This window comes from Sphingobacterium sp. SGG-5 (assembly GCF_011043525.1).
In the GTDB taxonomy this organism is placed as follows: Bacteria; Bacteroidota; Bacteroidia; order Sphingobacteriales; family Sphingobacteriaceae; genus Sphingobacterium.
In genome coordinates, this window is record NZ_JAAKGO010000002.1 from 230,685 (window position 1) to 461,370 (window position 230,686).

Here is a 230,686-nt window from a genome sequence, read left to right on the forward strand (position 1 = left end):
GACAAAAGGCGGACGGGGAAATATTCGCATGGCCTGCAATGTCCTCCAAAGTTATCTCGTTCGTGTAGTTATGGAGCAAATACTCATAAATGGCGCTCATCCTTAACGAATCATGATCATTGATATTCTCCCAATATCCCGCAGAGGAAAGCAATTTGTATTGTTTTTTTTCGGCCAATTCATGTAAAATCTGCAAAAGCGAAATCACTCGAAGTGGACCATTTTGATGCAACATCTTTTTCATCAGATCGATAATTCGACTTTTAGTTGCTCCATATATAGATAATCCTCGCTTACTTTTTTCCATCAGACTTAGGATGACACTCATCTCGGGAATCTTGAAAAATTGCTCACCAAAACATTCGTCTGAAAAATGAATAATAATGGCATATTTATTTTCTTCGTCAAGCTCACTGTTATAATTGATTTCGTGGGACCAAGCATGAGGTAGATTCGGGCCATAAAACACCAAATCATTCACCTCAAACGTATGTATACTCCCTCCCGCTATCCTCTTGCCATGTGGATAACGGATAAACGCTATTTCGTACTCATTGTGGTAATGCCACTTGGTATCCAACAGATCGAATTCATCTTTTCTTATCTGAAAAGCAGCCAAATTGGCAACGGACGGTTTTGCATATATGGGTTTCATGAGCCATCTTTAGTTTATATTGATCTTCAAACGAGTACGTCTAAAGTAGTACTAAAAAAACATGAAAACAAATTAAAGAATCCCATTGTGTCAAATAAATATAGATTTAGAACACCTATACGGCACAAATTAAAAGAGAAGAAAGCAAACAGAAACAATTAAGATCAAATTAGTACATAAAGAAGTTAATTCAATATATTTATTCTGGTTGAATTGATTCTACCTTTAAAATCCAATTATATGGTGAACAGAAACAGGCAAATAGTGAAAATATCGGATGCACATGTACATTTCTGGAATGTAGAAAAAATCAAATATCCCTGGCTGGATAATTTCCCCAAAATCAATATGAATCTTGGGATCGAAGAATATGATGAGGCTATAGGTGACATTCAGATCGAAAACATCGTATTTGTACAATGTGAATGTGAACCAAACCGTTACAGAGACGAGTTACATTACATCAATCACATCGCCCAGACTGACCATCGTATCCAAGCAATCGTTTCCTATTTTCCGTTGGAATATGTGCAAGATGACAAGGAACTGGCAGACTTACTACGTGAATTTCCGTTGATAAAAGGTATCCGCCGATTGGAAGAACATCCGTCGTCTCTGTACAAAAACACCAATTTTATACGGCAAATGGATCTCTTGTTAAAATACGATCTCAGTTTTGACCTTTGTGTCACGGCGTCCCAAATACCCGCCGCGGTCGGTTTGGTCGAGTCCAAACCTGAACATAGATTTGTCTTAGATCATTTTGGCAAACCTAACATCAAGGCAAATGAGTTCAAAGCATGGGAAAAGGCCATAAAAAGAATTGCAGCTCATCCGCAAACCTACTGCAAACTATCAGGATTGGTGACGGAGGCTGACTGGCAAAACTGGGATGTGGCAACGTTAAAACCTTACTTTCATACGGTACTCAAGTATTTTGGCTCAGACCGCCTTATGTTCGGTAGCGATTGGCCTGTTGTGACCTTGGCTACATCTTATGATAAGTGGTATTCTGCAGCCATAGAATTATGTGATGGCCTTGACCTACATAGGATATTTTATGCTAATACGTTGAATTTCTATAAGATTGCTACGCATGAATAACTCAACCCTATTTACCCATGAAATAAAAATGCCAACTCGTATACGGCCGATCGTAGTTATAGGTGCTGGCGGTATCGTAGAAGAAGCTCATCTGCCTGCCTACCAAAAAGCTGCTTGGCCAGTGTCTGGCATCTTTGACGTGCATGTAGAGCGATCTCAAAAACTGGCCGATCAGTTTAACATCTATAGAGTCTTTTCTTCGCTAGATGAACTTATACAATCTTCGCCCCAAGACTGTATCTATGATATTGCCGTTCCGGCGTCCCAGCTAATTGACATTTTGCCCAAACTGCCTATAGGATCAATAGTTATGATGCAAAAACCAATGGGTGAAACTCTACAGGCTGCCCAAGAAATTTTTAATATATGCGAACAAAGACAATTCACGGCGAGTGTCAACTTTCAAATGAAGTTGATTCCTTCTATTACTGTCGCCAAGAATCTGATAGACCAAGGTTATATCGGCGAATTACACGATATGGAAATACGCATGAATATTCATCACCCCTGGGGACTATGGGATTTTCTATTTGATTTACCCCGAATGGAGATGCTGTATCACAGTATCCACTATATGGACATGATCCGTTATTTCCTAGGAATGCCCCAATATATATACGCAAAAACCTTTCAACACCCGAAGCAAATGCAGTTGGCATCTACGAGATCGGTTGTGGTCTTCGATTATGACAAACCCATCCGAGCGTTTGTCAATACCAATCACGGCCATGATTTCGGGTTGAAACACCAGGATTCCTTCGTAAAATGGGAAGGCACCCAAGGAGCGATTAAAGTCACTTTAGGAAAGAATATCAATTTTCCAATGGGGGAAGCCGACGCTTTCGAATATTATTTCAATGATGACAATCTCCATGGGTGGAGGCAAGCAAATATTTCAGGTTCATGGTATCCCGACGCGTTCATGGCTACTATGGCAGACCTTATGCTTGCAGCAGAGCGTACTGATGCACCACATGTCACATCTGTACGACACGCACTCGAGACAATGCGCCTCGTAGAAGCAGCCTATGAATCCAGCAATCATGGGGGAATACCCATTCTTTGATTATCACATTATATTATTTATACATTTTAATATGGAGACTATTTTAAACAAGTATAGCCGTAAACTCACAGAGAATGAAGATCAACCAGGCTCCCGTGCCATGTTACATGCGATCGGCCTAGACGAAAGAACAATCAAACTACCTCAAATAGGTGTGGCTAGTGCAGGATACGCGGGAAACCCCTGCAATATGCACCTCAATGAACTCGCAGAGATAACTGCGTCATCCCTAAACAGCATCGATCTTAATGGATTAACCTTCAACACTATAGGGGTTAGCGATGCTATTAGCATGGGGACAGCAGGAATGAATTTTTCTTTACCTTCCCGGGATCTGATAGCAGACTGTATCGAAACAGTCATGGGTGGGCAATGGTACGATGGATTGATTACAGTCATGGGGTGTGACAAAAATATGCCGGGGGCAGCGATTGCCATGGGTCGTCTCAACAGGCCCTCCTTGATGATCTATGGCGGCAGTATCCATTCGGGTAGACACAAGGGCGAAAAAATCAATGTACTGTCTACATTCGAAGCATACGGTGCAAAAGTTGCAGGCATGATTGATCAAGCAGAATTAAGCGAAATTATTCGATCGGCATGCCCTGGTGCCGGATCATGTGGAGGGATGTACACGGCTAACACCATGTCATCATCCATTGAAGCGTTGGGGCTATCGCTTCCCTTCAGTTCTTCCAATCCTGCTATCAGCAAAGAAAAAAGACAGGAATGTGTCGACGCCGCTCAGGCGATGAAAAATCTTCTTCTATTGGATCTGAAGCCTCGGGATATCGTCACGAATAAATCCTTAGAAAATGCCTTGACGGTGGTCATGGCACTGGGCGGTTCCACCAATGCGGTACTACATTATCTGGCTATTGCCAAAGCTTACGGCCTCGACTTATCTTTGGATGACTTCCAATACATCAGTGACCATACCCCCTTGATCGCGGATCTAAAACCTAGCGGGAAATACCTTATGGAAGATGTGCATGATAGTGGAGGTACGCCTGCTATTTTAAAGATACTGTTGGAAGAAGGGCTTCTCCATGGTGAATGTATGACTGTAACAGGAAAATCGCTCAGGGAAAATCTAGAAAACATAGCGCCATGGAACAATGAATTAGGCATACTATATCCTGTGAAAAAGCCTATCAAATCATCGGGACACTTACAGATCCTGTATGGCAATTTGGCTCCTCAAGGATCCGTTGCGAAGATTACGGGCAAAGAGGGTGACTTTTTCACAGGAAAAGCCAAAGTATTCGACAATGAAGATGACACCGTTGCAGCCGTAAAAAAGGGAGATATCTATAAAGGTGACATTATTGTCATCCGCTACGTGGGCCCTAAAGGAGGGCCAGGCATGCCGGAAATGCTTAAGGTTACGGCAGCTATTATGGGCGCTGGCTTGGGCAAAGAAGTCGCACTGATTACCGATGGCCGGTTTTCGGGGGGAACCCACGGATTTGTCGTCGGACACATTGTGCCCGAAGCGTTTGAGGGAGGGCCTATCGCGCTCTTACAGAATGGCGACAACATCACGATTGATATTACAAACCACCTCATCATGCTGGATATTGAAGACGAAGAGCTAAAAAGGAGAAAGACCAACTGGATCAAGCCGGATGTAAAGGTTGATTATGGTATTCTATACAAATACAGTCAACTCGTCTCCTCTGCGTCATCGGGATGCATTACCGATGCCAGGATCCAACAAGCTATCAAATAATAAATATGCCGAAACTAAATAATAAAATCACCCTGATCACAGGAGGAGGGAGCGGTATTGGGAAAGCTATCGCCGAATTGTTTGCATTTGAAGGAGCCGATGTACATATTTTGGATATGGATAAAGAACATGCTTCAGCAGTTGTCGAACATCTCCAACATCAAGGGAAGAAAGCCTCGTTTCATTTTTGTGATGTTTCCAATCAAACGGCTGTATTGCAAACCATTCAATCTTTTGCGATTATAGATATTTTGATCAATAATGCAGGAATAGCACATGTAGGCAATGTCGAACATTGCGACAAAGCCGCCTTTGAACGGGTGTTGAATGTCAACCTAAGGGGCGTGTATAATACGCTGTACGCCGCTGTTCCGATTATGAAAAATAAAGGAGGAGGTGTTATTTTAAATATGGCTTCGATAGCCGCTTTAGTGGGTATTTCGGATCGATTTGCCTACTCTATGAGTAAAGGAGCCGTATACGCAATGACCTTATCTATTGCCCGTGACTATTTAGCTTACGGAATCCGTTGTAACAGTATTTCTCCCGCACGCGTACATACCTCCTTTGTAGATGGTTTTGTAGCTCAAAATTATCCGGGAAAAGAAACCGAAATGCTCCAAAACCTGTCAAAATCCCAACCTATTGGTAGAATGGCTCAACCGGAAGAAATCGCTCAATTAGCACTATTTCTATGCAGCGATGATGCAAGCTTTATTACAGGAAACGATTATCCGATTGATGGGGGATTTATCAAATTAAATAACTAAAAAGCATTCTTCCACATCATGCTTTCTACAGGCCGGATCGTCTTGTTATTGTATTTTGCGTTTCCTTTGGAATTATAAAACGTTTCGATATCACCCTCGACGACGAAGTAAATCAACTGACCTATAGGCATTCCGGCATAGACCCGTACGGGCTGTGCGACGGATATCTCGAGGGTCCAGGTATTGCAAAATCCAACGTCACCTTTACCTGCCGTGGCATGAATATCTATTCCCAGACGCCCTGTACTTGATTTTCCTTCCAAAAACGGCACGTGTGCATGTGTCTCGGTATACTCAAGTGTCACACCCAGGTATAATGTGCCGGGTTCCAGGACATACCCCTCTTCGGGAATATCAAAATGCTCAATCTCGTTGTGCTTCTTGGCGTCGAGAATACCATCTTTGTATTTCGCCAGGTACTTCCCCAAATGTACGTCGTAGGAGTTTGTACCCAGACATTTTCGATCAAATGGTTCAATAACAATAGAGCCATTTTCGATTTCTTCCAAAATTCTAATATCCGATAATATCATTTGATTGTATTGCAAGTCTGCGCTATACAGGCTGGCCCCAAAAATACGTTATTCATTGAATTCCAGCAACTCTTTTATAGGCAATCTTCCATTACCGGGCCACCATTTTGATTTCGAAGAGTTTAGACCACAACTTACCAGTAACAAATAGGCGCTTGCCTATCGTATCATAAGCTATCCCATTCAGTTCGTTATCATAAGGTTGTCGATTTTCAGTGTATAGACCGACGAGATTGATCCGTCCCTCCACTGCTCCCGATTGGGGATTAATGATCACAATAATATCTTTCTGATACACATTGGCATACACTTTCCCATCGATATATTCTAACTCATTAAGCTGATCTACAGCCCCGTTTTCATCGTACACGGAAATAACATCTTGCTCTTTTCCGGTTTTGGCATCCAAAAAATACAGTCTATTAGACCCGTCCGACTTGATTAAACGTTGTCCGTCATATGTTAACCCCCAACCTTGCCTGCTATTTCCATAGGGGAAGGACCCGAGCTTCTGGAAAGTCTCTTTATCATAAAAAAAACCGACATTGCTCTGCCAAGTCAAGAATACGATCTTATCGCCGACAATAGTCATCCCCTCACCAAAATAGCTTTCGTCAATTTCTTCTTTCTGTAGGACCTTTCCTGTAGTAAGTTCTACCTTTCGCAAGGAAGACCGCAGATCCGTACCGCTGGGGTTGCCCGTACTTTCGTAAAGCACACCATCTGCGAACTGCAATCCCTGGGTAAAGGCATCGGTCGCATGGGGATAGGTCTGCACAACCTCAAAACCGTAGTTTTTGGCTGATTCGGGTAAGATCAGGATTTTACTATACGCTATATCCTCCTTGCCTCCAATATAGACTTTAGCTGTCAACGAACGATCACCCAAGCCAAATAATTTTGTATCTACAGTCACGCTGGACGTATCTTGTCTCCGTTCAATGACATTCCCATCCATCGCATACACGACGGAATCGAGCGCCGTATTCGGAAAGCTTAGTGTGATTTTTAACGTCTCGCCGTAGAGCGCCCGATGTCCGGATGCCGGACTAACAAATTCCAATTTGCTCGGCGTGCTACAGCCTATCACACTGAGCAGCAAAAACAACGAAAACACGGAAAGTAAACCTTTATTCATCTTTATGTATTTAATAGCTCCAGAAAGCATCTTTTATCAATTCAATCTTTTGTGAAGATAAATATACGGATACTATATCAAACCGAATGTCTCCAGTATATGAATTACGCGCTAAAAAAGCATCTGCCGCACGGATTAACCGCGCTTGCTTCTGTTGGTCGACAAACTCATACGGCTGTCCATATTGTTCGCTCGTCCGGGCTTTTATCTCCACGAAGACCAATATACCTTCATTTTTGGCGATGATATCTACCTCTAAATGCTTAAAACGCCAGTTTTGAAAAAGTATCGTATAGCCTCGTTCTTTCAGATATTTTGCCGCTAATGCCTCACCTAAAGATCCGGATTCCAAATGTTCGGCCATGATTGCTAACGAATAACAATATTTCCCAAAAACTGACCTAACGTGTTTTCCGCTTCTTTCAGCTTTTGATATTTGAACAGCAATATCTCCATATCTTCCGAAGACTGTGGCTTTTTCATCTCTTCCCGGATTTTTGCCATTTTTACCGCACATTTCCTTTTCTTAATCCGGTAGATAGCCTGCAACACCAGTTCCTTTAAGTGTTCACTTTCTTCACTAACGTAAATCTTCCGCTTATCGTCGTTCCAATTGGGACTGATTTCATATTGTGTCGCCATGCAATCAACCGCTAACTCGGCAACGTCCTTATCTTCATGAGAGAGGAAAAATTTCGCTTCGGGCACTTCGAAATTTTCAGCTTGTCTTTTGAACTCTTCGACAATCGTCAGACTTGGCTTATCGACAAAATCAACATCATTAATATTTTGTAACAGGTAGGGCGCAATGGGAACACTCCCATCCCCTTCCCAAGAGACAAGTTCGCTACCATAATTAAGCAGAATACGTACGATTTCGCGCTCTTGCCTGATTTCACTTGTCAAACCTATATCCGGAGACGAAAGCTGGTCATGATGCTGCCTTTCTTCGGGATCTGCCAACAGAAAGTCTGCCGGCGGCGTATCGCTGCCGTGGCGGCTTTGGAGATTCTTTTTCCGATCGTTTTCCTTGCTTCGTGCTATTCTGATCTTATTCAACTCGGTCAGAAGCGCTCTTTCTTCGATATCGAGCAGGGTACTGCATTGTTTTATAAAAAGCGAAACCTTGATTTCATCGGGGATCAAAGAGATACTTTCCACCACATCTCGAATGACCTCCGCCCGCTTTATCGGATCATCTTGGGCATCTTGTAAAAGAATGTGGGTCTTGTAAAAAATAAAATCTTCCTGCTGTGTCTGAATATATTCCTTAAAAGCGGTAGATCCGACCTGTTGCACATACGAATCGGGGTCATTACCGTCGGGGAAGAGAAGAACCTTGACATTTAGTCCTTCTTCCAGCAACATGTCGGTACCTCGCAACGATGCCTTTATACCCGCTGCATCACCATCATAGAGGATGACAACGTTCTTTGTAAATCTGGACAGCAGTTTAATCTGGCCTGACGTGAGGGAAGTCCCCGAGGAAGATACCACATTTTCGACTCCGGCCTGATGCATGGAAATCACATCGGCATACCCCTCTACCAGATAACAGAGATCTGCATCCATGATAGCTTTCCGGGCCAAGCTGAGGCCATAAAGCACATCGGATTTGTGATAGATTTCACTTTCGGGCGAGTTGACGTATTTCGGAACTGACTTTTCGGTCTTTAGCGTACGCCCCCCGAAGCCGATGACGCGGCCCGTTAAATTGTGGATGGGGAAGATAACCCGTCCTCGGAAACGATCATAGAGGCTCTTGTCATCACGGACAACGGCCAATCCGATTTCTGCTAGATAAGCCTCCTGAAAACCTTCTGATTTTGCAGCATCAACCAATGCGGTCCATTGATCCGGAGAATAGCCGAGCTCAAATTTTTTGATGATATCCTCGCGGTAGCCCCGTTCTTTAAAATAAGACAAACCTATAGACTGCCCCAGCTCTGTCTCCCAAAGCTGTTGCTGAAAGAATTTTCCCGCCCATTGGCTCAATACATATAAGCTCTCTCGTCGATCCTGTGCGACGAGTTGCTCGGGTGTGCGTTCGGTCTCTTCGACCTCAATATGATATTTGGTGGCCAGATAACGGATCGCTTCGGGATAAGAGTATTTTTCCAACTCCATAACAAACTTAAGCGCATCACCACCGACACCACATCCGAAGCATTTGTAAATTCCCTTCGCCACAGAAACATGGAAAGAAGGCGTTTTCTCTTGATGAAAAGGACAATTTCCGATTAAGGAACTCCCTCTTTTTTTGAGGTCCACAAAGTCCCCCACCACCTCCTCAATACGAGCGGTATCCAATACTTTGCCTATGGTTTCCTGGGTAATCAATATTATTGTGTGGTGTTCTTTTCAAAAATAACAAAAATTATCCACCGAAGCCTTGAACTTTCTCCACAAGTTGTATCTTTATGATCGACTAGAGTTGTTTATGAGAGAAGAGTTTGTTTTGCTGTTACGATACCTTGCGATAACTGTATATGCGATGTTACTGATGGTTCCTAGTTTGGCGCAGACAAAACTAACAGGTAGAGTATACGATAGTCACACCGGAAAGGGAATTGCGGGTGTATCCGTGCGTACAGATATCTCTATACAAGGCACGTCGACAGACACCAGCGGTTTTTTTCAACTTTCTCTATCCGCGAAGGATCAGCAGCTCTCATTTTCCCTCGTCGGATATCAACGATCGACATACAGCCTTTCTCCACAAGATACAAGCATTGAGGTCTTTCTTGTTGAAGATGAACATACCATAGAGGTCGTGGACATCCATAAACGAGTCAAATATCGACGGAAAAACCCTGCTGCCGAGCTTATCGATCTGGTTATTCAGCATAAGAATCAAAACAGACTTTCAAAAAAGGACAATCTCCACTATCAACAATACGAAAAAATCAAATTCGGACTGGTCGATCCCAATGAGCTGTTAAAAACAAAACTTGGGAAGATGAGCTTTTTTTTCCGTAATGTGGATACGAGTAGCATGCCCGGTAATGAGCTGCTAACGATGTATATGGAAGAGGTACTTTCGGACCAGTATACGAAGCAAGACCCCTCACGATCAAAAAAAATTATCCGGGCGCAGGAAAAGACCGAGTTTAATGCCAAGTACATCAATAATGACAATATCCAATCGTATCTAAATTACCTGTTTCAACCGGTCGATATCTACGATGAAAGTATATTTTTTATCAACAAGCAGTTTTTAAGCCCTATAGCTGACAATGCAAAAACGTATTATAAATATTACCTGATCGACACCGTAAAAACGGCCGGTGAACCCTATGTGCGCCTGCGTTTTGAACCTTTCAACAAAACAGACTTACTCTTCCAGGGCGAGCTCGCCATCTCTTTGGATGGTCGATATGCGGTGAAGCATGCGCGCATGCAGATTGACCGGAAAATGAACATCAACTGGGTAAATGGGTTAACCGTTAATCTATCCTATTCGCCAAATGAAGAAGGAATCATGTTGCAAGACACCACACGGGTACTCGTAATTTTTGGCCGTGGCAAACGCGATGCCGTATTTGGGGAGCGCATGAGCCTAAATAGTCATTATAATTTTAACGACGACATTCCTTCTGGGATATTTAGTGGTGCTCCAACGGAAACGCGCATCGATCCTTCACTGTCTTTCTCGCAACAACGTCCAATCCAGCTCAATCCGGTAGAGCAGAAGACCTACTCCAATGTAGACAGTCTAAATCATGTAAAGACTTTTAACACCTTATTATCCGTAGGTTACCTGTTGGCACAAAGTTATTATTCTTTGGGCAAATTTGAATTGGGGCCACTTGAATATGCCTATCATCAAAATAATTGGGAGGGCAACCGTTTTCGCATAGGAGGACGGACAACAGGAGAACTATCGGAGAAAACCTATTTGGAAGGCTATCTCGCTTACGGAACACGTGATCAAAAATTCAAATATTACGTAAGAGCAGCACAGTCGCTCAACGGAAAGTCTGTCTTTAACTTCCCCTCACATTATTTGGAAGGTATGGTCCAGCAGGACGTATTTGACCCGGGCAGAAGTCTCGGTTTTCTGAAAGGAGACAGCTTCTTTCAAGGATTCCGATCAACACGCCCAAAAAAATGGCTGGATACGGAGGCTTACCGCTTGGGGCATGTCCTGGAGTTCGGCAACCATCTCAGCGTCGCTACACACTTCACACATCAGCGCCGGAATCCTTTGGGCGATTTATCGTTTCCATTATCGGGAAACCCGAATGAAAAACTTACGGCAATCAACACCAACGACATGCAATTTGTATTACGCTGGGCTCCAAAGGAGAAGTTCTATTACCGTAACATTTATCGGACCTCGCTTATCGAGCGCTATCCGGTTTTCAGCGTACAATATAATAAAGGATTAGACGGCTTCTGGTCGAGTCACTTCACTTATGACGCCTTACGCATTTCGGCGTCCAAGCGCTGGTTTATGAATCAATTGGGGTATGGTGATATGACCATTACAGGCGGAAAGATCTGGGGTGTACTCCCCTATCCGCTACTGGAGATGCCAACTGTGCAGGCCAACAATGACCGGCATAGCATGTCTTTTGAACTGGTCAATTCCATGGAATTTGTGGCCGATCAATTTGTCAAATTGTCGTACGACCATCAGTTTCATGGCTTCTTCTTGAATAAAATCCCGTTGATTAAATGGTTTAAACTACGGGAAATCTGGGGAACGCGGATGTTTTACGGACAGTTATCCGATAATAATAACCCTTACAAAAGCGCAGAAGTCGTAAATTTTGATCGGGACGAAGAGGGAAATACATTGACCTACCCCATCGGAAAATATCCGTATTGGGAAGGATATGTAGGGTTGGATAATGTGTTCAAAATCCTTCGGCTACAGTACTTTTACCGGTATAATTATTTGCAGCACGCCGATGTTACCCGCGAACGATTCAAGGTCTCGTTAAACATTAATTTTTGATAACATGGAAACATGGAATACAATCCTTGTTCAGCAGGAAGGACAGGCTGCCATTGTGACGATCAACCGAAGCGCGAAGTTGAACGCGCTCAATGGGGAAACATTAGAAGAACTAAGCCGTGTGTTAAGCGCCTTGGAGAAAGATGAGAGTGTTCGTGGTATTATATTAACCGGTGCAGGACAAAAAGCTTTTGTCGCCGGAGCCGATATCGGTGAGTTTGAAGGAATACGTGTTGCAGAAGCCAAACAGATGGCACACTATGGACACACACACGTCATGGACCGTATCCAAAATTTCGAGAAGCCGGTGATAGCAGCCGTAAACGGTTTTGCACTGGGCGGCGGATTGGAACTGGCTATGGCTTGTCACATACGGATAGCATCGGACTCGGCTCGATTTGGACTGCCTGAGGTGTCCTTAGGAATTATCCCGGGATATGGCGGCACACAACGCTTACCACAGCTCGTCGGGCGAGGGAAAGCGCTGGAGATGATTATGACGGGAGAGATGATCGGCGCGGCAGATGCCCTCAGCTGGGGGCTTGTTAACCGTGTGGTGCCCATGGGAGAACTTATAGAAACCTGTCTTCAATTATTAACGACCATATTTACACGCCCAAAGCAGGCTATAGCCTACGCGATAAAAGCCATTCAAGCCGGCTTAGAAGATCCAAAAACCGGGCAGCAAACAGAGATTGATTTATTTGGTGAAAGCTTTGGCACAGCCGATAGCCGAGAAGGGATCAAAGCCTTTCTTGAACGACGAAAACCAAATTTTTAAAATATTGTTATCATAGTTGACTATATATTTGTTTTATGAGTAACAATGCCGTTTTTTCCCAACGCGAAAGGAACATTATTATTTTGCTTATCGTTATTGTGCTGGGGGGCATATTATTGTATGCGCTAAAGGGAATATTTGGGGCTATATTAGGCACCTTAGTGATGTATACCCTATTTCGAAATCTAAACCGGTTTCTGATTGAAAAATGGCGATGGCCCAAGCCTCTCTCCGCTGTCGTGATCATCATTCTTTCCATTTTCATTATTGTATTGCCCTTTGCAGGGATAGGCACCATGCTGGTCAATAAGGCTATAGCATTACAGAAGAACCCGGCATGGATCAACCAACTTGTCGACGCGGTCAATACCTTTGTGGGCGATAAGTTTGGCAAACCGGACTTTCTCAAAGAGCAACTGGAAGCTAGCGCATCTTATCTCGGTGGATTGCTGACTTCTATACTTGGAGGTGCCGCCAATCTGTTTCTTGAAGTGACAGTGATGTACTTTATCCTTTATTTCCTGTTTGTAAATTATAAAGGCTTCGAAAACAGCCTCATCCATTATATGCCTTTTGATGATGAAAGTGCAGTAGTCTTCGGTGAAGAGCTGAAGAACATCACCTATTCGAATATTATCGGACAGACCTTTATCGCTATTGTTCAAGGCGCATTTCTATCTGTAGGCTTTTTGATTTTCGGCGCAAAAGACCCCTTGTTTTGGGGGGTGATATGTGCGATTCTTTCTTTTATCCCCTTATTAGGGCCGCCCTTGATTTTTGTTCCGGCCTCATTAATTCTACTATCTCAGGGTCATACTTGGGAAGGTATCGGATTATTGATATGGGGCTTTGGACTTGTCATCAATATTGACAACGTCCTTCGTCTGATAATCGCTAAGAGAATAGGAGATATACATCCCGTTATCACAGTAGTAGGCGTCATCATCGGTATCCCGCTATTTGGTATAATGGGGCTCGTATACGGTCCCTTGTTATTGACATACTTCCTGATTGCTGTCCGGATATATAAAGCAAACAAACGCCTCTCATTAAAAAAGCAGACGTTACAGGATGGACAGTCGCTCTAATTATTCGACTACATAACCGAGCATGTAATCCTGGAATTTTTCGTAATAAACCTGAAAGGAGAATTTCTGCTGTGCCTTAAACAGGTCGACCGTCATCACGCCTTGAGCCCTGTACGTAAAAGGATGTATGGTCATATCATGTAAGAAGGAGACACCTCTATTGCCCTGTAATTTATAGACCGCTTCTTTTGCACACCAACAGGCATACATTTGGGCTACTTCATCTTCCTTCCGGATAAACTGCAATTCTTCGGGTTTCAAGAATTTTTCCCTTATGCGAACCACCTTCTCTTTGATGAGTTCAAGATCTATTCCACAGGCCCCTTTGGTACTCAACATGACACCGGCAAAATCAAAAGAATGTGTCAGTGAAATCTGATAGGGATAATCCGGGAGATACGGTTTTCCATTCGCATCTGAGGGGCAATGAATATATTGATCCGTTTGCAGCAGGTAGCGCAACAAAACCCGCGTCGCAAGCCAGTGTAGTGAGCGCTTGCCTTTACTCATTTGCTGCAATCTGCACTTTTCTTCTTCATCCAATTGCAACTTGCTCAGGAGTTCTTCGGCTGTCTCTTCTATTTTCCAGATTGCAAACCGGGTATCATGATCCAGTTCTCTTAGATATGCTAAAGCCATGAGAGATTAAAAGTAAATATTCAAAATCTAAAAGCCAAAGGAACCTTTGGAAAATACTAAAATAATCCAATCAGACATTGCGGATAAATCCCTACAGCTAAGGTTAAGATCGCGGCAATAACAAACACCATCTTAAAATTTAACGGCATGACGAAAGGTGTTGTTCCTTCTTCTGCGCTTTTGAAATACATGTGGACAATAACACGTAGATAGTAGAATACGCCGATGATCGCATTAACAGCCGCTAACAAGAGGAGTGTGATATGATAATCGTTCATCGCTGTGGTGAACATCATAAATTTCCCGATAAATCCTGCAGTCAACGGAATTCCTGCCAAAGACAACATCGCTAATGTCAGTGTCACAGCCAAAAGCGGATTCGACTTTCCAAGCCCATTAAATGCGATAAACTGATCTGATCCGTTATATTTCTTAACCAATATCAATGTACCAAAACCGACTACCGAGGATAAGGAGTAGGCAACAGCATATACAAAAATACCCGAAGCGGAGTTTGCTCCCAGACTAAGTATCGCAAATAACATATAACCCGCATGTGCCACGCTGGAGTAAGCCAACATACGCTTAAAACTCGTCTGCATTAACGCAGATATGTTTCCTACGAACAATGTAATCACAATAACAGCCAGCAGAATAGGGGTCCAAAAATCATTCAACGCTGCAAAAACATAGTCAAATAACCTTAAGAAAGCGGCAAAAGAAGCGACCTTGACAACGGTACTCATATATGTGGTTATCAAGATCGGCGACCCATCATAGACGTCCGGAACCCAGAAATGAAAGGGTGCAGCACCGACCTTAAAGCATAGCCCTACCAACATAAATAGTATACCTGCATAGAATAAAGGAGATATACCTTGGGGTGTGTCTACCACATACTGACGAAGTCCGCTCAGATCAAATGTCCCCGTAGCGCCATATAGCAATGTAATACCAAACAGTAAGAAACCGGTAGAAAACGCGCCCATAATAAAATATTTCAGGGACGCTTCATTGGAATAAAGATCTTTTCGTCGGATACCCGCCAAGATATACAAGGCCACCGACATAATTTCTATACCGATAAATAGGATCGCAAAATTATGGTAAGCATTGACCAGGAGAGCTCCGGTCAGTGAAAACACAATCAAGCAATAATACTCCGCAATATTCGTACTGATGGCGCTAAAATAAGCTTTTGATAACAATAAAATCAAGGCAGTCAGCAGAATACACAATATCGAGAAGGATAGTGCAAAATGATCGAAGATAACCATTCCATGAAACAGTGGGACGGCTTCCTTTCCCCAGTCACAAATTTCAAAGCCCAAGGCAACCAATAGGCCGATGAGCGTCGTAGGTAACAATGCCTTTTTTGCTTTATACAATCCTATATAAAGTAATACTATTCCTAATAATGATAGCGTAATAATCGCAGCCATAATTTCTTAAACTATATAATCGTCTTAAAAACTGATTTGTTGAACTAAACGTGTTACAGATGCCTCCGACAATCGAAGTAATGCGTTGGGATAAACACCAATAACGATAATCAAAATGACGACCACGCCCAATAATAACACTTCATACCCATTTATATCCTTCACGGCCCCATACTTTGATTCCATTGGCCCCAACATCGTTTTCTGGAATAACCGCAACATATAGACGGCGCCAAAAATAAGCGTAAGACCAGCCACTGCCATGGCCCAGACATGGACTTGGAACAAGCCTTTTAACAGGAGAAACTCGCCGATAAAGCCATTCGTAAGGGGTAGTCCTATGCCGGCCATAATAATAATTAAGAAAAAAGCGGCCAGTTTCTTCATGCGGTCAGCAAGTCCGCCCAACCCATCCAGTAGACGTGTACCTGTTCTGTCTTCCAGAATATCAATAACGAAAAATAAGCCAACGACAATGATACCGTGATTGACCATTTGAAGGATGGCACCCTGCAAACCTGTCGTATTCCATGCAAATACGCCAGCACTAATTAATCCCACGTGGGCTATAGACGAATAGGCGATAAGGCGTTTAGCATCTTGCTGTTGAAATGCAATGATAGAAGCGTAGACAATACCCACGATACATAATACGAATACCAACGACCCGTAGGCAGCAACCCCGGCAGGTACAATAGGTATTAACCAGCGGATTAATCCATATACCCCCATTTTCAACATAATACCCGCTAAGAGCATAGTACCCGCTGCTGGTGCATTGGTATATGTATCTGGCTGCCAAGTATGGAATGGAAGGATCGGGATTTTAATCGCGAAAGCCAAAAAGAATGCCCAAAATAACCATCGCTGTTCGGACTCGCTCAGGATAAGATGAATGAAAGAAGTCCATTCAAAATCTTTATTCGGATTTTGCTGATACAAATAAATAATACCGATCAGCATAAAGATACTACCCAAAAACGTGTACACGAAGAATTTCAAATTGACCCGTATACGATCGGGTCCGCCCCATAAGGCACAGATAAAATATATGGGTATCAACGCAATTTCCCATCCTACATAAAAGCTAAACGCATCTAAAGCCGTAAATACCAGTAACAGCCCGGTTTGCATAAATAGAATCAAGGCATAGAAACTACCGGTATGCTGTTTTCTAAAACCAGACAAGATGATCAAAGGGATAAGCACATTGGTCAACAAAACCAATGGAAGGCTAATGCCATCTATACCGATATGAAAAGAAATACCTAGGGTAGAAATCCAAGGAAGCGCTTGTTCAAACTGAACCTCGGCATTTGGTATAAAAGCACAGACAAACGGTATCGTCAATGCCAACTGAACCAACGATGCCCCAAGTCCAAATCCTCTGGCCAACGAGGAAGATTTGACAAAGCTAAGCACTATTGCACTCAACGTAGGAAATAACAGCAGTATAAATAAGTTATCCATTCATTAAAAAACTAAACATGCAAAAATCCGTATACCATAATCGCAATAACACCCACGACCATCATAAATATATAGAACCCGACGTGTCCATTCTGAACCTGACGGATACCTCTGCCCGATAGGATGAAAAAATCTCCTACCGCATGCACCAACCGATCAATCCCGTCCCGATCCACCACCTTATAAAAAGCTCGTGATGCAGCATCCAACGGCTTCACAACAAGTGCTTGATAGATTTCATCGATATAGAACTTATGATAAGATAGCTTGTATAACACCCCACCTTTTGAAGTATCTGTGACCGATACATTACGCCGATACGTATTAATGGCGTAGAAAGCCATGGCTAACGCACCTACTGTCGATGCCGCCATTAATATATACTCGGTTGTGTGCTCCAGATGAAAGGGTTGCGCTATAGTTTGACTATCTGCAAAAATCGGGGCAAGGAACTGGGCAAGCCAGCTATTTCCATGCAAGGCCGCCGGAATGTTCAAACATCCACCGACAGCTGCAAAAACGGCTAACACGATTAGGGGCAGCGTCATCTGCCACGGCGACTCATGCACGTGATGTTTTTGCTCCTCCGTACCTCTGAATTTCCCAAAGAAAGTAAGGGCCAACAGACGAAACATATAAAATGCCGTAAATAATGCCCCGATAAAGCCTAACACCCAAAATACGGGGCTAGCAAAAAAAGCATAGGCTAAAATCTCATCTTTCGAGAAGAAACCGGATAATGGTGGAATACCAGCTATTGCAATGGTACCTATTAACATGGTTATATAAGTAATAGGTAATTTCTTTTTCAATCCTCCCATCATACGCATATCTTGCTCGTTGCTCATGGCATGAATAACCGAGCCAGCCCCCAAGAATAGCAGGGCCTTGAAGAAGGCATGCGTCAATACATGGAAAAATGCCCCAGTGAATGCACCCACACCTAAGCCCAAGAACATATAACCCAACTGTGACACGGTGGAATAGGCCAACACTTTCTTGATATCATTTTGGGTGATAGCAATACATGCCGCCAGCAATGCTGTTGCCAGACCGACGACCGCGATAATCTGCATAGTAATCGGCGATAGGGTAAACAGGATATTGGATCGGGCAATCATATAGATTCCGGCAGTCACCATCGTAGCCGCGTGAATCAGTGCAGAGACAGGCGTCGGTCCAGCCATAGCATCAGGCAACCAGGTGAATAAAGGTAGCTGCGCTGATTTCCCTGTGGCTGCAATAAACAACATCAAGGTAATAAGTAGAAGTGCGGTATCCCCCATGGGCAGCTGCGCAGCAGCAGGAAGTACTTCCCCGAATTCCAATGACCCAAATGTGGCAATGATCGCAAAAACGGCAATCAAAAAGCCGAGATCACCTATTCTATTCATAACGAAAGCTTTCTTCGCTGCAGACGAATAGTCCACGTTTTTATACCAGAAGCCTATCAAAAGATAAGAACAAAGTCCTACACCTTCCCAACCTATGAACATAATGAGATAATTTGATCCTAATACGAGCAGCAACATAAAGAAAATGAACAAGTTAAGATACGAAAAAAACTTGCCAAAACCTTCGTCGTGTTCCATATAACTGTAGGAATATAAATGGATTAAAAACCCTATTCCTGTCACGATAAGCAACATAATAGCGCTCAGCGGATCGAGTAAAAAGGAAAACGAAAGATTAAAACTCCCCACGGATATCCAGTCAAACAGCTGGTAGGTAAAAGTCCCTGCTTCGCCTGCACTCCGTGCGGTATTTACCTCTCCAAAAAGAACACAGCTTATCAAAAAAGAAGCGAATACTACGCCACTGCCTAATATACCGATAAGCGGTTTTGGCAGGACATTTTGCCCCAGTCCATTTATCAGAAAACCCAACAACGGTAATAAAGGAATTAACCAAATAAGTTCTATCATATAACTAATTAAAAAGGCAAAATTAAAAAGTAAAAAACCATGTATTTTTTCATTATCCTATACTATCCCTACCATCGTAATTTACTCAAGGATTCCAAATCCACGGATTTCGTATTTCTATAGACCATAATGACGATAGCTAAACCCACCGCGACCTCTGCCGCAGCTAAAGCCATCACGAAAAATACAAAAACCTGTCCACTGGCATCTCCGCGATAAGCCGAAAAAGCAGCCAACAACAGGTTAACGGAGTTCAACATCAATTCGATAGACATCATAATGATGATGACATTTCTCCGAATCAAAACGCCGATCACTCCGATCGCAAAAACAATACTGCAAAAAATCAAATAATGATTTAATGGTATTCCTTGTATATTTTGAACAATATGATCCATCAGGCTTCTTTCTTATCTTTTTTAGCTAATAATATGGCTCCCACCATGGCTGTTAATAACAGAATGGAGGAAAGCTCGAATGGTAACAAAAATTCATCGAACAATATTTTCCCCAAATTCTTGACCAAACCAAAATCCGTATTGCCCGTTACAAAACCATTATTTGTTTCGATGACCTTAAGCGCTCCTAAGACAGTTGCGATAAGACACATGCCCGCAATAGTGCCCATGATCTTTACCAAATTCGACTTCATGGGTTCGGTATCTTTATTCAGGTTCAGCAACATGAGCACAAAGAGAAACAATACCATAATTGCACCCATGTAGACAATAAAATTGACTACAGCCAAAAACTGTGCATTAAGTAAGATATAATGTATGGTAAAGGTAAAAAAGGTGATTACCAGATACAGTACGCTATGTACCGGATTCTTTGTGAAGATGGTCATCAGCGCAAAGAAGATCGACAAAAAAGCTACAAAGTAGAATATAGTCATCAGCTTATTTATTTTCCTGTTTGAGTTGGGTAATATCAAATTTCGGTTCCACCAATTTGTCCTTACCGTATATAAAGTCTTTCCGTAAATAATCCGCTGTCACGTGTGAGCCATCCAAATATATGGCTTCCTTCGGACAGGCCTCTTCACATAATCCACAGAAAATACAGCGTAACATATTGATCTCGTACACGGCTGCATACTTTTCTTCTCGGTATAGATGTTCCTCTCCCTTTTTCCTTTCCGCCGCTACCATGGTGATGGCCTCCGCAGGGCAAGACAATGCACATAGGCCACAGGCGGTACAGCGCTCTCTGCCCATCTCGTCTCGTTTCAACGAATGCTGCCCCCGGAAATTCTTCGAATAAGGCCTGATCTGTTCCGGATATTTTATGGTCGGGATTTTCTTAAAAAAATGCTTAATAGTAATTGAAAGCCCTTTGACAATAGCAGGTAAATATATGCGTTCCCATATATTCATCGGCTTTTGCTCTATCACCCTTTTTCTATTGCTTAATGACTGCATATCTCTCTTTGTTTAACCTCTCAAATCTCTTTACTCTTTTACTTTTTTGGCCGTCAAAAAAGTAACAAAAAACTCGCTGCTTAAAACTTTTGGCTGTATGGATAGTGCCTCCCACTGCTATTGCCAAAATTTTTGAGGCAGCATTCTTTGCTTTTGTACGGCTTCTGCTTCTCTCATTCTTCTCGTCTTTTATCTAATATCTAAATACTAAATACTAAAAATACGTATCTTTTATAATAGAGAATACCCCTGTCAATACGATATTGGCGATAGCAAGCGGGATCAACACTTTCCATCCCAAATTCATCAATTGATCGTACCGAAACCGGGGTAACGTCCAACGGATCCACATAAAGAAAAAGATAAATCCGAATATTTTCAAAAAGAATACGATGACTCCGATAATTGTGATCCAGTTGGACGATAGACCTAAATCATACATGAAAGGGAAGTTATATCCTCCAAAATACAAGGAAGCCATCAGCGCCGAAGACACAAACATGTTGATATATTCGGAAAACATGTACAACCCTAATTTCATGGAGGAATACTCCGTATGATAGCCTCCTACCAATTCGGTCTCACATTCCGGCAGGTCAAAAGGTACACGGTTACACTCTGCAAAAGCACAGGTAATGAAGATCAGGAATCCAAGCGGCTGCACCCAGATGTTCCAGTTTACAAAACCCGATTGTTGCGCCACGATCTCACCTACAGACAACGTTCCTGTTACCATGAGTAATGCGATCAGCGACAGTCCCATGCCGATCTCATAACTGATACTCTGAGAAGCCGCACGAATAGCTCCCATGAGCGCAAACTTGTTGTTGGACGCCCATCCGCCGAGCATAATACCATATACGCCCAAGGCGATGACACCAAAAACATAGAGCACGCCGATATTGACGTCGGCCACTTGCAGGCTGACGGTTCGGTCGCCTATTGTCAGTTCCTGCCCCCAGGGAATCACTGCCGAAGTAATGCAAGCCGTGATGATAGCAATTACCGGACCTAAGACAAATAAAGTCTTATGCGCATAAGCTGGAATGATCTCCTCTTTAAAGAAGAACTTACCGCCATCACACAAAGGTTGTAACAATCCAAATATCCCCGCCCGGTCTGGCCCATGCCGATCTTGCATAAAGCCTGCAATTTTCCGCTCTGCCAACGTCGAATACATAGCTATAACCAATGTGATGACAAAGACGATAACCACCAAAATTAATTTCTCTAAAATAAAAGCTACTTCCATCCTCGCTTATTTTAATCGTTCTGTTCGGGCCAGTTGTTCTTCATTGGCCTCCTGCAATTTCTTACTTTCCTCAATGACCGCCGGGGGATTGAACGTATAGTAGTGATTGGCGCTAATAACCGATTCATGATCTACCGGTGTAGGTTCTTCCAAAATCCAATCCGCCGTTTTTTTAGTCTCAAAACGACAGGTATTACAGATAAACTCCTTCACTTCACCATATTCATCCTTACGTCCCGTCACACGCAATACCTCCGCACCCTTATACCATAACGTTACTTTACCCGAACATGTCGGACAGTCACGATGTGCATCTACCGGTTTGGTAAACCACACGCGGTTCTTAAACCGGAAGGTCTTATCCGTAAGCGCCCCCACCGGACATACATCGATGACATTTCCGATGAAGTCATTATTTAAACCCTTATGGATATACGTCGAGATTTCAGCATGGTCTCCTCGACCCAAAATACCGTGCTCTCGTCCATCGGTTAATTGATTGGCCACGTACACGCAACGGTAGCAGAGTATGCAGCGATTCATGTGCAACTGAATCTTATCACCGATGTCGATGGGCTCAAAAGTACGTTTCCTAAATTCAAACTGCGTTTGCGCCACACCATGCTCATAGCTCAGATCCTGCAATTTACACTCCCCTGCCTGGTCGCAGACAGGACAGTCCAAAGGGTGATTGATCAAGAGAAATTCTACGACACTTTTTCGGGCATCCAGCACTTCCGGAGAAGAGATATTCTGTACCTCCATGCCGTCCATTACCGTCGTACGGCAGGAGGCCACCAGTTTCGGCATCGGTCTCGGGTCTTTCTCTGAGCCTTTGGATACTTTTACCAAACATGTACGGCATTTACCGCCGGATCCTTCTAATGTCGAGTAATAACACATGGCAGGAGGCACAATATCTCCACCTATCTGACGTGCGGCATTCAGAATCGTGGTTCCCGGAGCAACTTCCACCGGAATTCCATCAATAGTTACTGTCAGTTTTACTTCTTCTTCAGCCATTATATCTGCTTTCTTTTAAAAAAATCACCTTCCCTATTGTGCTACAGGCTCCAACGGGTCGGCATAGTGTGCCAATCCGTAATTATGCTGTTGTGCCTCTTCGCGGTGCGTGATATGCCATTCAAATTCGTCTCTAAAATGCCGTATGGCAGCAGCCACCGGCCACGCCGCCGCATCGCCTAAAGGACAGATTGTATTTCCTTCAATATTACGTTGTATGTTCCACAACAGATCAATATCTTCCATCGATCCCTGTCCATGCTCGATTTTGTGAAGAATGTTTTCCATCCAACCCGTACCTTCACGACAAGGCGAACATTGGCCACAACTCTCGTGGCGATAGAAACGCGTAAAGTTCCACGTATTGCGTACAATACATTGATCCTCATCAAACACAATAAATCCACCCGAGCCCAACATCGTTCCACTTTGGAAGCCACCATCCGCAAGCGACTCATAGGTCATTAACCGATCGCCTCCGGTCAGTGTTTTCGCCACAAGGTTTGCCGGCAAAATCGGCACCGAGGATCCTCCTGCAACTAACGCCTTTAGACGTTTACCGTTGGCAATACCGCCACAATATTCGTCGGAATATATAAACTCCTCTACCGGAACACCCAATTCTATCTCATAAACGCCCGGCTTATTGATATTACCACTCGCTGATATCAGCTTTGTACCCGTACTCCTATCGATTCCAATCTTGGCATATTCTTCGCCTCCATCATTTATAATAGGTACAGTCGCTGCTATAGATTCCACATTATTGACAACTGTCGGACAGCCGTAAAGCCCAGATACGGCCGGAAATGGAGGTTTGATACGGGGGTTTCCCCTTTTTCCTTCCAACGACTCCAATAAAGCCGTTTCCTCACCACAGATGTATGCACCTCCTCCAGGTTGTACATACAGCTCTAAACTATATCCGGAGCCTAATATATTCTGTCCGAGTAAGCCCGCGGCTTTTGCTTCAGCAATTGCTTTTTCAAGGATACGGATCTGAGGCATCATTTCGCCCCGCACATAAATATAGGACGTATGGGCACCCAATGCATAGCTCGACACGATCATCCCTTCAATCAGGATATGTGGGATATGCGTCATCAGATACCTGTCTTTGAATGTTCCCGGCTCCGATTCGTCAGCGTTGCAGACCAAATAGCGCGGAACACCCTCTGGCTTCGCCAAAAAACTCCATTTCAAGCCCGTCGGGAAGCCTGCGCCACCGCGCCCCCGTAGGCCAGATTTCTTGACCTCCTCCAGCACATCTTCGGGCGACATTGACTTCAACGCCTTTTCTACGGCCCGGTATCCTCCCTGTTGACGGTAAACCGCCAAAGTATGTATGTCCGGTACGTTGATATGTTCTAATAATAACTTGCGACCCATAGTGATTAAGCTTCGTGTTGTGCTTTATTTCGTAAAGTGTCGATCATCTGGTCCACACTTTCCTCCGTTAGGTTTTCATAAAATGTATACTCCGGGCCAATTTGTAATACCGGACCATAACCGCATGCTGCCATGCATTCTACCCCGCGCCAGGAAAATAACCCATCCGTCGTTACCTCATTCTCCCTGACACCCAAGCGCTGTTCGATATGTTTCATAATACGTTCTGCCCCGACTAAACAACAAGGACCTGTACGGCAGACCTCCAATGTATATTTCCCACGAGGTTCTAAAAAGTACATCGTATAGAATGTGGCCACTTCATATACTTCTATTGGCCTAATATTCAGATATGCCGCCACCGCATCCATGGCTTCGGTACTCACCCATCCATATTCGGCCTGCACGAGATGCAAGACGGGGAGTAAAGCCGATTTTTGTCTTCCCTCGGGATACCGGCTTACGATTTCTCCAAACTTAGCTAACAGTTCGGCGGAGAATACAACGGGTTGGTTTTCTTTTATACTAAGCATCTAACTCTCCTGCAATAACATTTAAACTACTCATATTGATAATGGCATCGGATAGTAACATACCGCTGCTCATTGGTGCAAACATTTGATAATTTACAAAAGAGGGTCTCCTGAAATGCAGACGATAAGGTGTACGTCCACCGTCATGAATCAGATAAAACCCCAACTCCCCATTTGCACCTTCAACGGCATGATACACTTCAGATATCGGTGTTTCCCACTCGCCCATTACTATCTTGAAATGATAGATAAGCGCCTCCATATTATTGTAAACCTGTTCCTTCGGCGGCAAATAAAATTCCGGAACATCGGCATGGAAAATACCCGCTGGCTCTTTCGCTATCTTTTCTAAAGCCTGTTCGATAATGTGCATGGATTGCCACATCTCTGCATTACGTACCATGAAGCGATCGTAAACATCGCCATTGGTACCGACAGGTACTTCAAAATCAAATTCTTCGTAAGAACAATAAGGCGCTACTGCCCGCACATCATAATCTACACCTGTTGCCCTTAAGATCGGTCCTGACCAACTGTAGCTTAATGCCTGTTCGGGTGTCACCGCGGCGACGCCTGCGGTACGTTCGATAAATATTCTATTGCGGACGAAAAGCTCTTCAAATTCTCTCAATACTGGTGGATAACGGTCCAGGAATTCTCTGATCTTGCGGAAGGCGACGTCGTTGAAATCGCGCTCAAAGCCTCCGATCCTCCCAATATTTGTTGTCAGACGCGCTCCACATATTTCCTCAAATATTTCGTAGATAAACTCGCGCTCCTGCATCACATACAAGAAGCCGGAGAAAGCCCCCGTGTCAACGCCTAAAATACCATTACAGATGATATGGTCTGCAATCCGAGCCAACTCCATAACGATCACACGCATATATTGTACTCGCTTAGGAATCTCAATATTCAGCAACTTTTCCACCGTCATGTGATAGCCCATGTTGTTGATGGGTGATGAACAGTAGTTGAGCCTGTCCGTCAGCGGTGTAATCTGGTAGAAGGGCCGATGCTCCGCTATTTTCTCAAATGCCCTATGAATATATCCGATCGTGGATACAGCACTGACGATACGCTCGCCATCCATCTGACATACGTTCTGAAACACACCATGGGTCGCCGGATGCGTAGGCCCGATATTCAGCGTCGTCAATTCCTCTTGGGGATCATTATCAAAAAAGACGGGGTTATTAGGCGTTATTTTTGTTATGGAATTGCTCATCTTTTCCGTATTTATCGTCCAAAATAAAAATCTTTTTTATCCACCCGGTTTGGATCTTCCAGTGGATATTCCCTACGCATCGGAAAAACGTCCAGCTCATCCATATTCAATATACGCCGCAAGTCGGGGTGGCCTTCGAATACGATACCAAAAAAGTCATACGTTTCTCTTTCCATCCAATTGGCACCTTCCCAAACGGAGGTTGCAGTTGGGATAGTCGGCTGGTCGCCATCGATAAACACTTTGATACGTACCCGTACATTCTGAAACAGGTTGTGTACATGGTATACGACAGCAAATGGCTTTTCTTGTCGCGGATAATGCACAGCAGTAATATCCGTCAGATAAGTAAACCGAAGCCTTTCATCATTTTTCAAAAAAGAAAGAAGCGCAATAATATGCTCTTTCGTCGTTGTTATAGTCAGCAACCCGTGGGGCTCACCGACAAGGCCAATTCGTTCTGCAAACTGCTCTTGAAGAGACCTCCAAATACCCTGATTGTCTAACTTATCCATTATCTGTTTGTATTCCGTATTTTTCCAACAATGCTTTATACTCAGGTGTATTTCTTCTATTTAGGGATTCACTTTTGACAATTTCCTGCAATTTCAGCACACCATCTAAAATAGCCTCGGGCCGGGGAGGGCATCCCGGAACATATACATCTACCGGAATAATTTCATCAATTCCCTGTAGGACAGAATAGGTGTCGAATATACCCCCGCTTGAGGCACACGCACCCACTGCGATCACCCATCTCGGTTCGGCCATCTGTATATAGACTTGTTTTAATACCGGAGCCATTTTCTTCGCAATGGTGCCCATCACCAGCAACATATCCGCCTGACGCGGAGAAAAGCTCGGTCGTTCGGCACCAAAACGGGCCAAATCATATGTAGATCCCATCGTCGCCATAAATTCAATGCCACAACATGACGTGGCAAAAGGTAGCGGCCATAGGGAATTTGCTCTCGCCAAGCCTATAACTTTATCTAAAGAAGTCGCAAAAAATCCAGCTCCTTCTACTCCCGGGGGGGCTTCAGCTAACGTAACCTTACTCATAGTTCATATCTCTTCATTTCCAAGCCTGTAACGGGCCAATATAATATTTTATTCCATCGCATCGCAACCTCACGATTATATTTAGAATCAATCTAATCCCAATCCAAGGCTCTTTTCTTAACGACGTATATAAACCCAAGAAGAAGAAGTCCCATAAAAATGAACATTTCGATCAGTCCCTCCATCCCAAACTCTCTAAAGTTCACTGCCCACGGGTACATAAATATGACCTCGATATCAAAAATTACAAATAGGATCGCCACGAGAAAATATTTGATTGAAAAAGGCTGTCTCGCATTTCCGACGACTTCGATACCCGATTCAAATGCCGTGAGTTTGTTTTTCGTTCTTACTTTAGGTCCCAATAAATGGGTCCCGATAATCGTCGTCACACCAAACCCCGCAGCTACTGCCAGTTGAATAAGAATAGGGACATAATCTATGGGCAGATCCTGCCCGTTTAAATTCTCCATAATGAGTTTATAGTACCAATTGTATGTACAAAAATAAAAAAATTTATCCGACAAAAAAAGGTGCTATATCCTTCTGCACCGCCGTATGAGCGCGCAAGAGCGATGTAGAATGTAAAATCTTTATGTACAGATAGATTCTCTAATGCAATTCCAGTTCTTTAACCTCATTACGGGCGTTACCCCGTAACTCCCCATACAACTTCCTCATCTCCTCCAGTCTGTTCGGCTCCTGCTCCGCCAGGTTGTTCTGTTGGCCGACATCTTCTCTGACATTGTACAGTTGATACTTATCCGAATTCCCAAGCTCGATGTTCACCTGTCTGTTCAACGCAGCTCCCCGGTACGGAGGTACCATCACCCAGTCTCCCTGCCGAAGGAATGTCTTGGAATTGGCCTCCAATACCAAAGCATCACGACCCTGCTGCGATCTGCCCAGCAGCACGTCCAGATAGTCACGGCTGTCGGCATCCTGGATCGACTGCCCGGTCAGCGCTGCAAATGACGCCAGAAGATCAAGCTGGCAGACCACCGCATCCGATACCTGGGGTTCTACCCTCCCTTTCCAATATACCACAAACGGTACACGGGCACCCGCCTCATAAAGACTGTATTTTCCGCCACGCAGCGGCCCGTTAGGACGATGTTCCCCTACCTTCTCTACCGCATCGTCATAATAGCCGTCATTCAGCACCGGGCCGTTGTCGCTCGTAAAGATAATCAACGTGTTTTCCAGCAGTCCCTCTTCTTCCAGCGTCTTTAAGAAGGCCCCCACACTGTGGTCGGCCTCTACGATAACATCCCCTCTCGGACCCATAGCCGTAGAGCCCACAAATCGGGGATGGGGCGTGCGGGGCACATGCGGCTGCTGCATGGCATAGTAAAGAAAGAAAGGTTCCGATTTATGCTTCTTTACAAAAGATTGTGCCTTAGATAGGAACGTATCGGCCATATCCTCATCCACCCATCTTGCCCTGTCCCCTCCTTTCATATAACCGATACGCGGGATACCGTTCACGATGCTCTGATTGTGACCGTGGTGCCACTTCATCTTCAGCAGTTCCGGATTGTCCAGACCGGTAGGCTCACCTTCGAAATTATGATCGTAGCTGACCTCGATGGGATCTTTGGCATCCCGACCGACCACATGACCGTCCTCAATGTATACCGTAGGTACCCGGTCCTGCGTAGCCGCCATAATAAAGGATTCGTCGAAGCCTACTTCATTCGGTCCAGGACTGATGTGACCGTTCCAGTCCACATGACCACTACCCAGACCCAGGTGCCATTTCCCCACAACACCGGTCCGGTATCCCGCCTGCCGCAGTATCTTGGGCAGGGTCTGCTGGGCCGTGTCGATCAGCAAGGGAGCCGTACCCGGCAATATCTTTGCATCGCTGTTGCGCCAGGGATATACGCCCGTCAGCATTCCGAAACGGCTCGGCGTGCAGGTCGAGGAGGTCGCATAGCCGTTGGTAAAACGGATTCCCTCATTGGCAAGCCTGTCCATATTCGGCGTAGGGATACCCGTTGCCCCGTAAGCCCCCACATCGCCATAGCCCAGATCGTCCATATTTATAATGACAATATTTGGCAGGCTTGTCTTATCATTGGCTTTCTCCGAAGAATGGTTGCCAATAAAAGAGGAAGTTACCAACCCCACGCCAACACAGAGCACATACCGGAGTATAGATTGTTTGTTTTCCATTGTTTTTATTATAATATGGTATATCAGTTACATTATTGTCTCACCATCAGTTCCGCTTCCATCTATTATAACACTTTTTGTCCAAAATTTTTCTTAATTTGGCCCTCGGAAGCAATCGCCTACGTGGTGCAAGCAATTGGTTCTACGTCATAAACTGTTACTCCCGCCTTAGAAGCAATCGCCTGCGTGGTACAAGGAATCGGTTCCACGTCACAAACCGTTACCTCCGGCTCGGAAGCCGTTACCTACGAAGCGCAACCCGTTACTTCCGATACGGAAACCGTTTTCTGCAAGGTGGAAGCCGTTGCCTCCGGCTCAGAAGCGATTACCTGCGTGGTGCAAACAATCGGTTCCACGTCACAAACCGTTGCCTCCGGCTCAGAAGCAACCGCCTGCGGAGCACAAGTAATCGGTTCGCATGCTCTATTTCCGCTTAAAAACTGTTGCATAATCATTTTCAGGCAACAATCACTTCGACACCATGTTCCTCAAGTAGCTGCTGCATCGACGAAGAAATTCCACGGTCCGTTACGACAATATCGATCTTATCCACATCACATATTTTGCCAAACCCCTTTCGTCCAAATTTCGAAGAATCGCAGAGTACGATGGTCTTGAGCGAAACGTCCATCATCGCGCGATTAAGTTCGGCTTCCTCAATATTAGACGTCGTCACACCAAACTCAGAATCTATGCCATCTACACCTAAAAAAACCTTCGAGCAGGTGATATTTTTTAAAAAGCTCAACGTATAGCTTCCGATAACTGACATCGAACTGCGGCGCAATGTACCTCCAAGCTGCGACACATGCACATCTTCCATTTCACCCAATATCGAGGTCGCCTGGATAGAAGAAGTCACCACCCTCAACTGACCCTTTGGCTCAATCTGTTCGGCAAAAGCACATATTGTCGAGCCCGAATTGATGATAATCGAATCATCCTCCTCAATTAACCGCGATGCGGCAATCCCTATAAGCTGCTTTTCCTTAATTTTTATCTTTTCTTTCTCCCTTACGTTTTTGTCTGCAATATGAGGATTAACAGGACTGGCACTTCCATGCGTACGATAGAGTAGGCCCTTCTCCTCTAATGCTTTAAGGTCTTTCCGAACCGTAACTGTGGTGACATCTAACTTTTTGGCGATATCTATTACCTTTACGAATCCTTCTTTATGAAGTGTATTCAATATATATTTATGCCTTTCAGCTATACTCAAAATCATAATAACCTTTTTTATAAACGGAAAAACCGCTTAAAAATAAAGATACTAATTGATAAACCCAGCATAACGATGTAGGAATACCATGTTAATAATCCAGCACTTCTATCTCAGTCCGTCTATTAGCTTGATGTTCGGTTACACTACATGGCACGCCGTCAGCACATTTATTAACCAAACGTGTTTCTCCATAGCCCTTGGCTACCATTCTGTCTCTTGCAATCCCCCGGGTAACCAAATAGTCCACAGCAGCCTGAGCACGACGCTGGGATAGGGATTCATTATAACGATGCGAACCCCGACTATCCGTATGGCTGGAAAGTTCTATCTTCAGTGTCGGGTTGTCACGCATGGTGGCCACTAATTTGTCCAGAATCAATGCTGCATCCAAGCGGATATTGTGTTTATCAAAGTCGTAATAAATATTCTCCAAGACGAATTTATCTCCTACATGGAATATCGGCTGCAGGTTCAACGTCAAACGAACCGTCGTATCTCGGCTTGGTTTCAGGCCCGCGAATAACAGTGAATCCGGAAAAAAGCCCTCTTTCTCACCATATAAGCGGTAATCTATGCCGGGCTCGGCCATAAAGCTTACTTTTGCCCGACTATCGCTCTGGCTTTTCGCTACGATCTCACCTTTCGGACCGAAAAGTGTTACTGTAGATTCTGGCAGTAATTCACCGTTGGCTTTATTCTGTGTCACAGCCTCCAGCATAATCGTAATCCACGGGCGAGTGTAGTGGAAAGAATAGATATCATCCGAGCCTACTCCCCCGGTACGGTTGGAAGATAGATAACCTTGGCTACTCTCATCCGCCGAGGCCGTTACAAAAAAAGAGAAGTCATCTGAAGCGGAATTAACAGGATACCCCATATTAACAGGCTTGCTAAAACGGTTCTTTTCCCCTGTGGAACGGAAGATATCCAGTCCACCCATACCGATATGTCCCGTACTCGAGAAGTAAAGCGTCTCTCCGTATACATTTGGAAACATCTCATCGCCGCTCGTATTAACCTCCGCACCAGCATTCACGGGTTTGCTCCAGTTGCCGTCTGGCAGTAATTCACTGTACCATATATCTACCCCGCCATAACCGCCCGACATATCCGAAGCATAATAAAGGACTTGCTCATCCGCACTCAATACCGCATGTCCAAGGGAATAGGATGTCACATCGTTGTGTGCAAAACTTTCCTCTTGCCACCCGTTTTCTGTCCTGCGGTAGAGGAGAAGTTCAAGATTATAACGCTTCCATTTGGTACCACCGGCAAGGAAATGCTCGGTTTCGGTATCCCCCGGATTTGTACGTGTTACATAAAGGACATCCCCGGTTTTATTTGTCGATACGGGTCCCACATGAAAAAGGGACTGGTTAAACGACTCGGGCATGATGCTGGCGTGTGACAAAGTCTGGTCACCATGACGTTCTACCGCATAGATGCGGAGATACGCATGTCCGGTCATACCGCTTTTATCAGACAATAAGCTATTCGGTTCGCCGACATATAACGCGCCCTTATTCGTTGTAATCAATCCAAATTCGGCCAAAGAAGTATTCACTTCTGTTTCGTTGTGCAACCTATGGTTTGTCGGCTGCTTCATCCACGATATTGCCGAATCTGCGCCCGCAATCGCTCGCCGCAATCTTTCTTCCTCTCCATATTTGGTAATATATTTTCGGTATTCTTCTTTTGCCTGGGCATACTTGCCCAATTGCTTCAATACATCGGCATATTTGAGATGGGACTCCTTGCTCGCATTCGATTCACGCACCACCCTTGAATACCAATTTTCAGCCAATCCATATTCCTTAATATAAAGGTAACTGTTCGCTAGGTTCTCCATGTCCTTCACACGAGGCTTTTTGGTATCTAGCAGTCGCTCATAAGCGGCGGCGGCATTTGCATACTCCATCCGTTCATAATATAAGGCTGCACGGGCCCGGCGGGAAAGCTGTTCTTGTGCCCATGTATTCTCTATACATAAGGTCAGACAAAGGCCTAAGCACAAAAACTGTAAAATCGTATATTGAAATATGGTCATTCTCTCGTCCTCCATTTTTATCGTTAATCCATTAGAAGTAGCGCGGACTTAAAACCTGCTGGCCGGTACGTCCAAAGGTAACACCCAATGTGACCTCGTGAGTACCTCCTTGTAATCCTGACATCCGATTCAGCATATGGTCATAGGAATAACCGATGCGAACCTTCGGGCTAACGTAGAACTGCGTGATGCCGCTGAAAGAATTAAATGCGCTCAATTTGTTGGGCGATTGGTCTTGGTATTCCCTATGGAATAGACGGGCGCGCGTGCGATACCCACCTCCGATCCAAAACCTTCCGTTGAAGATCAACATCGCATTCACATCTAAGGTCGTAGGTCCACGGAAATCGTCCTTGACCAACAGACTGGGTCGCAGCAGCAAACCTTCTTCCAGCTCAAAAAGAGCCCCTGCTATGAGATATCCATGCACTTTGCGGTAAATACTTTCCAGCGCATTTTGATTAAACTGAAAGTCTTCACCGATTGCTGTTCCGGCGAATAGATCCTGTATAGATACACCGGCATACCAGCTCGGATTGCTGTAATACACACCTAATCGGATATCGGGCCGCCAAGTTACGAGCTTACCTTCAGGAAGAAGCTCATCGCCATAATCCAAGGGATCCAACTTATTACCATCAAGACCATACTGCGTCACCCCGCCGGCAATACCCAAAGCCAAACGGTGTTCATCATATTGATCCAGCTGTAATCTTAGGGCATAATTTGCATAAGCACTCACCGCTGCCTGAGCACCGAGCTTATCCCCTGTAATCTGCAGACCGACTCCATGACGTCGGCCTACTGGATCCAGCACTCCGTCGATAGACAGTGACCCTGTTTTTGGAGCCCCGTTCCAACCCGTCCATTGACTACGCAATCCCAACTGGCCAAACCACTCTTCCTTATAACCTGCATAGGCCGGATTCACGCTGATCGAATTGAATATGTACTGCGTAAATTGGATATTTTGTTGGGCGAGCACACTTCCTCCCAATAAAACCACCAGACTGATTCCAAAATATTTTATTCCTTTTTTCATCACATCTTTTATTTCTTCAAATAATATCCCTCCTCATTATCATTTACGCTTAATCAATACATGTCCTTTAAATACGCGTTCTTCCCTGCCCTTTATCGCACGGATGATCGGGAAATACGTGCCTTCATTCAGTCCAAGACCCTCCCATTCATCCTTATAGTCCACGTTACGGTACACCTCATTACCCCAGCGGTTTATGATCACAATCTCGATCCTGTCGTACCCCTCGCGCCCGACAATAACCAGTCGATCGTTCTTACCATCCCCATTCGGCGTGATCACATTCGGTATATGCAGCTCCCGCGGCAGTACGGTGACCCGTACGAATGCTCGTGCCGTCAGGCCATTCTCGTCCGTAATCTCGTATTCAAAGATATCTTCGCCTAAGAAACCATCGTCTGGTGTATAGGTCACACTACCATCCGCATTGACGGCAACACTTCCGTTGGATGGGGGAGATACGATGGTTACAGATCCACGATCGATCGCGCTGGAGCCGGGAATATCGTTTTCCAATACATTTATTGTGATATCGGCACCATATTCCAATGTACCTTCATCATCGGTAGCCGTAGGTCCAATCTGTGTGAACTTCGTAAACCATGTGCCGGACAGTGTAGGTCCTGCCACGGTCTGGATGTCTTTCCGAGTATGTATGCCGGGGCCATCGAGGGTAGTCACATCACCTATCCAGTTGCCTGCATCGGCATTCTGCACAATTCGGGCTGATGCGTCCACATAGGCTATACCATTGGTCAAACTGTTGTGGCTAAGGGTGTAATCCATCCGCATGGACCGGTCGGCGAATATATTCCAAACCCGATCCATACCCATAGTCTCATCCGTAATATTTAAGCTAGAAACGGCGTAGCTGTTGACCGAGACATGCAATCTCGAAGAAGCTAACTCCGGAGTCAGACGTGCCGGCGTGTAGTTACCCTGCGCTACCCCCAATGGAAACACAAAACTTTCTGCTATGGTGTAATTCTTGATCATATGTCCGGTCAGCTTGTCTCCTGTTACCACCATACGGTTGAGGTTATAATTCAACAGATTGCCGGCATCGGACAACTCCAGGTCAAAGCCATTGAGATAAATACTTGCTCCATCCACGCGCAGGTCCAAGGATTTGCCTATTTTGAGTGCCGCCAAACGTGCGGCATCACCCGATGCACCGGCATAATCTGTCACGTGTATGTCTGTCAACACCAAACCGTCCTTATTATCTAATACGATATTGATATCGATAAAAACTCCATCATTACCATCGATATGTGTAGCAGCATCGGGCCAACCTTCATAAAAAGGATTATCGCCTGGACTGTGGATATACAGTATCCCACTGCCCGAAATCTTGGCTGTAGGTGCTATCCAGATATTACGGCTATAGATATGCACTTCACCATGGATCTGCCAATCGGCATCGGGACCAACATACAGACTCTCCGCATAGACAAACTTATAATTGCCCGTACTGATGTATTCCTGACCGTTGCTTGTTTCATAACTGCCAGCACCGGACTGTGCCATCAGATGGTAGCTAGTCAATATTCCAACCCATATAATTAGCCATTTTTTCATCTCATACATCTTTGTAGGTAACCCTCATTCTAACACGTCCTAACAGTTACTCATTATCTTCCTTGACTGCGAATACGATATTCATAAATGATCGTTCTGTAACGTCTACACCAGCCGCGACAACATAGGTCATTAGGCCATCTGAATCAATAGATACCGACGTAAATACAGTGGGGTCATACCAGGTTACATAGTAGTGCAACTCCGATGATGGTAATACCGGCAATAAAGGTGCTGATGGACTACTCGGCCTTGTAGACCCAAATTGTATATTGTAACGACCATACAGTGTGATGACTCCCGTATGTGTACCATCGTCAAAGCTATCGCCCGCCAGCTTTCCTGAATTTGCTGCATTCAACTGTGCCTCACTTATCGGCACCATAAGCGAAGGCATATAAAAAAATTTAGGCATGGCTGCTTTTAAAGTTTTCAGCACACCGTCCGCGTCGGCGACTACCACTTTGTCAGTTACAGTTCCTGTTAAGGAGCCGATATCTCTCACGCGGAGGTTCCCGTCGCCAACATCCAATTTTTCAGTAGGGTCATTGATCCCTATTCCCATGTTACCCTCTCCTGTAATTCTTGCTTTTTCGGTAGCAAGGGCACCATTGCCACTACTAGTATTGAACAATATAGGAGCTGAAGTGGTTGTGGCATGTGTGCCTATAGTAAGATCAGCAGCATCTCTTCCTGCATAAATCTGTGCTGAACTTTCAGAATATGCTTGAATACTTAGAACGGACTCATCTCCATCACCATCTTTATCGGGGGCAATAAAGGACATACTCGCTTCCTGATAGGGAGAGGTATCCAACGCTCTTTGAACAATTCCAGAATGAAGAGACCAGAAGGTCTCTTGATTCTTTCCCAGGATCGTAAGTTGATTACCATCTAAAGTCACTGTGCGATCTGTTGTGAGCGTTCCGTCAGCGTTATAGATATTTGTCAATTCAGGCAAATCATTAATGGAAGCTATCCGCACCCACTGCGTACCATCATTATAATAATACCCAGGGGTTACCGCTGTCGCTCCAGAGCCTGCTGTCGCTGTATTATACACCGTCATCCCGGCCACGTGGGCAGATAATGGAGCCGCATCCGATGTTTGTGTCAATTTGATACGACTATGCAGTAATCCCTTATTTGCACTCGATAATTCCAGAATGGCGTCAGTATTTGCGGAAATACCATCTCCATCCGTTCCATCTGCTAATTTTTGCTGTGCCGTCGCTACGCTGGCCAAAAGAAAAAGAATAATTGCTAATCCTAGGTATTTTTTCTTCATAACTTTAAAAGTTTTACAGTTAATGACTATGTGAGGTCATCGTTGGCAAAGATAACAAGCTTGCTTTATTCGTCCTGTAGGCCTTTATCTACAGACCTCGAAAGATTTTTAATGTGTGGCAATAGTTCTACAACTAAAGGGCCTACAAATGAAAATCGCTTAAAAATAAAAATATTAATTTATAAATCAGCACGATAGTAGACGATTTCAACATTCTTCCTGATTACGATAAACACCTATTTTTAACTAAAAGAAGTGCCGTTACTTCTTTTTCGTTTGGTTGCAATTAATAATCATTTCGAAATCTATATCTTTCGATTTGTTTTTATTTTTCGTTTTCTTTTCTAAATTTGTATATTGAGAGGATTTTTATTAAAAAAGAATAAACCGAAGATAAAAATATAGGTATGAAGTTTTTAAAAAAATTATTGAGCAGATCTAAATCCAATTATTTGCTATGGGTGGTAACTTTTTTGTTTCTCCCAAACATAGGTGATGCACAATCTAAAAAGCCGGAAAAAAAATCCAACTATCTCAATTTTCATAATGTGGAAGAACTACAGGGCTTTTTCAACTATAAAAATGATGGCAGCATCATCATAAGCGGGCATCGAGGGGGTATAGATTTCCCCGAGAATAGCTTAGAGGGTCTGCAAGGTGTATTAGAGACCATGCCGGCTTTTTTTGAAATTGACCCTCGCCTCACGAAAGATAGTGTTATTGTGTTGATGCACGACGCTACATTGGATAGGACTACAACAGCTACGGGAAAGCTTTCCGATTATACGTATGCCGAATTAGCGTCGGTGAGATTGAAAGATGCAAAGGGAAATGTCACCGATTATAAAATACCAACATTGGAAGAGGTCATCCGCTGGAGTAGGGGTAAAACGGTCATCAATTTGGATAAAAAAGACGTTCCGATGTATATGATTGCTGAGCTGATCAAGAAACACAAAGCTGAAAAACATGTCATGTTGACCGTTCACACGGGGGCACAGGCCCGATATTATTATGATCGCTTCCCGAACATTATGCTTTCGGCTTTTGCCCGAAATGCAAAGGAATATGCCGATATGGAAATTTCAGGAGTACCCTGGAAAAGTATGATCGCTTATGTAGGGTGGACAATCGATGAGAAAAACGAAGCTATCGTGAAGAAGCTGAGAACAAAAGGTGTAAGGTGCATGATTTCTGTCGCTCCCTCTCATGACAAAATCAAGATTTCTACGGAACGGGACAAACGTTACCTAGAAGAGATAAACAAAAGACCGGATATTATCGAATCGGATCTTCCAATAGAAGTTTGGAATGTTCTAAACAGCAAAAATTTTTAAACAACATGTCGACAAAAGTAGAGGCTGCGTTGCAGGCAGCGAGTGAAACCAAAGATCTGCTCATAGGAAGCAACATCCTTTATCAAGTTCCTGAATTATTCAAGTCATATTTTGGAAAAAGCAAAGCTGTGATCGTCGCAGACAAGACGACGTATGCCATAGCGGGACAGGAGGTTTACGAATTATTGGAGAAGAGTGGTATACCGCAAGAACCGCCTTTCCTATTCGACGATCCTGAATTATATGCCGAGTATAATTACGTAGAACAACTATCCGCATCATTGGGCCACCATGACGCAATGCCCATTGCCGTTGGTTCCGGCACGATAAACGATCTTACAAAACTCGCTGCACATCAAAACGGCAGGCCATATATGTGCATCGCCACAGCAGCCTCCATGGATGGCTACACGGCTTTCGGTGCGTCGATCACGGCACATGGCGCTAAACAGACTTTCACTTGCCCTGCTCCCAAAGTCTGCGTTGCCGATCTCGAAATCATTCGGAAAGCACCTGAAGAGATGACTGCTGCCGGATATGCGGACCTATTTGCTAAGATGACAGCCGGAGCGGATTGGATATTAGCCGACAGCCTACAGGTGGAGCCTATAGATCCACAAGCTTGGAGCATTGTACAGGGTGGGCTGCATGACGCGCTTTCTGACCCGGCAGGTGTACGGCAGGGAAATGTGGCGGCTATACGAGAACTGATCAGCGGGTTGATGTTAGGTGGATTTGCGATGCAATGGTCAAAATCCTCCCGACCGGCTTCCGGTGCTGAACATCAATTCAGCCACCTATGGAACATGGAGCACCACACAAATAACGGTGCACCTATATCGCATGGCTTTCAAGTAGCCATAGGCACACTGGCCATCACCGCACTTTATGAAGAAGTGCTAAAATATCCGTTTGACCAGCTGGATATTGCGGCGTGCTGTGCCGCATGGCCTTCGGCAGAAAAACTGGAACAAGAAGCCCGGGAGCTGTTCCAACATACAGACTTCCCCGACATCGGTGTACAGGAAACGCGTGCAAAATACATAGACGCAGCTACATTAGCGCAACAGTTGCAACTGTTAAAAGACAGCTGGCCTACTATTAAAGAAAGATTACAAGCTCAACTTGTCACTTTTGAAGAGGCCAAAAATCGGCTTAAAACGGTCGGTGCCCCCTATGAGCCGGCACATATCGACTTATCAAAAGCGTATTTGAAAAAAACTTTTATCCGAGCACAATATATCCGCCGACGTTTTACTATCTTGGATTTGTTAGTTCGAACTAACACATTAGATTTATTTCTGGATAAACTATTCGGAAAGGGCGGTGTTTGGGAATTGAAGCTGAATAACCCCGTCAGCAAATAATAAACCTTAATAAAACAATATGAAAGAGGTCACATCTTCTCCAGAAACGTCTAAGACATTCAAATACTGGCAAACACGTACTATTATTGCTACCATGATAGGTTATGCCATCTTCTATTTTGTGCGTAAAAACTTTTCTTTTGCCATTCCGGGACTGACAGCCGAATACGGCATTACAAAAACAAGTTTTGGGATTATCATGACGTTGGTTACGATTGTTTATGGCGTATCACGATTTCTGAATGGCATCTTAGCAGATCGTTTCAACGCCCGCTACCACATGTCAATAGGGTTACTTTTATGTGCCGTTGCTAATTTTGCTTTTGGTTTTGGCACCGATCTCAGTACCTTGTTTACCGGACAAACGAGTGGGCCAATGTTTACCAACACGATGGTGCTTCTGTTCGGTATCATCCTGATTTCTAACAATCTTTTTCAGGGAAGCGGTTTTCCGCCTGTCGCGCGCTTGCTGACCCACTGGATACCGCAAAACGAACTGGCGACCAAAATGTCGGTATGGAATACCTCTCATTCCATCGGAGCGGCCTTAGTCGCCATTCTTGCGGGTTACATCATGGGCACATTGGGCACCAATATGAGCAATAATCCAGAGGTAGTCGCAGCGATTGCGGCAAACCTCAATGTGGACCTTTCAGATTCCGAACGCATGAAAAGTGTACTGGAGTCTGCCTCACATTACGGCGCCTGGAAGTGGTGTTTTTGGATACCTGCAGCAATAGCTTTAGCCGGGTCTATCGGACTATTCTTAGGGCTGCGTGACACGCCATCCTCTGTAGGATTAACGGAATTGCACAAGATTCACAAAAAAGGGAAGAATTCATCTGCTGAATTTAAGGCTTTCGTTCGTAAAGCCGTTTATCGTAATAAATGGATATGGATCTTAGGGGTTGCCAATTTCTTCGTGTATGTCGTTCGTTTTGCTGTACTGGATTGGGGACCGACATTTTTAAAGGAAGCGCATGGCATGACATTGACCGATGCGGGATGGACAGTAGCCGTTTTCGAAATTTTCGGCATTGTCGGTATGCTTGCCGCTGGATGGGCAACCGATAGGTATCTTGGAGGAAAAGCACACCGTACGTCTTTATATTGTATGATAGGTGTCGCCATATTCATGACTCTATTTTTATACTTACCAGATAGCACACCATCTTGGGGCATGATATTAACCTTGGCGACGTGCGGATTCTTCATCTATGGGCCACAGGCCTTGATCGGCATCGCCGCGGCCAATCAGGCGACCAATAGAGCTGCCGCCACTGCCAATGGTGTAGTAGGTTTATTTGGTTACGCAAGCGGCCTCGTATCTGGCTTTGGAATCGGTTTTATGGTGGACACCATCAATAAAGTAAACCCCGGAAGAGCTTGGGACTATGTTTTTATGATGATGATAGGTATGGCCGTGCTATGCGTATTTATCTTTGCGCTGATGTGGAAAGCCAAGGCGCATGGCTATGAAGAAGAAGGATTGGAAGAAAACTAAAAAACACGAACAATTAATACATGACAGCACACTCTTATACGGCCAGTGCAAAACTGGATACTACGGATAAACTATACAATTGTTTAAAAAACATCAAACATATCGCATTAGATATGGATGGCACTATTTATAATGGCAGGACCTTATTTCCTTTTACAATCCCCTTTCTTTCCAAATTGAAGGAGATGGGTATCGGATATTCGTTTTTAACCAACAATCCGTCAAAAAGCACTTCCGATTATCTGATTCATTTATCGGGGATGGGGATAAAAGCGGTAAAGGAAGAAATGTATACTTCGGCTCAGGCTACAATAGCTTATATAAAAGCGCAAATGCCTCGGGCAAAAAGACTCTTCATCCTAGGCACCCCCAGTATGATTAGCGAGTTTCAGGAGGCTGGGTTTAGCTCTACGGCTGACGACGAAGAGGATGTCCCGGATGTTGTTGTTGTCGGCTTTGATATGTCTTTGACTTATACACGGCTATGCAGGGCTTCCTGGTGGGTCTCTCAGAAAATCCCGTATATAGCGACCAACCCAGACCGGGTCTGCCCGACAGATAGGAAAACTATTCTGGTCGATTGTGGTGCAATATATACCTGTATCGAACATGCGACCGGCCGATTTCCAGATATCGTCATCGGGAAGCCAAACCCCAGTATGTTGGATGGGATTTTGGACCGTTATAAGCTGAAATCTTCTGAAGTTTTAATGGTAGGCGATCGGATATATACCGATGTCAAGATGGCGCAAAATGCGGGAGCGGCAGGCGTTCTTGTCCTCTCGGGTGAGACGACGATGGATATCGTTGGGCATTCGGACACCGTACCCGATATTATCGCCCGAGATCTCGCAGAGCTGGAAATAATGCTTATTGAAAGCAGGCTTTCGTGATCTTTAAGAAAAAAGGGAACCCTTCTCTGGATTCCCTTTTTCTATAAACAAACGAATATGCAATTAGCTCTTTAAATATTCAATATATGCCTTCGCAAACTCATCATTAGGTGCAACCTTTACAGTCTCTTCAAATGATGCTAATGCACTTGCATAATCTTCTTTCGTTACATGATAATAGCCGATATAATTGTATGCATCAACCAAATAACCGCGCTCGGCATCTGTCAGTTCTTTCCCTTGAAGCTGCTTATCCTTCAATAGTTGTGTCAACTGCGTGAAAGCGGGAACAAACAAGCCTTTACATAGTTCAGGCGTCTCCGGATTGACATTATCTAAGGAAATATTAACGTAACCCGTCAAATAAAGTGCTCCTGCCAAATACTCATCATACACCTTTTGATCGTTAGACTTAATGATGACATCAAAAGCCTTTAACGCATTGCGGAAATCCGGCATATAAGACGCTGTATCTACAGGGGTCACACTCGTTGAGTCGCCCTGTGCTGCGGCTGTAGCCGCTTCTTTTTTGGCTACTCCTGAACGGAAACTCGCATTTCCCAACACATAATTTGCCTCATAATAATAATCCGTACCCTTTTGCTTCGCAGGCACACTTAATATGGCCGATGCTACATCATAGTTTCCCTGTTGGAATGCCAACATACCTGCAGATCCAATTTCAGGCATAATTTCTGGATTTTTTTCTAACGCCTTAGCTAAATATGGAACACCTTTATCGGCTTTCCCTGTCTGAATATTGGCGAAACCAGCAAATAGATAATCGATATCAATTAAACGGCTTGTATCGGCTTCCGCAAATAACTTGTCAAAATATTCTGCCCCTTTTTCGAAGTCACCATCCTGATTGACAGCAATCAAACCCAAATAACGGTATACCTTAGCATCTACACCTGGGGCATTCGCCAATTGAAGAGCTACATTCTTCAGCTCCTCATATTGTTGTCCCCATACCAAGAAGTCAGCGTAACGCACATTAGCCTCGACCGATTTATCACCGGTAACCTGTAGATATTGTTTATAATAGTCTACCGCCTTTTTGATTTCCGATTCGTATTTTGCCTTTTCTTCGTCTGTATTATCAGGAAGCGTTTTAGCTAACTCCAATTGTGTCTCTGCCAATTCCCGATAAATCGGTCCAAAGCTGGGGTATTCCTTTGCTTTCTCCGATAGGTTCTCCAACGCTACGTCATAAGCCTGTGCCCGGCGTTGGATAATAGCTTGTCCAACATGTGCCCTTACCAAATTGGGATCCAAATTTAACGCATCTCGGTAATTCACATAAGCATTACTTGCTTCTCCTTGTATCCCACTGTAAGCATCGCCTAATCCTACTAAGATTTCAGGATCTTTCAGATTCTTAGCTTTTGCTTGCGTGAGATAATCAATTGCCTTCGCATAATCTGGCTTCGGCGCATCGATATAAGCTCGGCCGATATAGTATAAAGGAAGATAATCTTTTTTCTTCAGATCTGATGTAGCACTAACGAATTTTTGTTCGGCAGCAGTTTCATTTCCTTTTTCCAAATCAACTATACCCATACCGATTTGATTCAACGTCTCTTTCGGCGCATTCGTTAGGCCTTGGCCAAATATTAAGGCCGCCGAATCAACTTTCTCGTTGATCAGATATATTTGACCTAAATAAAAGTAATTCTCACCATCCTTTGGCTTTTTATCTACCAATGTCTGCAGCATCTCTTTTGCCTTATCATATTGCTCCGCTTCCATAGCTGCTTTTGCATCTTTTAATCTTTGTGCTGTAGCGGAACCGACTACGGCTCCCACCATTAAAAGACTCAAAAATAATTTACCTTTTGTCATCATCGTATTTATAATCTTATTTTTATTTACTATTCTATTTTATCTCTAATTATAATCTCTCTGCCTGGCATCGTTACAGGCAACAAGCCCGATTTTAATACTATTCTTTGCCCTCGATCTCCTGTCATAAATGCTGAAAAACCAACACCTAAGCCCATATTAGGTTGATAATTCAACACATATATTGTCCTTTTTAAAGGATATTCTCCTGTCGAAAGACTTGCCTGAGAAGGTAAAACATATCGTTGTCGCCCCCCATCTTCATTTAGCACGCTTAAGATACGAATTTTCCCTATTTCTGTAAAAGAACTTTTCAAAGATAAATATTGATTGTAACTTATAAAACCAATTTTGTGAGGTGCTTTTACAATCTCTTCCAATACTTCTTCGCTCCCGTTTAATGTTTCTACATATGTATTGGCAACTTTATCAAGTTTTCCCAAATCAATAAAATAACGCAAGACACTGGAATTTAAGTTATCAAACACCAACCTGACGTCTCTTACTTTATTACCTTTCAGTAATGCGATAATATCATCTACCCGCATACTTGTATCTATAGCCTCCGCGTTCGCTACAAGAACTATACCATCGTATGCTACCGGATACACTCGCCCATTGATAGACTGACTTTTAAAATATTGCTTCTCGTCTTCTGAAAAGCTCCTCGTCAGAAATGCAATCTGTGCTTTGCCTTTTAGCACCGCATTGACAGCTTGCACTTCCGGCTTCGCTAAAGCATGGATCTTCGCATTATAGTATGAACTTTCAAAGACCTCTTTCTGCTCTAAAAATAGAGGCAGAATTGTTTCATCAACACTAATGGAAAGTTCCCCCGATAATATATCATCCTTTTTTTCTTTTCCCTTTTTATCGAAAGAACAAGCTGCCATCATCAGGAAAGAAACAAAAAAAACAATAACGTGTCCTCCAACCTTCATGTCAATATGAATAAAATTTTTAGAAAAGGATTAAGTCTTAACAATTTTTAACGGATGAAATTGTTCTGCCACAGTCTTGCAAAACGCATAAACGAATATACAATCAACAATATACCAAACATATTCTTATATGTCGGGTTGATCTCCAATGGAAAGTTTTTCCAAAAGATAATCAACAGGCCCAGTATGAAATAAAACAAGAACATACATAGTCCCAAAATGGACAGAAATCGCTGTGTTGGCGATTTCTGTTTAAATTTATTATTTCTTGAGTTCCTATTAAAACTCATTACATCTGTGTTAAGTCCAAGCGGATCGGAAGTGTATACGCTACCCGAACCGGGCGTCCATTCTGTATACCGGGATTCCATTTTTTCGCTCTTTTTAAGAGATTAATCGCTGCTTGACCAGTGCCGTAAGATAAATCTTTCAGAATTTTGATATCTGTAAGTTCGCCGTTTCGTTCCACCACAAAAGAAACCGTTACAGTACCTTTGACCCCTGCATCAATCGCTCCAGCAGGATACTGGTAATTGTCTGCAATCCATCTTCTAAAGGCATCCATACCCTCCTTTGGAGATGGGTTAATTTCTACCGATTCGAAGATACGCTCACCGTCGCCAGTACCGCCTTCGACACCTTTTGTACTACCTGTAGCTGATCCCGCCACATCTTTCGTGCCCCATTTTCCTTCCGTAGTAATACTACCTCCCTTCATCCCTTTCATTGCTACAGGACCAATTAGTTTCTTTTTATCAGTTGCTTCCTCAACCGTAGCTACCTCTTCAACCACTGCCTTCTCCTTAGGAACAGGCTTGATCTCTGGCAACGCTACGACATCAAGTGCAGGTTTTGATTCCGCAATCCGAGGTGCTTCTTCTTCTACCGGTGGCTTCTCTTCTTCTTCGGGCAACTCTGGTAAGTCTTCCAAAGTCAATTCTTCCGTGAAAGCGATTTCTTCTTTGGGAGGCTCTGAGTTTTTAAACAACTTGATATTGAATGCCTGCGGAATAGCGAACACTGCAACCACTGCCAAAACGATCAGCAATGCTGTGTTCGTTGCCTTTGGACCCAATCTACGCAGTTCATAAGCCCCATAAGCCTTATTCCTGTTTTCGAAGACTACATCAAGCCACTCACTCTTAAATATATTTAATTTTTCAAACATATTATTTTTGTTTTATACAACACATATAACTTCTATTAGTCGTTATATATATTCTCCTTTTCCAATAGCTCAATTTCTTCTTTCATGATACGGTTCGATATCATGTAGCGCTTCACATCTGCAATTTTCATTTCGTCTAAAGCATCGATAATGTTTCGTGTAACAGATTTCTCGCTCGGACGAATAACCACAATCATATCTTTTCCGCCTGTTTGCTGAGGCACTATCTGCTTCATCCTTAATAGAACTGCACGTAAGCCCTCCTTGCTATAATCTATCACGGTAGGAGGTGTAATAGGCTCTGCTACTGCTCCCTGATACCAGACGATCTTGTCGTCAGACCCAAGCACGAGTGTGACACTTCTGTGTTCATCGACATTGATATCTGTCTGCTTGTCCGTCTCTACGTTTTTATCGGGCATAGCAACGTCCATCGCTTGTGGTTTATTCAAGGAGGTGGTCAGCATGAAGAATGTAATCAATAAGAACGCGAGATCTACCATGGCGGTAAGGTCTACTTTACCACCATTCTTTTTTGCTCTTACTTTTCCACCCTTACCCTGCTTGCCGGTATCTTGATTTAATTCTGCCATTTGCTTTTTATTATTATTGATCCGCTGATTTTAGCCCTGTAACGAAACTAAACTTATTCTGCTTCTGGTTACGTAACGTTTCTATTATCAGGTTCAAGCTTGGAAACTTCTCATCTGCATCCGCTTTAATCGCCACTGTTAATAGATCGATATCGTCAGGATCTTTTCCGTCTTCTATAGCTCTATTTTGTAATATCTTTGCCGATGCTAACCTAGCTTGCTTCACCCACGAGAACAACTCATTTGAAGCGTCCATAGTCGAATCCACCGGTATTCCTTTCTGTACTGCTGCCCTTGCTCCGGGATCCATAGCTAAAAGCTCTTTCATATTACGAATAGGTACCCCAAAATCTTCCATACCTTGAAATTGTGCTTGCTCCGCTGGCGTAAAGTCAATTCCATATAGTGTCCCCATACTTTTCAAAGCCTCCACACGAACATTCTGGTCGCTCATGCTGAAGAAAACTTTCCCTTCATCACCCACAGTGATAATAGCGAGATTGCCATCGGGAAGTTTTGCTTGTGAATACGACGGCGCTGTATCGACAGTCAATGTTTCAGGCTGTCTTGCCGTTGCGGTAAGAACGAAGAACGTAAGAAGCAGGAAAGATACGTCACACATCGCCGTCATATCGATCGACGTGCTTGCTCTTTTTATTTTTGCTTTTCCCATTTCTTTTTAATCATTTATAATGAACAACTCTATTTCTTTTATGTTTATGATGCGCGCCGAAATCAATTTCCATAAAAAAATGAAAAATATTTTTCGGCACCGCAACTTTTACCTATTTGTGGTTTGCAGCGTACGTTTGTACGATAGAGAAACCAGCTTCGTCGATAGAGTATGTTAATTTGTCAATCTTAGCCGTTAGGATATTGTACATGATGATCGCAAAAGTCGATGTTGCAATACCTGTTGCTGTATTGATAAGCGCCTCGGAGATACCATTCGCCAATTTAGCAGAGTCAGGTGCTCCACCTGTTGCCAAAGCAGAGAACGCTTTAATCATACCGGTTACAGTACCTAATAGACCTGTCAATGTACCGATAGAAACTAATGTTGCTAATACGTTTAAGTTCTTCTCTAACATAGGCATTTCCAAAGCTGTTGTTTCTTCGATCTCTTTTTGAATAGCCAATGCAGACTTTTCAGCATCTAAACCTGGGTTAGCTTCTACATCTTTATATTTCAATAGACCAGCCTTGATGACATTCGCTACCGAACCTTTTTGTTTGTCACACTCAGCAATAGCTGTATCGATACTTCCAGTTTTCAACAAGGATTGTACTTTTCTTACAAAATTACCTACATTCCCCGTACCGGAAGCCTTGCCTATTACGATAAAACGCTCAATAGCGAATACCCATACCATCATAAATAGCCCTAATAAGATAGGAACAATTACTCCAGCATGATATATCATACCTGCATAGTTACCGGGCACAGGTTGATTCTCCCGATCCCCACCTTGGAAGTTATTCGGATTACCCATTACATATTGCCACACGAGATAACCCACTATAAAACAAATAACGATTGCTAAACTCGCAAATAAATTACCTGAATTGCCACTTTCTTTTTTCGCTGGGCTGTTAGTTTTTGGTGCGTTTGCCATTTTACTAATTTTTAGATTTTACTTGTTTAAATTATTTATGTTGATCCTTTTTATATGCAAAATTCATCACTAAAATTTGACGTTTCCATAACAAATATACCATTTTGGAATAAAAGTCAAATTTTTTCGCAATTAATTTAAAAGCATTCATTGTTTTATCCAGAGGTTGAGCATCAGCGGCATCCATACCCCTACGAGCGTCTTTGCTATTTCGCCCTCCTGTCTACAAATATTATGCAATAAAAACCATTTTTTTTTTGATATGCAAATTAATAAACAGCTAAATGTTAAAAATAAGTAAGTGTTCACTTATATAATCACCTCTTTATCCTTTTGGACGAACTAATTTCACATCCTACAACGTTCGAAACATCAGATTTAGTATAACCCTAAATTATTTATAGCAATCGAACGCCGTAACCACTCGTTTTTAGATAGTCAAATACCCGCTGTTTGAAGTCGCCCTGTATTAGAATTTCACCGTCTTTGGCGCTACCGCCAACGCCACACTTCTGTTTTAGAATCTTGGCCAGCTCTTGCAAATCTTTTTCCGAACCGACAAATCCCTCCACTAAAGTTACCACCTTTCCTTTACGTGCCTTTTTATCCAGCACTACCTTCAGTTTCTGCCTATCGTTCGATAAGGTATCGATCTCTCGCATATCATCCGCCAACTGATAGGAAAAATCTGTATCAGTAGAATAGACTACACCTTCAAATCGCTGTTTTTTGTTTTTTGCCATAGCTGTTAACAAATTATTTTTAAAGAATTCGGTTTCACATGTATATGCAAGTTACCCTCAATGTTTAGCGGCTCACCATCTACATGTACCGGACCATCATCAATACGTTCTATTTTAATTTCTCTCCCCGGAATAATTTCGACGTACTCCGATTGATCTACAGATCGATTAAATAAATGATACACCATCATCGGAAGGATGTAAAGTGGAAATTTTTTCACAATACATACGTCCAGCAACCCATCATTTACCGAAGCATTTGGTGCTATATAAGCATTGTTTCCATACTGGGGAGAATTGGCGACGCTAATCATAAATGCTTCTCTCTCATATTCGTTGCCATCGATGTTCAGTTGATATCTACAGGGTTTATATTTTCCCAATACATTGATTATCGTCCTCAAATATCCAACTGGTCCACGTAATTGCTCGGTAGCAAACTTATCACTGACAGAAGCGTCAAAACCGAGACCGGCTATATTGAAGAAAGGGTGTCCATTAATAACGCCTGAATCGACTTCTTGTATATCAAATCTATTGATACGACGTAACGCTGCGGTCTCATTTAATGGAATACCTAAATATAAGGCTAAGCCATTGCCTGACCCCTCGGGAATAATTCCCAGCGGGATGTCACTACCGACTAAAGCGGAACCAAGTTCGTTAATCGTACCATCACCTCCTACGGCAACTACGGCATCGTATTTGTCGGCTATCGCCTGTCGCCCGATCTCATAGGCGTGGTCAGGCCCCGCAGTCTGCTGAAATGTAGGATGGAATTTTTCCAAATCCAATACCTCCAGCACCGTCTTATTAAACGCTGTCTTTTTCTTACCTCCGGAAATGGGGTTAATCACAAATAATATCTTCCGTTGACCTTGCATAGGCTGTTGCTAACAAATTGTAAATATACTAATATGTACAAATTAACTTTTATTAATTCTAAAAGAGTTGTAGTTTTGTGCCGACAAAAGTGGATTGATTTGCATTTTACATGAAACGTAAAAAAGGAGATTGCAACCACAGAAAAAAAGTGCTAAAAACCGTTACCTACTGTTTTTGCTTCTTCTCTACAGAATACATTCTGCTTCTGTCTTTTGTATAACGTTATTCAACATTAGTATGGCATATTTATTTACATCTGAGTCCGTATCCGAAGGACACCCGGATAAAATTGCAGACCAAATATCAGATGCATTAATAGACAATTTTTTAGCTTGGGATGAAGACGCTCGTGTCGCCATAGAGACTTTGGTCACTACCGGACAAGTTGTCCTTGCTGGCGAAGTAAAGTCCAATATTTATCTTGACGTTCAAAAAATAGCCCGATCAGTTATTGAGAAAATCGGTTATACAAAATCGGAATATATGTTTGAAGCCAACTCTTGCGGTGTTCTTTCTGCAATTCACGAACAATCTGCGGACATTAACCAAGGTGTGGATCGTAAAACGAAACAGGAGCAAGGAGCAGGCGATCAAGGAATCATGTTTGGTTACGCAAACAATGAAACGGATAATTATATGCCACTAGCCCTTGACTTATCCCATCGCCTACTCTATGAATTGGCTGCTATACGTCGTGAAAATGATGAGATCACCTATTTGCGACCCGATGCAAAGTCGCAGGTAACTTTGGAATACAATGATGACCATAAACCTATCCGTATTGATACTATTGTTATTTCCACGCAACATGATGATTTCGACACAGAGGAGGGCATGCAGGAAAAAATTAGTGCGGATATTAAAAACATTCTAATTCCACGTGTGAAAGCTCAGCTAAAGCCCGAATTACAAGCACTATTTAATGAGGAGATCAAATATCATATCAATCCAACAGGAAAGTTTGTGATAGGCGGACCTCATGGCGATACGGGCCTTACCGGTCGTAAAATCATAGTCGACACATACGGTGGCAAGGGTGCACACGGAGGAGGGGCATTCTCCGGCAAAGACCCTTCAAAAGTGGATCGGTCAGCAGCTTATGCGACCCGGCATATTGCCAAAAACTTAGTTGCTGCCGGTATAGCCGATGAGATTCTCGTACAGATTTCCTATGCAATCGGGGTAAAAGATCCCATGGGGATCTATGTCAATACCTACGGAACTGCAAAAGTTGACTATTCAGACAGCGAAATTGCTTCGAAAATCACTGAGCTTTTTGACATGACGCCTTATGGTATCGAAACGCGCCTAAAACTCCGCCAACCTATATATTTTGAAACCGCTGCATACGGCCATATGGGGAGGACCAACCAAATAGTGACGAAAACCTTCGAGAGCTCGATGGGAGAACAGAAACAACTGCAAGTCGAACTGTTTACTTGGGAGAAGCTGGACTATGTAGATCGGATCAAAGCTGCTTTTAGAAAATAACTTTAGCAAGGCCTGTTTAATAGTATTTCCGATAGAGATCATACAAAACGGCTTTATCGTGGGGAGTTAGTATTTTATTTACCTCGCTGACGATAAACTTTCTTTTAAAAGCTATTATCACAGCTTCCAGGTTGTTCGTATCATAACCCATTATTTTAAAAGCGTCGACTGGATTAAAATCAACAGGAGGCGCTAATAGATAGTCTTCGTTATACCAGATGCCAAATCCACGCTCTGCTAACCTTTTCCACGGGAAAAACACGTTAGGATCATTCTTTCGTGTAGGCGCCACATCTCCATGACCTATGAAATTCTGTTGTGGGATAGCATATCGCGCTTTTAGTGTATCCAAAAGCACCAATAGCGAGTCGATCTGCTCTTGGGGGAATGGCTCGCTTCCGTTATTATCCAGCTCGATACCAATGGATACCGAATTGAGGTCTGTAACCGGCCCCCATTTTGAATATCCGGCATGCCAAGCTCGTTCGTAATCATTCAGCATCTGAATAATCCGTCCGTCCTTTCCGATCACATAATGCGCACTAACCTGACTGTGCTCCAACTGAAAGGTACGTATTGTTTGTGCAACGCTATGCTGTGAAGTATGATGAATAATAACAAAATTCGGTCTACGGAGATCGTAATGGATAGCGCTTGCCCAATCGGCTTGCTTATATATGCCCCCTCTTTTTTGAAGGACAATCTTCTCTTCCGGTGATAATACAGTATCGGCAAAGTGTTTTCCTTCTAATACAAATGTATCTCTCTCCAAGTCGTTAACCTTCCCTTTCTGACCCAATAAAAGGTTTAATTTTGCCGTATCAATCACAACTTTGTCCGGCTGCTCTTTTTCCAAAACTCTCGGCAAAGTTCGTTTCTTTGACACACAGCTGCCTGCCAATATCAATATGCCGATACTTACCACAAAAGAAAAGCGTTTCATAGACGATGTCCCTATCTCGGCAATGAAAAGACCATACCCAAGGCCAATGCCTGGCTATACTGAATTTTAGCCTTCGTATCCTCTTCCATAATCCAGTCGTTGTCGTACAACATGATTCCCGTCAGCGTTACATTGACCAAACGGGTGACTTTTGCAGATAAGGTTACATCCAAACGATGATCCGGTTTGCTTAGCTCCCGGTAGTCAGCAAATAAGTTATAACGTGATTTCAAGTTCAGGTTTTTCGATAGATTACGGTCCAGATTAGCAGTAACCTGAAAAGCCAGATCATTTCTGACTGTATACCCCGGTGTCAAACCAAATTTCTTCTGGTCTTCTTTTAGCGGATCGTTGTCCGGATAACGATCGGCATACTCCGCGACGGTAAGGGGTTGGGACCTGTCGTTTATCATCAAAGTCTGACGCGCGGTACCGGTACCCAAACGGAGCGAAAAAGTATTATCCGGCTTATATTCCAAACCGAATGACTCCGTAAAATATCCCGGACCTAAAAATGCAGTCTGCACATCCTTTACCCGCTCTTCTTTGGTTTCTTTATCGGTGATATAACTGTATCCAATATCAAATTGGGATTCGAAGGTCACCGAAAAATAAACTGCCCAATCTTTTGTAAATTTATAAGAGAGCTTATTATCCCAGAAAATCCGGTCATTGTTTTTCTTTGCCAGTTGGTCCTTGTTTTTTATCTTACCGTATTTTAGATCCAGCTCCGTTACAAAATTGAAATTATCTCGTGTATAATCGGATTTATGCCAGGCTAATCCACCTATGGACACCGAATTTACTCCACCCGCACTCCAGTTATCACTAAAAGACGCCTGATTTGTGTTGATCCCAAATTTCGTCCAATGTTTCCAATAGTTAACTTCCAGTCCGAGCTTGGGTATAGGTACCTGAATAGGGTTAACCTCAACCTTTTCGACGGTATCTTGTTTCGTCAACCTTGATTCAGGTCGATCACGCAATTCCTTTAAGTTCTCTTGCCCATAAGCCCAGGCTGTCATACACATACCTAACATCATGCTCAGGAGATATCTATAATTCATTGTGTTATTTTTCATCAATTTTTATTTTCGTTAAATCAGGTAAGGGCTTAAAATAAGGGTTTATTTTAAATTGCTCATATTTTGAACGGATATAGGCCGTTAGCACATAGGTGTTTGCTTCTTGCACAAAATAATATGAAGGCCGATATCTTATCATAAAATTATCTAAAAGTTCACCCTCCAGCCCTGTCACACTTTTTACTAAATTCCGCGAAAATTTCCAATCCACAACGTTCTCTTCATACTCTTGCTGGAAATATGCCGTTAACTTTCTTGCGTTCTTTCCCTCCTTGCTCAAAAAGTTAAATATCGTATTGATACTCAACCCGGCTCCATTCGGACCTACCGAAAAATAATCGCCTGCATCCGCCATTCGGTAAGCCTTTGCGTAATCGATCCGACGTTGTGCTAAAATCTCATCGGGATTCTTTTTCGCAACAACTGTCACGGGTTCAATGTATATCGAAGTCTTCTGCAAGTTAAACACCATAACCTCTTGTCCCACGTAAACCAACGTATCACTTTTATATTCTTCTCTCTGGGCAATGAGGGTATCTCCCTGCTGTACCCCTAACGAAAATTCGCCTCTCGCGTTGTTGAAAACATTTGCTCCCGAGGTCGTATTTATCAGCAAGACCCGCGCGACGCGTTGTTTCGTGTTTCTATCCAAAACAATGCCAGCCACTTTCTGTTGCCCATACCCAAGGGTATAAAACAAAAATAAAAAGAATGGGCAGAAAAATCCGACAATAGTCTTCATTCTCGTAAAACTACGATTTTTAATGTTATTTCGTAATGACTAACAGCTGCCCTATGGCTAAACTGTCGGCCGTTAGGCCGTTGAGCTCCATGATCTGTTCTACTGTAACATTATATTTACGGCTGATAGCATATAATGTATCAGAGGCCTTTACCTCATAAATCGTCATTTTAACGGGTGTTTTTATCTGTGCGGTATTATCTACGGTTGCCAGATCTACTTTCGTTTCTATTATAGTCTCAATCTTATCTTCTCTTTTTTCCTTTTCTCGAAAGGACTCGGTCCGGTCATACCGGTATAGCTCATACCGCTCTATGAGATCAATCAGCAATTCCGGGTAGCGTGGATTTGTCGCATAGCCTGCCTGTTTCAGTCCCCTCGCCCAGCCTTTATAATCGTTTTTATCCAATGTAAAGAGCTTTTCATAACGTTTTCTCAGCAAGAAACGGGAGTGGTCTTCAAACGAATCCTCTGGATCCTTATATACTCGGAAGCAATCATTGGGATTGTCATCGGACTGAATAACGCGCTGCCCTTTCCAGTCTCCGGCACATTTTATTCCGAAGTGGTTATTCGCATTCCTCGCCAGGTAGCTATTCCCATTTCCTGACTCGAGCAATGCCTGAGCAAGCTTAATACTTGCGGGTATTCCATATTGATTCATCTCCCGGATAGCAATATCCTTATAGCGGTTGATATAATCCTGTCCCGATAGTGAAATTCCGCCAGTTCTTTTTGGCTGCGGACTCGACTTCGTCTGTGGGCCGGATAAAACTGTGCCTTTTCGGGTAGCACAGGAAGAAAATAAAATGAAACATACAACTATAGCCAGTAGCGATTTTACCATTATTTTTATTTTTGTCCAATAATTATCTCTTCCGCAATACAAATAGTCCGTCACGTATAGGTAATATCAATTTTTCTACACGCTCATCTTCAGTCAATTCATTATTTAAGGAGATTATCTGTCTTGTCTGATTATCCGGGGCCTTGTCGACAACCTTGCCCTTCCACAGCACATTATCAATCAAAATCAGCCCGCCCTGCCGCACACGATCGATAATCATATTATAATACAAACTATTGCGCTTTTTATCTGCATCGATGAATACCAGATCAAATGTACCTTTGATCTGCGGTATGACAGTTTGTGCGTCCCCTAAATGATAATGTATTTTAGCCTGCCAGGGTGACTCCTCAAAATAGCCTGAGACCCGCTCCGCTAACTCCTCGTTGATATCGATCGTATGGATACTTCCCTCCTCATGTAGCCCCTCTGCCAGACACAACGTGGCATATCCGGTAAATGTACCGACTTCCAATATCATTTTAGGCGAGACTAATTTGCTGAGCATAGTCAATACCCGCCCCTGATAATGCCCGGATAGCATGTGTGGCATCGTTTCCTTCAAATAGGTCTCCCGATGTATTTTTTTTAACAAGGTGCTTTCCTGATCGCAAGTCTGCTCTAAATACGCATGTATATTCTCACTTGAAATCATAGCATCTCCTCAACTGTTCTTTAGTCCAAAGAAGCGGTAATCAATCGTAAAAACTCAGAGCGTGTGACATCGTTCTGGAAAGACCCTGTAAAAGCGGACGTCGTCGTTACTGAATTTTGTTTCTGTACACCCCGCATCGCCATACACATATGTTTACATTCGATAACTACTGCCACACCCGCAGGTTTCAACGTCTCCTGTATACAGTCCCGAATTTCATTCGTCAAACGTTCTTGCACCTGCAATCTTCGCGCAAACACATCCACAACACGTGGAATTTTACTCAAGCCCACAATGTGTCCATCGGGAATATAAGCGATATGAGCTTTGCCGAAAAATGGCAACATATGGTGCTCACACATCGAATATACCTCGATATCTTTCACCACGACCATTTGACTGTATTCCTCTTCAAACATAGCACTACGCAATAGTTCCGCAGCATCGACATTATAGCCGTGCGTCAAATATTGCAACGCCTTAGCCACACGTTCGGGTGTTTTAACAAGACCTTCCCGATGTGGGTTTTCGCCAAGTGCATCTAAGATATCCACGTAATGCCGAGCTATCCGATCAACATAATCCACATTGTATTGATCGATCTTCACATAGCCGTCAATTTCTTCGTTAAATTCCGTTAGGTCGCTTATTTTCTTATTATTCATAATCTATATTAATCACCAAAATACTCCACCGAATTGTTTTCCGTTTCAACCAACCGAACACTGTGCAGAATAACATTCTCCAGCTCAAAAAGAGGTTTCAAAACTTTAAAAATTTCCATGGCAATCACTTCCGTGGATGCCATTTTCCCCTCCATAAAATCCACATCCAAATTGATGTTTTTATGATCCATCCGTTTGACAATACTTTCCTGAATGATCGATTTCATCGTTTTCAAATCGATCAAGAAACCCGTTTCGGGATTAATATCTCCCTTCACGGTCACAAACAACTCGTAATTATGTCCATGCCAGTTGGGATTAGCACAGTAACCGAATACGGATTCGTTCTGTTCCGCCGTCCAATCATCACGATGCAGTTTATGCGCTGCACAAAATCGTTCCCGTCGTGTTATATATATCATGATATACAAAGATAATCCTAAAAATCTATATTTTAGTAATCCAAAACAAAAGGTATGCATCCAAAACCCTTAATTGTCGCTGCAACACAGGCTGAAATTATGCCAAGCATCCCGTTCTTTGAAGAGCACAGGATTCCTTATATCGTTACGGGAGTTGGTATGCTCGCCACGACATATGCGCTGACAAAAGCATTAGCCCGCTCTCCTTCTTCGCTCGTACTAAATGTCGGCATTGCAGGCAGCTTCTCGCACAACATAGCCATCGGCTCGGTTGTGGAGATTATTCACGATACGCTTTCCGAGTTGGGTGCCGAGAGCAGCGAAGGTTTTATCCCGATAGAGGAGCTGGGCTTTGGATCATCGTCCTGGTCTAGCCTACCCATAGATAGCGTCCAGACCGATCTACCACGCGTACAGGCTATCACGGTAAACAAAGTGCATGGATCCCTCACCTCAATTGCACACCTCCAGAAAAGGCTACCTGAAATACACGTTGAAAGTATGGAGGGTGCTGCGGCATTTTACGTCTGTCATGAAGAAAACATGCCCTGTATACAGGTCCGATCGATTTCCAATTATGTGGAGGCGCGGGATAAATCAGCATGGGATATCCCTTTAGCCATCCGAAATCTAAACCATTGGCTTAACAATTTTTTGACGTCTAATTCTGCTTTATTTCTACGGTGATTCTATTTCAAAATATCATTTTAAAATAGTAATTTTGCGTATTCTTAAAAAGAACTATTTTAAAAACTGATGAGAGAAATACAATTCAGAGAAGCACTTCGTGAAGCGTTGAACGAAGAAATGCGTAAAGATGAAGCTATATTTTTAATGGGCGAAGAAGTAGCCGAGTATAACGGCGCTTATAAAGTAAGTCAAGGCATGTTAGACGAATTCGGAGCCAAACGTGTAATTGATACACCTATTGCCGAACTTGGTTTCGCCGGCATCGCAATTGGTGCTGCCATGAATGGTCTGAGACCTATCGTAGAGTTTATGACATTCAACTTCTCATTGGTTGCTATTGATCAAGTCATTAACTCGGCTGCAAAAATACGTCAAATGTCAGGTGGACAATTCTCTTGCCCGATTGTTTTTCGCGGACCTACCGGAAATGCTGGACAATTAGCAGCACAGCACTCTCAAAATTTCGAAAATTGGTATGCCAATACACCAGGGTTAAAAGTTGTTATCCCCTCCAATCCATATGATGCAAAAGGCTTGTTGAAGTCTGCCATCATCGATCCGGATCCGGTTATTTTCATGGAATCGGAAGTCATGTATGGCGATAAGGGTGAAGTGCCAGAAGAAGAATATTATCTACCTATCGGAAAAGCACACACGATTCAAGAAGGTTCTGACGTCACGGTGGTTTCCTTTGGTAAGATGGTGCCGCGCGTCGTTATTCCTGCAGTTGAAGAGTTGAAAAAAGAAGGTGTGAGCGTAGAACTTATAGACTTGCGTTCTGTACGTCCTATCGATTTTGCTGCCGTCATTTCTTCCGTAAAGAAAACAAACCGTTTGGTTATCGTCGAAGAGGCATGGCCATTAGCCTCCATCTCTTCCGAGATAAGTTTCCATGTTCAAAAGCACGCTTTTGACTACCTGGATGCACCAGTGACACGGGTAACATCAGCAGATGTCCCTCTTGCTTATGCGCCTACTTTAGTCGAAGCAACTTTACCTAACATAGAAAAAATCGTAAAAGCGGTAAAAGAGGTGGCTTATATCAAGAAATAAGAAACTACCTTTCACTCAGATTTTCATGTTTTCAAATTGGGCCGGTCGCAATGGGCAATATTATATCGTATCGAAATCAAATCCGGCCCTATTCATACAACGTTTGGCTACCTCCAGCACATAGGGCGCTTCATTAAATGGATGTACAGGGACAGGTGTGATTGCTTTCAAATCTCCCATGATTTGTTCTGTTTCCTGTTGGGTCAGTTTTTCACAAGCCTCATACATACCGCCCTGCTCTTCTTCCAGAATATCATGTTGTTCCATGATATAATCAATCACTTTGATGACTTCAGGGCTTGGAACACAGACCAGCAAGGCAGTCAGGGCACCATGGTCCAATCGAAGTTTTGCTTGTAATGGAAGCGGCTCTCCACCGTTTGCTTTTTGGGCAGCAACAAAAAGGACTTTTTCTTCCATTTTTATATGTGTCAGTAAACCGATCCTGAATTCATGATATTTTTCCAAATCCACGTTGTTTATATCCTGCGTTGCTTCCGCAAAGATTGTTTCAATACGCCGGTGATCCGCCGTGAAAAAATCATAAAGTAATCCGTCTTGTCTTGTCTTCATATTTACCCACCTTCGTTACTTTTTGACTTTAACTACCCTGACTTTCCAATCTTCAGGTCCCTTTTCGATATATTCCCAGCGGAAAGGCTCCTTGCTTTCTACTTCCATTTGATAATACAAGGGTTTCGGGTCATGATCATTGATAAATTCAAATGCTTCACCCGGTCGAATATCGGCAAATGCCTTATAGAACAACTCATGCCTTTCTGTTGGGGGCAATGGTCGTAAGTCAAATTCATTCACGACAGAAAAACCATCATCTCCCAGTCCACTGTTATCCTGTTTAGTAATGTGGATTACAAACTCTCCCTCACTTTTCTTTTTATAAATCCATTTGTGTTTGCCTTCAAATTTGTTGATAAAAATCTCGTGTATTTCGATCGGGTTTTCTGCAGAGATCAATCCCATCGTCGTATTTTGCTCCATCATACCATATCGGTGAAAAACGATTTGCTTCCACTCTTTCTTGTCCGCATTGCGCAAATCGAGCAAAGTCGAAATTTCATCAAATTCCACACCTTTAGATTCTTCCAGACGGGTTACTTTTACCTTCCACTCTCTTCCGCCACGATTGAGGTACTCCCACCCCACCACATCTCCATATATCGAGCGAAATTCATAAAATAAAGGAATGGGATCATGGTCATTAATAAAAATAAAGCTATTGTCCACCTGTAAATCTTTGAAGAGCTTAATTAATAGTTCGTGCCGCCGGATAGGGACCAGTACCCGCACATCCAGCTCACCATCTGCATTTTTTTCTATCATTATTTCTATAAAATTTAATTCTTAAAATCTACTCCATCGTCCAAACTCAATCGATTAGGTAGGTCAGCCCCTCATTGACAGTGTTACACAGGACCCGTACCGTTCTTTCCCTAAAAATCTTCTCCATCAACTCCCGCGCTACCTCATATTCATTGTGGATCGGGCAGGGATGGGAAGCCGAGCAAGCTTGGAGGCCAAGTCCACATTCTTTAAAAAGACCATTTCCTTCCACAGCCTCCACGATATGAATAATAGGCTGTTCTTGCTGTTCTTCATTGAGGTAAAACCCACCATAAGGACCTTTGAGGCTATTGATTATTTTCTTGCGAGCCAGCAGCTGCAATATCTTCCCCACCGTATGTTCGCTGGCATTAATGCGCTCCGATATTTCTTTTATGTTCGCCTTTTCACCACCTTCACTCTTGCTTGATAAATAAATGGCTGCCTTAATAGCTGTCTTACACGTTAAACTCAGCATATTTTTTCGTTATTGTCCTCTATTTATCTCCCTAAAAATGTTCTTCCCTCGGGAGAAATCATACTAAAATTCCATGCCGGGTCGAAAGTCAGGTTGACCGTCACCTCCCAATCCGGGAAAGACTTAGCCAACGATGCCCGTGTATCTGTCGTAATGGCATCACCCATGGGACAAAATTGGGTAGTCAGCGTCATAATACACATCAATTTATTGTCTACCTCATCAAAATACATTTCATATAGAAGTCCCAAATCCACAATATTCAATCCAATTTCAGGGTCATCTACATGATAGAGGTCCTGCAATGCATAATTGCATTTTTCATTACTATTTGTTTTGATATTCATAATTGTCGTGATTTATGGCCGGCAGTAATCATCACATTGTAAACATATAATACAGCCGTAATAAGCAACAGCAGTGCACCTATTTTTAAAACGATCTGATGGAGGAGAACAATACCGAAGATAAATAGGATAAACCCGCCGAGATAACTATACAGCATGATTTTATATATGTTATCGTTGAAAATTTCCTTTGGAGCGGGCGTCTTTCCCTTGTGTGCCTTATTGTGGTAAACCTTGTTCCAAATAATAAAGGGCATCGTTTTGAAGGTCATGCCCAGAATAATGGCGGTAATCCAACCAAAAAAAATACAGAAGCCGTAGATAATGGCCATCCTTGGGAACAGTCCCTGAGGTAAGAAAGTCAGCGCGATGATCAAAGCCACAAACGGTAAAAACATCTGTACGATCGAGATCAGCGACGTTTTTACCTGCTGGTCTATGCTTCTTCTAATTCTAACCTTATAGGCGTTATAACAATATTTGCAGAACAATACAACAGCCAGCAGCCCCAGAATGATCGGGATATAAAATGATATGGCTGGAAAATTTGCAAGATACGCTATTGAAAATCCGATCAGGGCCATATTCAGTAAGACAAAAACCAACCATAATAGCCTCTCATTTGTATATTTGGAAATCAAAAACATAGGTATCAATCTCGAACCTACTCCCACCACCATCAATACAAACCATCCCACAATTCCAAGATGTGCATGGATAGCCAAATAATCCACTGAATTTCCAACAAATATCGGTGTACGGAAATTCAGCACCAGTAATAGGCCAAAAAAAGTGGTTGCAAACAACCACAAAGCAGCCGTGATCACATACCAAGCGTGTACATTTCGCCGGTTACTCTTAAAAGAACTTCCCAACACATTGGCAAGATAACAGATCACGCCAAGATTAATCAGTATCGCCCCGATCTGCATGAGCAAACCCATATCGAATACATAGAAGCCATAAATCAAAAGAGGGATACCGATAGCCGTAAGCCAAAAGGTCAGGTAGGCCAATCGGTCGCTGTCCAGTTTGCCTTCCACCAGTACCGGCAAGAGCTGATGGGATGCCCCAAAGATAATCATGGTACCCCAAGCCAAAGCCATGGTATGTGTGATAGCTAATGTCTGGGGATTAAAATAATGTACTCCGACGACCTCGGTATGGCATAATAGAAGGATTGTACCCAAAAGAAAACCCAAAGAGGCATAGATATAAAACGGCAATACCACTTTATAATTGGTTGTTTTCTGCAAGCCGCCGATAAGAGGAGACATCATAGGGAACTTATTTATTCTTAAAGATCAATAGATAAACTTCACCATCCTGCACTTCCTTTATTCTATAATCAAATGCTCTTTCTTTCAGCTCCGTAAGTAAAAATACAGGAATTCTTTTATGATAAACATACAAGGCTTTCTCTGGAGGTAAAACCTCCAGATTTTCCAGAATGGTCATCATGGGCATGGGCATCTCCAAATGACGCACATCGATTTCTACCAGATTGTTTTCATATCGCTTTAGCAATATCTCCCAATCTCCCGAAGATGACACATCTTCTCCCGCCACATTGACTTCCTTTTTTTCGATATCATCATCTGCCCCATTTATTTTATAAAAATAAGTTTCGATCGTATCGGAATCAATAAAGTTGACACAGGTCTGAAATCCCTGTTTTTCCAATAACTTTATCAATGGGACAGGTTCAAAATTGTTGATAATGACCAAAACCTCTCCAGGATTCAGGGACTTGACTTTTTGCTGTATGGATTTGAGTGGATCATTTCCCTCAGCCAGCATGGCACGTACATCAAAATTGATCAGCTGATCCGGTCGTATGTTTTTTAAATAGTCGGGCTTTGGGCTATTTTTCTGCGCCGCATCTTCGGGCAAAGCTGTTCGAGACTGATCTGATTCAAAACCAAGGGGGGCCAAAGCCTTAAAAAAATCTTTCGGTTTGCATCCTCCGATTTTAGATGCCATCGCAATGGTCGTACGCCCCGCCATCAAAGCTCTTAAAACCGGATTTCGCAGTTTTTTGAAATCAGGACTCAGTGCTACAATGGCCTCCAACGCATCGGGATGATGTTTTAACAATGCCGCAATTTTGGTTCGTTCATCGATCAACATATTTACCTCCAGAGTTTATCGGTTCCTTATTCGACTTTATTTAATATATCTTAGAACAAATGTAAATAATAATTCTCTTATAAAAGTATTCAAGTACTTTTATTCTTTTATAAAACTATAATTTGACAAAACATTGTATTTCCAAAAAAGGCCATAAAAAAACAGCTCCGGAATAGGGGAGCTGTCTTTCAATCATGTTAAAATTACACGATTATATGCTAACTTCTGCTTGATATTGCTCGGATGACAACAGTCCGTCAATATCTCCAGGCGTTGTCAACTTCACACGAATAATCCATCCTTCACCGTACGGATCGGAATTCACGAGTTCGGGTGACGAATCAATAGCATCATTGACAGCCAAAACCGTCGCCGACACCGGCATAAACAAATCAGACACGGTTTTAACGGCTTCGATCGTGCCAAAAACTTCATTGGCGGCCACCTCATCCCCTACGGTATTGATGTCTACAAATACGATATCGCCCAATTCACGTTGAGCAAAGTCTGTGATACCAATAACGGCCTCGTCGCCCTCAACACGCACCCACTCATGGTCTTTTGTGTATTTTAATTCTGCTGGGAAATTCATATTTTATTTTTTCTTTTCCCAAACTTAGATAAAATTACCTTTATATGCAATATAATGGGTTGCATATAAAGATGAAAAAGGAATATTCTTATTTTTATGCTATGAACAGGCAGATTTCTAATCTCTACACGATCAGTAAAAAAAGCAATCGGCTGATTATCGGCCTCATGTCGGGTACATCGCTTGATGGGTTGGATATGGCGTTATGCCGCATCCATGGCAGTGGTGTGGAGACGACACTCGAGTTACTGAACTTCGAGACAAAAACGTATACCGATGATTTCCGTACGGAAATACGTGAAGTTTTTGCGAAAAGCCATATTGATCATCAAAAACTCTGCGGCCTCCATGCCTACGTCGGGCGTGTGCATGCTCAATTTGTCCAAGAAGCTCTGATATCTTGGAATATCTGCTCCCAAGAGGTTGACTTGATTGCCAGTCACGGTCAAACTGTCTTTCATGCTCCTCAAAGCTGGACAAATGACAATACGCTACCTAACAGCACATTACAAATCGGAGATGGTGACCATATCGCTGTACATACCGGTATCATCACAGTGTCCGACTTCCGCCAAAAACATGTTGCAGCCGGCGGCGAAGGTGCCCCACTTGCCGCATACGGAGACTATCTGCTATATAACGACGATACCGAAAACAGGATATTACTAAATATTGGCGGTATTGCCAACCTTACGTTCCTTCCACACCGCCATAGCACTGCCTCCGCTTTTGCGACGGACCTGGGTCCCGGAAATACGATAATGAACCAATATGTCTCCCATTATCTGGGCAAAGACATGGATGAAAATGGAACTATGGCTGCTAAAGGTCACGTTAACCACGACCTCCTTAAAAATTTGTTCGACGAACCTTTCTTTCTGTTAGATTTCCCGAAAACGACCGGTGTGGAACTATTTAATCTTGATTATTTTCATGCTAAGATGAGAGGTCTGCATCTCCGACACGATGATATCTTGGCCACATTAAATGCCTTTTCGGCACAATCCATCTATCAGGGAATCCAACAGATCGCGACGGAGGGCGCCTCGACAAGTGTCTATTGCAGCGGTGGAGGTATCCACAACACGACACTGATGAACCATATACGGAATGGATTATCCAAAGAAATCAACTTGAGGGACATTACTGCCTTAGGCATGAACCCCGATGCCAAGGAAGCTTGTCTTTTTGCATTATTGGCAAATGAGACGGTTGCCGGCAACCCGGAAAACGTACGATACATCAAAGATTCACCTGCCATATGTATGGGAAAGATCAGCTTTCCACATTAGGTTTCTATCGCGTCATGCAAGAATTTTTTAAAAGGGTATATGCGCTGACAAATCGTGAGAACCCCCTGTAATGCATCAGAGTTGGTTAATTGCCTGTTCGATAAAGGTTGATGAATAATAAAACTTTTCAGCTTGAGCGTCTCGATGTTCACATCATCCGCAGCATAACCTGCAGGTGGTCTCGACAATTTATCTTCCGAAGACAAATCCTCCACAGTCCATCCCCCCGCCGATAATGCGCTAATCAAACCTTCGGCGTTATAGTCTATTTCCTGACGTACCGCATCTAAGTGTTCTTTTTTGGGGCGCCAGTATCCACAAGCAATAAAAGATTTTTCCGGTTCAATATGTATGTAATATTCTGGACCATCCAGTTTTCGCCCATCTATAGAAATCCCTGCTGCAAGCCAACTTTTATAGGGGGACTTGTCCTTCGAAAAACGAACGTCCCTATAGATTCTAAACATACATTTGCCCGCATTGATATCCGTATTAATATTCGGGTCAAACTTGGCCAAACCTGCTATCATCTCCGTAATGAAGCCTTTTACATCTTCCTGCGCGCGCAAATAATCGTCCTTATTTTCCTGAAACCATTCCCGATTGTTGTTTCCTTTAAGGCTTGTGAGAAAATTAAAGGTTGTTCGCTGTATATGCATATTATTGCCAGATAAGCAAAAATAAAAAAACCAAGGGAGCAGCAAGCAGGAGTCCGTCAAAACGATCCATCAAACCGCCGTGGCCCGGAAGAATATGCCCTGAATCTTTCACGCCTAAGCTCCGTTTAAACATGGATTCAACCAAATCACCAAAGGTGCCAAAAATTCCTATGAGTACCGCCATGGTCGCCCATTGTCCACTTGTCAACCCCTCAAAATATTGGGCCAGATTAATAGCAATCAATAAAGCAAAGACTACTCCACCGATCAGGCCTTCCCAGGTCTTATTGGGTGATATCCGCTCAAATAATTTATGCTTGCCAAAGCTCCTTCCAGCCAAATAGGCTCCGGTGTCGTTAGACCATAAAATAATTAAAAAGCCGAGGGGAATATAGGGATTAAAAGAACCTTGCACAAAGCCTAATGCGACAAAAAACAAAAACGGCAAAAAGGCATAACCTATGCCCAAACTGGTATAAGCGATATCGTCAAAAGGCCTCTCCCGCTTTTGGAATAACGAAACAATGCACATCATAGAAAACATAGGAACGATCAGCCAGACTTTTGCAAAGGGTATCATACCCACACAATGCAGCCCGATCAGTAAACCTAATACCGAGGCTGTCAGTATTCCCCAAAGCACCTGCGGCTTCACAGTACCTTTCGACACCATACCGTAGAATTCGTAGAGACATCCTATACCGATTAAAGAGAAAAAAACAACAAAGACCTCTGGACCGAGGAGCGTTGCTCCAATTAATAGGACAACGAAGAAGAAACCCGTTATGGCACGCTGCAACATCTTGTTATTCTTCCTCCCCTTGCTGGTCAAACTCTGCTAAAATCGACAATGCTTCCTGACCGGTTGCTTCTTTAACATACAGCTCTATCCCGCCAAATTTCAAGGAAGAGTCTTGCTTATTCAAAAGGATGGCCGGAACGCCATGCTCCTCAAGCAACTGCTTGTCCATCTCCGCTTTTATCGTGTTTGCATACGCGCGTATTTTAATCCAGTCTTTCTCCATGAATGTTTTCTTTATGTGTACGGATATATAACCAATATCCAAATAATCCCGTGAGAATAATGCTACCAATATACACAATTATGGGGTAGTTCTCATAATTTTGCAGCTCCTGATATGTTTTGCCTTGTTTGGCATAATAATAAGCCATTACCGTCACGGAGGCATTATTCACAAAATGCCCCAATACGGGGACCCATATATTCTGTGTCCATACCAGCATATACCCAAAAAAGACTCCCAGCACCACTCGGGGAAAGAAACCATAAAACTGCAGATGGATGGCACTGAACACAATGGCTGTAATCCAAACCGTCAAATGGGTATTCCGTACCGCACGTCGCACAATTTGCATCAAGGAACCCCGGAAATAAAACTCTTCGGCAATAGCAGGTAATACGGCCATGACAACTATATTCAACAGCAGTAGAGATATGCTGTCCACCATGACAACTTGCTCGGTCAACGTCGCCATACTTTCTTCCTGGGTTTTCATCCACCTTTCTATCACCTCCATGGATGCGGGTAATGACAGGCTTGCATTCCATTTTGCCAAAAGTTGCATAAGAGGTCCGCAAGCAAATAGAAAAAGGCTTCCTACAACGTATACATCTTTACTTTGCTGCTGCTGTGGGAAATAAACAAAATACTTCTCCAGATACTGTAAACCCAAAGCGGGCAAGAGAAACGCCCCTAACGTACCTGCTATCAAGAGTGCATAGATAGAAAACGAACCTATACCAGTCACTGCAAATTGTAAGGCTACACTGAAAACCAACGTCAGTCCTAATAGAATGATAAGGGATAGCCAAGGAGCATGTGTCGTTCTCATGTACTTGTTCATAGCGTATAAAGATAATATTATTCGGTCACACAAACGAGATCTACAGATTTTTGACTACTCTATGGAGTGAAAATACTTGCCATTATAAGCCTCTAATTTAAATTCCTCTTCAAACAATAATAGCCGAAGTAAGTTATATAAAGGTAGCAAACAACCGGCAATAAAAAGGATTGCTGTAGACCCCATGTATCTGCAATGGCTCCCTGTAACAGCGGCACGAGAGCTCCACCTAATATGGCCATAACCAGCAGCGATGAGCCTTGACTAGTATGCTCCTTTAATCCAGATATAGCGAGGGTAAAGATATTAGACCACATTACAGAATTGAACAATCCGATAGCGAGCAACGACCAGATTGCAACATTCCCCGAAAGGAAGACAGCGGACAAAAGTAGTAGAATATTTATAACGGCAAAAAGCAGCAGCTTTTGTGAAGCCACTGACCGACCGATATGAAAGGCAAGGAGATTACACAAGACCAACAATGCAAACACCCGCATCTGTCCAAAAGACAAATCTACTACACTAAAAATCAATAAAAATATGAGAGTGGCTACTACTAACATATACCCAGCTTTTTTATACCTGTTTATTTGATGATTTGCTGAAATTGCCCCCATGAATCTGCCGATCATAGCTCCTCCCCAATAAAGTGCCAAGTAGTTTTTTGCCGCATTCTCGGGTATATCTGCTATTTCAGGGAGCATCATAAAATTGATCAAAAAGCTTCCAATTGCGACCTCTGCACCGACATAGCAGAAGATGCCAACGGCGCCCAATTTAAGCTGTGGAAACTGTAGTGCTCCTAAGCCTTTCGCTTGCACATTATCATTTTGGAAAATCGGCAATTTGACCAGCTTCACCAGTACAAAAAGCAGTAGAAACACCAATCCAAATACCAAATACGGAATTTTGGTTTCTTTTCCTGTAATCTCATGACCGTGTGCAAACAAATCAAAAATGAGATATCCACCAACCACCGGAGCCAGTGTCGTTCCCAATGAATTGAAACCCTGTACCAGATTTAAGCGTCCGGATGCCGAATGCTGTTCGCCGAGTAGGGCGACAAAAGGATTGGCTGTGATTTGTAACAACGTAAATCCTAAGCCCAATATAAAAAAAGCAGACAAGAACAACCCATATTGGGCATACTCGGCAGCCGGATAAAAAAGTAAACAGCCTAATGCCGATATCAGCAACCCGATCAAAATCCCATTTTTATATCCTATACGGTTGATCGGATCCGAATAAAAATAGGAAATCAAAAAATAAATGAAAGAACCTATAAAATAGGCGCCGAAAAAGCAAAACTGCACTAACATAGCTTGCAAGTAGGATAAGCTGAACATCTCCTTGAGATGAGGAATAAGTATATCATTCATACAGGTGATAAAGCCCCACATAAAAAACAAGGACGTCAGTGTGATCAAGGGGATGGTATAGGTTCTCTTTGTTTGGTTCATATCTATGTATTTAATATTGAAAGATCATAAAGTTATGCAAGTAACTTGGGGTTTGTCTGATATACTTTCCACAAAAACTCTGCGAAAATCGTATTGGCCCATGCAAACCATGCCCGTGTAAACTGTGAGGGATCATCTTTATGGAAAGACTCATGCATAAAACCGGTGCCGGCATGTGTATTTTGTAGCATTTTTATGCAAGACCGTATTTCGTCTTCATCGCGGCTGGTCATTCCTCGCGCAATCAGGGCTATCGGCCAAATTCGATCATAGCCCGTATGTGGACTTCCTATACCTTGTCCAGCAGAACCCTTAAAATAAAAAGGGTTCTCTTCTGACAGCAAAAATCTCCTTGTATTCTGATAAATCGGATCATCCGATGATACTGCCTCTAAATAAGGCATGGCTAACAGGCTCGGGATATTGGCGTCATCCATCAAATTATAACTTCCAAATCCGTTCACCTCATACGCATAGATATTACCGAAATCTTTGTGGTAAACCACCCCATGCTTTTGGAGTGCTGCTTCAACCTCATTTGCTAACCTCAGGAGTTCCTCCGCTGTCTGTTGGTCTTTGTGAACGGCTAACATTATTTCAGACGCCTGCTTAAGGCTCACGACAGCGAAGAAATTGGATGGTACCAAAAACGGAAAAATAGTTGCGTCATCGCTTGGTCTGAACATCGAACAGATCAGGCCCACTGGATTCACCGGATAACCATAACCTTCTAATGGTACCCCATCCGTCGCCCAAAATGTTGTCCGCTGAAAATGATAGGGACCCAAATTTTCTTTACGTTGCTGTTCCTTAAATGTATTCAAGGTAGACTTTATCGCATTAATCCAAGCTTGGCCAAAACAACTTGTGTCGCCCGTTTCTTTCCAGTAATGGTATGCCAACCGAATGGGGTAACACAACGAATCTATTTCCCATTTTCGTTCGTGTATGCCCGACTGCATATCAGTTATGTCATCTTTCCATTTCCCCCACTTGGTGGGATCATCGTAAAATGCATTAGCGTAAGGATCTTTCAATATGTAGGCCGTTTGCCTATTAATGACACCTGCGATAAGCTGACGCAGATTATCGTCCTTTTTCATAAAAGGGAGATACGGCCATACCTGTGCGGTACTGTCCCGAAGCCACATGGCATCAATATCTCCGGTAATGATATATGTATCCGCTTTTCCATTTCTAACCTGAAAATTTACCGTTGTGTCCAACGTATTGGGAAAACAGTTTCCAAATAGCCAAGCCAGTTCCTTATTCTTTACATTTTTTTCAAACTCGACAATGGCCTGTTCGATAGCTGGACTTGTAAAATGACGTTGCGCAAGCGGTGTACGTACTTCCTTGAAATTCGACGACAACGTGTAGGCTAAAGCATCGCTCATACATAAAGCACCACCAACTAATCCTATGTTTTTGATAAATGATCTTCGTTTCACAGTATCTTATTTTAATGTCAACAGTCTATTTTCTTACGGTCTGTCTTCTGAAGCTGTCCCAAATGTCGGTGACGGATTTGGTCCCATCTCAAATTCCAATGTCCCTCCGGCAACAATATCCTGGTAATCAATAAAAGATTTAGTATATGGTTTTCCGTTTAACTTCGCGGATTGGATATATATATTCATTTTGTTGTTGTTATGTGCCAATACCGTAAATGTTTTGTTATTCGCGACCTTGATCGTTGCTTTATCCACTGCTGGACTGCCAAAAACATAGACTCCCCCAGCAGGAGCAACCTGATAAAAGCCTAACGCTGACAGTATATACCACGACGACATTTGGCCGACATCTTCATTACCACTCAAGCCTTCGGCTTTATCATGGTATAATTCAGACAGAATATACCGTACTTTCTCTGCCGTCTTGTAAGGCTGGCCTACAAAAGCATAGAGATAAGTCACATGGTGACTGGGCTCATTACCATGTGCGTACTGACCTATCAGACCCGTAATATCAGCCGAAGCATGTTCGCTCATATCGCCTTGTACGACAAATAAGGAGTCTAATTTTTTGACAAATGGCTCCTCACCTCCAAATAAATCGATGAGTCCATGCACATCATGTGGCACAAGCCAAGTATATTGCCAGGCATTCCCCTCTGTATAATCATCTTCCATATGTGCCGAATGAAATGGATTGAATGGTTCACGAAATGTCCCTCCAGCAGAGAGGCCTCTCATAAACTGTCTCTCCCGGTCAAAATACCGTTGATACGATTTTGCACGGACATCGAAGTACGCCGCATCTTCTGTTTTGCCCAGACGCTCCGCCGTTTTTGCTACCGCCCAATCGGCCAGCGCATATTCCAGCCCCTTCGCTACGGTTTCGTAGGTCTTCTCTTTATCATACGGTACATACCCATATTGCTTCAGCCAATTCATCCCGCGTTCATCTCGCATCGCTGAGTTTTTCATAGCTTCAAACGCCAACTGTTCATCTAACTTATATCCCTTCCATATTAAGTCGGCTAACACCGGTATTCCCGGATTGCCTACCATACAGTCTGTCTCATTGCCCATCAAGTGCCATACTGGCAACTTACCTTGTTGTTTATAGATGTTCAGCATGGTATTGCCAATATCTTCCGCCATCTCAGGGTGGATAATACTCATCAGTGGATGAGCCGCTCGATACGTATCCCAAAGTGAAAATGTTGTATAATTTGTGAAAGAAGTATCACGATAGACTTTAGCATCCGCCCCTCTATAATCGCCATTAACATCACAAAACACCGATGGCGCTATCATCGTATGGTACAATGCGGTGTAGAATACACGCTTATCTGCAATATCAGGTGTTTCTATCGTTATCTTACCCAATTGTTCATTCCAAGCGTCATCTGCCTCCGACACGGTCTTTTTAAAATCCCAATGCAGCAACTCTTGTTGTAAATTTAGCTTCGCATTATCTACACTTACGGCAGAGAGCGCTACCTTTACCAATAGCGGTTCCGGCATATCTTTGTCAAAATCGACCTTACCGAAGACGCTATGCATTTCTTCCTGTTGGCTCTCGCTGATACGTATAGTATCCAAGACCGACAGCTTTTTTATCGGTCGGGAAAATACCGCCGTAAAATAGATACGCTGATCTTTAGCCCACCCTGTGGAATAGCGGTATCCCGAGACGGTGGTGTCATTCTCTTGCTGTATAAGAGCTGCTGTCGGCTTATCCCATCCTATTCCACGTTCCAAGTCAATTACAACCGCTGGTGTTTCCGTTGATTTCGGAAAAGTATAGGCGTGAAAACCCACGCGCTTAGTGGCCGTCAGCTCCACATCAATGCCAAAGCGATCAAGATGAACGGTGTAATAGCCCGGTTTTGCCGTCTCCCTTTTGTGAGAAAACAACGAGTAAATACCGCTCTTTTGCTCGGACAAAGAACCCTTTGCAAGTTGGACATCACCCATAACAGGCATGAGCGATATATCCCCCAGGTCACCGATACCGGTTCCGCTCAGGTGCATATGCCCAAATCCTACAATGGTCGAATCCGAATAATGGTAGCCCGAGCACCAATCCCAGCCATGTGTCATCTGTGTTGGTCCCAGCTGTACCATCCCGAAAGGAACATTCGCACCCAAAAATACGTGCCCATGTCCCCCAGTCCCGATAAACGGATCTACATACTGCGTCAGACTCCTACTCTGCGGCTTCAAACAGGAAGCCAGCAGCAACAGCATCGTCACAAATACACAAAATTTTTGTCGTTTCATGTACTTTATACGATTGAAGTTCTCTTGGTAAAATCAATAATCTCAGGAATATAGCCAAAGGCTAATCCTGTGACTGTATCGGCACAGCCATAATACACAGCAATCCGTCCCGTTTCTTCATCATGCAGTGCTGCACAGGGGAAACATACATTGGCGACGTCGCCCACACATTCGTAGTAGGTCTGCGGGGAGATCAGGTATGGCCCAGAACGGTATTTGACTTTCCAGGGCTCATCGATATCCAATAAAGCTGAACCAAAACTATACACATACCCATTACAAGAATGCAACACCCCGTGATAGATCATCAGCCACCCTTCACTTGTTTCGATCGGAATCGGACCCGCCCCTATCTTAGTACATTGCCAAGCGCTTTGCTCAAAGGGAGCGGGCGACATGACGTGGCGATGCTTACCCCAAAACTGCATATCAGGCGATTCACTGTAAAATATATCGCCAAATGCCGTATGTCCATTGTCACTGGGACGGCTTAACATGGCAAAGCGACCATTGATTTTACGTGGAAACATCACCCCATTTCGGTTGAATGGGATGAACGCATTTTCGAGTTGGTAAAAACTTTCGAAGTCTTTTGTCCATGCTACCCCAATAGTCGGCCCGTGATAGCCATTGCACCATGTCACATAATAACGATCTTCGATAAAACAAACACGAGGGTCATAACCATATACCCATTGACCGATCTCTGCATCATCCGATATAAACTTTAACGGTTGTTCACGGATATTCCAATTTATACCATCGGCACTGAATCCCACGTGCAGACGCATACGGCGATTGGTATCGTCACAACGGAACACCCCGGCAAAAGCATCGCCAAAAGGCACGACAGCGCTATTGAAAATACTATTGGAAGTGGGTAATAGATCCCGTGGTATAATAGGGTTGGCAGAATAGCGCCACATGGTTTCCTTGCTATTGGCGGGACGATCTTCCCAAGGCATTTGCTGTTTCATTTCAATATTATTTTATGTTTAATACTATCTATTGTTCTATCTTCTTTTCTTTATCGTCGTAGGTAAAGGGCACAAAATAGGTGATTAAAAAGGCTGGTATTGTAGCAAACAACACGAATATAAAGAAGTCTTTATACCCCAGCGCGTCGCTGATAAAGCCGCTGAACATCCCCGGCAACATCACGCCCAGATTCATGATACCCGAGGCAAATGCATAATGCGCCATCTGATATGGGCCGGGAGCTATCTGCTGCATCATGAAAAGCGTAAGTCCCACAAAACCAAATCCATACCCGAAATATTCAAAGGCTATGCCCGACGCTATGAGGCCCCCGGCAGAAGGCTGGAAAATAGCGAACAGTAGATACACGGCGAAAGGAAAATTAAAGGCACAGCACAAGAAGAACAAAGCCTTTTTCAGTCCGACGCGGGCGATATAGTATCCACCTAGAATAGAACCAAGGATAAATGCGATAGCACCAAAAGTTCCATAATAAAGTCCGATCTGTTGTTCGGTCAATCCCAACCCTTGTTGGGTCTGAGGTGCTTTTAGAAAAAGCGGAACGATCTTCATCACAAAACCTTCTGCACAGCGGTAGAGTATAATAAAAGTGATGTACCACAGTATATACTTCTTTTGAAAAAAACTACGGATTACATCCCAAAGTGTCCTCATTCCCTCCTGTACCGAATCCGCCTCTCCCGAAATACTTCCCCCCGTAGGCAGCACCCTCGTATGATAAAGCCCGACAAGAACCATAATAGCACCACATAGCGCCATCACAGCCACCCAGGCATGGACAGTACCATAATGCCCCGCCAAATAACCGGCCAACCAGACTAGCCCCCCTGAGGCAACCACCTTTGCCAAGTTATAAAAAGCGCCCTGCCAACCGATCCATTTGGCCTGTGCAGCCTTGTCTAGCTCCGTCATGTATATACCATCGGTAGCAATATCGTGTGTAGCGCCGCTAAATGCGATAACAAACAGCAAGGCTATAGATATAGCAAAGAAATGGGGCAAATGCAAAAAAAGAGCAATCAGACCAAACATAACTCCCGTAACGATCTGCGTGAGCACCACAAAAAATTTCTTGGTTTTGAACATACCGAGAAAAGGGCTCCACAAAGGCTTCAATGTCCAGGGCAACATGATTAATGAGGTCCAAAAGGCAATTTGTGCATCGGAAATCTCCAGCCCTTTAAACATCAGTACCGATACCATATTCAATACCACAAAAGGCAGCCCCATCGCAAAATACACGGAGGGTACCCATTGTGTCGGAGACCGTTGCGGTGCCATATCGCCTTTCATCATCATTCTATAATTACTTCATCTACAAATAAAAAAGCATTCTCCCCCTTACCTCCGTGCCAGGCCGGGATTTTGCCTGCCGTGTTGACCTGTATACGCAGTTTTTTTACAACCGTCTTTGGGAACGAGGTCCTATAATCGTTTATAGCGATTAAGTCACGGTCTTTTTCCGCTACTGGGAGAAAATGCTGTTCCCCAACGGAAACGAAATCCTTACCATTTCCCGAGGCGAAAACCGATAGGCTACTGGGTGGAAAAATCCATGCTGCAATATGAGAGAGCGCTCCAATATCCACTGATGATACTTCCGTGGGTTCTGGAAAAATGACCGTGATATCCAAAGGAGCTGTTTCATAACCCAACCAAAAGCCCGTATCAAAATCTGCATTCCCCCGCAAGCCGTCCACCAATACAGATGCTCCCGCAAAGGAAAACTGTTTTTTTGGCTGGGTATTCATCACAATTTGGTTGCCCGTAGCCTTGTTGACCGCAAAAGTCTTTATCAACGGTCTAACGTCCATATTGTCTCGCTTTAAGACCGCTTTGAATGTTCCCGATTTCTCAATCGATACTGGTCCCTCATACAATTGCCCCTCCATGTTATCTATGGAATAGTATATCGGCGCATTGCCTTGTGCTTTTAGGGTGACCAATACACCTTTTTTTTCGGGATTTATCGCATAGGTTGCTGTTACTTCGAACAGATGCTTGGCATAGTTGTATCCCATCGTATCATATATATCCATGGTGTGCTTCATCCCAGCTAAAAATCTATCCCAATTCTTATTTTCTTTTTTTGTCCACTGCACTTCGCTCAATGCAGCCAAACGGGGGAGCAGCATATATTCGAGGTGGCTGTTGGTTTTAATGTATTCTGTCCACAAATTTGCTTGTACCCCGATAATATGCTGTTGTTCTTGTGGAGTCAGCTCGTCGGGTAGCGGCTCAAAGGAATAAACCCGTTTCACAGGCACAAAACCACCAAAAGAAAAAGGCTCACGTTCGGTATCCAACGACTGATAATAATCAAAATACATGTAGGATGTCGGCGTCATAATGACATCGTGATTTTGCCGGGCCGCTTCTATACCACCTTCTGTACCTCTCCATGACATGATGGTTGCATTTGGTGCAATCCCTCCTTCTATAATTTCGTCCCATCCAATGATTTGCCGTCCGTGTGCATGGAGAAACTTTTCAACACGCGATATGGTATAGCTTTGGAGATAATGCTCCGCTGTAAACTTCTCATCGTCCTTGAGCCCCAACTCAGCGATCTTCGCCTGGCATTGGGGGCAGTTCTCCCAGCTCGTCTTGGGACACTCATCCCCTCCGATATGAATATACTTCGATGGGAATAACGTCATCACCTCTTTGAGTACATCCTCTATAAACGTAAAAGTCGATTCCTTACCAACACATAGCACATCTTCACTTACGCCCCAATCACGGAATACCTCATAGTGATCAACCCTACAACCCAACTGTGGGTACGATGCCAAGGCCGCCACCATGTGTCCCGGCAGATCTATCTCAGGGATCACCGTGATAAAATTCTGGGCTGCATAATCCACAATCTCCCGTATCTGATCCTGTGTATAAAAACCACCATAAGGTATATTATCGTAATGGCCCCATTCTTTACGTATGACAGTACCCTTACGCTGGCTGCCCACACCTGTCAATTTTGGATATTTTTTGATCGCTATACGCCAGCCTTGGTCGTCTGTCAGGTGCCAATGGAAAGTATTAACCTTATGAACGGCTAAAATATCGATATAACGTTTGACTTCTTCCACGTCAAAAAAGTGACGGGCAACATCGAGGTGCATGCCTCTATAACCAAAACGCGGTGTATCCTTGATCTCGACACAGGGAAGAGCCCAACGGATATCACGTCGCTCCCTTCCATAAATCGCCGGGGGAAGAAGCTGCTTGATAGTCTGCAACGCATAAAAGAAGCCAGCTTCACCGGAAGCTTCGATTACAGCGCCCTTTTTATCGACAAAAAGGTGGTACGCTTCGTGCGTCATATCTCCCCTGAGCTGAAAAACAATGGCTGACTTGGAATATTTGCCTCTTGTTACATTTTCTACCCGTGCGGATAGTACGGATACTTGATTAAGCTGGTCTACAAACTGCGCAGCGACCCGACGTAAAGTTGCAGAAGCATCTTGCGGAAGAACAACAACGGTATGTTTTTGCAACCGAAATTCTCCGGGATGTTCGTTCAGATAATTGGGATATGGCACAATATGGTATACATTCGCTGCAAGCGTATTACCGATAAAGAAAGCGGCTGCAATCAGCATACAAAAGACATGTTTCATTGCTTATGTGTTGACGTTATGTGGGTAAATATGAATTATTTTACTTCGATCTGGGTGGTAAGCCGGATATCATTCGACGCACTTCCCAGCATCAGCGTAAACTGCCCCGGCTCTACGACGTGTTCAAAGTTTGCATCGATGATAGCCAAATCCTTTGCCGTCACCTCAAACGACACGCGCTGTTGCTCACCCGCAGCCAAATGGATACGACGGAAATGTTTCAACTGTTTGACAGGTTGCACCACCGATGCCACCTCATCCCGTATATATAACTGTACAACCTCATCCCCACTTCGTGCTCCTGTGTTTTTCAATACGAACGATATATCAAAGTTATCTTCGCCCTTCTGCCGAACGTTCATATCGGAATACGCAAATGTGGTATAACTCAATCCGTACCCAAAGGCATACAATGGATCTGCCGACATCTCGACATAATCATGCCCGCGTGGATTTTTCTTGTTGTAATACACAGGTATCTGCCCTTCATGTCGCGGTACGGAAATAGGTAATCTTCCGGCAGGATTATAATCGCCGAATAATACATCTGCAATTGCACTTCCTCCCTCCTGCCCCGGGTACCAGGCTGTCAGCAACGCATCGGCATGTTCGCTGACCCAGTTCTTATTTAGTGGTCTACCTTCTATATAAACAACAATCAAGGGTATCCCGGTAGCTTTGACCGCTTTCAACAAATCTAATTGCTTCCCCATTAGATCAAGAGTCGCTCGATCAAATCCTTCACCACTTTCCATATCGCCGACTGTTTGTGACGAAGCTACGGCAGCACCGGTCTCTAAGTAATCCGTCTTAAAATCCCGGGCACTTGATCCCCCAACGACAACGACAGCAACATCCGACTGCATCACCACTTCTACCGCTTTATCTATCTCTGTATCGGATGTATCACGAATAGCACAACCCTTAACATACATTATCTGTTGTCTCTTCAACTGGGCCTGTATGCCATCCAATACGGTTTTGATATGCTCTTTGTCCTGCGGAGCAGTATAGTCCCCCAACATATTATAAGGATTATCGGCATTCGGCCCTATAACCGCAACTTTCACATTTTTGTCCAATGGCAGTATATTCTTGGTGTTTTTCAAAAGAATAATCGATTCCTGTGCCACACACCGGGCTAATGCAATATGTTCTGTCGTTCTCACTCCGATCCCAGCTTTTTGTGGATCGACATAAGGTCTGTCAAAAAGCCCCATATCGAATTTCAATTTCAGAACTCGGTATACGGCCGTATCGATAGTCGCCATTGTCACCTTTCCATTTTTCACCGCATCTTCCAACTTAGCGAAAGCATTGCCTCCCAGATCAACGTCTACTCCCGCCCGTATAGACAATGCTGCGGCATCTTCCAAATTCGCTGCTACCCGATGATTTTCCATCAGGCCATCAATGCTGATTAGGTCTGAAATCGTAAAACCTTTAAAGCCCCAATCACGACGTAACACATCTGTCAGCAACTCTTTATTGGCGGTACAGGGGATGCCATCAATAGAATTATAAGCTGTCATTATCGACAATGCTCCCGCATCGACAGCTGCCTTAAATGGCGGTAAAAACACTTCCTGCAATTCTCTTTTTCCCACGATAGCGGAGTTCCCATTATGTCCCCCTTCGGGTATGCCATAAGCAATAAAATGCTTTAATGTCGTGACAGTGCTGTAGGCATTGTGCAGTTGGCCGGCACCATTGCCTTTAGAAATAGCAGAAGCCAGGCGGGCACTCAAGACTTGGTCTTCACCAAAGCTTTCCTCTACCCTGGACCAACGGGGATCACGTGAAATATCGATGACCGGGCCATAACTGATATGTCCGCCTTGCAAACGTATCTCTTTGGAAATAACAGCTCCCATTTGTTCGAGCAGGTCTGGATTCCAAGTAGACGCTTGACCAATTCCCGTGGGAAATACCGTAGTGCCAATGGCCATATGTCCATGAGGTGCTTCTTCGGCTAGGAACACCGGAATGCCCAAGCGGGTATGTTGCCGGACATAACGCTGCAAGGCATTACTTGCCTTCGCTGCCATTTCGGGGTTTAACCCGTTGATTAAAGTTTTTTTGGTCCAAGGGTCTGCACGAAACACAGCCCAGAACATACCTGTATGCGCTGTCGTGAGTTCCTTCTCATAGTATCGTGATTGGCGTACAGTATTACCTTTTTTTTCGTACATCTCCCAGCCCAAGAGACAACGAAGCTGTCCGGCTTTCTCGGCCAAGGTCATGCGGCTTAATAAATCTGTCGTTCTTTCTGCACTACTTAATTTTGGATCTTTATATGAAGGGGTCTGTCCAAACACAAAAGCATGTCCAAAAAAGGACATGAAAAGAAAGAGTATTACCGTATATAATGTATTTATTTTACCATTCATTTTCTCCATATATCGCCAGTTTACGAGAGCTTCATCGGGTTATTTTAAAAGTCCGAATTCTACCACAATATATTTTTCGGCCTGGTTTGTCAACTCCAAAGGTTCTAGCTTCACATATCTTCCTTTTACCACACGGTCAAAAAATTGATTTTGACGAATGGGATTATTCCTAATATTATCGAACATCGCATTTCTTTTCAACATTGTCCAATTTACGCCATCATGGCTTATCAAAAAATTGTAACGGGCCAAGTTCGCCGCGGAGACATTCTCCTCCGGCATATAGAAAAAGCCCCTAAACTGAGTTTCTTCCCCCAAATCTATAAGGATAGCTTCATTTTTATTAATCGATACTGACGTCTTTTTACCGTCTATAATCTCAACAATACGTGTATGAACAGGGGATTGTATAGTCCATTTTTCGGTTGGCAAATGTCCTTCATTATTAATTAAGCTACTTTCGGTCTTCTCGGTAGCAGGGAGGTAAGCCTGTGGGATATGATATATTTCGATATTATTCAATACTGGGCTTGCCAAAGATTCCTGAATGTGCAATTTTATTTTATTTGTACGATAGGTTTCAAATCTTAAAATACGCTTGTAGCCAATTGTAGTTCCTTCCACGAGCAACTTCCAGGTGTTTTTGCTTTCATCCCATGCTTCGACAACAAAACGTGACACACGTTGTCCTAAAGGAATGTATTCCTGTAGCAGGACACTGTTGATATCTTTTTTTTCATCTAAATCTATTTCAATAGACGCAGCAAATACATGATCATCGGTTGCCCAATACGAATCATACCTTCCGTCCAATAAATTTTCTGCAGCATAGGCTTTGTCATTACCCCGCACAGCATCTGCAGTCACTCTTTTATTTTCTGCCAGATTATGAGTAAACATATTATCGAGCGTATGTTTCAGCTCCATCAATCGTGTTGAATCTTTAAAATGTATACGACCGCTTTGATCCACAGGTACATTCAACAACAAGTTGGCATTACGTCCCACCGAAGCACAAAAAATATCCACGAGCTTATCAACGGGTTTGACTTGATTATCGGTCTCTTGACTATAAAACCATCCCGGACGGATCGACACATCTACCTCTCCTGGCACCCAAAACTTACCGTATCGATTTCCAGAATTCAACGTATCTAAACGTGGTGATTTACCCGGCATGAAACCTTCAATGTCCAGTCTTGACCAATTTGTCTCTCCGGCATAACCCGCTTCATTTCCTATCCAGCGGCAGCCCGGGCCTACATCGCTGAATATAATGGCGTCAGGCTGGTGTTTATAAACGGTATTGTTAAACAGGTTCCAGTCATATTCCTGGCGTTTGCCATTTGTACCTTCTCCATTGGCTCCGTCAAACCACACTTCAAATATGTCACCGTAATTGGTCAGCACTTCCGTCAATGTATTGGCAAATAACTGATTATATTCTTTCGTGCCATAAAACGGATGATTACGGTCCCAAGGCGAAAGATATATGCCAAATTTTAACCCTGCTTGCCGGCATGCAACTGAAAGTTCTTTTAGCACATCGCCCTTCCCGTTTTTCCACAGGCTTTCACGGACAGTATGTGTACTGTATTGGCTCGGCCACAAACAGAATCCATCGTGATGTTTGGCGGTGATGATAATGCCCTTCATGCCTGCCTTTTGAGCAGTTTCTACCCATTGCGTGCAGTCCAGATCAGTGGGATTAAACAGCTGTGGATTTTCCGTGCCATCTCCCCACTCCTTATTGGTGAAGGTATTGGGCCCAAAATGTACAAACATATAATATTCCATTTTTTGCCAATCCATCTGCGCAGAAGATGGCAATGCGCCATAGGGCGCTGGAGGAGGAAATGGTTGACGACAAGCCCCAAGGAATAAAAAAAGGATCAGACAAAGAATGTGTAAATCTTTCATAAAACGATTTAATTGTTTACTTCGGTCACTTTAACGACAACAGGGATAATTACGGACGGCTTTCACCGTCGACTTATGCTAAATCAAATCGATGTTTGGAGCGATATGCTCCAAACACCGATCTCACACTTTTTATTTCTTATTGCACGCTATATACGCCCATGAAGACCAACCCGTTCATCGGCGAAGTCAGCTCCAGTTTGATATATCGGGCCTCTACAGCACCGTACATACCAAGATACTGGTATCCACTTTGAAGATTCATCTTCTCCCGGGGAAAATCAGCAATCTCAGTATAGGTCGTTCCATCCGTACTCAGTGAAAATTTCACATGGCTAAAGGTATTTTCAGGAGAATTGGTGGTAGCATTTCTCGAATACACCCGCAAACCAGAGATCTTTTTTGTATTCTTCATGTCAAATACAATAATTGCCGGATCCGCCGAAAAGGATAAATAATTGCTCGTTCTTGTATTCCAAAGATTCGAAATCGGACTACTCGTGTGGCTAGACGTATAGGTCCACGTGTTATAGTCACTACTTCCTATAAGTGAACCAAGCATATCTGCTGATGCTACATTTTCTTTGCCTATATATAAAGATTCGGACACGTGTATTTTTACATATACAGTATTCAGATTGGAACTAATATGTACATTATTAGACACCGACGTTAGTTTGATAGGCACCAAATAATTACCGGGCTCAAGTTCAGCGACCTTCGTATTAGCGATACGAAAAGAGACCGACTCTCCCGAATGTGTTTCTCCTGCCTCAATGGATATCGAGGTATTTGTCAGTTCTATAATACTTTCTGAAAGTGAAAGATAGTCTGTCCCATGGCTAGTATTGTATTCCTGTACCAACGCGTTGTCTATGCCCACTGAAGCGGTAAGCTCACCTGTCAGCTTATTTACGCGTACGGGAAACTGAAGATCAACATTACTAAAAGTCCCTATAGGGGTTTGTGTAGCCACGAATACTTTCTCGTTCTGCACATCGTCGGCCGTTTCATTGGTGGTACTTATATAAGCATAAGTATTGGAATCACCGACTATGTCAAAAGATTCCTCTTTGTTACATGCTTGAAAAAAACCTAATCCAAGAAGTGTGCATATCGTGCCGATATGTATTGATTTTAAATATTTCATAAGGGTAATATTTATTGGTAACACTCATTTTTTTCATCCTGCAGCCAGGTTACAAAACTACTTTTATCGTACTGTTGATATATGTCGCTCTCCGTGGGTGACCTCCAAGTGTCAGACCAGTCCATGTCGTATCCGTTTCCGGTAGCATCGTGAAAAATATGTCCCGAAGATTCGTTCATTTTCCAATATGCCAGTAAACCTGACGTCTCAGCGTCTACGCCACACATACCCATTTGTATTTCATTGGCTACCAAAGCCTTATTCCATAGTTTGACCTCCGCGATGCGGCCGCTGGTTCTTTGTTGAGACGGATAGCCGGCCCAAGACATCCCTATTTCAAACTTTGAAAATTTAAATCCGGACGGTGTTCCTAAAATTTCAGCATCTTTAACGCCATCCACATACATGGCATATTTACTGCCATCGAATGTCAGCGATACCGTATACCACCTGTTTGGCGCAAATAAAGTTTTGGAGACAATACTACCTCCGGGCGACACCCACTGTAATTGGTTTCTATCAAGACCATTCTCCCCAAAGCGTAACATATTCTGCCCATTTTCTCCACCCCAATTACATAAGCGCCGAATTCTGTTCGGCTTGTCTTCCGTTAAGAATACCTTGATCTCGCACGTATATTGTGGAAGGTCGATCGGCGTAAAGCCTTCTTTAGACTCTTCAAACCAATATTCACTATACAAGTTATAGTTTGATATGTCCAACGAACTAAAGTGTAATTTACGCGAGACGCGTAAAAACACCGTTTTCGCCGATGCCAAAACTTCCAAGTCCCCGTTGCTCACACGCTGAATCGACACAGGAATCACATATGAACGGCCATCCACCCAATTCTCGGTAGATACTACCTGTATGCGGATACCGTTTGAAAACGCTTTACCCGCATTAATTGTATCCCGGATGTCCAATAACTTTACCGAAGATTCGGGAACAGGATAATAAGATGTCTTATTCTTTTGGTTATACACTTGGAGCGCATCGTTGTCTATCTGATAATCAACGATCACGTCTTCGTTTACTTTTCGCGTGGCGGACGTCGTTACATAACGTATAGATGGAGTGTCATCCAATTGGAAAGTGGCGAGCGCGTTTACATCGGTACCTGTTAAAAGCACATAATTTTTATCCGGATCAAACTGGTCATCTCCATTACAAGATATAAATGCTCCGAGGACGCATAACCACAAAAAGTATTTATTTAATATTTTCATCTCAATTGTCTTTAATAATAAACATTAACGAACGGCGGGATTCATGATCTGAATCGCTTGTCTAAACTCGTTGTATGGGATACCCGAGGATGAATAGTAATTTCTCCCCAAGAAGAAAACACCTGCTCCGCCTTTACGCTCACCGGTAGCTGGTTTCCATCTCGCATAATCCAAAAGTTTTCCTCCATCCGCATAGAAAACACCAAAAGACTCACAATAAATCATCTTTTCGGGTGGAAAACCTGTGGGCTGCCGAAGTGTTGTCTGGTTACTATAGGCTTGTTGAACAAAATAATCACAATATGGTATCGTTTCGAGCGGTGGCACCGTATTAAAGTAGTCAATAATCAAGAGCTTCTCGGGATACTGTCCCTGTGGTCCAAAATACTTCGCCAGTTCGATAGTCAATCGGGTAATGTTGGTCGCATTCCAACCCTCATAATCCACATCCACCCCGTCAAGTCCGGGTTCCAGTACCTGATTGGCAATCCATTTCGCATAAGCAGTCATGGTTTCATCACTGACGTTACTGTTGTCACCCATGTCATAATCTACGCCGTCCACAGTGAATTTATGTCTATAGTGCGAAGCATCGGCATGCATCACAAAACGAATTCCCTTTTTTTCCTGGCAAAACTTCATATCTTGATAGGCTAAAGGGTGTGTATCGGCCGTCGGTATCCCCATCCATAGGTTGACAATATCAATACTGTCGGGAAGCCCCATAATACGTTCACCCCAAGAAGAAGGATATTTTGTTCCTGACACACCTTCTACTGGAGACCAAGCCTCGTAATAGGCAAAACTTACTTCGCGGTCCATCTTCCTGAATTCACGCAAGTCTGCATAATACTGCTCATCGTAGGTGTGAAGCGTTTGAATTTCCATATTTTCTATATCCGTATCACAACTCACATAAGTGGATGCGATAAAAAGATACAGCGCTACATTTATAATTCTAAATTTCATCTTATTCATTTTTTGATTTTTGAATTACTTCTTATCCCACCATAATTTCGTTCCGCCATTATCCGGTCCACCCAGCTTCGCTACACCCGACTGTACGCCTGCTGCATTTTTCTCATACTCCGACTGTGGATAAGGGATACGGCGAACCTGTATCTGGGTGCTGACCGTACCATTACTGCGGTTCGTTACGACAGGTAATAATTTGGGGTAACCCGTACGACGAAATTCTGCCCAACCCTCGGGACCGTCAGGAAACATCGCTATCCATTTCTGGGTAATAATCCGTTCAAGCTTCTGCTCATTGGTATCCGTATCCGACCAGCGAATGGTTATCGTACTCGGAGCGGCGGTTCCATCCTGATTTTTCGCATTATCCACAAAGGGAGCGGGAGCTGCCGTGCTGTTGAGATAAGCCTCCGCCGAACCAGCACCCGTTTCTTCGAACGATACTGTAATACCACGTTCGTAAAACTCCTTAGCCGTACCGCCCATGGCCCAACCACGCAGTGCACCTTCGGCACGCAGGAAGTAAGCTTCTGCAGCAGTCATCCACACAATTTCAGTGCTATTCTGATCCATATTAAAACTGGATATATTACCCCCAACATAATCTGTCCACGAACTTGTCACGATGCCTAAACGCACACCATGAAATTGTCCGTCGGATGCTTTTGTAAAGTACCGCTCACGGCGCGGATCTGCATATCCGTTCATGTAAGCGTCCATAGTTGCTCCCATTCGTGCTTCTCCACCATTGAAGTCCTTAATTTCCCATAAAGGATGATAATAGATCAGGTCGGCAGAATGCTTTAAGCTAGCCTTTTCGTTTGACGTGCCGATAACACCGATTGGATTATTGATTGATTTTTCTGCTTCCAGCCGGGCCAGATCAGGGTTGGCGTACACCACCCGCATTGCTAAGCGCAAACGTAGCGTATTGGCAAATTTCACCCATCTTGTCGCGTCGCCTCCGTAGACATAGTCAAATTTTTTCATGATTGTTGCTCCTGGATTGGCAATCACATATGTCGTTAGCTCGTCTATGGCGACATCCAATTCTTCAAAAAACTTCGTGTATACCTCCGCCTGCGAATCGTATTGTCCCTGCAAATTGCCCTCTCCAAAATGGATATAAGGAATTGGTCCATAGGTATCGGTAACACGGTGCATGGCCGCCACTTTAACGACCGTTGCCAGCGCAGCAATCTCGGGAAGGCCCTGTTCGCCGGCAATTTTATTTATTTCCTTCCATGCCGACATCGCATATAAAAATGGCTTTTCAAACATTTGGGCGATCCAACCTGTTTGGAATGCGTATGAGCCGTTATGTACTCCGGCATACCAAGCTCCGGTAGGAGCAACGTATCCTGAATAGAGGTCTGATGAAAGGCCCTGTGCCACCTGATAGTCACTTGAGGAATTGATCCCATCCTTGAACATCACAACATTTCGTTGGAGCTGGGCAAAGAATGAACCCGTTTTCAAATTGTCCCAGGACATCATTTCTTCACTCGCCTCGTGCTTGTTTTCGTTAAGGTCCATAAACGAATCGGTACAACCAGCCATCAATAGGCCGATTATTGCACAATAGCTGATCGATTTCGCATAGGTATATATTCTATATATCAACATGATTGTAATTATTAAAATTGAAGTTTAACCGAAAAACCAAGATTGCGAAGACTAGGCTGCATAAAATAATCTATCCCTTGGAAATAGGTTCCTGTACTTGCCGTTAATTCCGGATCATAAGGTGCTTTCCTATATAAGAAAAACAGGTTTCTACCGATAAAGGACACATTCATTCCTTTCACCGCGTTTGTCCATTTACTAACCGGTATGTCGTATCCAAGAGTCAATTCGCTTAAGCGAATATTGGTGGCACTATACACATACATGGAACCTGCTCCTCCATTAGGTGCTCCGATGATCTGATAATATTCCTTTGCCGGGATACGGTATCCGTTGACCACAGCACCACCGGCATCTCGAGCCTCCGCTGTAGTTTGGGATACGCCATAATAATCCAACAAGGCTTGTGTGTTCGAAACGCCAACTCCCCCAAAACGTGCGGTCGCTAAGAAACCAAAGGAAATGCCATTCCATCCAAAGCTATTTCCCCAACCTAGGTTGAACTTCGGGGCTGCATTACCTGCATAAATAAATGTATTTGACTCAGCAATCACGGTATTAGATACGGGGTCCACATAGATCGCGCCGTGTTCATCGGTACGCAATGACGTCACATAAATATCACCCATGGAACCGCCTTCCCGCAGTGAAATCTTATAATTACCTGTTCCTGCCATATCGAATGTAGGCAAAGTAATTTCATCACCCGTAACCGGGTTTTTTGTCGACTCATCAATCAACTGAATGACCTTATTACGATTTAAAGAATAAGTGCCATAGGTACTCCAAGAAAATTTACCCCATTGGTTACTATAACGTGCAGAGAGTTCGATCCCTTTGTTATCTATCTGACCCGCATTCAGATAGATACTGGTGTATCCTGAACTGGAGGAAAGAGGCACGTCAAAGATCTGGTTATAGGTACTGGATTTGTAAAAAGTTGCATCAATCTTTAATTTATTTTGAAACAAACCAAAATTTGCACCTATTTCGCTGGCCTTTGTCCTTTCTGGTTTTAAGTACGGATTATGTAATCTCGCCAGCGTGGTCGGCACACCGTTGGCTACCGGATAGGTAGGAATAGCAATTTGATAAGCGGGTTCATTCCCTACTTCGGAATACGAAGCTCGTACCTTCATATACGGCATAATATCACTTTTGATGTCGAACATCTCTGTAATAATACCCGACAAACCTATAGAAGGATAGAAGAAAGACGAAGAACTGGTATTCGCCAATGTAGAGGGCCAATCGTTACGGGCCGAAACATCCAAATACAACATGCCTCTATAACCTACCTGAGCACTACCAAAAACAGACTGTCTTTGTTTTATATACGCTGTTTGTGTGGCTTCAGAAGTGGAGCGCGCGATATTGGAGTATGTAAACAGATTGGGTACCATCGCCAACTTGCCTCCATACATATCCTGATCAAAATGGATATCATCGATACTAGCCCCAATATTCGCTACAATATTGAAGTTGTCTTCCCAAAAATTACGATCGATATTTAATAATACTTCGCCATACATCTGACGGCTTTTATTGGCATCAAGCGAATAAAATCCTGTCTCCGAAGCGAATAGATTGGTGGTTGATGCATTAAATTTCCTTTCGAAATCTTCGTTGGCCTGATCTAACCTAAACCGGCCGGATAAATTAATTCCTTGGTCAAACTCGTACTTTAATGAAGCCGTAGTGGTGTACCGGGTTTTGGTATTACCAAACAATTCACGATCCGTCACCCAATATGGATTTTGGAGGCCCATACCATCGTCGTATGGCCAAAATTGTGTGGGGAAATTTCTTTCGGGGTTATAACGTTCAAAGGCTGATACGCGGTCGAAGTCGTCCCCTGCCGGGAAAAGATAGACAGGCACAATTGGGTTATGGTATTCGCCCTGTGCCAGCATATTCTGTTCCTTAATCCTGCTTATAGTAGCTTGCAAATCTAACTCTAACCTGTCATCTAAAAACTTAGTGGTATTACGAAGAGAGAAATTTATTTTATTGTAGTCGTTGTGACGTATAATACCTCCCGCCATTGTATTACCTAAAGATACATAGGTCTGGTTCTTACTTGTTCCCGTCGACAGGTTGACCGAATTGATCACCGAATGTCCGGTCTGGAAGAAATCCCGAGGTGCATAACTAGAAGGTGTAGCAAGCTTGTCACCCCAACTATAGAAATCCCCCACACTGGAGGTGCCATATTCCTGCTGAAAGTCAGGTAATACCAAGGGGTTTGAGAATGTCGTACTGTTGGATAGATTGATGGAGGTCTTCCCTTCTTGTCCTCTTTTTGTTGTAACCATCACTACGCCATTAGCTGCTGCACTACCGTATAAGGCTGCTGCAGAGGCCCCACTCAATACGGAAATACTTTCGATATCATCGGGGTTAATTGTAGAAAGGGCATCACCGGTCTGTCCTGCACCAGAAAAACGATCCCCAATATCACCTCTTTCTACATTGAACATCGGCACACCATCGATTACGTATAAGGCATTGTTAGATCCCGAAATAGATTTTGTACCCCGCATGACCACACGTGCAGCACCACCTATTCCTGAGGAAGAACTATTGATCGTCACACCAGCCACCTTTCCGTTCAAGCTGTTGACAAAATTGGCATCTGGTACCCTCGTCACCTCGTCCGCATTGATCTGCTGCACATTATAAGACAGCGACTTCGCTTCTTTCCTAATACCCAGTGCTGTTACAACAACTTCCTCCATTTGTGTTTCTGAACCTTGCAGTACAACTTCGACCGTAGATTGGTTGCCCACAGCTATTTCAGCTGGCTGCATGCCAACGAAGGAAACGACTAATACGACATTATTGGAAGGTACTTCCAATCGAAAATTTCCTTCTGCATCAGTGCGTACACCGGTAGTTGTTCCCTTTATCACGACGGTCGCACCCACAATAGGGTCGCCCAAAGCGTCTTTGACAACGCCCAGCACCACTCGTTGTTGACGTGTAGTCCGCTTCTCTCTCTCCGGTTTAAGGATTAAAATATGGTTTCCACTCATCCGAGCTTCTAAACCTTGGGGTGTCAATACCCGGCGAAGGACATCCTTAACCTTCGTATCCCGCGCAGAGACACTGACCTTTCGAGACAGATCTACTTCCTCAGAATCAAAGAAAAACGAGTAGGTCGTCTGTTGTTTTATCGCTGAAACAAGAACCGAAAGAGGCTGGTTAGTTATATTCACAGTAACATGAGCATCCTGTGAATATACCGATGCTGTAGCGGCAAAGACGCCACAAAACATCAATAATATAGTTAGTTTCATGATTTTTGTCATACTGCGGAGGCGATTCTTTGAATACAATGACCCTGCGCAGTGTATTTTTTTATACATTTGCAAATGAATTGAGGTTTATACGATTTCAATTTACTCCATGAGACAGAATCGGAGGGTGCGGCAATATCTTCCGATTCGTCTTTTTTTATTTCTTATTATCTTTCTATTTTATCATAATCTTATTTTTTAAGGGTTTATAATTATGTTCGGGTATAGCATTAATAGATCTTAACCTGACGTCCCTTTATACTGTATGAAAATTCGCCTACCTTTGCCATAATGTTCAAAATTTCGGTAATACCTTCATTATTAATAAAGTCGCCTGTAAATCTTTTATTTAGTATCTTCTCATTAGTGACCTGAATTTCTATATCAAACATCCGTTCCAGTTGCTTAACGATAAGCTCAAATTTTCTATCCTTGAAAACAAACTTCGAATCACGCCATCCGTATTCCTCACGAAGGACATTCTTTGTCATGTGAAACGTTGCAGTTTCGGGATGATAAGCTACAATCTCATTTGGACGCAATAACAAAGATTGCCCGCGATTGGACATCAGCTCGACCGAACCTTCGACTAATGCCACTCGTACTTCTTCCTTTGGATAACAAGAGAGGTTAAAAGACGTACCGTGGACTTTGACATCCAAAGAACCGGTTTCGATAATAAACGGTCGTTGCTGGTCATGGACCACATCAAAATAGGCTTCTCCCTTAACCCTTATCCTACGTTCTTTATCTCCAAAGTTATTATCCACTTCAAGCCTTGTCGCTGAATTTAGCCAAACCTCCGTTCCATCAGGCAACACCGTCTTTGATTTAGATCCTCTGTCAACCGCGATAACCATACCTTTCCGTTCAGGCACAATACCCTGTCTACTGGCATATGTTCCCCAAAAAAATGCGAGGATAAGACCCGCGGCAATCGCAACGTAAGGTAATGTACGTCTGTATAGTGAAACTGGATTCTGCTTTTTCTGTCTACCTATAAATTCCTGAAAAGCAGCCTCCCTATCATAATCATCCGAAGATATTCCGAAATCGATCATATCAAAGAATAGTAGCGCCTGCTCATAAAACACTTGATTCTCGGCAGATTGTTCGCACCAATCTTTCAATTCCGTGACGCTATCTCCCTCGATGTTTCCCGACAGCGAATCATAGATCAGTTCTAACCAGTATGCTTCAGATTTATCTTCCATTAGTCAAAAAGCTCCTTTATATGGCTTTCATACTAAGAGACAAATCAAAATGAATGTAGGGTAAATTAAATATTAACTTTTTTTAAAGAAATAATCTTTTAAGCCCTGGCGAAGGTGATTCAGGGCTTGCTTGATATGGTATTTGACAACATCAACAGAAATATCCAACGTTTGTGCTATTTCATGGTATTTTAGGTCGGCCGATCGACTTAGTAAAAAAATTCGACGTGTCTGTTCGGGAAGCGCATCAATGGATGCTCGGATCTTACTATCCAGCTCTTTGGCCAGCAAATGATCCATCGGTGTATCTCCATTGTTCTTTCCGCTGCTTCCGATTATCGACTCGTGACCCTCGGGCAGATCAGGGTGCAATTTATTCCGTCGCTTTTCTTCGGCAATAAAATTTAGACATCTATTCCGTACAGCTCTCAATAAATAGCTCCGGAGATCCTGTATTTCTAATTCTCTTCTGGTCTTCCATAATGCGAAGATCACATCATTGACGATAGAACGAGCAGCAAAGGTATCCGATACTATCTTATATGCATAGGTACACAGCGTATTGTAATGCACGGCATACAAAACCCTATATGCATCATTATGCCCAGCTTTAAGACCATCGATGATATCATTATCCCTCATTTAAAAATCATTGTCAGCGATAAAGAACCTATTGTTATAATCTGTTAGTTATGTATTATACTTTTAAAGAATAGCTAAGCAAAAATAGCGCTTTTTACGACAAATAAAAATTAGCCTCAATCACCCATATACCGCAAAAAGAAAAGAGCCCAGTATTTCTTCCGGACTCTTTCTCTCGTTTATATATTTTTCTGTTATCCTTCTTCTGAGGCGATCATCTCATCCACGAGAACACGCCCACAGTGTTCACAGATAATAATTTTTTTACGCTGACGTATCTCCGATTGCAACTGTGGCGGTATCTTATTATGACATCCGGAACAGCTATCTCTTTCGATCGATACTACGGCCAATCCATTGCGAAATGATTCGCGAAGTTTGCTATAGACCTTCAAAAGCCGGTCTTCAATTTTCTTTGAAGCAGCATCTGCGCTATTTAATAAAGCCTCTTCGTCGATTTGAGTCTCCGAGGTAATGGTATCCAGTTCTTTCTTTTTAGTTTCTAACTCACCCTTACTGTAGCCTAAACTCTCTTGTGTTTTGTCGTAAGCTTCTGTTTTATTTTTTATTTCAAACTCCGCTTCCTTGATACGCTTCTCACACACTTGGATTTCCAATCCTTGGATTTCAATTTCCTTGGTTATAGCATCATACTCCCGATTATTCTTCACCTCGTTAAGCTGACCCTCATACCGTTTGATTGCCGCTTCCGCCTCCTTGATCATATTCTTTCGCTTCACGATCGAATCCTCAAGGTCATCCAACTCGATACGAATTTTCTCTAAACGAGTTTCAAGACCTGCAATTTCGTCCTCCAAATCAGCCACTTCTATAGGAAGTTCGCCACGTACCTGACGGATCTTATCTATTTTAGTGTGGATTTCCTGTAAGGCCCACAGTGATTCTAATTTTTGTTCTACAGTCTGTTCCATTAAAAGTATTTTATGGGATTTGTGTCTGTTTCCGTTAATAAGACAGCAAAGTTAGCAAATTTTTTCTGAATAATCTCCAACAATAAATCTTGCGTAAATTGTTCACTTTCATAATGTCCAATATCCGCAATAATAATCCGACCGTCTGCATCAAAAAACTCATGATATTTATGATCTGCCGTAATAAAAATATCGGCTCCGGAACGTATAGCATCACGGAGCAAGAACCCTCCGGCACCGCCGCACACAGCAACACGCAATATCGGTTTATTCAACAAAGCGGTATGACGGATAACCTGCAGATTCAACCGTTCCTTGAGGAATCCCAAAAAAGCATAGCCCTCTTGTGCGACCGGCAGATTACCGATAACCCCAGAACCCACTGCCTGTAATTTGTTGTCGAGTGTGCAGATATGATGCGCCACCTCTTCATAAGGATGTGCCGCCAGCATCGCAACAATGATCCCGCGTTCAATATGAGCCGGATAGATCACCTCTATTTTAGTCTCCTCTACGCGCTCTTGTTCGCCCACTTCTCCTATCGTCGGATTGGCCCCTTCTAAAGGTCTAAACGTTCCATAGCCTGCGCTGTTATAACTACATTGATCGTAATCCCCGATATGTCCCGCACCTGCATCAAATAGGCTCTGCCGCACACTGTCGACATGCGTACGCGGCACATAGACGGTCAGTTTTTTGAGCAGCCCCGCTTTTGGACTTAAAATAGCTTGATTTTCTAATTCCAGACGCTCAGCAATCTTCGAACTTACACCACCCAATACATTATCCAAATTGGTATGTATAGCATAAATGGCCACCCCATGCCGAATCGCCTTAATCACCGTACGTTCGACATAATTATGGCCGTTCAGCTTTTTCAGTCCTTTAAAGACAATAGGATGATGTGAAATAATGATATCGCAGCCCTTATCAACCGCCTCTTGCACCACCGCTTCCGTACAATCCAACGCAATCAGCGCCTTAGAAATCTCATCGTCCTCATGCCCCACAATCAGTCCCGAATTATCGTACGATTCCTGATAAGACAAAGGTGCAACCGTCTCCAGATATTGTGTAAGGTCTCTAACTTTCATATCCTATATTTTAAATACTAATTTTCTTTCCTTGGAGAATTCGACATCAACAGCTTCTTATGTTCGTTGACTTTTATCCCGTAGTTGATATAACAGATAAGACAGGCAATGACCACCAAATATCCGATAAACGCTGGCAACGGAAAATTCAGCGCCAAAAAGGAATAGGCCATAAAATAGCCCTGCTTACGGGTAGGATTCTCATCGACAGCGATCTGACGATCAAAAAATTCGTTATTCAACGAATCTGTCAATCTTCTGACAACGATAAAATTGTAAAAAATATTGATCAAAGGTATAGCTATTACCCAGGCTTGTCCTGGCACTAAGAATCGATTTTCCTTCCGTACCAACCGCAGCGTTGCACGTATCTGATAGGCGAGAATTAGCGAGATTACCTGAAATAAAAGGCTTATTACCAATAAAAGTACAAGGTATTCTTTACTCATACCCTGTAATATTTCGTTCATACGCTCCATCATGCTGCTTCTAACAAATCTCTTTTATTATCCAATTTAAATATGTTGTGTGACGAGAAAGCTAAAAATACAAAAGCTTAAGCAAATAATAAAAATATAGCAGGAATCTTATGTAGGTCGACTGCTGCTGCTTGTTTCCATTCTGCAACACTTCGGGTCTGGATAATTTCCTCGCCGGACGTTATATTTGCTGCGATACACAACATCGTAGTGGGTTTACATACCCGCAATAACTCCGTAAATAAGGCATCATTCCGAAATGGCGTCTCCATAAAAATCTGCGTTAAATTTTCACGCTTACTTTGTGCCTCCAGTTCTTTTATCTTCTGTGTCCTATCTCTCTTATCGATGGGCAAATAACCATGAAACATAAACTTTTGCCCGTTGAAACCCGAAGCCATCAGCGCCAAAAGTATAGAATTGGGGCCCACCAATGGTACGACCTGCACATTTCGGAGATGGGCCTGCCGCACGACTTCCGCACCAGGATCCGCAACTCCCGGGCACCCGGCCTCCGACATCAGGCCGATATCTTTACCTTGTTCAATTTTGGCAAAAATCCCTTGGAAGTCGACCTTCTCTCGTGCATGCTTCCCATAATCGTGTAAAATGAGGCTGCTCTGTGGTATGCTCAGACCCGCCGCTTTTAGGAATTTTCGTGCTGTCTTTTCATTCTCCACGATATACTCATCGATACGATTGACGACCGCTGAATGTGTCAATGTATAAGACGACTGTTCAGCTCCCTCTGCCAATGGGACCGGTATCAAATAGAGCTTGCCTTTTTTCATGCTACAAACCTAAATAATTATCCATAAAATCACCTACATTATGATCTTAATAGATAGATAAATAAAAAATACACAGAACATCAATAAAACAAATTATTCTCATGAAATATAAACAATGATTTATACATTTGGGAGATGATCACGCAATCCACCAACGGCATCTTAGTTTCGGTAGAATGTTACTATCAACAGGAATATTCTAATCCCGACAATATGCATTATATGTTTGCTTATCGGATTACCATAGAAAACAACAGCGATTATACCGCCCGGCTTATTCGCCGACATTGGGAAATATTTGATTCCGTGGGCGAGCATAAACAGGTCGATGGCGAGGGTGTAGTAGGCGAACAACCGACACTCGCGCCCGGCGAATCGCATCAATACACTTCGGGCTGTAACCTCAAAAGTGAAATCGGTTATATGGAAGGCTATTATACCATGGAGCGACAATTTGACGGAAAACTATTTGAGGTCGAAATACCGCGCTTTAACTTAATTGCTCACTACAAATTGAATTGATGTCCAAGACGAGAATATTTGCATTGGTGACCATCGGTATTATACTGGCTGCCATTCTGAGCAACCCAAGCCGGCAAGAGTTCGAAACCGTGCTTACGGCAAAAGCAAAAGAAATTCTAAAAAAACAACTGGAATATCAACACGATGATGCCGTGCAATTGGGTATGACGCTGTTTGGGGATAAGCTCGTCCACAACTTTGTAGAGAACAATATGGTCATAAAAAATTATTACCTCTTCTCACTCATTTACATCAAATGGCAAGGCGAAGAAACGCCTATTGGTGGAGGCGTCTTCAAACAGATATGGCTCTCACCCAAAATTGATGAAAAAGTGAACGACATCATCCATACCTTAAAAAGCCTTTAAAATCCTATGCTTGATATCCGCTATCAAGATGACCATTTGGTTGCGATCAACAAACCACATGGTCTCCTCGTGCATCGTTCCAGCATAGCCGCCGACACCTCTACATTCGCTTTACAGCTACTGCGTGACCAAATCGGTAAACCCGTCTATCCTGCTCATCGTCTGGATCGAAAAACAAGCGGCGTATTACTATTTTCATTGGACAAGGAAACCGATGCGGCTATGCAGGGTCTGTTTATGCAGGCACAGGTCCAAAAGGCATATTGGGCTATCGTACGGGGATACACCGATGATCAGGGCAGCATAAACTACCCATTGCGAAAAGAAAACGGAAATCTGCAGGAAGCCGTCACCTCTTACCGTACTTTGGCTAAAGCAGAAATCGATCTGCCTCTTGGCCAATTTGCCACGTCACGATATTCCCTCGTCAAAGTCGAACCCTTAACAGGGCGTATGCACCAGATACGCCGACATTTTGCACACATCTTCCATCCGATTATCGGCGACCGCCCCCACGGCTGCAACAAGCAAAACAAGTTATGGAAAGAAACCTTCGATCTGGACACGATGCTGTTGCACGCGCAATCGCTTTCTTTTGCACATCCACATACGGGTCAACCGCTCCAGATCACGGCCGACCCCCAATCAGAGTTTAAGCGAGCATTACAGATATTATCGCTTGACCCTATAGATTGGATGAGATAATTATGTAACTTTATCCCGATGAAAAATACAGCATTAACAGACTTGCACATTTCCCTGGGGGCCAAGATGGTACCCTTCGCGGGCTTCAATATGCCGGTACAGTATTCCGGCATCAATGATGAGCATGAGACCGTACGTCGTGCCGTCGGTGTATTCGATGTTAGCCATATGGGTGAATTTATCCTAAAAGGAGAAAAAGCTTTGGACCTCATCCAGAAGATATCGTCTAACGATGCGTCTAAACTCTATAACGGCAAAGTCCAGTATGCTTATATTCCGAACGAGGACGGCGGTATTGTGGATGACTTTTTAACGTACAAAATCGACGATCAGACCTACCTGCTTGTTGTAAATGCCTCCAATATTGAGAAAGATTGGAATTGGATCAGCAAATACAACACCTATGGGGTAGAGATGAAAGATATTTCGGACAAGACTTCTCTTTTTGCTGTTCAAGGCCCTAAAGCAGCTGAGGCACTTCAATCGCTCACTGACATTGAATTAGCTTCCATGGAATACTACAGCTTTACCAAAGGCACCTTTGCAGGTGTGGATAACGTTATTGTATCCGCAACAGGCTATACCGGTGCCGGAGGTTTCGAAATTTATGTCGCCAACGAAGATGCAAGAACAATATGGGATGCCCTATTCGAAGCCGGCGCCGCTTACGGGATGAAGCCGATCGGCTTAGGCGCCCGTGACACATTACGGCTGGAAATGGGTTTTTGTCTGTATGGCAATGATATCAACGACACGACCTCTCCATTTGCTGCCGGATTAAGCTGGGTGACCAAGTTTACAAAAGACTTTGTCAACGCCGAAAATCTAAAGGCGGAGAAAGAACAAGGTCTTTCACAAAAATTAGTCGGCTTCGAGATGATCGACCGGGGAATACCACGCCATGACTACCCCATCGTAAACGCTGCCGGAGAAGTCATCGGTCGCGTAACTTCAGGCACACAATCGCCTACACTGAAAAAATCCATCGGTTTGGGCTATGTAGATGTGGCTTTTTCGAAAGAAGGTACGGAAATCTTTATCAGCATCCGTGATAAAGCTGTCAAAGCGCAGGTGAAAAAACCTCCTTTTGTAAAATAAGCTACCATCGTCATTTCGAGGAGGTACGACGAGAAATCTATGGTTGAGTGATTTTTTGAAAACACCTAACCCAAATTCATCCATAGATTTCTCCCCTCGGTCGAAATGACGATTAGCGGGTTTGTCAAACCCTCTTAGACTGCCCTTTCTTTATTTTTGTCAGCTTCGCTTTCTCCGTCTGCTTCTTGACAATCTCTGTCTTTACATGCTTCAGCAATACCACTTTAAGGTAAACGAGCACTATTCCGATCGCGATTGCCAATCCCAAAATCAGCATGTTGCCACTTCGGTATGCGGCCACGCCACTCATGATGAGAAAGATAATCCCCAAATTCAGCAATAAGTTCAGGATGAAATGTTTCTTCATGCCACAAAAGTATAAAATATCCGCCGTATACGGATTACGGGAATATTCCTAATTCCTCATACGCTACCCCGATTTTATTGATGGCGCAGATAAACGCCGCAGTACGCATATCTTCAACTCCCGGCGTACTCGCGAGCGTATCCCGTATTTCCCGATAGGAGCCGATCATCGTATCCTCTAAACCTGAATGCACCAGATCGATCTCGTCCGGCCCCCTCATGATTAATTTCCGTTCTGCTTCGGACAACTTCTTATGGGTAAGTTCTTCAATAGAATTCACAATATCCGTGTAACGATTTTCACTAAACCGCTTTTCCAGGCGACCATAACGCACATGGCTTAAGTTCTTCAACCATTCAAAATACGAAACCGTTACCCCTCCAGCATTGAGGTACATGTCAGGAATAATGAGTGTGCCCTTTTTGTTTAAAATTTCATCCGCATCGGGTGTCAACGGACCATTCGCCGCTTCACCGACTATTTTAGCCTTAATCCGATCCGCATTACCTTTATGTATCACCGATTCTAACGCGGCAGGAATCAAGATATCACAATCTTGCTCCAGGCCCTCCGCAGGTTCTACAATATTTGTTGCCCCCGGGAAATTCAACAAAGAGCCATGGGTGGCGCGGTGCGCCTGCGCTGCTTCTACATCAATACCATCCTTATTGTAGATGGCGCCATTGTATTCGATAAGCCCGACAATAATGGCTCCTGCCTCCTGACAATATTTTGCAGCGTGGTAGCCTACATTTCCCAGCCCTTGGATGATGATACGTTTGCCCTTAATACCGACTTCTAACCCCAATCTCTCCATATCTTCTTGGATCGCACACGCTTCGCGTACACCAAAAAATACTCCTAAACCTGTCGCCTCAGTCCGGCCCCGGACGCCACCTTGTGAAACAGGCTTCCCTGTTACACAGCCACTCGCATTGACATCATGTGGATTTAATGATATGTAGGTGTCAACAATCCAGCTCATTTCCCGACTACTCGTACCATAGTCCGGTGCAGGTACATCGATACCAGGACCTATAAAGTTCTTCTTACACAGCTCCGCAGTATACCTTCTCGTAATCCGCTCCAGATCGGCTATACTGTATTTATGGGGATCAATTTTAACGCCCCCTTTTGCTCCTCCAAAAGGAACATTCACCACCGCACATTTATATGTCATTAATGCAGCCAATGCCATCACTTCGTCCTGATTTACTTCCATACTAAAACGAATCCCCCCTTTGCAAGGCGTCTTATGGTGTGAATGTTGCACGCGATAAGCTTCAATGACTTCCACGTGATCTCCTATCCGGACGGGAAATTTTACCCGCAAGATTGAATTACATGCCTTAATTTGCTCCAATATTCCCTTGGAAAAACGTGTAAACTTCGCAGCTTTATCAAAATTGCGTTCTACACCTTTAAAAAAACTGTAGTGATTCTCTGACATGAGTTCTAATTTGATACATATTATTCTTTAAAAAAAAAGGGACAAAAAGTTAACTTTGTCCCATCGCTAATTTTTTGTTTTTCTTTTTAATAGACATCCATTTCCGGATCTATTTCTTCCTTCCAGGCCAAAATGCCTCCCTTCAGATTGGATAGATTTGTAAACCCTTCCTGCTCCAACAACATAATGGCCTGTGCACTCCGCTTACCCGAACGGCAATGTACGACCACTGGAATATCTTTTGCTATTTTATCCGATTCTATACTGATTCCTGCCAAAGGAATATTTACGCCATTCAGGTTAGACACCTCGTATTCAAAAGGCTCTCGCACATCGATCAATTGAAACTCTACATTTTCATCAATCATCGATTGCAGCTCGTCAACGGTTATTTCTTTCATAAGAATCTATTTTTAGTCAAACTTAGATAAATTTGGATTATTTACCAATAAGTTTTTATTATTAAAAAAAAGTCCTATGTTCGGCACTATGGGAAAAAAGACATTAGCCATTGTAGGTTGCGGAAAGTTGGCCGCCATAGTGACCGATGCATTAAATGCGGGGTTATTAGCAGAATACCAGTTAATTGCGGCTTACTCCAGAACGCGGGCTAAAGCACAGCAGATTGCCGATAAGGTCGAGACGGTTTCATCCGGACCCACCTGTAAAGTGTGTGATACTATAGAAGACCTATTAGCCACAAAGCCCGATTATATCGTCGAGACAGCCTCACCGGATTCATTAAAAGAATTTGCGTTAGACGCCTTAGCAAACGGTTCTTCCATTGTAACCTTATCCATCGGTGCTTTTGCGGATATAGTTTTTTACGAAAAAGTTATCAGCACCGCAAAACAGCATGACAGCAAGGTTCATATCGCCTCAGGCGCTATCGGCGGACTTGACGTATTACGGACGACAGCTCTTATGGGTAACTCTACCGCAACCTTCCATACCGAGAAAGGTCCGAACTCGCTCAAAAATACAGCAGTCTATGACGAATCGCTGCAAACAGAAAAAAGAAAGGTCTTCGAAGGAAATGCCATTGAAGCTATTGCGCTATTCCCCACCAAGGTCAATGTTTCCGTAGCGGCCTCTATCGCATCCGTTGGGCCAGAAAACATGAGGGTATCCATGACATCCACACCTGGATTTGTAGGTGACGATCACCGCATAGAAATCAAAAATGAACAAATCCATGCGGTGATCGATGTGTATAGCTCCACGGCTCAGATTGCAGGCTGGAGCGTTGTCAATACCTTACGGAATATTGTATCTCCTATTGTCTTTTGAGAAAGGTTTCTATATTGGCCAGCACCTTTTCACTCAGACGATCAAACGCCTGACGCGTACGACCTACCGACACCCCCATACAATGTACATGGGGGTGTGTTAAAAACTTCTCGTTCCCCAACGCAATTAATGTATCGCAATAACAGACATTGTCGCCATTGATCCATTCCGCAAATGGCTCTTCATCCCAAGCGGGAGAAAGCCCCGTATTGAACAAAATCTTCCTATCGCCCATCGCAGCAAACTCTTCTGCATGTAGAAGCACCGTGTTCTTATTCAGGCAGGTGACAATGACCTCGCTTTCCTTCAGGAGCTGCTGTAACGGCAAAAACCGATAGCCTTTCTGTTTTGCCTCTTCCTTCTCCGAGCGGGCAAAATAAGAAATGTCAGCTCCAAAGAACTTCAGTGCATCAGCCACCATCCCTCCGGATTTACCCAGTCCGACGATGCCCGCTTTGATTCCCGTTATCTCCCGCGGTACACCATCCCAAGGTTCCCGCGGACTGCCGTCTTTTTTTGTGCCGAAACCATGCAAGCAACGGACGAGCTCACTCACAACGTACTCCACTACCCCCTCATCACCATAATCTCTAACCCCTAATACCGTCATGCCTCTGGACTGCGCATACAAGATATCTACATTTGCACTCTCCGGCGTGTACAACGAACAGCACATGCCAATATACTTCACGTGAGGACATTGTTCTAACGCATCCTTTTCCAACCTGGAGGTATAGCTGATCAAGACTGCATCCGCATCACCAATACGTGCAACCATCTCCTCCACCGTCGCTGGCATATCATCATACATGACGACTTCAGCCGCATAATCAAATAAGGCCTTTTCCGCCGATGGAATTAAATTCAACGGCTCTACGGCAACGAGTTTTTTAAATAGCATGATATCTTTCCTTTTACTAATCCATAAAGCTCTGATGATAATGAAAGTTTTTATGAAAAGCAAATTGCGTTAAATACGTGTTGTCTCTTCCTCGGCGAACATCTTATATCTTCCATATGTTATATCTATAAAATGCGTAAGTCGTTCACCAATACATCATATCATGCAAACTGTAGATTTGAGTTTATTAAAAGAATTGACGGCGATTAAGGAAGAACCCTGTATCTCCCTTTATATGAAAACACATCGCCGCCATCCCGAAAACACTGTTGATCCCATTACCTTTAAAAAACTTTATAAGAAAACATTAAACTATATCCAGGAACATCATTTCGTCGATCACGAGGCACTACTGCTCCCTTTGGAACATTTGATCGATGATAAAATATTTTGGGATAACAACGACCGTGGCCTTGCTATTTTCTGTTCGTCTCACGGCACAAAAATTCTTCGATTACCCAAAGAGGTGGGAGAGATTTCCTGTGTAGCCTATTCGTTTTGCGTGAAGCCCTTGTTCAACTTTTACAATGAAAACCAACCCTATTATTTGCTGGCTCTGGGATTAGACAACGTCCGCTTCTATCAGGGCAATAAATATCATTTGGAAGAAATCGATATTACAGATAAGATTCCGAAAGACATGGAAGAAGCATTGGGGCACGAACTTACAGAAAATCATCTGCACGGCTCGGCAGTCCAAGGTACAGGTCTCCATGGATATATGGAAAAAAGTCAGGAGGAAGATATTGATATGGATCGGTTTTTTCGAAAAGTGGATCGTGCTGTCCAGGAAAATTTTAATATAACGAAGGCAAAGCCTCTTTTACTTGCAACACTTCCGGAACATCAGTCACATTTTTTACGCCTCAGCAAAAGCACCAACTTGGTGTCCCTGCCCATCCGAATAAACCCACACGCGCTTAGTAAAGAAGAACTGCTTAAAAAAGTTCAGGAGAATATGGACCAACATGCTGAAAGTGAGAAAAAAATGCTTTTGGAGAGGTATCAACTTGCCGTAGGAGAAAATTTAAGCAGTACAGAGTTGCAGGGGGTCGTTCAGGATGCATTAGACGGCAAAATTGATGTTCTCGTTATCGAAAACGACAGAAGCATCAGCGGTACCATCGATGTGGAAAAAAGAAACGTTGGGCAAAAGCAACCCTTTCATACTGACGTCATCAACGAGCTCAGTTGTTTGGTTTTTGAACAAGGTGGACATGTCGTTGTCTTGGACCGTGAGGAAATGCCTACAGAAACAGGAGCATTTACAATTAACCGTTATTGACAACATAAAAACCTGCAAACAGACATATTATGCGAGCAATTTGGACAGGATCGATTGGATTTGGGTTAGTCAACATTCCCATCAAAATTTATAGCGCTCTACAAAGTAGCTCACTCGATTTGGATATGTTGGACCGCAAAGACAAGGCTAATATCAAATATAAAAGAGTAAATGAAAATACGGGAAAGGAAGTTCCTTGGGATAATATCGTCAAGGGTTATTTTCTAAAGGACCGATACATCGTGCTGGAAGACTCCGATTTCGAAGAAGCAAGCCCCGAAAAAAATAAGATGATCAATCTCAACTCTTTCGTCAAAATGGAAGATATTGACAGTATCTATTTCGATACTCCCTATTATCTCGAACCCCAGAAAGGCGGCGAAAAAGCTTATCAACTCCTGCTCAAGGCATTGGAAAAAAGCAAAACCGCTGGATTAGGGTCGTTCGTCATGCGTAATATAGAAAATCTGGCTATCATCAAATCGTACAATAATCTACTGGTCCTGAATAAAATACGCTTTGAAGAAGAGGTGCGCTCTTCAGAAGAACTGAAGCTGCCAGGTAACATACGTCTAAAAAAAGAAGAAATGGACATGGCGCTACAACTTATTAAACAGCACAATAAGCCTTTTGATATATCCCAATACCGAAATGAGTACACTAAAGAGTTGTTAAAAATCATTAAACAGAAAGCGAAGGGTAAAAGAGCTTCTATACGCAAGATAAAAAATATGGAGCATACGAAATCCACGGACCTATTAGAAAAACTAAAAGCTAGTCTGGCATAATTTGCTTCTCTATAATTTGGCAAGAACAGCTTTAATATTGGTGGGGCTATCCCAGATCTCACGCCACGGATTGTCCTTCTTTTCTATACGCTGAAATATCGTTTTGATGGTATAATCTGTTATGCGAAGTTTTGGCGTGAGCTCCTCCCAAAACAATGGTGTGCTGGCTGTAGCCTTAGGTTTAGGGCGTAGCGAATAGGGCGCCACCACCGTCTGACCTCTTCTGTTCTGAAGAAAGTCTAAATAAATCAGTCCTTTCCTCTTTTTTGGATCACGTACCAAGCTGGTTGCTTGTGGATGTCTTTCATGGACCAGCTGTGCCACCCATTGCACAAAGTCCCGGGTAGTATCAAATGTATACTTCTGTTTTACATACACATAAATATGCAGGCCAGTAGATCCAGATGTTTTAAGAAAGGCCTTGACCCCTACTTGTTCAAAAATATCATGTGCCGTCCGTGTTACTTCAATCACCTTCTGAAAATCAGCGCCATTTGGATCAAGATCCAAGACCGCAAATTCAGGATGTTCTGGCTTTTGATAGGTCGAAAGCCAAGGATTAATTTCGATAGACCCTAGGTTAGCCATATACAGAAGCGTGGCCTTATCATTACAAATGATATAATCCACATCTTTATCCGTACTTTCCGAGTAAATTGCCTTCGTTTTGACCCAAGCCGGTATCGTCTCCGTGTCTACGTCTTTTTGAAAAAATCCCGCCTTGTCAATGCCATTGGGAAATCGGTGTAAGGAGATAGGTTTGTTCTTCAGATAAGGGAGAATATACGATTCCATATGCTCATAATACGCAATCATTTGCCCTTTCACATAACCCTCCTCCGGCCAGTATATCTTATTTAGATTAGTCAGCTGCACGGTTTTTCGACCTAATGTTATCGTATCGTGATTTTTCTCCTCTTTCATACCATTTCTTTTCGTCTCAACTCCTGAGTTTTTTCGCCGGAACCTCTCTACGTAGTCCCGGCGTTTTATTACAGTCCTCTTTTTTATAGCTTACTCGTTTTCCATGCCTCGTATATACTTTAAAACTACAATGTCTCTGAATTGTTGCGCATTGTATCCTTTATCTTGGGCATTGTTTTAGGCCTCTTTTTATTATTGCCCTTGTTGTTTAGCGCTTTAGCTTGGGCTAATGTGACCTTAAAGAAGGTAACCTATCGTTTATCCATGAGCGGAAACCATCATCTTCTGTCGTATTATCTGTACCCGCCTGCTCAAAGAGGGCGATAGATTTTTCATGCGAAGTTACTGCCGTTTCCTGAAAAACCTGATCATAGCGATCTTTATTCAGCGCGGCTAATGACTCCAATCTGCTTTGGTGTTCCCGACCCATTTCTTGAGGAATAGTTAAGCCCTTTGATTGCGCATAAGCTTCTAATTCTGCGAGAATTTTCTGATGGTCAGCAACGAGCTCACGTGCATAAGCTTTTGTGGCTGCGCTATTTGATTTTTCAATAGCTTGTTCCGCCATAGCGATCTCAAATCGATTAGACATCACCGATTTGTTTATAAAATCCTGCTCCGCAGTCTGTTGTGCAAAAGACTGCAATGTAATAATTCCTAGAATTACAACACATACTTTTAAATACGTTTTCATATATATTAGAAATAAATAAAGTCATCATCCTCGTATATTCTAGTAAAACAAGCCGCAGACACAATTCGTTGAAGCAACTGAAAATATCCGTATTTATACCCTTCAGGTTACTTCTTTTAGAATAACTACTCCGTTTTATACTGAAAATGTCTCACACGAAAACTTATCGCTTCAATGGAGGTTTTTACTCCATAGCAACATATATAAGAAAGATATGAAGACAAGCTTTTTTTACAGAAACAGCCTATCAATCGTGTTTTTAACACTTTTCGTATGTGCAATGATTGCCCAGACATACTTTGGCTGGCAGGAGAGGTTAGCGGAATATCAGGAAGAAGCCGGAGCCTATATTTCTTTGGCAAGTTACTTAAAAAGCGGCCATTTTATCGCTGCTACCTTGGAAAACTTTCAGAGTGAATTTTTACAGATGGCATTATATGTCGTTCTTACGATTTCGCTTCGTCAGATCGGATCGGCCGAATCCAAGAGCTTAGATAAACCGGAAGAAGTAGACCGCACACCGGTGCCCCACCCTGATGCACCTATTTGTGTCAAAAAAGGGGGATGGCGTTTACATCTCTATCAAAACTCACTCTCGATTGCGTTTGCTGTTCTTTTTATTCTATCTTGGTTGGGGCACTTATACGGGAGCTATAAAAGCTTCTCGGAGGAAAACTTGTTAAAAGGTAAGCCCCCTGTAGGGCTCGGAAAATTTTTGACAGAGCCTCAGTTTTGGTTTGAAACATTCCAAAATTGGCAGAGTGAATTTTTATCCGTAGCATCCATCGTTATATTAACAATCTTCCTTCGTCAAAAGGGGTCGCCCGAGTCAAAACCGGTAGACAGCCCGCATATGGAAACTGGAAAATAATTCTCACAATTTCCGAAGTGCATCCACTGCAGGACCGTTGAGGAGATCACCATTGCTTGCATAGCGAGCACCGTGACAAGGACAGTCCCAGCTATGTTCTGCATTATTCCATTTTACGATGCAGCCTGCATGGCGACATACAGGGTCGATGGCAAAGAGCTTTCCGGCAGAATCTTTATATATTCCTATCTTTTTGCCTTGATACTTCAATATTTTTCCCTCGTCGTTTCCTATTTCAACGAAGCCCTCTATTTGTTCCAAACGCAGACGGTCTTTAATAAAATGTTTGACGACATCCATATTTTCGGTCAGCAGCTCCCCGATTGCCGATAAAGGACCTATCCTCCCCGGGGCGTAAACCTCTTTATAAGGACTATCACCTGTTAAGATAAAGTCTGTAAGAATGACGGACGATAAAGTTCCAAATATCATCCCATTCCCTCCAAAGCCTGTCGCTATAAATTCGCGGGTATGGGACTTTCCCGGATACAGCCCTATAAAAGGGAGGCTATCTTGACTCTCATAATATTGGGAGGACCATTCATATTTTTTCTGCTTAACCGCATAATGTGCTGCCACAAAGGCCTCGAGCTCCAAGAAATTATACTTCTCATTGTCGTGATGCGCGGTCTTGTGATCCTGTCCACCTACCATCAGATAACGCTTACCCGCAATACATACTGTTCTAAAATAGTGAAAGGGCTCCTGCATATCGTAAACGAGGCCTTCGGGACACTGATTTTCATCTTCCAATTCAAAAACCTGAATATAACTGCGGTAAGGCGCTAACCTAAAGTTCATCAATTGGATTCCCGGGGGCGTATGTGTGGCATAAACAACCGTCTGTGTGAGCCATAACTGTCCTTCTGAGGTTTTGACCTCTAATTTATCCCGCTCGTTTTCAGTTACGGTCTGCACCAAAGCATGTTCCCGGATATGTCCACCTAAATTGATATAAGCCTGCAGCAGCCCCATGATATACTTCGTCGGATGAAAGCTTCCTTGTCCGCCAAACGTGATCGCCTTCAGGATATCAAATGGAGCCGGCACAGTGGTAACATCCGATGCGTCAAGACCAACGGCAAGGATGGCATCTTTAATCTTTTCCAGCGCTTCGCCCTCCTTTTCAGTTTGGGCGTACATGAATCCATCATGTGGCATATAATCACAAGAAATTTGATAATCGTGAATATTTGCTACAATTTCAGCAATAGCCTCTTTCGTCGATTGCGCAACAAAAACTGCTTTTTCCCGGCCATGTTTATTTATAATTTCAGAATAAGGCGTATCTATGACTGTGTTTAGATGCGCTGAAGTCCCAGCAGTAGTGCCAAAGCCAATCGTATGTGCATCCATAAGTAAGCACTTTTTTCCCGATTTCTGCAGTCGCAGAGCAGTTGATACCCCGGTAATGCCACCACCTATTATCACTATATCATAATAGGAGCCCCGACTCTCCATATAGGGGACAGGCCGGACCGTGTCCTGCCAAACACTTGTTTTTTGACCATCTCTTTTCATACTATTACTTTTTTAACTGGATGTAATCTTAACCTCTTTTTTTTCCCAATCATGTTTGACCTCTTCCAAAAACCGGCTCCGAAAGCGCTCGATATACTGTACGTGACGTATTCCTACCTGAATTGAAATTTGATAGGCATCTGTTGTAATATCTTTTGTCCATACCTTGAGCGGAATTGTCCGATCCACTTCATCATAAGAAGAGAGCTTTCTTTTTACCCATTCCTTAAACTCCTCGATCGACACCAAATTATTAACTGTCAGCTGCATGTTCAATCGGATATCTGCATCCGAGAAAGTCCAGTTGACCAACCTTCCCGAAAGAAGATCTCCGTTCGGAATAATAACACGTGCCCCTTGGTCTGTCAGTAAGGTACTGGAGCGGATACCGATCTGCATCACTTGGCCTTTTTTATCCGCTAACTCGACATAGTCACCTATCTTGAAGGGTTTCTCAAAAACAAGTATAACACCCGACACAAAATTGTTGATGATGTTCTGTAATCCCAAGCCTATCCCCACGCTGAGTGCACCGATGATGACCGTAAGCTTATCCATTCCCAATCCCAACACGCTGACAGCGATCAGAAAACCAATTATTACAATGAGCATTCGGAACAAAGGAAAGAGCGTCATCTTCTGTGCCTGCATCTCATTACTGGAAGGGGTTGACAGCAGATTTTTCAGATTTCTTTGGAGCCAATTTGCGAACCAGATCACCACGACCGCGACAAGCAAATTGCCGTAAGTAAATGAAATTCCCCCAATCTTATGCTCGGCATCCAAAATACGGTTCACCCATATTATTGCCTCTCGCATCAGGTGGAGGTTATTCAGTAACACGAAGATGATCAAGGCGGCGCAGCAAACATAAAGCAGACGATCAAAGCTGTTTAAAAGACGTTTAATGTCGAATCGCCTGATCATTGAATCCTCTCTGGCACGCTCATATTGATTTTCAAGATCATGCAGCAGCATGTCTCGAAAGGCACGCAGCGACATCGCCTGCAGCAGGCCGATACCCCCTACCAGACTCCACATCCGAGCCATAGCCAAGAATCCTGTACTATTTAACAAAATGGATAGCACATTACATATCATGAGCGCCCAACGTGCATACCGCGGTATATAGCCGACAGGATTTTCCACGTCTGTTCGCCTCCCCATAATCCATAATAGCACAATACCTGCTATATTGACAATTATCGCAACCGCACGCGTCCATCCTATCTCTGACAAAAGTAGGTTCGCAAGTATTAGCGCCACATAATAGACAAAAATCAGACCGAGCGCTTTGCGTTTTAAAAGCGACAATTCCGGATATAAAATGATATAAAGGAAAATGAAAATAAAAAAGTAGCTCGCTTCCAATACCCAGACAGGCACTGAAAGAGAAGTAAAAGGTAAAAGAACCAGAAAAAAGATACAGCATTTCAACAATGGAATCCACAACGGTTCGTTTTTGTGTAAACGTAGCTCTTCCTCTTCATGACGGGATTTTCGCCCCAACCTATACATCCAATAGAAATAGAGCAGGCTACACAAGATCAAAAAAATACGGCTGTTCCATGAGGGGTAATCAAAATAAGTCACCATAGCCCCATCTTTGACCAGATTTTTGCGTAACGTTTTACCCATACGCACGGGAATAGTTGCCCCCTGAGCATTCGTGTCTTGCGCAACCACCAATTCTTCACGTTGTCGCAATGTCGACGATTCAAGATATACAATGTCATCCATCAGTAGGGTTAAGCTACTTTCGATGCGTTCTATTGTATCCTGTATTTTGCCAAACCGCAGCCGTGTCGAATCATTGATCGATACGTCTAAAATTCCTGCTGTATCCAACGGGAAGGGTCTTTTTGAATAAGCTATCAGGTTTACTTTAGCTGTCTGGATGGATGCCCGTAACGTGCCTATTTCTTCTTTCTTTGTCTTCAAGAAGAATAATATGCTATCTATATGAGCGGTGTCCGTAGGGGCCCGATCCCACGATAGCTTTCGTTTCACACTGTCAAGCTCACTGGACCATTGATCAACAACAGCTTGCCAATGCTGCACGTCATTGGTGTCGGATACGGTAGCAACCTTATTCTGCCTGGCGACAGAGTCTTGCTGTTGTCCATAGACCGTTATTGCGATTATTCCTATAGCCGCAACCAACAGGTGTGCGATCCAAATCGATTTAAAACAAACTTTTTTACCCTTGTTGTTCATCTCTACTATGAACACACAAGGCTTATAAACGTTGTGGAAATAAGACTTTAAGCGATATCTTCTCCAATCATCACATACGAATCGGTACTGAATTCCAAGGTTACAAAACCATCGGTAGTAGTTTTAAAAACACCTTTCTTCTCATAATTTAACCCTTGGAAGGATTTAATTATCGATTCGTCTATGTACATTTTTTCCCCACGGGGCTTCCATTTTTCAAAAGAATGCCGAACAAAGACGTATCTCCTGTGTTGACAAAACATAACGATATTAATCCGATCCGCGTAAGAAGTTATTGCTTGAGGTATGCTATTGGTTAATATATTAACGGCCCTGAAATCATGTGCCATTAAATAACGTAATGCCTGATGGATAGGATCCACAGCACGGGGTAAAGGTTCTATCTTAATGGCTTCCTGCACAGCAGCCGCTTCTGGATCACCGAAAACCACATCGATCTTAATCCCATGCATCAACAGATAATCCATGTTTTCGACATCAGTCAATATGGTGGGGGACCATTCCAGCAGCTGACCCATCCATTCTTCATGAATCGCTTGAGAAGAAACAACCAATAGGGCAGGTTCCTGATTCTCTCTGACGATATGATGGGAAGACATATTACTACTCCTCCAACTGCCGAATCGCAATATAAGACATCAGCCCTATGCTCAGTTCTAAGGCATCTTCATCAATATCAAAAGTCGGCGTATGTACAGCTGATGTGATGCCTTTGGCTTTATTTCTGGTCCCCAGCCTATAAAAACAAGCATTGGTTTCCTGCGAGTAATAGGCAAAATCTTCCGCCGCAGGCCAAAGTTCCAGCTCCAGCACATTTTCCTTTCCCAGGTAATCTTCCGCATAGGAACGTGCACGTGCCGTTAGCTGCGGTTCATTCGTTAGGAATGGATATCCCTTGCGTACTTCAAAATCACAGGTAGCTCCCATGCCCTCCGCAATACCGATAGCCATCTTTTTCATCTTTTCATGTGCTTCCGCTCGCCACTGTTCGTTGAACGTCCGAAAAGTACCCTCGAGGTAAACCTCCTCCGGAATAACATTGGTAGCACCGTTACCCACGATCTTGCCCCATGACAACACCGTAGGTATACGCGGATCTGCCGCCCGACTGACAATCTGTTGTAACGCGGATATAATCTGAGCCGTAATGGCAATAGGGTCAATATTATTATGCGGTTGAGCGCCATGCCCCCCTTTTCCTTTCACCGTCATATACAGTTCGTCGGAGGATGCCATATATTGCCCCGAGCGAAATCCGACTTTTCCGACTTCGATAAAAGGCATGACATGTTGACCTAATACCGCTTGAGGCTCTGGATTTTTCAGAACACCTTCTTTGATCATTAGCGATGCCCCACCCGGAAGTTTTTCCTCTCCCGGCTGAAAAATCAGCTTGATGGTGCCACCGAATGTGGATTTCATCTCCTGCAAAATACGGGCTACACCCAACAACGAAGACGTATGCACATCGTGGCCACAGGCATGCATGACACCGACATTTTCCGAACCATACGGACGTCCTTCTACCTCCGTGATCGGCAAAGCATCCATGTCGGCCCGCAAAGCAATCACCTGCTCCGAAGGTTTATCTCCTTGGATAAGCCCCACAACACCTGTACCGGCTATTTCCTGATAAGGGATACCCAACTCATCGAGTCTTTCTTTCACAAAGGCGGATGTATTAAACTCCTCAAAAGACAGCTCTGGATGACGGTGCAAATGGCGCCGTATCTCTACCGTCTCTGCGAAATAATCCTTTGCTAACTGTTGTATATGTTCTTTAACAGAAATCATGATCAAAAATTACTCCCAAACCCAAATATCTTCCTGGAAGACAAATACATTACTGTATTGTGAACGTAACTCCCGCATAAAGTTGTTCGCTGCAGCTCTGCCGGTAAAATCGCCTACTTTCACCCGATAATTCGGTTCGTCGTACGTGACATAACTGTCTATATCTCCATACTCACTTTTAAACCGACTTTGTACCGCATAAGCTTCATTCCGGTTGTTGCCCGAATAGATCTGCACCCGAAATCCTCTTTTCTTCACCCGCGTAGCCTTACTCCTGTCCACTGGCTTAGTACCTAAACTTACCATGCGCGGCGCTGGGGGGTTTATCTCATGCGCCGCCCGAAAATGCTGTAACAAGGATATCAGCGTATCTTTATGCACAGACACGCTTTCCGTCTGCTGCCCTTTCGCAGCCCACGAAAAACCAATACATGCGAAACATAAAATCAACCCTTTATACCACATCCTCTATGACAATTATCCGTTTTTACCGTGACAATTTTTGTATTTCTGTCCAGATCCACAAGGGCATAAATCATTCCGTCCTACGGTTTGCTCCTTGCGAATGGGTTGTGTAACCTGCGGTTTGCGGGTATCAAAATCTTCATCTGATACACCTGTAGGCGAGCTCAGATCTTGCTTTGATGCCTTCACATTCGCCGGCTGCGCCGGTATCGGACGTGCCTCTTGTATATTCTGAGGTTGCTGCTGCTGTCCCGGGATTTCGCCCTTGAACAAAAAGCTTACAATCTCTTTATTCATACTCGCTAACATAGCCTTGAACAGGTCGAAAGCCTCCATTTTGTAGATGATAATCGGATCTTTCTGCTCATATACGGCATTCTGCACCGATTGCTTCAGATCGTCCATCTCCCGCAAATGCTCCTTCCACGCCTCATCTATCAGCGCAAGAACTATGCCCTTTTCGAACGACTTAAACACCTCAGCACCTTCGCTCTCCACAGCCTTCTTCAAGTTTGTCGCCACCTGTATGCCACGGATACCATCCGTGAAAGGTACAACAATATTCTCAATAACATCTCCACGCTCGGCAAGTACGTTTGTCAGTACCGGTAAAGTCTGCGCAGCGATATGTTTCGCCTTATTTTCATAATGTGTAATGACCTGATGGAATACTTTGTCGATCAATGTTTCTACACTGCTGGATGTATATTCCTCCGTACTGATAGCCGGATCTACTGCAAAAATGCGAATACACTCAATCTGGAATTCCTCATAGGAACCTCCTTCTTTTGCACTGACAACGATATCTTCAACGACATCGTAGATGGTATTATTCAGGTCCACATCAAGACGCTCACCGAACAACGCATTCTTACGCTTCGTGTAAATGACGGTACGTTGCGAGTTCATCACGTCATCATATTCCAATAAGCGCTTACGAATACCGAAGTTATTTTCCTCCACCTTACGTTGTGCACGCTCGATGGATTTGGTCAACATACTATGCTGCATGACCTCGCCTTCTTCCACACCCATTTTGACCATGATGTTGGAAATACGCTCGGAAGCAAACAAACGCATCAACGGATCTTCCAGAGAAACGAAAAATTGTGACGATCCCGGGTCGCCCTGACGGCCGGCACGACCGCGCAACTGGCGGTCTACACGACGTGACTCATGACGTTCCGTACCGATAATCGCCAGACCGCCTGCTTTAATAACCTCTTCCGTCAATTTAATATCCGTACCCCGACCCGCCATATTCGTCGCAATCGTAACCTGTCCCGGACGACCCGCTTCAGCAACAATATCCGCTTCCTTCTGGTGGAGTTTGGCGTTCAATACGTTATGTTTAATACCTCTCAGCTTCAACATACGGCTCAGCAATTCCGATATTTCGACAGATGTCGTACCGACCAAAACCGGACGCCCTTGTTCCGTCAAATTCTGAATTTCCTGTGCTACCGCATTGTATTTCTCACGCGCGGTGCGGTAGATCAAGTCTTGTCTATCATCCCGGGCAATTGGTCTGTTTGTCGGTATTTCGACAACATCCAATTTATAGATTTCCCAAAGCTCACCTGCTTCCGTAGAAGCTGTACCGGTCATACCGGCCAACTTATGGTACATACGGAAGTAATTCTGCAAGGTGATTGTTGCGTATGTCTGTGTCGCATCTTCCACCTTCACGTTTTCCTTCGCTTCGATCGCCTGGTGGAGACCATCCGAATAACGACGGCCGTCCATAATACGACCCGTCTGCTCGTCGACGATCTTGACCTTACCTTCATCTACAATATATTGGTCATCACGCTCAAACAACGTGTACGCTTTCAATAGTTGGTTGATCGAGTGAATACGCTCTGCTTTTATCGAATAGTCACGCAATAGCTCTTCCTTTTGGGTTGCTTTTTCCTCCAGCGTTGCATCGGATTTTTCGATATCTGCAATCTCAGTGCCCACATCCGGCAAAATGAAGAAGCTCGGATCTTCCCCAGAATCCGTAATCAGCTCAATACCTTTTTCACTTAGCTCAACCTGGTTATTTTTTTCATCGATCACGAAGAACAATTCCTTATCCGCTTTCGGCATATGGCGGTTTTGCTCTTGCATGTAGTAATTTTCCACCTTTTGGAGTATCTGGCGGTGGTTTCCTTCACTTAAGAACTTAATCAGCGCCTTATTTTTTGGCAGACCACGGTACGAACGAAATAGTGCTAAACCGCCTCCTTCAGGATCGGTATCACCTGCAGCAATTGCCTTTTTCGCTTCGTTGAAGACCGTGTTGATATACGCTTTCTGCGCGTTGACCAGCTTTTCGATCCGCGGTTTCAACTGGTAAAACTCATGCTCGTCACCTTTCGGGATAGGCCCCGAAATAATCAAGGGTGTACGGGCATCATCGATCAGCACCGAATCCACCTCATCGATCATCGCAAAATGCAACTTACGTTGGACCATGGAATCCGGTGTCTGCGTCATATTGTCACGTAAGTAGTCAAAGCCGAACTCATTGTTCGTACCATATACCACATCTGACTTGTAAGCGTTGCGTCGTTGTGCCGAGTTCGGCTGATGCTTATCTATACAATCTACACTCAGGCCATGGAACTCAAATATAGGGCCGTTCCACTCCGAGTCACGCTTGGCCAGGTAGTCATTGACCGTCACGATATGTACACCATTTCCAGAAAGGGCGTTCAGGTAAGTCGGTAATGTTCCCACCAACGTTTTACCTTCACCCGTCGACATCTCGGCAATTTTACCTTCATGAAGTACGATACCACCGATCAACTGCACATCATAATGGACCATATTCCAGGTTACTTCCGTGCCCGCAGCCGTCCACGTATTGCTCCATAGTGCTTTGTCCCCTTCAACCGTGACGTTAGGTCGCTTTGCCGCTAAGTCCCGATCAAAATCGCTGGCGGTTACTTCCAAAATACTGTTTTCCGTAAATCGGCGTGCTGTTTCTTTCACTACGGCAAATGCTTCAGGCAGTATCTCACGCAATACATCCTCCAATTTTTTGTCGCGATCTTTGGTTAGCTTATCGATTTTCTCGTAGACCGCTGTCTTTGCCGACATATCTACTTTGTCATCCTCAGCCTCTACTTTCAAGGCTTCAATTTCTGTATCAATTTCTTTTAAATACTCTTGTATGCGGTTTTTGAAATCTCGGGTTTTGGCGCGTAGCTCGTCATTACTTATTTCCGTCAGCTTGCTATACTCTTCCTTGATTTTTTCGACGACAGGTTGTATAACTTTGATGTCACGTTCGGACTTACTACCGAATAACTTACTTAAAAATTTTAACATAATATAATTGTATCTCTTCTCTCTTGTACAAAACGGAATCCAAAATCGGATTACAGACATTTTGACACTAACCGCCAAATTTAGTTATTCGAAATGATATCTGACAGACTAGCGTTATTTTTTTTACGTTATGACCTAATTGATATATTCGTGGAAAGCACCTATCTTTGTATAGAACAATTAGAAGCAGCTCATTATGCAAGCCATCACTATACATCCTGAATCTGCAGAACAATTTAAAACGGTCAAGGCTGTATTGAAGGCTCTTAATGTGCCTTTTGAGGCCCATACTCTAAAGTTGCCGACACATATCGTAAAAAGTATAGATAAGAGTATCAATCAGCTTGAAGGGGGAGAAACCATTTCCTTAGAAGCGTTTAAGGAAAAACATTTTCGCAGAACTGCTCATTACTTTATAAAGTAATTGATCAATCCGTTGTTATCATCTGTTTCTGGGATAATAGGCAAGATCCTATTTTCTGATAAATACGCTATACAAAAATACAATGACTTTATTGGGGGTAAATTTGAGCCAATTTTGGGGGTATGCGAAAATTGCGTTTGGCTCAAATTTACCCCCTTGACCTGACTTTTGACAGGCTCAAAAATAGCCTTAAATAGGGTTTTATCCTTGTTTTTGGACCTCTGAAGGGGATGGAAACAGGAATAGTACTAGCATGCATTTTTTTGAAAAGTGCATGCATTTTTCAAAAAAACACGTGCTAGTTTTATAATTATGCAGGTATAATTTGAAAAAGAGGATGCATGTTTTAGAAAACTGCTTGTAAGTTTTTCTATAGTGCACACGCACTTGAAAAAAGTACATACTTTTTTTAGCAGAACAGATGCAATATTCGGAGGATTACTTGCAAGGTTTTCCTTTCTGCAGGCGTAATCTAAAAAAGTAGATGCATGTTTTAGAAAACTGCGTGTAAGTTTTTCTATTGTGCACGCACACCTGAAAAAAGTGCATGCATTTTTTGGCGGAGTAGGTGCACTATTCGAAGAACTGCCTGACTACCTTAAGAAGAGACCTTCCAGCGACTTGGGAATCAGCTCCAACGCCCGAGCCCGGTCAAACATGCTGTGAATAGCCTCTTTTCCTTCAGCCCCTAAATCCGAAGAGTAGCGGTTGACATACAATTCAATATGCTTATACATGACGTCTTCCTCCATTTCCTGTGCATGTGACCGTATATAATCCAAACCCGATTTGGGGTTAGCAAAAGCATATTCTACACTCTGATGGATTAAGTCATTAACCAAAAGCTGAACGTCCATCGGCAGGCTCCTTTTAATGACTATACCTCCAAGGGGAATAGGCTGTTGCGTCGTTTGTTCCCAATAATCGCCCAGATCCACAACCTTATGCAAGCCTTTATCCTGATACGTAAATCGGTTTTCATGGATGATCAACCCCAGGCCAATCTCTCCGCGTAGCAAGGCTTGCTCAATCTCCGAAAAAATCAGCTCTTGCTTATTTTGCAACAAGGGATAGGCCAGACTCAGCAAAAAATTGGCTGTCGTATATTTTCCGGGAATACCGATTCTCAAGTTTTGAAGCTCCTGTGGAAGAAATGCGCCGGTATATTGACTCAATCGTGCTGCCAGTTCTTCATTTTTCGTCACCAACAGAGGTCCCACACCAAAACCCAGCGCACTCCCCGCATCCAGCAAAACATACTTCTCGATTACATAAGCAAAAGCATGGTAGCTAAGCTTAGTAATATCCAATTCACCCTGAAAAGCCTTTTGATTCAACGTTTCCACATCCTGGTACTCAACCTCAAAATCCAGTCCTTGTGTGTCGATCTTGTGATGGATCAGCGCATCAAATATAAAAGTATCGTTCGGGCAGGGCGAAAAGCCTAAGGTGAGTTTCATGTATCGTTGTTTATATGCAAAAATAACGATAAAAAAGAAAATAGCCTCCCAAAGCCATAAAAAACTCACGGAGCTAAATCCCCCCTTACATTAAGGCGTTTTACCCCCTATTACTAAAAGATAATTCTTCTATTTTTGTCTGATATTCGCTTATAAACCGTAAACACGTAATACAAATGATGATGTATAGAAAACTTTTTCTATTTGGTTATACCTTTTTTATATTGTGCACTTTTTCTATAACACTAAAAGCACAGCAACAAGACGATGATATTGCCGAAGCTTTTGCACAGCTATCGGAAAAAATCCGACCAGATCACCCAAGGGTATTTATCAATGAGGGCATGTTGCGAGACTTACAGGCGAAGTCTGTCGGAGTAAACCGTGAGCACTTCGATGCAATGAAAAACCGTATCGACAACATTATCAATCGAGACATCGTATTCAACGATCTCAGTATTACCGACGGCACGCGAAGCAAAGACCATGAATATGGGTATATCGCTTCGGATGCAGCACTGATCTACCTGATTACCGGTGATCTGAAATACTTCAATTACACAAAAAAAGTCCTAATAAAGCTCAACGAATATTATGCCGCACGGAACGAGCAAAATCTGAACATCCACTGGCGCGCCTATACCCGTATCTCCGCCCTGGCGGCCTTTGATTGGATTTACGCCGGTCTGACCGAGCGCGAACGCAGAGAAATAGGCAGACCGCTGCTGGAGGCCATAGATAAAATGGTCTTTCTCCATGGGCGTAAATCTGCACCAAGAGAAAACCGGGGTGATTACAAATCTGGCTTTTATGGCAACCCTGTGTTGGCTTGGTATGCCGGCCTGGTCTTTGATAAGACAGGAATAAATGATCCGATGGCTTCTACCCTCTTGAAACAAGGATTCGAGGATCATTGGAGGCTGCTTCGTTACAGAAAGCAAGTAGCCGGTGACGACGGAGGTGCCGCAACAGCTGTTATGGAATACAATATCCAGGCCTATCCTTGGGCAGAGTTCAATTTTTTCCACAGTGTAAAGTCAGCAACGGGAGTTGATATTTCCCAACGCTGGACCTCTCCGTTGGATCTGCTGTATTATACGGTATGGAACTGGTTGCCGAAAAAGCACCATGTGGGCTATGGAGATGTAGATCATATTGCCAACCAATTGCCTTTACTCCACATGTATGCCCATCTGACACAGATGAGGCATTTCTATGGGAAAAACCACCCCAACATCATCCCGCTATTACTTTGGGTAGGGGCAAAAGTAAAACAATATCCCTCGGATGTATTTCCTTTTGCCCGGTATCTGGTGGATTATACACTCGATGAGAAAAATGTCCCACCGGTTAGCGAAGAACTGACAGGTTTGCCTTCTGCTATGCACTTCGAAAACATGGGACAGATTTTCATGCGCTCAGGCTCTGGTCCGAATGACACCTATGCGTCTTTCTCTGCAGGAGGTATCCTTACCCAACATCGACACTACGACAATAACAATTTCGTGATCTATCGCAATGGCTTTAGGGCCCTTGATTCGGGCACACGCCCCGAACCGGGTCAGCACCTCACTCACTATTACTGCCGCACCGTGGCACACAACTGCATCACGATCCGCATGCCCGGCGAGGAGTTCCCTGAATATTGGGGTGGCCCGGCTTCTTCCGAAACACCCCTGCCCATCCCCAATGACGGCGGCCAACGAGAACTGCTCGGATCTAAAGTAGTCGGGTATAGCCAGAACAAGCAGTATGTCTACATTGCTTCCGATGCGACAAAATCCTATCATCAAGATAAAGCACAGACCATCCTTCGGCAGTTTGTGTTTATCCAGCCGGATATATTCGTGGTTTTCGACAAAGTCGTCTCCAAGTCGGCCGATTACCCGAAGACCTGGCTGTTGCATACCGCCTCTGAGCCCGTATTTGTGAAGGACAACGAGTTTTACGAAACATCGCAGGGTGGTACCCTGTTTTGCCGAACAGTCTTTCCTGCCGAAGCACAAGCAACCAAGATCGGCGGTCCCGGCAAACAGTTCTGGTCGGATGGGCGCAACTGGCCGTTGCCCCTTCTTACACCCGATGATTGGAACTACCGTCCCAACAGTCCGGAGCGTTACAAAAACCTCACAACAAAACCACTATTGGGACAGTGGCGGGTCGAGGTGTCTCCTAAAAACCCCAACCTGAAAGACAGGTTCCTGCATATAATACAGGTTGGAGATGATAAGCTAAAGAGTATGGTTACCTCAAAAGCCGTGGAAAAAGACCATAAAAAGGGTGTGGCATTTGACTATGCGGGAAAATCCTACGAGATCCTGTTCAACGATGACGATACCGTCGGAGGACACATCCGCATCTCCAAAGGTGGCAACACCCTACGGAACGAAGCGTTCACCTCACAGGTAGAACCGCAGGAAAGTATATTCAAGATACGATAAACCTTTTTTCACATAAAAAATAAAAAATGAAACAACTACTGAACAATACCTTTACCCGATCCGTCTGCTACTTTGGTCTGGCCGGTCTGCTTTTCTCCGCATGTACCTCCGCACCGGAGAAAAAAGAGCCCGCTGCCGCTATATCCTACGATGCCATTCCCGAAGGCTATCTCGACGAAGCGAAAGATATACCTAATTTCTGGGTGGCCACGGTGGAGGAAGTCAATACCTATCTCAAGACCCGTGTAAAAAAAGGCAAGGTGGAGACCGTCGGAACGTCGGCCGGGGGAAGGCCCATCATGTCCGTATCCTATGGCACCGCAAGGTCCGAAGAGGGAAAGACAACCACTTTCTCGGGTTCCTTAGGCGTTTTCGACATTGCCCCGTACCGGGGAAAGGACAACAATAAGACCGTCTATATGGGACTGGGCGGGGTACACGGCTTTGAGCTGGAGGGCATCATGGGTATTATCAACATGATCGAGGTGTTTGAAACAGGCAAAGATCTGAGCGGAAAGGCACGGCCTGAGCTAGCGGCCATGCTCGATTCGGTAGACCGCATTGTGCTCATACCCCTGGTCAACCCCGACGGCAGAGCACGTATACCCATCCGCATGGAAACGGACAAAGGTGTCGATTCGCCCGAATCTTTTACCGTACATGAATACCTGAATACAGGCGGCAAGAAAGACGGCAGTATTATTGGCTGGCCCGATGTGAAGAAATATATCCCTATGGATTTTGCAAACTTTGGCTTCCCTGGGGGCTATCCAAATGACAATGGGGTCAATATCATGCATGATGATTTCTTTGGCTCACCACAACCTGAAACCAAAATGCTATTCGACATAGCGGCTCGGGAAAAACCGGACTTGATCATCAATATGCACACAGGTGTACCCAAGAACAATTATTTTATGCAGATCCACCGCCCTTTTGCAGAGCCAGAGGTGCAACCCATATTTGAAGAGCTTTACAAACAGATCAAAACCAGCTTAACACAGCATAATCTGCAAGGATCAACGGATGCCGCTGTCGAATCTACTCCACCGCAGAAATACAGTCGCTATAACCTCGGCACAGCCCTTAATTTGCACTGCGGTGCATTAAGTGTGGTGATCGAAACGCCAAGTCACGGCTTTCAGGGCACCAATCTTGCTGGTATTCCTACCGCCCATACTCCCGAATCTCTTTTAGATGCACAGCTCATTGCGCATTTGGAATCTATGAAGTTTTTAGCCGAAACAGGTGGACGAAGCCAATGGCAAAAGGATTTTTTTCCGGACAAACCGTAAGTTTTATAAGTTGATGTTAACAAAGAGAAAAGGCACAGACTTGGATACTCCACGTTCGTGCCTTTTGTTATTTTCAATGACAAAAAGAATCTCTTTATTTAACCACAAACTCAAAACCAGCAACTCTAAAGTTTCCCGATCCACTGGTGTTAAAAAAGGACAAGAATTCATCATAATTCTCTCCGCCTTTCAGTAAAATTCCCAAATCAGAAACGTCTACAAACTGTCTGCTGTGTTTGATTGTTATTTTCACCTCTTCTATTTTTTTATTATCACTGCCTTTGAATACCATCATTTTACCTGGTACAAGTCGGTTGACAATCGTACAGGACTCCGAATCTCCCATATACGTAAAAGCAATTTTTGTGAGTTCAATTGTGGCAGAGGTCGCTACATCGCTTAAATCCATACCTAAAAAATAGCCTTCATTTTTATCAATTCCTGTACTCTCCCCTCCTTTTACACCCAGCTGTCCATGACCAGACCTGTCTATGCCCGCATTGACAATACCCGAAGATTCAATACGCTTGGCATCGATCCTAAACTTCAATGTCCGTCCAAGTAAGCCTTTGTGAGTAACCTCTCCGTAGGGAACCCAATCTGGGGTTTCCAACGGTTCCAAGGTGCCAGAGCGATCAACCTTAATAGGAGAAATATCGTGGAAAAGTTTAAAACCATGCGAAGCTGTATTGGGATTCGGCGCATCCAAGATAAATGTATTCTTTTCCAATAGCAAATCTGACTTCCCCTCCTCAAAAGTTACGGTAAATCGACCGGTCTTGCTTCCCGGGATCTGCGCATTAAACCCTACCATGACCGTCCCTCGATTTTGTTGATTGTACACACCATACATGTAGTCTCCAAATTCACAAGTATATTGGCTGGGATTTTCCGAAGGCCGTATGACTAACTCGAAAGGAATGTCGGCATCAAACTTCAAAAACATCGTTTTTCCTTTTTGAGATAACTTAATTGTTTTTTTATCAATAATTTCGGCGGATGCCGGTGTAACCATGTTCCAACGCAAATCCACAGGTTTTGCATTAGCCAGTATAAAATCCTCAATCTTGAGATAGATATCGTCTATAAGAACAGCTGTCCTATGTGCCGTCTTAACTTCGTTATTAAGGTTTAAAACAGGGGTAAGATCTATTTTAACACCTTTCTCTTTTTTACGATCAAAGGTCTCGATAATCTCTGCCTTTCCATTCACATTATGTCGCTGATTATTGATCGTAAGCGTATTATGGTTGAGATTATTGTACCTAAAGATATCCCATCGTTGGGAATTTTGCCCCATATTCCACAGGTCCACACCTTTAGACTCTAAAGTGATATAGCTTTGCAGACCAAAATCCATCGCCCACCTCAAGCCTCCGACATCATAGACAAAAGTACCCTGATCCATGTGTCCATGTGGTGCTGAGGCATTTCCTCCTTTGATGCCCAGGTACTTCCCCTGGCCGGCATCCCATGCAGTACGAACGATAGATACCGGCGTAATTCCGTGGCCGGTAAACATGTGTTTGACCGGTGGTTTTATCCCGGCAGGATTCAGGTCTTTGCCGAAAACCAACACATTGGGCAGTAATCTTTCCTCATCAGCACTTTGTTTTTTAGTATATGCCCCGCTCTGAATCAACGACATTTCCTGATATATCAAAGTAGGATCGTTCCGCTTCTGGGCAAACCAAAACATCGAAGGAGAGGCAGATACGCGACTTCCATTGTCGGAATAATTAAAATAATCGCCGGATGAACCTGTTGCAAAAAGCATATAATTGGCTGATTCCATAAAACCCGCCGTTTTGGATAGCCCCTTATCAGACCCTAATGCACTTTCCAAAGCTGCAGACAACATCACCTGAAATGAGGTGCCGTAATTCCAATAACCTGGTCCTTCCGGGTAATTGCCCTCTGGACCATAGGCTTTCAAGGGTAATATGTTTGATTTCAACGCTCTTTCTATAACAGCTATAGATTGTTCCTTTTCGTCTTCCAAAATAGCCAAAGCACCGAAGACTAATCCTGCGTTACACACCGAATTCCAGTTATTGTGCGCTTTGAGAAACCATGCGTCCTTTTCGTTATAAGAAGGAGCAAACGCCTTTTCCACGATAGCTTTACGAACTTTTTCCTTTGTCACCGACTGCAAATCGTCATATAACCAATCATAGGCTATCGCTACCGCCATACACATCTCGCCCACATCCAAAAAATGGGAGGGATTCCAACTTTCAAAGTCACACACGGCATGAAGCTCCTTTTCGGCCCGTTGCAGGTATTTTACATCCTTCGTCAAGCGGTAGCTATAGGATAAATAATACAACCGGGTCAGCGCTTGACGGGAAACGGCCAGCAGCCTTTTACCTCTTTTTTCAAAAACCAGTGGCTCAACCGACAGGAAGCTATCGGACATCTGATGGATATACGTATCTATTCTCTTCAGTTCGCTTTTTTTATCTAACGATGCTTTCAGGCCAATTTCCTCTCCTTTTGTCAATAAAAGACGAGGATGCTCTTTGATTTTTGCATAGTCAAATGAAAGTACTGATCTAGCCACCTGTGCGTTCACTGAAACACATAGATAGATCAATAAAACAACAAGGATTCCCTTTCTCATACGATATAATTTATTAGCACCATTCCATTACTCCGTCCATTGCGGCCGTTGCTTGAGGCTTTTGTTCAATTCCGTCTCTTGCTGTGGATAAGGCAATAAAAAGTGTTTTGACTTTTTAAAATTTTTACCCGGTTCCAGATAGGTCTGATGAAATTGATTTGTCGCCACAAACATAGGATTATTTTCTATCATATTATTTGTGTAATCCAGCTTTTCCTTCAACAAATTCCATCGAATCAAATCCTGTTTACGTAAGCCCTCAAAACACAGCTCTCTCAACCTCTCATTCACTATCTCTTCAAAGAACACATTATGGTTCCAGCTTCCACTATAAGGCTCCTGTCCTGCACGTTCCCGCACTTTATTGAGGCTGGTCACAGCCGCCGGTGTCGCATCCGCCGTACCATACCTACCTCCAATACTCGCCTCCGCGTGCATCAATAGTACATCCGAAAAACGTAATATCGGGAAATTGATACTCGTAAAGTTGGGATCTTTTTCTGAACCCGGTGTATTATTCAAGATGGTATAGGGAGCATTGACCCATGGAGACTTTGTTTTGAGTTCTTCGATATCCGTAGGTTCCCACCTCCTAAATTTACCGATACCATACTCTTGATCCAAAGGGTTGTCGAAAATATACCGCATCGTAAACACCTGGCTTCCGGAACTGAAATTATTTCTATAACCCGCAATACTCCATTCACGTCTTGTATCCTCAGCCGAATAGATATCATACAGTGGTAAGCCCGCATTGATAATGGCGAATCCTCTGGGGATATCCGGTGTACCCACAAATTCCACACCGTTGATATTCCCTAAGCGTCCGCTAACATTTATCCCCATACTATACAAATTACCAAAAGAAATTTCAAATAAAGATTCCCTTAGGTCATATTTGTCTTGGAGATAATGGATAAAATGATTTCTATAGCTATTCGGATCGGTAGCGTAGGGTACAATACTATGCCAACCATCTGCGATAATGATTTCACATTGATCTTTTGCTTTATCAAAATATTGCTGTGGATTTTCAAAGTAGCAATCCGCTTCATTTGGAGCCAGATAGGGTTGAAAACCACCCATTTTGAGGTATAATCTGGCTAACAAGCCATGTGCCGCCATCTTATTCGGTTCTCCCGGTACGTACCCTGCATCTTTCGCATGATAAAGGTGTTCTGCAGCAAATAGGTAGTCTTTTTCTGCCTGCTTATAAACATCAAATGCCGGCGATGGTGGAAAGTCATTGTCCGCTTGGGAATAGCTTGGCGTTAGGCGCAAAGGAACCGGCCCAAACCAATTGGCCAAAGTGAAATAACAAAAGCCTCGGATGAAACGGGCCTTGGCCAGTAGCCTATTATATTCTTCTTGGGTAAATAAGTCAGCTTTTAGATTTTTCTCAAATTGATTGATCAGATGTATACAGCTATAAAATCTCAGCCACATATTCTTTATTTCATCGCTTGAGGCTGTGTAGGCATACTTTGCCGCATCTCTTTGGGCTGAAGTCGTATTGGTATAGCTTTCATCTGTCCCTGCTTCCAAAACAACATTGAACATATATCCGTACAGATCCTCCGTAGCCAGCTGTCCATAGATACCCGACAGAGCCAGGTCGGCTTCTTCTCTCGTCGAATAAAAAGATTCATCCGTCCATGCATATTTTGGATCGATCTCCAGGAACTTCTTACAGCTGGAAAACCCAAGCGTCAAAGCGATAATAGTTAAATATTTTATGCTATTTCTCATTTTAAGTTGTATTAGTAGATACAAAAATTTCAATTAAAATGTAATATCAATACCTCCAGAGACCGTCACACTCTGCGGATAAGCCGAATAGTCCAAACGAGGTGTCAATGCACCATACCTACCTACTGACACATCCGGATCATAACCTTCGTATTTGGTCCAGGTATATAGGTTTTGAGCAGATACAGAGACTCTGCACCGCTTCATCCGAAGCTTGGTTAATATGGATTGCGGCAGATTGTATCCCAGTGCAAGCGTTTTTAATTTCAAATAAGAGCCGTCATCGATATGACGGGTATCCAACTTATATCCATAGGGTGTCACAAGCCCCACTCCGCCATATCTTACCCCCCCGATTTCAGTATCGGTATTCTCCGGTGTCCAGATGTCGTTGAGGGACTTTAACCCGTTTCTTCCCGCGATGTATATATTCCCAAAGCTGGATTTATTCCCGTTCAATATATCAAAATCATACGCCCATTGTAGCAAAAATTGCAAATCAAAGGATTTGTACCTGAAATGGTTAAATAAACCACCCGTATGTTTGGGGTGGGGATTACCGATAATCGTTCGGTCAAGCTCGTTAATCCTGCCATCGTTGTTGATATCCTTAAATTTGACCATGCCCGGTCTCATTGCCGTTTGATAAGAAGGTTGGCCTGTCTTAAGTATATAATCGCCACCTACAAATTCGAAATCTTCCAATTGGTATAGGCCGTCAAACACCAACCCATACATCATCCCGACAGGTTGCCCTACCCTGGTAATATACTGATATTCGGTCTGCATAAACTGGGAGTCCCAGGAGGGGTCAGTCTTTATTTCCTGCTGACCGGAATTCAGTTGCACCGTCTTGGTCCTGTTGAATGAGATATTGAAATTAGTATTCCATCTAAAATCCCTGCTCCGTATATTTTGAGATTTTAACGTAAACTCAAACCCACGATTGGATACTGCACCTATATTCTGTTGCGCTTTGGAAAAACCCGTACTCAGGGCCATTTCAGCATTCAGCAACAGGTCCCGGGTATCCTTTATATAGTAATCCATCGTAAAATCAAATCTTTTTAAGATTTGTAGGTCCAATCCTATGTTAGTTTGCGCCGTAGTCTCCCAACGTAGATCAGGTACAGCCAGATTACTTTGGTATGCTCCCGGAGAGAACGCCTGATTTTCACCCAATACATAACCACTGGACGCATCTACGGAAAACAGATTATATCCCAAGAAATTACCTATACGATTGTTCCCAGTCACACCCCATCCTGCTCTAAACTTCATGTCGGTAATCGCTTCGACAGATTTAAGAAATTGTTCCTGAGATACCCTCCAGGCAAGGGAAAACGAGGGAAAGTATCCCCATGTATTTTTTCCTCTGAATTTGGAAGAACCATCCGCTCTAAAGTTAATAGTAGCCAGATATTTATCGTCATATGCATAGTTAGCGCGGCCAAAATAAGAAAGCAATGTGTTTTCAGTGTACATGGACTGGGCGATAGTGGCCGTAGTCGCGATACCCAGATTATCGATCCCGAAAAAGTCGGTAGGCAAGTTTGTATTCCGCAGTTCGGATGTTTCGAAACCATTGTGTTGTGCTTCCGACCCGACAAGAAATCCATAATCATGATCCCCTTTCTTATCTTTATATCGTACTGTTCCTGTTATAGACAAAATATCATTCCTCCGGTCACTTATTGTACCATTTATCCCCCGGTTTGTTCTGGAACCTTCGTTCGTCTCCTTTTTAAAGAACAGCGTACTCTCCGTAATCGCTGTTCTATAATTACCCGTTACATCCAAGTTAAACTTTGATAAAAATTCATAGTTGAATCCCAGTGTTCCGGCGAGAATATCTGAATGCTGTTGCCGCATGGTATTATTAAGCGTCGTGACCGGATCAAATAGGCTTGGGTCATCCGTAATAAGTAGCTCTTCTTCATCTTCTATCCAGTTCACTGGCTGCACAGGACGGAATGTCACCGCGTTTCGGATAACGCTCGTCCATTGGTCACCAGACACCTGCATACCATCATATTTTAACTTCGAATATTCTACCTGTCCCTTTATCTCAAAGTTGTCCACTAACTTGTGTGTAAATTTCAGCCTATTGTTAATCTTTCGAAATCCGGTCGTAAGGAGTGTACCCTGTTGATCCAAGAAATTACCACTGTAATATAAAGTCGTCTTGTTATTTCCCGTACTCAAGGTCAAGGTATGGTTGTTGGTGAGACCGATCTGGAACATTTCGTCTTGCCAATTTGTACCCTGTGTATTCCGATACAATTCGGCATCTATCCATCTGTTGTGAAACTGATCCACGTTATAAGCCGGGACGTAATTATCTCTTGCATAAGCTACCTTTTCTTGGTACTTTACATACTCATACGCTCCCATTACCTCCAAACGAGTAGGTATATACCGCGTCCAATAGGACGTAGATGCTTTAATGTCTGTTTTACCGTCAGATCGGCCGCTATTGGTCGTAATCACTACAACCCCATTTGCACCCCGAGAACCATATATAGCCGTCGCAGACGCATCCTTCAAGATGTCTAAGCTCTTAATATCACGTGTATTGAGACTTCCTGGATTAAACTCTTCCAAAGGAACACCGTCTACGACATAAAGGGGGGTATTGTCACCTGTAATGGAGTTACCTCCACGGATTACGATATTGAGGGCGCCGCCCGGTGTACCATCACTCGAAGTGACCTCAACTCCCGCAACACGGCCCGCCAATGCTTCGTCAAAATTTGCCGTCGCCGTTTCTTTCAATTCATCCGGGTTCACACTCGCAACCGAGCCGGTAAGATCTCCTTTCTTTACGACATCATACCCGACAACAACGACTTCGCTAAGTTGCACCTCGTCTATTTTCAGTTGGATATTGATAGTCTGTTGATCCAGAGCCAGCTTTTCGACCGTTTGGAATCCTATATACGAATAGACCAAAACGTCAGACGATTTTACATTGGCAATAGAATAAGCACCCGTTTCATCTGACTGTGTTCGCTGTTGTGCACCTCTTACCGTAATACTGGCTCCTAAAATCGGTTTTCCTTGGTGGTCCGTCACCTTACCCGTAATCGTATGCTGTGCAAAAACACCAGAGATAGGGATAAAGAACAGTAATAATAAATTGATTAGTTTCATAGTTCTTAAGTTCATAAATGCCTGCTATGTATTAATTCGATTCCTCTGCTTTATAATGAATGTCTGAGAAGATGTACATTCCTCCTCGGCCTTCGCCCGAATTGAACATTATTGGATCTGTAAAATTTACCGATTTGATTCGGAAAGCCAAGGTAAAGTTTGTCGAGATATAACCCGATGGAATTTCATAAACACACTTGACCCATTTCTGGGAGAAATCCCCTAAATCAGGTCTTTTCCTCCCGTCTGGATCACCTCCTGTTGTCTGATCCCCCGGATATGGTGTACCGTCAAACACCGGCCCCCAAGGAGCACCCGTTGATTGTGTCCCGTTCGTACCTAATGATTTTTGGCTTTTTATACCGTCATTGATTTTTGTCCAAGTGCCGTTCATCCAATTTCCGTCCACATCCATAATGTTACCTCCTGTATAGTCGGTAGAGATATATACCTCCAGATCGGAAGGGGTGCGACCATCTTGCAGATATCGGAAAAATGCAACCTGATAATAGAATGTTAAAGACAATTTATAACCATATTGGAACGGTGTAAGGTCTTGGCTATCCATTGCCATCCATATATCAAAAGGAGATGTCTTTCCGCTACTACTGTAAGTGTCTGTCTGCAAAGACATCTGCCCTACATTAGCAGCAGGTCTTTCCGGTATTTGAAGAAATTTTCCATAATTATTTATCGTCTCTCCCCAGATACGCTGACTATCGCCCGGCTTAACCTTTTGCACCGTATACCCGGCACCGCCATTCGGTTTTGCTCCAGACGTAATCAATGTAGGGTAAAAGAAATAGATGGTTTCCACTTCCATTTCTTCGGGCGTGTCCGTAATAACAACCCTGACGACGTCGTCAAAAGCAACAACCTCCCCACTAATATTACTAACAGCTTGGACGGTCACATCCAATGACTCCCGACTATTATAAACGTAACCAGATGCAAGGGAAATCGCTCCGGTCGACCTGTCAATAACCAATTTGTCCGAATGGTTACCCAATTCAAACGAAATATCCGGATTGCCATTGGGTACAATCGGTGTCACAGTCTTACTATCCGGATCGCCATAAACCAAATTTTGGTTTTTTGGTGCATAGACCATCATTGTCGGTAAAAGGGGCACGATCTTTAAATGAAAAGCATCCTCAAAAACCGTTGCGTACACCGTACCTTCGGCCTCTGTCGTAACTTTAACTGTTACGTAATAGTCACCCACCGGTAAAGCATGACCCGAAGCAACCGAAATCACTCCATTCTCACCTTTGCTTACCGCCTTGACCGACGTGATAAGATTACCCTCCTCGTCTACGACGCTATCATTGGATCTGATGGGGATATTGACCGTAGTACTCCCTCCTATACTGAAATATTGTAGAAGCGACTCCTCTAACGGCGATCCGTCTGCTTTTTTGATGGTGACAATCTCATATTCGGGTAAGAGTCCCCCGGTCTGCACAGTGGGCGGAGCCGAAGAAATCCCAGCTCCTTCTCTTGCATCTAATGTATGTATATACTTCAAATCTGCCGGATTGCCTATATTGCCGGCTTTCCAAGTCTCTTTGCATCCATATAATACAACGATATGGAGCATCAGCAAAAACAAGTTTCCATTCTTCATGATTTAATAATGTTTATTTGGTTATTTTTATGACACTTCACAAATATCACCAAAGAGCAGCCTTTATCATAGGGGATAACTGTCTTAAATAAGGGGGCAATTTAAAACACTGATCCAAATACAGTTTTAGAGAAACCCCATCCTCCATCAAATAAGAACTCCTTTTCGTTGAACGATTTACCCCCATCATTCAGACATTACCTCCCCTTAGCTATGGGATAAAATTGTCGTATTTTGTATTATTACAAAAACACTTCACAATTTAAATTAAACCGCTCACCTAATTTTTGTTAAAAAATGAACATGATCAAGTTGACTACTTTATGGTTACTCTCCTCAACGGTCTTAGCTTGTACTACGAATAATAGCAATACTGATTCGATACTTCAAAGAGCCGAAAAACAACTTACCGTATTGCGCGCTTCTTCTCTGCAAGACAACAATATTCCGAGGAGCATGAATAAGGAAGGTCATATCCGCTGGATCGAGACACCATACGACTGGACAGAAGGTTTTTGGCCGGGCACTTGTTGGATGTTGTATCAGCAGACACAGGATGAGAAATGGAAAGAGGCAGCAATAGCAGCACAGAAACTGATTGAACACCATAAAGACCTTACTAATGACCATGACCTCGGCTTTATCTTTAACAACTCCTATGGCAAAGCTTATCGGATCACCGGAGAGGGGCAGTATAAACAGGTACTAATTGATGCGTCCAATTCATTGATTACACGATTTAATAAAAATGTAGGGTGTTTACAGAGCTGGGATGTGGTAGATAACTGGCAGGCAGAACGAGGATGGAAGTTTCCGGTCATTATCGACAACCTGATGAATCTGGAGATGCTGTTCGAAGCCTCCAACATCACCGGAGACAGTTCGTACCGGAATATCGCCATCACCCACGCCAACACCACGATGAAAAACCACTTCAGACCAGACGGAAGTTCTTATCATGTGATCGATTATGATCCCACAACGGGCGAGGTGTTACACAAGGTTACGGCACAGGGCTTTGCGGACGAAAGTGCCTGGGCACGGGGCCAAGCTTGGGCTTTGTATGGGTACACCATGTGCTTCCGCTATACCCGAGACAAAAGGTATCTGGATTTCGCAGAAAAGATAGCCCAATTTATCCTTAATCACCCCAACTACCCCAAAGACGGAGTGCCCTATTGGGATTTCAATGCGCCAAATATACCCAATGAAATCCGGGACGCTTCTGCTGGAGCCATAATGGCTTCCGCACTTTTAGAGTTGAGCTCCTACACCAATGGTAAATACCTCCAAGCAGCGTCACATATTTTAGACTCACTGGATGGAGACACTTATACAGCCAAGCAAGGGGAAAACGGAAATTTTGTACTAAAACACAGCGTAGGCAGTATTCCACATGGCAACGAGATCGATGTGCCGTTGAATTATGCGGATTACTATTATATCGAAGCGCTTATTCGTCTCAAGGAAAGAGGGCTATAGTCCTCAATCTGGCACAAATCGGAATAGGTGCCATGCATTAAAAAAATGATTATGGAAAATCACAAATTAAGAACAGGGTTAAAATGGTTTGCAGCGATGCTGATTGTATTACTCCTATCTTGTAAAAAAGACAAAGTCAAAGATTCGGAGAATCACCATAACGAAGATGAAGAGCCGGCGCCAACTGGCTGGGTAGCATCCGTATCGACCGAACACCCTCGGCTATTCTTTAATGGACAGACCTTTGACAAAGTAAAGCAGCGAACATTAAACGAAGAACAAGCCGCATTCAATAAGATCAAGTCCCAACTCGATAATATGATCGGGCAGGACATTGTATTTGAAGACAAAGATGCCGCCGATGGCTCAAAAAACGACAATCACGCCTACGGTACAAGAGCTGCGGAAGCTGCATTTGTTTACCTCATAACGAAAGATCTTAGGTATCTTAATCTGGCGAAAAACTTTCTCAAAGAGATCGTAGACTATTACGAATACCGTAATAATAACAGCCTAAATATCCACTGGCGAGCTTTTTCACGTATACACACACTCTGTGCATATGACTGGTTGTACAATTACCTGACACCCGATGAACGCCAAGAGATCGGAAAAAAACTCTTGAATGCCATTGATTTTATGCTCCCTTCCAGCAGAAAAGACTTTAACCGGGAAAACCGTGGCCGGGAAATAGACGTCGGTTTTTATGGCAATAATGTATTGGAATGGTATGCGGGTGTCGCCTTTCACAAAACAGGTGTAAATGACGCGTTAGCGTTAAAAATGCTTGAAAATGGTTATAGTAATCATTTAAAAGTAATCGACTATCGTAGTTCTGTAGGAGGGCTGCCCGTTGCGGTCTTGGAATACGCTTCAAAAGCCTACCCCTGGGTGGAATTCAACTTTATGCACACCTACCAATCGGCTACCGGTACGGACATTTCTTCCAAATGTGCGCATCTGACCATCTACCCAAGTTTCTGGTACTGGAACTGGATAGGCGGATATAAACGAGAGTTTGGGTTTGGAGATTCCGATCATTGGACGAATGCATTCAATACAGATTTTATTCCGATACATTTGGCGCAACTTCTGCACTTCTATGGAAATTCTCACTCCGAGATTATTCCGACGGCAAAATGGCTATTACACAAGGCTGGAAAAAAGGAACAATCAGAGTTTCCGCTGACCACCTTTTTTCTAACAAACAACTACGTCTTCTCTGATGCAACAGATATCACACCTCGGATGCCAAATGCCTATTTCTTTAAGCCACAAGGCCAAATATTTATGCGATCGGGGTCTACCGAATCTGACACATATGCACTTTTCACAGCAGACGGTACGGTGACCTCACACCGCCATTATGATAACAATCATTTTACGATCTATAAGCGAGGGTATCTGGCAATGGATACCGGAGGGCGACCAGAACCTGGTATACATTTACCTAATTACTATGCCAGGACAGTAGCCCACAATTGTATCACTATTGAGATGCCGGGGGAGGTCATGCCTACCTATTGGGGCAATCCGGCAAGTGGCGAATCCAAAGAACCGGCTCCAAATGACGGTGGCCAGAACGATATGTTGGGATCAAAGGTACTGGCCTTTGACGAAAAGCCCGAGTACGTATACATCGCCTCGGATGCTACAAAATCGTATCATAATGATAAGTCTGCATTGGTATTACGACAATTTGTATTTATTATCCCCGATATTTTCATCATTTACGATCAGGTCATTTCAAAAAATGCAGCATATCCAAAACGGTGGCTGCTCCACACCGCGACAGAGCCGATATTCAACGGCGATACATTTTATGCTGACGAAAATGAAGGCCGACTTTTCTGCAGAACATTACTGCCTGAGGATGCGAATCATACCAAGATAGGTGGTCCTGGAAAACAGTTTTGGTCCGGAGGAAAAAATTGGCCAATACCTAGTTCATACTCCATTCCCAACGATCATCCGCTCCTTGGGCAGTGGCGTATAGAAACGACTCCATCTCAGGCACACACCGAAGATCAGTTCCTACACCTTATACAGGTAGGAGAACGTAACAGCCTGACGACCATGATTCCTTCACAGCTTATTAACGAAGGTAATCAAGTGGGCGTGTCCTTTAGTTATAATAGTCGGGACTATACCGTGACATTTTCCAAAGACGGAACAGCCAAAGGAACAATCCATATAAAACAAGAGGGAGTTACGCACTTATCCGAAAACTTTAGAGAGACCGTGAAGCCACAGGTGCCCTATTAATAGAATATTTTTATTACATTAGCTATCAAACCCAAAAACGGATGAGAGTTTACCTCCTTATAAGTTTTTTTCTTGTCGGGTTTGATGCTATTGTCTTTGGCCAGCATCAGCAAAGTATACCGAAAGATCCCATCTTCAATCGGTTTACCTCGGCCAACGGTCTGTCTCAACGGTCTGTTGCCGACATAATACAGGACAAAAGAGGGTATATCTGGTTCGGAACACGGGATGGTCTCAACAAATTTGATGGCCATAAATTCATAATATATAGGCATACACCCGCAGATACCAGCAGCCTGAGCAACAGCAATGTACATGCGATATACGAGGACAGCTACGGTAACCTTTGGATAGGTACAGAGAGAGGATTGAACAAATATAATCCCATAGCAGACAATTTCACCCGATATAAACTGTCCAATGCGGCAAATATGGTGGAGGATAATATCGTACGAGGGATCATGCAGATCGATAGCAACCTACTCTGGGTGGCCACTGTAAATGGTATTGTACAGGTTAATATCAAGACAGATGAACACGCAAGAATACAAAAATCAAACAACGTAAATTCCCCCAGCGACAATAATATCCGCTGCTTCCTAAAGGATGACCAGGGTAATATCTGGATCTGCAATACGAAGTATATCGATGTATACCACCCCAAAAAAGGTTTTTTCAGACATCTGAACTATCCGCAGAAAGCCGCCAACGCTATACATCTCAACGACCTCCCTGTCCTCTTTATAGACACCAAAAATACGCTTTGGCTCGGCCATGAGAAGGGGTTGGTACGATATGATCCGTTAACAGAAAATTTTGTGAATTTCTATTTTGATGGCAATAGACCTATTACATCACCTGTCCGTACCATTTGTGAAGACCGGTTTGGAAACCTTTGGATAGGAAGTTATTCGGGCCTCTATATCTTAAGTGCAGATCATACCGAATTAAAGCATATCGTGCACGACCCAAACAATGCCAACAGCTTAAGCCAAAACTCCATCTATAAGATTATCCGTGATTCCCGGGGAGACATGTGGATCGGTACATGGGCCGATGGCGTCAACTATTACAACCAGGACAATAGTGCTTTCAAGAGTATCTATTCGGGTAATACCAACAGCAAGCTGAACTATAAAGTCGTGAGTGGTATGGCGGAGGACAGCGAGGGAAATCTTTGGATCGGTACCGAAGGGGGTGGGTTGAACTTTTACGATAGAAAAGCAAAAAAATTCACCTATTACAAACACAACCCCCACGACCCCGGCAGCCTAAGTGCTAATAATGTAAAGGCGGTCATCATAGATCGCCATAATGGACTCTGGGTAGGTATACACGATGGTGGACTGAACTATTTACCCGCTAACAGCAAGTCAGCTAAATTTCAACAAATAGATTTTTCGTCCCATCAAAATATTTCCCTGAAAGCCTATAAAGTCCTTACACTTTTCGAAGACTATAATGGAAATATCTGGATAGGTACGCTTACGGGAGGGTTGATCTTCTATGATACACATAAAAAGACCCTTTCAAAAATCGACAAGGACATCAAGACCGTCATGAGTATCGTCCAAACTGAAAATCCGGACATACTGCTTACAGGAGGGAGCACTGGGTTGGAGACGATTGATATAAGAACCAAACAACAGCGTACGTTACGGATCAAGGAATTTGGCAAGAATGATTCACCTCCCTATGTCAATTGTATTTTTGTAGACCCTTCCAATAACTATTGGATCGGCACCGAAGGACAGGGATTGCATATATACAATCCCAAAAACAAAACGACCAAATCTTACAGCACCAAAGATGGATTGCCCAATGATATCATATACGGTATCTTATCCGATAGCGGCGGTAAAATATGGGTAAGTACCAACAAGGGAATTAGCCAGATTGACGCGTCCTCGAATAGTATAAAAAATTACAATCAATCCGATGGCCTGCAAGGCAATGAATTTAATTATGGTGCGTCCTTCAAAACTAAAAGTGGAGAACTATTCTTTGGCGGCACCAATGGGCTAACGTATTTTGACCCCAAAGATATCCGCAGAAATACTTTTGTCCCTCCTATCGATATCACGAGCGTTGAAGTAAATAACGTACCTTTCGAAAAAATTACGGACTCAACAACCGTCATTACACTCCAACACAATGAGAATAATTTCAGCATCGACTTTACTTCGCTAAGTTATATGCGTCCCGAAAAAAATGAATTTGCCTATAAACTCGAAGGAAATGATGAAAACTGGAACTATACCGGAAATCAACGGAGAGCTGTATATACGAATATTAAAGCTGGTTCCTACATGTTTAGGGTAAAAGGATCCAACAACGACGGCATCTGGAATGAACACGGAGCAATATTACATATACGGGTCCTGCCCGCGCCTTGGAACACCTGGTGGGCTTACCTGCTGTATGTTGTCCTATGTGCTGGCTTATTTCTCTACATCCGAAAACTGATTTTGTTGAGAGTAAAAGAACGCAAAGAGAAAGAGCGACTAGAAGAAGCCAATCAGTTAAAATTAAGTGTCTTCACAGAGATATCCCATGAATTTCGAACTCCTCTCACCCTGATCATCAGCCCGCTGGAAAAGATGGTTGAAAAAAAACTAGGTGATCCTCACATACAGCAGCAACATGACATTATGCTAAAGAACGCAAGGATGCTGCTTCAGTTGATCAACCAGATATTAGATTTTAGGAAAAGCGAGGCCGGTAAGCTTACTCTGCAGGTAACTAAAAATAACATGGTGATCTTTGTGGAGGAAGTCAAAAAATCTTTCGACACTTTAGCGGAGAGAAAAAATATTCAATACAGGCTGATCCATCGTCATAACGATATTCCGGTGTGGTTTGATAAACCCAAGCTAAAGAACATCTTATTCAATTTATTGTCCAATGCCTTTAAATTCAGCAACGACAACAGCAGTGTGACGATATATGTATCTACCACTTCCAAAAAGGTAAAAGCCAAGCTGATACAATATGTTAAAATAAGTGTTGTCAACTTCGGTCCCGTGATCCCAAAAGAATATATTAAACTGATTTTTGATCAGTTTTATCAGCTGGACCACCAACAAAATTTAGGTTCGGGAATCGGCTTGTCACTCACTAAAAAACTTGTCGAACAGCATCAAGGAAAGATAATAGCAAGTAGTTCCGAAGCTAAAGGAACTCGTTTTACGGTTTTATTGCCGCTAGGGAACGAACATTTTGCCCAACATGAATATGCGGAACAGGATGAACGTGCAACAGAAACTGATTATATTCTTCCTCAGATGGGCCGCGAAGAAGATCAAGTGTCCTCTTCTACATTCACCGAAAACCAACAATCCCTTTTAATCGTGGAAGATAACCTCGATCTTCAAAAATTTATCAAAGAAATCTTCTGGAATAAATATCACGTTTTCACCGCTGCAGATGGTAACGAAGCGCTCGAAATCGCGCTTCATCATACGATTGATTTAATCATAAGCGATATAAGCATGCCGGATATGGATGGTTTTGAGTTATGTGATAAAATCAAGACAACACTTATCACCAGCCACATCCCCGTGATATTGCTGACCGCTAAAACATCTCCAACCGATCAGAAAATGGGTTATTATACCGGTGCTGACGCTTATATTACAAAACCTTTCAACGTGGATATATTGGAGCTTCGGGTAGATAATCTATTAAAAACAAGAGAGAACCTGATCCGAAAGTTTAAAAATGACTTGATTCTCGAACCCAAGGAACTAACAGTAACCTCTCCGGATGAAACATTTTTAGCAGAAGCGATCGCTGCCGTGGAGGAGAATATTTCCAATCCAGATTTCAATGTCAGTATGTTCATCGATCAGATGAATACAAGCCGTACGGTCATTTATACCAAACTCAAGGCATTGACAGGCCAAAACCTCTCGACCTTTATCCGGACCATACGGCTCAAGAAAGCGGCGATGCTGTTAACGCAGACAAACATGAATATATCGCAGATCGCTTATGAAGTTGGCTTCAACGATTTAAAGTATTTTAGGGAGAGTTTTAAAGAGCTTTTCAGCATGACACCTTCGGAATATAAAAGGAGAAGTGGTGGTAAATAAGCCTTTTTCTGATCCCTTTTATTTCACCACAAACTCAAAGCCCGCAATTCGCCAACTACCCTCCGTTGTATTGAATAAGGATAAAAACTCCGTATGGTTCTCTCCTCCTTTTAACACGATACCCAGTTCTGAAATATCCCGAAGTCTTCTTTTATGTTTATCGGTTATCTCAACTTCCTGCAGCTTTTTTCTGTCACTTCCTTTCAGTACCGTCATCTTCCCGTTCTGGCGGTTGACAATAGTACAGGATTCTGAAGCATCAAAGAACAGTAGCCCGATTTTGGTCAGCTCAACGCTCATGGACGGATCTACTTTCCGCAGATCAAGACCTAAAACAAAACCTTCATTCACATCGATGCCGTTACCTCCTCCACCCCTGATGCCCAATAGACCATCATTGGAGCGGTCTATGCCAGCATCTTCCAATCCGTTAGGGGTAATTCTTTGGGCATGAATCTTAAAGCCGAAAGACGTTCCGAAAAGCTTATCCTTATTGACCTTTCCATAAGGAATCCAATCTGGTATTTCCATAGGATACAGCTCTCCGGATGCGTTGATACCAATCGGGGAAACATCAGAGAACACGGTATTTCCTTCCGATGCCATACTCGGGTTTGGTGCATCAAGTACAAAGGTGTTTTTAGGTAACAAGGTTTCGACCTTATCTTCCACAAATGTCACTTCAAATCTGGCTGTTGCACCAGCCGGAATATTGGCATCAAACCCGACCATTACTGTTCCTTTGTTGGGCAGGTTATAATCACCATATTTGTTTCCAGTAAACTCATTTATATAGTCCTTAGGGTTTTCTGACGGGCGAATGGCCAATTCGAAAGGTACATTTCCCTCAAATTTCAGGATCATCGCTTGCCCTTGTTGTGAAAGTCGGATCGTATGATCGTCAACAATTTCGGCTGTTGCCGGTGTGACCATATTCCACCTGAGTGCCACAGGGTTTGCATTGGCTTCTACAATGTCCTCGATATTTAGATACGATTCGTCTACGATGACGGCTTTCCTAGTCGCAGCTTTGAGCTCGTTATTGAGATTTAATACCGGCATAAGATCAATCTTAGCCCCAGATTCTTTCTTACTATCAAATGTTTCGATAATCTCAGCCTGTCCGTTCACATGATGCCGTTGATTATTAATGGTCAATGTATTATGATTGAGATTACTGTGTCGAAAAACCTCCCACCGTTGAGAGGCTTGTTCTTTATTCCACAGATCGACTCCCTTGGATTCGAGCGTAATATAGCTTTGTAGACCAAAATCCATCGCCCACCTCAGATGTCCGATATCGTACACAAATGTACCCTGATCCATATGCGCATGAGGCGCAGAAGCACTGCCTCCTTTAATTCCCAGATATTTCCCTCCACCGGCTTCCCATGTGGCACGAACGATCGTTACTGGGGTAATCCCATGACCCGTATACATCTTCTTCGAGGGTGTCTTTATTTTCGATAAAGTCAGATCCTTTCCAAAAATAAGCATATTAGGTAATGTCCTATCTCCTTTTAATCTTGTATATACACCTTTATTAATCAGTGCCTTTTCTTGAAATATCAGTGTAGGATCATTCAGTTTATTGGCAAACCAAAACATAGATGGGCTAGGCTCTATTTGCCGACCACAGTCGGAATAATTGAAATAATAACCCGAGGGTCCCGTCGTAAATAACATGTAATAGGCTGATTCCATGAAGCCGGGAGAATCTGATAATCCGTTGTCTGATCCCAACGCACTCTCCAGTGCTGCAGACAACATCACCTGAAACGTCGTGCCATAGTTCCAGTAACTCGGTCCTTCGGGATAGTTGCCGTCGGGGGCATAGGCCTGCAATGGCAATTGAGTGGATTTCAGAGCTCGCTCGATGACAGCGATAGCTTGTTCTTTATCATCTTCGAAGATCGCCAATGCCCCATAAACCAGCCCTGCATTACAGACCGAGTTCCAGTTATTGTGCATGTTCAAGAACCGATTATATTTCTTTTCGTAGGAAGGCGCTATGGCCTTTTCCACAATGGCCTTGCGCACTTTCATTTTTGTCTGCTCCTGTAAATCTGCATATAACCAATCATACGCAATAGCGACAGCCATACACATCTCCCCTACATCCAAGAAATGAGAGGGATTCCAGCTCTCAAAGTCACATACGGCATGGAGCTCTTTTTCCGCACGTTGCAGGTATTTCGTATCACCGGTCATGCGGTAACTATAAGACAGATAATACAACCGTGTCAGGGCCTCTCTGGAGACTGCCAAAAGCCTTTTCCCTTTCTTCTGGAAAGTCACCGGTTCTTTTCGGAGAAGCCCATCTGATACCTCACGTATGTAAGCATCGATCTGTTGAAATTCAGAATTTCTCGCTATAGCCCCTTTAATTGTCTTTTCCTCTCCCCGATTGAGCAAGAGCCGGGGATGTCCGTTTATTTGCTGATAATCAAACGAGGGCGTTATTTTCTGTTGGCCAATTGCCGGAAAGTGCAGAGCAAGTACGAAAAGGACAAGGATAGATCTTACGTGATTTAGCCCACTTGGCTTATAATGTATTCTTTGTTTGCTCATAAAACCTCGGTATGATCTTAAAATATGAATAAATGGTTAATTGTGCGATGTCAGATGGTTTCATTTCTTAACTCGGTAATCCAATGCCGGCGTACGATCGCCGACTAACGATTCATACTTGAAATCTGCCCCTCTACGGGATTCGAACTCTTTCTTCACCTCATCAATCAATGCAGGATTGGTGTAGAGATCAATAGCGGTGAGTGTAAATACCTTAGCCGCATTGATGAGCGACTTAGTACCGATCGTGGTCCCGCCTGCAGCCGCCCAATGCCAGCTGTGTGCCGAACTGCCTGGAATAAAAGCAGCCGTACCGAAAGTAATGGTAGGTACATTCCAGCTAACATCGCCGACATCAGTAGAACCTCCACCAGTAGATGGTCTTTCATCGGCTAGTGGTTGTATCGCTGTCACTCTTTCCAAAACTGTTTGTTTAAGTCCAAGTTCTTCGACCATTTGCTCAGCAAAAGCACGTTCGCGATCATCATAATGGACACCACCAACGATTTCGAGATTTTTGTGTATCAATTCGGCTAATTTACGATTAGGGAGTTTTTCATAAAATCCGGCGATGATTTCTTTGGTCACTGTTGTCTGTGTGCCCAATGCCGCTCCTTCAGCCGCTTGGTTTACCCAGGCCACCAGTGCCTTCAATACTTCTCGTTTGGGATGCCTGATATAATAGGATACAGTCGCTACCTCGGGTACCACATTGGGGGCTTCGCCTCCATTAGTAATGACATAATGGATACGTGAAGCAAAATGGATATGCTCACGGAGCATGTTGACCATATAGTTCATAGCCTCTACTCCATCTAGGGCTGAACGGCCCTTGTGGGGACTCCCGGCTGCATGAGCAGCTTTACCGTGAAAGGTATAGTCTATCATCTGTACGGCTGTGAACCCATTGCCTACGTCAACAGCATTTGTGCTACCGGGATGCCAATCCAATACGACATCTACTCCGTTGTAAAAGCCGTCACGGGCAAGGTAAACCTTACCCCCTCCACCTTCTTCAGCAGGAGAACCAAACACCTTGAGCGTGCCTTGACGGTGCTCGCTCACCAACCATTCCTTGATAGCCACTGCTCCTGCGACAGCACCGGTCCCAAGCAGATTATGGCCGCAGGCATGGCCATTACCACCCTGCTCCACGGGCTTTCGATAAGGTACCGTATCCTGAGATAGTCCCGGCAACGCATCAAATTCAGCCGAAACACCAATCACAGGATTTCCACTTCCATATGTGGCGACAAAAGATGTTGGCATCCCAGCTACTCCTGTTTCTATCTTAAAACCATGCTCACGAAGGTGGTCCTGTAGCATCTTAGAACTCTTGTTTTCCAAAAACCCTAATTCGGGGACAGACCATATCTGCTTTTGGAGCTGGTCATATATACGGAATGAACGATCAAGGTATTCAAGAGGTGAGCTAGTACGCTTTTGAGCCAATAAGGTTAAAGGCATTAAGATGATGACTAACCATAGTGTTTGTTTTCTCATTAAAATTTAGTTTTATATGTTTTGAGCACACAATATACTAATAACCAATTGGCTATATAATATATAACTCGTTATTCTTACCATACATTCCGTTGATCCAAGAAGTCATTCATCTGAGTTTCCTGCAATGGATAGGGGAACAACAAGTGCTTTTTTCTATCAAAATTCTCTCCAGTTTCCAAATATATGCGATGGATGACATCTGTTGATTTAAAGTCCGGATGCTCCTCGATAGCTTTATTCGTCGCTTCTAATTTTTCTTCCAATAAATTCCATCGAATCAGATCCTGTTTACGTAAGCCTTCGAAACAAAGCTCTCTCAAACGCTCGTCCACCAATTCTTTAAAGAAATCGTCATGAACTACACTTCCAATATAAGGGTCCAAGCCTGCTCTTTCACGGACAATATTCAAACTGTTCACCGCCTCCGGTGTAGCATCAGCCGTCCCATTCCTGCTTCCAATAATAGCTTCAGCATGCATAAGCAATACATCCGAATATCGCAGTATCGGAAAGTTGGTACTCGTAAAATTAGGATCGGTTTCTGATCCCGGGGTATTGTTCAATATTGTGTACTCCGCACCTGTCACAGGGGAATTAGCCTTCAGATATTCTATATCCTTCGGTTCCCATCTTCTGAACTTACCTATTCCATAGTACTGGTTTAAAGGACTATCAAAAATATAGCGCATCACAAAACTCTCGCTCGCCGACGACCAAGCATTGTAGTATCCACCTATACTCCATGTCCTCCTGCTGTCTTCCAATGAATAAATATTATAGACGGGCAAACCAACATTGACATAGACAAAACTGCGCGGTATACCGGTAGCACCTTGAAAGTTTAGCCCATTAATATTTCCCATTCTTCCTCCCACCTGTACACCCATGCGGATGTAATTACCAAAGGAAATCTCAAAAAGGGTTTCCCTTAAGTCATACCGGTCTTGCAAATAATTAATAAAATGATTTCTATAGCTATCCGGATCGGTAGCATAAGGTACGATTCCGTGCCAGCCATCACTGATAATAATCTCGCATTGATCTTTGGCTTTGTCAAAATACTGCTGTGGATTTTCCAGATAACATTCAGACTCATTTTCAGACAAATAGGGTTGATAGCCCCCCATTTTTAGATAAAGTCGAGCCAATAGACCATGAGCCGCCATTTTGTTAGGTTCGCCCGGTACATATTTAGCACTACTCGCATGTTCGAGATGCTCTGCGGCAAACAGATAATCATTCTCCGCCTGCTCATACACTTCTTTTACCGGCGATGGTGCCAGATGATTATCGGCCTGTGAGGTACTCGGTGTAAGCCGGAGCGGTACCGGGCCAAACCAGTTGGCCAAGGTAAAATAACAGAACCCTCGCATAAATCTTGCCTTTGCCAACAGTTGGTTATACTCTTCTGTGGAAAACTTGTCAGCTTTCAGGTTTTTTTCAAACTGATTGACCAGCTGTATACAGGTGTAAAGTCGTAGCCACAGGTTTTTGATTGCGTCGGTCGAAGGAGTAAACAGATATTTGGCCGGAGCTCGCGAAGCCGGAGCAGCATTGACGTATGTTTCGTCGGTACCAGCCTCCAAAAGTACATTAAAATAGTAACCATACACATTGTCGTTTGCCAGCTGGCTATAGATTCCCGACAGAGCCATATCTGCTTCTTTTTTGTTGGCATAAAAAGACTCTTTACTCCATTCTGACAATGGATCTACATCTAAAATTTTGTTACAGCTTGTCAGTATCATGGTCATCAAAAGGATCATGAGGAAACATTCTTTACTTTTTCTTATTGCATTCATAATACATAGATTATAGGATTAAAACGTAATTTCTATACCTCCAGACAAGGTCACGCTTTGTGGGTAAGCCGAATAATCCAGACCCGGCGTCAAAGCGCCGTACCTCCCCACAGATACATCTGGATCATATCCCTCATATTTTGTCCACGTATAGAGGTTCTGAGCAGACAAGGACAGTCGACATCTCTTCAACCTCAACCTGCTAAGCAATTGGCTGTTCAGATTATAACCCAGTACAACTGTTTTAAGCTTAAGATAAGACCCATCATCTATATGCCGATCATCAAGTCTGTAACCTACAGGGCGAGTGAGGTTTCTACCATCGAATCCCGAACCACTCACATCGGTATCCGTATGGGTCGGAGTCCATATGTCATTGAGCGATCTTAAGCCATTTCTACTGCGAATGAAATAGTTTCCCATTTCAGATTTGTTCCCGTTCAGAAGGTCAAAATCATAAGCCCATTGGAACATAAACTGAAGATCAAATGTTTTGTATCGAAAAGAGTTGTTCAAACCTCCAATATGCTTCGGATGTGGGTTACCTATAATAGTCCTGTCCAATTCACTGATCTTACCATCACCATTTATATCCTTGAACTTGACCATCCCTGGCCGCGTATTATCCACTATGGTAGGAATTCCCGGTTTGATTTCATAGGCTCCCCCACTGTTGATGAGGAAATCATCGGCCTGATAGAGCCTGTCGTAGACCATACCATACATCATACCGACCGGTTGGCCTACTCTCGTCACATATTGATACTCGGTGGAAGACATGAAATGGGTATTCCATCTTGGATCCGTCAAAAGTTCGACCTGCCCATCATTAAGGCGTACCGCTTTGGTTCTATTGAATGTAATATTGAAATTGGTGCTCCAGCGGAAATCTTTCTTTTGGATATTCTTCGAATTGACGGTAAATTCAAATCCTCTATTGGACACCTCTCCGATATTCTGCTGTACGCGGTCAAAGCCGGTACTCGGCGACATATCCGCATTGAGCAACAAGTCTACTGTATTCTTTATATAATAATCTGCAGTAATGTCGATCCTCTTTTTCCATGCTATATCCAGACCGATATTGGATTGTTTAGTGGTCTCCCAACGCAGATCCGGTACAGCCATATTGGTCTGGATAACACCTGGCATATAGGCTTGACCTTCACCCAACACATACCCACTGGTCGTGCTAACTCCAAAACGATCAAATCCGGCATAACTATTTATTCGGTCATTTCCGGTCATCCCCCAGCCTGCCCGCAGTTTCATTTCCGTAATATCTTTTTGAGCTTTCATGAATTTCTCATTCGATATCCGCCACGCCAGTGAAAACGAAGGAAAGTAGCCCCATCGGTTTTCCGGCCTAAACTTGGACGATGCATCCGCACGAAAGTTGACCGTTGCCAGATAGCGATTATCATACGTATAGTTACCTCGTCCAAAAAAAGACAGTAGTGTACTTTTAGTAAAATCGGTCTGGGCTATGGTTCCCGCCGTGGCAAGACCTAAGTTACGTATTCCGAAATGATCGATCAACAAATTGGTGTTCCTCAGCTGAGAATATTGATAAGACCTTCCCTGTATCTCCAACCCCGCAAGGCCCCCATACACATGTTTGCCTTTTCGATCATTGTATTGCAAGGTATTGGAGGTCGACGCGGTGGTAACTCGTGTATCCGTAATAGACCCATTTATACCAACGGCTGACCGCTGAGCCTGTTGTGTCTGCTCTTTGTAAAACAGGGTGTTTTCCGTGATGTTAGCGTGGTAGCTACCCAAAAGGTTTAATGTCCATTTGTCCGAAAACTTGTAGTTCAATCCTATGTTACCACCGATCACGTCATTGGCACGCGTCCGCTCGGTATTATTCAGGGTACGCACAGGATCGTACAGATAGATGTCGTCGGTGACAGCCTCGTCTAGAAACTCCTCCTCGTCCTCAGCGGTCCAATTAACAGGGTTGATCGGACGGAACGATATAGCGTCCCGGATAACACTCGTGGTAGTACCCCCGGAAATCGCCGAACCAACTCTGTCCAACCTGTTGTATTCTGCCCGCATAGTTACCTCAAATTTATCCGTCACCTCATGCCTCAGCTTGAGGAGATTGTTGATCTTCTTAAAGCCGGTCGTTATCAATGTACCATTCTGATCGGTAAAATTTCCGCTGTAATAAAAACCCGTTTTTGGAGTCCCTCCGCGCATGGATATCGTATAGTTCTGGGTGTTAGCATTTTGAAAGATCTCATTTTGCCAGTTGATCCCCTCTTCATCTCTGTACAATTCGGGGTCGATCCAGCGGTTGTAAAACATATTCAGGTTTTGACCCGGCACATAATTGTCTGTAGCATAGGCTATTTTTTGCTGATAGAGTACATATTCATACGGGCTCATAACCTCTAACCGAGTAGGGATATACTGCAACCATGTATATGCACCAGCCTTGATATCGGTTTTTCCATCGTTACGTCCCCCCAATGTAGTGATGACCACAACACCATTCGCACCGCGTGAACCATATATAGCTGTCGCAGAGGCATCTTTCAGGATGTCAAAACTTTTGATATCACGTGTGTTAATAGTCGATGGATCGAAGTCCTCATAAGGCACACCATCCACCACATACAGCGGCGAGTTGTCTCCCGTAATGGAGTTCCCTCCCCGGATGACAATATTCATTGCACTACCGGGAGTACCATCACTCGATGTCACCTGTACGCCCGCAACCCGACCTGCTAATGCCTGATCGAAATTAGCCGTGGCGGTTGAAGCCAGATCGTCAGGGTTTATTGAGGCCACAGCTCCCGTGAGGTCTTTCTTCTGGATAACCTGATACCCTACAGCGACTTCCTCAATCTGTCTCTCCTCCATAGCAAGTTGAACGTTAATGGTCGATTGCTCCAATACTATTTTTTCAACCGTCTGAAAGCCTATATAAGAAAAGACTAGAATATCAGACGCTTTGACGTTAGGCATGATATAGTCTCCGTTGCCATCCGTGGTGGTCCGTTGTGTACTCCCCTTTACGACGACCGTTACCCCAGAGATGGGTCCATCCGAATCGGACACCTTCCCCCGAACGAGATGTTGAGCAAATGCTGATACCGAAATGATAATCAGTAATGATGATAAGATTAGCTTCATGTTATTAAGATTTATGTTGGTTTCTACTCCATGTATTAGTTGGATTCCTCCGCTTTATAATGGAAGTCCGTCAGATAATGCCGACCACCCCGGCCTTGTTGCGTCCCTGCGGTGGAGCCATTGTTGCTCAAGTCTCCTTCAAAATTAGAGGTCAACCGAAAGGCCACTGTAAAGTGGGAGGATATCTGTTCAGGGGAAATGTCGTAAGTACATTGCAACCAGTGGGTATTAGTTGCCTGCCCCGTAGTCAAACCCAGCGTTTCCTCTCCCCAATTCTCCCCAGTCAGACTGGTAGATTGCCTGTTCCGCAACGCGGCGTTGACCTTGGTCCACGTGCCATTGAGCCAGTTTCCCTGTGCATCCTGAAGATCGCCCCCAGTATAATCCGTAGAGATATACACCTCAAACTCAATCGGTATAGTACCGTCGGACATTGCTTGCCAAAACGTCGTCAGATAATAAAAAGAAAACGAAAGATCGTAACCGTACTGAAATGGGGTTAGATCTTGTGTGGTGGTTACCATCAATGTATTGAACGGTCCTTTTGTAATGCCAGTAGCGGCGCCTGTTATTGTTTCTAACATGGTCTGTGCTGTATTCGCTGCCGGTCTAAAATCAGGCTTTTTAAAGAGGCTAGCATTGTAGGTACTATTTGCTGTACCAGCCCCCCAGATGCGTTGAGCAGATCCTTGATCGAAAGTCTGTACCGTAAAACCCTCCCCTCCCAACGGCTTGGCTGTACTTGTGTTCAATGTCGGATAAAAGAAATAGATGGTTTCGATAGGCATGGTTTCAGGTACATCGGTAATAATGACTGTCACCACGTCTTCGAATACGGCAATTTCTCCATTGATATCACTTACGACGTGGATAATAGGGGTTAACGATTCTTTTTCGGTATAAACATAGCCCGAAGCCAACGAAATCTCCCCTGTTTCGGCATCGATGTTCAACTTATCTGTATGGTCACCCAAGGCAAAATGTATTGCCGGATTACCATTCGGCACAATAGGGGCTTTTGTCTTGCTATTAGCATCGCCGTAAACCAGGTTTTGATTTTTTGGTGCATAGACAATCAACGAAGGAAGCAGCGGATTGACACGCAGATGGAAAGCGTCCTCAAATACGGTCGAATATTGCGTTTCTTCTGCTGTTGTGGTCACCCGAATGGTAAAATAGTAATCATCCGGAGAAAGGTCGTTACCCGAAGTTACAGAAATCACCCCGTTGCTTCTGGGGTTATGGGCCACTACCACCGTAACCGGATTGCCATTTTCATCGACAACATCCTCCGGAGGGTTTGTGATAGCAATATTAACGGTAGATGCCGTACCGACACTAAAGTAATTGAGTTGTGCGTCGCCCAGCAGGCTTCCGTCACCTCTCCGCACACTGACAATTTCGAAACGTGGGATAAGCCCTCCCGTCTCAACGGTCGGAGCGACGGTAGAAACACTTTCTCCTTCTCGTGCATCCATAATTGCGATGTAGCGCAGATCCGAGGGATTTCCGATTTTATTAAAATCCTTAAGCGCATCCCGACATGCTGTGGTCACCCATATGAGAATGCCGCACAGCAATAGAAGTAGGTTTTGATTTTTCATAATTTACTTGGATTTATTTTAGGTTATTTGTATAATTTTTCCTAGTTTTCCTGTTAGTAATTGAACACATAGTAGGGTAAACAAATAGGCAACGCCTATCCCGATGAATATCGGGACATACGAAAAATTCTGCACTGTCCACCCCACCGACAGTTGTGAAAGAATGCCGGCAATACCTCCTAATGTACCCCCGATACCGGTCAACGTGCCTTGCACATGTCTGGGAAAGACTTCTGCCGGGATGGTAATGTTGCCCCAAAGGCCATGACCGAGCATGACTCCGGCTATTGCGGCCAACGCCAGCCCTATCCCCGAAGAATAGAATAGCATCGCGCAGCAAACCGGCACGAGAAGCGATGCGAAAAGCATAACGGATTTACGTGCTCGGTTCAGCGACCAACCTAGGCGATTGATTAACCATCGTGGGATAACTCCCCCCAGCAGGGTGCCTACCGCAAGAATAACAAAAGGAATCCACGCCAGATAGCCCATCTGTTCCAAAGTGAGCTGTTGCTGTTCCTGCAGGTATTTAGGTATCCAAAAGATCAGAAAGTAGGTTACCGGATCAATAAAGATACGTGCGCAGAGGCAGCCCCAAGCTTGCTTCATACGCAACAAACGCCAGATGCTGGTCTTCTCCTCTTCAGAGGATTGCGCGGGTTGTCCCTCCAAAATCAACTCACGCTCTGCTTCACTGATATGAGGGTGATCTTGCGGCAAATGATATTGGCGCCGCCAAAAAAAGAGCCAGAAAAGACCCAACAACCCGGTTACCACAAACGCCGCCTGCCAATGGAACTGTACCGCGATTACCGAGACTAAGGGAATAGCAATGGCCGCACCTGCTGACGAACCCGCATTAAGCATACCAATAGCCAGCGCCCGCTCGCGCAGCGGAAACCATTCGGACGCAGCCTTGACACCTGCAGGGAAATTAGCCGATTCGGCAATGCCCAAAAGAAACCGGACCGCCGAGAATTGCATGGCCGTCTTGGCAAACGCATGTAACAGGTTGGCTATAGACCAACCCCCGACAGCCCATAGAAAGCTTTTTCGAGTACCTAAGCGGTCTACCAACGTCCCGCTGATGGCGTACATGACCGTGTAGCTCAGCAGGAACGATGAGGTAATGTAAGAATAGTCCATGTCAGTTAGGCCGAGCTCCGCCTGTATAGTCGGGGCAAGCACAGACAAGACTTGTCTGTCCAGATAATTTAATGTGGAGGCAAAGAATAACAAGATAGCTACTCCCCAGCGGACATTGCCTGATGATTTAGCCATGTGCTTTATCTTTAAATGGATTATGGTGGGATGCTGTAGCGCCCGAGCTGTCAACTTTGTTTAGTGCAAGCGATGAATCAGCAGGCTGTTCGTCAGGCATGCCGAGAAGATACTGACCTTGTTCAATCAGCTGTTTGCGTAATGCCGCAACATCGACACTGCGTACATCACCGCCGCCTTGTTGAACCAGATTGGCCATAGCCAGCCCTGCTCCTTGTCCAATAGCCATACATGTGGCCATAACCCGAGCCGAGCCAAAGGCTGTATGTGTTGCTGAAATACACCGTCCAGCCACCAAAAGATTGTCAAGTTTTTGTGGCAGAAGCGAACGGTAAGGAATTTCATAAACGGCTTTGCCTGATCCTGTAAATATCTGCTGCTCACCTTCTGGTGGATGTATATCAATGGCAAACGTACCACAGGCTATGCCGTCCTCAAAAGCGCGGTTGGATAATACATCCTGCTCAGTCAGCTGATAATCGCCACGGATACGACGTGTCTCCCGTACGCCCACCTGTGCTCCGGTGTCCAGAATATAAGACTCATCAAAACCGCCCACATACTTCTGAAGGAATTTATGAATCTCCCAGGCCTGTTTGCGGGTTTCGTATTCTGCACGCGTCAGATCAGCGGCATTTGTACCATCTATTCCTTGCAGACGTGTCGCATTGACCGCAATCTGACCTTCCTGCGGAAGTTCATAGAAAAGGATACGAGGAGCTGCATCTTTCGGAAACTCACCTTTTTCCATACCCATTTTTACCAATTGCTTTAAACCCAGAAAAGCAATAGCCTTGCTGGAATCAATCTCGTCATCTGTGGGCGAATCTTTCAATAGATCTCGGTTATTTTTCATCCAAATACGCAAATTGGTCATATTGATACCACCTATACGGAAAAACAGCGTCACAGGCTGCATGGCACCATCTTTCTCCCGACCTTTCACAAATGGAGCTCCTGCCCATGTAGCGATATCAGCATCTGCCGAACAATCGATAACGTACCTGGGTACAATAGCCTGCCTTCCCGATTTATTTTCGATAATTACCGAGGTGATTTTACCCTTCTCCGTTGTTGCACCTACCGCCCAAGTATGGAGCAACAATTCTACACCGGCTTCCTTGACCATCTGGAAAAGAAGATATTTCATCCCTTCTGGATCAAATGGAGTCATGGAGGCATTATCAAACGTCAGATCCGTCACATGGCCCTGAGAAGACTTTAGATCGACCAGTCGTTCAACCAGCTCGCCGGCAATACCACGGATGACTTGTTTCCCTTTAATGTCATGAAAGGTAAACATCGGGTTGACCATGGCTATAGTCAGATTACCCCCCAAAAAGCCATAGCGCTCTACTAATAATACCTTGGCACCATTACGTGCCGCAGAAATAGCCGCACCAATACCTGCGGGACCTGCGCCAATAACCACAACATCTGGAGATGTATAAACTGGAATTTCTCTCGTTTCTTCTTTGATAAATTTCATAAGGATGTTCTATATATATTTATATGTTTTTTGCACTAAACTCATACTAACGGATGCAGAAAGTCTGCACTTTTTTCTAAATATATTGTTGAATAAATAGGTTTATATTCTCATAACAGACTGCTAAATTATGTTATTTTATACTGTTATACAATAGATTATACAAACAAAATTCCCATTATTTTATTGGGAATGTTCCCACAACCGTTCCCAAACACATTTTTTTCAATTATTTTTTTTTGCACTTTTTTGATTTATATTAAATTGGGGTATTTTTCCTTTGAAAGCAGTTAAGAATCTCACAAACATGGAGGAGCTAAAAAAACCGCATTATTGCGGTTTCTCGAGTATTGTTATTTTTATTTTTCATCATTCTGTCCTTTTCATTAACCACCGTGTAAGCGCCTCTGTATAGTAATAATCTGCATAATTTAGTGGTACGTCAACCTCATTCCCGCTGGGGAAGTTGCTCACACTGTGCATGAGTACAAAATGTTGGTTCTCTCCCGGTTTCGCAGTATAAGCATCCCCCGACAACGTGTTCAGGATATGTTTCGCATTTTTCAGATATTTATCGTTCGTATACCCACTGAGTTCTATCAGTGCTGAGGCTATAATAGCACCTGCAGAAGCATCTTTTGGTGCTTTCGGGATATCGGATGCATTGAAATCCCAATAGGGCACTCCATCTTTGGGATAGTTGGAGTGATGGAGGATAAAATCGGCTATCTTTTCTGCAAAATCTAAGTATTTTTGATCTTTCGTATACCTATAGCACATGGTGTACCCATACAAAGCCCAAGCTTGGCCGCGTGCCCAGGCACTTTCGTCCGCAAAGCCCTGTGCCGTAACCTTGCTACGCACCTCTCCGGTCTCGGGATCATAATCGACCACATGGTAGGAACTACCGTCTGGTCTGAAATGATTTTCCATCGTGGTGTTGGCGTGGGTGATGGCAATATTCCTGTACAAACTGTCTCCGGTGATGTTGGAGGCTTCGAACAGCATTTCCAGATTCATCAGGTTGTCGATAATGACCGGAAACTTCCACCCCCGTTCCGCCTGCCAGTTGCCTGCTACGTCCCAGCTCTTTATACATCCCACCGCATCATTAAACCGTGTTATCAACGCATTGGAAGCGTCTATCAGTACCTTTTTATACTGTTCCTCGCCAGTGATTCGATAAGCTTTGCCATAGGAGTTGTTGAAGATAAAGCCGAGGTCATGGTCATTGGTCAGATCCTTGTGGTGCTCAATCAGCTTCTGTGCTGCTATTGCTGCCTCTTTCCATTTCTCATCCTGTGTCTGCTGGTACAGCATCCAGCAAGTACCCGGCCAAAAACCTTCTGTCCAGTCATACGGTTGGATTATCCAACGTATATTTCCTTCCTTTGTTATACTTCTGGGAATCCTATTTTCCGCCATGGCAGCCTCCCTTAGTCCTTCCAATTGGTTCTCAACCTTTTTCAGCTGCGAGAGGGTAACATTCTTTGAATTACAGGCATAAAAAATTACTGGAAGGAGAAAGATAAATGATTTCATTATGCCATGTAATGGTTTTTCGCTCATAATTTTCTGTTGTTAAATATTAATGACTCGTATTTGCAAAAAATTGATTGTGTTTTATTGGATAGCGTGTTTATCCCAGCCTGCGCGCCCTCCCGATTTGATTAAAAACCGTAACGCTTCCTGATGGGCAATCAACTGGGCATCAAGGAGCATCTCGGGTGTTTGCATAGCCGGATCGCCAGACAGATTGGTTCCGAAATATCCATGACTGGGCGATTCTATGACAACACACAGCGCACCACAATGCAAGTTAAGCGCGGTATTCAGGTTATATCCCCCCATCCTACGAAGAGATGGATCGGCTTCGATGGTCGTATCCATTGACCCTTGGAGTTTATTGTCGGTTAAAGCGATCTTGATATTTCTGTACAAAGCATCGAATATCGGTTGCAACTTGGGCTCGGTAAAAGGCCGCAGAATGTGCATGTAATAGTTGTTCTTGGGCACGCCGGTGTGCATATTGATGATGAGGTCAGGCTTTTCACGGGCCGCCAGGTCGAACAGCATTTTGGTTTCAGGCTGCGGTGAACCGAAGAAATCATCGTGCATGATATTGACTCCTGCATCGTTTGGATAACCGCCCGGAAAACCTACCTCCGAGAAGTCCATCGGGATAAATTCCTTCACATCCGGCCATCCGATAATACTGCCGTCTTTCTTGCCGCCTGTATTCAGATATTCGTGTACGGTAAACGAACCCGAAGCACCACCACGGTCGGGTTCCATCCTGATGGGGACACGGGATCTGCCGTCCGGATTGACAAGTGGGATAAGTACGATACGGTCTACCGAATCGAGCATAGCGGCCAGCTCGGGTCGTGCCTTTCCACTCAGATCCTTGCCGGTTTCAAACACCTCGATCATGTTGATCGTACCCATGATGCTTTCCAACTCAAACCCGTGTACCCCGCCCAAGCCCATATACACCGTTTTTTCGTTGTCCGCCCCTCTGTAGGGAACAAGATCGGAAACTGCCAGTGATCCGGAGAAGGTGGTTGTGCCGGCTCCAATTCTCTTTTCGCCGTACGACACGGCAAAAATAGGCCGCCCGCCGGCAGATGTTCCGGCCGTTTCTACCTTGCCCTTTTTTACCCGGGTCTCGAGATAGGTATTTATTCCCTCTACCGAAGCAATCCAGAAGTCCGGGATGTGTTCCGCTTCGTCCAGATAGCCTTCAGGGATATCATCGTAAGAGATGGCCGGTGTAGGATTCTTTTTATCCGGAGCAGAAGTACACGCAGAGAAAAGTAAACTAACAAGGCCGATGAGGCTGAAGTAGCAGATTGTTCGGGTGATGAGATGATTTCGTTGTTTCATTTTTTATGTTTTTGTGAGAATAGTTTAACGTATCTTGAATATGCTTTCCTGATGTTCTACCTCGGAAGTGAATGCTTCGTCCAGTAACGAAACGCCACCGTGGGTAATACGGATGTGGCCTCCAACGGTGTCGTCATCGTTGAACAGGATCTCGTAGTTCTTGCCCGCATAGTCAAATGCCACGCCTTTTTTATCTCCTTGGTCTTTTGCTTTGGAGGCAATCATCTCCTTTAAATCCTTATCACCTACTTGTATCAGATGTAGAAAGCTGTCCTTAAGACTGGGTTTTTCAGGTGCTACCTCGACCCGCCACTGCCCCAACAGTGGTTTTGTCGTGAGGTTTGTGTAGCGTCCCGGACTGTTGGGACGGTAGTTCCAGTCTTTGGGTGTAAGAAGGGGCAAAGGCCAGTTGCGGCCGTCGGACCAAAACTGTCTGTCGGGGCCGCCGATCTTGGTTGCTTTGGCAGCCGTAGGAAATACGGTACGACAGAACAAGGTGCCGCCCTGTGAGATCTCCTGAAATTCGTTGTCGTTGATGAAGGTCGGTTCGCTGGCGGTATGCAGAAGCCAAGTTTTGGGGTAATCGGCCGATTTGGAGACGACTTTGTCGAAAACCACGAATACGTCAGGCTGGATGAACACAAACTGCCGGAGGACGGTCTGTGCTTTGTCCTTATGATAAGATTTTGTAGCGTCGGAAGCAATGTAGACGTATTGCTCATTTTGGCTGTATCCAACCACGGCAGACCCTAAGCGTTCCCGCTGCCCTCCATCATTGGGTAGGGGCAGGGGTGTTTCGGAAGATGCGGGGCCTCCCCAATATTCTGGAAATTCTTCCCCGGGCATCCGGATCGTGATACAGTTGTGTGCAACGGTACGGCAGTAATAATGGGTGAGGTGCTGACCTGGCTCTGGCCTTGTGCCAGAGTCCAGTGCCCGAAATCCGTTCCTGTAGATCACGAAGTTATTGTTGTCAAAGTGTTTGTGTGCCGTAATTATACCTCCTGTAGAGAAGGCAGCGTATGTGTCATTGGGACCGGAGCCTGAACGCATAAATATCTGCCCCATATTCTCAAAGCGCATGCTTGAAGGAAGCCCCGGAAGCTCGTCTTTTGTTTGTTTAGAGATTTCTGGATAATAGTCTACAATATACCGTAGAAAGGGTATATCATCAGAAGAATAACGCTTCACTTTTCCCAAAATCCAGTCCATCACGGGACGTATCTCGAGACTTTCCCCATAAAAATGATTTATTTGCATCAAATGGGCATACATGTGACGCAAGGGCAATTTGTTGGAAATGTGGTCCACATCCCCATAACCAACGTGGCGATTGCCCGGCAACCAATTCCATTCTGTATAATACAGCAGGTCCAAGGGTGAAGTCCATCGTTGGGAAATATCAATGCCTGTCGCTGACTTGACACTGTGGAAAAAATTGAATTCTGCCCAAGGGTACGCCTGAATATTGTATTCCATAACTGCCGTAGCAGATCCGCCATCATCGCCAGCTACCTGTTTTCTATGCGCCAGTAGTTTCCAATGGTCTTCAAAACCCGTTTTAAGTAATTTTTCTGCTGTTTGATCATCAATACCTGTCTTATAAAATACCAAACCAGCATACCAGGCCAGTACAGGGTTGCCATAAAAACCACTTTTGTAATCGCCCCGGTTCTCTCTTGGCGCAGCTTTACGCCCATCGAGAAAAACCATTGTATTTATTGTGTGTAATAGCGGTTTCCCGATTTCAGTCCGTTCACTGTCTGTCAGGTCATTATAGATCCAATCAAAAGCAGACAGTGCCGTTATCCTCGAATAGGCTCGCCAATGGATGTTACGGTTTCGTTCATTCCGCGCAGCGTAATACTGTCCAAGGCGTTCTAGGATTTTTTTGGTAAAATCGAGGTATCCTTTATTTCCCGTAACCAGATAAAGCAGAGCAGCATCCGAAGCAAAAAATCCGTATTCATGGTCTTTCCCTTTGGTTCCATCGGTAATGTCGAAATCAGAGAATACGATGAGTTCCTGTTTCATGAGTTCGTCGATCCGGTCTTTGGTCTTTTGAAAATGTTCACGGTTTACCCGCTCCGTCGCCCTCCGCTTTAGGTCACTTATCATCGTCTCGTTGATAAAAACCCTCGGATGGCTGTCCCTTATCTTGGCAGATATTTCAGCAAAGACCTGTTTAATATCGTCCTGTTCCGGAGCCGCCCTTAATATCCCGGGAATAAGGACGCACATAAAAAAGAAAGTGAAACTTATAATTATTTTATTCATTTGACAGTACTATTTATTCTATACATTATACGTTTTTCTACCAATATTTAGTTCAAGTTTACCCCCATCTTTACCTGAAACACATAGCTCTGGTTTGCCGGTAGGACACCCTCAAACCCTACCACTACCGTCCCGGGATTAGCGGCATCATAGTCCGTAATAGGTTCGGTAGACCAGGTTTTTGCCTGCACCGAAAGGGATGATTCGATCTGTATATCTATAATTTTGTTATCCTGATGAAGCCGCAATGTATGACTATCGACGATTTCAGGTTCCGCGTTTGTCACCATGCTCCACCGCAATGTTGCTGGGTTATTATTTGTTCGTAACTCATCGGTGACGGCAAGATAATCTTCATTCATGAGGGTGATTTCCCGTTCGGCATGTTCCAGATCATTCTTGAACACTGGGGTAAGATCCAGAAGTACACCTCTTTTGGCATCCGTATCAAACACCTGCTTGATTTCAGCTTTACCATTTACCAAATGTCGGTTACCGTTAATGGTCAATGTATTGTGAAAATGATTGTTTATTCGCAACACATCCCATCGCTGGGAACTCTGCCCCATGTTCCACAGATCTACCCCTTTGCTTTCCAAGGTGATATAGCTCTGTAATCCTAAATCTATTGCCCACCGCACGCCATCCATCTCAAATACAAAAGAGCCGGCGTCCATATGCCCGTGTGCAGAGCCTGCTGCTCCACCTTTAATTCCCACATATTTGGCCACCGCCCCATCCCGGCCTGCTTTCACCACGGCAACAGGTACTTCACCATACCCCACATATAATTTGTCGGTTGGCGATGCCGGTACCTGACCAAAATCATGATCTATACCAAATATAAGTGCCAATGGCATTAGTCGATCTTCGGAAAAACTCCGGATATATCTTCCGCCGCCCTGCATAAGCTTCCGTTCATTTATAACCAAACTGGGGTTGTTTGCTTTCTTGGCAAACCAAAAGAGTACCGGATTAGGTACTTCAGCTTTCGCACAATCTGCATAGTTAAAACAGAGGCCGACAGACCCGGTCATGTATGTGATATAATCTGCCGTTTGCATAAAGCCTGTGCTACTATGCAGCCCCCCGTCCGTACCCAACGCACTTTCCAAAGCGGCCATCATCATCACCTGATACGTCGTTCCATAGCCCCAATAGGAATATCCTTCGGTGTAACTTCCACTCGGACTGTATTTTGCCAATGGGAGCTTGACCGATTCGTAAGCTCGCTCAATAATAGCTGCAGAGCCGTCCTCATTATCTTCATATATCGCCAACGCCGCAAGCACAAGTCCTCCGTTGCACACCTGATTCCAGTTCCCTCCATCGCTCAAGAACCACGCTTGACTGCTGTTGTTAGACGGCTCGAAGGCTTTTTCCCTCAGCGACCTGCGGATCTTTATCTTGGTTGCCTCGGTAAGGTCGGCGTAGAGCCAGTCATATCCGATAGCCACTCCAGCAGCCATTTCTCCAATATCCAGAAAATGGCTGGGGTTCCAGTCTGAAAAATCACATACGGCGTTAATCTCCGTTTCTGCCCGATCCAAGTATCTACTATCGTCCGTCATCCTGTAGGCAAAAGAGAGATAGAAAATCCGCTTTAAAGCCGTTCTTGATACCGCCAATAGGCGCTTACCTTCCAAAACCCTTTCCACGGGAGCCTCATTTAATGTCGTATTGCTAAAATTAAGAATATGCCTATAGATAATGGCTAGATCTGAATGCTGCAAAACGAGGTCTTTCAAGGCCGGCTCGTCCGCTTCCGTAAATAAAAGACGAGGGTGCGCGCGAAGCTGCGAATAATCAAAGAACTCCGTAGACGTATTTTCATCATCGGGTCGGGAGGGGCCATTTTTAATAACTTTAACCGAATCCGTATGATCCACATTCTTTTTACACGACAAAAGTGTCAAACAGCAGATAAAAAACAGAAATGTTATTTGAATGTTTTTACGCATCATAATGGTTTATATTCTCAAAACAGACTGCTAATCTATAGTATTCCATACTGTTAAACAAGTGCTTAAGCATAAGTTTTTCCCAATATTCTTTTGGGAACATTCCCACAACCGTTCCCTAAAAACATTTTTATATTATTTTTTTTTCACACCTTTGTATCACGTATCAAAATGTCTTGTTCATGAAAAAACATCAAGTTACCATTATTGACATTGCGAAGAATCTGGGTATTTCTAAATCTACGGTTTCACGGGCACTTACTAACAACCCGAATGTCAGTGCGGAAACGAGAAAAGCCGTACTGGAAATGGCCAAATCCTTGGACTATCAACCGAATATGTTGGCTTTGAGCTTGATCAAGAATGAAACCCGCCTTTTGGGTGTAATTATTCCGGATATCCAGAAACCCTTCTTCGCAGCCATCGTGAGTGGCATACAGCATGCTGTTGGGCGCATGGGATACCGTACCATCATCGCGCAGTCGGACGAATCACCTCAGATTGAAAAAGAAAATATACAAGCGTTGATGCTTAGCCGTGTAGACGGATTTCTGATATGTCATACCCGTGACACACGCAATTTTGACCATGTCAAAACACTATATCAAAAGGGGTTTCCGCTCGTTTCCTTCGCACGGATCTGTCAGGAGCTCCCCATCCCTAAAGTCGTAGAAGACGATTTCAATGGCCTATATACGACAACACAACACTTGATCGAAACAGGGCGCCGGCGGATAGCGCTGTTAGCCGGCCCAAAGCATATGCGCGCTAGCAAACTCCGACAGCAGGGGTATATGGCGGCACTACGACAAAACGGAATAACGTATGACCAGGATCTCGTCGAACATACTCGATTTCTTCCCGAACACGTCACCTCTGCTGTCCATAAATGGTTAGCACTTCCTAAGCCTCCCGATGCCATCTGTACCATATATGACGCTGGAGGTATACAAATCATACAGCTATTAAAAAATAAGGGTATCCGTATACCGGAAGACATTGCCGTCGCTGGCTTTGGCAATGATCCCGTAGCCAGCTTGGTCGAACCTGGATTGACAACTTTCGAACAGCGGCCCTATGAAATTGGTTTGATTGCCGGCAAACAGATGTTGGATACATTGAAGAAAAAATTTACAGATATGCCTCCCGAAATCACCATATCGCAAGGAAAGTTAATTGTCCGGTCGTCCACATAGCAAATATTAAACGCGGCTGTCGCTTTAATTCGTTCCGTGTAGCTATTTTGGTTTTGAAACACGATTCGAGAATCATTCTCGCCAAATAACAACAGCTTCCCCAAAGCCGCTTTTTTCTCTGACACTTTACTCAAAAAAAGCATCCGCCAGCGAATTGATGGTTTTTTACAATGGAATCCAAAATTCCATAGTGACCTTTGAGTTATCTTCAAACATCTAACGGATCTACATGGTTATGAAACAGAAGCAACTCTTTATCCCTTTCGTCATGGCAACAGTCCTTGTCCTGCTTACTACCTTTTCGTGCAATAAAAACACTAAGTCGGAGCAAGCATCGATTTACATCACGCTACGAACTGATGAAGAGGTATTAATGGATGTAAGAGGCCGTGTGTCTGAGATGGCTGGAAAAGCACACGCCCGCATCAGTACCCAAGATATGGCCGGACCGGACGAACACACGATTAAGAAGAATACGGTGAGTGTAGTAGCATACGTTATTGCTGATCCCAAAAGTGATAAAATGCAATCGCTAGTCATCACTGTACCCAGTGTGACCGGTCCCGGAACATATGATATTGTCGCTTTAGATGGCCTTCTTGTGTATTCGGACTCCCAGGGGGAGGGTATGGTAGGATGGGAAGTATCGTCAGAGACGAGCACAAGCCACGGCACTCTTCATATAGAAAAGATAGGCAATGATGAGCTTCCGGGTTTAGGCAAAGCAGTAATGGGAACTTTCTCCGTCAACGCAAAGAGTTTGGACGGAACGACACGGGAGTTCAGCGGATCGTTTGACGGTGGTGTCTAACCGGAATAGTTAAAAATGTAAAAATCAAAAACAAATGAAAAAGATCATCCCGAACAGCTACAGCCTATTACTTTTCCTCGCGTTAATAAGCACATGGGGCGCTTCTTGCAGCAAGGATTCCCCGAAACCAGAGCCAAAACCAGAAGAGTTGATTATCGGAAAGTGGTATGTTGTAAAAATAACAAAAGCCGACGGTACTGTGCAAGAACCAGCAAACGACTGTGAGAAAGGCTCGTATTACAATTTTAACGACAAAAATGAGATCGATATGGTAAATTTTTATCTCGATGGCGGGGAATGTAAACGTTCATCCGGATGGGGAGAGTATTACGTCGTTGATGGTGGAAAGAAATTAGTCGTCACCGCATCCGATGGTATGACCAACACAGTAAATATCCTGACACTCAATGCATCTGCTTTAGAATTGAATGTCATGGGAGACACCATGCTTTTGAAAAAAGGTAGTTAGCGGAAGTAAATAATAGTATAATGAATAAAATAATGACCTTATCGGGCTTGCTGTTGGTACTCGCTTTTTCTTCTTGTAAAAAGAGTAAAAAACCGGAGCGGCAGTACGAAACAGACGTTTATGTAGCGGGATCGGTAGAAAAAGCAGGAAAGGATGTCGCCACATATTGGAAAAATGGAGCTCCGGTCTACCTAACAGACGGCACAAATGCCAGTTATGCCTTTTCCGTCTTTGTATCTGATGGGGACGTATATGTAGCCGGAAGGGAGCATAATGGGAGTAAGAATGTAGCTAAATATTGGAAGAATGGAATACCGATAGCGCTTAGCGATGGAACAAATGACGCCGAAGCGTACTGCATATATGTATCCGACGATGATGTGTATGTGGCGGGACGGGAAACCCTCGGATTCAAATCAGTCGCCAAGTATTGGAAAGACGGCGTATCGACCAACCTAACGAATGGGCTCAATCCTGCTAGTGCAGCCTCGATTGTGGTGCAAGGAGAAGATGTATATGTAGCAGGCTACGAAAGCAATGGTACATACGATGTCGCCAAGTGTTGGAAAAACAACAATCCCATCGTCCTTAGTGATGGTTCAATGCATGGCGGCGCAAACGACATTTTTATAGACGGGCGTGATATCTACATCGCCGGAAAGGGTATTTATGGTTCGCAATACTGGAAAAACGGAGAGCCTGTGCGTCTATACCAAGAAGATACAGGCGATCGGCACGCTTCGGGTATTTTTGTTTCTAACGGGGTTGTCCATGCAGTAGGCGGCGGGTATGGACGTAGCCAAGACATCGTTTACTATTGGAAAAACGGTGACCCGACCATAATCAGCAAACCGGAAGATCTCGCCACCTTTGCATCGTCCATCTTTGTGATGGATAATGATGTCTATATAGCCGGCACGGTGTATCAAAGTAGTACAAGCACATACGTTGCCCAATATTGGAAAAATGGAAAGATAACTCAATTGGCAGATGGAGCCAGCGACTCAAATGCTGAATCTATTTTTATCACAAAGACGGCGGTGGAATAGTTGGCAATTAGGAGAGATATATATTATTGCTTACATTAGTCTTGCAAATACCTGTTGTCAAATACAGACTCCTTCGCCATGAAAGTTCAGTTTTTCTCACCCCATCCGTTATTGGCTCCTTATATACAATCTTTCTGTTATGCCCAACTCGACATTCACAACTTGGGCCAACCGTTAGATATTCACCCGATCGGACATAGTGCCGTTGCATTTGTTCTGAATGAAGAGCCGATATTTGAAGGTATTGATACTAATATCGACTATAAATTTCGCTTTAGTTTTACGGGCCATGTATGCCAACACATGGCCTTTAAACCGTTAGTAAAAAGTATTGAAATGATTTTGGTATCGTTTACGTGTAATGGAGCCTTCAAGCTGTTCGGTCTACCCCAGGATGAATTGACCAACCAGTCTTTTCGAATAGACGAGGTGTTGCCGAACGCACTGACCATAAAATCTAAACTGGAAGATCATGCAAACGATGCGGTTATGGTTAAAACCATTCTTGAAGATTGGTTACTTCGCATGGTAACCCATGCTTTACCGCCCACTCCTGGCGTTGTACAGCGGGCGTGCGAGGTCATCCAACAACGATGCGGTAAAGGGCGTATAAAAGATTTGTGTAACGAATTGAATGTGACCGAAATCACGCTCCAAAGGCATTTCAAAAAGGAAATAGGTCTTTCGCCGAAGCTATTTAGTCGTATCATCCGGTTCATTGCTATTAATCGATTTATACAGGAAAACGCTCATGTCTATGATTGGCAAGAACTTGTCTATCGTTATGATTTTTTTGATCAGGCGCATTTCGTAAAAGATTTCAAAGACTTTTTTGGTTACACGCCTGCTAACGTTCATCTTAGTGTGCAGAATTTAGCCAAAGGAATGGTGTTAAAATAAGACTTATAGTCAAACCTTAATCTTCAACGCGAGCACCATCACAACCATGGCCAGAAAGGTAATCAGTATTATCCCCTTGCCCGTATTCTCCCGACCACTACGATAAATAAAACGCACAGCAACCAGATTGATCACCGCGGCTATCACATACAAAGCAATGGGTTTCTGAGCAAAAACGACCTTTTGGAGCTCAGTAAACGTCGTTAGCCCATACGCCAACAAAGGAAAAATCGCACCAATCAAAACCCCTAAAAGGAAACTATTCTTCATTTTTGTACCCCATCAAAATTCCACGAATTCAATTCCGGGATCACATGGTGCGCCGTCATATCAAACTGTGTCGGTACGATGGAAACATAACCTTGCTGCAAGGCATAAGCGTCCGTATCCTCGCCCCGATCTTGTAGGTCGAATTTACCCGTCATCCAAAAATATTCTCTATTATACGGGTCCAACCGTTGGTCAAATTCTTCAAACCACTTGGCATTGGCTTGCCGACAGACTTTAAGCCCTTTTATTTCTTCCCTTATATTAGGAAAATTGACATTCAACAAGGTATTCTTCGGTAATCCATGTTGCAATACTTGTTGTGCAATGCTTTTGACATAAGGCTTGCAATGCGAGAAATCCGCATGATAAGCAAAATCATCCAAAGAAAAGCCTATCGAAGGAATTCCTTCAATCGCCCCCTCTACCGCTGCGGACATCGTTCCGGAATAAAGCACGTTTATCGAATAATTCAAGCCATGATTAATACCCGAAACACAAAGATCTGGTTTCTTACCTTTAAAAATCTGATTCACCGCCAATTTTACACAATCCACTGGTGTACCGGAGCACTTATACATCTCCACCCCTTCATACAGGTCAATCTTATCCAAACGCAGTGGTTTCCCGATGGTGATCGCATGCCCCATACCGGATTGGGGGCTATCGGGCGCCACAACGATAATATTTCCAATCTCCTGCATCACTTCAAGCAGTACCTTAATCCCCGGTGCCGTTATCCCATCGTCATTGACGACCAATATGGTTGGTTTCTTCTTTGCCATGCGACTAAGATAATAAATCCAAGGCTGTTGATGAATTATATTTTTGTTATGAAATAGATACCGTAGGGATTACCGTCTTCTACATCAAAAGACCGCAGACTTAAGGACAGGGTAACGGTTCACATACCTCAGGGTAAACGGTATCCCTGATTAGGTTTGCTGATTCCCTGGTTAGGAAAGCATTTTTTTCAGTTCGTCCGATCGCATGCCCAGCTTGTTCCCACCTGCAGCGATCGCCACGAATGGCTTAAAGGTCTGCCAATATATTTCTAAGCTCTTTATCGGATATCGTTTCCTTTTCAGATTTGTCATAAATGGAAAGCAAATAAAGCTCTTCGTCAAGCACACAAACATAAGTGATCAACCGTGCTCCACCAGATTTCCCTTTTCCTTTGCTTTTAATGGAAATACGGATCTTATAGCAGTTATTGCCTAACGATATGCCCTGATGAGGATTATCTTGAAGAGTACGCACAAAGCTAGCAACGTCTTCCTTAGCCGATTTGTGCTTTTTGCAAAGGGCCTTAAATTCTTTGTCGAACGTAGTCGATGTCAGCAATTTATAGCTCACCCAGTAATTCGTCAAATGTTTTCAGTTTTTTCTTACCAGCACGTGCAAGTTTTACATCTGACACGGCCTGACGGAGACCGACAGCTATCGTATCAGGAGAGCCTGCCTCAGATTGACCTTCAGCGTCAACAGATGTAACTTTCACACCCTTTATCCGTTTGAGTACATCCAAAATGGAAGACGCGCTGTCGCTATTGATTTCTAACGTTACCAACATGATTATCAACAATTAACCCTACAAAGATACCCTTTTGATGCTATTTTTCCAACACCATGGCCCATATCAGTCTTCACAGACCGTAGATCACGACAAACTGAAAGCGATGTACTTAGACCTAAATTGTATCATCTCTGTTACGAAATCGGTGCAGTTCACCCGAGTCCGCTCAGAGAATATCTTTTTCACTTTTAAAGGGTTATCTTTAAAACATTTACAAATAAAATAAAAGTAAGGATATGTCTACTACATTTGAATCAAGGTATGCAATCGGCCCTAATGAAACGAAATCATTAGATACAAAAGGTTTGCGTGAGAACTTTCTAATTGAAAAGCTCTTTTTCGAGGATCAGGTCCATTTCGTCTACACACATTATGATCGCTACATGGCGGGGGGAGCATTTCCAGTCAACAAGAAAATAAAATTGGAACCTATTGAACCGCTACTAAAAGAACCTTATTTCTTATCCCGCCGCGAGCTTGGTATCATCAACGTCGGTGGAAACGGAAAAGTAGAAGTTGATGGCGAAACTTTCGACGTCAACAACAAAGAGGCATTATATATCGGTAAAGGTGCTAAAGAAGTTTATTTCAGCAGCAACGACAGCAGCAACCCGGCCAAGTTCTACCTCAACTCGACCCCCGCGCACCATACGTATCCAACGAAGCGGGTGACACGGGAAGATGCCAATAAGATTGAACTGGGCAGCATGGAAACGGCAAATCACCGGGTCATCAACCAGATGCTACTCCATACGGTTATTCAAACATGCCAACTCCAAATGGGTATGACCGAACTCAAACCGGGCTCCGTATGGAATACTATGCCGGCGCATACCCACGATCGTCGTATGGAAGTTTACTTTTATTTCGACGTACCCGAAGGACAATCTGTATCCCATTTTATGGGCCCGATAGACGAGACACGCCATATCTGGATGCAGAATGAACAGGCAGTCATTTCGCCACCCTGGTCGATACATTCCGGTGCCGGCACAAGCAATTACACCTTTATATGGGGTATGGCGGGCGAGAATATGGATTACGATGATATGGATAAAGCCGCTATTACGGACTTAAAATAAGAGAACATATGCAAAAGACAACAGGATTTATCCTCGCTTGTGCCTTATTAGGCGTAAGCTGTGCCCAACAACACCGAAACATCGTCATAAGCAATCCGACGGATATCGCACGGCAAGAGCTTGTCAGTATTCCTTATGCGGAATTTACAACACATTTCGGCGTTGACTCTGTCTTTTCGGTCAAATTATCGGATTCCGAAACGGAGCTTCCGTATCAGTTGGAAAAAAGAGGCAATACAGCTCCTGAAAACGTACTGATCTGGGTACCTGTGGACGCAAATGGCGAGGTCTCGCTATCGGTGACAAAGCAGGATGTTAAACCCTCTTTTACGACACAAACTTATGCCCGTTTTGTGCCAGAACGTTTTGATGATTTTGCATGGGAAAACAATGTACTGGCTTTCCGCATGTACGGCAAGGCACTGGAAGGCCGTCCTGATGATGCGCAGGGAACAGATGTATGGGCAAAACGCACGGAGCAGCTGATCATTGATAAGTGGTACAAAGAAGGTGATTACCATAGGGATCACGGCGAAGGGCTGGACTATTACGCTGTCGGGCAGACGCTCGGCGCGGGAGACTTCGCCCCCTATTTTGATAACAAGATACAGTTTACTAAGCATTATCGAGGATACGAGATACTGGATAACGGACCTCTTCGCACAACATTCAAGCTGAGCTTTGAACCCGAGGATATAAACGGTCAGACCCTGTCCTCAACCAAAACCATATCCTTGGATGCGGGGCAACATTTTAACAAGATCGTTGTCACTCTTAAAAATGAACAATCCAACAGCACTCCTGTGGTCATTGGTTTAGTGCGTCGGGGTGAAAGCGACCCTCAATACGATTTTAATGCGTCAAACAGTAGTTTAGCGTATTGGGAACCAGATGTACAGGGACACGGGCACATCGGAACAGCCTTAATAGTATCGGAAAATCAACCTACCTTCATTGATAGTGTCAACACACAATTTTTGCTAAGCACGGAAGTCCAGAATGATAAACCTTTGGTGTATTACAATGGAGCCGCATGGAACAAAGCCGGCCAGGTCACATCAGCAGAAGAATGGAAGATGTTTGTCGAGCAACAAGTAGAAAAAATAAATAAGCCTTTGGTAGTTAAGCTAAAATGAGCTCCCGGGCGGAGACTATACAGGAGTCTAAAATCTAATATCTAAATACCTGCCTACCGCAGGCAGGCTAATATCTAACAAAAAACATGTCTATATTAAATTCATTTGATTTATCGGGCAAAGTGGCCCTGATAACCGGTTGCAAACGTGGTATAGGTAAGGCATTGGCCGAGGCGCTGGCTGAGGCCGGGGCTGATATTATCGGTGTCTCTGCCACATTAGAGCTGCAAGGATCTGCCGTAGAAAAATCTATTCAGTCCCTTGGCCGTAAGTTCCATGCTTACCAATGTGATTTTTCAAAAAGAGAAGAACTCTATAAGTTCATTGCTCAGGTTAAAAAGGACCACCCTGTCATTGATATCCTTTTCAACAACGCCGGAAATATCCTGCGTAAGCCTGCGGCAGAGCATCCCGACGAATACTGGGATGAAATCATCGAGATCAACCAAAATGCACAATTTGTGCTGACGCGCGAAATCGGGAAAGATATGATTGCGAGAGGTTCCGGAAAAGTTGTGTTCACCGCATCGCTCCTGACTTTCCAAGGAGGTATTAACGTGCCTGGATATGCGGCCTCGAAAGGAGCTATCGGGTCATTGACGAAAGCATTTGCGAATGAATGGGCATCCAGAGGCGTGAATGTCAACGCGATTGCTCCGGGCTATATCGCGACAGATAATACGGAAGCTTTGCGTGATGATCCGGAACGTTCGGCTTCGATATTAGGACGTATACCTGCTGCACGCTGGGGCGAACCGAAAGACTTCAAAGGGCCTGCGGTATTCCTCGCTTCCAACGCTTCGGACTATGTACATGGTACGGTCCTGACTGTCGACGGTGGCTGGATGGGTAGGTAATATGGTAAAAAGAAGCATTAAGAATAAAGCCCCTTTTTGTCAATAAAATCGATAACCTTATCGGGTGTATAAAACTTAATGCTTTTTTTCTCTTGCACCGCTTTACGTAGAAAACTTGATGATAATTCCATCATCGGCGTATCGGTCATCGTCACCGACGGATGGTTTCGGAGTTCGCCTGCATCGTGACCAATCCTCGGATAAACAATGATTTTATAATCCCTCAGAATAATATCGGCATTCTTCCATTTATGCAGGCCGACAAGGTTGTCCTCCCCCATAATAAGAGCAAACTCGTGCCGGGGATATTTTTCGGCAAGGTGTGTAAGTGTATCTATGGTGTAGGAAGGCTGCGGGAGCTTAAACTCAATATCAGACGCACGCAGACGCTCCGCATCCTCCAGAGCAAGATTGACCATTTCCAATCTATCGTACATGTTGCCCAGACTCTTTTTCTCTTTAAAAGGATTATGAGGTGATACGACGAACCAAACTTCATCCAGTACGGTGTAGTTCGCCATGTAATTGGCAATAATCAGATGGCCTATATGCACAGGGTTAAATGACCCAAAAAATAAACCAATCTTCTTTTTCATCTGTACTCAAATCTCACGTCTCAAATCTCCCATAAATTCCAGAACCAACTGTTCTGCTTCCTTGCAGGCTGTATCCAAATCAAAGTTATTCAGCATCACATCAAATTTATCCGCATAGCTTAGCTCTACCTCTGCTTTTGCAAGGCGCTCTTTCAATTTTTCCGCTGAATCAGTACCTCGACCTGCAAGCCTTTCTTTCAACACCTCCAGCGATGGGGGGTTAACAAAAATAGCTAAGGCTTCCTTCGGAAATTTTGATTTCAGGCGTAGTCCACCAACCACATCGATATCAAAAATCACATGCTTGCCCTTCGCCCAGATACGCTCAATTTCGGATCGCAACGTACCATAGTAGGTTCCTGCATAAACTTCTTCAAACTCTATAAATTCATGCTTCGCTACACGATGTAAAAATTCCTCTTTGCTGATAAAATAGTAATCTTGCCCATCGACCTCGTTGCCCCGCAAATCACGTGTGGTGGCCGAAATCGAGAATTCCAGCTTATCCCCGTATTGCGCCAAGAGGTGTCTCACAATAGTTGTTTTCCCTGCTCCCGACGGGGCTGAAAATATGATTAGCTTCCCACTCATTTGCCTACAATACGTTTAGCAGTTGTTCCTTGATTTTTTCCAGTTCTTCCTTCATACGAACCACGATTTGCTGAATGCCTGCATCATTCGCCTTGGATCCCAACGTGTTGATTTCACGACCCATTTCCTGGGAAATAAATCCAAGCTTCTTTCCGTTGGAATCGACAGCGTTCAACGCCTTCAGAAAATAATCACAATGGCTTCGCAGGCGTACCTTCTCTTCGGTAATATCCAATTTATCGATATAGAAAATAAGCTCCTGCTCAAAGCGGTTTTTATCGATATTTTCTTTCCCTACCGCAACATCCATATACTGTGCGATACGCTCCCGAATTAACGGTATACGGTCGCCCTCCGTGGCTTCAACCTCGGTCAGATAGCTCAAAATCAGCTTGACCCGATTTTCCAAGTCTGCTTTTAAAACCTTTCCCTCGTCGATTCGGAAGGTATTAAATTTTTCTACCGCCTGATAAAAAGCCGCCAAAAGAACTTTCCCTTCTTCTTCATCTACTTCCTCCTCATTGTTGGCGACTACTTCGGGCATATTCAACGCCAGATCAAATAACGACGCCTGCGTATCACCGACCTGATGGGCTATTTCCTGAAGCTGTGTATAGTATTTCTTAAAAAGTTCGCCATTTATGGAAGATGCTTTTGCCGTCTGATCCATATATTCGGAAGAAATCTGGATATTCACCTTTCCCCGCTCGATGAGCTTATTGCACTCACTACGCAGGGTCAGTTCCTTATCCGAAACGGCTTTTGGAAGACGAATATTTAATTCTAAAAACTTCGAATTAAGGGATTTTATCTCGACGGTATACTTTACTTTCTCATTTTCCTGAGTGTCTACACCATAACCGGTCATTGATTTTATCATATGCAAAGGTAAAAAAAGTTGACAAATCAGCGTCTATTTCGAATGATTCGCTTGATATTATAGTAGTGATACCGAATATAATCATGAATCATAGCGATAAATATGATACCTACAGCCAAACCGAGTATATACAGCCCGACCTGTTTATACCCATAACCACCAATTATACCTCCGGCAAAAAAGCTTAATACAATAGCTACTTTTAGATGTATATTTCTATACAGCCGTTGGTGTTTTTTCGTATCTCTGTAAAAGAAAAGTTGAGATAACTCTATCCCCAAGTCCGTAAATATACCCGTAAGGTGGGTTGTACGAACCACAGATTGGGAAATCTTGGTTACCATAGCATTTTGCAAACCCATTGCAAATAACAGAATGCCTGCTACAGTCTCTACGTAATCTATGCTTTTTGTATAAAGAAGCATGACAGTGCTAATAGCCAATATTTCTATCATAAGAGGAACAGTATAAGTCAATCTGGGGTCCTTACGCGAAAAAGTCTCTGCACAAAAATTGGAGACAAAGGCCCCTCCAAGAAAACAAACACTATACATTAAAAATATGGCGGCTAACTTCAGGTTGCTATTAATTAGATGCTCCGCAAAATAGGCAAAATGCCCGGTTATATTTGTGGTCAGCACATTTAAAGCCAACACACTTGTGACATTTACAATACCAGCAACGAACGATAATATAGAAGCTAACAGAAGATTGTGGTAATACGTTCTCCTCTTCCCTTTATGTCTGAACATGTTTTTGGGATAAACATAATACTTTAAATCTGAAAAGACAATTCAGGCAAAACCGCTCGAGGTAAGCCCGGTTTTAAGCGCCGTCTCTTTTCTTCAGTTTCTCTTTCACCACTTCAAACGCAATCGGAAGTATGGAAATCAAAATAATCAGCAAGACCACTTGGGAAAAGTTGTCACGGATGATCGGAATATTTCCTAAGAAATATCCGGCCAAGGTGATACCGACGACCCATAAGAATGCCCCTATAACGTTGTAAGTCAGGAAAGTTCCATAATGCATGCGCCCTATTCCTCCCACGAAAGGCGCGAGTGTCCTTACAATAGGTACAAAACGCGCGATGACAATCGTTTTGCTGCCGTATTTTTCATAAAAAGCATGTGTTTTTTCAATCTGCTCTTCCTTGATGATCTGCTTGCCGAAAAGCTTAAACTTGGTCACCCGCATACCGAAATGCTTCCCGATGGAATAATTGAGCGAATCGCCTGTAATCGCCGCAATCAATAAAAGGATTATCATAATCCAGACGTTCAGCTCGTTGGGTTGAGCAGCCAGCATTCCTGCAGCAAAAAGCAACGAATCACCCGGCAGAAAGGGCATGACCACCACACCGGTCTCGACGAAAATAATCAAAAATAAAATCAGGTAGGTCCAGGTCTGGTAATTGTTGACAATCTCCAGAAGATGGTCGTCTATATGAAGAACAAAATCAACAAGGGAATAAATAAGATCCAAAACTTCTAACCTAAGTTGTTTAACATCACAGGCATCACCAACATTAAGATGTCTTCATTGTCTTCCTTTATCGCGGGCAACAGTAATCCGGCTCTATTGGGCGAGCTCATTTCTATCACAACCTCTTCGCAGGAAAGGTTGTTCAACATCTCGACGAGAAATTTAGCGTTGAAGCCTATCTCCATATCTTCGCCCTCAAACTGACAGCTGAGCCTTTCATACGCCTCATTGGAGAAATCCAGATCTTCCGCAGAAATGTTCAGTTCCGATCCGTTGATTTTTAACCGCACCTGATGCGTTGTCTTATTCGCAAAAATCACCACACGACGCAGTGTATTCAAAAACTGCGCCCGATCAACGGTAAGCTTGTTCGGATTATGCTGCGGGATAACCGCCTCGTAGTCCGGATAACGTTCATCCACCAACCGACAGATCAAGTGGATACTACCAAACTGGAAGAAAGCATTGGTATTATTATATTCTACCGAAACTTCTGTATCGTCCATCGGAAGGGAAGACTTCAATAAATGTAGCGCCTTTTTCGGTAATATGATAGACGTCGCTTTCTCCGCACCTACATCTGTACGGCGATACCGTACCAAACGGTGGGCATCTGTTGCCACAAATGTAATATTCTGCTCGTTCAGCTGTACGAAAACCCCTGCCATTGCCGGCCGAAGTTCGTCGTTACTTACTGCAAAAATGGTTTTATTGATGGCTTCCGCCAAAGTCGAGCTGGCTATTTTTACCGTAGACACATTGTCCACCTCCGGGATTTTAGGAAAATCATCGGCATTTTCTCCGCTCAGTTTATATTTTCCATCACCTGCGCTGATCTCGATTGCTAACGTGGCTGTATCCACCGAGAAAGCAACAGGCTGGTCAGGTAATGTCTTCAATGTATCAATCAAAATCTTAGACGGCATCGCGACCCGACCTTCCTCTTTAGCTTCTATTGGCAAAGAAGTGACCATACTGGTTTGCAAATCCGTCGCCGAAATAGTAAGCGTGTTATCTTTAATTTCAAATAAAAAGTTTTCCAGAATAGGAAGTACAGTACTACTGCTGGACGCTCCACTGATGGCTTGCAATTGCTTTAGTAATACGGAAGTAGATACAATAAATCTCATCTCTTGATTGGTATTTTAGTAGATGCAATAATACATAAAAAGTATTATATTTTCTCAAAGAATAGCAGAATAACCTTGTTTATCAGACGAAGTCACTTAATATTTATTAAATTTGCTGTACATAGAACATGCGCTTTCAGGATATTATAGGACATCAGGGCATTAAAGAACATCTCGTTGGCACGGTAAGGCACAACCGGGTAAGCCACGCGCAGCTTTTTCTCGGCCCTGAAGGCTCGGGTAGTCTGGCACTTGCCGTGGCCTATGCGCAATTTATCAACTGCGAAAATAAGCTGGAGAATGACAGCTGCGGACAATGTGCCTCTTGCCGTAAGTATGAGAAGCTTATACACCCCGACCTGCATTTTTCCTATCCTTTTTATCCGACAAAGGACGCTCCCGTCGCGACGGATTTTATAGAAGAATGGCGAAAAGCTCTATTAGCCAATCCCTATTTAAACTTCACGTACTGGCGGGATCAGCTGGAGGCAGGTAATAAGCAAGCAAATATCCCGATAAAAGAGGCGCACGACATTATCAAAAAACTCAGCCTCAAAGCTTTTGAAGCGGAATATAAAGTATTGATCATGTGGCTGCCGGACTATTTAGACAAAGAGGGTAATGCGCTGCTGAAGCTGATCGAAGAACCTCCGGCAAAAACTTTATTTCTCCTTGTCGCCGAAAATCAGGACAAAATCATCAATACGATCATTTCGAGAACGCAACTTGTCAAAGTCAACAAATTGAGTCACACGGAAATGAAGAACTATCTGATCGAAGAGAAAAAGATTGACACTACCCGGGCAAATGAGATTGCGTTCATTGCCGACGGGAATATGCAGGAAGCTTTTCAGCTTCTTCATCAAAACGAAGAAAATAAAACATTTGACCTGCTGATACGCTGGTTCCGTTGCGTCGTCACCGACAGTGGAGGGCAGCTGATTACCCTGTGTGAGGAAGAACTTTCAAAATTAGGCCGCGAAAACCAAAAAAGTTTCTTACTTTATGCCATTAATATAATGCGACAAATTATTTTAATGCAGCAAGGTCTCAAAGATTTGGTATTTTTGCAGCAGGAAGAGTTGGCATTTGTAGAAAAATTTAGTGGACTTTTTCAATTTGAACAATTTCAAGAAGCCATTGACATGCTGGAGAAAGCACATTATGGCATCGAGCGAAATGGTAATCCTAAAATATTATTTTTAGATTTATCTTTGCAATTGATTTTATTGTTCAAATATCAAACGTTCCCGAAAGGGGCTCAATATATATAAAGAAAATATGGGATGTGGCAGTTGCTCATCCGGAGGTTGTGGGACCGGTGGTAAATTAGGCACGGTACCCGCAGGATGCAATAACAACGGTTCTTGCATGACCAGCGGATGTAATAAATTAGATGTATATGACTGGCTTTCCGACATGGATTTGCCATCAAATTATAAACCGTTCAACATTGTAGAGGTGCGCTTTAAAGGCTCCCGAAAGGATTTTTATGTCAACGCTGACAATATTTATCTGGAAATGGGAGAGATGATCGCTGTAGAACCCGCTACAGGAGGTTTCGATATCGGACATGTGTCTTTGACCGGTGAGCTCGTGCGCTTACAGTTGAAGAAGAATAAGGTTGATCCGGAATCTGTTGTTAAGAAGGTATACCGCAAAGCGAGTGAATCCGATATCGCCAAGTATAATGCAGCCAAAGATCTCGAATGGGAGACCATGCACCGTGCGCGTAAGCTCGCTTTAGACCTGGGACTCTCTATGAAAATATCAGACGTCGACTACCAAGGGGATAAGAGCAAAGCAACTTTCTATTATACCGCAGATGGACGTGTAGATTTTCGGGAGCTTATCAAAAGAATGGCGGAGGCTTTCCGCATCCGTATTGAAATGCGACAGATCGGAATGCGGCAAGAGGCCAGCCGATTAGGTGGTATAGGCTCCTGTGGGCGGGAGCTCTGTTGCTCGACCTGGCTGACCGACTTCAAAACCGTATCGACGTCGGCAGCACGGTATCAAAACCTTTCGCTGAACACACTTAAACTTGCCGGCCAATGTGGTAAGCTGAAATGCTGTCTGAACTACGAACTGGATAGCTATATGGATGCCTTGAAAGATATTCCTAACGATGTTGACCGCATCGAAACGTTAAGTGGTGTGGCCTATCTGCAAAAGACGGATATCTTTAAAAAGACGATGTGGTTTTCATACCCCGGTGCGGAAAACTGGATTCCTCTGACAATCGATAAAGTCAGAGAGTTAGCCCAGCTGAACAAGGGGGGAGTCAAACCCGAAGCGCTGGAATATGTGCCGCCGACTCCGGAAACCAAAAAAGTCTCCGTCCTGGATTACGAAAATGTCGTGGGGCAGGATAGTCTGACCCGTCTGGACGAGCGGAATAAAAAGCGGAAGAAGAAAAAAAGTCGGAACGGGAAACCCGCTGCTGAACAACCAGAGAAAGCAGTAAGCAATGCACCACGCAACGAACAAAAAAAGAAGCGGCGGTTTAATAAAAATAAAGGGCGCGGGAACAACGATAATAAGACAGATAAGGAATGAAACGATTGATCTGTATCTGGGGAATATTGTTTTTTGTGCTCGCTTGTGGGGACAATGCATTCTACGAGCAGAATCAAATGATAAAAAACCGAGCGTGGACCTATACGGATAAGATAGATTTTCCGGTCCATATCACAGATAACCGTTCGCCCTATGCTGTTTTTATCAACCTCCGACATGGATCTGATTACGATTTTTCCAACATCTATGTTTTACTCCACCAAAAAGGGCCACAGCTAACGGACACAGCATACCGAAAGGAGATTATGCTTGCTCAACTGGACGGACGGTGGCTCGGCAAGTCGGCAGGGTCGTTGTATGAAATACAGCATTTGGCTCATCCAAATTTTCTCTTTCCGGACACCGGAATATATACCTTTAGCTTGGAACAAAACATGCGGCAAAATCCGCTTATCGATATTTCTGACGTCGGTATCAAATTGGTAAAAAAATGATACGCATCATCCGGTGGATCGTATTGCCGCTGAGTTTCATCTATTTATTTGTCGTATGGTTCCGCAATTTACTCTACGATTGGGGCATACTTAAAAGCCGGTCTTTCGACATTCCGACTATTGTGGTCGGCAATCTCGCCGTAGGCGGTACAGGGAAAAGCCCGATGACCGAATACCTTATCCAGCTCTTATCTAAAGATTATAAAGTCGCCACACTAAGCAGAGGCTATGGACGTAAGACGAAAGGATTCCGCGAAGTCTCGATGGATTCCACCGCGATGGAAGTGGGGGACGAGCCCTTACAGTTTAAGAGAAAATTTCCACATGTCACCGTGGCTGTATCGGAAGACCGCTGTGCGGGCGTTGAAAAGCTAAAGGAGCAACATGACATCGTTATTCTGGACGATGCTTATCAGCACCGCAGATTGAAGCCGGGGTTTTCCATCTTATTATTGGATTACGCTTCATTTCATAAGCCAATACTCCCTCTACCTACGGGAGACTTTCGGGACAATTTCTCCGCTGTAAAACGAGCAGATGTGGTTGTGGTGACGAAATGCCCTTCAAACTTGACCGCAAAAGAGAAACAGACTATAACACATAAAATCAGAAGATATACCGCCGCACCGTTATTATACACACAGATCGGCTACAGCACCCCTTTAAACGTACAACAACAGCCTTTGGCAGCAGATTTAAATAATTTGGACATTGTCTTATTCTGCGGTATTGCAAAACCGCAACCGTTGATCAGCTATTTGGAGCAAAAAAACAACCGGATACATCCGCTTATTTTTCCCGACCATCATCCTTTCTCAAAACAAGATTATAAGCGCATTAGACTGACATATGAAGAACTGTCCTGCGAAAATAAAATCATTCTTACCACAGAAAAGGATATTCAACGGATACAATTGGAATCTTTTAAAGACCTTCCTCTTTTCTATATTCCTATTCATCTCCTTGTAATGGACTTTTCACAAAAGACATTGGATACGCTAATACGGGATTGTGTTTCGCGTCCACACAATCGCCCGTCTTCTTTTTAACTCCTTCGATTTATTGTTAACGGATGTTAATCAATGTTAAATTGTAACGAATCAGATACAATATACACAATAATTGACCCATTTGCACTGTTTAATAATCAGTAACTATTAATAACAGAAGGTTTTACATTTTAAATCACACACAATGAAAAGATTAATTTTAACAGGTTTGGGATTCGTATTCGCTATTACGCTGACGTTTGCCCAAGACGGAAATGCGGAGCAGAAAGCAAAAGAAACCTTGGCGACGCTAACGGAAAAACTGACGTTAACCGAAGCGCAGCAAACCGCTATCTATCCTATTCTGCTTGAAGCGAAGCAAAACAAATTCGCATTAAAAGCAGATACCGCCTTATCGGCAGAAGACATGCGGCAACGAAGCGATGCCCTGAAAGCAGACACCCATCGTAAAGTTTCGGCACAGCTCACTGACGAACAGAAAGAGGCCTTTTCAAAACATATGGAGAAAAAGAAAACAATGAAATAGAAAAAAAGAAAGGGCCGGAAAAATTTTCCGGCCCTTTCTTTTTTTATGAGTTCTTGAGTTTCTTCTGTATATCCTGAACGTAGGTTTTAAACCGTTTATCGGTTTCTATTAAATCCTCCACCGTCTGACAAGCGTAGATAACTGTAGAATGGTCTCTCCCTCCAAAAAAGCTACCTATCGACTTCAAGGAAGCTTTCGTATGGTTTTTTGCCAGATACATCGATATCTGACGTGCCTGCACAATTTCACGCTTACGGACTTTAGATTTTACCATTTCCACCGGTACCTCAAAATACTCACACACTAGCTTTTGAATAAACTCCATAGAAATCTCCTTGTGGGTATTCTTCACAAAGTTTTTCAACATAGACTTCGCAAGGTTCAGATCAATCTCCTTCTTGTTCAGTGTAGACTGTGCTAAAAGGGAAACCATAGCACCCTCCAATTCGCGCACGCTATTATCTATCTGGGTAGCCACATACTCCACCACGTTATTGGGAAGTTCTATCCCGTCGGAGTACATTTTCTTTTTCAGGATTGCCATTCTCGTTTCCAGATCAGGTGCCTGAATATCCGCCGAAAGACCCCATTTAAAGCGACTCAACAAACGTTCTTCTAAACCGGACAAATCCTTTGGTGCCCGATCCGATGTCAGAATAATCTGTTTCCCAGATTGGTGCAATTGATTAAAAATATGAAAGAAGATATCTTGCGTCTTTTCCTTACCTGCAAAATTATGCACGTCATCCATAATGATGACATCCATCGCCTGATAAAAGTTGACGAAATCATTGATCGTATTATTCTTCAGGGAGTCAACAAACTGTTGGCAGAATTTCTCACACGACACGTAGATAACCATTTTATCCGGAAGATTTTTCTTCACCTCATTCCCTATTGCCTGTACCAGATGCGTCTTTCCCAGCCCGACTCCCCCATAAATCATCAAAGGGTTGAAGGATGTACCTCCGGGCTTATTTGCTACGGCATAACCTGCAGATCGTGCCAATCGGTTACATTCACCTTCAATAAAATTATCAAAGGAATAATTCTGATTCAACTGCGGGTCTACATCAAGCTTTTTCAGTCCCGGAATCACAAATGGATTTTTGATGTTTTTATTCAAAGCTACCGGGACAGGTATAGATTGCTTCTTGGCTTCTGCACCATTTCCCGTAGACGGGAGGTTGGTCGTATAAGGTACATTGGTCGACGACTTTTCAACGACAATATTATATTCCAATCGCCCTTGCTCGCCCAAGAACTTTTTAACCGTCTTGCGAAGTATACCCACATAATGCTCTTCCAACCATTCGTAAAAAAACAAACTCGGCACTTGGATAGTCAATACATTTCCCTCTAAGCGGAGCGCCTTTACCGGCTCGAACCATGTCTTAAAACTTTGGGGTGGTATATTGTCTTTAATGACCTGGAGGCAACTATTCCAAACGCTTGAAGATGTTTTTTCCATTCTAAAAATGTTAATAACTTGATAACCAATTAATGACCAAAAAAATGTGTATAACTTTCGCTCTCAACGAATATGACAAATTTTTCTGACCTAAAAAAATGAAAATCTAAAAAAACTACAACTCATTATAAGACAATATTTTAAATAAAAAACACCTCCGTTTTTTCCAAACGGAACCTTCTAAAAAATCTTTTTCCACAAGCTTCACTTGCAGCTACCACCAATCCTAAAAAATCTTTTTCCGCCATTAGGTTTATTAAAAATGTGGAAAACTCTACACGAGTAAATCTACTCATTATTAAGTTGATTTTCAAGAAAAAAGCCACAAAAATTTGTGGCTTTATCTTTTTTAAGTGTCAAGCTGACTTTACTACCCCACTAACGACTTTGTGGGGGCCGCTTTTATGAGTTTCCGGCACTCTTCGACGATGGCTTTTTCATCATACCGATAAATATTTCGTAAATCTGCCTGCTCACCATGCTCCACTATGGTATCCGGTATTCCCAAACGGATAATATGATTCTTATATTGATGATCGGTCATAAATTCGACAATGGCAGCGCCCACACCTCCCGGCAAACAACCATCTTCGATCGTGATGACTTTTTGAAATTTCTTAAATACCTCATGTAACATGTTTTCGTCCAGAGGCTTTGCGAAACGTAAATCATAATGTGCGGGGTAAATACCTTCCGCATTCAATGTTACAATGGCTTTAGAGACTTCATTACCGATAGGTCCGAAGCTCAATATCGCGACCTCTTCACCGTCAACTATCTTCCGGCCTTTTCCCACTTCCAATCTCTTGAATGGTCTTTTCCAATCCACCGTTACGCCATTGCCCCTTGGATAACGAATAACAAACGGCCCCATATCGTCATGTTGTGCCGTATACATCAAATTCCGCAACTCTTCTTCATTCATCGGCGATGCCACCGTCATGTTGGGAATGCAGCGCATATACGCAATGTCATAAGCCCCATGGTGTGTAGGCCCATCTGCCCCGACCAACCCAGCTCGGTCTAAACAAAAGACAACATTCAAGTTTTGTAATGCGACATCATGGATCACCTGATCGTATGCCCGTTGCATAAAAGAAGAATAAATATTACAGAAAGGGATCAAACCCTGAGCAGCAAGGCCTGCACTGAACGTAACAGCATGTTGTTCCGCAATACCGACGTCAAATGCACGATCCGGCAGCGCCTTCATCATAATGTTCATCGACGAACCACTCGGCATAGCCGGCGTTATCCCCATTATTTTTGGGTTGCCCTCTGCAAGCTCTACCAAAGTATGACCAAAGACGTCCTGATATTTCGGCGGCTGCGGCTTTTCGGAAGGCGACTTTTTAATTTCACCGGTAATTTTGTCAAACAACCCCGGAGCATGCCATGTGGTCTGATCTTTTTCAGCCAATGTATACCCTTTTCCCTTAACCGTGACGACGTGCAATAACTTTGGCCCATTGATATGCTTGAGATCTTCAAGTGTCTTGACCAACTTATTTACATCATGCCCGTCTACAGGGCCAAAGTAGCGAAAATTAAGCGACTCAAATAAGTTTGCACTCTTCAATAGTGTACCTTTTACGCTTTGCTCCAGTTTCTTTGCCCAACCGTATGCATCAGGTCCATTTTTTGATATCTTCGCCAAGAGTGCGACTAATTCGTCACGAAAACGATTGTAGCTTTTTGATGTAGTAATACTAGTCAGGTATTCTTTCAATGCGCCCACATTGGGATCGATCGACATACAGTTGTCGTTGAGGATAACCAGTAGGTTCGACTTTTCGATACCGGCATGATTAAGGGCTTCAAATGCCATACCTCCCGTTAAAGCACCGTCACCGATTACAGCAACATGTTGCTTATCATGTTCTCCTTTATAGGCTGAAGCTACAGCCATACCCAATGCGGCGGAAATTGAAGTCGAGGAATGTCCTACACCAAAAGCATCATACACACTCTCCTCCCGCTTAGGGAACCCAGAGATGCCTCCCAGTATCCGATTGGTATGAAAAACATCTCTTCTTCCTGTTAATATTTTGTGCCCGTATGCTTGATGACCCACGTCGAATATCAACTGGTCGTAGGGTGTATTCAATACATAGTGTAAAGCGACAGTCAGTTCCACGACGCCCAAACTCGCCGCAAAATGTCCTCCGTGAACCGAGACTGTGTCAATGATAAACTGCCTGAGCTCCTTACACACCTGCTCCAATTCCGACTCTTTTAACTTACGAAGGTCTTCCGGATACTGAATATTTTTCAAAAGTTCTCCCGCGTCTATTTGCATGCCTCTTAAAAATTATCAAATAAGTTACAAAGTAACAACTAATTTCCATAAACCGTGGAATATATATACAAATTAACAGCGGACTTGTTTAAACTTTGTCCCCGTAAAAACGAATATTGTGTTTACGATTCCGTAATTTTGAGTTAACATATGGAACCGGCACATTACGAGATTAAGCTTGAGCAGTTTGAAGGCCCCTTTGATCTGTTGTTATTTTTCATCGAACGCGATGAATTGAATATACATGATATTCCTATTTCAAAGATTACGGATGATTTTCTGGATTACATCCAACAGATGCAATCACTTAATATTGAGTTGGCGTCCGAATTCATCTTTGTGGCATCAACACTGATGCGAATCAAAGCCAAGATGTTGTTGCCACGGCCTGAATTGGATGAAAATGAAAACGAGGTCGACCTTAAACAGCAACTTGTCCAAAAACTAATTCTCTACAAACAGTTTAAAGATGTCTGCGAACAACTGAAAGTATTCGAAGCCGGCCGAGAAAAGCTACATGTCCGGGGAAATATCATACAAGATATAAAGTGCACAAAGCGACAAATCACAGAAGAGGAGCTGGCTTCTTTCGATCTGTATAAACTCATGATGGTGTATGAAAAGATGATGTATAATTTTACACATCGTGCACAACCGATCACACACACGGTCGTAAAATATCCCTATACCATCGAGCAGCAAAAGAAAGCGATTACACAACTGATTGAACTGAACAAGAAGTTGGATTTTCAGCATATTCTTAAAAATTCAGAAAACAAAGTACAGCTTGTTTACAACTTCCTGGCCATTCTCGAAATGCTACAACAAAAGCTACTAGAAATAGAAATAGGAGTGGGGTTTAACAATTTTTCGATCGAAAAACGTGAGCAAGCAACTTCTGTCCACTAAAAAACAGGTTCTGGAAGTATTTCGCCCGTTATGGGGTTAACTGCATTTTTATAGATGTCTACCATGGGCTTATGATAACGCTCAAATAATGCCTTTGCTATCTGTACCGCATCGCCCCGAGGTTATGTAGGGTAGGGATTCGTAGCTTGTACCCATTACATCGAATTTCTTCTGATCAAAGAACAGGGGTTAATAATATGGTCTTTTTTTCGATTTAGGACCAGATCAGCCATGCTCTTACCCATTGCGGTAAAATCCGTTGAAATAGTTGTGATGCCGGTGGCCACCACAGATTTCAACGGCGTGTCGTTGTAGGAAATGATCCCAATATCACGGCCGGGAACAAAGCGCAACGCCTGTGCCGATTGTACCAGTTTAACCAGGCTTTTATCATCGAATACGAGATAGGCCTGGTTTTTTGCCAATTTATCAGCAGAGAATTCCTGGATGATGTCGTAGTCCATCCCTATTTCTTTGCAATACCGTTCAAAACCCCGTTTGATGTCCCGCGGAATATTGCTCGGTTCGGGAAAGATCATAGACAGCTTTTGATATTTGCCAATCAGATCCGAACCAGACCGGAGCGCATTATATACATCTTCTTTAAAATTCTGACATACAGAAGGAAACTTCCGCCCGAACAGTCGCCGCCCTCGATCGAGTATATAGATTTTATCCTTGGGAATAAGGTCCAGTATAGGTTCCACGCTTTTACTGGGAATAGGCATGATCACATAGGCCGTATAATCACCGATACTGTCCTCGATGAGATTGTTAAAGATTTTGAGGTTAAAATGGTGGAAGTAAATCTCCACCTTTCCTTTACGACCGATTTCCTCCCGGAATGCACTGTAAATATCTTCCTTATAGGAAGTAAGATTGTCGAACAAAAGGAAGATATGATGGTGTTGATCAGCCGAGGGTTTTGCTATATAATAACCTTTTCCGGGCTGTGACGTAACGATGCCTCTGGATTGAAGCTCATTAAATGCGGTAATCACGGTATCCCTCGATAAATTATATTTTCTGCAAAGTTCATTGATGGACGGCATTTTATTTCCCTTCTCCACGACTTTATTATCCAGTGCGTCATATATGGAATTAATGATCTGCTTGTATTTAGGGACGGGCGAATCTGGGGTTATTTTAATAAGGTCAATCATCCTTTCCTGCATTTGAACAGCAAATTTAAAAAAGATCTGTAAGATTTCATTTTTTTAAAGTCAAATATACTTACTGTTACGTACTGTATGGTATAAATAATTAGTTTATATTATTGGTAAATAGATATTTATATATTATTATTGTTTTTATGTTTCTTATATTAATATTTTTATATACTTTTGATACGAACTTTATAAACTGTTTAGAAGTGTTTTCAAAAATATGACAGGCTCCTCATGCTGGTGAGCCAATAACCGATAATATCATGGCAAGTATCCATACTCTTATTACACATATGACCCAAACGATTAAAAAAGAATTAAGCAATCTGGCAGGTATGCAGATTGCTTTGATTGCTCTCATGAGCATCTTCTGGATTTCACAGGCTTTCGGAAGCGGCAAACCGAAGGAAGAGCTGCGCCAAGTCCTTTCACTGAATGGCAATTGGGAATTGGCCTATACCGAATCATTTGACCAGGCCCCCAATCGGTTTGCTTATACCGTGCCTGTACCGGGGTTGATCGATCTGGCTAACCCAGCCCTTGGTATGCCCAATAACGATCTATTAAACGACAAGGTATACTGGTACCGATGTCATTTCAAAACAGAAAGCGCTGCGGTGGTCTATTTAAAGATCTATAAAGCCATGTACCATACCAAAGTGTATATAAACGGTCAGCTCGTCGGCGAAAATCCCTACTCCTTTACGTCAGGTATTTTTGACATCGGAAAATATCTAAATAAACCACGGAAGGACAACGAGCTGATCATTGGCGTTGGTTGCCGAAACATGTTGCCTGATACCGTAACAAATGGACATGATTTTGAAAAGAAACGCTATATCCCGGGTATATATGATAAGGTTGAAATTATACGTTCCGGTTATCCGTTTATTACCAATGTACAAATTGCCCCCAACACCGAAAAACCATCCATTCGGGTACAGACAAACTTGATGCTCAACAGCAAAAGCTCTCAACCGCATAAAGGTAAGATCGCTTATGTCGTCAAAGAACTAAAGTCGGGCAAAGAAGTAACAAGAGGACAGGCTGACTACTTCGGCAAGCTCGTGGATTTTCAGGTCGATATCCCAAATGGACGGCTCTGGTCACCCGAAGATCCATTTCTCTACACCCTTGAACTTATGACAGACGGCGACAGCCATGTGACCCGGTTTGGCCTGCGTACGTTCGGTTTTGAAGAGGGTAAACCTTACGGACTGTTGAACGGCAAGCCTTACTATCTGCGGGGAACCAATGTCACGCTCTACCGCTTTTTTGAAGATGACGCTCGACAATCACTACCCTGGAACGACGAGTGGGTCGTCAATTTGATTAAAAGCTATAAATCAATGCACTGGAATTCAGCGCGATTCTGCATCGGATTCCCTCCCGAGCGCTGGTACGAAATTGCCGATAGCCTAGGTTTTCTTGTGCAGGATGAATACCCCATATGGGCAAATGCCATACCCGCACACCATCTGGCCAACGAGTATAAGGCGTGGATGAGCGAACGATGGAACCATCCATCTGTCGTCATTTGGGACGCACAAAACGAGACAATCACAGCTGAGACCGGGAAAGCTATCCAACAAGTACGGTCGTTAGATCTGTCCAATCGTCCATGGGACAATGGATGGTCACCACCCCAGTCCGAGACAGATATCGTTGAGGCCCATCCGTATCTGTTCCATAAATATCAACGCTTAGCGACACCGTCTTCCGACGGCCCGCTGCGAGACGTTCTAGAAGGGAAGCGTTTCCCTGATAACGGCCCAAACGAAAAGAGTCCATCGCCAGAGGGCACGTATTATAACAACCCTATTATCATCAATGAATACGGGTGGTTGTGGCTGAACAGAGATGGTAGTCCGACCACGCTGTCTGAACCCGTCTACAACCGTATCGGGATGGGGGAGCTTACAACCGACCAACGCAGGGAATTGTATGCACGCTACCTAGCTGCACTGACTGAATATTGGCGGGGACACCGCCGTTGTGCCGGGGTCCTGCACTTTTGCGGGTTAGGCTATTCGCGGACAGCCGATCCTAGAGGACAAACCAGCGATCACTTTATCGACGTGGCACAATTGGAATACGACCCTTATTTTATCAAATACGTCAAACCGGCTTTCGCACCTGTCGGCATCATGATTGATTACTGGACAGAAAGGATATGGCGAGGAGCGTCAATCGCAGTTCCAGTAAATGTTGTCAACGACACATACGATACTTTCGAAAAGGAACTCGTGTTTGAATTGATCGACGAAACAGGGACATCCCTACAAAAGAAAACCTATTCCGTCAAAGTCGACCCTTTGGGCAGTACACGTTGCATGTTCAGCTTAAAAATGCCAAAGACCAACGGCAAATATGAGCTATTAGTATACTACCATTCAGACGAAGGAAAAGTATTTAGTTCTCGCAAAATTGAAGTGAAGTAATGGGCAATATTTTATTAGCCGAAACCCGGTATGACGGTCGACACTTAACCGGTACCGATGTAGAACGATCGGTAAAGACTCTGAAAGATATACGAAGCATTTTCAGCGACTCCGAAGCAGGCAGAAAACTTCCAGACGAACAAGTGATTTATGAAGTAGAGAGTTATCTGCCGGTCCCTTCCGGGACATTGGGCGGACTTTTTTTCGGTATAACTTTTATCCATCCGGGCAGGGTGGGCGACGAATATTTCATGACCCGTGGCCATTTCCACCAAATACAGGACCGCGCAGAATATTATTGGTGCATCGCAGGAGAGGGAGCCTTGCTTCTGATGGATCAACAACGCAACACCTGGACCGAGAAAATGTATCCGGGAAGCCTCCATTACATCCCTGCAGGCGTGGCCCATCGTACTGCTAATACGGGTAGCGGAGTACTCTCTTTCGGAGCCTGTTGGCCGGCGGATGCCGGATACGATTACGAGCGCATTGACCGGGAAGGTTTTTCAAAAATACTGGTCAGGAAGGAGGGAATACCCACCTTGATCGATAGGCCGACCCGTTAAAGCATTTATCATGGATACAGCAAATTACTCCATCGGCATAGACCTTGGCGGCACTCGAATAAAAGTAGGCCTTGTCATAGACAATGTGGTGACGGCAAAAACAATCATCCCGGCTCAATCCGTCAAAGGCTTGCAGCGGCACCTGCCAGCCATTCAAGAAGCCATAGATAACCTGATTGTGCGCACCGGTTTGCCCATAAGCGGGCTGGATGGCGTTGGACTGGCTTTTCCCGGTATCGTCGATTCCCGATCACAACGGATCATATCAACCAATCAGAAGTATGACGATGCATTACACCTGGATTTGGCCGGATGGGTAAAACGGAATTGGGTTGTACCTTTCTTTATCGACAATGATGCCCGTATGGCGGCGGTTGGCGAATGGAGATATGGCGCAGGGAAAGATACAGACAATCTGGTAGTCATGACCATTGGAACCGGGATCGGTACGGCAGCCATTATAGCAGGCCAGCTCCTCCGGGGGAAACATTTTCAAGCAGGTTGTCTAGGTGGACATTTTTCGGTGCGGTACAATGGCCGGGAATGCACCTGTGGCAATTTGGGCTGTGTGGAAGCCTATGCGTCGGCATGGAGCCTCAAAAACACATCCGAAATGGCTTTCACCGACTTCAAAGCCTTGTTTGAAACTGCAAACAGCGGGAATCCCTTTGCCATTCAGGTACGTCAGGAATGCCTCGATATATGGTCGGCCGGCATTATCAATCTCATCCATGCCTACGATCCCGAAGTCGTGGTCTTGGGCGGGGGTGTGTTAAACAGTAGTTCCGACATCGTTCCCTATATTACTGAAAAAGTACGACAACACGCCTGGTGTCCCTGGGGCGACGTACAAATTCGCCCGACACAACTTTTAAGTGACGCAGGTATCCTGGGGGCAGTGTATGGGCTGCATCATCCGATTTAAATGAAGATAAAAAAGTTCAAAAAATTAATAAAGAAATGCAACCTCAAGAAAGCAGCAAACATCCGATTTCGAATTATGACAAGCAACCGCGTGTAACCATTGATGGCGATACCACCGCATCACACGAAGGTTGGAAAAACTGTTGCAAAGCGATAGCCAAAAAGCTCGACAACATACAAAAAGATAAGAAAGTGGTGGTTTTTGAATGTTATCACGGCGTAAACGACAGGGAGATCATGCCGATGCTAAAAAGCAACTTCCCCGGCAAATTTTATCACACGCCAGACTATATGCATGCCGAAGCGCATATCCAGCAACTGGTCTATCCGGATGTGACGGACGATCGGGTATTCGGGTATATCACACGTCTACGCATGCCCGACTTTTTTGACGAGACTAAGGTAGCATCCGTACAAAAATATATCAACGAGCAGCCTTCTGGTGTGTTTTACGTGTATGGACCGGGAGCCTCTTTGATCTATCCTGAAGCAGATCTGCTCGTTTATTTTGACATGCCCCGTTGGGAGATTCAGCAACGATTCAGACGGAATGAAATAAGCAACCTCGGGGTAGAAAATGCGACGTTGAGTGCAGGGCTGCAATACAAACAGGCATTTTTCGTCGATTGGCGTGTATGCGATAAATGGAAGAAGACGCTGTTGCACCGCATCGATTTTTTTGTGGACACCACACATGCACAGGGTCCCAAATTGGTCTCCGGCGACCTTTTCCGGCAGGCATTGGAACAGGTAGTGACACGCCCTTTTCGTGTCGTTCCCTTCTTTGATCCCGGTCCCTGGGGGGGGCAATGGCTGAAGACGCATTTTGATATAGATAGTGACGCCACGAACTTTGCATGGGGGTTTGATTGTGTGCCGGAAGAAAACAGCCTTTTGCTTGACTTCAATGGTATTCTTTTCGAAACACCAGCCATAAATTTGGTTTTTACTCAACCCCGACAGCTCCTCGGAAATGCGGTACAAGCTCGGTTTGGCGATGAATTCCCCATCCGTTTCGATTTACTGGACACCATGGAAGGAGGGAACTTAAGTCTTCAGGTACATCCGACGGCGGCGTACATCCGCGAAAACTTCGGGATGACCTACACCCAGGAAGAAAGCTATTACCTGTTGGATACCGGCGAGGATGCCTATGTATATCTGGGATTGAATGAAGGTGTAGCGCCACAGGCGATGATCGAGGATCTGCGGGAATCCAACCTCACCGGGGAGACGTTTGACGTCGATAAGTATGCTCGACGATGGCCGGTCAAAAAGCACGACCATATATCCATTCCGGCGGGTACAGTACATTGCTCTTGCAGCAATTGCATGGTGCTCGAAATCAGTGCTACGCCCTACATTTTTACGTTTAAGCTCTGGGATTGGGGTCAGCTGGGGCTGGACGGCAAGCCCCGCCCGATAAATATCGATCATGGACAACATGTCATCGATTGGGCACGACAGCCCGACAGCACAGAAAAAGAACTGATAAACGCCATTAAGCCGATAACAAATGGCGACGGATGGAGCGAGGAGAGCACGGGTCTGCACGAACGGCAATTCATTGAGACCCGACGGCATTGGTTTTCCAAGCCTGTACTTCACCATACGAATGGAAGTGTTAATGTGCTTAACTTAGTAGCAGGAAGGGAAGCCATAGTTGAAAGCCCGACCGGTGCTTTTGCGCCTTTTGTGGTACATTATGCGGAGACGTTCATTATTCCGGAGCAGCTTAAGACGTATACGATCCGGCCATTCGGTGAGAGTGAAGGAAAGGAATGTGCGACTATAAAAGCGTATGTCAGAACAGGCGTTTACAACTAAATAATAGCAGATGAATTATAAAACAAAATTTATTCCTTCGGAAAAGCCCGATGTAGCCTTTGTCTCACGGCCATGGGGCACCTTTAAACAGTTTGCCAACAACGAGGCGAGTACAGTCAGCCTGATGACTATGTTGCCGGGGCAGCGGATGAGCCTGCAATCTCATGTAGGCCGGGCCGAACTTTGGATCGTTATCGATGATGGCGCTACGATACAGGTCGGTGACCGGATCTGGGAAGCACAGGCCGGCGAGGAAGTGTGGATTCCGGCAGAAGAGCGTCACCGATTGAGTAATCGCGGCAATCAGCCTATCCGAGTATTAGAGGTTGCTTTTGGCAATTGGCAACAAGAAGACATTCAACGTTATGAAGACGACTACCAACGCTAAGTATAAGACGGTAAGCATCAACTATATTAGTATAGCAGTAGCTATCGGCGGCTTACTGTTTGGATTTGATACGGCTGTTATTTCCGGAGCTATCACGTTCGTCACGGCACAATTTTCACTTGACAGTATAGCTGAAGGCTGGTTGGTAAGCAGTGGCCTGTTGGGATGTATCATTGGTGTAGCGATTACGGGATTAGCGAGTGACCGCATCGGCCGTAAGCGTACCGTCATACTGGCCGGGATCCTATTTTTAGTATCCGCAGTCGGCTGTGCATTCGCTCCGACCTTTGCAACCTTGGTGGCAGCGCGCTTAATTGGCGGCATCGGTGTGGGCATGGCATCCGTTATTTCGCCCATGTATATCTCTGAGTTTGCTCCTGCCGAAAAGCGTGGAAGTCTGGTTGCTTATTATCAATTGGCCATTACGGCCGGCATCCTGTTGGCCTATTTCTCCAATGCCTTGCTCGTACACTTTTCACAACATGATTTTAGCAGCCGTATGATGACCTGGTTTTTTGTGGAAGAAACCTGGCGGCCGATGTTCTTGGTCATGGCTATTCCATCGCTGATATTTCTGGGAATGTTATTGCGTGTTCCCGAAAGTCCGCGCTGGCTGGTCTGGACAGGCAAAAAAGACCAAGCAACCGCCGTCCTGAAGAGCGTGCGGACACCGAAAGAGGCTCTTCAGGAAATTGAAGCACTCGATAATGCAAAACAAAAAACAGAAAAACGGAAGATCCGCTTATCCGACCCACGAATCAGGCTGCCCCTCTTCACAGGGATTACACTAGCGGTATTGCAGCAGTTTTCGGGTATCAACGCTATCATCTATTATGGTCCCCGCATTTTCCAATCCGCGGGCATGGAGGCAGATAATGCCTTGGCTTTTCAGATTGTCATTGGTAGTGTAAATCTGCTGTTCACTTTTGTGGCGATCAAGTATGCGGATAAATATGGAAGGAAGTTTCTGTTGAAAACCGGGCTGGGAGGGATTATTTTTTCTCTTTTTGCCCTCGGCGCTCTCTTTCATTGGGGATATACGGAAGGTGTTGTACTGCTTGTGCTGATGTTGTTGTTTATCGCCTGTTTTGCTTTTTCGCTGGGGCCGATCACCTGGATTATCATCAATGAGATCTTTCCGACAGATCTGCGTGTCAAATTGGTATCCATCTGTACGATGTCCCTATGGGTTGCCGTCTGGCTGGTGGGACAATTTTTCCCCTGGTTATTGGATTATGCCGGTGCGGCTGCAACATTCTGGACCTTTGGGTTTTTCAGCGTCATAAATTTTGTCTTTAGCTGGAAAGTGGTCAAGGAAACCAAGGGTAAAACCCTCGAAGAAGTAGAAAGGGTGTGGCACGTAGGAGGATCACATTAAGGCATCAATATTTCCGGATCTTGTCCTGCGTTGCTTTTTGCACTCTTCTTCCAAACTACAATTAAAGAGGGTGCTACCTTGGAAGGTAAGCCATCTGCCTTAAGGTAAGATCCGTTTACATAGATGCAAAAGCAATCCGACTATAGTCGAATCCGATTCAACTAAGGTTAATGGTATTTAGGAACCGCTTGCGGTAATTGAGTGGGCTCATTTGCATCCGTGCCGTAAACATTTTATAAAAATGGGAGATATCCCGAAAACCACATTCATAGCAGATGTTTGTGATATTATAATCGGTCTGTACGAGTAGTTGGGTAGCATAGCTTATCCGGTAGTCGATGACCGTCTCTATAAAGGTTTTGCGAGTCATTTTTTTAAAGTATCTGCAAAAGGCATTTGTGGTCATCCCGATAGTGGCGGCAGCATTGGCTACGGAAATATCACTTCGAAAATGCTCGACGATATAAGCGAACACCTTCAGGATCCTCTCCCTGTTGTCGTGGGAATATGCTTCGGAGTCCGTGTTTTTGTTGAGCAATCGATATTGATCGGATAAGGACAGGCTGTGGAGGATTTTCAGGAATAGGAGCAATCGCTCAAAATTATCTTTTTCCAACAGCATTTGCTGCATGCTTTCTCTTACCTGATTTTTGATCCTGCCGCTAAACTCGATCCCACTGTTGCTTTTCTTCAATAAATCGGAAATCCTGGACAGTTCAGGCGTATCAAAGAAATGACCGCCCAGAAAGTCAGGACTAAACTGAATGACAAATGAACCAGCTGTTGTATCTTTAGGGGTATCCAGTTTCCAGCAATGCGGCAGATCCGCTCCCAGAAGTACCAGGTCGTTCTCTTCAAACGCAGACATATCACTACCTACAAAGCGTTCCCCTTTGCCCTGCGTGATAAAGGTCAGTTCATATTCCGGATGGTAGTGGAACGGTGCGGAAAACCCTTTCCGATCAAATTCCCGGATGGTAAAGGATTCTTTGCCTGCACGGGTAATGATTTCAAAAGAAGCTTTCAACATGGGCTATTTTATTTCGCTTAAATGTGAAAATAATAATATTGGGTAATATATCCTAATATTATGCCAATATTGCCCTTTTAATCATTGAAGGATATGCGGTATTTAGTTTCATAAAATTTAGCATTATGAACACACACACATTACCTCCTCTTGACGGTCTGCACCGTGTTTCCGAATCTCAGGTTGAACAATTTCGAGAAGACGGCCATACGCTCACTAAGGGCTTATTGTCATCCGATGAAGTCAACGCTTATCGCGATGTTGTATCCCAGGCTGCAATGAAGTATAACACGGAAAAACGAAAGATGGAAGACCGTGATACGTACGGTAAAGCCTTCTTACAGATCATGAACCTATGGCTGCATGACGAGGGTGTCAAAAAGATGGTGCTGTCTAAACGGTTGGCCCGGGTCGCCGCGGACTTATTGGGTGTCGAGAATGTCCGCATCTACCATGATCAGGCCCTGTTCAAAGAGGCTGGTGGCGGGCCCACCCCTTGGCATCAGGATCAGTACTATTGGCCCATCGATACATCGAATACGATTACGATGTGGATGCCGCTGGTCGATATTGATGTCGATATGGGTATGTTGACCTTTGCTTCGGGTTCACATAAAAAAGGAAATGTCTTTGACTTTGAGATATCCGACGAATCGGAAGCATCGTTTGATAAGTATGTTCAGGAAAATGGATTCCCTATAGCCTATGCCGAGCACATGGAAGCCGGGGATGCAACATGGCACTACGGCTACACGATCCACAGAGCTCCGGGCAACCATTCGGACCTCATGAGAGAAGCATTTACAGTTATTTATATTGCGGATGGTGCGAAGGTTACCCAACCCAAGAACAAATGGCAGAAAGCCGATCTCGAGGCTTGGCTAATGGGTAAAGAGGTCGGTATGCTTGCTGATTCGCAGATGAATCCTTTGGTTTTGTAAATAAAAGAATATGACGAAAGGGTACGCGGCCATAACGGATGGTAAGGGTCACTTTTCTATGGAAGCGGTTGAGGTGGATCAGCCTGCGGCCGATGAAGTTCTGGTGCAGATAAAGGCTGCCGGACTTTGTCACACCGATTACGATTCATTGCAGTGGGGCCGGGAAATGATTCTGGGGCACGAGGGAGCCGGCATAGTCGTGGCAGTGGGGAGAAATGTACAGCATCTTTCAGAAGGGGATCATGTGCTTCTGAATTGGGCCATTCCCTGTGGTTTTTGTTTTCAGTGTAAAACCGGCAATCCGAATATCTGTGAAAATAATTCCCCGGTCACCGGTGTCGGCGCGGGATCAGCACATGAGGGTGGAACCATGTGGAGACAACGTCCTATCAGTCGTGCCTTTCATTTGGGTACGCTCTCCGAATATACCTTAGTCAAAGAAGCTGCCGTGGTCAAAAACCACGCGTTAAATATGCCCTTTACGGCTGCGGCCATTATTGGTTGTGGCGTGATGACCGGCTACGGTTCCGTGATGAATGCGGCAAAGGTGACGGAAGGATCCACGGTCGTCGTCATCGGTGCAGGAGGTGTGGGGCTTAATGTCATACAGGGTGCGCGTCTGGCTAAAGCAGGAAAAATCATCGTGATTGATATTCTTGAAAAACGCTTTGCTATGGCAAAGAAAATGGGAGCCACGCATACGATCACGGCGTCAAAAAAAGACACACTGCTGTTGGATGCGGCAAAAAAAGTAAAAGATCTATTGGGCGGAAGGGGAGCAGATTATGCTTTTGAATGTACGGCAATCCCTGCACTAGGAGCCGCGCCGCTGGCGATGGTCAGAAACGGGGGAACAGCTATACAGGTGAGTGGCATCGAACAGGAAATCAATATCGATATGAATCTGTTTGAGTGGGATAAAATTTATATGAATCCCTTATATGGCAAGTGTAGGCCCGCGATAGATTTTCCGGCGATTATCGATCATTACGAAAAGAAAGAACTCTTTCTGGATGAACTTGTCACGAGAACCTACTCACTTTCTCAATTACCACAGGCTTTCGATGATCTGCTGCAAGGTAAGAATGCAAAAGGCGTGATTGAATTTGTATAAATGGAATTATTCAGAACTATAGAAATATCGGAGCCACAGTTTGAAAACAGCTGTTTGAGGTACATTACGGTAAAAAGTCGCCATTTGAAAGGTCGGGGGGACATTTGTGTTTTCGTACCGCCGTTTCTCGAGACAGTAAAGGACTGTCCTTTGATTATTTTGCTGCATGGCGTGTACGGAAGTTCCTGGAGCTGGACATTAAATGGGGGAGTGCATATTACCGCATTGGAGATGATGCAGCAAAAAAAAATACCTCCCGCGGTCATCGCGATGCCTTCCGATGGATTATGGGGAGATGGATCCGGGTATATACCGCACGATGGTCTGGATTTTGAAAAATGGATCGCCGAAGATGTACCAGCTGCGGTACAAAAATGTATACCGTCAGTCCGTACGTCGTCCCGGCTATTTATTGGAGGTTTATCCATGGGAGGTTTTGGTGCCCTAAAGATCGGAACAAGATACGCCGGCCAGTTTTCGGCGGTTGCTGCTCATTCTTCCCTTACACACCTTGCACAGATGGAACTCTTTGTAGAAGAAGAGGTTAATGGCCTGTTACAAAAGGAAGCAAAAGATAACAGTGTTTTTTTGACCATCATGAAGCATAAGCACCAATTGCCCTTTATACGTTTTGATTGTGGGCTTTTGGATACCCTTTTGGATGAAAATCGTCTATTGCATCATCAATTGCTTGAAGCCGGTATCCCCCACGAATATGAAGAACGTGAGGGAGGACATGAATGGCCTTACTGGCAAAAGCATATCCGGGACTCACTACTGTTTTTTTCAAAATATTTTTGAAAAGTAAAAGGCAGTCCTCTATTCTTACGGGGCGGTCTTTGCCTCATTACCTCAGCGATCTGACCATTTCGCGGAAATTGATCACACTCTGCGTGACATCAGGGACACTATTATCCCAATTGTATTCATATTCAGCAGCTATCATCCCCTTGAAACCCTGATTTTGTTTTGCAATTCGCGATTTGCAAATCACAAAACATTCTTTATCTTTGTGTCATGAGGCGTAAGCACAATGGCATGAGACCACAGGATATGGTTATCTTACTCAAGATTGTAACCATGGATGGCGAAAACTGGCAACTGAAAGATTTAGCCAACTCCCTACATATTAGTAATTCAGAGGTGTCGGAATCGTTGGAAAGAAGCCTTTATGCCTATCTGATCGATTTTGAAAAGCGCCATGTCCAACGGGGTAACCTGATCGATTTTCTTTTACACGGTATGAAATATGTATTTCCTGCTCAGCCAGGAATACTGACAAGAGGTATACCGACAGCGCATTCTCATCCATTTATGCAGTCATTTATGAGTAGCGAACAGGCCTATGTGTGGCCATCTTCTTCCGGATCGGTCTCGGGACAAGCCATAGAACCATTCTATGCCAACCAAGTGAAAGCTATACAGGAAGATGAAGAGCTGTATCGGTTGTTGGCATTGCTGGATGTGATCAGGGTAGGCAGGCTTAGAGAGAAGGCCATTGCAGAAGAGGCGCTGAAAGAGGAATTATTAGCTCGTGTCAAATCATACTAACACAGTACGGATCAAGGCGGTAAATAAAGCTCTGCAAGAGTTACGTGAACTTGTCGTTTTCGTAGGAGGTGCAACAATATCTTTATATGCCGATCGGCCTGTCCTTGAAGTCAGGCCGACAGAAGATATTGATGTCATCGTCGAGATACTTAATTACACCCAACGGCAACAGCTGGAAGAAAGGCTGAGGGAAATAGGTTTTACAAACGATGTAGAGCGTGGAATTACCTCTCCGCAGACTTCAGCCATCATGGACAATATAAAAAATTGGCTGACCGAAACTAAAGAGGATTATCCATATTAATCACAAGAAGTAAACTACGATCGAATTCTGCCAAAAGTAGTACAGCAATACTTCTCACGGCAAACTGAACGCGATGTATCTGTTGCCCGATCGCAATATTTCAGCGGTATGCTGTTTAGGTGTCACAAATCCTTCACTACCTCAACGATCTGACCATTTCGCGGAAATTGATCACACTCTGCGTGACATCAGGGACACTATTATCCCAATTGTATTCATATTCAGCAGATATCATTCCTTTGAAACCCTGACGCTTCAGTTCGGCCAAAACCCCCGGAATATTATTGACTCCTGTTCCCCAATGCACGTCATGGGCCTTTTTGTTGTTCCTCTCATTCAGGTCCTTGAAATGCAGATGGTAAATCCGTCCTTCCAGCTTTTTCAGGCATTCGATAGGATCCAGTCCCGAGCGTACCCAGTGGCCTATATCTGCCGCTGCACCCATCCTCGTACTCCTACCTTTGATAGACTGTAGGACAGTTTCGGGATTCCAATAACGGGACGGGTCCGGATGGTTGTGGATGGCCGCCCTGATGTCATATTTATCGCACAGCCTGGAGACCTGGTCCAGCGACTGCGGAGTAGGTTCGCACGTGATGGTTTTAACGCCCATACTCTTGGCGAAGGCAAATATTTCCTCCCATTCGGCATCATTCTTCGCATAGACCACGCCATAAGCTTCCAGTGTGATATTTTTCTTCTTCAACAGGGCACGGACATATTGTTTACTGCGCTCTGACATGCGGGGGCCCATCTTTTCATCGATACCTCCACCTATTTCCTGCCCTGAATAGGCTTCTACATACCGAAGTCCACAGCTATCGATTTTATCCAGTGCTTCGGTAAAGGTAAAATTCTTAAACGTATAGGCCTGCGATCCCAGATGCCAGCCCAGAGACTCCTCGGGATGAGAAGAAGAGGTCTTAGTTCGGGAGGATGTAGCACACCCCGCTACGAAAAAAATAACAACTAAAAAAGGTAATGTATTTTTAATATTTTTCATACTAATCTTTTTTTAATTCAATATATGGCTATTTCAATTCTGTATCCGTATTGTAGTCATCTAAAGGAGCCAACTCGTGCCCGATATAACCCCTAATATAAAGCACAAGAGTTAACTCTAACACTAAAACAGGTTGAACGACGGACTGTAGCAAACCGATCACGGCAAACTGAAAGCGATGTACTTACTGCCCGAGCGCATGCCCAGCTTGCCCCCGCCTGCCGCGATCACCACATACTGCTTCCCATCTATCGTATAGACCGCAGGGGAGGCAAAGCCCGCTGCCGGCAGCTTATGCTCCCACAGTACCTCCCCCGTACGCTTGTCAAAGGCACGGATCTTCTCGTCCTGCGTGCCCGCGATGAATACCAGACCGCTCCTTGTCACAACAGGACCGCCGTATACCTCCGTACCCGTATCCTCATCCATACCCAGCTCTTCGAAATTGCCCAGCGGAACCTTCCACAGCAGCCTCCCGCTGTTCAGGTCGACCGCATTCAGCGTGCCCCACGGAGGTTTAATACCCGGGTAGCCGTCCCGGTCAAGGAAACGCCTGTAGCCGTTCAGTATATATTCCGGTACCGAATCCCGGTGTACGGCAGCGGGTTCTCCCGCTGACCGTACCGGCGCGGCCTCCTTGTCCTCCAGTTCCAGCAGGTAGGCCAGCAATGCTTCCAGATCCGTATCAGTGAGCACCCCTTTGAAGGCAGGCATCATGTTCCGCCCGTTCCTGATCACCTGTCTGGCCTGTTGTTCCGTAAACCGCGCTTTCAGGCCCTGCAGCGACGGGAAAGCAGGAGGGATGCCCTCCCTGTTGCTCCCGTGGCACGAAGCGCAGCGCTGCCGGTAGATCTCGGCACCCTGACCTTTAAGCGTGGTCGCGCTGCTTGCCTGTAGCGCAGGGTTCGGTATCATCTGCAGACGCCAGGGAAGCTCTGTGCTGCCCACGTATAGGACCCCGCTTTCGGGGTCTACCGCGGCCCCGCTCCACTGGCCCCCGCCGTCGAAGCCCGGGAAAAGCCACGACCCCTGAAGGCTTGGCGGGGCGAACTCTCCTTCGTTCCGGTAAAGGCGGTATTCCTCCAGCAGCTCCCGGTGGATCTCCGGCGTACGGTCGCTCAGATCCTCCGGGCCGAAGCGCTGACGCGAGAACGGCTCCGGAAGCACAGGAACGGGCTGCACGGGCCACGCCTCCTCCCCCGGAAGGTCAGAGGCCGGTACACGGACTTCTTCGATGGGAAACACGGGTTCTCCCGTCTCCCGGTCGAACACAAAGATATGCCCCGACTTGGTGATCTGTGCCACCGCATCCACCCGCCTGCCGTCCATGTGCAGGGTGACAAGGTTCGGGTAGGCAGGAAGGTCCCGGTCCCACAGGTCGTGCCGTACCGTCTGGTAGTGCCACAGGTAGCTGCCCGTACCGGCATCCAGCGCCAGCAGGCAGTTGGCAAACAGGTTGGAGCCCCGGCGGCGCTTCCCGTAGAAGTCCGGTGTTACCGAGCCCAGCGGGACATAAACGATCCCCCGTTCCTCGTCAAGGGCCATCCCCGCCCAGTTGTTCGCCCCGCCCACGCGCTGCCAGGCGTCACCGTCCGCCCAGGTATCGTAGCCTTTCTCTCCCGGGTGCGGAATGGTGTGGAATATCCATCGCCTATTGCCCGTATGCACATCAAAGGCACGGATATGCCCCGGGGCGGCATCCGCACCCTCGCTCACCCGCATCCCCGTGATCAGCAGGTCTTTGTATAATATCGGCGCAGCGTTCCCCGACATCCATGCGTTTTCGTAAGGCCCGTCCATCTGCTCCCGCAGGTCGATGTATCCCCCTTTGCCGAAGGCGGCTATTGCCGCTCCTGTACCCGTATCCACCGCATACAGCTTGGGACCCGTGGAGTAGAAGATACGTCCTTCTCCGCCCGAACCGTTCTCCCAGTAGGAAATGCCGCGGATGGAGCCACGCGAGGACGGATCCGGAGGAGTGAACACCCAGAGTTCCTCTCCCGTGGACGCATCGAGCGCAAAAAGACGCTGATCCGCCGAAACACCGTAAAGCACGCCCTCTACCATCAGCGGCGTGGTCGGGATCGTAGAGCCCTTGGCAAGGCTGTCCCCCGTGTCATATTCCCAGGCAACCTGCAGTTCCTGCACGTTGTCCAACGTGATATCACCGCCACGAACGTAGCGCTGGCCCGGGTTGCCCCCAGTGGAAGTAAGCCATTCTTCGTTCCTTACCGGCGATGAGCAGCTGCACAGCAACACAGCAGCAAAAAACAGGGAACACAACCCCTTAGACAGTCCGTTCATAAAGCTGTTCTTTCCATATTGTCCGTTGTACATACTATAAATCCCCCCGCTTCAGCTCACGCACCGCATGGTCGACTGCCCGCGCCGTAAAAGCCATATAGGTAAGCGTGGGATTCTGCGTCGCCGTAGAGGTCATGCAGGCACCGTCGGTGACATAGACGTTTCTGCACAGGTGCAGCTGGTTCCAGCTGTTCAGCAGCGATGTCTTCGGGTCATGGCCCATGCGTACACCGCCCATCTCGTGTACATCATTGCCCGGACGGCGCGGGGTATCCTTCGTCCTGATATTCGTGAAACCTGCTGCCTCGTACATGGCGGTCATCTGCTCATAGTAGTCCTGACGCCGCTGCCAGTCATCCTCGGCATAGTCTACGGAGATATGTAGGAGCGGCACGCCCCACTGGTCCCGCTTCTGGGCATCCAGCCAGACGCGGTTGCTCGCTTTCGGGATGGTCTCCGCCATCATGTGCGAATGTATACCCCAGTTGCCCAGTGTCGCATGCAGTAGCCCGTCCTTCAGCTCATGGCCCACGCCGTCCCGGCTGCGCCGCTCGTACCGGCCTGCGCCGACGGCCGCTGCCCATCCCCGCAGGAAGCCGGTCTCCTGGCGGTGCACGTTCCGGAAATTGGGGATATAGCCGCCCCCAGCGGGGTTCCGCCCGTCAGTCCTGTACTGCAGCAGGCCGTCATACTGCGCCGTGATCTGGGCCGTATAATTATGGAACGCGACGTATTTCCCCAGCAGGCCGCTGTCGTTGCCCAGACCGTCCGGGAAGCGCCCGGACGTGGAGTTGAGCAGGATGAGGTTGGTGTTCAGCGCAGAGGCATTGACGAAGATGACCTTAGCGTAGAACTCCAGTTCCCCGCCAGTGTTTGCATCGATTACCCGGACACCGGTGGCCTTTCCGCTTTCCTGGTCGTACAGGATGGAGTGTACCACCGAAAACGGTCGCAGCGTGAGGTTGCCGGTCTTCAGGGCCCAGGGCAGCGTCGAGGAGTTGCTGCTGAAATATCCGCCGAACGGACACCCGCGCCGGCACAGCAGGCGGTTCTGGCACTGCACGCGCCCCTGCTGGAGGTGGACAGGCTGTGGCTGCGACAAATGGGCGCAACGCGCACTGATGATGTGCCTCCCGCTGAAATGCCGGTCCACCGACCTGCGGAAATGGTCTTCCACGGCATTGAGCGGATAGGCGGGAAGGAACTCCCCATCGGGCAGCGTAGCCAGGCCGTCACTGTTGCCGGCAATCCCGACGAAACGCTCCACGTAGCTGTACCAAGGCGCGATGTCCCGGTACCGGATGGGCCAGTCCACCGCAAAGCCGTCCCGTGCAGGTCCTTCAAAGTCGTGGTCGCTCCACCGCTGCGTCTGCCGGGCCCAGAGCAGGCTCTTCCCACCGACCTGATAGCCCCTTATCCAGTCGAATTCCTTGTCCTGGATATAGGGATGCTCGTCATCCTTTACGAAGAAATGTGCGGTATCCTCGCCGTAGGCGTAGCACCGGTTGGCGATCGGATTGACCTGCTTGTCCTCGTAGGTCATCTCGCCCCGGTGTTCCAGCTCGTAGGGATAGAGGTTGGTCGTCGGATAGTCCTGTATGTGCTTCACGTCACGGCCCCGCTCCAGTACCAGGGTCTTCAGCCCTTTTTCCGCGAATTCCTTTGCTGCCCACCCGCCGCTGGCGCCGGAGCCGATGACAATGGCATCGAATGTCCGTTCTTTTATGCTGTCTATTGCTATGTTAGCCATGTTTTGCCGTCTGTTGATCTTATGTTGTCTTTCATTGGTCTTTAACCGTGAGCCGGGGGTCTGTCTGCCGGGGCATAGCCGTCATAGCGGCCCGGCACGAGCTCGTATTTTATCAAGTTGGTCATCACGTACTGCGAGTTCAGATAGCCCTGTATGGTCCTGCTTTTTGTAACGGCGAAAAACTGTCTGATATCCGTCCCGCCGCTTTCTCCGATCCGTCTGAGCAGCGCGGTCCGCTTGTCCGGTGCCGCCTCCGCAAACGGTCTGCCGAGCTCTTTTTGCGACCATCCCGAAAATGCGGCAAGCCCATCGGTAAACACCTGCTGCTCTGCCGGGCCGTGGCAGTCGTCAACCATCCTCAGCACGAAGAGATGCAGCAGCAGTTCCCTGCCGCCCGGTGTATCCGTGGCCGGGATCAGCGCCTCGACGAGTTCGGCAAGTAGCTGTTCGTCCGCTTCGCTGACGGACAGGTTGGTCAGCGCAATGCTCGCCCTGCCGGACTCCCGCATACAGCACGGAAGCATTAGCGAACCTCCAGCGATGTACAGCAACGTACGCACCGCAGACCGGCGATTCATATAAAATTTCATTCGTCCAAAATAAGTTGTTGATCTATAAATCTGATTATTTTCACCTAACCTCTTTCTTCAAATCTGCAAGGGATATGTTCAGCATTCTACCGATACGCTTTCCGTCTCTGTAGGTCGTGACTCGCATGATGACAGCATCTTTAGGAATTTCAATTGGTCCTGTGTATCTGGGATAGAAATTGTCCGGCTCAGAATAATCAAAGCTGAGATAAGCATCCAGGCCTTCTATTTCTGTTCTTAGGGAGACAAAGTACTTTTCGCCCGCTCTGGAAAGCGAAACAATAGGATCGTAGATGGCACGCGAATATTTTATTTCAGCGGCATCGAAGCGCTTGAAGAATTGCTGGGCTTTTTCGGAAAAATGTTTCCAGTCCTTATGTTCAGGTGGAGACCAAAGGTTTTCAGCCATGGCCAGTCCGCGTGGCCAGGTCATATATTCCAGCTGCCGGCTGTTGTATATCATCTCTGTCCATAGGTTGGCCTGTCCGCCCAGCACATAGCGGGCATCAGCATCGGCCGGAATAGGATCAAATTTATTGTAGGCGTCTACAAACCGTAATGTCATGGACAAGGGAAAGGGCAGGGGCGGATCGGTAGACCGGTCGCCCTGCATGAGGTTGTAGTAGGCTTCATTGCTTGTGGAGAAGACCACTTTATGTCCTTTGTTCGAGGCGCCGATACCGGCCTTACCTTTCCGCCAGCTCATGATAGCCGTTGTTTTGCTGACACCGCCCTCCAGGAGTTCGTCCCAGCCGATCATTTTTTTATCCAATCCGTGGACTATCTTCTCCACTCTTTTTTCAAAATAGGACTGCACCTCCGGAATGGATTTTAAACCCTCTCTTTCCATCAGTGCCCTGATCTGATCGTTTTTCTCCCAAAAGTTGTGCGGCGCCTCATCACCCCCCACATGTATATATTCAAAAGGGAACAAAGCCGCTATTTCAGCAAGCACCTTACCCATAAATTCATACACTTTTTCATTTGCCGGACAGAGCGTGTTGTCAATGGCAGCGATCGGCGGTGCGCCCTTGGACCAGTCCAAAAACCCCTGGCCGGCGTGCACGGTATATTTGTCGGCACCCTCCGTACAGGACAGCTCGGGATAAGCCACAATCGCGGCGGTGCTGTGTCCCGGTACGTCTATCTCGGGCAGGATATTGATAAAACGGTCTTTGGCGTAGCGGACCAGCTCTTTCATGTCCTCTTGCGTATAGAATCCACCGTAATCCTTGGGTTCATCAGGTTCTGGCGTGGACATAAAATTGAAATTCCCCGTTTTGCCGACACGCCAGGCGCCCACTTCGGTCAACCGTGGATAACTTTTGATCTCTACCCGCCAACCTTCGTCGTCCGTAAGGTGCAGGTGGAAGATGTTGTACTTAAAGCGGGACATGTTGTCGATGTACCTTTTGACCTCATCTACCGTGAAGAAGTGACGCGACACATCCAGCATCAGCCCCCGCCATCCCACACGTGGATAATCTGTGATCCTGACAAGTGGAATACGCCATTTAATGCCATCTAATGGTTCATTGCTTTCTATGTCCGCAGGAAATAATTGCAATAACGTCTGCACACCATAAAAAAGCCCGGCAGGTGTATTGGCCGATATGTTAACTTTGTCCTTCTCCACGGCCAGCGCATAGCCCTCTTCTCCGAGCTGCCCGTTTTCGGCGCTGTTCAGGGACAGCACGATATGTGCTTTTGCACTGTTCGTTTTGCTCACCGTATACCCCCAGGCCGTTGTAATCTTTGATCGGAGCAGATCAAAGGTGTGCCCCAAGTCTCCATCGGGTAAAGCAACCCCGATGTTTGCCGGGAGCTCAAAGCTGCCCGAAAGCTGCTGCATGGCCACCGGTTCGGGAATGATGGAAACGGGCTGTTGTGCATATACTGTTGTCGTGAGCAGTAGGCAAAACAAAATAACTTTTATTTGTTTTTTATCAATCATAGAACTCTGTCATCTTAATATCTCCGATGGTCACTTTCTGTGTGTTAGGGCTGCCATTCGCTCCCAGTGAAAAAAGCAGTCCTCCATTCGAACTTGTGGTATCCGCCGTAAAAACCATATTATAAGTACCAAATCCGTTCGTATAAAACAAATGACCCTCCCCTCTGGTTGTGTTCTGTGGGGCTTCGAAACGCGCCTGTATTTTGTACCACAGAGTCGTGGCCGACGCCTTGAAGGAAACCGCATAACGCCTGCCCGCTACAATCGGCAATCCCCATCGCAACAACTGGACATGCCACAGTTCATCTCCCGGATCGGTAATCGTGACCTCGATCTTATTGCCGGATTGGGCATCCATCGTAGCTGATGCGTTAGCGTGGGTCCATATACCCCAGCTATCACTATTCGTATCCGTAATATTACTCTGGTAAACGACGCTACTGTGAGCAGGTACATGTGCCGCAGGCATGGGATAATTAGAATTGTATAGTGCGCCTATCAAGGACCAGTTATACTGTTGGGTATCCTGATTATAGATTCCCCACTTATAATGATAGTTGAAATAAGTCCAGCTGTACCCATGCTGCGTAAAAAGTTTGGCCAGAAATTCGGTATATTTTACCCGATCTCCTGCTGCATCCGCATCTCGGGATGCTCCAAACTCCCCGATATGGACAGGAATATTACGAAACATTGCATAGAGGTCTATATAATCCATCCAGCCTCTTATCACATTACGTTCAAAGTCCGTGTCATCCCAAACCGTTCCCGTATATTGTGTCGCAGACTGGTGGGTAAACCAGAATGGGTAATACATGTGTATGGTCAGGATTGTATACGGATCGTTGTTCGGAAAATTCAAAAGTCGGAGTGCATCCGGCCCACCTTGGTTGGCTACTCCTATCAATACACAGCGTTCCTGGCTATTGCCGCCCATACTACGGATGGCAGCAAGCCCATCTAATAAAAATGTATTCCACTTTGCCGGCGTCATATTCTGGTACGGTTCGTTAAGGATCTCGAACAGTAGACTGTCCGTAGAATAATCTCTGAAAGCCCAGGAAATATGTTCCCATTGTGCCAGGAACATCGCTTTATTGGCGTCCGGGTTTGCCATCAGGGCATCGTGGTTGTGCATGTTCAGGATCACGCGCAGCCCTTTGCTCATTGCATAGTCTACCGTGGCCTTCACCTGTGACATGAACGCCCATTTAATTTGATAGGGTTGTGGTGGTGCTGTTGGATCCATGCGGTCGGGGCGCTCCCAGTTCACCGGCAGCCGGATATGATGGAAGCCGCGATCGACGATTTCGTCGATATAATGGCGGATCGTATCGGGGTCTGTGTTATACCACCCCACCTGACCTTCATAAGCACCTCCGAGGTTAATGCCCAGTCCCAGCCGTTCATTCATTTCAGCCCCTGTCGGGAAAGTCGTCGTAACTGCAAATGTTTCGCTAACAGGGAGCATTTCATCAACAGCAAACTTTTCGATGGCCTGTTCGCGCGAGCAGGAAGTGCCCTGTAAGAGCACTGCCGCCAGCATGATAATAATAATCGTTTTCATAGTATAAATTATTTATTTCTCAATCATCATAGAATTCCGTAATCTTAATATCCTCGATGGTCACGCCTGAATTCGTCGGGTTCGTCCCCATAAAAATCGCTAACCTTCCGTTGGTCTGCGTCGTTTGCGCTGTAAAAATGAAATAATGCGTGGCCACTTCCTGAAGCGGGTAGAACAGATAACCTTCGCTTGCTACACCGTCTGTTTCCGTAAAACCAGCTTGTAGCCGCTGCATGGGTACTGTGGATGATACCTTAAAAGAAACCACATAACGTCGCCCCTGTCTAATAGAGACTCCATAGCGCAACAACTGAACAGACCAAGGATTATCTCCCCCATCGGCAATGTTAACAGTCATCTTGTTTGAAGAACGTACCAAGGCCGCACTTCCTCCTGTATTTGTCGAAAAACTCCACCCGTCGGCATTGGACGTCGTGATATTGCTCTCGTAGATAACGTCACTGTGATCGGGTACATGTGCCGGTGGTACGGCACTTTTATAATCCATTATCTCGTCTATCAAGGGCTGAATATATTGTTTGGTACTCAGATTATATATTCCCCATGTATAATGATAGTTAAAGAAAGTCCAACTATACCCGCGCTGCGTAAAAAGCTTGGTCAGAAATCCCGTATATTCTACTCTATCTTGCGGATCTGCAAACTCCGTTGCACCGAATTCGCCGATATGGACAGGAATATTGTTCAGCTCCGCAAAGGCATCTATATAATCCGCATAACGTCGCTGATATTCTCGTTCAAACTCTGTATCACCCCAAGGTGTCCCTAAATACTGCGTCGCATTCTGATGCGTAAACCAGTACGGGTAATATTGGTGAACCGTCAGGATCAGATACTGGTCGTTCTTTGGAATTTTCAGCTGCCGGATGGCGTCCGGCCCACCGTGATTGGCTGTCCCGATCAGCACACAGCGTTCCTTATTTTTGGAAGGTTGCGGCGTACTCCGGATAACCGAGAGCGCATCAGTCAAAAGAGTATTCCATTTTGCCGGCGTTATGTTGTTAGTAGGCTCGTTTAGTATCTCGAACATCAGCGAATCACTATAATTCCGGAAAGACCAAGCAATCTGCCTCCATTGTTCCAAGAACATCGGTTTCATGACATCCGGACTCTCCTCCAGGGCGTCGTGATTTTGCATATTGATGATTACCCGCAGGCCTTTACTCAATGCAAAATCCACAGTGGTTTTTATCTCCTCCATAAATTCGGGTTCGATAGTATAAGGCGCTGTTTCTTTGCTACGATCCGGACGTTCCCAGTTTATGGGGAACCGGATGTTCTTGAAGCCAAGCCGGGCAATTTCACTGATATAACCCTGAACAACCTGGGGGCTTGTATCATAAGGCCAACCCGCCTGCCCCTCATAGGCACCCCCGAGATTGATTCCGGGTCCTAATTTTGCATTCAACGCTGCTGCCGCTGTCGGCGTTTTGGAAGGATCATCATCGGATGGTAGGGTAGGGTCATCGATCGGTCCTTTACTCGAACAAGACATTGCCGTCAGAAACAACGCTGATAAAAGTGTATAAATTATTGTTTTTGTTTTCATCTTTCTTTTTTGCAAATACATAAACGTCATTATTTTGAAATCACCAGTTAATCATCATAAAACTCGGTAAATTGAATATCCTCGATAGTGACCGTAGAGCCGTTTGGGTTACCACCCAAATAAAATGTCATCTTGCCATTAGGTTGAGTGCTCTGCGCTGTAAAGACATGGTAATAGGTGTCCGTTGCTCCACGTAGATATAAACTACTTTCTTCACCCACTATACTTCCTCCCTCCTCGAATATCCCCAGTACTTTCTGTATTGGAACAGTAGTAGCCGTTTTAAAGGAAAGGGCATACCGCCGTCCTTGTTGCACGGATAACCCTGATTTCGACAGACTGATCCCCCTATAAGGTCCGGGGCCGGTAATCTTCACTGAGATTTTGCCGGTGGAGGTGCTCATTGTAGCTGCTGATCCCGATCCCGGGTTGACCTTAAGGCTCCATCCATCGGCATCGGAAGCCGAGATATCACTCTGGTAAAGAACGGTGCTGTGGTCAGGTACATAAGCTGCCGGAAGAGGCTTCTTATAATCGCTGATTGCAGCTATTAAGGGTTGGTTGTACTGTTTGGTCGTCAGGTTATATATTCCCCACGAATAATGAAAATTAAAAAAGCTCCAACTATACCCGCGCTGCGTAAAAAGCTTGGTCAGAAAGCCGGTATATTTTATTCTATCTTGCGGATCCGCATATTCGGTTGCCCCGAATTCCCCGATATGAACCGGAATCTGGCGATACGCCGCATAATCGTCTATGTAGTCTGTAATGCGTCGTATCACTTCTCGTTCCGATTCGGTGTCTAACCAAGGCGTTCCCACATATTGTTCGTTATCCTGATGTGTAAACCAGAACGGATTATATAGATGTACCGTAAGGATCGTATAGGGATCATTCACTGGGAACTCCAGAAATCGAAGAACATCAGCCGAACCATAATTGGCCACCCCGATCAGTACACAACGATGTTTGTTATTGGACGAAGAAGTAGTATTCTGCCGGATAATGGTAAGGGCATCCGCATAAAAGTCATTCCATTTATCGATACTCAGATTGCTATGGGGCTCATTCAGAATTTCGAATAGCAGGGAATCGCTGTAATCTTTGAAAGCATTAGCAATCTGCCGCCATTGTTCCCGAAACATCGGTCTCATACCGTCCGGATTTTCCATCAGGGCGTCGTGGTTGTGCATGTTGATGATTACCCGCAGGCCTTTACTCAATGCAAAGTCCACCGTAGTCTTAATCTCAGCCAAAAACTCCGGCTTAATTTTATAGGGAGCTGTTTCGCTGCTACGATCCGGGCGCTCCCAATTTATTGGGAATCGGATATGCTCAAAGCCAAGCTCGGCAATTTTGCTGATATAGCCTTGGAGAACTTCAGGGCTTGTATCATAAGGCCAACCGGCCTGTCCTTCATAAGCTCCTCCAAGATTAATACCATGTCCCAGTTTCTTATTCATCTCCATGCCCGTTAGAAATCCGGGGGTATCTTTGTCTTTGCCGGGTGGGGCCGGGCCGTCGATCGGTTCTTTACCTGAACAGGATACCGTCAACAGAAGGAAACTCGCCAGTATGGCATTAATAAATATTTTCATCTATTCTACTTAATTTATTAGTATATTCTTAAAAAATAGTTAGGCCCCCGTGATATTTGTTATTCATTTTTGAAACCCATATAGTCAAACCACACGGAACCTTCCCAATCTGTATTAGTCTGAAATAGGACGTTCGTAGCAGTCGCGTTATCTGCTGTCGAAAGGCTATAATCGGTCCATTCTCCTTCTTGTATGGTAATAGGTCCTATATTGGTACCTCCCCCCAGCGGGACTATCAGCTGTTTACCTTCGGTACCGGGTCCTCCATAGACAGAAAATACTAACTTCTTGTAACCGGATATATCCAGAGGAGCAGAAGTAGGAAAAATCGGGGCGAAGTAATCCCATTGTTTTGTATAATTTACTTTAATAGCTGATGTTCCTTGTCTGACGTGTTCGGTATCATTAAGAGCATAGGTTACAGCGCTCGACTTGTAAATTGTTGCGACACCACTTGCCATGGCCGCGTCTATATAAATAGGAAAATCAAGTACTGGTAATGCCCCTATAATAGAAAGATTCCCTGTACTCTCCACCCGCTCATTTGAAAAGGTAAGCAGTGTCACTTTGCCCCCAAGGGTACCTTCCGGTACGGTGACCAACAATTCGGTCGCTGCGGACTGTACGGTAACATCCGTTATCGTGTCGTTCACTCCGGCAAAAATGACCCCTTTTACGATATCCAGGTCTGTCCCGGTTATGGTGAGTTCCCCTAATGGTTCGGCCGGATTGGGATCGAAACCGCTAATCGTAGGTAGTGTCATTGTGACCGGTGTTTCTGTCTCCACCGTTTCATTGCCTACCCGCAGAATAAGGTTACCGGTCTTGGCTTCCAAGGGCACTCTTACCACGAGTTCCGTATGCGATTGGCTCGCAAACTGCTCTACGGACACCTTTCCGCCAAACGTTATCTGCGAGATCCAGTCCATATACACCCCTTCGATCGTAATATTATCTCCCGGTTTTGCTGTTGCGGGGAAGGATACGATTTCTACATCTACGGTGAAATTTAATTTGGTTTTGGTCACGATATCACCTTCGGACGTCTTGAGTGTAACAAACCCGTTCCTCGCTCCGTCGGGAACGACAAGTACGATTACTTTTGCGGTATGTTCTAAAAAATCGGTGCTGGACACCGTAATGCCTGCAAATTCGATTTCCGTTACCCGATCCAGATTATAGCCAATAAAGCGGATCTCTTCGCCGTGCCTTACACCCGACGGGCCAAAGCTAAGCAGCTCGACCGTGGACGAATCCATATTTTCTGTTTTTTTACAGGCTGATGCCAGCGACAACACACAGCTTATCAGTACAAAGAGTGTAAGCCTGTTATTTAATATTTTGCTCATTGTATACATTTTTGATGTGTACTTTATTTTTAATCTTCATTTACCTTCGGCACGACGCGGAAGTTATCAAAAGCCATATCACAATCCAGCGCACCCGGGCCGGAAAAAAGTAACCGGATGTTATAGCCCCAATCGTTGGGATTGACGCCCCCTGCGGAATGGTCTCTGCTATAGCTCCCCATAACCCGCTCAAACGGTATCACAATGGTTTCCCATTCTCCTTGCGTATCATAGGGCGGTGGCCAGGCATAATTTGTGTTATCATAACCATCTGTAAAATCAGTTGCCGCGATCCTGGAATATAAGCCCACATTGATTCGGAACATGTTTGCCGAATAGGGTTTGATGGTATTGACTTCAAATTTGAGGTTATAGTTTTCAGGATTTTCAATGGCATCGTCCGGAACGGCTTTGGCCTGATCAGCACCCACAGCAGATGCGGGGCCACCCATGATTGGTAGCCACTGACCTGACGTGATGCCCTGTTTTACCCGGATGTAAGTTCCATTGATTTTTTGCGGATCCTCCGGTCCGGGGTCGGTGGTGACTTTGAATGCAGCCCCCCACCAGCCGTGCACATCACCTTTCACAAAAATATTCCGGCTGTCCCGCAACCAGAAGTTGGAGACTGTCTCACCAAAGTTTGACGTCACGGTCAATGGACCTTCTTCTGCGCCTACAGGGACCCGAACCTGTAAGATCGTTTCTTCAACGGATACAATCTCTGCCTCTAAGCCGCCGGAAAAGACGACCGTCAGCGGTTCGTAAAAATTACTGCCCCGGATAGCCACCACCTCACCGTCGGCGACGTACTCACAGCGCATACTGTTTAATACCGGCGCACCTATCACGACCCGAAAGTCGTATTCCAATTCTCCTCCGCCCTTAAAAACAAGCCGGATGGTATTGGTCACCTCCTGAGGCACACCCAGTGGCACGCGCACCAATATTGACTGGCTCGTAATATAGGGAGGTGTCAGAAGGGCCTGCTGGTCATTGAACCAAATCTCTGTTGTTTCTTCCAGGTTATCGCCCACCAATGCGATCAATTGTCCTTGATATCCCGCAACAATCAGGGAATCCGAAGAGGCCGGATCAGTAAGACTTACATACCGGACAGTAGGCTTCCCGTCGTTCGGCAGTTCTTTCTTTTCACAGGACTGAAAACCGACAATCGCAACGATTGTCAGCATCAGTAAGCCGATGATGTTATATAATTTTCTCATAATATATCGTTTAATCATGTGGTTATTGCGCAAAATAATCTACTGGCTCCTTGCGCAGATTAGGCGCCTGACTAATTTCTGCCGAAGGTATCGGCATATAAAAATTGCCATCATGCGCATTTATATACTCCAGCGCGGGTTCAGCCCAAACGGTTTTGGTCATGGTCCATGAAGTCGGGTCCGGAAACTGGTTGGGTTCAATAAAGAATATATAGCGGTACTGGCTGTTCAGGATACCGTATACCCGTTGTTTATCGTAATAATGCATAGCCACCAAGTCGTACCAAGCTCTTCCTTCCATGGCAAACTCCAGTATCTTTTCTTTGAAAATCACGTCAGCGGTCAGTGGGTCTTCGTAGGGCGCCGGTAGGGCACGGGTATGTACTTTATTAAAATATGCCAATGCTGTCGGATCCGCCGTTGACGCCTGGTTGCCCAGCTCTGCATCGGCGTAGATCAGGTACATTTCCGCTAAGCGGAGCATGTAGGTATCGTTCGGGTAGTATTGTTTATCCGAATTTCCCCCGGTGTCCTTGGACTTACCGATCACATATTTTTTGACATTCATGTAATTATAGTTACTACCAGCCGTGCCCGGTGTAAAAGGGACGATCAGTGGCTGTTCGGTGCCATCGGGCAGCGACTGCGTGATCTCGGGATAGCGGGTGCCCGGCAGCATAAAGGTTGCTTTCATCCGTTTATCCAGCGGGTTCCCTTGCAAAGTGCCGTCCGGCATCTCCTGAATTCCCTCATACATAGTTGCCAACCACCAGGTGGCTCCCTTGGATGATCCATAGCCATCGCCATCGGTGATCGCCGGACCAAAAGCAAGATCCTGTTGAACCGTATTCTGTGTGCCCCACTCGCCGGGGGAAAAGACCCATTGCAGCGAGAAAAGCGACTCGGAATTATTGTCGTAAGGGTACAGAAACAGATTGTAATAATCCTCCAGAAGCTCGGCCCCGCTCAATTTGATCACCCGGTCGGCATACTCCTTAGCCTTATCCAGCATGGCCTGGTCACGTGTGCCAGCACCATTGGCCGCTACGCCCGACCGAGCCAGATAAAAACGGGCCAACATGCCCTCGGCCGACCATTTGGTCACCCGGCCGACGCGGATGGGCTGATCGGGCAGTATATCGGCAACGGCCTCCATTTCCTCACAAACGTATCTCCATACACTTTCTATCGTATTCCGTGCGACCGTGGTATCGGTAAACAAAGCCCGGTTGTCTTCGATAATCGGCACTGGTCCCCAGTTCATCACCAGATAGCTGTAGGCTACTGCCCGCATAAAACGGGCTTCTGCTAGGGCATGAGCTTTAATATTAGCGGATACGGCCGGTCCTGCATACTTTTCAATGTTCTGGATCGTAATATTGGACTGCCCCACCACATTGAAGAGTGCCCGCCAGGCGGATCCATTTTCCAAGGTAAGGCCACTCGTTTTGAACAACACGTCATCCTGATTAGTAAAAGGTGAATACATCACCCCCGAGCGCATATCGCCGATGGAATAAGAAGAACGAGTATTGTAGTCGAACCACACCTTGCTGTACAGTGGTGCCGTAGCGGCCAGTACCTGCTCATCGGTCTGAAAAAAACTAGCATCCACAATAGCATCGACAGGAGGCTTGCGCAAAAAATCCTTGGAGCAGGCCGCGCTCAATAATATGACCATCAGGAATGACCCGGTTATATAAAAGTTGAATTTACATTTCATGATCTGTCTTATTTTAAAAATTAACACCTATGCTGAACGTATAAACGGGAGTTAGCGGATACCGGCCATAATCAATACCTATAGCCTGATTCTGCGCGCTGGCCGCATAGTCTATATAGGCACCCACTTCGGGATCATAACCCGTATACTTCGTGAAGGTGTAGATATTCTGTGCACTACCCGTGATACGGATCCCCGAAACTATTTTTTGCTTGGATAGCCAGCGAGTAGGCAGGTTATACCCCAACGTGATGTTCTTGATCCGGACAAAGGAGCCATCTTCCACCCAGCGATCGGTATGGCGAGAATGGTTGTTGCCATTTTTATCTAATGTTATCCGAGGTACAGCAGCATTTGGATCCTCCAAAACCACTTTTCCACCATCTCCGATAATCGGCTTGGCATAATCCATGGCATCAATCAAGAAGTTCTGCGACACATAAATATTATTGGGATTGGAATTGCGCTTGGCAATGTAATTATAGACGTCATTCCCAAAAGCACCTGTCAACAGGATACTCATATCAAATCCTTTGTACGAAAAGGTATTGGTCAGCCCGCCGAACCATTTCGGGAACGGGTTACCGATATTGGTTTCGTCGTATTCGTTGATCATCCCATCCGGCACACCATCCGGACCGCTAACATCTTTAAACTTGACATCCCCTACCCAGAGACCATCTTCCCCCACGGGCAAACGGTTGCCGTTATTGTCCACCGGCACCGCACTGGCATTGATCTCATCCACCGACTGGAACAGCCCATCTTCCATATAACCCCGGAATAGCCACGGTGTCTCGCCTACAGCGGCCCGCTGTGTCCAGTTGTCCATCCAGGTCGATATCCGATTAAGGAAAGCTGTTTCGGAATAAAAGCGCTCGATCTTCGTGCGGAAAGTAGAAACATTGAAGTTCGTCTTCCAGGTGAATCGGTCTGTCTCGATATTGGTCGTCCGTATGCTCAGCTCCAGGCCCTTGTTTTCCAGCGCACCGATATTAACCATCGGTGCCCCTACCGATCCGGTGCCGTTGGTGCCCAGATACCAGGGCAGCAGATTGATCATGAGCAGGTTGTCTGTATTTTTTATGAAGGCATCAAATTCCACTTCCACCTTGTTCTGGAAGAGGCCTACATTGAGGCCGATATTTTTAACGAATGTTTCCTCCCATTTCAGGTCCGGGTTGTTATAGCGCGACGCCAAGAATCCGGTACCGGTTGGTGTGGCCACCGGTGCCATTGGTGCATAGATATACGTACCCCAGCCCTGGTTGCCCGTCAGGCCGACCTCGGCGCGTAGCTTCAGCTCGCTGATGAACGGCACGTTAAAGAAGTCCTCCTGAGCCACCCGCCATGCAGCGGATGCCGAAGGGAAAGTACCCCATTTATTATTGTCTCCAAAATTCACCGAACCGTCCCGACGTACTGTCGCGGACAAAAGGTATTTGTCGTCGTAATCGTAGTTCAGACGACCCAAGTAGGATTCCATAGCCCATTCTGACGAGCCGCCCTTGTTGCTGGCCGTCAGCGGGTCACCGCCTTGCAGATCCCGGATATCATCGGTCAGAAAGCCGGTACGTCGACCTTCAAGATTCCGTCTGGCGGAGCCCTGTGCTTCATGGGAAGCCATCAGCAGCACGTTGTGCTTGCCGAATTCACGCTTGTACTCCAGGAGCTGGTTCCATCTCCAATAATTTGACAATCGGTTGGATTCTTTTAGGGAAGCAATATCATTTGCGGCCCAACCAATCTTGTATTCTGGAATATAATATAGGGCATTGGTGTACTCGTAGTTTGCATTAAAATCCGTACGGAACTGTAACCCTTTCAGGATATCAACACGCAGGTTGACACCGCCTAAAAACTGCCGGCGTACATAACTATTCTCTATGAGGTTGGCAATGGCAACGGGGTTTACCGGTGCGTTAATATTGGCACCATTAATATCGTCTCCTCCACCCCAGGAGCCATCCAGGTTTTTTACGGGGATCTGCGGGCTCAGGCGCAGTGCCGTATTAACCAAGCTCTGACTGCTGGTGGTCAGCGATTCATCCGTTTGGCTAAAGCTCAGGTTGGCACCAAGGGCCAGCCATTTCCGCGGCTTGTTGTCCAGGTTCAGACGGGTACCGTACCTTTCGAAGCCCGAGCCCTCCGCTATTCCTCCCTGATCCAGGTATTCCCCGGACAGGTAGTAGGTTGTATTGTCATTACCTCCGGAAAGGTTCAGCTGATGCTTGCCCATTATGGCATTCCGAAACAAAGCTTCCTGCCAGTCGGTACCTTCACCCAACAGTGCAGGATTCCGAAACTCCGGAACCCCTGAATCTCCAATCATAGCATGATATTCGTTGCTAACAGTAGCATACTGCTGTAGGTTTAATACTTTGCGAGGCTCTGGTGTTGTCTGTATGCTGTGGCTATAGGTATACCCCACCCGCATGGTTCCGCTCTTTCCACGCTTGGTGGTAATAAGCACGACACCGTTGGTCGCCCGGGATCCATAGATGGCCGCTGCCGATGCTCCTTTCAGTATCTGTATATCTTCGATATCCGATGGGTTGAGGCCCGCAAGGGGGTTCGCAGAACTCTGCTCGCCGAACGTTACCGACTCGCCTTGCATCTGTATACCATCGATCACATATAAGGGCTCGTTAGAGCCGTTGATCGTATTGATGCCCCGGATATTGACGGAAATACCGCCACCGGGTTGCCCGGTATTATGCGTAATGTAGACTCCAGATGCCCGGCCTTGGATAGCTTGTTCCAGCGTGGTGTTGACCGTTTGGTTTATCTGCTCGGAATTGATTGACGTCTGGGCAGTGGTAAGCTTTGCCCGACTTGTTTCTCCGTAGCCAACAACAACCACCTCGTCCAAATCACTCACCGAAGGCTGTAAGGTGACGTTAACGGTAGAAGGTTCCGTAATTGTACGCTGGACAGACTGGAAACCCAGCATGCTAAAGACCAATATATTTGTTTGGTTTGGTAATGTAATCTGATAATTTCCGGATTCATCGGTCAGTGTGATGACCAAGGATTCCTTGATAGATACCGTCACACCAGCCAGCGCATTGCCTGCCTGATCGGTTACCTTTCCCGTCACCTGCCCTTGCTGTGTTGCAATAGCCACATTTCCGCTGACAGTCTCTTCTTTCTTAGGCGATCGCGGTCTATCGATATGACTAATAGCAATCGTCTTACCTTCGATATAATAGGTCAACTGTTGAGGTGTTAACAGTTGATCCAGCACCTCTTCCAAGGGCTTGTCTTTTACATCGGCAGACACTAACATATCCGGTTTGACAAACCGGTCATTAAACATGATCAGATAGCCGGTCTGTTTTTTGATCGATACGAGTACCTCACGCAGCGGTTTCTTGTTCATCTTCAACGTAACCGTCTGTGAATAGCTGGCAGCACTGACACACAGGCAGCCCCACAATAAGAGAAACGACGTCAATTTCATAATACGCCATATTTGTTTTTTCTTTCCAACAGACCATCTGAGTATGGTGCTCTGTTCGGAAAATACGTTTATAATCATTAGATTTGTACGTTTGGGTAAATAAAAAAATCGGTTATTAAATTTTCGGTTTATCAACTGATGTTGTCCAAACATGAGGGGGAGTGTTTGCCGCACTTCCCTTATTTCGTTCTCAACGGACAGGTGTATTGTATAACTTCTAAGGTTCCATTCGCATGTTGTTTTTAAGGTTAAAAAAATGGTTAAATTCTTTATCTGTGGAAACTCAATTGACAAGCAATCTATTTCCATCGGCTAACTTGGCACGGACCGCTGATACATTCAGCAGTTTCAGTGCTTCCTGTAAAGACAGATTTCGATCCATTTCACCGGAGAATGTTTCACGCGGGATATCATCTGTATAAACAACTTCAACGTTATACCAACGTGCAAGCTGCCGTAAGACATCTTCAATAGGTGTGTGGTCAAAATAAAAACGTCCGCTTTTCCAAGCTACATATTTCTCGGTATTCACGTGTTTAACTTCCAATTGCTGTCCATGTACAACAGCCTGTGTACCGGGCAGTAGTTGTACGTGTCGTACCGTACCTTTTATATCATTAATACGTACATTTACCTTACCCTCTACTAATGTGGTTCTGACTTCAGGTTCATCCGCGTAGGAAGAGACGTTGAATTCCGTGCCTAAGACCTCTACCGTCTGCCCTGTACTCACTACCTTGAATGGTACATTCCTTTTTAATATTTTTCCTTCTTCATCCCGAATTTCACTTTTCTTTTTTTGAACCTCGAAATAGGCTTCACCATCCAAATAAACAACTCTCCCCTCTTCCGAGAATCGGGACGGATATTTCAGCGTAGTCGTCGCATTAAGCCATACCCGGGATCCGTCGGGGAGGGTGAGTTGATACGTGCCCCCTTTTGGTGTTGTCAGAACCATTTGTGCTATTTCGCCTCGGCCGTAAGTTTTATTAGAGCCAATCTCAAGTGAAGATCCATCGTTATATGTGATGTTACCGTCCCCGATAACAATTCCCTGTTGATTCTCGTCCAAGGTAACTGTCCGCCCATCTGCTAAAGTGAGCGTAGCGCGGTTACCACCCGGCATAACATCTGCTATAGTGGAATCTTCGACTACGAGCTGTCGATTGTTAGAAACTGTAAAGTAAGTGATGAAAGTAGCTGCAAGCAGGACAGCTGCAGCGTAAGGCAACCAGCGGCGTATTAATTTACGTTTATTTTTGTGTGGCCAAGATTTCTGATATACACCGGCAAGCATCCGCTCTTCGTGTTCAGCCTCGCTACGTACAAATTCTTCGCTAAGAAATACGGGATCGTCTTGGTCTCCGGCATACCAATAGGCAAACTCCTGCTCTTCCTCTGGAGTAATCGTGCCGTTTTTCCATTTTTCGGCCAGTTCATAATATCGCTTATTACGTTCGTAAGGGTGCATACTGTCGCTTGTTTATCATATAGGTCGGGCGACAGCAACTTTTCCACTACGTGTCCAATGAAAAAATTTTAAAAACCTGAAAGTAGATAATTTGTTTGGTGTAGTGGAGCCGCTGCCGGATGAGTTTATAGGCTTTCGCCAGATGGTTCTCCACCGTATTTGTACTAATACCTAATTGCTGAGCAATTTCCTTCTGGCTGTTGCCCCCTTGTCGAAGTGCATACACGATACGGCATTTTTCGGGAAGCTTATTTACAAGTGTCTCCAATCGATGCCGCAGCTCTTCGTAATCTAACCACTGTCTTGTGGAATCATCTACATGTGCATTTCCGGTTAACGTATTTACATATCGACGTCGATGCTGCTCATGTGCCATAATATCGATGACCTTGTATTTTAATGCCACAGCAAGATAAGATTCCAAACTACCTCTAATAGCCAGGGATTCCCGCCTGACCCAAAGGTCGGCAAATATATCCTGTGTAATCTCTTCGGCAATAGCCGGATCTTTCAGTTTGTTGGTGGCAACTACGAAAAGCTTACGCCAATAGCGGTTATATAACGTAGTAAAGGCCACCCTATCGCCTTCACGCAGGTGCTCCAGCAAGTTATGTTCATCGGATAACGGTGCGAGAGCCATTGATCATTCCTCTTGATTAGTCCACTAATATCTACATAATCGACGAACTTTCAAAATAGGAGGGTGTGGGATAATAGTCTATTGCCTTCATGATGTTTAGGAACTATCATTCCTATTTACAGCGTATTTATAGGGGTATTACAGGGGGTTAGTAGGGGTATAACAGGGTTAATTACCATACTATATCCCTATAAAGGGTATATAGACTCTATTAAAATGGCATTTTAATGTATTATTATATATATATTTGAGCCGAATAAATTATGTAAGTAACCTTTTACTTTAATCAGAAATATCATGGCTATACAAAATGATGGACCAAACGGACATTTTACCGGGAAAGTAGGAAGCGTGTATGGGTATGTATTAAACGGCCAAAATATAATTCGTGGTGCACGTCGTCCATCCAGTAAGAAACCTACCGAAGCTGTGCTACTGAATCGGAAAAAAATAAAAGTAGCCGCCCAATTTTTAGGTCACTTGACACCTATAGTCCGTTATGGTTATAAAAATCTTGCTCCAAAAGGAAGTCGTGTTGGCCCTGTACAATTAGCGCAATCGCATGTTTTTAAAGAATGTATAGAACTTGACGAAAACAATAATCCTTTTGTCAATCCGCAAAAAGTACTGTTATTCCGGGGAGCTCTGGCGACACCAACAGGGGGACGTATGGACAGGGAAGAAGGATCCGTAACAATCTATTGGAATGTCAATCCACAGTATACAAACGAATTCTACAAAATACACATCGTATTATATGATGTAGAAGGAGAGGTTGGATTCCTGCCCGCTGAAGTCAAAGCTTCTGCCGGAGAATGTGTTGTAACCCATCCTATTTTGCAAAGAACGACAAACCCCCTACATGTGTGTATAGCATTTACGAATGTCTATGAGGAAACCTTTTCGGACTCCGTTTATTTGGGTGTGTTATAAAAATTTTATCGTTTCAGTTTCTCCAAACAACGTAAAAGAAAGGTATACTTTTGGTCAGGGCTTATCGATGGCAGTGCTTTCATGGCCTTGAAACCGTTGATAACAGCAACAACATTCATCTCTTCAAATTTTTTCAAAAATCCGACGGTATCTAATTCATCCAGGTAACCATCGACGATACCATATGCTATAGCTTTTGCTGAAGAAAAGTAGCCTGTATCTAGGCACAGCTGCAACACCTTCTTTTCAGGCATAACCTTCAATAAGCTCGCCATGACCTGAAATGGAAAAATTCCTAAAGCTAATTCCGGCAATCGAAACCGCACGTCACGTTTACAATACACATACGTACAACCCAACAGGATCAAAAAAGCTCCTGCGATCACATCACCTTCCACGAAAGCTACAGATGGTTTGAGCAGTCGGTCAAAAACTTCACCAAGGGAGATATTTTCGTTTTCGATCGTCGGATTGGTCTTATCTAATTCCGGATGTGCAAAGGTATCCAAATCCATACCGGCACAAAATACCGGGCCTTCTGCTTTAATGATAACAACTTTTATAGCATCATCTTCGTTAGCGTCATGAAAAGCATGTGCAATCTCATTGACCATAGTCGGTGTAAATGCATTGCGCTTCTCCGGACGAGCCAAGGTCAAAATAAATCGAAAATCCTTTTTTTCTATTTTTATGTAATTATAAGTCCTCATCTTTCCGTATCAGATCTTGAAAATTTTCCATCAAATGCGTAACCTTCGTCGATTTATCAGTCCAAAACCTATCCAATAAAAGCTCTGTAGGCATATTACCGACGAGATCATCCTTGGCAAAAGGGCATCCGCCAAAACCTAAAAGGGCACCTTCAAAGCGCCGACAACCCGATCGGTAAGCCGACTCGATTTTAAGCAACGCATTTTCTACACGACTATGAAAATGGGCACTCCAGTCCAGATCGGGATATGTTGATAGCAGACGCGTAAAAAGGTCTTCTATTTGCTGCGGATCTGCTTGGGCGGTCGTATCTGCTACCGAAAAGCGCTTGATACCCAATTGCGACAACTTGTCCACCCATTCCAATACCATATCCGCTGTCCAGCTATCACCATACGGATTTCCAAAAGCCATAGATATATAAATGACCAGTTTTTGCCTGCCTGCGGACAAGATATCGCAGATATGCTGTACGCGTTGATAGGACTGTTCAATAGTGGTGTTAGTATTGCGCTGTTGAAAGGTTTCTGAAATAGAAAAGGGATAACCCAAAAAGTCTATTTTTTCAAATCTTGAGCCGATTTCTGCTCCTTTTTCATTGGCTATGATGGCTAGCAGCTTGGTATCATTTATCTTTTCTATTCCTTCCGATAGGGCAGCAGTATCTTTCATCTGTGGAACCGCTCGGGGTGATACAAAGCTTCCAAAATCAATATATTCAAAAAGATTACTCGCAATTAGATTGTTGATATAGGCAATCTTCTTTGATGTGGGTATAAAGTGTAATATTCCTTGAATGGCGTCCCGCGGACACTCTACCAGATTTACGATGGAGTTATTGACCGACATCTTTCCGTATTTCACGTGCAATGACCATTTTTTGTATCGCACTGGTTCCCTCACCGATCGTGCAGAGCTTGGCATCTCTAAAATATTTTTCAGCCGGGTAGTCTTTTGTAAACCCGTACCCGCCATGTATCTGCACACTCGCATTAGATACTTCTACGGCTACTTCAGACGCATAGTACTTAGCCATCGCACTTTCTTTGGTCACTTTTTCACCTGCATCTTTTAGGTATCCTGCTCTTCGTATTAATAGTTCGGCAGCATCTATTTTAGTTGCCATATCGGCCAGCTTAAATGACACATCCTGAAAATCGTATATTTTTCGATTGAACTGCTCCCGTTCGTTCGCATACCGTAAGGCACATGCATAGGCTCCACGTGCTATTCCCAAAGAAAGGGCGGCTATGGATATCCGACCGCCGTCCAATAGTTTTAACGCTTGAATAAAACCTTCGCCGACATTGCCGATCACCTGATCCTGATGGACACGACAATGGTCAAAAAACAGACTGGCCGTTTCTGAAGCTCGCATACCTAATTTGTTGATCTTTTTACCTGCTGTAAATCCGGGAGTACCTTTTTCGATAATAAAGGCCGTGACACCGTGATTATCTCTTTTTTCGCCTGTACGTGCCATGACGACAGTAATGTCTCCGCTGATCGCATGTGTAATGAACGTTTTAGATCCATTTAGAATCCAATAATCCCCTTCCCGGACCGCTGTAGTAGTCAGACTTGCCGCATCTGAACCGGAGCTGGTTTCTGTAAGTCCCCAGGCACCAATCCATTCGGCTGTTGCCAGTTTAGGAAGATATTTCGATTTCTGTTCTTCATTTGCGAAAGAAAGGATATGGTTACTGCATAAAGAATTATGAGCGGCCAAGGAAAGACCTATCGAACCACAGACTTCGGATATTTCTTCTAAAATGGTAATATACTCCGGATAACCCAAACCCACGCCGTTGTATTGTTCGGGAATCAACACACCCATAAATCCATATTCACCCATTTTCTTAAATAGGTCGACCGGGAAATGTTGACTTTCATCCCAGTCCATAACATGTGGTCGGATGTAAGTATCGGCAAAATCCCTCGCACTCGTGCGGATCATCCTTAATTGTTCTTCGTCCTCGCTGTAAAACGTCATATTTTTAAGTTTTACTCCCCATTAAAAACCTGCATATTCTCATAGATCAAAACAATCTGCGGATTGAAAAGTTTTAAATACGAGAAGCACGAAGTATGGAAAACCTACTTAAAATCCGTCAGATCAAATATGAAAAACTTCTTTTGGGAGGCGGGATTGAAAAGATTGAAAAGCATAAAGATAAGGGTAAAATGACGGCATGGGAGCGGATCGCTTACCTTTTGGATGAGGATAGGGCGTACGTAGAGATCGGTATATTTGCAGGTGACGGTCTTTACGAAGAACATGGCGGGTGTACCAATGGAGGAGTGGTGGTGGTCATGGGCTATATAAAAGGCCGGCTCTGCATCGTTGTATCGAACGATGCGACAGTAAAAGCCGGCGCCTGGTTTCCGATCACCGGAAAAAAGAATCTTCGGGCACAGGAAATAGCGATAGAAAATCATCTTCCTATTATTTACCTGGTCGATTCCGCTGGTGTCTATCTACCTATGCAAGACGAAATCTTTCCGGACAAGGAACACTTTGGACGTGTGTTTCGAAATAATGCTAAAATATCGGCTATGGGTATTCCGCAGATATCTGCCATCATGGGATCTTGTGTGGCTGGCGGCGCTTACTTACCTGCCATGTCCGACTATGCTTTGATCGTTGAAGGCACAGGCTCTGTTTTCTTGGCCGGTTCTTATTTAGTTAAATCATCTATCGGAGAGGTTATCGACAACGAAACACTGGGTGGGGCAAGCACACATTCCGAAATATCGGGTGTGACAGATAATACCTATCCCGATGATGAACACTGCTTAGATGCCATAAGAAATATAGTAGATAAATTCGGTGACACACCAAAATCCGTATTTTCAAGAAGTCAACCGCAAGAACCTAAGCTCGATTATACGAGCATATACACCAACTTGCCTGAAGATCGGTTAAAACCATATAATATGCTTCAGATTTTAGAAGCGATCGTCGATGAGGGATCGCTTGAAGAATACAAAAAGGATTATGGTAAAACCTTGATCTGTGCGCTTGCACGCATCGACGGCTGGGCAGTGGGTATCGTGGCAAATCAACGTGAAATGGTAAAGGTTAAAAAGCCAGGAGGGATGCAAGAAATGCAAATGGGCGGGGTCATCTATTCTGATTCGGCGGATAAAGCTGCTCGTTTTATCATGAATTGTAATCAACAAAGGATACCGCTCGTGTTTTTTCAGGATGTAACAGGTTTTATGGTGGGCAGTCGGTCAGAACAAGGGGGAATTATCAAGGACGGTGCAAAGATGGTCAATGCTATGGCCAATTCTGTCGTACCCAAATTTACATTCGTTGTCGGAAATAGTTATGGTGCGGGAAACTATGCGATGTGCGGAAAGGCTTATGACCCGCGACTGATTTATGCCTGGCCAACGGCCCAAATGGCCGTTATGAGTGGGGCTTCCGCTGGAAAAACATTGCTGCAAATACAGGAAGCAACCCTAAAAGCGAAAGGGGTTTCACTTTCCGAAGAAGAAAAAAAAGAACGTCTTTCTGCCATTGAGCAGCAATATAACGAACAATTGAGTCCTTACTATGCTGCCGCCCGGCTTTGGGTAGATGGGGTGATCGACCCCAAAGAAACCCGAAAGATTGTGTCAATAGGGATTGAAGCGGCTTCCCATAACCCGGATATTCCACGCTATAATGTCGGGGTAATTCAAGTGTAATAGCCTGCCATATTGCTCAGTTCGACATAGGCTGCTAAGCACTCGGGATTACGCATAATATCTTTAGAAACGGCTTTTTCTACTGGATAGCCTGAAAAAATCTTCCGTATCGGTATTTCGAGCTTTTTTCCACTTAAGGTATACGGTATATCTTTTACGGCATAAAAAAGATCGGGAATATGACGGGGGCTGTATTGTTTTCGGAGTTCGCTTTTTATCGTATGTACGATAGTATCTAAAAGTTGACCCGATTCTAATTGCACAAAAAGAATCATTTTGCTTTCGCCCTTTTGGTTATCCACAGCGATGACCAGACTATCCTGTATACCATCCAATGTATTGACCACGTTGTAAATCTCTGCCGTACCGATACGCACACCTCCTCTATTCAATGTAGCATCCGATCGGCCATAGATCACGACGCCACCCCGATCGTTGATCAAAATCCAGTCACCGTGACGCCATACTCCAGCTTGTGCTGAAAAATAGCTTTCCTTATACTTTTCATTCTTCTCATCACCCCAAAAGTAAAGCGGCATAGAAGGCATAGGTTGTTTAATAACCAGTTCACCTACTTCATTATAGACTTCCTCACCTTCGTCGTTTAACGCCACAATATCAGATCCCAAGGTCCGACATTGAATTTCACCTGCATATACAGGCAAATACGCACAGCCGGATAAAAATGCACTGCATACATCTGTTCCGCCACTTAATGAAATAATATGTGCATCAGGGAACTTCTGTTGTAGATTTTCAAATGTAGCTGCTGGTAAAGGTGATCCGGTAGAACCGATCACTTTAGGCTGATAATCTTTGATTTCCAAATCATGTATAGCTGAAAAATAAGCTGCACCGCCACCTAAATGCTGTACATCAGCGCGTTTTACAAAATTCCAGAAATCCGTATGATCGTGATAATGTATAGCTCCATCAAACAAGCAGAGCGTGGCACCACAGAGCAAAGCGGATAAGGCGTAATTCCACATCATCCAGCCGGTAGTTGTATACCATAAAAAGTTATCTCCGACTTGCACATTCTGGTGAATAGCCAACGCTTTATAATGCTCTAAAAGATTTCCTCCTGTACTATGGGTAATAGCTTTAGGTTTACCTGTAGTGCCTGAAGAATATAAAATCCATATGGGATGCGAAAACGGAACTTTGGTAAATTTTAATGCCGTGGGATTGTAATCTAAAAATATACGCTCAAAATCAAAGGAATGTACATCTACAACAACTTCTAAGGTCTTAATATCTTTTTGTAATTGCTTTAAAGTTTCTTTTTTTGAAAAAGTCTTCCCGTTATATTGGTAGGAAGTTTCGATAAATAAAACCTTTGGCTCTATCTGGCTGAATCGGTCTAAGATACTTTTGTCTCCAAAATCCGGCGAACAGCAGGACCATATGGCACCTAAGGAATTCACCGCTAAAAATAGGACTATGGTTTCAGCTGTATTATTTAAGACGCCAACAACCCGGTCTCCTTTTTTAACACCTTTTTCCACAAGAAACTGTTGAAGTACACTTACTTTGTCGGTCAACTCCTGCCAGGATACCTCTACATATTCGTTTGTTTCGCTGCCATATTTTAACGCCGGTCTTTTTGGATGAGCCTGTTTAAAAATATGTTCGGCATAGCTTAATGAAATTCCATCAAACCAACGGGCGGCTATAAAGGTATCTGATCCCTTTTCTTCTGTTAGTGCCTGTTCATAAGTACCCAGAAAGTCTATATTAAAATACGTCAGAATGGCTTGCCAGAAATCTTCAGATCGAGCTATGGACCATTGGTAAAAGGCCGTATAATCTAAAAAACATCTGTTGTACGCCTGTTCAACATAGTGTTGGAAACTATACAGTATAGAAGATTTAATATACTGCTCAGAAGGTATCCAGATAGGCTTTTTCATACCATTTATATATGACTATCAGCCTAAAGGTAAGAAAAAGGAAAATGATTAGGATTATATATTCGCTTGAAGTTTACCCTCTGTATCTATTTCTAATGGAAATTCCGTCATCTTAATTCCGAAAGCATTATAGATTCGAAGCTTAAACTCCATTCCATCTTTTATAAGCTTTTTACATTCGGGATATTTTTGATCGACCTGCGTCAAAATGGCAGACAATTCATGGGTATACGGTTCACCGAAAGTATCGTTTTTGGTATTAAAGATGAAATCCAGACTTACGGTTCGTTTATCTAAACTGTATGCCTTGGTATGCTTTAAAGTCGCATTCGAAATGGCTTCCTTATTTTCATTATACGCCGTTACAAGCTCATAAACCCTGGCTTCTTTATTTTTGCAAGCTGTAAAAACGAGAGGAAGGAGGATCAACAGAAGAAATTTATTCATTTGTATTTTATTTTTTTAAAGAATTCCAACCTTGGGCTTTTATTTCATGTACATTTCCTGATTTGGAAATCATTTGGCAACCGGCCGAAGCCTCGGTTATGTAGCCAATGATGGAAATATCCAATTGACCTTTAAGTTTATCGTGATCAGACTGAGGAACGGTAAACAACAATTCATAATCTTCGCCACCGCTCAGCGCACATACTGTAGGATCTAAACCAAATTCACGAGCTGTTTCGTATGTCATAGGATCGATCGGTATTTTATCTTCATACAATTTACAACCTACGTTGGAATCTTTACAGATATGCAGGATCTCCGAAGCAAGCCCATCAGAAACGTCGATCATAGCGTTCGGTTTCACGTGCAACTCTTCCAGCAATTCCACAATGTCTTTCCGTGCTTCGGGTTTCAGTTGGCGCTCGACAATATAATCCTTACCCTCTAAATCGGGTTGAATATTTGGATTTTCTAAAAATATCTGCTTTTCACGTTCCAAAAGCTGCAAACCTACATAAGCACCACCTAAGTCACCGGATACACACAATAGATCACCTTCTTTCGCGGTAGAGCGATAGGCAATTTTATCTTCATCTGCATAGCCAATACTGGTGACCGAAATCACCAAGCCTTGCGTAGAAGAGGAAGTGTCTCCACCGACGAGATCGACATTGTATTTCTTACAGGCAATCAATGCACCTTCGTATATCTCTTCGATAGCTTCTAAAGGAAATTTGGAAGATAGTCCGATGGAAAAGGTAATCTGCGAGGCTATTCCGTTCATTGCATAGATATCGCTGAGATTGACTTGGACCGCTTTATATCCCAGATGCTTCAAAGGAACATACCGTAAATCAAAATGAACATTTTCTAACAGCAGATCGGTAGAGATCAACGTCTTCTTGTTGGAGAAGTCCAAAACAGCTGCGTCATCACCAATACCATTTACCGTGGATTTTTCGGTGAGTACTATGGCTTGTGTCAGATGCTGGATCAAGCCAAACTCTCCTAATTCATTTATATCCGTTTTTTCTATGTTATCAAACATCTTTCGTAGTTATTACAGTCCCAACTTAGCTGATATATCCAACATACGCTCAATAGGTTTGCGCGCGCGGCTGATAACGTCCGCAGAAAGAATAATTTCCGGTTGTTCGTAATACAGGCAATTATATAGCTTTTCCAACGTATTGAGTTTCATGTGTGGACAGTCGTTACAGGCACAGGCATTATTTGGCGGAGCCGGAATGAATGTCTTGTGTGGACTGGCTTTCTGCATCTGGTGCAAAATACCGGACTCTGTAGCCACAATATATGTATTACCGGGATCTTCTATTGTAAATTTTAACATCCCGGAAGTGGAGCCTATAAAATCAGCCTGCGCTAAGATATGATCCTCACATTCGGGATGGGCGATAAATTTCGCATCCGGATATGCACTCCGAAGTGTATCGATTTTCTCCTGTGAGAATATTTCATGCACCATACAAGCGCCATTCCATAAGACCAGATTACGACCCGTTTTTCTTTTCACATAGTCGCCCAGATTACGGTCGGGACCAAAGATGATCTTTTGACTTTCGGGAAGACTTTCTACAATCTGTACAGCATTGCTGGAGGTACATACGATATCCGATAATGCTTTCAGCTCTGCAGTACAGTTGACGTATGTAATCACCAGATGATCGGGATATTGTTCTTTAAACTTCGCAAATAGATGTGGCGGACAGCTGTCGGAGAGGGAACAGCCTGCTTTCAGGTCAGGTAACAAAACTTTTTTGGTCGGTGAAAGTATCTTTGCTGTCTCCGCCATGAAGTGTACACCGGCAAATACAATCACATCGGCATCTGTTTTAGCTGCTTGTTGCGATAAACCTAAACTATCGCCGATGTAATCCGCTAAATCCTGTATTTCCGATTCCTGGTAATAATGTGCCAGAATAACTGCGTTTTTTTCTTTTTTAAGCCTATTGATTTCTTCTACCAGATCAATAGTGGGATCTATTGGAATATCAATAAAACCTTTGGCTTCTAAATCTCTTTCAAAAGTTGTGTTCATCGCTCTCTCGTTGTTCTTCAGTTCTTTTGACTATGAAACAATACAAAGGTAACTAAAGAAATTCAAACGAAATCCACATTGCCTTTTTTCAATAAATAATAACTCTTTTTTTAAAAAGGAATCTTATTGTTTATTAGGATGTGAGTAATGGGGAAAATTGATATACGAAATATTTTAAAATGATGATATTCTCACTTTATTCACAAGTTATACACATTTTTTATGTTATATATCGTTGTTATTCAGTGTGCTAATATTTAGGGTATTTCTTTTTCCATAGCATGATGTTTGATTCTTTCTTGTTCATATTTTGTTAATATTAGCTTTACATTAAGCTTACATACAGGGGATGCTTGTGGAGTTTTTATGCCGATTGTGGAATAATAGAAAGTTTTACATTTTAATCCACCGGTTATTTACAGGTTTTCCACATATTTTGTTAGTCAAATCCGTATAAATTCACCGTATTTATCTAAGTTTGTTTATTCAATAAGCTTAAACAAATATTATGTCTTTTAGAAGGGTGGACTTTTTGATTGTAGGTTCAGGGATAGCCGGCCTTAGCTTTGCGCTAAAGGCCGCAAAACTGGGCAAGGTGCTGATTGTCACAAAGTCTAACGAAGATGAATCGAATACAAAGTATGCGCAGGGTGGGGTTGCTGTAGTGACGGATCATGCGGATAGTTTTGATAAACATATACAAGATACGCATATTGCCGGGGACGGACTGTGTGATCCAGAGGTTGTGGAAAATGTGATAAAAGAAGGTCCGGCGCGCATAGCGGAGCTTATCGCTTATGGTACTTCATTCGATAAAGAAGATTCGGGCGAGTATGATTTGGCCAAAGAGGGTGGGCATTCTGCGCATCGTATTTTGCATTATAAAGATATCACGGGGTATGAAATCGAGCGGGCGTTGTTAGCTCAGGTACATCAGAATCCGAATATCGAGATATTGACGCATTATTTTGCGGTGGATTTAATTACGCAACACCACTTAGGTGTTCATGTGGATAAGAAATCTACTGATATTACCTGTTACGGTATATATGCGCTGAATACCCGTTCGAATAAGGTAGAGAAGATTTTAGCGAAGGTCACGCTGATGGCCACAGGAGGTGCAGGTCATGTGTATTCGTCGACAACTAATCCGACTATAGCAACAGGTGATGGCATTGCTATGCTCTACAGGGCCAAAGGAAAAGTGAGGAATATGGAGTTTATTCAGTTTCATCCCACAGCACTTTACAATCCGAGTGAATATCCAGCATTTTTGATATCGGAGGCAGTACGTGGTTTTGGAGGTATATTGCGGCGAGCAGATGGTTCTTCTTTTATGGAACAGTATGATTCACGTGGGTCCTTGGCACCGCGGGATGTTGTTGCACGGGCTATCGACTCGGAAATGAAGAAATCCGGATTAGATCATGTGTATTTAGATATTACGCATCGATCCAAGGCGGATTTGTTGTCGCATTTTCCAAATATCTATGAAAAGTGTCTTTCTATCGGATTGGATATGACCAAAGATTTTATTCCTGTGACACCGGCAGCACATTATTTATGTGGTGGAATAAAGGTGAACACATTCGGAGCGACATCTATTCGACATTTATATGCTTGTGGGGAGTGTTCGTCCACAGGCTTGCATGGTGCAAACAGGCTGGCGTCAAATTCGCTTTTGGAGGCAGCCGTGTATGCTCATCGGATATTTGTTGATGTAAGCGCTAAGTTTCACGGGCTCGAATTCGAAGAAAATATTCCAGAGTGGGATGATTCGAATACGAAGCTCTCCAATGAAGATATATTGGTTACGCATAATTTACGTGAAACGCAGAAAATTATGAGTGACTATGTGGGTATTGTCCGTTCTGATTTTCGGTTGGATCGAGCCATGCGGCGATTGGGACTTTTGTATGAAGAGACGGAGTCTTTCTATAAACGTACGAAGTTGTCCGTGAAACTTTGTGAATTACGAAATGTGATACAGGTGGCTTATCTTGTTGTTAAATCGGCTATGCATCGGAAGGAAAGCAGGGGATTACATTATACGACAGATTACCCACAACATGCAGAAACTTTGGAAGATACCGTCCTTTAGGATCAAGGATTGTTGGAATAAAGATCAAGGACACAAATAATTAAAACATGCCTGTAATATTACCTGTAAAAGAAGTCTTTCCGGTAGTCGGCGAGGATACTTTTTTAGCACCTAACTGTACCCTAATAGGGGATGTGATTATTGGTCATCATTGTTCGGTATGGTTTAACGCGGTTGTACGGGGAGATGTGAATTATATCCGGGTTGGAAATTATTCCAATATTCAGGATAATGCAACCATTCATGGGACGTTTGAACGAAACGGTACAGATATAGGAAGTTATGTAAATATTGGCCACAATGCCATTGTTCATGGATGCGTGATTGAAGACTATGTGTTGGTGGGTATGGGCGCTATTATCATGGATAAAGCGGTTGTGCAGTCGCAGGTTATTATTGCTGCGGGGGCTGTCGTGTTGGAGAATTCAGTCTGCGAATCGGGTTATTTATATGCCGGTGTGCCTGCTAAAAAGATAAAGCCTTTGACCGCGGAGCAGCAAGCGTTACTGCAGAAATTACCACATAATTATATGCTATATAGCTCCTGGTTCCAGGAATAGATTTCTTTAGTCAAAGCTGATCGTTAATGTTTCATTCTGTTCCCAATTGGCACGTATGGTAAATGTTTTATCGAAATACCATATGGGTTCAGCTTGGGTTTGCATGTAATAATCAGCTCCATCCCATCTGCCGTTATTATTGAGGTCTTTTATAATACGGATGCTATACTTTCCGCCTGGAAATTTAATATAGCTCATCGTATTTTTATTCCGTATGATCTGACTGTCATAGACATTCTTTTTTGATTCATCGATCAGCTGCATGATATAACTTACGTCCGGTTCAAGGCCATTCAAGGTGAAGATAATATCACCGTAGTTGTCCGACTCGTCTAAGGTAAAGGTTCGTTTTGTTTCTTTATTCGACGCGTTAAAAGGCGTCAGTATTGCGTTTTCTTCGATGACTAATTCGTAATTTTTATTCGCTTTCCAGTTGTATCGGATATGGTATAAATTTTCGTCTATGGTATCTTGCTGTAGCTGGAAATTTCTTCTTGATACAGAGTCTTCCAGGATCTGTACTTTATTTTTATCAATGGAAGCTATTGGCTTTTTAGCCGTTAACGTGATGTGTTTTACTTTGTCGACTTTGTTGTTAATATTAAATAGCGGAATGACTTCCGTATCATATTTTTCATTTTTACCGCGTCGTATGAGTATAGTATCCAACACATTTTCATTATTGACCAACTGGAACTTAATGGAGTCGAATTCCATTTTTTCAACAAATACAAAAGCGGAATCATTGTTTCGTGTGAAACGTACGATTTTATTGGCATCTAATTCTACCGGATCGATAATATGTAGGTGAGGCGTGTCTACCGGTTGGTTGAAGGTGAGTAGGATCGTTGCGTCTTTTTCTATTTTCTTTTCTATTGTCCGATATTCCTGAGGCTTTCCTTTAGAATATTCGATATGGATATTCGATACGTTTTTATCCAATCTGATGCTGTCTGCCAGGAAGCCTAACAGTTCATCCGGATTATTGTAAACCCTATCGTTATTTTGCTCCTTAAGTGCATATATGCGATAGGTATCCTCACGTAAATTTCGAAATTGGAAATTTCCAGAAGTGTCTACTGTGGTGAAGATATTTGCTTTCTTTTTCCCGAAGATTGA

Annotated in this window: 196 protein-coding genes (2 of these 196 only partly in view); 58 read left to right on the forward strand and 138 right to left on the reverse strand. The window is 44.2% G+C overall.

Annotated elements, in window-relative coordinates:
- Positions 1–655, reverse strand: the 5' portion of a protein-coding gene (locus G5B30_RS03265) for a helix-turn-helix transcriptional regulator (protein WP_165318529.1). The gene continues 236 nt to the left of window position 1, outside the view; the window shows 655 of its 891 coding nt (coding positions 1–655); it begins with the start codon at positions 653–655; the stop codon falls past the left edge of the window.
- A 240-nt stretch (positions 656–895) separates the two neighbouring features.
- Between G5B30_RS03265 and G5B30_RS03270 the strand changes: the two genes are divergently transcribed.
- Genes G5B30_RS03270 through G5B30_RS03285 form a run of 4 tightly spaced genes read left to right on the forward strand, consistent with a single transcriptional unit; the run spans position 896 to position 5,327 of the window.
- Entirely contained in the window at positions 896–1,759 is an 864-nt protein-coding gene (locus G5B30_RS03270; protein WP_165318530.1) for an amidohydrolase family protein, read from the forward strand.
- Positions 1,752–2,825 carry a Gfo/Idh/MocA family protein gene (locus G5B30_RS03275; protein WP_165318531.1) on the forward strand — a complete coding sequence of 358 codons (1,074 nt, stop codon included), beginning with the start codon at positions 1,752–1,754 and terminating at the stop codon, positions 2,823–2,825. The genes G5B30_RS03270 and G5B30_RS03275 overlap by 8 nt, the downstream gene beginning before the upstream one ends.
- Positions 2,826–2,856: 31 nt before the next feature.
- Positions 2,857–4,557, forward strand: a complete 1,701-nt coding sequence (gene ilvD, locus G5B30_RS03280) for a dihydroxy-acid dehydratase (RefSeq protein WP_165318532.1) — start codon at positions 2,857–2,859, stop codon at positions 4,555–4,557.
- A 5-nt stretch (positions 4,558–4,562) separates the two neighbouring features.
- The gene (locus G5B30_RS03285; protein WP_165318533.1) at positions 4,563–5,327 is read left to right on the forward strand and encodes an SDR family NAD(P)-dependent oxidoreductase; all 765 of its coding nucleotides are present in this window, start codon (positions 4,563–4,565) and stop codon (positions 5,325–5,327) included.
- On the opposite strand, the gene dcd is transcribed toward G5B30_RS03285, so the two are convergent.
- The 4 genes from dcd to dnaG all read right to left on the reverse strand — a co-directional run bounded on the left by dcd (position 5,324) and on the right by dnaG (position 9,338).
- Entirely contained in the window at positions 5,324–5,860 is a 537-nt protein-coding gene (dcd, locus tag G5B30_RS03290) for a dCTP deaminase (RefSeq protein WP_165318534.1), read from the reverse strand. The genes G5B30_RS03285 and dcd overlap by 4 nt on opposite strands.
- Positions 5,861–5,951: 91 nt before the next feature.
- The gene (locus G5B30_RS03295; protein WP_165318535.1) at positions 5,952–6,998 is read right to left on the reverse strand and encodes a glutaminyl-peptide cyclotransferase; all 1,047 of its coding nucleotides are present in this window, start codon (positions 6,996–6,998) and stop codon (positions 5,952–5,954) included.
- A 10-nt stretch (positions 6,999–7,008) separates the two neighbouring features.
- Positions 7,009–7,362: a YraN family protein gene (locus G5B30_RS03300; protein WP_165318536.1), complete on the reverse strand. Its 354-nt coding sequence runs from the start codon at positions 7,360–7,362 to the stop codon at positions 7,009–7,011.
- A gap of 5 nt (positions 7,363–7,367) precedes the next feature.
- Positions 7,368–9,338: a DNA primase gene (gene dnaG / locus G5B30_RS03305; RefSeq protein WP_165318537.1), complete on the reverse strand. Its 1,971-nt coding sequence runs from the start codon at positions 9,336–9,338 to the stop codon at positions 7,368–7,370.
- Positions 9,339–9,438: 100 nt separating this feature from the next.
- On the opposite strand from dnaG, the gene G5B30_RS03310 reads away from it, so the two are divergent.
- Genes G5B30_RS03310 through G5B30_RS03320 form a run of 3 tightly spaced genes read left to right on the forward strand, consistent with a single transcriptional unit; the run spans position 9,439 to position 13,830 of the window.
- Positions 9,439–11,961, forward strand: a complete 2,523-nt coding sequence (locus tag G5B30_RS03310; protein WP_165318538.1) for a DUF5686 family protein — start codon at positions 9,439–9,441, stop codon at positions 11,959–11,961.
- A gap of 4 nt (positions 11,962–11,965) precedes the next feature.
- Positions 11,966–12,742 (forward strand): enoyl-CoA hydratase/isomerase family protein, encoded by a 777-nt coding sequence (locus G5B30_RS03315; RefSeq protein ID WP_165318539.1) that lies wholly within the window; start codon positions 11,966–11,968, stop codon positions 12,740–12,742.
- A 35-nt stretch (positions 12,743–12,777) separates the two neighbouring features.
- Positions 12,778–13,830: an AI-2E family transporter gene (locus G5B30_RS03320; RefSeq protein WP_165318540.1), complete on the forward strand. Its 1,053-nt coding sequence runs from the start codon at positions 12,778–12,780 to the stop codon at positions 13,828–13,830.
- Here the strand turns inward: G5B30_RS03320 and G5B30_RS03325 are convergent, their stop codons facing one another.
- The 22 genes from G5B30_RS03325 to G5B30_RS03430 all read right to left on the reverse strand — a co-directional run bounded on the left by G5B30_RS03325 (position 13,831) and on the right by G5B30_RS03430 (position 36,572).
- Complete coding sequence (locus G5B30_RS03325) at positions 13,831–14,469, reverse strand: 4'-phosphopantetheinyl transferase family protein (protein ID WP_165318541.1); 639 nt, start codon at positions 14,467–14,469, stop codon at positions 13,831–13,833.
- Positions 14,470–14,525: 56 nt separating this feature from the next.
- On the reverse strand, positions 14,526–15,911 hold the full coding sequence (locus tag G5B30_RS03330; RefSeq protein ID WP_165318542.1) for an NADH-quinone oxidoreductase subunit N: 1,386 nt from the start codon (positions 15,909–15,911) through the stop codon (positions 14,526–14,528).
- A gap of 24 nt (positions 15,912–15,935) precedes the next feature.
- Positions 15,936–17,381: a NuoM family protein gene (locus G5B30_RS03335; protein WP_165318543.1), complete on the reverse strand. Its 1,446-nt coding sequence runs from the start codon at positions 17,379–17,381 to the stop codon at positions 15,936–15,938.
- An 11-nt stretch (positions 17,382–17,392) separates the two neighbouring features.
- Entirely contained in the window at positions 17,393–19,306 is a 1,914-nt protein-coding gene (gene nuoL, locus G5B30_RS03340) for an NADH-quinone oxidoreductase subunit L (protein ID WP_165318544.1), read from the reverse strand.
- Between the two features lie 68 nt (positions 19,307–19,374).
- On the reverse strand, positions 19,375–19,704 hold the full coding sequence (nuoK, locus tag G5B30_RS03345) for an NADH-quinone oxidoreductase subunit NuoK (protein ID WP_165318545.1): 330 nt from the start codon (positions 19,702–19,704) through the stop codon (positions 19,375–19,377).
- Complete coding sequence (locus tag G5B30_RS03350) at positions 19,704–20,201, reverse strand: NADH-quinone oxidoreductase subunit J (protein WP_165318546.1); 498 nt, start codon at positions 20,199–20,201, stop codon at positions 19,704–19,706. The genes nuoK and G5B30_RS03350 overlap by 1 nt, the downstream gene beginning before the upstream one ends.
- Before the next feature lie 4 nt (positions 20,202–20,205).
- On the reverse strand, positions 20,206–20,727 hold the full coding sequence (locus G5B30_RS03355; protein ID WP_165318547.1) for a NuoI/complex I 23 kDa subunit family protein: 522 nt from the start codon (positions 20,725–20,727) through the stop codon (positions 20,206–20,208).
- A gap of 214 nt (positions 20,728–20,941) precedes the next feature.
- Positions 20,942–21,979 (reverse strand): NADH-quinone oxidoreductase subunit NuoH, encoded by a 1,038-nt coding sequence (gene nuoH / locus G5B30_RS03360; RefSeq protein WP_165318548.1) that lies wholly within the window; start codon positions 21,977–21,979, stop codon positions 20,942–20,944.
- Between the two features lie 6 nt (positions 21,980–21,985).
- Positions 21,986–23,002, reverse strand: coding sequence for a 2Fe-2S iron-sulfur cluster-binding protein (locus G5B30_RS03365; protein WP_206366998.1), 1,017 nt, complete (start codon positions 23,000–23,002; stop codon positions 21,986–21,988).
- A gap of 33 nt (positions 23,003–23,035) precedes the next feature.
- On the reverse strand, positions 23,036–24,391 hold the full coding sequence (gene nuoF / locus G5B30_RS03370; RefSeq protein WP_165318549.1) for an NADH-quinone oxidoreductase subunit NuoF: 1,356 nt from the start codon (positions 24,389–24,391) through the stop codon (positions 23,036–23,038).
- Between the two features lie 5 nt (positions 24,392–24,396).
- On the reverse strand, positions 24,397–24,924 hold the full coding sequence (nuoE, locus tag G5B30_RS03375) for a complex I 24 kDa subunit family protein (RefSeq protein ID WP_165318550.1): 528 nt from the start codon (positions 24,922–24,924) through the stop codon (positions 24,397–24,399).
- Positions 24,917–26,152 (reverse strand): NADH-quinone oxidoreductase subunit D, encoded by a 1,236-nt coding sequence (locus G5B30_RS03380; protein ID WP_206366999.1) that lies wholly within the window; start codon positions 26,150–26,152, stop codon positions 24,917–24,919. The genes nuoE and G5B30_RS03380 overlap by 8 nt, the downstream gene beginning before the upstream one ends.
- Positions 26,153–26,163: 11 nt before the next feature.
- Positions 26,164–26,667: an NADH-quinone oxidoreductase subunit C gene (locus G5B30_RS03385; RefSeq protein ID WP_165318551.1), complete on the reverse strand. Its 504-nt coding sequence runs from the start codon at positions 26,665–26,667 to the stop codon at positions 26,164–26,166.
- On the reverse strand, positions 26,660–27,214 hold the full coding sequence (locus G5B30_RS03390; RefSeq protein ID WP_165318552.1) for an NADH-quinone oxidoreductase subunit B: 555 nt from the start codon (positions 27,212–27,214) through the stop codon (positions 26,660–26,662). The genes G5B30_RS03385 and G5B30_RS03390 overlap by 8 nt, the downstream gene beginning before the upstream one ends.
- A gap of 92 nt (positions 27,215–27,306) precedes the next feature.
- Entirely contained in the window at positions 27,307–27,687 is a 381-nt protein-coding gene (locus G5B30_RS03395; RefSeq protein ID WP_165318553.1) for an NADH-quinone oxidoreductase subunit A, read from the reverse strand.
- Positions 27,688–27,826: 139 nt separating this feature from the next.
- Complete coding sequence (locus tag G5B30_RS03400; RefSeq protein ID WP_165318554.1) at positions 27,827–29,392, reverse strand: sulfatase family protein; 1,566 nt, start codon at positions 29,390–29,392, stop codon at positions 27,827–27,829.
- A 245-nt stretch (positions 29,393–29,637) separates the two neighbouring features.
- Complete coding sequence (locus G5B30_RS03405) at positions 29,638–29,841, reverse strand: hypothetical protein (protein ID WP_165318555.1); 204 nt, start codon at positions 29,839–29,841, stop codon at positions 29,638–29,640.
- An 8-nt stretch (positions 29,842–29,849) separates the two neighbouring features.
- On the reverse strand, positions 29,850–30,617 hold the full coding sequence (locus G5B30_RS03410) for a DeoR/GlpR family DNA-binding transcription regulator (RefSeq protein ID WP_206367000.1): 768 nt from the start codon (positions 30,615–30,617) through the stop codon (positions 29,850–29,852).
- Positions 30,618–30,702: 85 nt separating this feature from the next.
- Positions 30,703–32,676 carry an OmpA family protein gene (locus tag G5B30_RS03415; protein ID WP_240903083.1) on the reverse strand — a complete coding sequence of 658 codons (1,974 nt, stop codon included), beginning with the start codon at positions 32,674–32,676 and terminating at the stop codon, positions 30,703–30,705.
- Positions 32,677–32,692: 16 nt separating this feature from the next.
- Positions 32,693–33,703 carry a PorP/SprF family type IX secretion system membrane protein gene (locus G5B30_RS03420; protein ID WP_165318556.1) on the reverse strand — a complete coding sequence of 337 codons (1,011 nt, stop codon included), beginning with the start codon at positions 33,701–33,703 and terminating at the stop codon, positions 32,693–32,695.
- Between the two features lie 39 nt (positions 33,704–33,742).
- A complete protein-coding gene (locus tag G5B30_RS03425; RefSeq protein ID WP_240903084.1) occupies positions 33,743–35,284 on the reverse strand; it encodes a gliding motility-associated C-terminal domain-containing protein in 1,542 nt (513 codons plus the stop codon).
- A gap of 46 nt (positions 35,285–35,330) precedes the next feature.
- A complete protein-coding gene (locus G5B30_RS03430; protein WP_165318558.1) occupies positions 35,331–36,572 on the reverse strand; it encodes a hypothetical protein in 1,242 nt (413 codons plus the stop codon).
- Positions 36,573–36,979: 407 nt separating this feature from the next.
- Between G5B30_RS03430 and G5B30_RS03435 the strand changes: the two genes are divergently transcribed.
- The 4 genes from G5B30_RS03435 to G5B30_RS03450 are packed head-to-tail and all read left to right on the forward strand — an operon-like array spanning position 36,980 to position 41,673.
- The gene (locus G5B30_RS03435) at positions 36,980–37,909 is read left to right on the forward strand and encodes a glycerophosphodiester phosphodiesterase family protein (RefSeq protein WP_165318559.1); all 930 of its coding nucleotides are present in this window, start codon (positions 36,980–36,982) and stop codon (positions 37,907–37,909) included.
- Between the two features lie 5 nt (positions 37,910–37,914).
- Positions 37,915–39,276: a sn-glycerol-1-phosphate dehydrogenase gene (locus G5B30_RS03440; RefSeq protein WP_165318560.1), complete on the forward strand. Its 1,362-nt coding sequence runs from the start codon at positions 37,915–37,917 to the stop codon at positions 39,274–39,276.
- A gap of 19 nt (positions 39,277–39,295) precedes the next feature.
- Positions 39,296–40,780, forward strand: a complete 1,485-nt coding sequence (locus tag G5B30_RS03445) for an MFS transporter (protein ID WP_165318561.1) — start codon at positions 39,296–39,298, stop codon at positions 40,778–40,780.
- Positions 40,781–40,800: 20 nt separating this feature from the next.
- Positions 40,801–41,673, forward strand: a complete 873-nt coding sequence (locus tag G5B30_RS03450) for an HAD-IIA family hydrolase (protein WP_165318562.1) — start codon at positions 40,801–40,803, stop codon at positions 41,671–41,673.
- Between the two features lie 63 nt (positions 41,674–41,736).
- On the opposite strand, the gene G5B30_RS03455 is transcribed toward G5B30_RS03450, so the two are convergent.
- The 9 genes from G5B30_RS03455 to G5B30_RS03490 all read right to left on the reverse strand — a co-directional run bounded on the left by G5B30_RS03455 (position 41,737) and on the right by G5B30_RS03490 (position 49,463).
- Entirely contained in the window at positions 41,737–43,521 is a 1,785-nt protein-coding gene (locus G5B30_RS03455) for a tetratricopeptide repeat protein (RefSeq protein ID WP_240903085.1), read from the reverse strand.
- Positions 43,522–43,547: 26 nt separating this feature from the next.
- Positions 43,548–44,459 (reverse strand): PstS family phosphate ABC transporter substrate-binding protein, encoded by a 912-nt coding sequence (locus G5B30_RS03460; RefSeq protein WP_165318563.1) that lies wholly within the window; start codon positions 44,457–44,459, stop codon positions 43,548–43,550.
- Positions 44,460–44,748: 289 nt separating this feature from the next.
- Entirely contained in the window at positions 44,749–45,627 is an 879-nt protein-coding gene (locus tag G5B30_RS03465) for an energy transducer TonB (protein WP_165318564.1), read from the reverse strand.
- A gap of 35 nt (positions 45,628–45,662) precedes the next feature.
- Entirely contained in the window at positions 45,663–46,220 is a 558-nt protein-coding gene (locus G5B30_RS03470; RefSeq protein WP_165318565.1) for an ExbD/TolR family protein, read from the reverse strand.
- Between the two features lie 13 nt (positions 46,221–46,233).
- Complete coding sequence (locus tag G5B30_RS03475; protein ID WP_165318566.1) at positions 46,234–46,893, reverse strand: ExbD/TolR family protein; 660 nt, start codon at positions 46,891–46,893, stop codon at positions 46,234–46,236.
- Positions 46,894–47,005: 112 nt separating this feature from the next.
- Complete coding sequence (locus G5B30_RS03480; RefSeq protein ID WP_165318567.1) at positions 47,006–47,836, reverse strand: MotA/TolQ/ExbB proton channel family protein; 831 nt, start codon at positions 47,834–47,836, stop codon at positions 47,006–47,008.
- 31 nt (positions 47,837–47,867) lie between these two features.
- Positions 47,868–48,023: a hypothetical protein gene (locus G5B30_RS17255; RefSeq protein WP_206367001.1), complete on the reverse strand. Its 156-nt coding sequence runs from the start codon at positions 48,021–48,023 to the stop codon at positions 47,868–47,870.
- Positions 48,024–48,234: 211 nt separating this feature from the next.
- Positions 48,235–48,579, reverse strand: a complete 345-nt coding sequence (locus G5B30_RS03485; RefSeq protein ID WP_165318568.1) for a translation initiation factor — start codon at positions 48,577–48,579, stop codon at positions 48,235–48,237.
- A 5-nt stretch (positions 48,580–48,584) separates the two neighbouring features.
- Entirely contained in the window at positions 48,585–49,463 is an 879-nt protein-coding gene (locus tag G5B30_RS03490; protein WP_165318569.1) for a diacylglycerol/lipid kinase family protein, read from the reverse strand.
- A 238-nt stretch (positions 49,464–49,701) separates the two neighbouring features.
- Here G5B30_RS03490 and metK point away from each other — a divergent pair, with 238 nt between their 5' ends.
- Positions 49,702–50,955, forward strand: a complete 1,254-nt coding sequence (gene metK / locus G5B30_RS03495; RefSeq protein WP_165318570.1) for a methionine adenosyltransferase — start codon at positions 49,702–49,704, stop codon at positions 50,953–50,955.
- Positions 50,956–50,971: 16 nt separating this feature from the next.
- Here metK and G5B30_RS03500 read toward each other — a convergent pair whose 3' ends face one another.
- The 7 genes from G5B30_RS03500 to G5B30_RS03530 are packed head-to-tail and all read right to left on the reverse strand — an operon-like array spanning position 50,972 to position 56,314.
- On the reverse strand, positions 50,972–51,898 hold the full coding sequence (locus G5B30_RS03500) for an N-acetylmuramoyl-L-alanine amidase (protein ID WP_165318571.1): 927 nt from the start codon (positions 51,896–51,898) through the stop codon (positions 50,972–50,974).
- A gap of 11 nt (positions 51,899–51,909) precedes the next feature.
- Complete coding sequence (locus G5B30_RS03505) at positions 51,910–52,980, reverse strand: DUF3078 domain-containing protein (RefSeq protein ID WP_165318572.1); 1,071 nt, start codon at positions 52,978–52,980, stop codon at positions 51,910–51,912.
- Positions 52,970–53,725, reverse strand: a complete 756-nt coding sequence (locus G5B30_RS03510) for a hypothetical protein (RefSeq protein WP_165318573.1) — start codon at positions 53,723–53,725, stop codon at positions 52,970–52,972. Before G5B30_RS03510 ends, G5B30_RS03505 begins: the two co-directional genes overlap by 11 nt.
- Positions 53,726–53,750: 25 nt before the next feature.
- Positions 53,751–54,572, reverse strand: a complete 822-nt coding sequence (locus G5B30_RS03515) for a glucosaminidase domain-containing protein (RefSeq protein WP_165318574.1) — start codon at positions 54,570–54,572, stop codon at positions 53,751–53,753.
- 22 nt (positions 54,573–54,594) lie between these two features.
- A complete protein-coding gene (locus tag G5B30_RS03520; protein ID WP_165318575.1) occupies positions 54,595–55,227 on the reverse strand; it encodes an O-methyltransferase in 633 nt (210 codons plus the stop codon).
- 20 nt (positions 55,228–55,247) lie between these two features.
- Positions 55,248–55,892, reverse strand: coding sequence for a GTP cyclohydrolase I FolE (folE, locus tag G5B30_RS03525; RefSeq protein WP_165318576.1), 645 nt, complete (start codon positions 55,890–55,892; stop codon positions 55,248–55,250).
- An 8-nt stretch (positions 55,893–55,900) separates the two neighbouring features.
- Positions 55,901–56,314, reverse strand: coding sequence for a 6-pyruvoyl trahydropterin synthase family protein (locus G5B30_RS03530; protein WP_165318577.1), 414 nt, complete (start codon positions 56,312–56,314; stop codon positions 55,901–55,903).
- 54 nt (positions 56,315–56,368) lie between these two features.
- On the opposite strand from G5B30_RS03530, the gene mqnB reads away from it, so the two are divergent.
- Positions 56,369–57,001, forward strand: a complete 633-nt coding sequence (gene mqnB, locus G5B30_RS03535; RefSeq protein ID WP_165318578.1) for a futalosine hydrolase — start codon at positions 56,369–56,371, stop codon at positions 56,999–57,001.
- Positions 57,002–57,070: 69 nt separating this feature from the next.
- On the forward strand, positions 57,071–58,057 hold the full coding sequence (locus G5B30_RS03540; protein WP_165318579.1) for a pyruvate dehydrogenase complex E1 component subunit beta: 987 nt from the start codon (positions 57,071–57,073) through the stop codon (positions 58,055–58,057).
- A 60-nt stretch (positions 58,058–58,117) separates the two neighbouring features.
- Here G5B30_RS03540 and G5B30_RS03545 read toward each other — a convergent pair whose 3' ends face one another.
- From G5B30_RS03545 to gcvH, 7 genes are all read right to left on the reverse strand, one after another.
- Positions 58,118–58,630: a hemerythrin domain-containing protein gene (locus G5B30_RS03545; RefSeq protein WP_165318580.1), complete on the reverse strand. Its 513-nt coding sequence runs from the start codon at positions 58,628–58,630 to the stop codon at positions 58,118–58,120.
- Between the two features lie 15 nt (positions 58,631–58,645).
- Positions 58,646–59,398: a DUF2249 domain-containing protein gene (locus tag G5B30_RS03550; RefSeq protein WP_165318581.1), complete on the reverse strand. Its 753-nt coding sequence runs from the start codon at positions 59,396–59,398 to the stop codon at positions 58,646–58,648.
- A 46-nt stretch (positions 59,399–59,444) separates the two neighbouring features.
- Positions 59,445–59,876: an RrF2 family transcriptional regulator gene (locus G5B30_RS03555; RefSeq protein ID WP_165318582.1), complete on the reverse strand. Its 432-nt coding sequence runs from the start codon at positions 59,874–59,876 to the stop codon at positions 59,445–59,447.
- Between the two features lie 23 nt (positions 59,877–59,899).
- The gene (locus tag G5B30_RS03560) at positions 59,900–60,223 is read right to left on the reverse strand and encodes a metal-sulfur cluster assembly factor (protein ID WP_165318583.1); all 324 of its coding nucleotides are present in this window, start codon (positions 60,221–60,223) and stop codon (positions 59,900–59,902) included.
- Positions 60,220–61,503, reverse strand: a complete 1,284-nt coding sequence (locus G5B30_RS03565; RefSeq protein ID WP_165318584.1) for a cytochrome C oxidase subunit I — start codon at positions 61,501–61,503, stop codon at positions 60,220–60,222. The genes G5B30_RS03560 and G5B30_RS03565 overlap by 4 nt, the downstream gene beginning before the upstream one ends.
- A gap of 7 nt (positions 61,504–61,510) precedes the next feature.
- Entirely contained in the window at positions 61,511–62,353 is an 843-nt protein-coding gene (locus tag G5B30_RS03570) for a DUF2249 domain-containing protein (protein WP_165318585.1), read from the reverse strand.
- Positions 62,354–62,564: 211 nt separating this feature from the next.
- Positions 62,565–62,945, reverse strand: coding sequence for a glycine cleavage system protein GcvH (gene gcvH, locus G5B30_RS03575; RefSeq protein WP_165318586.1), 381 nt, complete (start codon positions 62,943–62,945; stop codon positions 62,565–62,567).
- 71 nt (positions 62,946–63,016) lie between these two features.
- On the opposite strand from gcvH, the gene G5B30_RS03580 reads away from it, so the two are divergent.
- Positions 63,017–64,237: an anhydro-N-acetylmuramic acid kinase gene (locus G5B30_RS03580; RefSeq protein WP_240903086.1), complete on the forward strand. Its 1,221-nt coding sequence runs from the start codon at positions 63,017–63,019 to the stop codon at positions 64,235–64,237.
- Here the strand turns inward: G5B30_RS03580 and G5B30_RS03585 are convergent.
- The 23 genes from G5B30_RS03585 to G5B30_RS03695 all read right to left on the reverse strand — a co-directional run bounded on the left by G5B30_RS03585 (position 64,234) and on the right by G5B30_RS03695 (position 94,319).
- Positions 64,234–64,896 carry a DUF2461 domain-containing protein gene (locus tag G5B30_RS03585; protein ID WP_165318587.1) on the reverse strand — a complete coding sequence of 221 codons (663 nt, stop codon included), beginning with the start codon at positions 64,894–64,896 and terminating at the stop codon, positions 64,234–64,236. The genes G5B30_RS03580 and G5B30_RS03585 overlap by 4 nt on opposite strands.
- A gap of 1 nt (position 64,897) precedes the next feature.
- The gene (locus G5B30_RS03590; RefSeq protein ID WP_165318588.1) at positions 64,898–65,698 is read right to left on the reverse strand and encodes a phosphatidate cytidylyltransferase; all 801 of its coding nucleotides are present in this window, start codon (positions 65,696–65,698) and stop codon (positions 64,898–64,900) included.
- Between the two features lie 4 nt (positions 65,699–65,702).
- Positions 65,703–65,921, reverse strand: coding sequence for a putative signal transducing protein (locus tag G5B30_RS03595; RefSeq protein ID WP_165318589.1), 219 nt, complete (start codon positions 65,919–65,921; stop codon positions 65,703–65,705).
- Positions 65,902–66,762 (reverse strand): CPBP family intramembrane glutamic endopeptidase, encoded by an 861-nt coding sequence (locus G5B30_RS03600; protein ID WP_165318590.1) that lies wholly within the window; start codon positions 66,760–66,762, stop codon positions 65,902–65,904. The genes G5B30_RS03595 and G5B30_RS03600 overlap by 20 nt, the downstream gene beginning before the upstream one ends.
- Before the next feature lie 92 nt (positions 66,763–66,854).
- Positions 66,855–68,225 (reverse strand): sugar MFS transporter, encoded by a 1,371-nt coding sequence (locus tag G5B30_RS03605; RefSeq protein ID WP_240903087.1) that lies wholly within the window; start codon positions 68,223–68,225, stop codon positions 66,855–66,857.
- Between the two features lie 32 nt (positions 68,226–68,257).
- Positions 68,258–69,676, reverse strand: coding sequence for a glycoside hydrolase family 125 protein (locus G5B30_RS03610; protein WP_165318591.1), 1,419 nt, complete (start codon positions 69,674–69,676; stop codon positions 68,258–68,260).
- A gap of 33 nt (positions 69,677–69,709) precedes the next feature.
- Positions 69,710–71,956, reverse strand: coding sequence for a GH92 family glycosyl hydrolase (locus G5B30_RS03615; RefSeq protein ID WP_165318592.1), 2,247 nt, complete (start codon positions 71,954–71,956; stop codon positions 69,710–69,712).
- A gap of 5 nt (positions 71,957–71,961) precedes the next feature.
- Entirely contained in the window at positions 71,962–72,933 is a 972-nt protein-coding gene (locus tag G5B30_RS03620) for a glycoside hydrolase family 130 protein (RefSeq protein ID WP_165318593.1), read from the reverse strand.
- 28 nt (positions 72,934–72,961) lie between these two features.
- Positions 72,962–74,254, reverse strand: a complete 1,293-nt coding sequence (locus G5B30_RS03625; protein ID WP_206367002.1) for an MFS transporter — start codon at positions 74,252–74,254, stop codon at positions 72,962–72,964.
- On the reverse strand, positions 74,251–76,578 hold the full coding sequence (locus tag G5B30_RS03630) for a beta-N-acetylhexosaminidase (protein WP_165318594.1): 2,328 nt from the start codon (positions 76,576–76,578) through the stop codon (positions 74,251–74,253). Before G5B30_RS03630 ends, G5B30_RS03625 begins: the two co-directional genes overlap by 4 nt.
- Before the next feature lie 35 nt (positions 76,579–76,613).
- The gene (locus G5B30_RS03635) at positions 76,614–78,977 is read right to left on the reverse strand and encodes a glycoside hydrolase family 3 N-terminal domain-containing protein (RefSeq protein ID WP_240903088.1); all 2,364 of its coding nucleotides are present in this window, start codon (positions 78,975–78,977) and stop codon (positions 76,614–76,616) included.
- Between the two features lie 30 nt (positions 78,978–79,007).
- A complete protein-coding gene (locus G5B30_RS03640) occupies positions 79,008–80,888 on the reverse strand; it encodes an alpha-L-fucosidase (protein ID WP_165318595.1) in 1,881 nt (626 codons plus the stop codon).
- A gap of 139 nt (positions 80,889–81,027) precedes the next feature.
- A complete protein-coding gene (locus G5B30_RS03645) occupies positions 81,028–82,038 on the reverse strand; it encodes a BT_3987 domain-containing protein (protein ID WP_165318596.1) in 1,011 nt (336 codons plus the stop codon).
- A gap of 11 nt (positions 82,039–82,049) precedes the next feature.
- Positions 82,050–83,267, reverse strand: a complete 1,218-nt coding sequence (locus tag G5B30_RS03650) for a DUF1735 and LamG domain-containing protein (RefSeq protein WP_165318597.1) — start codon at positions 83,265–83,267, stop codon at positions 82,050–82,052.
- Positions 83,268–83,291: 24 nt separating this feature from the next.
- A complete protein-coding gene (locus tag G5B30_RS03655) occupies positions 83,292–84,236 on the reverse strand; it encodes a glycoside hydrolase family 18 (RefSeq protein WP_165318598.1) in 945 nt (314 codons plus the stop codon).
- A 24-nt stretch (positions 84,237–84,260) separates the two neighbouring features.
- On the reverse strand, positions 84,261–85,868 hold the full coding sequence (locus G5B30_RS03660; RefSeq protein WP_165318599.1) for a RagB/SusD family nutrient uptake outer membrane protein: 1,608 nt from the start codon (positions 85,866–85,868) through the stop codon (positions 84,261–84,263).
- An 11-nt stretch (positions 85,869–85,879) separates the two neighbouring features.
- Positions 85,880–89,167, reverse strand: a complete 3,288-nt coding sequence (locus G5B30_RS03665; RefSeq protein ID WP_165318600.1) for a SusC/RagA family TonB-linked outer membrane protein — start codon at positions 89,165–89,167, stop codon at positions 85,880–85,882.
- 230 nt (positions 89,168–89,397) lie between these two features.
- Positions 89,398–90,381 carry a FecR family protein gene (locus G5B30_RS03670; protein WP_165318601.1) on the reverse strand — a complete coding sequence of 328 codons (984 nt, stop codon included), beginning with the start codon at positions 90,379–90,381 and terminating at the stop codon, positions 89,398–89,400.
- Positions 90,382–90,453: 72 nt separating this feature from the next.
- Entirely contained in the window at positions 90,454–91,023 is a 570-nt protein-coding gene (locus tag G5B30_RS03675; RefSeq protein ID WP_165318602.1) for an RNA polymerase sigma-70 factor, read from the reverse strand.
- A 194-nt stretch (positions 91,024–91,217) separates the two neighbouring features.
- Positions 91,218–91,955 (reverse strand): zinc ribbon domain-containing protein, encoded by a 738-nt coding sequence (locus G5B30_RS03680; RefSeq protein WP_165318603.1) that lies wholly within the window; start codon positions 91,953–91,955, stop codon positions 91,218–91,220.
- Positions 91,955–93,049 (reverse strand): Nif3-like dinuclear metal center hexameric protein, encoded by a 1,095-nt coding sequence (locus tag G5B30_RS03685; RefSeq protein ID WP_165318604.1) that lies wholly within the window; start codon positions 93,047–93,049, stop codon positions 91,955–91,957. Before G5B30_RS03685 ends, G5B30_RS03680 begins: the two co-directional genes overlap by 1 nt.
- Positions 93,050–93,066: 17 nt before the next feature.
- Positions 93,067–93,519: a hypothetical protein gene (locus G5B30_RS03690; protein WP_165318605.1), complete on the reverse strand. Its 453-nt coding sequence runs from the start codon at positions 93,517–93,519 to the stop codon at positions 93,067–93,069.
- Positions 93,520–93,605: 86 nt separating this feature from the next.
- Complete coding sequence (locus G5B30_RS03695) at positions 93,606–94,319, reverse strand: SAM-dependent methyltransferase (protein WP_165318606.1); 714 nt, start codon at positions 94,317–94,319, stop codon at positions 93,606–93,608.
- 135 nt (positions 94,320–94,454) lie between these two features.
- Here G5B30_RS03695 and apaG point away from each other — a divergent pair, with 135 nt between their 5' ends.
- Genes apaG through gcvT form a run of 4 tightly spaced genes read left to right on the forward strand, consistent with a single transcriptional unit; the run spans position 94,455 to position 97,012 of the window.
- Positions 94,455–94,841 (forward strand): Co2+/Mg2+ efflux protein ApaG, encoded by a 387-nt coding sequence (gene apaG, locus G5B30_RS03700; protein ID WP_165318607.1) that lies wholly within the window; start codon positions 94,455–94,457, stop codon positions 94,839–94,841.
- Positions 94,841–95,209, forward strand: coding sequence for a hypothetical protein (locus G5B30_RS03705; RefSeq protein ID WP_165318608.1), 369 nt, complete (start codon positions 94,841–94,843; stop codon positions 95,207–95,209). The genes apaG and G5B30_RS03705 overlap by 1 nt, the downstream gene beginning before the upstream one ends.
- Positions 95,210–95,215: 6 nt before the next feature.
- Positions 95,216–95,914, forward strand: a complete 699-nt coding sequence (locus G5B30_RS03710) for a pseudouridine synthase (RefSeq protein WP_165318609.1) — start codon at positions 95,216–95,218, stop codon at positions 95,912–95,914.
- An 18-nt stretch (positions 95,915–95,932) separates the two neighbouring features.
- The gene (gene gcvT, locus G5B30_RS03715; RefSeq protein ID WP_165318610.1) at positions 95,933–97,012 is read left to right on the forward strand and encodes a glycine cleavage system aminomethyltransferase GcvT; all 1,080 of its coding nucleotides are present in this window, start codon (positions 95,933–95,935) and stop codon (positions 97,010–97,012) included.
- Positions 97,013–97,136: 124 nt separating this feature from the next.
- On the opposite strand, the gene G5B30_RS03720 is transcribed toward gcvT, so the two are convergent.
- From G5B30_RS03720 to G5B30_RS03730, 3 genes are all read right to left on the reverse strand, one after another.
- A complete protein-coding gene (locus G5B30_RS03720; RefSeq protein WP_165318611.1) occupies positions 97,137–97,379 on the reverse strand; it encodes a DUF6358 family protein in 243 nt (80 codons plus the stop codon).
- Positions 97,380–97,413: 34 nt separating this feature from the next.
- Positions 97,414–98,829 carry a Glu/Leu/Phe/Val family dehydrogenase gene (locus G5B30_RS03725; RefSeq protein ID WP_165318612.1) on the reverse strand — a complete coding sequence of 472 codons (1,416 nt, stop codon included), beginning with the start codon at positions 98,827–98,829 and terminating at the stop codon, positions 97,414–97,416.
- A gap of 86 nt (positions 98,830–98,915) precedes the next feature.
- The gene (locus G5B30_RS03730) at positions 98,916–99,230 is read right to left on the reverse strand and encodes a rhodanese-like domain-containing protein (RefSeq protein ID WP_165318613.1); all 315 of its coding nucleotides are present in this window, start codon (positions 99,228–99,230) and stop codon (positions 98,916–98,918) included.
- 88 nt (positions 99,231–99,318) lie between these two features.
- On the opposite strand from G5B30_RS03730, the gene G5B30_RS03735 reads away from it, so the two are divergent.
- Complete coding sequence (locus tag G5B30_RS03735; RefSeq protein ID WP_165318614.1) at positions 99,319–100,119, forward strand: aspartate dehydrogenase domain-containing protein; 801 nt, start codon at positions 99,319–99,321, stop codon at positions 100,117–100,119.
- Here the strand turns inward: G5B30_RS03735 and G5B30_RS03740 are convergent.
- The gene (locus G5B30_RS03740) at positions 100,106–101,020 is read right to left on the reverse strand and encodes an NAD(P)-dependent oxidoreductase (protein ID WP_165318615.1); all 915 of its coding nucleotides are present in this window, start codon (positions 101,018–101,020) and stop codon (positions 100,106–100,108) included. The two genes, G5B30_RS03735 and G5B30_RS03740, sit on opposite strands and share 14 nt — an antisense overlap.
- 163 nt (positions 101,021–101,183) lie before the next feature.
- Between G5B30_RS03740 and G5B30_RS03745 the strand changes: the two genes are divergently transcribed.
- A complete protein-coding gene (locus G5B30_RS03745; RefSeq protein WP_165318616.1) occupies positions 101,184–102,305 on the forward strand; it encodes a hypothetical protein in 1,122 nt (373 codons plus the stop codon).
- 29 nt (positions 102,306–102,334) lie between these two features.
- Complete coding sequence (locus G5B30_RS03750; RefSeq protein ID WP_165318617.1) at positions 102,335–103,093, forward strand: Ku protein; 759 nt, start codon at positions 102,335–102,337, stop codon at positions 103,091–103,093.
- 9 nt (positions 103,094–103,102) lie between these two features.
- Here G5B30_RS03750 and ligD read toward each other — a convergent pair whose 3' ends face one another.
- Both ligD and G5B30_RS03760 read right to left on the reverse strand, forming a co-directional pair.
- A complete protein-coding gene (gene ligD / locus G5B30_RS03755; RefSeq protein ID WP_165318618.1) occupies positions 103,103–104,017 on the reverse strand; it encodes a non-homologous end-joining DNA ligase in 915 nt (304 codons plus the stop codon).
- A 226-nt stretch (positions 104,018–104,243) separates the two neighbouring features.
- Positions 104,244–104,711, reverse strand: coding sequence for a DUF4142 domain-containing protein (locus G5B30_RS03760; protein WP_165318619.1), 468 nt, complete (start codon positions 104,709–104,711; stop codon positions 104,244–104,246).
- Positions 104,712–104,991: 280 nt separating this feature from the next.
- On the opposite strand from G5B30_RS03760, the gene G5B30_RS03765 reads away from it, so the two are divergent.
- Positions 104,992–105,582 (forward strand): DUF6766 family protein, encoded by a 591-nt coding sequence (locus tag G5B30_RS03765; protein ID WP_240903089.1) that lies wholly within the window; start codon positions 104,992–104,994, stop codon positions 105,580–105,582.
- A 3-nt stretch (positions 105,583–105,585) separates the two neighbouring features.
- Here the strand turns inward: G5B30_RS03765 and G5B30_RS03770 are convergent, their stop codons facing one another.
- The 6 genes from G5B30_RS03770 to secA are packed head-to-tail and all read right to left on the reverse strand — an operon-like array spanning position 105,586 to position 114,918.
- Positions 105,586–107,103: an FAD-dependent oxidoreductase gene (locus tag G5B30_RS03770; protein ID WP_165318621.1), complete on the reverse strand. Its 1,518-nt coding sequence runs from the start codon at positions 107,101–107,103 to the stop codon at positions 105,586–105,588.
- A gap of 12 nt (positions 107,104–107,115) precedes the next feature.
- The gene (locus G5B30_RS03775; protein ID WP_165318622.1) at positions 107,116–109,320 is read right to left on the reverse strand and encodes a mechanosensitive ion channel family protein; all 2,205 of its coding nucleotides are present in this window, start codon (positions 109,318–109,320) and stop codon (positions 107,116–107,118) included.
- Between the two features lie 47 nt (positions 109,321–109,367).
- Positions 109,368–109,940 carry a thiamine diphosphokinase gene (locus G5B30_RS03780; RefSeq protein ID WP_165318623.1) on the reverse strand — a complete coding sequence of 191 codons (573 nt, stop codon included), beginning with the start codon at positions 109,938–109,940 and terminating at the stop codon, positions 109,368–109,370.
- A gap of 4 nt (positions 109,941–109,944) precedes the next feature.
- Positions 109,945–111,135, reverse strand: coding sequence for a M20 family metallopeptidase (locus tag G5B30_RS03785; RefSeq protein ID WP_165318624.1), 1,191 nt, complete (start codon positions 111,133–111,135; stop codon positions 109,945–109,947).
- A gap of 9 nt (positions 111,136–111,144) precedes the next feature.
- Complete coding sequence (locus G5B30_RS03790; protein WP_165318625.1) at positions 111,145–111,600, reverse strand: SPOR domain-containing protein; 456 nt, start codon at positions 111,598–111,600, stop codon at positions 111,145–111,147.
- Between the two features lie 12 nt (positions 111,601–111,612).
- Positions 111,613–114,918, reverse strand: coding sequence for a preprotein translocase subunit SecA (gene secA, locus G5B30_RS03795; protein ID WP_165318626.1), 3,306 nt, complete (start codon positions 114,916–114,918; stop codon positions 111,613–111,615).
- A 196-nt stretch (positions 114,919–115,114) separates the two neighbouring features.
- Between secA and G5B30_RS03800 the strand changes: the two genes are divergently transcribed.
- Positions 115,115–115,342, forward strand: a complete 228-nt coding sequence (locus G5B30_RS03800) for a DUF2683 family protein (RefSeq protein ID WP_165318627.1) — start codon at positions 115,115–115,117, stop codon at positions 115,340–115,342.
- A gap of 593 nt (positions 115,343–115,935) precedes the next feature.
- Here the strand turns inward: G5B30_RS03800 and G5B30_RS03805 are convergent.
- Complete coding sequence (locus G5B30_RS03805) at positions 115,936–116,802, reverse strand: menaquinone biosynthesis family protein (RefSeq protein WP_165318628.1); 867 nt, start codon at positions 116,800–116,802, stop codon at positions 115,936–115,938.
- Positions 116,803–116,978: 176 nt separating this feature from the next.
- Between G5B30_RS03805 and G5B30_RS03810 the strand changes: the two genes are divergently transcribed.
- Positions 116,979–119,243, forward strand: coding sequence for a heparinase II/III family protein (locus tag G5B30_RS03810; RefSeq protein ID WP_165318629.1), 2,265 nt, complete (start codon positions 116,979–116,981; stop codon positions 119,241–119,243).
- Positions 119,244–119,269: 26 nt separating this feature from the next.
- The gene (locus tag G5B30_RS03815) at positions 119,270–120,538 is read left to right on the forward strand and encodes a M14 family zinc carboxypeptidase (protein ID WP_165318630.1); all 1,269 of its coding nucleotides are present in this window, start codon (positions 119,270–119,272) and stop codon (positions 120,536–120,538) included.
- Between the two features lie 94 nt (positions 120,539–120,632).
- On the opposite strand, the gene G5B30_RS03820 is transcribed toward G5B30_RS03815, so the two are convergent.
- From G5B30_RS03820 to G5B30_RS03835, 4 genes are read right to left on the reverse strand one after another with little or no spacing between them, the layout of a single operon-like run.
- Positions 120,633–123,161 carry a heparinase II/III family protein gene (locus tag G5B30_RS03820; protein ID WP_165318631.1) on the reverse strand — a complete coding sequence of 843 codons (2,529 nt, stop codon included), beginning with the start codon at positions 123,159–123,161 and terminating at the stop codon, positions 120,633–120,635.
- Between the two features lie 27 nt (positions 123,162–123,188).
- On the reverse strand, positions 123,189–124,910 hold the full coding sequence (locus G5B30_RS03825) for a RagB/SusD family nutrient uptake outer membrane protein (protein ID WP_165318632.1): 1,722 nt from the start codon (positions 124,908–124,910) through the stop codon (positions 123,189–123,191).
- Positions 124,911–124,943: 33 nt separating this feature from the next.
- Positions 124,944–128,063 carry a SusC/RagA family TonB-linked outer membrane protein gene (locus G5B30_RS03830; protein WP_165318633.1) on the reverse strand — a complete coding sequence of 1,040 codons (3,120 nt, stop codon included), beginning with the start codon at positions 128,061–128,063 and terminating at the stop codon, positions 124,944–124,946.
- Between the two features lie 31 nt (positions 128,064–128,094).
- Positions 128,095–129,690 carry a hypothetical protein gene (locus G5B30_RS03835; RefSeq protein ID WP_165318634.1) on the reverse strand — a complete coding sequence of 532 codons (1,596 nt, stop codon included), beginning with the start codon at positions 129,688–129,690 and terminating at the stop codon, positions 128,095–128,097.
- A 297-nt stretch (positions 129,691–129,987) separates the two neighbouring features.
- Here G5B30_RS03835 and G5B30_RS03840 point away from each other — a divergent pair, with 297 nt between their 5' ends.
- From G5B30_RS03840 to G5B30_RS03850, 3 genes are read left to right on the forward strand one after another with little or no spacing between them, the layout of a single operon-like run.
- The gene (locus tag G5B30_RS03840) at positions 129,988–131,172 is read left to right on the forward strand and encodes a glycoside hydrolase family 88 protein (RefSeq protein ID WP_165318635.1); all 1,185 of its coding nucleotides are present in this window, start codon (positions 129,988–129,990) and stop codon (positions 131,170–131,172) included.
- 51 nt (positions 131,173–131,223) lie between these two features.
- Positions 131,224–133,437 carry a heparinase II/III family protein gene (locus tag G5B30_RS03845; protein WP_165318636.1) on the forward strand — a complete coding sequence of 738 codons (2,214 nt, stop codon included), beginning with the start codon at positions 131,224–131,226 and terminating at the stop codon, positions 133,435–133,437.
- Between the two features lie 41 nt (positions 133,438–133,478).
- Positions 133,479–137,531 carry a hybrid sensor histidine kinase/response regulator transcription factor gene (locus G5B30_RS03850; protein WP_165318637.1) on the forward strand — a complete coding sequence of 1,351 codons (4,053 nt, stop codon included), beginning with the start codon at positions 133,479–133,481 and terminating at the stop codon, positions 137,529–137,531.
- 18 nt (positions 137,532–137,549) lie between these two features.
- Here the strand turns inward: G5B30_RS03850 and G5B30_RS03855 are convergent, their stop codons facing one another.
- From G5B30_RS03855 to G5B30_RS03905, 11 genes are all read right to left on the reverse strand, one after another.
- A complete protein-coding gene (locus G5B30_RS03855) occupies positions 137,550–140,102 on the reverse strand; it encodes a heparinase II/III family protein (protein WP_165318638.1) in 2,553 nt (850 codons plus the stop codon).
- Between the two features lie 60 nt (positions 140,103–140,162).
- Complete coding sequence (locus G5B30_RS03860) at positions 140,163–141,605, reverse strand: amidohydrolase (RefSeq protein WP_165318639.1); 1,443 nt, start codon at positions 141,603–141,605, stop codon at positions 140,163–140,165.
- 77 nt (positions 141,606–141,682) lie between these two features.
- On the reverse strand, positions 141,683–143,410 hold the full coding sequence (locus G5B30_RS03865) for a RagB/SusD family nutrient uptake outer membrane protein (RefSeq protein WP_165318640.1): 1,728 nt from the start codon (positions 143,408–143,410) through the stop codon (positions 141,683–141,685).
- A gap of 18 nt (positions 143,411–143,428) precedes the next feature.
- Entirely contained in the window at positions 143,429–146,557 is a 3,129-nt protein-coding gene (locus G5B30_RS03870) for a SusC/RagA family TonB-linked outer membrane protein (RefSeq protein ID WP_165318641.1), read from the reverse strand.
- 35 nt (positions 146,558–146,592) lie between these two features.
- Entirely contained in the window at positions 146,593–148,161 is a 1,569-nt protein-coding gene (locus tag G5B30_RS03875; protein ID WP_165318642.1) for a hypothetical protein, read from the reverse strand.
- Between the two features lie 18 nt (positions 148,162–148,179).
- The gene (locus tag G5B30_RS03880) at positions 148,180–149,442 is read right to left on the reverse strand and encodes an MFS transporter (RefSeq protein ID WP_165318643.1); all 1,263 of its coding nucleotides are present in this window, start codon (positions 149,440–149,442) and stop codon (positions 148,180–148,182) included.
- Positions 149,435–150,931: an FAD-dependent oxidoreductase gene (locus tag G5B30_RS03885; protein WP_165318644.1), complete on the reverse strand. Its 1,497-nt coding sequence runs from the start codon at positions 150,929–150,931 to the stop codon at positions 149,435–149,437. Before G5B30_RS03885 ends, G5B30_RS03880 begins: the two co-directional genes overlap by 8 nt.
- 369 nt (positions 150,932–151,300) lie before the next feature.
- Positions 151,301–152,500, reverse strand: coding sequence for a glycoside hydrolase family 88 protein (locus G5B30_RS03890; protein WP_165318645.1), 1,200 nt, complete (start codon positions 152,498–152,500; stop codon positions 151,301–151,303).
- A gap of 54 nt (positions 152,501–152,554) precedes the next feature.
- Positions 152,555–153,817 carry a M14 family zinc carboxypeptidase gene (locus G5B30_RS03895; RefSeq protein WP_165318646.1) on the reverse strand — a complete coding sequence of 421 codons (1,263 nt, stop codon included), beginning with the start codon at positions 153,815–153,817 and terminating at the stop codon, positions 152,555–152,557.
- Between the two features lie 24 nt (positions 153,818–153,841).
- Positions 153,842–156,094, reverse strand: a complete 2,253-nt coding sequence (locus G5B30_RS03900) for a heparinase II/III family protein (protein ID WP_165318647.1) — start codon at positions 156,092–156,094, stop codon at positions 153,842–153,844.
- A 47-nt stretch (positions 156,095–156,141) separates the two neighbouring features.
- Entirely contained in the window at positions 156,142–158,058 is a 1,917-nt protein-coding gene (locus tag G5B30_RS03905; protein ID WP_165318648.1) for a heparinase II/III family protein, read from the reverse strand.
- 179 nt (positions 158,059–158,237) lie between these two features.
- Between G5B30_RS03905 and G5B30_RS03910 the strand changes: the two genes are divergently transcribed.
- The 5 genes from G5B30_RS03910 (at position 158,238) to G5B30_RS03930 (ending at position 162,480) form a co-directional block, all read left to right on the forward strand.
- Positions 158,238–159,251 carry a LacI family DNA-binding transcriptional regulator gene (locus tag G5B30_RS03910; protein ID WP_165318649.1) on the forward strand — a complete coding sequence of 338 codons (1,014 nt, stop codon included), beginning with the start codon at positions 158,238–158,240 and terminating at the stop codon, positions 159,249–159,251.
- Positions 159,252–159,486: 235 nt separating this feature from the next.
- A complete protein-coding gene (locus G5B30_RS03915) occupies positions 159,487–160,062 on the forward strand; it encodes a hypothetical protein (protein ID WP_165318650.1) in 576 nt (191 codons plus the stop codon).
- Between the two features lie 34 nt (positions 160,063–160,096).
- Positions 160,097–160,531: a lipocalin family protein gene (locus tag G5B30_RS03920; RefSeq protein WP_165318651.1), complete on the forward strand. Its 435-nt coding sequence runs from the start codon at positions 160,097–160,099 to the stop codon at positions 160,529–160,531.
- A 20-nt stretch (positions 160,532–160,551) separates the two neighbouring features.
- Positions 160,552–161,580, forward strand: coding sequence for a hypothetical protein (locus G5B30_RS03925; protein ID WP_165318652.1), 1,029 nt, complete (start codon positions 160,552–160,554; stop codon positions 161,578–161,580).
- A gap of 78 nt (positions 161,581–161,658) precedes the next feature.
- On the forward strand, positions 161,659–162,480 hold the full coding sequence (locus tag G5B30_RS03930; protein ID WP_165318653.1) for an AraC family transcriptional regulator: 822 nt from the start codon (positions 161,659–161,661) through the stop codon (positions 162,478–162,480).
- Between the two features lie 9 nt (positions 162,481–162,489).
- On the opposite strand, the gene G5B30_RS03935 is transcribed toward G5B30_RS03930, so the two are convergent.
- From G5B30_RS03935 to G5B30_RS03950, 4 genes are all read right to left on the reverse strand, one after another.
- Positions 162,490–162,750 (reverse strand): hypothetical protein, encoded by a 261-nt coding sequence (locus G5B30_RS03935; RefSeq protein WP_165318654.1) that lies wholly within the window; start codon positions 162,748–162,750, stop codon positions 162,490–162,492.
- Entirely contained in the window at positions 162,747–163,532 is a 786-nt protein-coding gene (surE, locus tag G5B30_RS03940; protein WP_165318655.1) for a 5'/3'-nucleotidase SurE, read from the reverse strand. Before surE ends, G5B30_RS03935 begins: the two co-directional genes overlap by 4 nt.
- Before the next feature lie 247 nt (positions 163,533–163,779).
- Complete coding sequence (locus G5B30_RS03945; RefSeq protein ID WP_206367003.1) at positions 163,780–164,118, reverse strand: type II toxin-antitoxin system RelE family toxin; 339 nt, start codon at positions 164,116–164,118, stop codon at positions 163,780–163,782.
- On the reverse strand, positions 164,093–164,320 hold the full coding sequence (locus G5B30_RS03950) for a hypothetical protein (protein WP_165318656.1): 228 nt from the start codon (positions 164,318–164,320) through the stop codon (positions 164,093–164,095). Before G5B30_RS03950 ends, G5B30_RS03945 begins: the two co-directional genes overlap by 26 nt.
- A 239-nt stretch (positions 164,321–164,559) precedes the next feature.
- On the opposite strand from G5B30_RS03950, the gene kduI reads away from it, so the two are divergent.
- The 3 genes from kduI (at position 164,560) to G5B30_RS03965 (ending at position 167,398) form a co-directional block, all read left to right on the forward strand.
- Positions 164,560–165,405 (forward strand): 5-dehydro-4-deoxy-D-glucuronate isomerase, encoded by an 846-nt coding sequence (gene kduI / locus G5B30_RS03955; RefSeq protein WP_165318657.1) that lies wholly within the window; start codon positions 164,560–164,562, stop codon positions 165,403–165,405.
- A gap of 8 nt (positions 165,406–165,413) precedes the next feature.
- Complete coding sequence (locus tag G5B30_RS03960; protein WP_165318658.1) at positions 165,414–166,541, forward strand: DUF4861 family protein; 1,128 nt, start codon at positions 165,414–165,416, stop codon at positions 166,539–166,541.
- 86 nt (positions 166,542–166,627) lie between these two features.
- A complete protein-coding gene (locus G5B30_RS03965) occupies positions 166,628–167,398 on the forward strand; it encodes an SDR family NAD(P)-dependent oxidoreductase (RefSeq protein WP_165318659.1) in 771 nt (256 codons plus the stop codon).
- A gap of 17 nt (positions 167,399–167,415) precedes the next feature.
- Here G5B30_RS03965 and nadD read toward each other — a convergent pair whose 3' ends face one another.
- The 6 genes from nadD to dnaN all read right to left on the reverse strand — a co-directional run bounded on the left by nadD (position 167,416) and on the right by dnaN (position 172,080).
- The gene (nadD, locus tag G5B30_RS03970) at positions 167,416–167,994 is read right to left on the reverse strand and encodes a nicotinate (nicotinamide) nucleotide adenylyltransferase (RefSeq protein WP_165318660.1); all 579 of its coding nucleotides are present in this window, start codon (positions 167,992–167,994) and stop codon (positions 167,416–167,418) included.
- Positions 167,995–168,000: 6 nt separating this feature from the next.
- Positions 168,001–168,585 carry a guanylate kinase gene (gene gmk / locus G5B30_RS03975; RefSeq protein WP_165318661.1) on the reverse strand — a complete coding sequence of 195 codons (585 nt, stop codon included), beginning with the start codon at positions 168,583–168,585 and terminating at the stop codon, positions 168,001–168,003.
- Positions 168,586–168,589: 4 nt separating this feature from the next.
- Positions 168,590–169,465: a YicC/YloC family endoribonuclease gene (locus G5B30_RS03980; protein WP_165318662.1), complete on the reverse strand. Its 876-nt coding sequence runs from the start codon at positions 169,463–169,465 to the stop codon at positions 168,590–168,592.
- 26 nt (positions 169,466–169,491) lie between these two features.
- Positions 169,492–170,217, reverse strand: a complete 726-nt coding sequence (locus G5B30_RS03985; RefSeq protein WP_165318663.1) for a YoaK family protein — start codon at positions 170,215–170,217, stop codon at positions 169,492–169,494.
- A gap of 73 nt (positions 170,218–170,290) precedes the next feature.
- Entirely contained in the window at positions 170,291–170,950 is a 660-nt protein-coding gene (locus G5B30_RS03990) for a DedA family protein (protein ID WP_165318664.1), read from the reverse strand.
- 5 nt (positions 170,951–170,955) lie between these two features.
- Positions 170,956–172,080 carry a DNA polymerase III subunit beta gene (gene dnaN, locus G5B30_RS03995; protein ID WP_165318665.1) on the reverse strand — a complete coding sequence of 375 codons (1,125 nt, stop codon included), beginning with the start codon at positions 172,078–172,080 and terminating at the stop codon, positions 170,956–170,958.
- Between the two features lie 128 nt (positions 172,081–172,208).
- Between dnaN and G5B30_RS04000 the strand changes: the two genes are divergently transcribed.
- The 5 genes from G5B30_RS04000 to G5B30_RS04020 all read left to right on the forward strand — a co-directional run bounded on the left by G5B30_RS04000 (position 172,209) and on the right by G5B30_RS04020 (position 176,630).
- Positions 172,209–173,354, forward strand: coding sequence for an ATP-binding protein (locus G5B30_RS04000; protein ID WP_165318666.1), 1,146 nt, complete (start codon positions 172,209–172,211; stop codon positions 173,352–173,354).
- A gap of 7 nt (positions 173,355–173,361) precedes the next feature.
- Positions 173,362–174,639 carry a stage 0 sporulation family protein gene (locus tag G5B30_RS04005; protein ID WP_206367004.1) on the forward strand — a complete coding sequence of 426 codons (1,278 nt, stop codon included), beginning with the start codon at positions 173,362–173,364 and terminating at the stop codon, positions 174,637–174,639.
- On the forward strand, positions 174,636–175,094 hold the full coding sequence (locus G5B30_RS04010) for a gliding motility lipoprotein GldH (RefSeq protein ID WP_165318667.1): 459 nt from the start codon (positions 174,636–174,638) through the stop codon (positions 175,092–175,094). Before G5B30_RS04005 ends, G5B30_RS04010 begins: the two co-directional genes overlap by 4 nt.
- Complete coding sequence (lpxK, locus tag G5B30_RS04015; protein WP_165318668.1) at positions 175,091–176,143, forward strand: tetraacyldisaccharide 4'-kinase; 1,053 nt, start codon at positions 175,091–175,093, stop codon at positions 176,141–176,143. Before G5B30_RS04010 ends, lpxK begins: the two co-directional genes overlap by 4 nt.
- 145 nt (positions 176,144–176,288) lie before the next feature.
- The gene (locus G5B30_RS04020) at positions 176,289–176,630 is read left to right on the forward strand and encodes a hypothetical protein (RefSeq protein WP_165318669.1); all 342 of its coding nucleotides are present in this window, start codon (positions 176,289–176,291) and stop codon (positions 176,628–176,630) included.
- A gap of 43 nt (positions 176,631–176,673) precedes the next feature.
- On the opposite strand, the gene dnaA is transcribed toward G5B30_RS04020, so the two are convergent.
- The 3 genes from dnaA to dxs all read right to left on the reverse strand — a co-directional run bounded on the left by dnaA (position 176,674) and on the right by dxs (position 180,400).
- Complete coding sequence (dnaA, locus tag G5B30_RS04025) at positions 176,674–178,101, reverse strand: chromosomal replication initiator protein DnaA (protein ID WP_165318670.1); 1,428 nt, start codon at positions 178,099–178,101, stop codon at positions 176,674–176,676.
- Between the two features lie 140 nt (positions 178,102–178,241).
- Positions 178,242–178,397, reverse strand: coding sequence for a hypothetical protein (locus G5B30_RS04030; RefSeq protein ID WP_165318671.1), 156 nt, complete (start codon positions 178,395–178,397; stop codon positions 178,242–178,244).
- A gap of 74 nt (positions 178,398–178,471) precedes the next feature.
- Positions 178,472–180,400 carry a 1-deoxy-D-xylulose-5-phosphate synthase gene (dxs, locus tag G5B30_RS04035; protein WP_165318672.1) on the reverse strand — a complete coding sequence of 643 codons (1,929 nt, stop codon included), beginning with the start codon at positions 180,398–180,400 and terminating at the stop codon, positions 178,472–178,474.
- Between the two features lie 150 nt (positions 180,401–180,550).
- Here dxs and G5B30_RS04040 point away from each other — a divergent pair, with 150 nt between their 5' ends.
- Positions 180,551–181,309: a segregation and condensation protein A gene (locus tag G5B30_RS04040; RefSeq protein WP_165318673.1), complete on the forward strand. Its 759-nt coding sequence runs from the start codon at positions 180,551–180,553 to the stop codon at positions 181,307–181,309.
- Positions 181,310–181,464: 155 nt separating this feature from the next.
- Here the strand turns inward: G5B30_RS04040 and G5B30_RS04045 are convergent, their stop codons facing one another.
- Entirely contained in the window at positions 181,465–182,472 is a 1,008-nt protein-coding gene (locus tag G5B30_RS04045; protein ID WP_165318674.1) for a GntR family transcriptional regulator, read from the reverse strand.
- A gap of 266 nt (positions 182,473–182,738) precedes the next feature.
- Between G5B30_RS04045 and G5B30_RS04050 the strand changes: the two genes are divergently transcribed.
- From G5B30_RS04050 to G5B30_RS04075, 6 genes are read left to right on the forward strand one after another with little or no spacing between them, the layout of a single operon-like run.
- Complete coding sequence (locus G5B30_RS04050) at positions 182,739–184,916, forward strand: glycoside hydrolase family 2 TIM barrel-domain containing protein (RefSeq protein WP_165318675.1); 2,178 nt, start codon at positions 182,739–182,741, stop codon at positions 184,914–184,916.
- On the forward strand, positions 184,916–185,482 hold the full coding sequence (locus tag G5B30_RS04055) for a glucose-6-phosphate isomerase family protein (RefSeq protein ID WP_165318676.1): 567 nt from the start codon (positions 184,916–184,918) through the stop codon (positions 185,480–185,482). The genes G5B30_RS04050 and G5B30_RS04055 overlap by 1 nt, the downstream gene beginning before the upstream one ends.
- A 10-nt stretch (positions 185,483–185,492) precedes the next feature.
- Entirely contained in the window at positions 185,493–186,407 is a 915-nt protein-coding gene (locus G5B30_RS04060; protein WP_165318677.1) for an ROK family protein, read from the forward strand.
- A 35-nt stretch (positions 186,408–186,442) separates the two neighbouring features.
- Positions 186,443–188,233 carry a class I mannose-6-phosphate isomerase gene (locus tag G5B30_RS04065; RefSeq protein WP_165318678.1) on the forward strand — a complete coding sequence of 597 codons (1,791 nt, stop codon included), beginning with the start codon at positions 186,443–186,445 and terminating at the stop codon, positions 188,231–188,233.
- Between the two features lie 10 nt (positions 188,234–188,243).
- Positions 188,244–188,621, forward strand: coding sequence for a phosphomannose isomerase type II C-terminal cupin domain (locus G5B30_RS04070; RefSeq protein WP_165318679.1), 378 nt, complete (start codon positions 188,244–188,246; stop codon positions 188,619–188,621).
- Positions 188,599–189,999: a sugar porter family MFS transporter gene (locus G5B30_RS04075; RefSeq protein ID WP_165318680.1), complete on the forward strand. Its 1,401-nt coding sequence runs from the start codon at positions 188,599–188,601 to the stop codon at positions 189,997–189,999. The genes G5B30_RS04070 and G5B30_RS04075 overlap by 23 nt, the downstream gene beginning before the upstream one ends.
- A gap of 157 nt (positions 190,000–190,156) precedes the next feature.
- Here G5B30_RS04075 and G5B30_RS04080 read toward each other — a convergent pair whose 3' ends face one another.
- On the reverse strand, positions 190,157–191,029 hold the full coding sequence (locus tag G5B30_RS04080; protein WP_165318681.1) for an AraC family transcriptional regulator: 873 nt from the start codon (positions 191,027–191,029) through the stop codon (positions 190,157–190,159).
- 125 nt (positions 191,030–191,154) lie between these two features.
- On the opposite strand from G5B30_RS04080, the gene G5B30_RS04085 reads away from it, so the two are divergent.
- The 5 genes from G5B30_RS04085 (at position 191,155) to G5B30_RS04105 (ending at position 194,939) form a co-directional block, all read left to right on the forward strand.
- Positions 191,155–191,970: a phytanoyl-CoA dioxygenase family protein gene (locus G5B30_RS04085; RefSeq protein ID WP_165318682.1), complete on the forward strand. Its 816-nt coding sequence runs from the start codon at positions 191,155–191,157 to the stop codon at positions 191,968–191,970.
- A gap of 10 nt (positions 191,971–191,980) precedes the next feature.
- Positions 191,981–193,084: an alcohol dehydrogenase catalytic domain-containing protein gene (locus G5B30_RS04090; RefSeq protein ID WP_165318683.1), complete on the forward strand. Its 1,104-nt coding sequence runs from the start codon at positions 191,981–191,983 to the stop codon at positions 193,082–193,084.
- Complete coding sequence (locus G5B30_RS04095) at positions 193,085–193,885, forward strand: alpha/beta hydrolase (protein ID WP_165318684.1); 801 nt, start codon at positions 193,085–193,087, stop codon at positions 193,883–193,885.
- Positions 193,886–194,101: 216 nt separating this feature from the next.
- Entirely contained in the window at positions 194,102–194,635 is a 534-nt protein-coding gene (locus tag G5B30_RS04100; protein WP_165318685.1) for a hypothetical protein, read from the forward strand.
- On the forward strand, positions 194,619–194,939 hold the full coding sequence (locus G5B30_RS04105) for a nucleotidyl transferase AbiEii/AbiGii toxin family protein (RefSeq protein WP_165318686.1): 321 nt from the start codon (positions 194,619–194,621) through the stop codon (positions 194,937–194,939). The genes G5B30_RS04100 and G5B30_RS04105 overlap by 17 nt, the downstream gene beginning before the upstream one ends.
- A 136-nt stretch (positions 194,940–195,075) precedes the next feature.
- Here G5B30_RS04105 and G5B30_RS04110 read toward each other — a convergent pair whose 3' ends face one another.
- The 14 genes from G5B30_RS04110 to G5B30_RS04175 all read right to left on the reverse strand — a co-directional run bounded on the left by G5B30_RS04110 (position 195,076) and on the right by G5B30_RS04175 (position 217,147).
- A complete protein-coding gene (locus tag G5B30_RS04110; RefSeq protein WP_165318687.1) occupies positions 195,076–195,942 on the reverse strand; it encodes a sugar phosphate isomerase/epimerase family protein in 867 nt (288 codons plus the stop codon).
- Between the two features lie 159 nt (positions 195,943–196,101).
- Positions 196,102–198,279: a PQQ-binding-like beta-propeller repeat protein gene (locus G5B30_RS04115; protein ID WP_206367005.1), complete on the reverse strand. Its 2,178-nt coding sequence runs from the start codon at positions 198,277–198,279 to the stop codon at positions 196,102–196,104.
- Position 198,280: 1 nt separating this feature from the next.
- A complete protein-coding gene (locus G5B30_RS04120) occupies positions 198,281–199,996 on the reverse strand; it encodes a GMC oxidoreductase (RefSeq protein WP_165318688.1) in 1,716 nt (571 codons plus the stop codon).
- A gap of 41 nt (positions 199,997–200,037) precedes the next feature.
- Entirely contained in the window at positions 200,038–200,505 is a 468-nt protein-coding gene (locus G5B30_RS04125) for a gluconate 2-dehydrogenase subunit 3 family protein (protein ID WP_240903090.1), read from the reverse strand.
- 121 nt (positions 200,506–200,626) lie between these two features.
- Positions 200,627–202,540: a beta-N-acetylhexosaminidase gene (locus tag G5B30_RS04130; protein WP_165318689.1), complete on the reverse strand. Its 1,914-nt coding sequence runs from the start codon at positions 202,538–202,540 to the stop codon at positions 200,627–200,629.
- Positions 202,533–204,107, reverse strand: a complete 1,575-nt coding sequence (locus tag G5B30_RS04135) for a glycoside hydrolase family 5 protein (RefSeq protein WP_165318690.1) — start codon at positions 204,105–204,107, stop codon at positions 202,533–202,535. The genes G5B30_RS04130 and G5B30_RS04135 overlap by 8 nt, the downstream gene beginning before the upstream one ends.
- 19 nt (positions 204,108–204,126) lie before the next feature.
- On the reverse strand, positions 204,127–205,677 hold the full coding sequence (locus G5B30_RS04140) for a cellulase family glycosylhydrolase (protein WP_165318691.1): 1,551 nt from the start codon (positions 205,675–205,677) through the stop codon (positions 204,127–204,129).
- Positions 205,678–205,724: 47 nt separating this feature from the next.
- A complete protein-coding gene (locus G5B30_RS04145; RefSeq protein ID WP_165318692.1) occupies positions 205,725–207,275 on the reverse strand; it encodes a cellulase family glycosylhydrolase in 1,551 nt (516 codons plus the stop codon).
- 59 nt (positions 207,276–207,334) lie between these two features.
- A complete protein-coding gene (locus G5B30_RS04150) occupies positions 207,335–208,624 on the reverse strand; it encodes an IPT/TIG domain-containing protein (RefSeq protein WP_165318693.1) in 1,290 nt (429 codons plus the stop codon).
- 29 nt (positions 208,625–208,653) lie between these two features.
- On the reverse strand, positions 208,654–209,850 hold the full coding sequence (locus tag G5B30_RS04155; protein WP_165318694.1) for a glycan-binding surface protein: 1,197 nt from the start codon (positions 209,848–209,850) through the stop codon (positions 208,654–208,656).
- Positions 209,851–209,872: 22 nt separating this feature from the next.
- Positions 209,873–211,573 carry a RagB/SusD family nutrient uptake outer membrane protein gene (locus G5B30_RS04160; RefSeq protein WP_165318695.1) on the reverse strand — a complete coding sequence of 567 codons (1,701 nt, stop codon included), beginning with the start codon at positions 211,571–211,573 and terminating at the stop codon, positions 209,873–209,875.
- A gap of 13 nt (positions 211,574–211,586) precedes the next feature.
- A complete protein-coding gene (locus G5B30_RS04165; RefSeq protein ID WP_206367006.1) occupies positions 211,587–215,036 on the reverse strand; it encodes a TonB-dependent receptor in 3,450 nt (1,149 codons plus the stop codon).
- A 283-nt stretch (positions 215,037–215,319) separates the two neighbouring features.
- Positions 215,320–216,507, reverse strand: a complete 1,188-nt coding sequence (locus G5B30_RS04170; protein ID WP_165318696.1) for a FecR family protein — start codon at positions 216,505–216,507, stop codon at positions 215,320–215,322.
- 46 nt (positions 216,508–216,553) lie between these two features.
- On the reverse strand, positions 216,554–217,147 hold the full coding sequence (locus G5B30_RS04175) for an RNA polymerase sigma factor (protein WP_165318697.1): 594 nt from the start codon (positions 217,145–217,147) through the stop codon (positions 216,554–216,556).
- Between the two features lie 297 nt (positions 217,148–217,444).
- Between G5B30_RS04175 and G5B30_RS04180 the strand changes: the two genes are divergently transcribed.
- Positions 217,445–218,080 (forward strand): DUF6266 family protein, encoded by a 636-nt coding sequence (locus tag G5B30_RS04180; protein ID WP_165318698.1) that lies wholly within the window; start codon positions 217,445–217,447, stop codon positions 218,078–218,080.
- 5 nt (positions 218,081–218,085) lie between these two features.
- Here the strand turns inward: G5B30_RS04180 and G5B30_RS04185 are convergent, their stop codons facing one another.
- From G5B30_RS04185 to G5B30_RS04195, 3 genes are read right to left on the reverse strand one after another with little or no spacing between them, the layout of a single operon-like run.
- Entirely contained in the window at positions 218,086–218,790 is a 705-nt protein-coding gene (locus G5B30_RS04185; RefSeq protein ID WP_165318699.1) for an enoyl-CoA hydratase/isomerase family protein, read from the reverse strand.
- Positions 218,777–219,640 (reverse strand): hydroxymethylglutaryl-CoA lyase, encoded by an 864-nt coding sequence (locus tag G5B30_RS04190; protein ID WP_165318700.1) that lies wholly within the window; start codon positions 219,638–219,640, stop codon positions 218,777–218,779. The genes G5B30_RS04185 and G5B30_RS04190 overlap by 14 nt, the downstream gene beginning before the upstream one ends.
- The gene (locus G5B30_RS04195) at positions 219,627–220,784 is read right to left on the reverse strand and encodes an acyl-CoA dehydrogenase family protein (protein ID WP_206367007.1); all 1,158 of its coding nucleotides are present in this window, start codon (positions 220,782–220,784) and stop codon (positions 219,627–219,629) included. Before G5B30_RS04195 ends, G5B30_RS04190 begins: the two co-directional genes overlap by 14 nt.
- Positions 220,785–220,879: 95 nt before the next feature.
- Here G5B30_RS04195 and G5B30_RS04200 point away from each other — a divergent pair, with 95 nt between their 5' ends.
- Positions 220,880–222,487 carry an acyl-CoA carboxylase subunit beta gene (locus tag G5B30_RS04200; protein ID WP_165318701.1) on the forward strand — a complete coding sequence of 536 codons (1,608 nt, stop codon included), beginning with the start codon at positions 220,880–220,882 and terminating at the stop codon, positions 222,485–222,487.
- Here the strand turns inward: G5B30_RS04200 and G5B30_RS04205 are convergent.
- Genes G5B30_RS04205 through nadA form a run of 4 tightly spaced genes read right to left on the reverse strand, consistent with a single transcriptional unit; the run spans position 222,478 to position 226,906 of the window.
- Positions 222,478–224,400 (reverse strand): acetoacetate--CoA ligase, encoded by a 1,923-nt coding sequence (locus G5B30_RS04205; protein ID WP_165318702.1) that lies wholly within the window; start codon positions 224,398–224,400, stop codon positions 222,478–222,480. The two genes, G5B30_RS04200 and G5B30_RS04205, sit on opposite strands and share 10 nt — an antisense overlap.
- Before the next feature lie 54 nt (positions 224,401–224,454).
- Positions 224,455–224,847, reverse strand: coding sequence for a hypothetical protein (locus G5B30_RS04210; protein WP_165318703.1), 393 nt, complete (start codon positions 224,845–224,847; stop codon positions 224,455–224,457).
- Between the two features lie 7 nt (positions 224,848–224,854).
- Positions 224,855–225,895 carry a thiamine-phosphate kinase gene (thiL, locus tag G5B30_RS04215; RefSeq protein WP_165318704.1) on the reverse strand — a complete coding sequence of 347 codons (1,041 nt, stop codon included), beginning with the start codon at positions 225,893–225,895 and terminating at the stop codon, positions 224,855–224,857.
- Between the two features lie 12 nt (positions 225,896–225,907).
- Positions 225,908–226,906, reverse strand: a complete 999-nt coding sequence (nadA, locus tag G5B30_RS04220; protein WP_165318705.1) for a quinolinate synthase NadA — start codon at positions 226,904–226,906, stop codon at positions 225,908–225,910.
- A gap of 508 nt (positions 226,907–227,414) precedes the next feature.
- Here nadA and nadB point away from each other — a divergent pair.
- Positions 227,415–229,007 carry an L-aspartate oxidase gene (nadB, locus tag G5B30_RS04225; protein WP_165318706.1) on the forward strand — a complete coding sequence of 531 codons (1,593 nt, stop codon included), beginning with the start codon at positions 227,415–227,417 and terminating at the stop codon, positions 229,005–229,007.
- A 47-nt stretch (positions 229,008–229,054) separates the two neighbouring features.
- Positions 229,055–229,567, forward strand: a complete 513-nt coding sequence (locus tag G5B30_RS04230) for a gamma carbonic anhydrase family protein (RefSeq protein ID WP_165318707.1) — start codon at positions 229,055–229,057, stop codon at positions 229,565–229,567.
- 6 nt (positions 229,568–229,573) lie between these two features.
- Here G5B30_RS04230 and G5B30_RS04235 read toward each other — a convergent pair whose 3' ends face one another.
- Positions 229,574–230,686, reverse strand: partial view of an Ig-like domain-containing domain gene (locus G5B30_RS04235; protein ID WP_165318708.1) — the 3' portion only. The gene runs 525 nt beyond the window's last position; only the last 1,113 of its 1,638 coding nucleotides appear in the window; its start codon lies off the right edge, out of view; the stop codon is at positions 229,574–229,576.

What these genes read in the sequence shown, in the direction of transcription:
- G5B30_RS03270 (WP_165318530.1), top strand. Translation starts at nt 896, where the DNA reads ATGGTGAACAGAAACAGGCAAATAGTGAAAATATCGGATGCACATGTA.
- G5B30_RS03275 (WP_165318531.1), top strand. Translation starts at nt 1,752, where the DNA reads ATGAATAACTCAACCCTATTTACCCATGAAATAAAAATGCCAACTCGT.
- ilvD (WP_165318532.1), top strand. Translation starts at nt 2,857, where the DNA reads ATGGAGACTATTTTAAACAAGTATAGCCGTAAACTCACAGAGAATGAA.
- G5B30_RS03285 (WP_165318533.1), top strand. Translation starts at nt 4,563, where the DNA reads ATGCCGAAACTAAATAATAAAATCACCCTGATCACAGGAGGAGGGAGC.
- dcd (WP_165318534.1), bottom strand. Translation starts at nt 5,860, where the DNA reads ATGATATTATCGGATATTAGAATTTTGGAAGAAATCGAAAATGGCTCT.
- G5B30_RS03295 (WP_165318535.1), bottom strand. Translation starts at nt 6,998, where the DNA reads ATGAATAAAGGTTTACTTTCCGTGTTTTCGTTGTTTTTGCTGCTCAGT.
- G5B30_RS03300 (WP_165318536.1), bottom strand. Translation starts at nt 7,362, where the DNA reads ATGGCCGAACATTTGGAATCCGGATCTTTAGGTGAGGCATTAGCGGCA.
- G5B30_RS03310 (WP_165318538.1), top strand. Translation starts at nt 9,439, where the DNA reads ATGAGAGAAGAGTTTGTTTTGCTGTTACGATACCTTGCGATAACTGTA.
- G5B30_RS03315 (WP_165318539.1), top strand. Translation starts at nt 11,966, where the DNA reads ATGGAAACATGGAATACAATCCTTGTTCAGCAGGAAGGACAGGCTGCC.
- G5B30_RS03320 (WP_165318540.1), top strand. Translation starts at nt 12,778, where the DNA reads ATGAGTAACAATGCCGTTTTTTCCCAACGCGAAAGGAACATTATTATT.
- G5B30_RS03325 (WP_165318541.1), bottom strand. Translation starts at nt 14,469, where the DNA reads ATGGCTTTAGCATATCTAAGAGAACTGGATCATGATACCCGGTTTGCA.
- G5B30_RS03330 (WP_165318542.1), bottom strand. Translation starts at nt 15,911, where the DNA reads ATGGCTGCGATTATTACGCTATCATTATTAGGAATAGTATTACTTTAT.
- G5B30_RS03335 (WP_165318543.1), bottom strand. Translation starts at nt 17,381, where the DNA reads ATGGATAACTTATTTATACTGCTGTTATTTCCTACGTTGAGTGCAATA.
- nuoL (WP_165318544.1), bottom strand. Translation starts at nt 19,306, where the DNA reads ATGATAGAACTTATTTGGTTAATTCCTTTATTACCGTTGTTGGGTTTT.
- nuoK (WP_165318545.1), bottom strand. Translation starts at nt 19,704, where the DNA reads ATGGATCATATTGTTCAAAATATACAAGGAATACCATTAAATCATTAT.
- G5B30_RS03350 (WP_165318546.1), bottom strand. Translation starts at nt 20,201, where the DNA reads ATGACTATATTCTACTTTGTAGCTTTTTTGTCGATCTTCTTTGCGCTG.
- G5B30_RS03355 (WP_165318547.1), bottom strand. Translation starts at nt 20,727, where the DNA reads ATGCAGTCATTAAGCAATAGAAAAAGGGTGATAGAGCAAAAGCCGATG.
- nuoH (WP_165318548.1), bottom strand. Translation starts at nt 21,979, where the DNA reads ATGGAAGTAGCTTTTATTTTAGAGAAATTAATTTTGGTGGTTATCGTC.
- G5B30_RS03365 (WP_206366998.1), bottom strand. Translation starts at nt 23,002, where the DNA reads ATGGCTGAAGAAGAAGTAAAACTGACAGTAACTATTGATGGAATTCCG.
- nuoF (WP_165318549.1), bottom strand. Translation starts at nt 24,391, where the DNA reads ATGGGTCGCAAGTTATTATTAGAACATATCAACGTACCGGACATACAT.
- nuoE (WP_165318550.1), bottom strand. Translation starts at nt 24,924, where the DNA reads ATGCTTAGTATAAAAGAAAACCAACCCGTTGTATTCTCCGCCGAACTG.
- G5B30_RS03380 (WP_206366999.1), bottom strand. Translation starts at nt 26,152, where the DNA reads ATGAGCAATTCCATAACAAAAATAACGCCTAATAACCCCGTCTTTTTT.
- G5B30_RS03385 (WP_165318551.1), bottom strand. Translation starts at nt 26,667, where the DNA reads ATGGATAAGTTAGACAATCAGGGTATTTGGAGGTCTCTTCAAGAGCAG.
- G5B30_RS03390 (WP_165318552.1), bottom strand. Translation starts at nt 27,214, where the DNA reads ATGAGTAAGGTTACGTTAGCTGAAGCCCCCCCGGGAGTAGAAGGAGCT.
- G5B30_RS03395 (WP_165318553.1), bottom strand. Translation starts at nt 27,687, where the DNA reads ATGGAGAATTTAAACGGGCAGGATCTGCCCATAGATTATGTCCCTATT.
- G5B30_RS03400 (WP_165318554.1), bottom strand. Translation starts at nt 29,392, where the DNA reads ATGGAAAACAAACAATCTATACTCCGGTATGTGCTCTGTGTTGGCGTG.
- G5B30_RS03405 (WP_165318555.1), bottom strand. Translation starts at nt 29,841, where the DNA reads ATGCAACAGTTTTTAAGCGGAAATAGAGCATGCGAACCGATTACTTGT.
- G5B30_RS03410 (WP_206367000.1), bottom strand. Translation starts at nt 30,617, where the DNA reads ATGATTTTGAGTATAGCTGAAAGGCATAAATATATATTGAATACACTT.
- G5B30_RS03415 (WP_240903083.1), bottom strand. Translation starts at nt 32,676, where the DNA reads ATGGAGGACGAGAGAATGACCATATTTCAATATACGATTTTACAGTTT.
- G5B30_RS03420 (WP_165318556.1), bottom strand. Translation starts at nt 33,703, where the DNA reads ATGAAAAAAGGAATAAAATATTTTGGAATCAGTCTGGTGGTTTTATTG.
- G5B30_RS03425 (WP_240903084.1), bottom strand. Translation starts at nt 35,284, where the DNA reads ATGAAAAAATGGCTAATTATATGGGTTGGAATATTGACTAGCTACCAT.
- G5B30_RS03430 (WP_165318558.1), bottom strand. Translation starts at nt 36,572, where the DNA reads ATGAAGAAAAAATACCTAGGATTAGCAATTATTCTTTTTCTTTTGGCC.
- G5B30_RS03435 (WP_165318559.1), top strand. Translation starts at nt 36,980, where the DNA reads ATGAAGTTTTTAAAAAAATTATTGAGCAGATCTAAATCCAATTATTTG.
- G5B30_RS03440 (WP_165318560.1), top strand. Translation starts at nt 37,915, where the DNA reads ATGTCGACAAAAGTAGAGGCTGCGTTGCAGGCAGCGAGTGAAACCAAA.
- G5B30_RS03445 (WP_165318561.1), top strand. Translation starts at nt 39,296, where the DNA reads ATGAAAGAGGTCACATCTTCTCCAGAAACGTCTAAGACATTCAAATAC.
- G5B30_RS03450 (WP_165318562.1), top strand. Translation starts at nt 40,801, where the DNA reads ATGACAGCACACTCTTATACGGCCAGTGCAAAACTGGATACTACGGAT.
- G5B30_RS03455 (WP_240903085.1), bottom strand. Translation starts at nt 43,521, where the DNA reads ATGATGACAAAAGGTAAATTATTTTTGAGTCTTTTAATGGTGGGAGCC.
- G5B30_RS03460 (WP_165318563.1), bottom strand. Translation starts at nt 44,459, where the DNA reads ATGAAGGTTGGAGGACACGTTATTGTTTTTTTTGTTTCTTTCCTGATG.
- G5B30_RS03465 (WP_165318564.1), bottom strand. Translation starts at nt 45,627, where the DNA reads ATGTTTGAAAAATTAAATATATTTAAGAGTGAGTGGCTTGATGTAGTC.
- G5B30_RS03470 (WP_165318565.1), bottom strand. Translation starts at nt 46,220, where the DNA reads ATGGCAGAATTAAATCAAGATACCGGCAAGCAGGGTAAGGGTGGAAAA.
- G5B30_RS03475 (WP_165318566.1), bottom strand. Translation starts at nt 46,893, where the DNA reads ATGGGAAAAGCAAAAATAAAAAGAGCAAGCACGTCGATCGATATGACG.
- G5B30_RS03480 (WP_165318567.1), bottom strand. Translation starts at nt 47,836, where the DNA reads ATGGCAAACGCACCAAAAACTAACAGCCCAGCGAAAAAAGAAAGTGGC.
- G5B30_RS17255 (WP_206367001.1), bottom strand. Translation starts at nt 48,023, where the DNA reads ATGGATGCCGCTGATGCTCAACCTCTGGATAAAACAATGAATGCTTTT.
- G5B30_RS03485 (WP_165318568.1), bottom strand. Translation starts at nt 48,579, where the DNA reads ATGGCAAAAAACAAAAAACAGCGATTTGAAGGTGTAGTCTATTCTACT.
- G5B30_RS03490 (WP_165318569.1), bottom strand. Translation starts at nt 49,463, where the DNA reads ATGCAAGGTCAACGGAAGATATTATTTGTGATTAACCCCATTTCCGGA.
- metK (WP_165318570.1), top strand. Translation starts at nt 49,702, where the DNA reads ATGGCATATTTATTTACATCTGAGTCCGTATCCGAAGGACACCCGGAT.
- G5B30_RS03500 (WP_165318571.1), bottom strand. Translation starts at nt 51,898, where the DNA reads ATGAAACGCTTTTCTTTTGTGGTAAGTATCGGCATATTGATATTGGCA.
- G5B30_RS03505 (WP_165318572.1), bottom strand. Translation starts at nt 52,980, where the DNA reads ATGAAAAATAACACAATGAATTATAGATATCTCCTGAGCATGATGTTA.
- G5B30_RS03510 (WP_165318573.1), bottom strand. Translation starts at nt 53,725, where the DNA reads ATGAAGACTATTGTCGGATTTTTCTGCCCATTCTTTTTATTTTTGTTT.
- G5B30_RS03515 (WP_165318574.1), bottom strand. Translation starts at nt 54,572, where the DNA reads ATGGTAAAATCGCTACTGGCTATAGTTGTATGTTTCATTTTATTTTCT.
- G5B30_RS03520 (WP_165318575.1), bottom strand. Translation starts at nt 55,227, where the DNA reads ATGATTTCAAGTGAGAATATACATGCGTATTTAGAGCAGACTTGCGAT.
- folE (WP_165318576.1), bottom strand. Translation starts at nt 55,892, where the DNA reads ATGAATAATAAGAAAATAAGCGACCTAACGGAATTTAACGAAGAAATT.
- G5B30_RS03530 (WP_165318577.1), bottom strand. Translation starts at nt 56,314, where the DNA reads ATGATATATATAACACGACGGGAACGATTTTGTGCAGCGCATAAACTG.
- mqnB (WP_165318578.1), top strand. Translation starts at nt 56,369, where the DNA reads ATGCATCCAAAACCCTTAATTGTCGCTGCAACACAGGCTGAAATTATG.
- G5B30_RS03540 (WP_165318579.1), top strand. Translation starts at nt 57,071, where the DNA reads ATGAGAGAAATACAATTCAGAGAAGCACTTCGTGAAGCGTTGAACGAA.
- G5B30_RS03545 (WP_165318580.1), bottom strand. Translation starts at nt 58,630, where the DNA reads ATGAAGACAAGACAAGACGGATTACTTTATGATTTTTTCACGGCGGAT.
- G5B30_RS03550 (WP_165318581.1), bottom strand. Translation starts at nt 59,398, where the DNA reads ATGATAGAAAAAAATGCAGATGGTGAGCTGGATGTGCGGGTACTGGTC.
- G5B30_RS03555 (WP_165318582.1), bottom strand. Translation starts at nt 59,876, where the DNA reads ATGCTGAGTTTAACGTGTAAGACAGCTATTAAGGCAGCCATTTATTTA.
- G5B30_RS03560 (WP_165318583.1), bottom strand. Translation starts at nt 60,223, where the DNA reads ATGAATATCAAAACAAATAGTAATGAAAAATGCAATTATGCATTGCAG.
- G5B30_RS03565 (WP_165318584.1), bottom strand. Translation starts at nt 61,503, where the DNA reads ATGATGTCTCCTCTTATCGGCGGCTTGCAGAAAACAACCAATTATAAA.
- G5B30_RS03570 (WP_165318585.1), bottom strand. Translation starts at nt 62,353, where the DNA reads ATGTTGATCGATGAACGAACCAAAATTGCGGCATTGTTAAAACATCAT.
- gcvH (WP_165318586.1), bottom strand. Translation starts at nt 62,945, where the DNA reads ATGAATTTCCCAGCAGAATTAAAATACACAAAAGACCATGAGTGGGTG.
- G5B30_RS03580 (WP_240903086.1), top strand. Translation starts at nt 63,017, where the DNA reads ATGAAAAAGGAATATTCTTATTTTTATGCTATGAACAGGCAGATTTCT.
- G5B30_RS03585 (WP_165318587.1), bottom strand. Translation starts at nt 64,896, where the DNA reads ATGCATATACAGCGAACAACCTTTAATTTTCTCACAAGCCTTAAAGGA.
- G5B30_RS03590 (WP_165318588.1), bottom strand. Translation starts at nt 65,698, where the DNA reads ATGTTGCAGCGTGCCATAACGGGTTTCTTCTTCGTTGTCCTATTAATT.
- G5B30_RS03595 (WP_165318589.1), bottom strand. Translation starts at nt 65,921, where the DNA reads ATGGAGAAAGACTGGATTAAAATACGCGCGTATGCAAACACGATAAAA.
- G5B30_RS03600 (WP_165318590.1), bottom strand. Translation starts at nt 66,762, where the DNA reads ATGAACAAGTACATGAGAACGACACATGCTCCTTGGCTATCCCTTATC.
- G5B30_RS03605 (WP_240903087.1), bottom strand. Translation starts at nt 68,225, where the DNA reads ATGAACCAAACAAAGAGAACCTATACCATCCCCTTGATCACACTGACG.
- G5B30_RS03615 (WP_165318592.1), bottom strand. Translation starts at nt 71,956, where the DNA reads ATGAAACGACAAAAATTTTGTGTATTTGTGACGATGCTGTTGCTGCTG.
- G5B30_RS03620 (WP_165318593.1), bottom strand. Translation starts at nt 72,933, where the DNA reads ATGAAACAGCAAATGCCTTGGGAAGATCGTCCCGCCAATAGCAAGGAA.
- G5B30_RS03625 (WP_206367002.1), bottom strand. Translation starts at nt 74,254, where the DNA reads ATGATGATGAAAGGCGATATGGCACCGCAACGGTCTCCGACACAATGG.
- G5B30_RS03630 (WP_165318594.1), bottom strand. Translation starts at nt 76,578, where the DNA reads ATGAAACATGTCTTTTGTATGCTGATTGCAGCCGCTTTCTTTATCGGT.
- G5B30_RS03635 (WP_240903088.1), bottom strand. Translation starts at nt 78,977, where the DNA reads ATGGAGAAAATGAATGGTAAAATAAATACATTATATACGGTAATACTC.
- G5B30_RS03640 (WP_165318595.1), bottom strand. Translation starts at nt 80,888, where the DNA reads ATGAAAGATTTACACATTCTTTGTCTGATCCTTTTTTTATTCCTTGGG.
- G5B30_RS03645 (WP_165318596.1), bottom strand. Translation starts at nt 82,038, where the DNA reads ATGAAATATTTAAAATCAATACATATCGGCACGATATGCACACTTCTT.
- G5B30_RS03650 (WP_165318597.1), bottom strand. Translation starts at nt 83,267, where the DNA reads ATGAAAATATTAAATAAATACTTTTTGTGGTTATGCGTCCTCGGAGCA.
- G5B30_RS03655 (WP_165318598.1), bottom strand. Translation starts at nt 84,236, where the DNA reads ATGAAATTTAGAATTATAAATGTAGCGCTGTATCTTTTTATCGCATCC.
- G5B30_RS03660 (WP_165318599.1), bottom strand. Translation starts at nt 85,868, where the DNA reads ATGTTGATATATAGAATATATACCTATGCGAAATCGATCAGCTATTGT.
- G5B30_RS03665 (WP_165318600.1), bottom strand. Translation starts at nt 89,167, where the DNA reads ATGAAACTAACTATATTATTGATGTTTTGTGGCGTCTTTGCCGCTACA.
- G5B30_RS03670 (WP_165318601.1), bottom strand. Translation starts at nt 90,381, where the DNA reads ATGGAAGATAAATCTGAAGCATACTGGTTAGAACTGATCTATGATTCG.
- G5B30_RS03675 (WP_165318602.1), bottom strand. Translation starts at nt 91,023, where the DNA reads ATGAGGGATAATGATATCATCGATGGTCTTAAAGCTGGGCATAATGAT.
- G5B30_RS03680 (WP_165318603.1), bottom strand. Translation starts at nt 91,955, where the DNA reads ATGGAACAGACTGTAGAACAAAAATTAGAATCACTGTGGGCCTTACAG.
- G5B30_RS03685 (WP_165318604.1), bottom strand. Translation starts at nt 93,049, where the DNA reads ATGAAAGTTAGAGACCTTACACAATATCTGGAGACGGTTGCACCTTTG.
- G5B30_RS03690 (WP_165318605.1), bottom strand. Translation starts at nt 93,519, where the DNA reads ATGAACGAAATATTACAGGGTATGAGTAAAGAATACCTTGTACTTTTA.
- G5B30_RS03695 (WP_165318606.1), bottom strand. Translation starts at nt 94,319, where the DNA reads ATGAAAAAAGGCAAGCTCTATTTGATACCGGTCCCATTGGCAGAGGGA.
- apaG (WP_165318607.1), top strand. Translation starts at nt 94,455, where the DNA reads ATGATCACGCAATCCACCAACGGCATCTTAGTTTCGGTAGAATGTTAC.
- G5B30_RS03705 (WP_165318608.1), top strand. Translation starts at nt 94,841, where the DNA reads ATGTCCAAGACGAGAATATTTGCATTGGTGACCATCGGTATTATACTG.
- G5B30_RS03710 (WP_165318609.1), top strand. Translation starts at nt 95,216, where the DNA reads ATGCTTGATATCCGCTATCAAGATGACCATTTGGTTGCGATCAACAAA.
- gcvT (WP_165318610.1), top strand. Translation starts at nt 95,933, where the DNA reads ATGAAAAATACAGCATTAACAGACTTGCACATTTCCCTGGGGGCCAAG.
- G5B30_RS03720 (WP_165318611.1), bottom strand. Translation starts at nt 97,379, where the DNA reads ATGAAGAAACATTTCATCCTGAACTTATTGCTGAATTTGGGGATTATC.
- G5B30_RS03725 (WP_165318612.1), bottom strand. Translation starts at nt 98,829, where the DNA reads ATGTCAGAGAATCACTACAGTTTTTTTAAAGGTGTAGAACGCAATTTT.
- G5B30_RS03730 (WP_165318613.1), bottom strand. Translation starts at nt 99,230, where the DNA reads ATGAAAGAAATAACCGTTGACGAGCTGCAATCGATGATTGATGAAAAT.
- G5B30_RS03735 (WP_165318614.1), top strand. Translation starts at nt 99,319, where the DNA reads ATGGGAAAAAAGACATTAGCCATTGTAGGTTGCGGAAAGTTGGCCGCC.
- G5B30_RS03740 (WP_165318615.1), bottom strand. Translation starts at nt 101,020, where the DNA reads ATGCTATTTAAAAAACTCGTTGCCGTAGAGCCGTTGAATTTAATTCCA.
- G5B30_RS03745 (WP_165318616.1), top strand. Translation starts at nt 101,184, where the DNA reads ATGCAAACTGTAGATTTGAGTTTATTAAAAGAATTGACGGCGATTAAG.
- G5B30_RS03750 (WP_165318617.1), top strand. Translation starts at nt 102,335, where the DNA reads ATGCGAGCAATTTGGACAGGATCGATTGGATTTGGGTTAGTCAACATT.
- ligD (WP_165318618.1), bottom strand. Translation starts at nt 104,017, where the DNA reads ATGAAAGAGGAGAAAAATCACGATACGATAACATTAGGTCGAAAAACC.
- G5B30_RS03760 (WP_165318619.1), bottom strand. Translation starts at nt 104,711, where the DNA reads ATGAAAACGTATTTAAAAGTATGTGTTGTAATTCTAGGAATTATTACA.
- G5B30_RS03765 (WP_240903089.1), top strand. Translation starts at nt 104,992, where the DNA reads ATGATTGCCCAGACATACTTTGGCTGGCAGGAGAGGTTAGCGGAATAT.
- G5B30_RS03770 (WP_165318621.1), bottom strand. Translation starts at nt 107,103, where the DNA reads ATGAAAAGAGATGGTCAAAAAACAAGTGTTTGGCAGGACACGGTCCGG.
- G5B30_RS03775 (WP_165318622.1), bottom strand. Translation starts at nt 109,320, where the DNA reads ATGAACAACAAGGGTAAAAAAGTTTGTTTTAAATCGATTTGGATCGCA.
- G5B30_RS03780 (WP_165318623.1), bottom strand. Translation starts at nt 109,940, where the DNA reads ATGTCTTCCCATCATATCGTCAGAGAGAATCAGGAACCTGCCCTATTG.
- G5B30_RS03785 (WP_165318624.1), bottom strand. Translation starts at nt 111,135, where the DNA reads ATGATTTCTGTTAAAGAACATATACAACAGTTAGCAAAGGATTATTTC.
- G5B30_RS03790 (WP_165318625.1), bottom strand. Translation starts at nt 111,600, where the DNA reads ATGTGGTATAAAGGGTTGATTTTATGTTTCGCATGTATTGGTTTTTCG.
- secA (WP_165318626.1), bottom strand. Translation starts at nt 114,918, where the DNA reads ATGTTAAAATTTTTAAGTAAGTTATTCGGTAGTAAGTCCGAACGTGAC.
- G5B30_RS03800 (WP_165318627.1), top strand. Translation starts at nt 115,115, where the DNA reads ATGCAAGCCATCACTATACATCCTGAATCTGCAGAACAATTTAAAACG.
- G5B30_RS03805 (WP_165318628.1), bottom strand. Translation starts at nt 116,802, where the DNA reads ATGAAACTCACCTTAGGCTTTTCGCCCTGCCCGAACGATACTTTTATA.
- G5B30_RS03810 (WP_165318629.1), top strand. Translation starts at nt 116,979, where the DNA reads ATGATGATGTATAGAAAACTTTTTCTATTTGGTTATACCTTTTTTATA.
- G5B30_RS03815 (WP_165318630.1), top strand. Translation starts at nt 119,270, where the DNA reads ATGAAACAACTACTGAACAATACCTTTACCCGATCCGTCTGCTACTTT.
- G5B30_RS03820 (WP_165318631.1), bottom strand. Translation starts at nt 123,161, where the DNA reads ATGAGAAAGGGAATCCTTGTTGTTTTATTGATCTATCTATGTGTTTCA.
- G5B30_RS03825 (WP_165318632.1), bottom strand. Translation starts at nt 124,910, where the DNA reads ATGAGAAATAGCATAAAATATTTAACTATTATCGCTTTGACGCTTGGG.
- G5B30_RS03830 (WP_165318633.1), bottom strand. Translation starts at nt 128,063, where the DNA reads ATGAAACTAATCAATTTATTATTACTGTTCTTTATCCCTATCTCTGGT.
- G5B30_RS03835 (WP_165318634.1), bottom strand. Translation starts at nt 129,690, where the DNA reads ATGAAGAATGGAAACTTGTTTTTGCTGATGCTCCATATCGTTGTATTA.
- G5B30_RS03840 (WP_165318635.1), top strand. Translation starts at nt 129,988, where the DNA reads ATGAACATGATCAAGTTGACTACTTTATGGTTACTCTCCTCAACGGTC.
- G5B30_RS03845 (WP_165318636.1), top strand. Translation starts at nt 131,224, where the DNA reads ATGGAAAATCACAAATTAAGAACAGGGTTAAAATGGTTTGCAGCGATG.
- G5B30_RS03850 (WP_165318637.1), top strand. Translation starts at nt 133,479, where the DNA reads ATGAGAGTTTACCTCCTTATAAGTTTTTTTCTTGTCGGGTTTGATGCT.
- G5B30_RS03855 (WP_165318638.1), bottom strand. Translation starts at nt 140,102, where the DNA reads ATGAGCAAACAAAGAATACATTATAAGCCAAGTGGGCTAAATCACGTA.
- G5B30_RS03860 (WP_165318639.1), bottom strand. Translation starts at nt 141,605, where the DNA reads ATGAGAAAACAAACACTATGGTTAGTCATCATCTTAATGCCTTTAACC.
- G5B30_RS03865 (WP_165318640.1), bottom strand. Translation starts at nt 143,410, where the DNA reads ATGAATGCAATAAGAAAAAGTAAAGAATGTTTCCTCATGATCCTTTTG.
- G5B30_RS03870 (WP_165318641.1), bottom strand. Translation starts at nt 146,557, where the DNA reads ATGAAGCTAATCTTATCATCATTACTGATTATCATTTCGGTATCAGCA.
- G5B30_RS03875 (WP_165318642.1), bottom strand. Translation starts at nt 148,161, where the DNA reads ATGAAAAATCAAAACCTACTTCTATTGCTGTGCGGCATTCTCATATGG.
- G5B30_RS03880 (WP_165318643.1), bottom strand. Translation starts at nt 149,442, where the DNA reads ATGGCTAAATCATCAGGCAATGTCCGCTGGGGAGTAGCTATCTTGTTA.
- G5B30_RS03885 (WP_165318644.1), bottom strand. Translation starts at nt 150,931, where the DNA reads ATGAAATTTATCAAAGAAGAAACGAGAGAAATTCCAGTTTATACATCT.
- G5B30_RS03890 (WP_165318645.1), bottom strand. Translation starts at nt 152,500, where the DNA reads ATGAGCGAAAAACCATTACATGGCATAATGAAATCATTTATCTTTCTC.
- G5B30_RS03895 (WP_165318646.1), bottom strand. Translation starts at nt 153,817, where the DNA reads ATGAAACAACGAAATCATCTCATCACCCGAACAATCTGCTACTTCAGC.
- G5B30_RS03900 (WP_165318647.1), bottom strand. Translation starts at nt 156,094, where the DNA reads ATGAATAAAATAATTATAAGTTTCACTTTCTTTTTTATGTGCGTCCTT.
- G5B30_RS03905 (WP_165318648.1), bottom strand. Translation starts at nt 158,058, where the DNA reads ATGATGCGTAAAAACATTCAAATAACATTTCTGTTTTTTATCTGCTGT.
- G5B30_RS03910 (WP_165318649.1), top strand. Translation starts at nt 158,238, where the DNA reads ATGAAAAAACATCAAGTTACCATTATTGACATTGCGAAGAATCTGGGT.
- G5B30_RS03915 (WP_165318650.1), top strand. Translation starts at nt 159,487, where the DNA reads ATGAAACAGAAGCAACTCTTTATCCCTTTCGTCATGGCAACAGTCCTT.
- G5B30_RS03920 (WP_165318651.1), top strand. Translation starts at nt 160,097, where the DNA reads ATGAAAAAGATCATCCCGAACAGCTACAGCCTATTACTTTTCCTCGCG.
- G5B30_RS03925 (WP_165318652.1), top strand. Translation starts at nt 160,552, where the DNA reads ATGAATAAAATAATGACCTTATCGGGCTTGCTGTTGGTACTCGCTTTT.
- G5B30_RS03930 (WP_165318653.1), top strand. Translation starts at nt 161,659, where the DNA reads ATGAAAGTTCAGTTTTTCTCACCCCATCCGTTATTGGCTCCTTATATA.
- G5B30_RS03935 (WP_165318654.1), bottom strand. Translation starts at nt 162,750, where the DNA reads ATGAAGAATAGTTTCCTTTTAGGGGTTTTGATTGGTGCGATTTTTCCT.
- surE (WP_165318655.1), bottom strand. Translation starts at nt 163,532, where the DNA reads ATGGCAAAGAAGAAACCAACCATATTGGTCGTCAATGACGATGGGATA.
- G5B30_RS03950 (WP_165318656.1), bottom strand. Translation starts at nt 164,320, where the DNA reads ATGTTGGTAACGTTAGAAATCAATAGCGACAGCGCGTCTTCCATTTTG.
- kduI (WP_165318657.1), top strand. Translation starts at nt 164,560, where the DNA reads ATGTCTACTACATTTGAATCAAGGTATGCAATCGGCCCTAATGAAACG.
- G5B30_RS03960 (WP_165318658.1), top strand. Translation starts at nt 165,414, where the DNA reads ATGCAAAAGACAACAGGATTTATCCTCGCTTGTGCCTTATTAGGCGTA.
- G5B30_RS03965 (WP_165318659.1), top strand. Translation starts at nt 166,628, where the DNA reads ATGTCTATATTAAATTCATTTGATTTATCGGGCAAAGTGGCCCTGATA.
- nadD (WP_165318660.1), bottom strand. Translation starts at nt 167,994, where the DNA reads ATGAAAAAGAAGATTGGTTTATTTTTTGGGTCATTTAACCCTGTGCAT.
- gmk (WP_165318661.1), bottom strand. Translation starts at nt 168,585, where the DNA reads ATGAGTGGGAAGCTAATCATATTTTCAGCCCCGTCGGGAGCAGGGAAA.
- G5B30_RS03980 (WP_165318662.1), bottom strand. Translation starts at nt 169,465, where the DNA reads ATGATAAAATCAATGACCGGTTATGGTGTAGACACTCAGGAAAATGAG.
- G5B30_RS03985 (WP_165318663.1), bottom strand. Translation starts at nt 170,217, where the DNA reads ATGTTCAGACATAAAGGGAAGAGGAGAACGTATTACCACAATCTTCTG.
- dnaN (WP_165318665.1), bottom strand. Translation starts at nt 172,080, where the DNA reads ATGAGATTTATTGTATCTACTTCCGTATTACTAAAGCAATTGCAAGCC.
- G5B30_RS04000 (WP_165318666.1), top strand. Translation starts at nt 172,209, where the DNA reads ATGCGCTTTCAGGATATTATAGGACATCAGGGCATTAAAGAACATCTC.
- G5B30_RS04005 (WP_206367004.1), top strand. Translation starts at nt 173,362, where the DNA reads ATGGGATGTGGCAGTTGCTCATCCGGAGGTTGTGGGACCGGTGGTAAA.
- G5B30_RS04010 (WP_165318667.1), top strand. Translation starts at nt 174,636, where the DNA reads ATGAAACGATTGATCTGTATCTGGGGAATATTGTTTTTTGTGCTCGCT.
- lpxK (WP_165318668.1), top strand. Translation starts at nt 175,091, where the DNA reads ATGATACGCATCATCCGGTGGATCGTATTGCCGCTGAGTTTCATCTAT.
- G5B30_RS04020 (WP_165318669.1), top strand. Translation starts at nt 176,289, where the DNA reads ATGAAAAGATTAATTTTAACAGGTTTGGGATTCGTATTCGCTATTACG.
- dnaA (WP_165318670.1), bottom strand. Translation starts at nt 178,101, where the DNA reads ATGGAAAAAACATCTTCAAGCGTTTGGAATAGTTGCCTCCAGGTCATT.
- G5B30_RS04030 (WP_165318671.1), bottom strand. Translation starts at nt 178,397, where the DNA reads ATGAGTAGATTTACTCGTGTAGAGTTTTCCACATTTTTAATAAACCTA.
- dxs (WP_165318672.1), bottom strand. Translation starts at nt 180,400, where the DNA reads ATGCAAATAGACGCGGGAGAACTTTTGAAAAATATTCAGTATCCGGAA.
- G5B30_RS04040 (WP_165318673.1), top strand. Translation starts at nt 180,551, where the DNA reads ATGGAACCGGCACATTACGAGATTAAGCTTGAGCAGTTTGAAGGCCCC.
- G5B30_RS04045 (WP_165318674.1), bottom strand. Translation starts at nt 182,472, where the DNA reads ATGATTGACCTTATTAAAATAACCCCAGATTCGCCCGTCCCTAAATAC.
- G5B30_RS04050 (WP_165318675.1), top strand. Translation starts at nt 182,739, where the DNA reads ATGGCAAGTATCCATACTCTTATTACACATATGACCCAAACGATTAAA.
- G5B30_RS04055 (WP_165318676.1), top strand. Translation starts at nt 184,916, where the DNA reads ATGGGCAATATTTTATTAGCCGAAACCCGGTATGACGGTCGACACTTA.
- G5B30_RS04060 (WP_165318677.1), top strand. Translation starts at nt 185,493, where the DNA reads ATGGATACAGCAAATTACTCCATCGGCATAGACCTTGGCGGCACTCGA.
- G5B30_RS04065 (WP_165318678.1), top strand. Translation starts at nt 186,443, where the DNA reads ATGCAACCTCAAGAAAGCAGCAAACATCCGATTTCGAATTATGACAAG.
- G5B30_RS04070 (WP_165318679.1), top strand. Translation starts at nt 188,244, where the DNA reads ATGAATTATAAAACAAAATTTATTCCTTCGGAAAAGCCCGATGTAGCC.
- G5B30_RS04075 (WP_165318680.1), top strand. Translation starts at nt 188,599, where the DNA reads ATGAAGACGACTACCAACGCTAAGTATAAGACGGTAAGCATCAACTAT.
- G5B30_RS04080 (WP_165318681.1), bottom strand. Translation starts at nt 191,029, where the DNA reads ATGTTGAAAGCTTCTTTTGAAATCATTACCCGTGCAGGCAAAGAATCC.
- G5B30_RS04085 (WP_165318682.1), top strand. Translation starts at nt 191,155, where the DNA reads ATGAACACACACACATTACCTCCTCTTGACGGTCTGCACCGTGTTTCC.
- G5B30_RS04090 (WP_165318683.1), top strand. Translation starts at nt 191,981, where the DNA reads ATGACGAAAGGGTACGCGGCCATAACGGATGGTAAGGGTCACTTTTCT.
- G5B30_RS04095 (WP_165318684.1), top strand. Translation starts at nt 193,085, where the DNA reads ATGGAATTATTCAGAACTATAGAAATATCGGAGCCACAGTTTGAAAAC.
- G5B30_RS04100 (WP_165318685.1), top strand. Translation starts at nt 194,102, where the DNA reads ATGAGGCGTAAGCACAATGGCATGAGACCACAGGATATGGTTATCTTA.
- G5B30_RS04110 (WP_165318687.1), bottom strand. Translation starts at nt 195,942, where the DNA reads ATGAAAAATATTAAAAATACATTACCTTTTTTAGTTGTTATTTTTTTC.
- G5B30_RS04115 (WP_206367005.1), bottom strand. Translation starts at nt 198,279, where the DNA reads ATGTACAACGGACAATATGGAAAGAACAGCTTTATGAACGGACTGTCT.
- G5B30_RS04120 (WP_165318688.1), bottom strand. Translation starts at nt 199,996, where the DNA reads ATGGCTAACATAGCAATAGACAGCATAAAAGAACGGACATTCGATGCC.
- G5B30_RS04125 (WP_240903090.1), bottom strand. Translation starts at nt 200,505, where the DNA reads ATGCGGGAGTCCGGCAGGGCGAGCATTGCGCTGACCAACCTGTCCGTC.
- G5B30_RS04130 (WP_165318689.1), bottom strand. Translation starts at nt 202,540, where the DNA reads ATGATTGATAAAAAACAAATAAAAGTTATTTTGTTTTGCCTACTGCTC.
- G5B30_RS04135 (WP_165318690.1), bottom strand. Translation starts at nt 204,107, where the DNA reads ATGAAAACGATTATTATTATCATGCTGGCGGCAGTGCTCTTACAGGGC.
- G5B30_RS04140 (WP_165318691.1), bottom strand. Translation starts at nt 205,677, where the DNA reads ATGAAAACAAAAACAATAATTTATACACTTTTATCAGCGTTGTTTCTG.
- G5B30_RS04145 (WP_165318692.1), bottom strand. Translation starts at nt 207,275, where the DNA reads ATGAAAATATTTATTAATGCCATACTGGCGAGTTTCCTTCTGTTGACG.
- G5B30_RS04150 (WP_165318693.1), bottom strand. Translation starts at nt 208,624, where the DNA reads ATGAGCAAAATATTAAATAACAGGCTTACACTCTTTGTACTGATAAGC.
- G5B30_RS04155 (WP_165318694.1), bottom strand. Translation starts at nt 209,850, where the DNA reads ATGAGAAAATTATATAACATCATCGGCTTACTGATGCTGACAATCGTT.
- G5B30_RS04160 (WP_165318695.1), bottom strand. Translation starts at nt 211,573, where the DNA reads ATGAAATGTAAATTCAACTTTTATATAACCGGGTCATTCCTGATGGTC.
- G5B30_RS04165 (WP_206367006.1), bottom strand. Translation starts at nt 215,036, where the DNA reads ATGAAATTGACGTCGTTTCTCTTATTGTGGGGCTGCCTGTGTGTCAGT.
- G5B30_RS04170 (WP_165318696.1), bottom strand. Translation starts at nt 216,507, where the DNA reads ATGCACCCTTACGAACGTAATAAGCGATATTATGAACTGGCCGAAAAA.
- G5B30_RS04175 (WP_165318697.1), bottom strand. Translation starts at nt 217,147, where the DNA reads ATGGCTCTCGCACCGTTATCCGATGAACATAACTTGCTGGAGCACCTG.
- G5B30_RS04180 (WP_165318698.1), top strand. Translation starts at nt 217,445, where the DNA reads ATGGCTATACAAAATGATGGACCAAACGGACATTTTACCGGGAAAGTA.
- G5B30_RS04185 (WP_165318699.1), bottom strand. Translation starts at nt 218,790, where the DNA reads ATGAGGACTTATAATTACATAAAAATAGAAAAAAAGGATTTTCGATTT.
- G5B30_RS04190 (WP_165318700.1), bottom strand. Translation starts at nt 219,640, where the DNA reads ATGTCGGTCAATAACTCCATCGTAAATCTGGTAGAGTGTCCGCGGGAC.
- G5B30_RS04195 (WP_206367007.1), bottom strand. Translation starts at nt 220,784, where the DNA reads ATGACGTTTTACAGCGAGGACGAAGAACAATTAAGGATGATCCGCACG.
- G5B30_RS04200 (WP_165318701.1), top strand. Translation starts at nt 220,880, where the DNA reads ATGGAAAACCTACTTAAAATCCGTCAGATCAAATATGAAAAACTTCTT.
- G5B30_RS04205 (WP_165318702.1), bottom strand. Translation starts at nt 224,400, where the DNA reads ATGAAAAAGCCTATCTGGATACCTTCTGAGCAGTATATTAAATCTTCT.
- G5B30_RS04210 (WP_165318703.1), bottom strand. Translation starts at nt 224,847, where the DNA reads ATGAATAAATTTCTTCTGTTGATCCTCCTTCCTCTCGTTTTTACAGCT.
- thiL (WP_165318704.1), bottom strand. Translation starts at nt 225,895, where the DNA reads ATGTTTGATAACATAGAAAAAACGGATATAAATGAATTAGGAGAGTTT.
- nadA (WP_165318705.1), bottom strand. Translation starts at nt 226,906, where the DNA reads ATGAACACAACTTTTGAAAGAGATTTAGAAGCCAAAGGTTTTATTGAT.
- nadB (WP_165318706.1), top strand. Translation starts at nt 227,415, where the DNA reads ATGTCTTTTAGAAGGGTGGACTTTTTGATTGTAGGTTCAGGGATAGCC.
- G5B30_RS04230 (WP_165318707.1), top strand. Translation starts at nt 229,055, where the DNA reads ATGCCTGTAATATTACCTGTAAAAGAAGTCTTTCCGGTAGTCGGCGAG.